Annotated in this window: 217 protein-coding genes and 15 pseudogenes (2 of these 232 running past the window's edge); 154 read left to right on the forward strand and 78 right to left on the reverse strand. The window is 60.3% G+C overall.

The window, feature by feature from the left end:
- The 3 genes from QM996_RS29775 to QM996_RS29785 form a co-directional block, all read right to left on the reverse strand.
- Positions 1-216 carry the 5' portion of an enoyl-CoA hydratase/isomerase family protein gene (locus QM996_RS29775; RefSeq protein ID WP_334197417.1) on the reverse strand. The gene continues 531 nt to the left of window position 1, outside the view, so the window shows 216 of its 747 coding nt (coding positions 1-216); it begins with the start codon at positions 214-216; the stop codon falls past the left edge of the window.
- Between the two features lie 9 nt (positions 217-225).
- A complete protein-coding gene (locus tag QM996_RS29780) occupies positions 226-1,152 on the reverse strand; it encodes a hydroxymethylglutaryl-CoA lyase (RefSeq protein ID WP_334197418.1) in 927 nt (308 codons plus the stop codon).
- Between the two features lie 86 nt (positions 1,153-1,238).
- Positions 1,239-1,799, reverse strand: coding sequence for a MarR family winged helix-turn-helix transcriptional regulator (locus QM996_RS29785; protein ID WP_057248606.1), 561 nt, complete (start codon positions 1,797-1,799; stop codon positions 1,239-1,241).
- Positions 1,800-1,934: 135 nt separating this feature from the next.
- Between QM996_RS29785 and QM996_RS29790 the strand changes: the two genes are divergently transcribed.
- From QM996_RS29790 to QM996_RS29815, 6 genes are read left to right on the forward strand one after another with little or no spacing between them, the layout of a single operon-like run.
- Positions 1,935-3,062 (forward strand): ABC transporter substrate-binding protein, encoded by a 1,128-nt coding sequence (locus tag QM996_RS29790; protein WP_500270427.1) that lies wholly within the window; start codon positions 1,935-1,937, stop codon positions 3,060-3,062.
- Positions 3,063-3,087: 25 nt separating this feature from the next.
- Positions 3,088-4,152, forward strand: coding sequence for an ABC transporter ATP-binding protein (locus QM996_RS29795; RefSeq protein WP_334197420.1), 1,065 nt, complete (start codon positions 3,088-3,090; stop codon positions 4,150-4,152).
- Complete coding sequence (locus tag QM996_RS29800) at positions 4,149-5,051, forward strand: ABC transporter permease (protein ID WP_500270428.1); 903 nt, start codon at positions 4,149-4,151, stop codon at positions 5,049-5,051. Before QM996_RS29795 ends, QM996_RS29800 begins: the two co-directional genes overlap by 4 nt.
- Entirely contained in the window at positions 5,051-5,875 is an 825-nt protein-coding gene (locus QM996_RS29805; RefSeq protein WP_334197422.1) for an ABC transporter permease, read from the forward strand. Before QM996_RS29800 ends, QM996_RS29805 begins: the two co-directional genes overlap by 1 nt.
- Before the next feature lie 53 nt (positions 5,876-5,928).
- Positions 5,929-7,311 (forward strand): aspartate aminotransferase family protein, encoded by a 1,383-nt coding sequence (locus tag QM996_RS29810; RefSeq protein ID WP_334197423.1) that lies wholly within the window; start codon positions 5,929-5,931, stop codon positions 7,309-7,311.
- A gap of 27 nt (positions 7,312-7,338) precedes the next feature.
- Positions 7,339-8,361 (forward strand): histone deacetylase family protein, encoded by a 1,023-nt coding sequence (locus tag QM996_RS29815; RefSeq protein ID WP_334197424.1) that lies wholly within the window; start codon positions 7,339-7,341, stop codon positions 8,359-8,361.
- 190 nt (positions 8,362-8,551) lie between these two features.
- Here QM996_RS29815 and QM996_RS29820 read toward each other — a convergent pair whose 3' ends face one another.
- Both QM996_RS29820 and QM996_RS29825 read right to left on the reverse strand, forming a co-directional pair.
- A complete protein-coding gene (locus QM996_RS29820; protein ID WP_334197425.1) occupies positions 8,552-9,724 on the reverse strand; it encodes a Fic family protein in 1,173 nt (390 codons plus the stop codon).
- Positions 9,725-10,062: 338 nt separating this feature from the next.
- Positions 10,063-10,512, reverse strand: coding sequence for a cyclophilin-like fold protein (locus QM996_RS29825; RefSeq protein ID WP_500270429.1), 450 nt, complete (start codon positions 10,510-10,512; stop codon positions 10,063-10,065).
- 515 nt (positions 10,513-11,027) lie between these two features.
- Here QM996_RS29825 and QM996_RS29830 point away from each other — a divergent pair.
- The gene (locus QM996_RS29830) at positions 11,028-12,494 is read left to right on the forward strand and encodes an adenylate/guanylate cyclase domain-containing protein (RefSeq protein ID WP_334197427.1); all 1,467 of its coding nucleotides are present in this window, start codon (positions 11,028-11,030) and stop codon (positions 12,492-12,494) included.
- A 20-nt stretch (positions 12,495-12,514) separates the two neighbouring features.
- Here QM996_RS29830 and QM996_RS29835 read toward each other — a convergent pair whose 3' ends face one another.
- Positions 12,515-13,411 (reverse strand): LysR family transcriptional regulator, encoded by an 897-nt coding sequence (locus QM996_RS29835; protein WP_334198715.1) that lies wholly within the window; start codon positions 13,409-13,411, stop codon positions 12,515-12,517.
- Positions 13,412-13,563: 152 nt separating this feature from the next.
- On the opposite strand from QM996_RS29835, the gene QM996_RS29840 reads away from it, so the two are divergent.
- From QM996_RS29840 to QM996_RS29880, 9 genes and pseudogenes are all read left to right on the forward strand, one after another.
- On the forward strand, positions 13,564-14,010 hold the full coding sequence (locus tag QM996_RS29840) for a (2Fe-2S)-binding protein (RefSeq protein ID WP_334197428.1): 447 nt from the start codon (positions 13,564-13,566) through the stop codon (positions 14,008-14,010).
- Between the two features lie 13 nt (positions 14,011-14,023).
- The gene (locus tag QM996_RS29845; RefSeq protein WP_334197429.1) at positions 14,024-16,270 is read left to right on the forward strand and encodes a xanthine dehydrogenase family protein molybdopterin-binding subunit; all 2,247 of its coding nucleotides are present in this window, start codon (positions 14,024-14,026) and stop codon (positions 16,268-16,270) included.
- Entirely contained in the window at positions 16,267-16,641 is a 375-nt protein-coding gene (locus tag QM996_RS29850; protein ID WP_334197430.1) for a c-type cytochrome, read from the forward strand. The genes QM996_RS29845 and QM996_RS29850 overlap by 4 nt, the downstream gene beginning before the upstream one ends.
- A gap of 188 nt (positions 16,642-16,829) precedes the next feature.
- Positions 16,830-18,020, forward strand: coding sequence for an MFS transporter (locus QM996_RS29855; RefSeq protein WP_334197431.1), 1,191 nt, complete (start codon positions 16,830-16,832; stop codon positions 18,018-18,020).
- 55 nt (positions 18,021-18,075) lie between these two features.
- The gene (locus QM996_RS29860; protein ID WP_244495553.1) at positions 18,076-18,459 is read left to right on the forward strand and encodes a cyclophilin-like fold protein; all 384 of its coding nucleotides are present in this window, start codon (positions 18,076-18,078) and stop codon (positions 18,457-18,459) included.
- A gap of 22 nt (positions 18,460-18,481) precedes the next feature.
- Positions 18,482-19,498 (forward strand): zinc-dependent alcohol dehydrogenase family protein, encoded by a 1,017-nt coding sequence (locus QM996_RS29865; RefSeq protein ID WP_334197432.1) that lies wholly within the window; start codon positions 18,482-18,484, stop codon positions 19,496-19,498.
- Positions 19,499-19,646: 148 nt separating this feature from the next.
- Positions 19,647-20,144: pseudogene (locus tag QM996_RS29870) on the forward strand (XdhC family protein); the annotation flags it as partial.
- Positions 20,145-20,305: 161 nt separating this feature from the next.
- Positions 20,306-21,505, forward strand: a complete 1,200-nt coding sequence (locus QM996_RS29875) for an IS256 family transposase (protein WP_058328756.1) — start codon at positions 20,306-20,308, stop codon at positions 21,503-21,505.
- A complete protein-coding gene (locus QM996_RS29880; RefSeq protein WP_334197433.1) occupies positions 21,468-22,010 on the forward strand; it encodes an XdhC family protein in 543 nt (180 codons plus the stop codon). Before QM996_RS29875 ends, QM996_RS29880 begins: the two co-directional genes overlap by 38 nt.
- A 324-nt stretch (positions 22,011-22,334) precedes the next feature.
- Here the strand turns inward: QM996_RS29880 and QM996_RS29885 are convergent, their stop codons facing one another.
- Positions 22,335-22,835 (reverse strand): Lrp/AsnC family transcriptional regulator, encoded by a 501-nt coding sequence (locus QM996_RS29885; RefSeq protein WP_057252151.1) that lies wholly within the window; start codon positions 22,833-22,835, stop codon positions 22,335-22,337.
- Between the two features lie 228 nt (positions 22,836-23,063).
- On the opposite strand from QM996_RS29885, the gene QM996_RS29890 reads away from it, so the two are divergent.
- From QM996_RS29890 to QM996_RS29905, 4 genes are all read left to right on the forward strand, one after another.
- A complete protein-coding gene (locus tag QM996_RS29890; protein ID WP_334197434.1) occupies positions 23,064-25,100 on the forward strand; it encodes a hydantoinase/oxoprolinase family protein in 2,037 nt (678 codons plus the stop codon).
- Positions 25,097-26,833, forward strand: a complete 1,737-nt coding sequence (locus QM996_RS29895) for a hydantoinase B/oxoprolinase family protein (RefSeq protein ID WP_500270430.1) — start codon at positions 25,097-25,099, stop codon at positions 26,831-26,833. Before QM996_RS29890 ends, QM996_RS29895 begins: the two co-directional genes overlap by 4 nt.
- A complete protein-coding gene (locus QM996_RS29900) occupies positions 26,823-28,121 on the forward strand; it encodes a purine-cytosine permease family protein (protein WP_334197436.1) in 1,299 nt (432 codons plus the stop codon). Before QM996_RS29895 ends, QM996_RS29900 begins: the two co-directional genes overlap by 11 nt.
- Before the next feature lie 399 nt (positions 28,122-28,520).
- Positions 28,521-28,658: a hypothetical protein gene (locus QM996_RS29905; protein ID WP_334197437.1), complete on the forward strand. Its 138-nt coding sequence runs from the start codon at positions 28,521-28,523 to the stop codon at positions 28,656-28,658.
- A 706-nt stretch (positions 28,659-29,364) separates the two neighbouring features.
- On the opposite strand, the gene QM996_RS29910 is transcribed toward QM996_RS29905, so the two are convergent.
- Entirely contained in the window at positions 29,365-30,459 is a 1,095-nt protein-coding gene (locus QM996_RS29910; RefSeq protein WP_334197438.1) for a nucleotidyltransferase family protein, read from the reverse strand.
- A gap of 458 nt (positions 30,460-30,917) precedes the next feature.
- On the opposite strand from QM996_RS29910, the gene QM996_RS29915 reads away from it, so the two are divergent.
- The 11 genes and pseudogenes from QM996_RS29915 to QM996_RS29965 all read left to right on the forward strand — a co-directional run bounded on the left by QM996_RS29915 (position 30,918) and on the right by QM996_RS29965 (position 39,519).
- Positions 30,918-31,181, forward strand: coding sequence for a PepSY domain-containing protein (locus tag QM996_RS29915; RefSeq protein ID WP_500270431.1), 264 nt, complete (start codon positions 30,918-30,920; stop codon positions 31,179-31,181).
- 2 nt (positions 31,182-31,183) lie between these two features.
- The gene (locus tag QM996_RS29920; protein ID WP_334197440.1) at positions 31,184-31,834 is read left to right on the forward strand and encodes a cytochrome b/b6 domain-containing protein; all 651 of its coding nucleotides are present in this window, start codon (positions 31,184-31,186) and stop codon (positions 31,832-31,834) included.
- 89 nt (positions 31,835-31,923) lie between these two features.
- Positions 31,924-32,352, forward strand: coding sequence for a helix-turn-helix transcriptional regulator (locus tag QM996_RS29925; RefSeq protein WP_500270432.1), 429 nt, complete (start codon positions 31,924-31,926; stop codon positions 32,350-32,352).
- Between the two features lie 462 nt (positions 32,353-32,814).
- Complete coding sequence (locus QM996_RS29930; protein WP_500270517.1) at positions 32,815-33,186, forward strand: transposase family protein; 372 nt, start codon at positions 32,815-32,817, stop codon at positions 33,184-33,186.
- A gap of 14 nt (positions 33,187-33,200) precedes the next feature.
- Positions 33,201-34,439: an ISL3 family transposase gene (locus tag QM996_RS29935; protein WP_500270518.1), complete on the forward strand. Its 1,239-nt coding sequence runs from the start codon at positions 33,201-33,203 to the stop codon at positions 34,437-34,439.
- 31 nt (positions 34,440-34,470) lie between these two features.
- Positions 34,471-34,695: pseudogene (locus QM996_RS29940) on the forward strand (hypothetical protein); the annotation flags it as partial.
- A 57-nt stretch (positions 34,696-34,752) separates the two neighbouring features.
- Positions 34,753-34,875, forward strand: coding sequence for a hypothetical protein (locus QM996_RS29945; protein WP_106407803.1), 123 nt, complete (start codon positions 34,753-34,755; stop codon positions 34,873-34,875).
- A gap of 911 nt (positions 34,876-35,786) precedes the next feature.
- Positions 35,787-37,301 (forward strand): IS21 family transposase, encoded by a 1,515-nt coding sequence (gene istA / locus QM996_RS29950; RefSeq protein ID WP_500270433.1) that lies wholly within the window; start codon positions 35,787-35,789, stop codon positions 37,299-37,301.
- Positions 37,298-38,194: an IS21-like element helper ATPase IstB gene (gene istB / locus QM996_RS29955; protein WP_334197042.1), complete on the forward strand. Its 897-nt coding sequence runs from the start codon at positions 37,298-37,300 to the stop codon at positions 38,192-38,194. Before istA ends, istB begins: the two co-directional genes overlap by 4 nt.
- Before the next feature lie 158 nt (positions 38,195-38,352).
- A complete protein-coding gene (locus QM996_RS29960) occupies positions 38,353-38,646 on the forward strand; it encodes a hypothetical protein (RefSeq protein ID WP_334197443.1) in 294 nt (97 codons plus the stop codon).
- Between the two features lie 102 nt (positions 38,647-38,748).
- A complete protein-coding gene (locus QM996_RS29965; RefSeq protein ID WP_334197444.1) occupies positions 38,749-39,519 on the forward strand; it encodes a hypothetical protein in 771 nt (256 codons plus the stop codon).
- A gap of 151 nt (positions 39,520-39,670) precedes the next feature.
- Here QM996_RS29965 and QM996_RS29970 read toward each other — a convergent pair whose 3' ends face one another.
- The gene (locus QM996_RS29970) at positions 39,671-39,928 is read right to left on the reverse strand and encodes a hypothetical protein (RefSeq protein ID WP_334197445.1); all 258 of its coding nucleotides are present in this window, start codon (positions 39,926-39,928) and stop codon (positions 39,671-39,673) included.
- Positions 39,929-40,771: 843 nt separating this feature from the next.
- Positions 40,772-41,851, reverse strand: coding sequence for a fatty acid desaturase (locus QM996_RS29975; RefSeq protein WP_334197446.1), 1,080 nt, complete (start codon positions 41,849-41,851; stop codon positions 40,772-40,774).
- A gap of 780 nt (positions 41,852-42,631) precedes the next feature.
- Between QM996_RS29975 and QM996_RS29980 the strand changes: the two genes are divergently transcribed.
- From QM996_RS29980 to QM996_RS30035, 12 genes are all read left to right on the forward strand, one after another.
- A complete protein-coding gene (locus QM996_RS29980; RefSeq protein WP_334197447.1) occupies positions 42,632-42,841 on the forward strand; it encodes a cold-shock protein in 210 nt (69 codons plus the stop codon).
- Between the two features lie 123 nt (positions 42,842-42,964).
- Positions 42,965-43,237, forward strand: coding sequence for a cold-shock protein (locus QM996_RS29985; RefSeq protein WP_334197448.1), 273 nt, complete (start codon positions 42,965-42,967; stop codon positions 43,235-43,237).
- Between the two features lie 45 nt (positions 43,238-43,282).
- The gene (gene rpsU / locus QM996_RS29990) at positions 43,283-43,519 is read left to right on the forward strand and encodes a 30S ribosomal protein S21 (RefSeq protein WP_113536185.1); all 237 of its coding nucleotides are present in this window, start codon (positions 43,283-43,285) and stop codon (positions 43,517-43,519) included.
- 42 nt (positions 43,520-43,561) lie between these two features.
- Complete coding sequence (locus tag QM996_RS29995; protein WP_334198716.1) at positions 43,562-43,783, forward strand: hypothetical protein; 222 nt, start codon at positions 43,562-43,564, stop codon at positions 43,781-43,783.
- A gap of 54 nt (positions 43,784-43,837) precedes the next feature.
- Complete coding sequence (locus tag QM996_RS30000; RefSeq protein ID WP_334197449.1) at positions 43,838-44,179, forward strand: hypothetical protein; 342 nt, start codon at positions 43,838-43,840, stop codon at positions 44,177-44,179.
- Positions 44,180-45,090: 911 nt separating this feature from the next.
- Positions 45,091-46,134, forward strand: a complete 1,044-nt coding sequence (locus QM996_RS30005; protein ID WP_334197450.1) for a substrate-binding domain-containing protein — start codon at positions 45,091-45,093, stop codon at positions 46,132-46,134.
- Between the two features lie 24 nt (positions 46,135-46,158).
- Entirely contained in the window at positions 46,159-47,397 is a 1,239-nt protein-coding gene (locus tag QM996_RS30010) for a sugar ABC transporter permease (RefSeq protein ID WP_334197451.1), read from the forward strand.
- Positions 47,394-48,155, forward strand: a complete 762-nt coding sequence (locus tag QM996_RS30015; RefSeq protein ID WP_334197452.1) for an ATP-binding cassette domain-containing protein — start codon at positions 47,394-47,396, stop codon at positions 48,153-48,155. The genes QM996_RS30010 and QM996_RS30015 overlap by 4 nt, the downstream gene beginning before the upstream one ends.
- Before the next feature lie 32 nt (positions 48,156-48,187).
- Positions 48,188-48,958 carry an SDR family NAD(P)-dependent oxidoreductase gene (locus QM996_RS30020; RefSeq protein WP_334197453.1) on the forward strand — a complete coding sequence of 257 codons (771 nt, stop codon included), beginning with the start codon at positions 48,188-48,190 and terminating at the stop codon, positions 48,956-48,958.
- 137 nt (positions 48,959-49,095) lie between these two features.
- A complete protein-coding gene (locus tag QM996_RS30025; RefSeq protein ID WP_500270434.1) occupies positions 49,096-50,256 on the forward strand; it encodes an ROK family transcriptional regulator in 1,161 nt (386 codons plus the stop codon).
- 82 nt (positions 50,257-50,338) lie between these two features.
- Complete coding sequence (locus QM996_RS30030) at positions 50,339-50,773, forward strand: RbsD/FucU family protein (RefSeq protein WP_173519735.1); 435 nt, start codon at positions 50,339-50,341, stop codon at positions 50,771-50,773.
- A 41-nt stretch (positions 50,774-50,814) separates the two neighbouring features.
- Entirely contained in the window at positions 50,815-51,474 is a 660-nt protein-coding gene (locus QM996_RS30035) for an HAD-IA family hydrolase (protein ID WP_334197455.1), read from the forward strand.
- A gap of 6 nt (positions 51,475-51,480) precedes the next feature.
- Here QM996_RS30035 and QM996_RS30040 read toward each other — a convergent pair whose 3' ends face one another.
- Positions 51,481-52,527: an ROK family protein gene (locus QM996_RS30040; RefSeq protein ID WP_500270519.1), complete on the reverse strand. Its 1,047-nt coding sequence runs from the start codon at positions 52,525-52,527 to the stop codon at positions 51,481-51,483.
- 30 nt (positions 52,528-52,557) lie between these two features.
- Positions 52,558-52,683, reverse strand: a pseudogene (locus QM996_RS30045) (hypothetical protein); the annotation flags it as partial.
- Positions 52,684-52,973: 290 nt separating this feature from the next.
- Between QM996_RS30045 and QM996_RS30050 the strand changes: the two are divergent.
- The 13 genes from QM996_RS30050 (at position 52,974) to glcF (ending at position 66,242) form a co-directional block, all read left to right on the forward strand.
- Positions 52,974-54,227, forward strand: a complete 1,254-nt coding sequence (locus QM996_RS30050) for an ABC transporter substrate-binding protein (RefSeq protein WP_334197457.1) — start codon at positions 52,974-52,976, stop codon at positions 54,225-54,227.
- Positions 54,228-54,325: 98 nt separating this feature from the next.
- Entirely contained in the window at positions 54,326-55,207 is an 882-nt protein-coding gene (locus QM996_RS30055) for a carbohydrate ABC transporter permease (protein ID WP_173519739.1), read from the forward strand.
- Between the two features lie 52 nt (positions 55,208-55,259).
- Positions 55,260-56,102 carry a carbohydrate ABC transporter permease gene (locus QM996_RS30060; RefSeq protein ID WP_334198717.1) on the forward strand — a complete coding sequence of 281 codons (843 nt, stop codon included), beginning with the start codon at positions 55,260-55,262 and terminating at the stop codon, positions 56,100-56,102.
- Between the two features lie 5 nt (positions 56,103-56,107).
- Positions 56,108-57,199 (forward strand): ABC transporter ATP-binding protein, encoded by a 1,092-nt coding sequence (locus tag QM996_RS30065; protein WP_247959127.1) that lies wholly within the window; start codon positions 56,108-56,110, stop codon positions 57,197-57,199.
- A 24-nt stretch (positions 57,200-57,223) separates the two neighbouring features.
- Entirely contained in the window at positions 57,224-58,300 is a 1,077-nt protein-coding gene (locus QM996_RS30070) for a Gfo/Idh/MocA family protein (protein ID WP_334197458.1), read from the forward strand.
- Entirely contained in the window at positions 58,300-59,133 is an 834-nt protein-coding gene (locus QM996_RS30075) for a sugar phosphate isomerase/epimerase family protein (RefSeq protein WP_334197459.1), read from the forward strand. The genes QM996_RS30070 and QM996_RS30075 overlap by 1 nt, the downstream gene beginning before the upstream one ends.
- Complete coding sequence (locus QM996_RS30080) at positions 59,133-59,954, forward strand: alpha/beta fold hydrolase (RefSeq protein WP_334197460.1); 822 nt, start codon at positions 59,133-59,135, stop codon at positions 59,952-59,954. The genes QM996_RS30075 and QM996_RS30080 overlap by 1 nt, the downstream gene beginning before the upstream one ends.
- Complete coding sequence (locus QM996_RS30085; protein ID WP_334197461.1) at positions 59,947-60,648, forward strand: ribulose-phosphate 3-epimerase; 702 nt, start codon at positions 59,947-59,949, stop codon at positions 60,646-60,648. The genes QM996_RS30080 and QM996_RS30085 overlap by 8 nt, the downstream gene beginning before the upstream one ends.
- Positions 60,649-60,662: 14 nt before the next feature.
- The gene (locus tag QM996_RS30090) at positions 60,663-61,643 is read left to right on the forward strand and encodes an ROK family protein (RefSeq protein WP_334197462.1); all 981 of its coding nucleotides are present in this window, start codon (positions 60,663-60,665) and stop codon (positions 61,641-61,643) included.
- Between the two features lie 20 nt (positions 61,644-61,663).
- Positions 61,664-62,104, forward strand: a complete 441-nt coding sequence (locus tag QM996_RS30095) for a GlcG/HbpS family heme-binding protein (protein WP_334197463.1) — start codon at positions 61,664-61,666, stop codon at positions 62,102-62,104.
- A 58-nt stretch (positions 62,105-62,162) separates the two neighbouring features.
- Positions 62,163-63,602 carry an FAD-binding oxidoreductase gene (locus QM996_RS30100; protein ID WP_334197464.1) on the forward strand — a complete coding sequence of 480 codons (1,440 nt, stop codon included), beginning with the start codon at positions 62,163-62,165 and terminating at the stop codon, positions 63,600-63,602.
- Positions 63,599-64,795 carry a glycolate oxidase subunit GlcE gene (gene glcE / locus QM996_RS30105; RefSeq protein WP_334197465.1) on the forward strand — a complete coding sequence of 399 codons (1,197 nt, stop codon included), beginning with the start codon at positions 63,599-63,601 and terminating at the stop codon, positions 64,793-64,795. Before QM996_RS30100 ends, glcE begins: the two co-directional genes overlap by 4 nt.
- Positions 64,796-64,937: 142 nt before the next feature.
- Positions 64,938-66,242 carry a glycolate oxidase subunit GlcF gene (gene glcF / locus QM996_RS30110; protein WP_334197466.1) on the forward strand — a complete coding sequence of 435 codons (1,305 nt, stop codon included), beginning with the start codon at positions 64,938-64,940 and terminating at the stop codon, positions 66,240-66,242.
- 565 nt (positions 66,243-66,807) lie between these two features.
- Here glcF and QM996_RS30115 read toward each other — a convergent pair.
- Positions 66,808-66,990, reverse strand: a pseudogene (locus tag QM996_RS30115) (aromatic alcohol reductase); the annotation flags it as partial.
- A 4-nt stretch (positions 66,991-66,994) separates the two neighbouring features.
- The gene (locus QM996_RS30120; RefSeq protein WP_334198718.1) at positions 66,995-67,921 is read right to left on the reverse strand and encodes a LysR family transcriptional regulator; all 927 of its coding nucleotides are present in this window, start codon (positions 67,919-67,921) and stop codon (positions 66,995-66,997) included.
- Positions 67,922-68,081: 160 nt separating this feature from the next.
- Here QM996_RS30120 and QM996_RS30125 point away from each other — a divergent pair, with 160 nt between their 5' ends.
- The 6 genes from QM996_RS30125 (at position 68,082) to QM996_RS30150 (ending at position 75,814) form a co-directional block, all read left to right on the forward strand.
- Positions 68,082-69,770: a GMC family oxidoreductase gene (locus tag QM996_RS30125; RefSeq protein WP_334197467.1), complete on the forward strand. Its 1,689-nt coding sequence runs from the start codon at positions 68,082-68,084 to the stop codon at positions 69,768-69,770.
- 24 nt (positions 69,771-69,794) lie between these two features.
- Complete coding sequence (locus QM996_RS30130) at positions 69,795-72,308, forward strand: CoA transferase (protein ID WP_334197468.1); 2,514 nt, start codon at positions 69,795-69,797, stop codon at positions 72,306-72,308.
- 116 nt (positions 72,309-72,424) lie between these two features.
- Entirely contained in the window at positions 72,425-73,426 is a 1,002-nt protein-coding gene (locus tag QM996_RS30135; RefSeq protein WP_334197469.1) for an ABC transporter substrate-binding protein, read from the forward strand.
- Between the two features lie 88 nt (positions 73,427-73,514).
- Positions 73,515-74,402, forward strand: coding sequence for an ABC transporter permease (locus QM996_RS30140; RefSeq protein ID WP_334197470.1), 888 nt, complete (start codon positions 73,515-73,517; stop codon positions 74,400-74,402).
- Positions 74,395-75,474 carry a quaternary amine ABC transporter ATP-binding protein gene (locus tag QM996_RS30145; protein WP_334197471.1) on the forward strand — a complete coding sequence of 360 codons (1,080 nt, stop codon included), beginning with the start codon at positions 74,395-74,397 and terminating at the stop codon, positions 75,472-75,474. The genes QM996_RS30140 and QM996_RS30145 overlap by 8 nt, the downstream gene beginning before the upstream one ends.
- A 19-nt stretch (positions 75,475-75,493) precedes the next feature.
- Positions 75,494-75,814 (forward strand): alcohol dehydrogenase catalytic domain-containing protein, encoded by a 321-nt coding sequence (locus QM996_RS30150; RefSeq protein WP_500270435.1) that lies wholly within the window; start codon positions 75,494-75,496, stop codon positions 75,812-75,814.
- A 107-nt stretch (positions 75,815-75,921) separates the two neighbouring features.
- On the opposite strand, the pseudogene QM996_RS30155 reads toward QM996_RS30150, so the two are convergent.
- Positions 75,922-76,159, reverse strand: a pseudogene (locus QM996_RS30155) (IS66 family transposase zinc-finger binding domain-containing protein); the annotation flags it as partial.
- 120 nt (positions 76,160-76,279) lie between these two features.
- Between QM996_RS30155 and QM996_RS30160 the strand changes: the two are divergent.
- Positions 76,280-76,477 carry a hypothetical protein gene (locus QM996_RS30160; RefSeq protein WP_334197472.1) on the forward strand — a complete coding sequence of 66 codons (198 nt, stop codon included), beginning with the start codon at positions 76,280-76,282 and terminating at the stop codon, positions 76,475-76,477.
- A complete protein-coding gene (locus QM996_RS30165) occupies positions 76,474-76,716 on the forward strand; it encodes a GNAT family N-acetyltransferase (protein ID WP_500270436.1) in 243 nt (80 codons plus the stop codon). Before QM996_RS30160 ends, QM996_RS30165 begins: the two co-directional genes overlap by 4 nt.
- Positions 76,717-76,931: 215 nt before the next feature.
- Here the strand turns inward: QM996_RS30165 and QM996_RS30170 are convergent, their stop codons facing one another.
- A complete protein-coding gene (locus QM996_RS30170) occupies positions 76,932-77,189 on the reverse strand; it encodes a hypothetical protein (RefSeq protein ID WP_500270437.1) in 258 nt (85 codons plus the stop codon).
- On the opposite strand from QM996_RS30170, the pseudogene QM996_RS30175 reads away from it, so the two are divergent.
- Together QM996_RS30175 and QM996_RS30180 are read left to right on the forward strand one after the other, a co-directional pair.
- Positions 77,070-77,429, forward strand: a pseudogene (locus QM996_RS30175) (class II aldolase/adducin family protein); the annotation flags it as partial. The gene QM996_RS30170 and the pseudogene QM996_RS30175 overlap by 120 nt on opposite strands.
- 187 nt (positions 77,430-77,616) lie before the next feature.
- Entirely contained in the window at positions 77,617-77,763 is a 147-nt protein-coding gene (locus QM996_RS30180; protein ID WP_334197473.1) for a DUF1127 domain-containing protein, read from the forward strand.
- 613 nt (positions 77,764-78,376) lie between these two features.
- Here the strand turns inward: QM996_RS30180 and QM996_RS30185 are convergent.
- On the reverse strand, positions 78,377-79,501 hold the full coding sequence (locus QM996_RS30185; protein WP_334197474.1) for an NAD(P)/FAD-dependent oxidoreductase: 1,125 nt from the start codon (positions 79,499-79,501) through the stop codon (positions 78,377-78,379).
- Positions 79,502-79,721: 220 nt separating this feature from the next.
- On the opposite strand from QM996_RS30185, the gene QM996_RS30190 reads away from it, so the two are divergent.
- From QM996_RS30190 to QM996_RS30205, 4 genes are read left to right on the forward strand one after another with little or no spacing between them, the layout of a single operon-like run.
- Positions 79,722-81,797 (forward strand): hydantoinase/oxoprolinase family protein, encoded by a 2,076-nt coding sequence (locus QM996_RS30190; protein ID WP_334198719.1) that lies wholly within the window; start codon positions 79,722-79,724, stop codon positions 81,795-81,797.
- Positions 81,798-81,803: 6 nt separating this feature from the next.
- Complete coding sequence (locus QM996_RS30195; RefSeq protein WP_334197475.1) at positions 81,804-83,792, forward strand: hydantoinase B/oxoprolinase family protein; 1,989 nt, start codon at positions 81,804-81,806, stop codon at positions 83,790-83,792.
- Positions 83,793-83,827: 35 nt separating this feature from the next.
- Positions 83,828-84,112, forward strand: coding sequence for a (2Fe-2S)-binding protein (locus QM996_RS30200; RefSeq protein ID WP_500270438.1), 285 nt, complete (start codon positions 83,828-83,830; stop codon positions 84,110-84,112).
- Positions 84,112-85,476, forward strand: a complete 1,365-nt coding sequence (locus QM996_RS30205; protein WP_334198720.1) for an FAD/NAD(P)-dependent oxidoreductase — start codon at positions 84,112-84,114, stop codon at positions 85,474-85,476. The genes QM996_RS30200 and QM996_RS30205 overlap by 1 nt, the downstream gene beginning before the upstream one ends.
- Before the next feature lie 10 nt (positions 85,477-85,486).
- Here QM996_RS30205 and QM996_RS30210 read toward each other — a convergent pair whose 3' ends face one another.
- A complete protein-coding gene (locus QM996_RS30210) occupies positions 85,487-86,401 on the reverse strand; it encodes a LysR family transcriptional regulator (RefSeq protein ID WP_334197477.1) in 915 nt (304 codons plus the stop codon).
- A gap of 50 nt (positions 86,402-86,451) precedes the next feature.
- Positions 86,452-87,777, reverse strand: coding sequence for an NAD(P)/FAD-dependent oxidoreductase (locus QM996_RS30215; RefSeq protein WP_334197478.1), 1,326 nt, complete (start codon positions 87,775-87,777; stop codon positions 86,452-86,454).
- 246 nt (positions 87,778-88,023) lie between these two features.
- Here QM996_RS30215 and QM996_RS30220 point away from each other — a divergent pair, with 246 nt between their 5' ends.
- The gene (locus QM996_RS30220) at positions 88,024-88,500 is read left to right on the forward strand and encodes an Lrp/AsnC family transcriptional regulator (protein WP_112597145.1); all 477 of its coding nucleotides are present in this window, start codon (positions 88,024-88,026) and stop codon (positions 88,498-88,500) included.
- Positions 88,501-88,587: 87 nt separating this feature from the next.
- Here the strand turns inward: QM996_RS30220 and QM996_RS30225 are convergent, their stop codons facing one another.
- The 7 genes from QM996_RS30225 to QM996_RS30255 all read right to left on the reverse strand — a co-directional run bounded on the left by QM996_RS30225 (position 88,588) and on the right by QM996_RS30255 (position 97,029).
- On the reverse strand, positions 88,588-90,243 hold the full coding sequence (locus tag QM996_RS30225; protein WP_334197479.1) for an ABC transporter ATP-binding protein: 1,656 nt from the start codon (positions 90,241-90,243) through the stop codon (positions 88,588-88,590).
- Complete coding sequence (locus tag QM996_RS30230) at positions 90,244-91,092, reverse strand: ABC transporter permease (protein ID WP_500270439.1); 849 nt, start codon at positions 91,090-91,092, stop codon at positions 90,244-90,246.
- A complete protein-coding gene (locus QM996_RS30235) occupies positions 91,089-92,039 on the reverse strand; it encodes an ABC transporter permease (protein WP_334197481.1) in 951 nt (316 codons plus the stop codon). The genes QM996_RS30230 and QM996_RS30235 overlap by 4 nt, the downstream gene beginning before the upstream one ends.
- Before the next feature lie 119 nt (positions 92,040-92,158).
- Positions 92,159-93,769 carry an ABC transporter substrate-binding protein gene (locus QM996_RS30240; RefSeq protein WP_334197482.1) on the reverse strand — a complete coding sequence of 537 codons (1,611 nt, stop codon included), beginning with the start codon at positions 93,767-93,769 and terminating at the stop codon, positions 92,159-92,161.
- Positions 93,770-93,849: 80 nt separating this feature from the next.
- A complete protein-coding gene (locus QM996_RS30245; protein ID WP_334197483.1) occupies positions 93,850-94,566 on the reverse strand; it encodes an HAD-IA family hydrolase in 717 nt (238 codons plus the stop codon).
- A gap of 240 nt (positions 94,567-94,806) precedes the next feature.
- Positions 94,807-96,183: an aspartate aminotransferase family protein gene (locus tag QM996_RS30250; protein ID WP_334197484.1), complete on the reverse strand. Its 1,377-nt coding sequence runs from the start codon at positions 96,181-96,183 to the stop codon at positions 94,807-94,809.
- A gap of 12 nt (positions 96,184-96,195) precedes the next feature.
- The gene (locus QM996_RS30255; protein WP_334197485.1) at positions 96,196-97,029 is read right to left on the reverse strand and encodes a GNAT family N-acetyltransferase; all 834 of its coding nucleotides are present in this window, start codon (positions 97,027-97,029) and stop codon (positions 96,196-96,198) included.
- A 325-nt stretch (positions 97,030-97,354) separates the two neighbouring features.
- Between QM996_RS30255 and QM996_RS30260 the strand changes: the two genes are divergently transcribed.
- Both QM996_RS30260 and QM996_RS30265 read left to right on the forward strand, forming a co-directional pair.
- On the forward strand, positions 97,355-98,023 hold the full coding sequence (locus QM996_RS30260) for a haloacid dehalogenase type II (RefSeq protein ID WP_334197486.1): 669 nt from the start codon (positions 97,355-97,357) through the stop codon (positions 98,021-98,023).
- Between the two features lie 16 nt (positions 98,024-98,039).
- Positions 98,040-99,314, forward strand: coding sequence for an NAD(P)/FAD-dependent oxidoreductase (locus QM996_RS30265; RefSeq protein WP_334197487.1), 1,275 nt, complete (start codon positions 98,040-98,042; stop codon positions 99,312-99,314).
- Positions 99,315-99,417: 103 nt separating this feature from the next.
- On the opposite strand, the gene QM996_RS30270 is transcribed toward QM996_RS30265, so the two are convergent.
- The 6 genes from QM996_RS30270 to argE all read right to left on the reverse strand — a co-directional run bounded on the left by QM996_RS30270 (position 99,418) and on the right by argE (position 106,035).
- Complete coding sequence (locus tag QM996_RS30270; RefSeq protein ID WP_334197488.1) at positions 99,418-100,875, reverse strand: NAD-dependent succinate-semialdehyde dehydrogenase; 1,458 nt, start codon at positions 100,873-100,875, stop codon at positions 99,418-99,420.
- 24 nt (positions 100,876-100,899) lie between these two features.
- Positions 100,900-101,940 (reverse strand): tartrate dehydrogenase, encoded by a 1,041-nt coding sequence (locus QM996_RS30275; protein WP_334197489.1) that lies wholly within the window; start codon positions 101,938-101,940, stop codon positions 100,900-100,902.
- A gap of 10 nt (positions 101,941-101,950) precedes the next feature.
- Entirely contained in the window at positions 101,951-103,414 is a 1,464-nt protein-coding gene (locus QM996_RS30280) for an aldehyde dehydrogenase family protein (RefSeq protein WP_334197490.1), read from the reverse strand.
- Positions 103,415-103,572: 158 nt separating this feature from the next.
- Entirely contained in the window at positions 103,573-103,929 is a 357-nt protein-coding gene (locus tag QM996_RS30285; protein WP_334197491.1) for a cupin domain-containing protein, read from the reverse strand.
- A 24-nt stretch (positions 103,930-103,953) separates the two neighbouring features.
- Positions 103,954-104,877 (reverse strand): 2-hydroxyacid dehydrogenase, encoded by a 924-nt coding sequence (locus QM996_RS30290; protein WP_334197492.1) that lies wholly within the window; start codon positions 104,875-104,877, stop codon positions 103,954-103,956.
- A gap of 24 nt (positions 104,878-104,901) precedes the next feature.
- A complete protein-coding gene (gene argE, locus QM996_RS30295; protein WP_334197493.1) occupies positions 104,902-106,035 on the reverse strand; it encodes an acetylornithine deacetylase in 1,134 nt (377 codons plus the stop codon).
- Positions 106,036-106,287: 252 nt separating this feature from the next.
- Here argE and QM996_RS30300 point away from each other — a divergent pair, with 252 nt between their 5' ends.
- On the forward strand, positions 106,288-107,190 hold the full coding sequence (locus QM996_RS30300; RefSeq protein ID WP_500270440.1) for a GNAT family N-acetyltransferase: 903 nt from the start codon (positions 106,288-106,290) through the stop codon (positions 107,188-107,190).
- Positions 107,191-107,738: 548 nt separating this feature from the next.
- On the opposite strand, the gene QM996_RS30305 is transcribed toward QM996_RS30300, so the two are convergent.
- Positions 107,739-108,206: an Lrp/AsnC family transcriptional regulator gene (locus QM996_RS30305; protein ID WP_173519158.1), complete on the reverse strand. Its 468-nt coding sequence runs from the start codon at positions 108,204-108,206 to the stop codon at positions 107,739-107,741.
- A gap of 173 nt (positions 108,207-108,379) precedes the next feature.
- Here QM996_RS30305 and QM996_RS30310 point away from each other — a divergent pair, with 173 nt between their 5' ends.
- The 12 genes from QM996_RS30310 (at position 108,380) to QM996_RS30365 (ending at position 119,999) form a co-directional block, all read left to right on the forward strand.
- Complete coding sequence (locus QM996_RS30310; RefSeq protein ID WP_334197495.1) at positions 108,380-109,444, forward strand: homoserine dehydrogenase; 1,065 nt, start codon at positions 108,380-108,382, stop codon at positions 109,442-109,444.
- Complete coding sequence (locus QM996_RS30315; RefSeq protein WP_334197496.1) at positions 109,441-110,850, forward strand: aldehyde dehydrogenase family protein; 1,410 nt, start codon at positions 109,441-109,443, stop codon at positions 110,848-110,850. The genes QM996_RS30310 and QM996_RS30315 overlap by 4 nt, the downstream gene beginning before the upstream one ends.
- A 129-nt stretch (positions 110,851-110,979) precedes the next feature.
- Complete coding sequence (locus QM996_RS30320; RefSeq protein WP_334198721.1) at positions 110,980-111,759, forward strand: ABC transporter ATP-binding protein; 780 nt, start codon at positions 110,980-110,982, stop codon at positions 111,757-111,759.
- Between the two features lie 39 nt (positions 111,760-111,798).
- Positions 111,799-112,569 (forward strand): transporter substrate-binding domain-containing protein, encoded by a 771-nt coding sequence (locus QM996_RS30325; protein ID WP_334197497.1) that lies wholly within the window; start codon positions 111,799-111,801, stop codon positions 112,567-112,569.
- 112 nt (positions 112,570-112,681) lie between these two features.
- Entirely contained in the window at positions 112,682-113,404 is a 723-nt protein-coding gene (locus QM996_RS30330) for an ABC transporter permease (protein WP_334197498.1), read from the forward strand.
- Positions 113,405-113,415: 11 nt separating this feature from the next.
- Positions 113,416-114,105 carry an ABC transporter permease gene (locus QM996_RS30335; RefSeq protein ID WP_334197499.1) on the forward strand — a complete coding sequence of 230 codons (690 nt, stop codon included), beginning with the start codon at positions 113,416-113,418 and terminating at the stop codon, positions 114,103-114,105.
- A 31-nt stretch (positions 114,106-114,136) separates the two neighbouring features.
- Positions 114,137-115,015, forward strand: a complete 879-nt coding sequence (gene dapA, locus QM996_RS30340; protein ID WP_334197500.1) for a 4-hydroxy-tetrahydrodipicolinate synthase — start codon at positions 114,137-114,139, stop codon at positions 115,013-115,015.
- Positions 115,016-115,173: 158 nt separating this feature from the next.
- A complete protein-coding gene (locus QM996_RS30345; RefSeq protein ID WP_334198722.1) occupies positions 115,174-116,388 on the forward strand; it encodes a trans-sulfuration enzyme family protein in 1,215 nt (404 codons plus the stop codon).
- A gap of 21 nt (positions 116,389-116,409) precedes the next feature.
- Positions 116,410-117,804: an aspartate ammonia-lyase gene (locus tag QM996_RS30350; RefSeq protein ID WP_334197501.1), complete on the forward strand. Its 1,395-nt coding sequence runs from the start codon at positions 116,410-116,412 to the stop codon at positions 117,802-117,804.
- 2 nt (positions 117,805-117,806) lie between these two features.
- A complete protein-coding gene (locus QM996_RS30355; RefSeq protein WP_334197502.1) occupies positions 117,807-118,601 on the forward strand; it encodes a phosphotransferase in 795 nt (264 codons plus the stop codon).
- On the forward strand, positions 118,598-119,041 hold the full coding sequence (locus QM996_RS30360) for an Lrp/AsnC family transcriptional regulator (protein ID WP_334197503.1): 444 nt from the start codon (positions 118,598-118,600) through the stop codon (positions 119,039-119,041). The genes QM996_RS30355 and QM996_RS30360 overlap by 4 nt, the downstream gene beginning before the upstream one ends.
- Before the next feature lie 22 nt (positions 119,042-119,063).
- Positions 119,064-119,999, forward strand: a complete 936-nt coding sequence (locus QM996_RS30365) for a homocysteine S-methyltransferase family protein (RefSeq protein WP_334197504.1) — start codon at positions 119,064-119,066, stop codon at positions 119,997-119,999.
- A 213-nt stretch (positions 120,000-120,212) separates the two neighbouring features.
- Here the strand turns inward: QM996_RS30365 and QM996_RS30370 are convergent.
- Positions 120,213-120,404 (reverse strand): annotated as a pseudogene (locus QM996_RS30370) (helix-turn-helix domain-containing protein); the annotation flags it as partial.
- An 82-nt stretch (positions 120,405-120,486) separates the two neighbouring features.
- On the reverse strand, positions 120,487-121,326 hold the full coding sequence (locus tag QM996_RS30375; RefSeq protein ID WP_334197505.1) for a beta-keto acid cleavage family enzyme: 840 nt from the start codon (positions 121,324-121,326) through the stop codon (positions 120,487-120,489).
- 90 nt (positions 121,327-121,416) lie between these two features.
- Between QM996_RS30375 and QM996_RS30380 the strand changes: the two genes are divergently transcribed.
- The 12 genes and pseudogenes from QM996_RS30380 to QM996_RS30435 all read left to right on the forward strand — a co-directional run bounded on the left by QM996_RS30380 (position 121,417) and on the right by QM996_RS30435 (position 131,184).
- Entirely contained in the window at positions 121,417-122,301 is an 885-nt protein-coding gene (locus QM996_RS30380; protein ID WP_334197506.1) for a MurR/RpiR family transcriptional regulator, read from the forward strand.
- Positions 122,298-123,635 (forward strand): aspartate aminotransferase family protein, encoded by a 1,338-nt coding sequence (locus tag QM996_RS30385; RefSeq protein ID WP_334197507.1) that lies wholly within the window; start codon positions 122,298-122,300, stop codon positions 123,633-123,635. The genes QM996_RS30380 and QM996_RS30385 overlap by 4 nt, the downstream gene beginning before the upstream one ends.
- A 21-nt stretch (positions 123,636-123,656) precedes the next feature.
- Positions 123,657-124,397, forward strand: coding sequence for a glutamine ABC transporter substrate-binding protein GlnH (gene glnH / locus QM996_RS30390; protein ID WP_334197508.1), 741 nt, complete (start codon positions 123,657-123,659; stop codon positions 124,395-124,397).
- A 60-nt stretch (positions 124,398-124,457) separates the two neighbouring features.
- Positions 124,458-125,114: a glutamine ABC transporter permease GlnP gene (glnP, locus tag QM996_RS30395; protein WP_334197509.1), complete on the forward strand. Its 657-nt coding sequence runs from the start codon at positions 124,458-124,460 to the stop codon at positions 125,112-125,114.
- Positions 125,111-125,839, forward strand: a complete 729-nt coding sequence (gene glnQ / locus QM996_RS30400; protein WP_334197510.1) for a glutamine ABC transporter ATP-binding protein GlnQ — start codon at positions 125,111-125,113, stop codon at positions 125,837-125,839. Before glnP ends, glnQ begins: the two co-directional genes overlap by 4 nt.
- Complete coding sequence (locus QM996_RS30405; RefSeq protein WP_334197511.1) at positions 125,829-126,860, forward strand: C45 family autoproteolytic acyltransferase/hydrolase; 1,032 nt, start codon at positions 125,829-125,831, stop codon at positions 126,858-126,860. The genes glnQ and QM996_RS30405 overlap by 11 nt, the downstream gene beginning before the upstream one ends.
- Positions 126,861-127,174: 314 nt before the next feature.
- Positions 127,175-128,164 (forward strand): annotated as a pseudogene (locus tag QM996_RS30410) (IS110 family RNA-guided transposase); the annotation flags it as partial.
- A gap of 724 nt (positions 128,165-128,888) precedes the next feature.
- Positions 128,889-129,047, forward strand: a complete 159-nt coding sequence (locus QM996_RS30415) for a hypothetical protein (RefSeq protein ID WP_334197512.1) — start codon at positions 128,889-128,891, stop codon at positions 129,045-129,047.
- A gap of 91 nt (positions 129,048-129,138) precedes the next feature.
- Positions 129,139-129,393 carry a type II toxin-antitoxin system HicA family toxin gene (locus tag QM996_RS30420; protein ID WP_334197513.1) on the forward strand — a complete coding sequence of 85 codons (255 nt, stop codon included), beginning with the start codon at positions 129,139-129,141 and terminating at the stop codon, positions 129,391-129,393.
- The gene (locus QM996_RS30425) at positions 129,390-129,728 is read left to right on the forward strand and encodes a type II toxin-antitoxin system HicB family antitoxin (protein ID WP_334197514.1); all 339 of its coding nucleotides are present in this window, start codon (positions 129,390-129,392) and stop codon (positions 129,726-129,728) included. Before QM996_RS30420 ends, QM996_RS30425 begins: the two co-directional genes overlap by 4 nt.
- A 425-nt stretch (positions 129,729-130,153) precedes the next feature.
- Positions 130,154-130,291 (forward strand): annotated as a pseudogene (locus QM996_RS30430) (AAA family ATPase); the annotation flags it as partial.
- A gap of 596 nt (positions 130,292-130,887) precedes the next feature.
- Entirely contained in the window at positions 130,888-131,184 is a 297-nt protein-coding gene (locus QM996_RS30435) for a hypothetical protein (protein WP_334197515.1), read from the forward strand.
- 230 nt (positions 131,185-131,414) lie between these two features.
- Here QM996_RS30435 and QM996_RS30440 read toward each other — a convergent pair whose 3' ends face one another.
- Entirely contained in the window at positions 131,415-131,912 is a 498-nt protein-coding gene (locus tag QM996_RS30440; RefSeq protein ID WP_334197516.1) for a hypothetical protein, read from the reverse strand.
- Between the two features lie 677 nt (positions 131,913-132,589).
- Between QM996_RS30440 and dtd the strand changes: the two genes are divergently transcribed.
- Both dtd and QM996_RS30450 read left to right on the forward strand, forming a co-directional pair.
- Positions 132,590-133,030: a D-aminoacyl-tRNA deacylase gene (gene dtd, locus QM996_RS30445; protein WP_334197517.1), complete on the forward strand. Its 441-nt coding sequence runs from the start codon at positions 132,590-132,592 to the stop codon at positions 133,028-133,030.
- Positions 133,031-133,368: 338 nt separating this feature from the next.
- A complete protein-coding gene (locus QM996_RS30450) occupies positions 133,369-134,343 on the forward strand; it encodes a 3'-5' exonuclease (protein ID WP_500270441.1) in 975 nt (324 codons plus the stop codon).
- On the opposite strand, the gene QM996_RS30455 is transcribed toward QM996_RS30450, so the two are convergent.
- The 3 genes from QM996_RS30455 to QM996_RS30465 are packed head-to-tail and all read right to left on the reverse strand — an operon-like array spanning position 134,330 to position 136,769.
- The gene (locus QM996_RS30455) at positions 134,330-134,920 is read right to left on the reverse strand and encodes a ProQ/FINO family protein (protein WP_334197518.1); all 591 of its coding nucleotides are present in this window, start codon (positions 134,918-134,920) and stop codon (positions 134,330-134,332) included. The genes QM996_RS30450 and QM996_RS30455 overlap by 14 nt on opposite strands.
- Positions 134,921-134,974: 54 nt before the next feature.
- On the reverse strand, positions 134,975-136,057 hold the full coding sequence (dinB, locus tag QM996_RS30460) for a DNA polymerase IV (protein WP_334197519.1): 1,083 nt from the start codon (positions 136,055-136,057) through the stop codon (positions 134,975-134,977).
- 40 nt (positions 136,058-136,097) lie between these two features.
- Positions 136,098-136,769, reverse strand: coding sequence for an SOS response-associated peptidase (locus QM996_RS30465; protein ID WP_334197520.1), 672 nt, complete (start codon positions 136,767-136,769; stop codon positions 136,098-136,100).
- Positions 136,770-137,241: 472 nt separating this feature from the next.
- Between QM996_RS30465 and QM996_RS30470 the strand changes: the two are divergent.
- Positions 137,242-137,611, forward strand: a pseudogene (locus QM996_RS30470) (OB-fold nucleic acid binding domain-containing protein); the annotation flags it as partial.
- 143 nt (positions 137,612-137,754) lie between these two features.
- On the opposite strand, the gene QM996_RS30475 reads toward QM996_RS30470, so the two are convergent.
- Genes QM996_RS30475 through QM996_RS30490 form a run of 4 tightly spaced genes read right to left on the reverse strand, consistent with a single transcriptional unit; the run spans position 137,755 to position 140,916 of the window.
- Positions 137,755-138,429: a transporter substrate-binding domain-containing protein gene (locus QM996_RS30475; RefSeq protein ID WP_334197522.1), complete on the reverse strand. Its 675-nt coding sequence runs from the start codon at positions 138,427-138,429 to the stop codon at positions 137,755-137,757.
- On the reverse strand, positions 138,416-139,207 hold the full coding sequence (gene hpaI / locus QM996_RS30480) for a 4-hydroxy-2-oxoheptanedioate aldolase (RefSeq protein WP_334197523.1): 792 nt from the start codon (positions 139,205-139,207) through the stop codon (positions 138,416-138,418). Before hpaI ends, QM996_RS30475 begins: the two co-directional genes overlap by 14 nt.
- 8 nt (positions 139,208-139,215) lie before the next feature.
- Entirely contained in the window at positions 139,216-139,998 is a 783-nt protein-coding gene (gene hpaH / locus QM996_RS30485) for a 2-oxo-hept-4-ene-1,7-dioate hydratase (protein WP_334197524.1), read from the reverse strand.
- Positions 139,999-140,022: 24 nt separating this feature from the next.
- Complete coding sequence (locus QM996_RS30490; protein ID WP_334197525.1) at positions 140,023-140,916, reverse strand: intradiol ring-cleavage dioxygenase; 894 nt, start codon at positions 140,914-140,916, stop codon at positions 140,023-140,025.
- 252 nt (positions 140,917-141,168) lie between these two features.
- Here QM996_RS30490 and QM996_RS30495 point away from each other — a divergent pair, with 252 nt between their 5' ends.
- The 10 genes from QM996_RS30495 to QM996_RS30540 are packed head-to-tail and all read left to right on the forward strand — an operon-like array spanning position 141,169 to position 148,540.
- Positions 141,169-141,906, forward strand: coding sequence for a GntR family transcriptional regulator (locus tag QM996_RS30495; RefSeq protein ID WP_334197526.1), 738 nt, complete (start codon positions 141,169-141,171; stop codon positions 141,904-141,906).
- Positions 141,906-142,727: a sugar phosphate isomerase/epimerase family protein gene (locus QM996_RS30500; protein WP_334197527.1), complete on the forward strand. Its 822-nt coding sequence runs from the start codon at positions 141,906-141,908 to the stop codon at positions 142,725-142,727. Before QM996_RS30495 ends, QM996_RS30500 begins: the two co-directional genes overlap by 1 nt.
- Positions 142,728-142,773: 46 nt before the next feature.
- The gene (locus QM996_RS30505) at positions 142,774-143,442 is read left to right on the forward strand and encodes an amino acid ABC transporter permease (RefSeq protein ID WP_334197528.1); all 669 of its coding nucleotides are present in this window, start codon (positions 142,774-142,776) and stop codon (positions 143,440-143,442) included.
- 9 nt (positions 143,443-143,451) lie between these two features.
- Positions 143,452-144,102, forward strand: a complete 651-nt coding sequence (locus QM996_RS30510; RefSeq protein WP_026622290.1) for an amino acid ABC transporter permease — start codon at positions 143,452-143,454, stop codon at positions 144,100-144,102.
- 42 nt (positions 144,103-144,144) lie between these two features.
- Positions 144,145-144,969 carry a transporter substrate-binding domain-containing protein gene (locus tag QM996_RS30515; protein WP_334197529.1) on the forward strand — a complete coding sequence of 275 codons (825 nt, stop codon included), beginning with the start codon at positions 144,145-144,147 and terminating at the stop codon, positions 144,967-144,969.
- A gap of 7 nt (positions 144,970-144,976) precedes the next feature.
- Positions 144,977-145,750 (forward strand): amino acid ABC transporter ATP-binding protein, encoded by a 774-nt coding sequence (locus QM996_RS30520; protein ID WP_334197530.1) that lies wholly within the window; start codon positions 144,977-144,979, stop codon positions 145,748-145,750.
- 18 nt (positions 145,751-145,768) lie between these two features.
- Positions 145,769-146,629, forward strand: a complete 861-nt coding sequence (locus tag QM996_RS30525; protein ID WP_334197531.1) for a shikimate dehydrogenase — start codon at positions 145,769-145,771, stop codon at positions 146,627-146,629.
- Between the two features lie 14 nt (positions 146,630-146,643).
- A complete protein-coding gene (locus QM996_RS30530; RefSeq protein WP_334197532.1) occupies positions 146,644-147,012 on the forward strand; it encodes a 5-carboxymethyl-2-hydroxymuconate Delta-isomerase in 369 nt (122 codons plus the stop codon).
- A 33-nt stretch (positions 147,013-147,045) separates the two neighbouring features.
- Positions 147,046-147,519 carry a type II 3-dehydroquinate dehydratase gene (aroQ, locus tag QM996_RS30535; RefSeq protein WP_334197533.1) on the forward strand — a complete coding sequence of 158 codons (474 nt, stop codon included), beginning with the start codon at positions 147,046-147,048 and terminating at the stop codon, positions 147,517-147,519.
- Positions 147,503-148,540 carry a Gfo/Idh/MocA family protein gene (locus QM996_RS30540; protein WP_334197534.1) on the forward strand — a complete coding sequence of 346 codons (1,038 nt, stop codon included), beginning with the start codon at positions 147,503-147,505 and terminating at the stop codon, positions 148,538-148,540. Before aroQ ends, QM996_RS30540 begins: the two co-directional genes overlap by 17 nt.
- Positions 148,541-149,013: 473 nt before the next feature.
- Here the strand turns inward: QM996_RS30540 and QM996_RS30545 are convergent, their stop codons facing one another.
- The 3 genes from QM996_RS30545 to QM996_RS30555 form a co-directional block, all read right to left on the reverse strand.
- Complete coding sequence (locus QM996_RS30545; RefSeq protein WP_334197535.1) at positions 149,014-149,298, reverse strand: mechanosensitive ion channel family protein; 285 nt, start codon at positions 149,296-149,298, stop codon at positions 149,014-149,016.
- Between the two features lie 132 nt (positions 149,299-149,430).
- Positions 149,431-150,630: an IS256 family transposase gene (locus tag QM996_RS30550; RefSeq protein ID WP_058328756.1), complete on the reverse strand. Its 1,200-nt coding sequence runs from the start codon at positions 150,628-150,630 to the stop codon at positions 149,431-149,433.
- A gap of 123 nt (positions 150,631-150,753) precedes the next feature.
- Positions 150,754-152,688, reverse strand: coding sequence for a mechanosensitive ion channel family protein (locus QM996_RS30555; RefSeq protein ID WP_334197536.1), 1,935 nt, complete (start codon positions 152,686-152,688; stop codon positions 150,754-150,756).
- A 346-nt stretch (positions 152,689-153,034) separates the two neighbouring features.
- Between QM996_RS30555 and QM996_RS30560 the strand changes: the two genes are divergently transcribed.
- Complete coding sequence (locus QM996_RS30560; RefSeq protein ID WP_058328756.1) at positions 153,035-154,234, forward strand: IS256 family transposase; 1,200 nt, start codon at positions 153,035-153,037, stop codon at positions 154,232-154,234.
- Here QM996_RS30560 and QM996_RS30565 read toward each other — a convergent pair.
- The 6 genes from QM996_RS30565 to QM996_RS30590 all read right to left on the reverse strand — a co-directional run bounded on the left by QM996_RS30565 (position 154,186) and on the right by QM996_RS30590 (position 161,163).
- Positions 154,186-154,920 carry a hypothetical protein gene (locus QM996_RS30565; RefSeq protein ID WP_500270442.1) on the reverse strand — a complete coding sequence of 245 codons (735 nt, stop codon included), beginning with the start codon at positions 154,918-154,920 and terminating at the stop codon, positions 154,186-154,188. The genes QM996_RS30560 and QM996_RS30565 overlap by 49 nt on opposite strands.
- Before the next feature lie 205 nt (positions 154,921-155,125).
- On the reverse strand, positions 155,126-156,391 hold the full coding sequence (locus tag QM996_RS30570) for an alpha/beta hydrolase (protein WP_334198725.1): 1,266 nt from the start codon (positions 156,389-156,391) through the stop codon (positions 155,126-155,128).
- Positions 156,392-156,484: 93 nt separating this feature from the next.
- Positions 156,485-156,697, reverse strand: coding sequence for a hypothetical protein (locus QM996_RS30575; protein ID WP_334197537.1), 213 nt, complete (start codon positions 156,695-156,697; stop codon positions 156,485-156,487).
- Positions 156,694-157,485: a DUF2092 domain-containing protein gene (locus QM996_RS30580; RefSeq protein WP_500270443.1), complete on the reverse strand. Its 792-nt coding sequence runs from the start codon at positions 157,483-157,485 to the stop codon at positions 156,694-156,696. Before QM996_RS30580 ends, QM996_RS30575 begins: the two co-directional genes overlap by 4 nt.
- A gap of 147 nt (positions 157,486-157,632) precedes the next feature.
- Positions 157,633-159,447, reverse strand: a complete 1,815-nt coding sequence (locus QM996_RS30585) for an adenylate cyclase (RefSeq protein WP_334197538.1) — start codon at positions 159,445-159,447, stop codon at positions 157,633-157,635.
- 516 nt (positions 159,448-159,963) lie between these two features.
- Positions 159,964-161,163 carry an IS256 family transposase gene (locus QM996_RS30590; RefSeq protein WP_334141816.1) on the reverse strand — a complete coding sequence of 400 codons (1,200 nt, stop codon included), beginning with the start codon at positions 161,161-161,163 and terminating at the stop codon, positions 159,964-159,966.
- Between the two features lie 380 nt (positions 161,164-161,543).
- On the opposite strand from QM996_RS30590, the gene QM996_RS30595 reads away from it, so the two are divergent.
- The 5 genes from QM996_RS30595 to QM996_RS30615 all read left to right on the forward strand — a co-directional run bounded on the left by QM996_RS30595 (position 161,544) and on the right by QM996_RS30615 (position 165,855).
- Entirely contained in the window at positions 161,544-161,969 is a 426-nt protein-coding gene (locus tag QM996_RS30595) for a hypothetical protein (protein WP_334197539.1), read from the forward strand.
- A 73-nt stretch (positions 161,970-162,042) separates the two neighbouring features.
- Positions 162,043-162,567 carry an OmpA family protein gene (locus tag QM996_RS30600; protein WP_500270520.1) on the forward strand — a complete coding sequence of 175 codons (525 nt, stop codon included), beginning with the start codon at positions 162,043-162,045 and terminating at the stop codon, positions 162,565-162,567.
- Between the two features lie 89 nt (positions 162,568-162,656).
- Complete coding sequence (locus QM996_RS30605; protein ID WP_334197541.1) at positions 162,657-164,099, forward strand: DUF1254 domain-containing protein; 1,443 nt, start codon at positions 162,657-162,659, stop codon at positions 164,097-164,099.
- A gap of 336 nt (positions 164,100-164,435) precedes the next feature.
- A complete protein-coding gene (locus tag QM996_RS30610; protein ID WP_334197542.1) occupies positions 164,436-164,918 on the forward strand; it encodes a hypothetical protein in 483 nt (160 codons plus the stop codon).
- Positions 164,893-165,855: a polysaccharide lyase family 20 protein gene (locus QM996_RS30615; RefSeq protein WP_500270521.1), complete on the forward strand. Its 963-nt coding sequence runs from the start codon at positions 164,893-164,895 to the stop codon at positions 165,853-165,855. The genes QM996_RS30610 and QM996_RS30615 overlap by 26 nt, the downstream gene beginning before the upstream one ends.
- 186 nt (positions 165,856-166,041) lie before the next feature.
- Here the strand turns inward: QM996_RS30615 and QM996_RS30620 are convergent.
- Together QM996_RS30620 and QM996_RS30625 are read right to left on the reverse strand one after the other, a co-directional pair.
- A pseudogene (locus QM996_RS30620) lies at positions 166,042-166,252 on the reverse strand (DinB/UmuC family translesion DNA polymerase); the annotation flags it as partial.
- Positions 166,253-166,315: 63 nt separating this feature from the next.
- Positions 166,316-166,969, reverse strand: a complete 654-nt coding sequence (locus tag QM996_RS30625) for a TetR/AcrR family transcriptional regulator (protein ID WP_334197543.1) — start codon at positions 166,967-166,969, stop codon at positions 166,316-166,318.
- Between the two features lie 296 nt (positions 166,970-167,265).
- Between QM996_RS30625 and QM996_RS30630 the strand changes: the two genes are divergently transcribed.
- The 7 genes from QM996_RS30630 to QM996_RS30660 all read left to right on the forward strand — a co-directional run bounded on the left by QM996_RS30630 (position 167,266) and on the right by QM996_RS30660 (position 174,793).
- A complete protein-coding gene (locus QM996_RS30630; RefSeq protein WP_334197544.1) occupies positions 167,266-167,829 on the forward strand; it encodes a TRAP transporter small permease in 564 nt (187 codons plus the stop codon).
- A gap of 10 nt (positions 167,830-167,839) precedes the next feature.
- Positions 167,840-169,120: a TRAP transporter large permease gene (locus QM996_RS30635; RefSeq protein ID WP_334197545.1), complete on the forward strand. Its 1,281-nt coding sequence runs from the start codon at positions 167,840-167,842 to the stop codon at positions 169,118-169,120.
- A 59-nt stretch (positions 169,121-169,179) separates the two neighbouring features.
- Positions 169,180-170,193 carry a TRAP transporter substrate-binding protein gene (locus tag QM996_RS30640; RefSeq protein ID WP_334197546.1) on the forward strand — a complete coding sequence of 338 codons (1,014 nt, stop codon included), beginning with the start codon at positions 169,180-169,182 and terminating at the stop codon, positions 170,191-170,193.
- A 90-nt stretch (positions 170,194-170,283) separates the two neighbouring features.
- Positions 170,284-171,144, forward strand: a complete 861-nt coding sequence (locus tag QM996_RS30645) for a shikimate dehydrogenase (RefSeq protein ID WP_334197547.1) — start codon at positions 170,284-170,286, stop codon at positions 171,142-171,144.
- Positions 171,145-171,172: 28 nt separating this feature from the next.
- A complete protein-coding gene (locus QM996_RS30650) occupies positions 171,173-173,062 on the forward strand; it encodes a bifunctional sugar phosphate isomerase/epimerase/4-hydroxyphenylpyruvate dioxygenase family protein (RefSeq protein ID WP_334197548.1) in 1,890 nt (629 codons plus the stop codon).
- A 28-nt stretch (positions 173,063-173,090) separates the two neighbouring features.
- A complete protein-coding gene (locus tag QM996_RS30655; protein ID WP_500270444.1) occupies positions 173,091-173,249 on the forward strand; it encodes a hypothetical protein in 159 nt (52 codons plus the stop codon).
- A 197-nt stretch (positions 173,250-173,446) separates the two neighbouring features.
- The gene (locus tag QM996_RS30660; protein WP_334197549.1) at positions 173,447-174,793 is read left to right on the forward strand and encodes an aspartate aminotransferase family protein; all 1,347 of its coding nucleotides are present in this window, start codon (positions 173,447-173,449) and stop codon (positions 174,791-174,793) included.
- A 435-nt stretch (positions 174,794-175,228) separates the two neighbouring features.
- On the opposite strand, the gene rpsU (QM996_RS30665) is transcribed toward QM996_RS30660, so the two are convergent.
- Together rpsU (QM996_RS30665) and QM996_RS30670 are read right to left on the reverse strand one after the other, a co-directional pair.
- On the reverse strand, positions 175,229-175,459 hold the full coding sequence (gene rpsU, locus QM996_RS30665; RefSeq protein WP_334197550.1) for a 30S ribosomal protein S21: 231 nt from the start codon (positions 175,457-175,459) through the stop codon (positions 175,229-175,231).
- Between the two features lie 168 nt (positions 175,460-175,627).
- The gene (locus QM996_RS30670; protein WP_334197551.1) at positions 175,628-176,422 is read right to left on the reverse strand and encodes a L,D-transpeptidase; all 795 of its coding nucleotides are present in this window, start codon (positions 176,420-176,422) and stop codon (positions 175,628-175,630) included.
- Between the two features lie 627 nt (positions 176,423-177,049).
- On the opposite strand from QM996_RS30670, the gene QM996_RS30675 reads away from it, so the two are divergent.
- The 4 genes from QM996_RS30675 to QM996_RS30690 all read left to right on the forward strand — a co-directional run bounded on the left by QM996_RS30675 (position 177,050) and on the right by QM996_RS30690 (position 180,201).
- Positions 177,050-178,249, forward strand: coding sequence for an IS256 family transposase (locus QM996_RS30675; protein WP_334141816.1), 1,200 nt, complete (start codon positions 177,050-177,052; stop codon positions 178,247-178,249).
- Between the two features lie 304 nt (positions 178,250-178,553).
- Positions 178,554-179,420: a GGDEF domain-containing protein gene (locus QM996_RS30680; RefSeq protein ID WP_500270445.1), complete on the forward strand. Its 867-nt coding sequence runs from the start codon at positions 178,554-178,556 to the stop codon at positions 179,418-179,420.
- Between the two features lie 107 nt (positions 179,421-179,527).
- A complete protein-coding gene (locus QM996_RS30685) occupies positions 179,528-179,782 on the forward strand; it encodes a type II toxin-antitoxin system Phd/YefM family antitoxin (protein WP_334197553.1) in 255 nt (84 codons plus the stop codon).
- Positions 179,779-180,201, forward strand: coding sequence for a type II toxin-antitoxin system VapC family toxin (locus QM996_RS30690; RefSeq protein WP_334197554.1), 423 nt, complete (start codon positions 179,779-179,781; stop codon positions 180,199-180,201). Before QM996_RS30685 ends, QM996_RS30690 begins: the two co-directional genes overlap by 4 nt.
- A 1,067-nt stretch (positions 180,202-181,268) precedes the next feature.
- Here QM996_RS30690 and QM996_RS30695 read toward each other — a convergent pair.
- On the reverse strand, positions 181,269-182,294 hold the full coding sequence (locus QM996_RS30695; protein WP_334197555.1) for a PAS domain-containing protein: 1,026 nt from the start codon (positions 182,292-182,294) through the stop codon (positions 181,269-181,271).
- A 464-nt stretch (positions 182,295-182,758) separates the two neighbouring features.
- Here QM996_RS30695 and QM996_RS30700 point away from each other — a divergent pair, with 464 nt between their 5' ends.
- On the forward strand, positions 182,759-184,675 hold the full coding sequence (locus QM996_RS30700; protein WP_334197556.1) for a putative bifunctional diguanylate cyclase/phosphodiesterase: 1,917 nt from the start codon (positions 182,759-182,761) through the stop codon (positions 184,673-184,675).
- A 30-nt stretch (positions 184,676-184,705) separates the two neighbouring features.
- Here the strand turns inward: QM996_RS30700 and QM996_RS30705 are convergent, their stop codons facing one another.
- The gene (locus QM996_RS30705) at positions 184,706-185,683 is read right to left on the reverse strand and encodes a LysR family transcriptional regulator (protein WP_334197557.1); all 978 of its coding nucleotides are present in this window, start codon (positions 185,681-185,683) and stop codon (positions 184,706-184,708) included.
- Positions 185,684-185,792: 109 nt separating this feature from the next.
- On the opposite strand from QM996_RS30705, the gene QM996_RS30710 reads away from it, so the two are divergent.
- Complete coding sequence (locus tag QM996_RS30710) at positions 185,793-186,257, forward strand: cupin domain-containing protein (protein ID WP_334197558.1); 465 nt, start codon at positions 185,793-185,795, stop codon at positions 186,255-186,257.
- Positions 186,258-186,641: 384 nt separating this feature from the next.
- Here the strand turns inward: QM996_RS30710 and QM996_RS30715 are convergent, their stop codons facing one another.
- Positions 186,642-187,712: a LacI family DNA-binding transcriptional regulator gene (locus tag QM996_RS30715; protein ID WP_334197559.1), complete on the reverse strand. Its 1,071-nt coding sequence runs from the start codon at positions 187,710-187,712 to the stop codon at positions 186,642-186,644.
- 228 nt (positions 187,713-187,940) lie between these two features.
- Between QM996_RS30715 and QM996_RS30720 the strand changes: the two genes are divergently transcribed.
- The 5 genes from QM996_RS30720 (at position 187,941) to QM996_RS30740 (ending at position 192,840) form a co-directional block, all read left to right on the forward strand.
- Positions 187,941-188,777, forward strand: a complete 837-nt coding sequence (locus tag QM996_RS30720) for an ABC transporter substrate-binding protein (protein ID WP_334197560.1) — start codon at positions 187,941-187,943, stop codon at positions 188,775-188,777.
- 60 nt (positions 188,778-188,837) lie between these two features.
- Positions 188,838-190,346 carry an amino acid ABC transporter permease/ATP-binding protein gene (locus QM996_RS30725; protein WP_334197561.1) on the forward strand — a complete coding sequence of 503 codons (1,509 nt, stop codon included), beginning with the start codon at positions 188,838-188,840 and terminating at the stop codon, positions 190,344-190,346.
- Between the two features lie 18 nt (positions 190,347-190,364).
- On the forward strand, positions 190,365-191,372 hold the full coding sequence (locus QM996_RS30730) for a Gfo/Idh/MocA family protein (RefSeq protein ID WP_334197562.1): 1,008 nt from the start codon (positions 190,365-190,367) through the stop codon (positions 191,370-191,372).
- Between the two features lie 44 nt (positions 191,373-191,416).
- Positions 191,417-192,547 carry an NAD(P)/FAD-dependent oxidoreductase gene (locus QM996_RS30735; protein WP_334197563.1) on the forward strand — a complete coding sequence of 377 codons (1,131 nt, stop codon included), beginning with the start codon at positions 191,417-191,419 and terminating at the stop codon, positions 192,545-192,547.
- 125 nt (positions 192,548-192,672) lie between these two features.
- Positions 192,673-192,840 carry a LacI family DNA-binding transcriptional regulator gene (locus QM996_RS30740; RefSeq protein WP_500270446.1) on the forward strand — a complete coding sequence of 56 codons (168 nt, stop codon included), beginning with the start codon at positions 192,673-192,675 and terminating at the stop codon, positions 192,838-192,840.
- 70 nt (positions 192,841-192,910) lie between these two features.
- On the opposite strand, the gene QM996_RS30745 is transcribed toward QM996_RS30740, so the two are convergent.
- From QM996_RS30745 to QM996_RS30755, 3 genes are all read right to left on the reverse strand, one after another.
- Complete coding sequence (locus tag QM996_RS30745) at positions 192,911-193,192, reverse strand: hypothetical protein (protein WP_334197564.1); 282 nt, start codon at positions 193,190-193,192, stop codon at positions 192,911-192,913.
- 9 nt (positions 193,193-193,201) lie between these two features.
- Complete coding sequence (locus QM996_RS30750; protein ID WP_334197565.1) at positions 193,202-193,501, reverse strand: DUF982 domain-containing protein; 300 nt, start codon at positions 193,499-193,501, stop codon at positions 193,202-193,204.
- Positions 193,502-193,570: 69 nt separating this feature from the next.
- A complete protein-coding gene (locus tag QM996_RS30755) occupies positions 193,571-194,047 on the reverse strand; it encodes an Hsp20 family protein (RefSeq protein WP_334197566.1) in 477 nt (158 codons plus the stop codon).
- A gap of 415 nt (positions 194,048-194,462) precedes the next feature.
- Between QM996_RS30755 and QM996_RS30760 the strand changes: the two genes are divergently transcribed.
- Positions 194,463-194,765 (forward strand): DUF982 domain-containing protein, encoded by a 303-nt coding sequence (locus tag QM996_RS30760; protein ID WP_334198728.1) that lies wholly within the window; start codon positions 194,463-194,465, stop codon positions 194,763-194,765.
- A gap of 497 nt (positions 194,766-195,262) precedes the next feature.
- Here QM996_RS30760 and QM996_RS30765 read toward each other — a convergent pair whose 3' ends face one another.
- The 3 genes from QM996_RS30765 to QM996_RS30775 form a co-directional block, all read right to left on the reverse strand.
- Positions 195,263-195,565, reverse strand: a complete 303-nt coding sequence (locus tag QM996_RS30765) for a DUF982 domain-containing protein (RefSeq protein WP_334197567.1) — start codon at positions 195,563-195,565, stop codon at positions 195,263-195,265.
- A gap of 248 nt (positions 195,566-195,813) precedes the next feature.
- The gene (locus QM996_RS30770; RefSeq protein ID WP_334197568.1) at positions 195,814-197,250 is read right to left on the reverse strand and encodes a DegQ family serine endoprotease; all 1,437 of its coding nucleotides are present in this window, start codon (positions 197,248-197,250) and stop codon (positions 195,814-195,816) included.
- Positions 197,251-197,978: 728 nt separating this feature from the next.
- Entirely contained in the window at positions 197,979-198,341 is a 363-nt protein-coding gene (locus QM996_RS30775) for an SPW repeat protein (protein WP_334197569.1), read from the reverse strand.
- A 124-nt stretch (positions 198,342-198,465) separates the two neighbouring features.
- Here QM996_RS30775 and QM996_RS30780 point away from each other — a divergent pair, with 124 nt between their 5' ends.
- Positions 198,466-199,017: an Hsp20/alpha crystallin family protein gene (locus tag QM996_RS30780; protein ID WP_334197570.1), complete on the forward strand. Its 552-nt coding sequence runs from the start codon at positions 198,466-198,468 to the stop codon at positions 199,015-199,017.
- Here the strand turns inward: QM996_RS30780 and ftsH are convergent.
- Together ftsH and QM996_RS30790 are read right to left on the reverse strand one after the other, a co-directional pair.
- Positions 198,947-200,233, reverse strand: a pseudogene (ftsH, locus tag QM996_RS30785) (ATP-dependent zinc metalloprotease FtsH); the annotation flags it as partial. The gene QM996_RS30780 and the pseudogene ftsH overlap by 71 nt on opposite strands.
- A gap of 247 nt (positions 200,234-200,480) precedes the next feature.
- A pseudogene (locus tag QM996_RS30790) lies at positions 200,481-200,561 on the reverse strand (SH3 domain-containing protein); the annotation flags it as partial.
- A 138-nt stretch (positions 200,562-200,699) separates the two neighbouring features.
- Between QM996_RS30790 and QM996_RS30795 the strand changes: the two are divergent.
- Together QM996_RS30795 and QM996_RS30800 are read left to right on the forward strand one after the other, a co-directional pair.
- Positions 200,700-200,846: pseudogene (locus tag QM996_RS30795) on the forward strand (NADP-dependent phosphogluconate dehydrogenase); the annotation flags it as partial.
- 278 nt (positions 200,847-201,124) lie between these two features.
- Positions 201,125-202,519, forward strand: coding sequence for a molybdopterin-dependent oxidoreductase (locus tag QM996_RS30800; protein ID WP_334197571.1), 1,395 nt, complete (start codon positions 201,125-201,127; stop codon positions 202,517-202,519).
- A gap of 119 nt (positions 202,520-202,638) precedes the next feature.
- Here the strand turns inward: QM996_RS30800 and QM996_RS30805 are convergent, their stop codons facing one another.
- Genes QM996_RS30805 through QM996_RS30835 form a run of 7 tightly spaced genes read right to left on the reverse strand, consistent with a single transcriptional unit; the run spans position 202,639 to position 210,078 of the window.
- Positions 202,639-203,940 carry an NtaA/DmoA family FMN-dependent monooxygenase gene (locus QM996_RS30805; protein ID WP_334197572.1) on the reverse strand — a complete coding sequence of 434 codons (1,302 nt, stop codon included), beginning with the start codon at positions 203,938-203,940 and terminating at the stop codon, positions 202,639-202,641.
- Positions 203,941-203,955: 15 nt separating this feature from the next.
- Positions 203,956-204,606 (reverse strand): NAD(P)-dependent oxidoreductase, encoded by a 651-nt coding sequence (locus QM996_RS30810; RefSeq protein WP_334197573.1) that lies wholly within the window; start codon positions 204,604-204,606, stop codon positions 203,956-203,958.
- An 18-nt stretch (positions 204,607-204,624) separates the two neighbouring features.
- Entirely contained in the window at positions 204,625-205,875 is a 1,251-nt protein-coding gene (locus QM996_RS30815) for an FAD-dependent oxidoreductase (RefSeq protein ID WP_334197574.1), read from the reverse strand.
- Entirely contained in the window at positions 205,872-206,750 is an 879-nt protein-coding gene (locus tag QM996_RS30820; protein ID WP_334197575.1) for an NmrA family NAD(P)-binding protein, read from the reverse strand. Before QM996_RS30820 ends, QM996_RS30815 begins: the two co-directional genes overlap by 4 nt.
- A complete protein-coding gene (locus tag QM996_RS30825) occupies positions 206,747-207,781 on the reverse strand; it encodes an ABC transporter substrate-binding protein (RefSeq protein ID WP_334197576.1) in 1,035 nt (344 codons plus the stop codon). The genes QM996_RS30820 and QM996_RS30825 overlap by 4 nt, the downstream gene beginning before the upstream one ends.
- A 10-nt stretch (positions 207,782-207,791) precedes the next feature.
- Complete coding sequence (locus tag QM996_RS30830; protein ID WP_334197577.1) at positions 207,792-209,024, reverse strand: acyl-CoA dehydrogenase family protein; 1,233 nt, start codon at positions 209,022-209,024, stop codon at positions 207,792-207,794.
- Between the two features lie 13 nt (positions 209,025-209,037).
- On the reverse strand, positions 209,038-210,078 hold the full coding sequence (locus QM996_RS30835; RefSeq protein ID WP_334197578.1) for an ABC transporter substrate-binding protein: 1,041 nt from the start codon (positions 210,076-210,078) through the stop codon (positions 209,038-209,040).
- Between the two features lie 300 nt (positions 210,079-210,378).
- Between QM996_RS30835 and QM996_RS30840 the strand changes: the two genes are divergently transcribed.
- The 5 genes from QM996_RS30840 to QM996_RS30860 are packed head-to-tail and all read left to right on the forward strand — an operon-like array spanning position 210,379 to position 215,362.
- A complete protein-coding gene (locus QM996_RS30840; RefSeq protein WP_334197579.1) occupies positions 210,379-211,365 on the forward strand; it encodes an ABC transporter permease in 987 nt (328 codons plus the stop codon).
- Positions 211,365-212,363: an ABC transporter permease gene (locus QM996_RS30845; protein ID WP_334197580.1), complete on the forward strand. Its 999-nt coding sequence runs from the start codon at positions 211,365-211,367 to the stop codon at positions 212,361-212,363. The genes QM996_RS30840 and QM996_RS30845 overlap by 1 nt, the downstream gene beginning before the upstream one ends.
- A 2-nt stretch (positions 212,364-212,365) precedes the next feature.
- Positions 212,366-213,364, forward strand: a complete 999-nt coding sequence (locus tag QM996_RS30850; RefSeq protein WP_334197581.1) for an ABC transporter ATP-binding protein — start codon at positions 212,366-212,368, stop codon at positions 213,362-213,364.
- Complete coding sequence (locus QM996_RS30855) at positions 213,342-214,286, forward strand: ABC transporter ATP-binding protein (RefSeq protein WP_334197582.1); 945 nt, start codon at positions 213,342-213,344, stop codon at positions 214,284-214,286. Before QM996_RS30850 ends, QM996_RS30855 begins: the two co-directional genes overlap by 23 nt.
- 14 nt (positions 214,287-214,300) lie before the next feature.
- Complete coding sequence (locus tag QM996_RS30860; RefSeq protein WP_334197583.1) at positions 214,301-215,362, forward strand: aldo/keto reductase; 1,062 nt, start codon at positions 214,301-214,303, stop codon at positions 215,360-215,362.
- A gap of 87 nt (positions 215,363-215,449) precedes the next feature.
- On the opposite strand, the gene QM996_RS30865 is transcribed toward QM996_RS30860, so the two are convergent.
- Positions 215,450-216,403, reverse strand: a complete 954-nt coding sequence (locus QM996_RS30865; protein WP_334197584.1) for an amidohydrolase family protein — start codon at positions 216,401-216,403, stop codon at positions 215,450-215,452.
- The gene (locus QM996_RS30870; protein ID WP_334197585.1) at positions 216,400-217,500 is read right to left on the reverse strand and encodes an LLM class flavin-dependent oxidoreductase; all 1,101 of its coding nucleotides are present in this window, start codon (positions 217,498-217,500) and stop codon (positions 216,400-216,402) included. Before QM996_RS30870 ends, QM996_RS30865 begins: the two co-directional genes overlap by 4 nt.
- Before the next feature lie 348 nt (positions 217,501-217,848).
- Here QM996_RS30870 and QM996_RS30875 point away from each other — a divergent pair, with 348 nt between their 5' ends.
- The 7 genes from QM996_RS30875 (at position 217,849) to QM996_RS30905 (ending at position 224,344) form a co-directional block, all read left to right on the forward strand.
- Positions 217,849-219,480: an ABC transporter substrate-binding protein gene (locus QM996_RS30875; protein WP_334197586.1), complete on the forward strand. Its 1,632-nt coding sequence runs from the start codon at positions 217,849-217,851 to the stop codon at positions 219,478-219,480.
- 89 nt (positions 219,481-219,569) lie between these two features.
- Positions 219,570-220,793 (forward strand): acyl-CoA dehydrogenase family protein, encoded by a 1,224-nt coding sequence (locus QM996_RS30880; RefSeq protein ID WP_334197587.1) that lies wholly within the window; start codon positions 219,570-219,572, stop codon positions 220,791-220,793.
- A gap of 522 nt (positions 220,794-221,315) precedes the next feature.
- A complete protein-coding gene (locus QM996_RS30885; protein WP_334197588.1) occupies positions 221,316-221,753 on the forward strand; it encodes a curlin in 438 nt (145 codons plus the stop codon).
- A 71-nt stretch (positions 221,754-221,824) separates the two neighbouring features.
- Positions 221,825-222,262: a curli-like amyloid fiber formation chaperone CsgH gene (csgH, locus tag QM996_RS30890; protein ID WP_334197589.1), complete on the forward strand. Its 438-nt coding sequence runs from the start codon at positions 221,825-221,827 to the stop codon at positions 222,260-222,262.
- A 166-nt stretch (positions 222,263-222,428) separates the two neighbouring features.
- Positions 222,429-222,620 (forward strand): DUF6494 family protein, encoded by a 192-nt coding sequence (locus QM996_RS30895; protein WP_334197590.1) that lies wholly within the window; start codon positions 222,429-222,431, stop codon positions 222,618-222,620.
- Positions 222,621-222,887: 267 nt separating this feature from the next.
- Positions 222,888-224,006 carry a CapA family protein gene (locus QM996_RS30900; protein WP_500270447.1) on the forward strand — a complete coding sequence of 373 codons (1,119 nt, stop codon included), beginning with the start codon at positions 222,888-222,890 and terminating at the stop codon, positions 224,004-224,006.
- A 131-nt stretch (positions 224,007-224,137) separates the two neighbouring features.
- A complete protein-coding gene (locus tag QM996_RS30905) occupies positions 224,138-224,344 on the forward strand; it encodes a hypothetical protein (protein WP_334197592.1) in 207 nt (68 codons plus the stop codon).
- A gap of 66 nt (positions 224,345-224,410) precedes the next feature.
- On the opposite strand, the gene QM996_RS30910 is transcribed toward QM996_RS30905, so the two are convergent.
- The gene (locus QM996_RS30910) at positions 224,411-224,620 is read right to left on the reverse strand and encodes a hypothetical protein (protein WP_334197593.1); all 210 of its coding nucleotides are present in this window, start codon (positions 224,618-224,620) and stop codon (positions 224,411-224,413) included.
- A gap of 232 nt (positions 224,621-224,852) precedes the next feature.
- Here QM996_RS30910 and QM996_RS30915 point away from each other — a divergent pair, with 232 nt between their 5' ends.
- Both QM996_RS30915 and QM996_RS30920 read left to right on the forward strand, forming a co-directional pair.
- Positions 224,853-225,152, forward strand: a complete 300-nt coding sequence (locus QM996_RS30915) for a hypothetical protein (RefSeq protein WP_334197594.1) — start codon at positions 224,853-224,855, stop codon at positions 225,150-225,152.
- A gap of 748 nt (positions 225,153-225,900) precedes the next feature.
- A pseudogene (locus QM996_RS30920) lies at positions 225,901-226,089 on the forward strand (IS110 family transposase); the annotation flags it as partial.
- A 157-nt stretch (positions 226,090-226,246) separates the two neighbouring features.
- Here QM996_RS30920 and QM996_RS30925 read toward each other — a convergent pair.
- Entirely contained in the window at positions 226,247-227,263 is a 1,017-nt protein-coding gene (locus QM996_RS30925; protein ID WP_334197595.1) for a LacI family DNA-binding transcriptional regulator, read from the reverse strand.
- 137 nt (positions 227,264-227,400) lie between these two features.
- Between QM996_RS30925 and QM996_RS30930 the strand changes: the two genes are divergently transcribed.
- On the forward strand, positions 227,401-228,007 hold the 5' portion of the coding sequence (locus tag QM996_RS30930) for a Gfo/Idh/MocA family protein (RefSeq protein ID WP_334197596.1). The gene runs 428 nt beyond the window's last position; 607 of the gene's 1,035 nt are visible here — the first part of the coding sequence; the start codon lies at positions 227,401-227,403; its stop codon lies off the right edge, out of view.

Raw genomic sequence — 228,007 nt, forward strand, 5'->3', positions numbered from 1 at the left:
CTCTGACAGGTCGGCGCCAGCGCAAAAAGCACGACCATTCCCGGCCAACACGATCGCGCGGATCGCGGGATCCGCATCCGTGGCCAATAGCTCGTCGTGGATCGCTTGGGTGAGTTCGGTATTCAACGCGTTGAGCTTTTCGGGGCGGTTCATCGTAACGATGCGCACCGCGCCGCGTGTCTCGGCGAGAAGAACGGTAGAAGATGGAACGTTCATGCCCTAACCCTATGCTGCCAGATGGCCAAAGCCGCTGCGCGCGACCCGGCTTAAAAGTTCACGTTTGAGGATGGCCTCGCAGCGACGGGAGGCCTCTTGCAATTTCTCCAGGTCAAGACCGGTCTCGATCCCTTCGGCTTCGAACAGGTTGACGAGGTCTTCTGTGGCGACGTTGCCCGTGAAACCTTCGCCGTATTTGATCTGTGCCGGGTGGCCGCCGACGCCGCCCATCGCACTGTCGAACCAGCGGCAGCCTGACTCATAGGCGGCGTAGCAGTTGGCAAGCCCCGTTCCGCGACTGTCGTGAAAATGGGCGATCGGGGTCATATCCGGCAGTTCGTGGGCGACCCGCTTGAAAAGGCTTTTGATCGACGCGGGTGTGCCATGCCCTGTCGTATCGCAGACGGAGACGTGGTTCACACCGAGCTGTGAGAAACGGGCGAGGTCGGCAAGCACGCTCGAGGGATCGACCTTGCCTTCGAACGGGCAGCCAAGCGCCATGGAAATCACCCCGATCAGCCGGAAGCGTCCGTTCGCCAGTTTCACCATTTCCGCGACATTCGCCCACTGCAATTCTCGGGTAGTTCTAAGGTTGCGCTGGGTGTGGGCTTCGGTGGCAGAAACCAGCAGGCTGATTTCTTCGGTACCATGTCCGGCATCGAGATCGGTAATCGCGCGTTGAACAGCTTTAATGTTGGGGCAGGTGGCCTTGTAGCGCGTGCCCTTGCGTCTGGTGATGCCTGCCAGAACCTGCGACGCGTCTGCAAAGACAGGGACGTGCACCGGGCTGCTGTAGCTTGTTGCTTCAATCCTGGGAAAGCCGGCATCCGAGAACGCATTGATCAATGCGATCTTGTCGGTCGTAGACGTCGAAACAGCCTCATGCTGCAGTCCGTCTCGCGCAAAGCATTCGCAGATTGTGATTTCGCTCGCCATGCCTCACCTCCGTTCGGCTTGACGACAGAAATGTATTTATTCGTTCACAATGTCAACTAGTTTCTTTTCCATAGCAGCGACGTGCTTCACTCTTCCTCCAGGCTCTTGAGGTCTGACTGTGAGGCGGTGTTGCGCAGTTCGTGATAATATTTGCTGCTTGTGCGGGTAACGCGGCGCAGGAGCTCGACAAGGATTTGTTGCTCGGCGCGGCTCAAGGTGGCGAGCATTTCCTCGTTACGCTCGAAGGAGTCTTCAAGGATGCTTCGCGACAGTGCCAGGCCTTCTGGGCTTAACGTCAACAGGATGCTGCGTCCGTCCTGGGGGTTGGCAGTCTTGGCGATGTAGCCGCGCTCAATCATTGCCGACACGGTACGGCTCATTTGGCTTTTTAGAAGGCCGCTATGCTTCGCAAGTTCCTGTAGCGGCACCTCTCCAAGGTATTTCAGAACCGCAAGAACGCGCCACTCCCGTGGCGTAATGCCGTATTTGGGGCGAATGGAAAGGGCCGCAATGCGGGTCGAAAGTCCTGCCAACCGCTGAAGCTGGAAGCTGAAAAGGTCGCGGATATCAGGTTCCTTTTCCGACTGCTCGTGGAGCCGATCGAAGTAGTCCCCTGATTTTTCATTCAGCTGATCGCGGTTCTGCACGGTCGTTTCCTCTCCGGGTGTGAATCGGTCTCTTTCTGCTCGATTTCTTCCGGCGATGCCAGTTTCGCCAAAGTCGCGCAGAAAATTAGTTGACAACGTGAACAATGTAGTTAATTTCGTCAACTAGATTGGCATGTGGCCGACGACTTGTCGACCACGATGATCTCGCCAGAGGAGTGGCGGGACGGTCGGATCTGTTTTCGTGGAGGAGCAAACATGATTTCACTGCGGCATAAATCGGCCTGCCTCGTTGGTGCGGCCTTTATCGCGTCGATGACGGTACCTGCTAGCGCGGCCGACACGACGCTGACGATCGCCGGTTTCGGCGGTAACCTACAGACCGACCTGCGCAATACTATCTGGCAGCCTGCGGCAGATGCGGCAGGAGTTCCACTGCGTGAGGAGACCCATGACGGTCTGGCGGCTGTGCGGGTTCAGGTCCAATCGGGTTCACCGACATGGGATGTTGTGCATCTCGGCGCCGACGAATGCGCCGTTGGCGGAAAAGAGGGCCTGTTCGAAACGCTCGACTACAAGGTGATCGACACCACTGGTTTCGACCAGCTCGGCTATGGCGACAACTGGATCGCGACGAACACGTATTCGGTGGTGCTCGCCTGGCGCACAGACGTATACAAGGACAAGAAGCCGCAAGGCTGGAAGGACCTTTGGGATGTGGAGAATTTCCCAGGGCGCCGAGCGTTGAGCAGCTACCCGCAGGAGATGATGGAGATCGCACTCCTGGCTGACGGTGTGGAAAAGGACAAGCTCTATCCGCTCGACACCAAGCGCGCGCTTGCCTCTCTGGACAAGATCAAAGGGAACGTCGCCGTCTGGTGGTCCTCCGGCGCACAGTCTGCGCAGCTGATCAAGGACAAGGAAGTCGACATGATGGCAATTTGGGGTAGCCGCGTTGCCAATGTCATCAAGGATGGCGCGCCCGTTGAGTTCACCTATCAAGACGCTGTCCTCGGCTATGGCTGCCTGGCCATTCTAAAGGGATCGCAGAACGTTGAGGCGGCGCAAAAGTTCATCGCTGGCGTTGTGTCTCCCGAAGTCCAGGCGCGCATTCCGGAAATGATGCCATACTACGGACCAACGAACAGCCGTGCCTTCGAGGTCAAGAAGTTCGCGCCCGAGGTGCTGGCCAAGTCGAACATGTCGCCGGAAAACGTCAAGAAGCAAACCTTTTTGAACGCCAACTGGTGGCGCGACAATAATGCTCTCGTTCGCGAGGACTACAGCCTGTTGATGTCGAACTGACGTCGATCGCATACGGAGAACGGCAATGACATCAGGTGCAGTTTCGATCCGCCAGATCTATAAGGCCTATGGGAGCTACAAGGCGCTGGACGGCATATCTCTCGATATCGCCGCCGGGGAATTCCTGACGCTTCTCGGCCCCTCGGGTTCGGGTAAGACCACGCTCCTGAACGTCATTGCCGGCTTCGAGAGACCGGACAGCGGTAGCCTGCTGGTCGACAATACCGAGTTCATCACCCGGCCGCCGCACAAGCGCGACCTGGGCATGGTATTCCAGAGCTATGCTTTGTTTCCGCATATGGACGTGTTCGCCAATGTCGCATATCCGCTGAAGCTCAGAAAGGCGGATTCCTCGACCATTCAGGCGAAAGTGACAAAAGCGCTTGAGACAGTGCATATGGCCCATCTCGCCGGGCGACGCATTCACGAACTATCAGGCGGTCAGCGTCAGCGCGTCGCATTGGCACGTGCCATCGTATTCGAACCAAAACTGCTTCTGATGGATGAGCCCTTGTCGGCGCTCGACAAGAATTTGCGCGAGCACATGCAAATCGAACTGAAGCGTCTGCATCGTACTCTCGGGATGACGACCGTATATGTCACCCACGATCAGCAGGAAGCGCTGACCATGTCGGACCGTATCGCCGTTCTCGATCGGGGCCGCATCATGCAGTTGGATACGCCAAGGGCCATCTACGATGCGCCAAATTGCAAGTTCGTTGCCGGCTTCATGGGCGATACCCGTTTCGTCCCGGTTGAAAGAAATGGCTCGGATTTCGCGTTGGGAGGTCGACCACTGAAAGTTCGCGCCGCACCGGCGAAGTCCTCAAGTGACATCTTCCTGATGGTGCGCCCGGAGCGGTTGCGCTGGCACGGCACTCCCGAACGGGACAATCGCATCGAAGGCAATGTCATCGATGTGATTTATCTTGGCGACAGCCATATGGTCTCAGTAGAGCTTCCCCAAAGCACGGAAATTTCGATCCGCCACACCGGCGCGGAGGCGACCTCCTTGCCGAAACCTGGCGATCGCCTTGCCCTTTGGATGACGCCGGAGTCCAGCGTCATCATCGAAGGGGCCCGCTCATGACCATGGCGGAAACTCATATGCCCTCAATTGAACTCAATACGGACGTCCTGCAGCGGTCGCGCCGCAGAACCGGGCTTACTTTTATTGGGCTGTCTGCTCCCGCGTTCGTATTGGTCGTCTTGGTGCTTGTTATCCCGTTTGCCTGGCTCGCATGGATGTCGCTCTATGACGCATCGGGCGCTTTGTCGGCAGAAAACTATGCGCGTTTGCTGCGCCCCGCCTATGTCGACAGTTTCCTGACGACCTTCAAGGTCGCGGCGATCGTCACAGTCGTCTGCGTCGTGCTCGGCTACCCGGTGTCGTACCTTCTTTCGCAACTGCCCGAGAAGGTGGCGCAGATTTTGATGATCTTCATCATCCTCCCCTTCTGGACGTCGGTGCTGGTTCGCACTTATGCCTGGCTCGTTCTCCTGCAGCGCCAGGGGCTCATCAACACCTGGCTGTCGAATCTTGGGTTGATCTCGGAGTCGCTGCCACTGGTCAACAATCTGACGGGTACCGTTATCGGCATGGTGCACATCATGCTGCCGTTCCTGATCTTGCCCCTTTATGCCTCGATGAAGACGATCGACCCCATCCTGCTGCGGGCGGCGTCCAATTGCGGCGCTTCGCCGGCCCAGGCGTTTCGGCAGGTGTTTCTGCCATTGTCTCTGCCGGGCGTGGCGACGGGCGTGGCGCTGATCTTCGTCCTGTGCCTTGGCTATTATCTGACGCCGGCTCTGCTTGGCGGAGGGCGAGTGGCGATGTGGTCGACTCAGATCGCCGACATGATCGCCAAATTCGCAAATTGGGGGGCGGCCAGCGCTCTGAGCGTCGTCCTGCTCGTTGTGACCGGCACCATTCTGTGGATTGTGAAAGCGCTATTCAAAGCCGCCAGCGTTAGCAAAGGAGGCCACTGATGCTGAAATCTCCGGCCACCTCCACACAGATCACTCACGGCGAGCGGCTCTGGCTCTATGTCTTTGTCGGTATCATCCTGGCCTTTCTGATCATCCCATGCCTGATCGTCATTCCGATGTCCTTTTCGGATTCCCAATATCTCGAGTTCCCACCCCAGGCGCTCAGCCTACGCTGGTACGATGCGTTCTTCTCCTCGCCGGAGTGGCGGCAATCGGCAATCGTCTCATTCAAAGTGGCTGGCACCACTACTTTCTTGGCGACGACCCTGGGAACGCTCGCAAGTTATGGCCTCTTCAAATCGACGAACCCGTTCAATTTCGTCATTCGCAGCGTTCTCATCCTGCCAATGATGGTACCGCTGATCTTTGTGGCGATCGGCGTGTTCTTCGTCTTCGCAAAGCTTGGCATGAACAATACGCTCACGGGGCTCATCCTGGCCCATACGACCCTTGCAATCCCCTTTGTCATGATTGCCGTGACCAATGGTCTGCAGGGCTTCGATTTTAATCAGGAGCGGGCGGCCCGTAGCCTTGGTGCCTCGCCGGCCCGGGCCCTCTTCACCGTCACCTTGCCGCAGATCAAGATCTCCATCTTCTCCGGCATGCTGTTTGCTTTCATTACCTCATTCGACGAGGTCATCGTGTCTTTGTTTGTCTCCAGCGGCGCCAACTCGACGCTCACCAAGCGCATGTTCGCCAACATCCGCGACCAAGTTGACCCGACCGTGGCCGCTATTTCGTCCATGCTGGTGGTCGCCTCGATCGTGATCCTCATAGGCGCGCAATTCGTCAAAAGGCCGAAGGCCAGGGCCTCCGAACAATAAGCTTCGCGGTCCATCATTCATCGACTGGCAGCAGTCGCCCTCAGGAGGAAACCATGCTTCACAATTCGCTTCGCGCGCTCGACATTGCCGTGCAGATCCATCCGCAGACCAATCTCGCTTTGCACGAGAAGCTGGGCCCGACGATCATGTCACGCGGTGAAGGCGCCTATGTCTACGACGATGACGGCAAACAGTACATCGAAGGGATGTCGGGCTTGTGGTGCGCCGCTCTCGGCATGAGCGAAAAGCGCTTGGTCGAGGCTGCAACGCGCCAGATGAATACTCTGCCTTATTACCAGAATTTCGCCCATCGAACGACCGAGCCGGCCATCGAGTTGTCCGATCGGCTGCTGCGGTTGGCGCCAGTGCCAATGTCGAAGGTTCTCTTTCAGAGCTCCGGATCGGAAGCCAATGACACCGCAGTCAAGCTCGTCTGGTACTACTTCAACTCGCGGGGGCGCCCGGAAAAAAAGAAGATCATTGCTCGCAAGCGCGCCTATCACGGCACCTCAATCGCATCCGCCAGTATCACCGGCCTGCCGCATCTGCACCGCGACTGGAACCTACCGCTCGATGGCTTCCTGCATGTAACCTGCCCGCACTTCTATCGCGATGGCTTGCCAGGCGAGACCGAAGAGGAGTTTGCAACGCGTCTGGCCGATGAACTTGACGCGCTGATCGTTGCCGAGGGGCCCGAAACTGTCGCGGCCTTCTTCGCTGAACCCGCCATGGGCACTGGTGGTGTGGTACTCCCGCCGAAAACCTATTTTGAAAAGATCCAGAAAGTCCTGAAGAAGCACGACGTTCTGCTCATCGCCGACGAAGTCATCACCGGCTTCGGTCGAACCGGCAACTGGTGGGGAGCGCAGACCTATGAGATGCGGCCCGATATCATCACCTGCGCGAAGGCGTTGACGTCGGCATATATGCCGCTTTCGGCAATCCTTCTTTCGGAGCGCATCTATGAAGGCATGAGGGCACAGAGCGAGAAGATCGGCGTCTTCGGCCATGGATACACCTATGGCGCTCACCCGGTGGCCTGTGCAGTCGGGGTCGAAACTTTGCGGATCTACGAGGAGGACGGCATTATCGACGGCGTCAAAGCGTTGGGCGAGCACATGGGCAAGCTCATGCATCCGCTGATCGATCACCCGCTGGTCGGGGAGGTGCGCGGCGTCGGCCTGATGTGGGGCGTGGAACTGGTACGCAGCAAGAAGACCCGCGAAGCTTTTTCGCCCGAACTGCAATTCGGGCTTGGCGTTCAGAACCACGCCTTCGAAAACGGCCTCGTGTGCCGCTCGCTTGGTTCGGCCATTGCCTTTGCGCCGCCGCTCATTGCAACCACGGCACAGATCGACCAAATCGCCGATCGTTTTAAACGCGCACTCGATACGGCTCTGGATGACTACACCCGGTCGGGCGGAAAGCTGGACTGAGCGAGATGTCACACTGAAGGAAAACAAATGCTGGCGATATGCGACGATCGGCAGGCGGCCCACCGGCCACTAACCCGGCTGGCTGGAGGAGGACTCGCCCCGAATCCGGAGCAGCCGGAGCGCATTGAATTGTTAAAGCAGGGGCTGAGCAACTGCGGTATCAGACTGGTCTCACCGACCGCGCATAGTCGAGACGCGATCGCGATGGTCCACGATGCGGACTACCTGGATTTCCTTCAGCATGGGTTTTCGGAATGGAAGAAATCTCCGGCTAATGGGCCGGAGATGCGTGCCAGTGTCCATCCGACTGTGCGGATGAACCGGAAGCCGGTCGATATTCTTGGGCGGGCGGGATACTTCCAAGCCGACGCAAGCTGTGTCCTTCTTGAAGGGACGTGGGACGCGGTGCGCGCGAGCGCCGATACCGCAGTCGAGGGAATGACGCGGGTCTTGAATGGCGAAGACAGGGTCTATGCGCTCTGCCGTCCGCCCGGTCACCACGCCTACGCCGATAAGGCTGGTGGTTTCTGCTACCTCAACAACGCGGCGATCGCTGCCGAGCTTGCCACGCAGCGGGGGTTGCGGGTTGCGATCGTCGATGTTGACGTTCATCACGGCAATGGGACGCAATCGATCTTCTACCATCGAGCGGACGTACAGACGCTCTCAGTCCACGGCGATCCGGCTTATCTTTATCCATATTATTCAGGTTACGCGGACGAAAATGGTGAGGGGAAGGGGCTCGGGTTCAACCACAATTTCCCCGTGCCACTAATGAGCGACAGTGAAACGTATCTCGCCGCCGTTGATCTTGCCTGCAACAGCGTCTGGAGGTTCTCGCCCGACGTTCTGATTGTTGCGCTGGGGTTGGACGCCTCATCTGCGGACCCCTTCGCCTGCATGAATGTCGACGAGGAAGGTTTTCGACGTATGGGCGAGCGTCTTGGGAAGCTTTGTAGCAAAACCTTGGTAGTTCAGGAAGGAGGCTATCCGTCACCCGCGCTGCCGGGTCTGCTGAAGAGCTTCCTGGATGGCTTCACGTCTCGCTGAAGTCTGGGCTCGAGACATACAAGAACCACTCTCGGCGATTCAGTTGCTATCCGCCGTCAAGGTCTGGCGGCGTTCGTAGGCTTTGACGGACAAGTCAGTTCCCCCGGCCTTAATCGGCAGAAAGGCCGCAATCTCAATATGTTACGGATTTGTGTGTTCAGGATCGCATTAATGTATCGACGGGAACGCCTTAGCCGCTTGCTCCGTCGCTCAGTATGTCCATGTAGGCGCGATAGACGAATACCCGGCCACGGCGCCGCCCCGTCGCTTCTTCAACGATCCCGAGTCGCTGGAGTTGCTCGAGGGCCGCGTTGACCGTTGGCATTGTCAGGCCGCTCCGCTTCATTGCCGTGGTAGCGGTCAGATAAGGGCTGGTGCGCATGGTTTCGTGGATCTGGAGGACCGATCCCGTACGTTCAGACTCCCTTACGATGCGTTCGCGGTCGCCCTCGAACAGCCGTGCAATTTGATTGGCGGTCTCAAAAGCCTGTTCCGCTGTTTCGGCGATCCCGTCGAGGAAGAACTCGAGCCATGCTTCCCAGGTGCCGTATTCGCGGACTTCCTGCAGCAGGCGGTAATAATCGGCCCTACGCGATTTGAAATAGAGGCTGAGGTAAAGCAGGGGTTGTCGAAGTACGCCGGTGGCGCAAAGGAATAGCGTGATCAAAAGCCGGCCGAGACGGCCATTGCCGTCCAGGAAAGGATGGATGGTTTCAAACTGAACGTGAATGAGCCCTGCCTTGATCAGAGGCGGAATGTCGGGCGTGTCCAGATGAACAAACCTCTCCCATTCCCCCAGGCAACTCATGACTTCATTGGGAGGAGGGGGCACGAACATTGCGTTTCCCGGTCGAGTTCCGCCGATCCAGTTCTGGGACGTGCGGAATTCACCAGGGCTCTTCGTCCCACCGCGGCCGCTGTCCAACAATCGCTGATGCATTTCCCGAATGAGGCGCAGAGATAGTGGTAGCTGTTCCAGACGCTCGAGACCGAACATCATGGCGTCGACGTAATTGGAGACTTCGCGAATATCGTCGACGGGCTCGCCACCGATCGCTTCCGTTTCGAAGCGAAGTAGGTCGGAAAGCGTCGATTGAGTGCCCTCAATTTGGGATGATAGGACCGCCTCCTTGCGTACATACATGTAGAGGAACAGTTCCTTGTTGGGCAACAACACGGAAACGCCATCGAGCCGTCCGAGCGCCCGCTCGGCCGCGCTAAGACGAGTGAGCAGGCCGGTGATCGCGATTGGCGGAACCGGGGGAAGGGGAGGCGGCACAAACGCCTTGACGCGTTCACCACCGACAGCGGTTTCGACGAAGCGGCCCAGCCGCCCGTTGGTATCGGGGTCGTTGCTGTTCATTGCCTTCCCGAGTCGATTGTCGTGCTGACGTTAAATAGCACTGCTTCTTAATAAACAAAACGGCTTTCTTGTTAATTAACGTGCTCGCTTAATTAACAATGGGCACGGGAATGTAGTCCGAATCCCTTCATGGCGAGGGGTGCGCCGTCGACGGTCAATCGCCGACAGATCGAGGCGTCCCACGGCCTCCGCCTTTCCAAGGTTTTCCAACGCGGGCCGGAACACACAGGGTGGCAACCGTCACTTCTCGCCGTGCATTCAAAAAACCTTCAGCAACTATTCGACCAGCTGCCTGATCGTGGTTTGCTCGACGCATGACTGTGGCGCCATGGCAGCCGCTATTGGAGAATCTTGACGGTGACTGGCTGGTCCGCAAGCTTCTCGAGTGTACCCAACGACGCCTTGTAGGTGCCGATGTGAATGGTTTGGTTCGAGTAATCGATTCCGGCCGTATTGTAATAGAAGCCGAGATTTCCCCAGGGAATGAAGTAGATGAGGTCACCGTCTTCAGGATCGGATCCGGGTGATCCGGTGTGCTTAAGTTTCCGAGGGAGATAGCTGATTTTTTCGCGACCGGTGAACTCCTCAAGCTTCAGCTTGAGCGGGAGCATTGAAAGAAAGTCACGGACTGCTGGGTTGTCTTCGCCTATTTTTACGTCCACCGACGTCGATCCGCCGGTGAACCGCACCACCGTGCCGACTACAGGCGTCGCCTTGCGATGCTTTGTCTGTGCGAAGGCGCTGGGAGCCAAAGTAGTGAAGAAGGCTGCGAAAAGGATCGCAGTCATTTGGCGGTTGGGGCTTCGCATTTGTTCGGTTCTCTTCGACATTTCAACTAGGACACGCTGCCCGATGCAACGGTCGCGGGGCGAAACGCTGCGCATTCGTTCGATATCAGCGACTATAACTGGCCGAACGTGATCCGATTACCTCTGTCGGATCGTTTGTAGTCATGGGTGTATTTCATGAATGCTGCGCGAGGCGGCAAGCGTCGAGGATACTGCCTTCGCTTTCTGTGGGCTGGAACGTCCATTGGTTGCCAGGAGTAGAATACGCGATCGAACTCGACAGCGGGACCGTGCTCGGAAAGAGCGGGAGTGGGGTGTGGCTGTCGATACAATTCATTGAGCCTCATCATAACCGCTTGCGCGTTTCCAGCTCTAATCGATCCTGGCGATGGCGGCTATAATCCCCACCACATCGGACGGAGCGCGCACCACCTCGGCAACCGCACGGATCTTTTTCAAGGAAAGCATCGACGAGAATGCGATTTCATGCAGACCTGCAGCTTTGGAGGACAGCCTTGAGGGGCGTCGCACGGCTCGCGAGCAAGCGGTTCGCGGTAGGTGAAAGGGGCGCTTGGTCCGGCTCGTCGAATGCGCTTGGAGACGCTATCGACCGCGAAGTCAATGAGGGTCTCGCCTATATGTTCTGGGGCCGACTGGTCGCCCTCGGCACGCTCGCAGCGGGGGCGCTCCTTGCCGTGCCTCTCGACCGCTCGGGCCTCTATGTGGTGGCCATCGTAGCGTTTGCACTTCTCAATGCAGTTTCCTTTGGCTTGGCTCGCAACAGTCGCTACGCGACGGTGGCGACTTGGTTGTTCGTGGTCGTTGATGCCGCGGTCTTGACCTATATCTTTGTGACGCCATCGCCGTTCGCCGTCGAAGGCTGGACCTCCCAACTCAATCTTCGCCTGCCGAACTTCCTGTATCTGGGCGTGTTCCTTGTGAGCATGGCGCTCAGCTACTCGCCGGCCCTGGTCGTCTGGAGCGGCGTGGTCACGATCGTCCTCTGGAACATCGCCTACTGCTGGATCGCCACGCGGCCCAACTCAATCGCCTATGGAAGTGATTTGCTGAATGGTGGCGTTAGTGACGCAGACATCATTGCACTGGTGCTAGATCCCCGCTCTGTCAGCCTGATTAATCTCTCCTATCAGACGATGTTCCTGGTGCTTGTCACGGTCATCCTTGCGATTTCCGTTTGGCGTTCGCGCAGGCTGGTGCGCAGTCAGGTTGCAGCAGAAGCTCAACGCAGTGCCTTGTCACGCTACTTTTCGCCGAACATCGTGCGTGAGCTGTCGAGCGTGTCGAGCGGCTTCGGGGAACCCTTGCTCCAGACTGCCGCAATCCTGTTTGCCGACATAGTTGGTTTTACCAATATATCGGAGCGGCTTGCGCCGGCGGAGCTCGTGAAACTGCTGAAGGAGTTCCATGCCCGCCTGGCAACCGTTGCGTTCGCCCATGGCGGGACCGTGGACAAATACATCGGCGACGAGATCATGGTGCACTTCGGCACCCCACGTCCCCGGCCGGATGACGCCGCGCGAGCGCTGTCATGCGCCCGCGACATGCTGGAGCAGGTCCGGCTCGGGAACGAGCAGCGCCGCGCTCGCGGCGAACATATCATTGAGGTTGGCATCGGCGTTCACTATGGTGAGGTAATCGCCGGAAACATCGGAGACGAGCGCCGCCTGGAATACACGGTGTTGGGCGATACCGTGAACGTTGCAAGCAGGCTCGAACGGCTGACGCGCAAGATCGGCGCATCACTCGCAGTCAGCGAAGATCTGCTTACCGCAGCTCGAGCTCAAAGCTCGAACCCGGCGTCCGTTGTCCGGGGACTGCAGCCGGATCAGGTCCGCTTGGTGCGCGGGCGCCGCCGACCGATCGCCGTCTGGTATCTCCCTCGCACCGAACAGCAGAAAAGCAGAAAGGGGCCGAGCCGGCGTCAGCACGCGGTCCCGAGCGAGATGGAGCAAGTGGATTGAAACGCACCTGTGAACCGCACTTACGATCTTTGATACCGCAATGCGTCCACCACCACCTTGAATGCCGGCGAGTTCTGATGTCGGCTCGGATAGTAAATATAATAGCCGGAGAAGGGTGGGGACCAGTCTGATAGCAGCGCAACCAGACGTCCCGCTTCAATATGTGCGGTCGCCAGGTCTTCCGGCAAAAAAGCAATGCCATGGCCGGCCACCGCAGCATCTACCATCGGATAGGAAGTGTTGAACGTGAGTTGCCCGTCGACCCTGACGCGAAGCTCCTGCCCTTTCTTCTCAAATTCCCAGGTATAGAGGCCGCCGCCGGTTGCCTGCCGCATGTTGATGCAGTCGTGCTGCATCAGATCCTGCGGATGTTGGGGAACCACTCGACCGGCAAGATACCTGGGCGAGGCGACGGCCAACATCCGCCAGTCGGGTCCAATTCTGACCGCGATCATATCTTTCTCGATACTCTCGCCCAGCCTCACGCCAGCGTCAAAGCCATCCTCCACGATGTTGCGCAGGCCATTGTCACGGCTCAATTCGATCTTGATGTCGGGATATTTCGAAAGGATCGGCTGCAGTTTTGGCCAAACGATGGTTTCGAGCGCATGGTCCGACAGGGTGATCTTAATCGTACCCGACGGCGTGTCGCGCAACGCTGTCAACGCTGCCAGATCGCTCCTGATGGCGGATATCCTGGGCGAAAGCGACTGAAAGACGCGATCTCCGGCTTCGGTCAACGCGACGCTTCGAGTGGTACGCGTCAGCAGTCTCAGCCCCATTCTGGTTTCAAGCCGCTTTATCGTATGGCTTAGCGTCGACTGGGTTATGCCAAGTTTGGCGGCCGCCCTCGTAAAGTTTCGTTCCTCGGCAACGGCGAGGAACCATAGGAGGTCGTTGAAGTCTTCTCTGGCCATCGCTTCCCGCTTGGTCCTGCCCATTTATGCGTCACATCGATAAATGTAAGCGAAGCACGGCAACTAATCCATAGCCGCGTCCTTTGCTAGCGTGTGCGGTGAGACAGTTCGGCCCTGGTTCGAGGCATCACGTGCAACCCGAGGAGACCACTATGGAACTCACGATCAATGGGACAAAGCATCAGGTCGACATCGAACCCGATACGCCGCTGCTTTGGGTTCTGCGCGACGAGCTTGGAATGACGGGCACGAAATATGGTTGCGGGCTCGCCCAATGCGGCGCCTGCACGGTGCTTGTCGACGGGCAGGCAACGCGATCCTGCGTCACGCCGGTAGAAAGCGTCGCCGGCACTGAGATCATGACGATCGAAGCCGTTGCTGATGATCCGATCGGCCAGAAGATCGTCGAGGCCTGGGTTTCCAACCAGGTCGCCCAATGCGGCTACTGCCAGTCCGGCCAGGTCATGGGGGCCACCGCCCTTTTGAAGCAAACGCCCAAACCGAGTGACGACGACATTGCCGGCGCAATGGTCAACCTCTGTCGCTGTGGCACCTACAACGCAATCGCCGCGGCCGTCCGCGACGCCGCCCAAGCTTGATCGGAGGTGCACCATGAATGACATGACGCCCATTGCCCCCGAGGTTCTGGCCAGCGAGGACGGCAAGCCTTTCAAGGTATCCCGTCGCGGCTTTCTTGGCGCGTCGCTGGGCGCGCTTGTTCTTGGCGTTACCCTTCCGGCGAGCCGGACCCGCGCGTTGGCGGCCGCGCCTGCGGCTATCACACCAGGCTCCCGGGTTGCGGCATTCCTGGAAATCCGGCCCGATAGCACCGTCCTTTTCCGCAGTGCCTTCATCGAAGGAGGGCAGGGGATCTTCACCGCCATGGCGCAGATCGTCGGTGAGGAGCTGGATGTCGATCCCGCGAACTTCGTTGTCGAAGGTGCGCCGCCCGGTCCCGACTACCTCCTGACGGGCGGCGGGCGTTTCACAGGCGGCAGTATGTCCGTCCGCATGAGCTACGACACGATGCGCAAACTCGGCGCGTCCGCGCGGCACATGCTCCTTCAGGCGGCGGCAGCAAAGCTTGGCGTGCCTGTATCCGAGCTTTCGACTGAACCAGGCAAAGTGATCCACGCCGCATCAAGTCGTACGGTCCCTTATGGCGAAATAGCCGACGACGCTGCCGCGTTGCCATTGCCGGCTGAGGTTCCGCTCCGAGATCGGGCGAACTTCCGCTGGATCGGCAAGCCGTTTGCGCGGCTTGACGCGCGCGACAAATCAACGGGCAAGGCGAAGTACTCCATCGATCAGAAGATCGACGGCATGCTCTACGCCGCTGTCCAGCACAGCCCGCGGCTCGGCGGCGAGCCAGGGGCCATGCAGAATGAAGCTGAGGTTCGCGGCATGCCCGGCGTCCATTCCGTCCACAGACTTCCGGGCGCAGTTGCCGTGGTCGCCAACAGTTGGTGGCGCGCCCGCCGCGCTGTCGAGGCCTTGCAGGTGAACTGGACTGAGGCCGCTTCCACGGCATCGCACCCGATGCCAGCCGATTTTTCGTCCGCAGCGCATATGGCGAAATTGAAAGCGGCGTCCGGCGACGGCGTAGCCTTCGAAACGGAGGGCGATGCGGCTGGTGCGCTTGCGGGCGCAGCGCGCGTGGTCGAGGCGTTCTATGACGCGCCTTATCTCGTGCACGGCCAGCTCGAACCCCCATCGGCGCTCGCGCGCTGGAACGAGGATGGATCCCTCGAGTTATGGCTACCCAACCAGGCACCCGAGATGTTTCAGGCCGATGCCGCGAAGGTCGCTGGCATCGCGCCGGAAAAGGTCATCATTCATTCGCCGATGCTGGGTGGCTTCTTCGGACGGCATTTTCTCTATCAGACAGCGAACCCGTATCCCCAGGCGATCCAGCTTGCGAAGGCGGTCGGGCGTCCGATCAAGCTCCTTTGGAGCCGTGAGGAGGAGTTCTTGCGTGACGCGCTCAGGCCGATGGCGGCGGTCCGTTTCCGCGGCGGACTTGATGCCAGCGGTATGCCGGTGGCACTCTCGGCGGTCGCGGTCGGAGAAGGACCCACGGGCCGCTGGTTTGGTCGCCAGCCCGACAAGGTCGACAGCTCCGCCGTCGAGGGTATCGCCGGCAAAGTCTATGCGATCCCCAACCGCCGTGTCGGCCAGATCCACGTGGATGATCCCGCCATCATCGGCTTCTGGCGTTCCGTCGGCCACTCGATGAACGACTTTTTCTACGAGACGTTCCTCGACGAGTTGGCCGATGCAGGTCAGCAGGATCCTTATGAGTTGCGTCTTCGTCTGCTGGCCGGCAGTCCGCGCCACAGGACGCTTCTGGAAGCGGTGGCCGATCTCGCCGGCGGGTGGAAACGAGGTCCGTTTGTTGCCGAAGACGGCACCCGGCGGGCGAGAGGGGTTGCCATGGCCTCACCCTTTGGCAGCGAGGTTGCGACGATCGCCGAAGTATCGCTGCGAGAAGGTGACATCGCCGTCCATGATGTCTGGGTGGCAATCGATCCGGGCAGCATCGTCAATCCCGCAATCATCGAAGCGCAGATGAACTCGGCCGTTGCCCTTGGTCTTTCCTCGGCCCTCCTTGAAGAAGTGGTCTACGTGGACGGCATGCCGCAAGCACGCAACTACGACGGCTATCAGATCCTGACGCCGGATCGCATGCCGCGGGTCCATGTCCGGATCGTCGAAAGCGGTGCGCCCATGGGCGGTATCGGTGAACCGGGCTTACCTGGTGTTCCACCGGCGGTGGCCAACGCCCTTTCGGTGCTCGCCGGCAAACGTATCCGAAGCCTGCCTCTGTCCAAACTCGATCTCAAGGAAGTCGACGGTTGAAGACGCTCATCCTTGCCTCATTGGCCTCTCTCATCATGGCAGGCGCTTGTGCGCCTGCTTATGCCCAAGGAACGGACGCGTCACCAGGCGAGCGGCTGTTTCAACAGCGCTGCGGCGCCTGCCATCCACCTGCCACCACTCGAAACGGTGTTGGCCCTCATCTGCAGGGTGTGATCGGCCGGTCGGCCGGAAGTGTCGAGGGCTTCAAGTATTCTCCCGCCCTTAAAGGATCCGGCGTGACGTGGACGCCGGAGACCTTGGAGACCTTCCTCGCTAACCCCGGCGCCATGGTGCGCGGAACGCGCATGACGCAGCGCTTCAATAACGCTGACGAGCGGCGGGCGATTATCGAGTTCCTTGGCTCGCACTAGGGCTTTGGAAACAATCTGGCATGGTGGCGTCGTCGTTACTCGGCGTCGCCACTTGGGACTTTGCCCTTTCGCAGATTTATGCGCCACTTCGATTAATGCAAGTGAGCCGCGGCGGCTAATTCGATTGCTTCCGGAATGCTAGTCAGTCGGGGGGAGAAAACCACCCGTGAGCTGAAGGGCGTAACATCATGACACAAGTGACATATGATAAAACCATAACGAGACCCGCTGCAGCGTGGGGCGCCGTTGTTTCCATGGCACTGTGCGTCGCGGTGCTGATCGCCTCGGAGTTCATGCCCGTCAGTCTTTTGACGCCGATCGCAAACGATCTTGCCATGACCGAGGGCCAGGTCGGACAGGCAATCTCGATTTCGGGACTGTTCGCCGTGGTGACAAGCCTGTTCATCGCAGGCATCACACGCAACATCGATCGCAAGGCCGTCCTGTCCTCGTTGTCGCTTCTCTTGGTCGTTTCGGGGCTCATCGTTACGTTTGCCCCGAACTACACACTCCTGATGATCGGCCGCGCCTTGCTCGGTATCGCAATTGGCGGCTTTTGGTCGATGTCTACCGCGATTGTCATGCGCCTTCTGCCGGCGAGCGCTGTGCCGAAAGGTCTTGCGATCCTGAATGCTGGGAACGCGATTGCGGCGACAATTTCCGCACCGCTGGGCAGCTTTCTGGGCGACTACATTGGTTGGCGTGGGGCATTCTTTTTTGTGGTACCGCTGGCACTGACTGCGCTTGTCCGGCAATGGCTGAGCATGCCCTCGCTGCCGCCGCGCCAAAGAAGCGCTACCGGCAATGTTTTCCGACTACTCAAGCGCAGGCAGGTTGCGATTGGCATGACAGCAATCCTGTTGCTGTTCATGGGCCAATTCGCCCTGTTCACCTATCTAAGACCTTTCCTCGAGTCCGTCTCAGGCTACTCCGTTTCCGCTTTGTCTCTGGTGCTGTTGTTGATGGGCCTCGCCGGCGTCATCGGGACCTGGAGCATCAGTTCGCTGCTTGCTACGCGTCTCTATTCGATCGTTATCTGCATTCCCCTTGTCATGGCGGCGATAGCTGCAATGCTCATTGCCTTTGGCTCGGTAAAGGTTGCAGTTGCGGCCCTTCTGATTGCATGGGGCTTTTTCGGCACCGCCGCCCCCGTCGGATGGGGAACATGGCTGAGCAGGGTTCTCCACGACGACGCAGAGGCGGGCGGGGGCCTCCAGGTCGCTGTCATCCAGTTTGCCATTACCGTTGGCGCGGCTGCTGGTGGGATCCTGTTCGACTGGAGCGGATGGTGGAGTTCGTTCACTTTGGCGGCAGCACTTCTGCTGGGTTCGTCGGTGGCCGCTTGGGCGGCGTGCATTGATTGGGAGCGTTCAAAATGAAACAGGCCCGCGCGCTCACACACCGACTTTGCTCAGCGGCGGCGTTGACGGCGCGATCCAGCCGCGCCTCGGATGGACTGAGGAGACGAACATGAAGGTACGCTTCATTTTTGCCGATCACGACGTCACGGTGACACTCTACGACAATCAGTCTGCACGTGACTTTGCCTCGATGCTTCCGCTCGATTTGACGTTCTCGGATTTCGGCAATGAGAAAATTGCCTATCTGCCGCGTAAGCTCAACCTGGAAGCAAGAGGCCCCTTTCCAGACACAGCCCCCGGGGACCTCTGCTACTATATCCCGTGGGGCAATCTCGCCTTCTTCTACGGAAATTACGTCTCCACCAGAGATCTCATCCGGCTCGGTCGCGTTGATGGCGGCGTCGAGCCCCTGCTGACGCGCGGCGAATTTCCGCTTCGCATCGAGCGCTTGTCCTGACACCATCGAAAGGGAGTGAAGCATGCTGGCTACGGTTCTGCACGGCAAAGGCGACATCCGTTGTGAGGAGGTCGCCGAGCCGAAAATCCTCAAGCCCACCGACGCTATCATCAAGCTGGCGGCGTCCTGTGTTTGTGGTTCCGATCTCTGGCCCTACCGCGGGCTCCAGCCGATGGGCGGGCCGGCTCATATGGGTCATGAATATTGCGGCGTGGTCGTCGAAGTCGGCGACGAGGTCAAGACGGTAAAACCTGGCCAGTTCGTCGTGGGATCCTTCTGCATTTCCGACAACACATGTCCGCACTGCCGCTTCGGGTTTCCATCCTCCTGCGAGCAGCGGGAGTTCATGTCGGGTGCGCAGGCGCCCTATGCCAGAATTCCTCTTGCTGACGGCACCCTGGTCGCAACGCCGGAGATGCCGGCCGACGATCTCATTCCGAGCCTTTTGGCCGTTTCGGATGTCCTTGGTACGGGCTGGTACGCGGCCGATGCGGCCCGGGTACAGCCTGGCTCAACGGCGGTCGTCGTCGGCGACGGGGCCGTCGGGCTGATGGGCGTGCTTTCCGCCAAGCAGATGGGGGCCGACAAGATCATCGCCATGAGCCGGCACAAGAGCCGCCAGGACCTCGCGCTGGAGTTCGGCGCGACGCACATCGTCTCGGAACGAGGCGACGAAGGTGTGGCCCGGATCAAGGAACTGACCGGCGGCGTGGGCGCCGAATCCGTGCTTGAGTGCGTAGGAACGCAAGAAGCCATGACGCAGGCGATGAACTGCGCTCGACCCGGCGGGCATATCGGCTTTGTGGGAGTTCCGCATGGTGTTCAGATCGACGGACAGACCTTGTTCTTTGCCCAGAAGAGCCTGATGGGCGGCCCGGCTCCCGTTCGTCGCTATCTTCCGTACTTGATGGATTTGGTGCTTAACCGGGAAATAAACCCGGGTAAGGTCTTCGATCTCGAAATTCCCCTCGCTGACGTCGCAGAAGGTTACCGCGCGATGGACGAACGCCGCGCGATCAAGGCGTTGTTGCGGGTTTGAGACTGAGACAAGCTGCCGGGGCGGGTTATCCCATCTGAATCGCCGTTGCCGCGCAGATGAAGACACCGCGCGGCAAGCGGGGCGCCTCCATTCTTGCCCTTAAAGCTGGCGCCGAGGAGGCGGCGCCGGTCGACCGTATGGATCTGATGTGAACGATATCTCACTTCACGCGCTGCCAACACCTGTCAGAGCGCTTATCACGGATGAACCGATTGAACTCCTCACGTTCGCCGCTGACGCCTTCAAGGCAGGACAGGTTGCGATAGCAACACTCGTCGAGATTCGCGGCGGCGCGGCTCGTGCACTCGGCTCTCAGGTGATCATCCTAAGCGACGGTCGCTTTGCGGGGTACGTTTCCGGCGGATGTGTCGAAGCCGCGGTCGCCGCTGAAGCACTTCTTGCCATGGCAGACGGATGCGACCGTTTCGTGTTGTTCGGTGATGGTTCCCCGTTCCTCGACGTTGTGCTTCCTTGCGGAGGCGGGATCACGGTCGCGATCCATGTCTTGCGACGCGTCGAAGAAATCGAAAAAGCCCTCACATACCTGAAGCAACGCCAAGCCATCGGTCTCCGGTACTGGCCAGAGCGACAGTCGCTGGTCCTGGCCAGCCCGGCGGACCGCGCCGGATGGGTAGGCGGCAGTTTTTAGATCGTGTCCCACCGAGTGGTGTAGTTCGGCGGTAGCACAGCCGCTCGCGAGCGCGCCCCCAAATGGCGCTGTAGCGAGTGAGGGGCTGTGCGGGCGGCCATCAGTGTTTTCCGCTAGGGTCGGGTTGTTCAAGACACAACCTGACGGAAAGATCACTGATGACCACTGACATGATGAACGTGCGCTCGCTCGTTGAGAAGAGCGCTGATGCCGATTTGTTGCGCGAGATGATCGGCTTTGCCGCTGAACGGCTGATGGAGCTGGAGGTCGGCTCAGTTACGGGTGCAGGGTTCGGGGAGAAGAACCCGATGCGGCTTGCACAGCGCAACGGCTACCGTGACCGCGATTGGGAGACGCGAGCTGGCACGGTCGAGCTTCGCATTCCGAAGCTGCGCAAGGGCAGCTACTTTCCGACCTTCCTCGAACCGCGCCGCATGGCAGAGAAGGCTCTGACGGCTGTTATCCAGGAGGCGTATATCCAAGGAATATCGACGCGGTCGGTCGATGATCTGGTCAAAGCGATGGGGATGAGCGGCATCTCCAAAAGCCAGGTGTCGCGGCTGTGCGAGGAGATCGACGTCAAGGTGAAGGCGTTCCTTGACCGCCCCATTGAAGGCGAATGGCCCTATGTTTGGGTCGATGCGACCTACCTCAAGGTCCGGCGTGGCGGCCGGATCGTCTCGGTCGCCGTCATCATTGCGGTCGGGGTCAACAGCGACGGTCGGCGCGAAGTCCTGGGTATGGAAGTCGGCACATCGGAAGCTGAGCCAATCTGGACGGAGTTTTTGCGTCGGCTGACACGGCGAGGTCTACGCGGGGTGAAGCTGGTTGTCTCCGATGCGCATGAGGGCATCAAAGCTGCCGTTTCCAAGGTTCTCAACGCCACATGGCAGCGGTGCCGCGTTCACTTCATGAGGAATGCGCTGGCACATGCCGGAAAGAGCGGGAGGCGAGTTGTTTCCGCCTTCATCGCTACAGCCTTTGCCCAGGAGACGCCGGAGGCGGCCAGCGCTCAATGGCGCAGCGTCGCCGACCAGATCAGACCAAAAGTGCCGAAGCTCGCCATGATCATGGATGACGCTGAAGACGATGTGCTCGCCTACATGACCTTTCCGAAAGAGCACCGGGCGAAGTTGCACTCGACGAATCCGATTGAGCGTCTCAACGGCGAAATCAAACGCCGCACCGAGGTCGTCGGCATCTTTCCCAACGATGAAGCCATAGTCCGTCTCGTCGGCGCATTGCTCATGGAGGCGAACGATGAGTGGACCGTCCAGCGAGGCAGATACCTGACCCTTGAGACCATGGCTCAAATGAGCGATGATCCCCAAATCAGCTTGCCCGCTGTGGCCCGCTGATAATCGCTCCGACCTGGGGCGGAAAGCACGGCAATCAGCCGCCAGCTACACCACCTACGTGGACACGATCAGTTTTTTGACCATCTATCGTCCCAGCATAAAAGTGATCATCTCAGGGCAGACGATCGAAGTGCGAAGCGTTGCACGCCTCGCCGAATGTTCGGGATTTGAGGTAACTGTCTTGGCTCCAGACAGAGGATCGAGTTTGATCCGAGAGATCGTTGACCCCTTTTCGGCCGTCCTGCTTCTGCATCATGACTTGGAGCAGGAAATTCCGGTGCTTGAAGCGGCGCTGCAAACCTCATGCTTTTACCTTGGCGCTCTGGGGAGCAGGCGGACGCACCGACAGCGTCTCGACCGATTGTTGAGACTGGGGCACAGCGAAATCGAACTGGCACGTATCAAGGCGCCGATCGGCCTGTTCGGCCCTGCGCGAGACTCTGCGTCGCTGGCACTTTCGGTCCTTGCGGATGTTGCCGCGTCCCGCTTGTGGGCATTTGGATGATACTGGGAGCTTAAAATGGAGAATTGGTTGGATGAGCACCGAGGTCACCGAAGCGTCAACTGCGCCCCCTACGCGATCGGTTCGGGCGACCTGTCACGAACTCCCGCTGTCGGTGACCGCGATGCGATTTTCGTTGCACCTACTGCATGGCGGAAAAAATCGAGCCCTAGTCTAAAGCCTCGCGCAGAAGTGCGCAGCGTTGAAGGGAGCCGATCTTCACGAGCGCCGCTGGGCCGAAATGATCGCAATGTATCGACCGGAATGGAGCTTCCGAGCTCTCCGTCTGAGTTCCACTGAGCCTCTACAGGAAGGTAGAGCTTGCCCTCACGTACCCGATTTCCATTTCATCGCTTCGAGCGGGTAGCCGACAAACCATTTCGGTCTGCTCAAGATGACGTGCATGCGGATATAGCGAATACCTATATCGGCGGCCATCATCTCGTTAATCAGCCGGTCGATTTCCGGGATGTCCGAACAGACGACTAGGGCTATGAAATCCGGATCCCCACCAACGCGCATGCAGTCGACGACCTGCGAGAACCCGATGAATGCGCGCTCGAACCCGGTAATGGTCTCGGGCCGGATATTGTCCATGTGCACCATGAAGTAGGCTTGCACATTGTGGGTAATGCGATCGAGATCGGTTGCGATGATGTAGGCCTGAATGCAGTTCGCCGCTTCCAATGCCTGCACTCTTTTCAAGCAAGCGCTCGGCGAAAGACCAACGCGGTTTGCGAGTTCCAGGTTGGTTATCCGGGCATCTCTCTGGAGTTCGATCAGAATCTTGCGGTTGATTTGATCGAGCTCGATCGACTTCTTCGTCATTTTAGGTCCTTGTGAACAATCTTCTCTTCCGCCCGTCCGCCAGGAAATTTATGGCGGCATCGCATCCGATATTCGAGATTTCATTCGCCGCCTCTTCTCGTAAGTTTTTCTGAGAAAACGGGCCGAAGTCAAATCGGCCTGATGGGGAACAGGGACGGTTCATTTACATCCGGGTTGCGAAGGACGCAGCCGGCGGAGCCGACCTCTTGCAAACTAAGGAGGTAGATCTTGCGTCTAGCAGTCGATGTTGGCGGCACATTCATTGACTTCGTCTATTATGACGAGTTGACGGGTGAGGTTCGCACAGAAAAGGTCCGTTCGGCCGGAACATTGAGCGGTCGTCTTGTGGAAGGCATCCGGGCGCTCGAGGCGGATATCACCTCTCTGCCGACGATTGTTCATGGAAGCACCATGGTGCTCAACTCAATCGTGCAGGAGAAAGGTGCGCGTGTCGGGCTCATCACCACGAAGGGATTTCGCGACGTTCTCGAACTCGCCCGCGGCAACAGAGCGGAGATCTACAATCTCTTCTACAAGCAAGCCACACCGCTCGTTCCGCGGTACCTTCGAATGGAAGTGTCCGAGCGGGTCGATTTCCGTGGCGTCGTCGTCGAACCACTCGACGAGCAGGAACTGATAGCGTCTGTCGAGACACTGGTTGCGCAAGGCGTCGTCAGTATCGCTTTGTGTTTCCTCAATGCCTACGCCAATCCCGAGCATGAGCTACAGGCAGCCCGCCTCATCGGGAAGCTCTATCCCGATATCTTCGTATCGATTTCGTCGGATATTGTTCGAGAGCGACGGGAATTCGAGCGCACGAGCACGACCGTACTGAACGCGTTCACCCGACCTCGCTTTAGCGGGTACCTGGACCAAGTTGGCCAGCGCCTTGCAGAGGAGGGTTTCTCGGGCGCTTTGACCGTGATGCAGTCCACTGGCGGCATCACCTCCACAGAAATCGCCAGCAAGGTCCCAGTGCGGGTGGTCCAGTCCGGGCCCGCCGGGGGCGTTATTGGAGCAACGCGGCTCAGTAGCCTGATCAATCAAGGGAATATGGTCGTTGGCGATCTCGGCGGGACGACGTTCGACGTCTCGCTGATTAGCGAAGGTCAATATTCGGAGCGCAGCGACGTCAGCATCAATCGTCGCCCGATCATGCAGCCGAGTATCGATATCGTCTCGATCGGCGCGGGTGGCGGCAGCATCGTCAGTATCGATGAGGAAGGTGGCCTGCGGGTCGGTCCTGAAAGCGCACAGGCCGAACCGGGTCCGATCTGCTACGGCTTCGGCGGTAGACAGATAACCTTGACTGATGCTCTGGTGACGCTCGGCTATTTTGATCCTGCCGTGTACATGGGCGGGCGTATTGCCCTCGACACGAACTCCGCTGAAGCGGCGATCAAGAACCAGATTGCTTCGCATCTGGGCCTCAGCTCTGAAGAAGCCGCGTCCGGTATTGTGCGCATAGCGACGACGAACATGGCCTACGCCATTCGCCAGGTGACAATCGAACGCGGTTTTGATCCGCGCGAGTTCGCTATGCTGTGCATCGGCGGCGGCTGTGGCCTGTTTGCTGGCGGTCTTCTCGATGAGCTTGAGTTCAAGTCGGTAATCGTCCCGAATATGCCAGCGGTGTTTTCCGCCTGGGGTCTGCTGAATGCCGATTATCGCGAAGACGTCTCGCGCACGCTTCTGACATCCCTGGACGACAAGACCGGGTCACTGCTGGCAGACGCTTTCGGCGAAATGGAGGAGCGTACGCGCGCGGCTCTCGCCACGACGACTGCCGCATCGATCCGCATCGAGCGCTTCTGTGAGATGCGGTACACCGGTCAGGCGCATACGATTAAAGTCTCGGTGTTCGCTGACGAGATTTCATCAGAGACGACCGGCCTCGCTGGCCTTAGAACCCGGTTCGAAGAGGCCTATGCGCGCCAGTACCGCCACATCCTTCGCGACAGTCCGGTCGAAATAACGGCAGTTCGCCTTGCCGCGATCGGGGAAACCGAAAAGCCGCAGGTGAGCGAAGTGCTTGCACGGAGCGCCTCGGATGAAGCCAGCCTGATCGGCAGCCGCGACATTCATTTTGGTTCAAAGGCTGCGCAGCTCCAGTTCGCTTTGCACGACCGCGCACGGCTAAGGTGCGATGACATAATCCAGGGCCCGGCTGTGATCGAGGAGTGGAACAGTACGGTTGTCGTTAATCCTGGGCAGCAGGCGACCGTTGACCGTTATGGCAACCTCATTTTGGAGAAGCTGAAGTGAGCATCGATCCCATTACAAGACAAGTAATCCGAAACGCGCTGCGCGCCGCGGCAGGAGAAATGCAGACCAGCCTGATCAAAACTGCGCACTCGCCCTTGATCTACGAGGTCCAGGACTTCGGCGTCGCGCTGACGGACGCCTGCGGTCGCCTGGTCGGCGAAGGTGCGGCACTCGCGGGCTTTCTCGGCTGCCTGCCACCCACGATCCAAAAAGGTCTCGAAGTCTTCGGTCCGGACGGCTTCGAAGAAGGCGACATCATTCTCGCGAACGAGCCCTATGATACGGGAACGCACATCAGCGACACCGTTCTCTACATGCCGGTCTTCTTCGAAGGACGACTGGTCGCTTTCACCGCAATCATGGCGCACTGGGCCGATATCGGTGCGTTTGCACCAGGAGGATGGTGCCCATCGACGACCGACGTCCACCAGGAAGGCCTGATCTTCAATCATTTGAAGCTTTACGATGCCGGCCGCCTCAACAAGGAAATGCTACGGCTCATCCTGCGTAACGTTCGTACACCAGAAGCAGTCAATGGCGATCTCAACGGGCTGATCGCCTCATGCAATACCGGCGCCATGCGGTTCCAGGAACTGTGCCGTCGATATGGCGTTGAGACGCTGAACGGTGCAATCGAAGAAATCTTCGAAAACTCCGAAGCCCGGATGCGGCGCGAAGTCAGCGAGATTCCGGATGGCGTCTACCATGGCGAGGCGTATCTCGATCATGACGGCGTCGAACGCAGCAAGCGCCACCGCATTGCCGCAACGGTGACGATCCGAGGCAGCGAGATCGAAATCGACTTTGACGGCTCCGATCCCGTCGCACGAGGGCCGGTCAACCACCCGCTCGTTGGTACCCGAGCGCTCTGCGCGACGGTTCTTAAATGCGTGACTATGCCCGACGATGCGACGAATGACGGGCATTTGCGTGTTGCCACTGTCAAAGCACCGCGGAACTCCATCGTCAGCCCGGAGTATCCCGCACCTTGCGACAGCTATGGGTATGTTGCGGAGCTGGTGGAATACGTCGTTCTCAAGGCCTTAGCCCGTGCCATTCCGCACCGCATTCCTGCTCCGAGTTACCAGATGTATGCCTACCATCTGGTGCGAACAGGGGAGAGTGAACATGAGCCGTTCATCTGCGCCGAGCCGGTCGATGGCGGCGGCGGTGCATTCCCTTTCGATGACGGGCCGAGCGGGATCATGTTCCTCGGTAACGGCGATGCTCCGAATTCTCCGATCGAGATCTTGGAAGCGAGTTACCCAGTTCGCTTCACGCGCTACACGTTCAATCCAGAAAACCGTGGCGTCGGAAAGTATCGCGGAGGATTTGGTGTGATCCGCGAACTCATGGTGACCGAAGACAAGGCCTACTTGCAGGTTTCGACCGAGAACAATGCAAACCCTCTTTGGGGCCTGGCAGGCGGCGGCGACGCAGGTCGGTCAAAGACAGTCGTCACGTTCCCGGATGGGGCGGAACACACCTTTGATGACAGAGTGGGCGACGTGGGCCCGTTGGAGGCCGGAACGTTGATTTCCATGTATACCGCCAATGGTGGGGGATGGGGCGATCCTGGTGACCGCGACCCAATGCGGATCGCCGATGACGTCGTCAACGGCTTTTTCACCGCGGAGGAAGCCGCGGGCAGCTATGGCGTCGATTTGGGACGCATCGAAGAGGCACTGAGGCAGCGCCGGTCTGAGATGTCGGAGGTGAAGCATGCGCGATAACGATGTCGTAGAAGATTTCCTGCTCCGTCCCGTTCCTGAAGCGGAGACGCTCTCCGGGTTAAAGATTGCTACTGTGCTTATCGCGCTCGGCTTGACCTTGCCGGTCTTTACGATGGGGTCACAGATAGTATTAGCTCAGGGGCTACTGAACGGCAGCCTCATCATCACTGTCGGGTGCGGTATTACCGCGCTCCTCGCTCTTGTCACGTCCCTAATCGGTGCGCGGCTTCGCGTCTCGACCTACGTCCTTCTGACAATGGTATTTGGCCAGGTTGGCGGAAAGGCGCTTAATCTAATGTTCGCGGCGATGCTCATTGGCTGGTTCGCCAATGTGGCGGACCTGTTGAGTGTCCAGCTAAGCAGCGCAGTTTCTGCGACCTACGGAGTTTCGATCCCGCCGATCGCCTACTCGACAGTAGCACTGGTGCTGATGACCCTGACGGGAACGTTTGGATTCCGAATGATGGAGCGCTTCGCTTCGTTGATCGTACCTTTGCTCTTTGCATTCATGATCTACGTCCTGTTTCTGGCGTTTGGAGACGATCGTATCGGCGCGGCTGTTCTCAAGAGCGGCGATGGTTCTCTCACTGTCGTAGATGGTTTGTCCGCTGTCGTCGGCTCGGTCATTTTGGCTGGTGTCCTCGCGCCGGACTTCACCCGCTATGCTCGAGATGGAAAGGCAGCGACCCGTTCGGTTCTCGCACTCGCTATCGGCTATCCCCTCATCATGCTGATCGCCGCAATCCCCGCTCTCGTGGTCAATTCGGCCGATACGATGGATGTCATGATGAAGCTAGGACTGCCGAGTCTGGCCCTGGTCGTCCTCGCGCTCTCGACCTGGTCGAGCAACACCGGAAACCTCTACTCGTCAACGCTGACGCTTGCGACTGTGCTCACGAAATGGCCCATTTGGCGGCTGGGCTTGATCGGGTTCGTTTGTGCCTGGCTTGCTGCCTACTTCAACGCCTCGGCCTACTTCGTTCCCTTTCTCGTTTGGATGGGTGTTGCAGCCATTCCCGTTGCAGGCGTCTATGTCTCCGCGTATCTCGTCCATCGCTCGGCCCCACAGCAGCTTGCCAATGGTTCCATCCAGTTCAAAACGAAGAACTTTGGAGCCTGGTTGCTCGGGACCGTGGTTGGGAGTGGGAGTGTTATGACGGCTGGGTTTATTGTACCGGTCCCGGCTCTTGAAGGTCTCGCCGCCTCCGTTTTCGCTTTCCTGCTGCTCCATAATCGGGACCTGCTTCCGGCAAACAGGCGCAGGAGCGAAGATCCGACTGCCGCCTAGCATCGCGAGAAAGCGTGCTGGGTAGGGGCGATCAGCCGCTGCCCAGCACCTCTCCACGCGGAACCGGGATTCCCAGATTCTCGAATAACAACACGTTTGTCGTCGGCCGCGGATTCGATTCTGCTCAAGGCGACAGACGCATCGAGACAACTGTCGCAGGGGCCGCCGGTGAAAGCTCGACAACGAGGAGGCCCTGACCATGTCCTTGTCGGGGCGGCCGGGCCAGCGGACAGCGGTGTAATGCGTCGAGCGCGACATCGCCGATGAAGAATGTGGTGATGCGATTGATCCCGCGCCTGCCGCGGCCGCCACCTTTTGGTTGAAGGTCGTGCTGTCGCCTGGTTGTCCGGGCCTTTGCCGATGACTATGTGTGCGGCAGGCAAGAAAGGATCAGACCCAATGCGTATTGTCACATTGTTGCTCGTACTCTCCGCGCTCGTCGGATGCTCCCAGACGGCCGGCGGTCCGGGCAGTGTCAGAGAAGATTACTACGGCGGCGACGGCGGGTTCTATGCGGGCGCGGTTGCCCCGCGCTGATGCGGCGCTGGCGGCTCTGCGAGTGCGCTGCTGCTGTCCGTGAAAACTCCGACAGCGGCTGGGGCTGACCAGCCGTATCGGGTAGCATGACGGGGCATCGCCTGATCCTCGCCCCTAGTGGCGCCGAACGTCGCCACGGCGACACTGTGAGGACCGCGAAGCTATTTTTGCTGAGCCTTCAAGAAATCACGGATCGCGTTTGCTTCATTTGTTCCCACATCGATAATGAATGCGCTCGAGCAGGGCGCTTGGAGGACTGTCAAAACGGTAGGATCTGGGTCGGGGAAAACTGCAGCGCTTGGGCCCCGCAATGGCGGTAACTGAGACGTAGCCTTGCGTAGTCCGATCACTGCATCTCCTCGGGTTCACTAAATGTAGAATTGTCCCAGGTGACCAGGAGCGTTTTGGGAGCTTTGCCAATGAGCACCTCATCAACGTCGATATCGAAGCGCGCGAAATCGGTCTTCTACGCATTGTAGCCGCCCGGCTGGGCGCTCAGCCTCGACGGTCTGAGCAGCCTCTGCGGCCAGATAGTGTTTACGACGGGCACAGGCATTGTTGCCCACGGTGGCTGCTACAGGGAAGGCTGACAAACGCACGCCGGGGACGCTGTTCGTGTCGACGTGAGACCAGAGGCCGTTGCTGGCGATCCGCGACGCCGACGGCCGTTGTCGGCGCGAAGGAGCGGCTTGCGTGGCCGGGGAAGTCATTTGGACCGATCATCAGCTCTCAACTTTTCCAAGTCAGGCATCTTCGATCCGAGCGCCTTACCAAGCGCCTTCACACCTTTGGCTGATAGCCTCAAGAGGCCGTTGCAAAGGCCTTCCTTCCAAGAATCTCCCCGATCCCACGCCTCTTCCCAAGCATCGACTAACTCGTATTCGTGGCGCGTCTCTACTAGGGCTTCGAATAGTAGGGAGGCCTGCACCAGGTCTTTGTCCGATTTCACGCGTCCTAGCGTGTCAGTGAGCCTTCTCGAGGCAACGATAAGCTTATGGACGGCATACCGCTCGGGAGCGGGGACCAGGACGTTCACGCCTTCGCGGAAGAGAAGCACCGTGCGGACAGGTTCGTAGATCAGGAAGTCCAGGAACCGGAGGTTTTCTGCCGAAGCGCCGCCGAGGGCGGGCATGGGAGACGGCTTGCCCGTGTATTCGTCCGATCCTCGGTTTCCAGTCAGGAACTCCACTCGGTAGCCCCTACCGTTCTGGAAGGCGACCACCTTGGCTTTGTCCGCTTGGTGCGGCACGGCCCGGAAATCGGGATCGACCGACTGGAGGATATCTAGAATGGGCGGAAGGCTGTCCTGCACCCCGGCCGAGATCGCGAAGTCTTGCGCGAAATCCGCGTCGCCTGTCTGCATGGCAGACGAGGGCAGTCGGACGCCAAGCATCCCCGCATAGGTGCTGAATGCCACCGACCCAATCAGCACCGCACGTAGCCGGAACAAGCCGGCGTCGGCAAGCGCCTTCGTGATATCGCCCGCGAAGGTGTCGGGACCGGGGAGACCGGCACGACGTAGCGTGCTCACCATGCGCCTCCGCTCCCGGAGATCGTCCTTGATCTGCTTGTGCGCCTTCACCCGTGCTGTGATCTCTTCGTCGCTTTCTGGACCGACATAGCTTCGCTTGTATTTGCCCTCGCCATCTGGGAGGTCGAAATACCAGTAATTGCGGTCTTTGACGGTCACGGTCACGAACCATCCTTCCATGGGGAAGTCTGCCAAAAACTGACCGTCGAGCGTCCGTTGCGTCAGCTCCGCGAACATCGTCCGATAGCTGATGTCGATCTCTCTCATCATTGGCATTTCGTCCTTTTGAAAGCGCCGACAAGCGCAGCGATCTGCCTGACGCGCGCTTCCCTTTGACCAAAGTCGTGGTCGCTCATCTTCGTCGCCGTTATAATTTTCTGCCAAGAACTTATAACGCTGTGAGCAACTGTCAATGTTATAAGTTTCTGCCAAAGTATTATAACCGCGCGCCGGCGCCGGAAAAGAGAGGGCAATTGCGGCGTCGCCTCTATGGAAGCCGCCGAGGTCGCCAGCGTGATCACCCTGTGCAGGGAATTCCGGTGAGCGAAAGCTCGCACTCTCATAAACTGCTGTGCTTCTCCGAAGCGCTTGCAACGATAAGGGGTGCGTAAGCACCTGCTTATTCGGCGCTCAATAAGCAGATCGTCAATCGACGTGAATCGTTCTGATCGTTCCTTCTGACCTGGGCCGCGGCATCTGGCCCTGGCACATCCATGAAAGGAGAAAACATGATGATGAAACCGATCGCACTCGCTCTTGCGATTTCGACCTTGCCCTTCACTGTGTTCGCGATGCCGGCAGTCGGCGATCTCGTGGGGACCAATCCCACCGACGCAACGGCCGCACTAGAGAAATCTGGATGTAAGATCTCGGACTTCGAGCCAGAAGGCGGCCAGATCGAAGCGAAGTGTTCGGACGCAGGCGGCAAAGCATGGGAAGTTTACATCGACCCGAAGTCCGGCAAAGTCAGTCAGATCAAAGATGGTGACTAATCGTGGATACCGCCGATGAGAAGGCAGCTGAGGGGGCGGTCCAGCCCCCCAACCCCTGGGATCCGCTCGTTCGCATCAGCCATTGGGCAATTGCGGCGGCTGTAATCACAAATGGGTTCATCACCAAACCCGGCAGCACAGCCCATCTTTGGGTTGGATGGGCGGTGATCGGCGTGTTCGCGAGCCGGTTGATCTGGGGTGTCGTGGGGCCAGCGGAGGCGCGCTTTAATGCCTTTCCGCCATCGCCAGCTGCGGCGGTGCGGCATATCGGTAACCTGTTGCGAGGCGGGGCACGTGAGTATCCATCGCACAATCCCGCGGGTGCGATCATGGTCTATGCGCTATGGGCTTGCCTCACGTTGGTCACGGCGACGGGCCTCTTCATGACTGATGGCAAGAGCCCGACTACCATTGCCGAAGACCGCGCCGCCGTTGCCGCTGGCAACTGGCCGGTTCTTGTCAATCCGTGTTCGGAAAGCAATGATGGCGAAAGTCAGTTCTACACTCGCGTCGCCGGGGAGGTTCATGAGTTGGCCGCCAATCTCTTGCTGGTCCTTGCTACTGTTCATGTGGGAGGTGTGTTCGTCGAAAGTCGAGCGCTCGGCCGAAACCTCATCCGGCCGATGATCGCCGGCAAGCGGCGGCGGAACTAGCAGGAATGCCGAGATCGTCAAAGGGGCGGCGCCAATCCGTCGCCCTCGCTCTTCTTGTAACGATCCAGACGATCGCTGCGGCTTTCTTCGTGGGCGATGCCTTTACGGATCTGCTCGAATTTCCTGGTACCGCCCATGCCTTGGTCGAGGCAATGGTGACCGTGGCACTTGTTCTTGGCATCCTGATCGGAGGGTGGCAGCTTCGCTTGACGCTGGATTCGATGCGCGAACAGGGACGCTCCCTGGAAACGGCGCGGGGGGAGCTTGCCCGAATTGTTGACACGCAGTTCGAGGTTTGGGGACTAACCTCCGCCGAAAGCGACGTTGGGCGGCTCGCCCTAAAAGGGCTCGATGCGCCCGCGATTGCTCGCATCCGGAACGCAGCGCCCGGAACGGTTCGTGCCCAACTGACACGCGTCTATGCCAAGGCGGGTGTTTCCGGACGCGAGCAGTTCATGGCGTGGTTCTTCGAAGACCTCATGCACGAAAGGTTGCTCCCACCGGAGGGAGCTCGTTGATTATGTCCTTCGAAGCGGCTGCGGACATGTCAGCGGCTGCCACAAGGGCGTCTGCGCCGCGCCCGTAGCTACCCAATATGTGGATGGCAAGGTCAACATCGTTTAGCCGTTGTCGTTTGGCATTTAACCGTAAGAATGCGCCCGTTCCGGCAGGTGATCGCACTTAATTTGAGATTTTTCGGTGCGAGTTTTGGCACTTGACGCCTTGCGGCCCGGCCATACCGTTTGTGATATTTGGCATTTTCTGATGAAGCTTGGCCGCAGGCAGCCATGTTTTCCTCGGCGGCCAATCTCACGTTAAGTGCCAACATCGAAGCCAGAATCTCAAATTAAATGCCCAATCTCAATTTAAGTGCCGCGCTATCTTGTTGAAATTATTGCATGCGGTGTCTCACGATTAAAGGGTCTTCCTCAATTTCTGTGGTTAACAGAGTGTTAACGCCTCGACTGCTATCTGCGGGGATGCGAGCGCAATTGAAATGGTCACCCGGCCCAGGGGTCACGGTTCTGGGTATTACCCTTCAAGACGAAGAAAACTGGGTTGTTGTTTCTGCCGCTGCCAAACCTGTCGGTATCTACCCGGATTGTGGAACGCAAAGCCGGCATCGGCACGGCTGGCACAACCGCCGCCTCCAGGACTTGCCTGTTCAAGGTCAAGTTGTGAAAATCGAGCTCGCACTGAACCGGTGGCAGTGCAGACACCGGAAATGCGGGCGACGAACCTTCACCGACAGGGTGCCTGAGATTGCTTCACCCTATATGCGACGAACTGAACGGATGGCTGAGATTGTGGGCTTGGTTGGTCACAAGATGGGCGTCCAGGAGAGCACTTGATGCATCGGCTTGGCATGCCGGTCAGCGACGACACGATCTTGCGGCAATTGAAGCGCGGTAATCCGGCGTCCATACAAAAAGACACTATTCGGGTTGTGGGCATCGATGATTGGAGCTGGCGGCATTCCTCGCGGTACGGCACGATCATGGTCGATCTTGAGCGTCATTCGGTCGTCGATGTTTTGGAGGACCGCAGCGTCGAGAGCGCAAAATCTTGGTTGCAAGAGCGTCCGACGATCGAGGTCGTGAGCCGAGATCGCTGTGGTTTGTATGCTCAGGCAGCCCGAGAGGGCGCCCCGCAAGCCCTCCAGGTGGCTGACCGTTTTCATCTGGTCCAAAATCTCAGGGAGGCGATCAAGGAACAGATGAGCGTTTACGGTCACGCCCATGTTAGACCCATTCTCTCCGAAGATGCTATCGCCAGCGCCAGGTCACAACAGCGCCGTGCCCGCTTGGCGCACAGGCAATCTCGTCAGGAAATATTCGACACGCTTCAAGTTTTGCGGCAGCAGGGCCTCACGTACAGCGAGATTGCAAGGCGGACCGGATACGAGCGCCGCAGCATCGCGAATTGGCTTACTTCCAATGCACCTCGAGACAGGAATCGGGCGGCATTGAATCCGACATCGCCACTGTATTTCGAAGCTTTTCTGGCTGAATGTTGGAAAAATGGAAACCGAGTAGGGCGCCATCTGTTTTACGATATCAAGAACCGCGGTTACACGGGCAGCCGCTCCAATCTGGAGCGCCTGTTGAAAGTGTGGCGTGAGGTCGAAAACATTCAACCCGACCAGCCGCCTCCGGAGACGGATGTTTCAGAACCCGTCCGCGATCCTGACACGGGCCATATGATCTCGTCTGTGGTGGCAGCAGCTTTGTGCATAAAGCCTCGCGGCTTGCTGACAGATCGCCAGGCCAGAAAGGTCAATGCGTTGAAGCAGGGCTCTCGAGCGTTCGCCATCATGCGTGGCTTGGCCATGCGCTTCAACGGCATCTTGCGCAGCAGGAGCCCGGACGCGCTGGATGAATGGATCGACGATGCCATCGACACCGAGCTCACGGCAATTATGCGTTTCGCCAGCGTTTTGCGCCGGGATATTGATGCCGTCAAAAATGCAATCGAACTCCCGTGGAGCAACGGTCAAGCCGAAGGGCAGATCAACCGCCTCAAGATGCTGAAGCGAGCAATGTACGGTCGCGCCGGCCCACAACTGATGAAGGCGAGAATGCTGCCACTGAATCACAGAAATTGAGGATGAACCTGTTTAAGTGCAAAACGACACCAGCACTCTGGCGGCAGAAACGGCCAGAGTGGATGCGTTTGCCGGCATTTGTTCAGGCGCGGCAGGACGAATGGCTGCTGCCGCCAGCACCGATCTCGCAACGCTTAAGGGCTACGACAATCGCGCGAAGCGCGACGAGCTCGTAGCGACCATTATGGCCGATATCCAAGTTCCAGCGGACGTCCTCGGCAAGGTCAGCAAGAGTTGCAGTCGCTCACTATCCTGAAGCGCAGCCGACACCGAGCATAGTTAGGCCAACCAGAACGAAAAAATAGCGATCGCTATGAAAAACCTCATCCCCGCCCGCTTCTATACCTACGACTTCACGCGCCTGTTCGTATCGCTTGCGTTTACGCTGGCGATTGCTGTGATTGTTTATTCGGTCCTGTTCGGAAGCATCCTGTAGTCGTCTGATCAAGTTTGCAGCTGGCAAGTTGTGCGGGTCTTACTGACTTTCTGTAGTGATGACTATTGATGAGCGATAGCTTGCGCGCTTTTGGGAGTTCCGCGCCGGCTCTGTCATATAGCGCACGCTTGATCATCCGACGCGCCGATTTCACGGTGCAAGAGCCGCGCGAACCGCACCAGTAGAGAGAGCCCGGAGCTGACGGCATCGTCGATCCAAATGTCAAGCTTGCTCGTTCACCGCTCCGGAGATTGCCGCGCACCGTGGGGCAGGATGCCGATGGACCCGGTTATTAGTTCAATCGTCCACGCCGTTTGCCGAAAAACTGTGACCGCATCCTGCTGCAGGTGAAGACCCGCAGCCGAAACCCGGCTGCGGGCAACCCGGCGGCATGGCTCAACTCGACGGAGAACCAAAACTCACGCCAAGATAGCCGATGGTTGGCTGCATGCTAGCGACGGCAGATGAGCCGCAATGGCTTCCCTCACGTCGATGTCTCGCCGCCATGGCCGCATACCTGTCTTGAGTTCGGGGGCGGTCGCGATGTTAGCCGCTTCCTGAATTGCAGCGGGTGTAGGGTGCAGCGCGAAGGAGGGGTCGTTGGCCTGGCATAGCGCGTGGGGGAACTTTCGAAAAATCTTCGGCCTCGCATCATTTAGTGGCGTGGAAGCGCCAATGGGGCAGCTGTGGCGGGCGTTTTGCCAATCAGCAAATAAGCGAATACGGTTTGCGCGGCGACAATCACGGTGAGATTCAGCGTCAATCAGGATGAGACTCGGCGGCGGGGGTGTGACGAAGGGAGGGCGTAGCCCGACCGGAGTTACACCCCCGCCGCGGCGCAATTTTTAGGCGTCTCATGATCGCGGTCGGCCCGCTACGGTGGCGGTTTTCTGGAATGGAGAACCACCTTTGTGCCGGGTCGCCATGTAACCGATCATCAGATGAGATTATTCATGAAGTATCGACAAACGCATTCTGTTGAGGTCGCCGCCGCGAAGGCGTCGATCAGCCGGGCGACGGCGTTCCGCATGGAGAAAGAGCAGCGCCTTCCGTCGCAGAACAAGCCGCCGCGCGGTCGGCGTCGCCCCGATCCGCTTGAGCATATCTTTGATGCGGAGGTCGTTCCGCTCCTCAAGGCCGCTCCCGGCATTCGTGCAGTCGCCATTTATGACGAGATGCTGCGGCGTCATCCGGAACTGCCGGAAGGCATTCGCCGCACACTCGAGCGGCGCATTCGGTCCTGGCGGGCCGCTCACGGTGAGGCACAGGAGGTGATCTTCCGCCAGACGCACGAGCCCGGCCGGTTGGGGCTGTCGGATTTTACCGACATGGGCAGCCTCGGCGTGACGATCGCCGGCCAGCCGCTCGACCATCTCGTCTATCACTTCCGGCTGGTTTGGTCGGGCTTCGAGCACGCCCATGTCATCCTTGGCGGCGAAAGCTTCGTCGCCTTGGCGGAGGGACTGCAGAATGCCCTGTGGTCGGTCGGCGGTTCACCGCTCTATCACCGCAGCGACAGCCTGTCGGCTGCCTTCCGCAACCTCGACGCCGATGCCAAGGTCGATCTGACAAACCGCTATGAAGACCTATGCGCTCATTACCGGATGACGCCGACGCGCAACAACAAGGGCGTCGCTCACGAGAACGGCTCAATCGAAAGTTCCCACGGCCATCTCAAGAACGCAGTCCGCGATGCACTCCTGATGCGCGGCACCCGAGACTTCGACGATCTTCGCTCCTACCGCGCCTTCATCGACGAGATCGTCAGCCGCCGCAATGCCGCACATGGCAAGCGCATCGATGCCGAGCGCCCGCATCTGCAGGCACTTCCCGAGCGCCGCACCACCGACTTCGAGGAGGTAGTCGTCACCGTGTCACGCACCGGCGGCTTCGCCTTGCGCAAGGTCTTCTACACCGTCCCCTCCCGTTTGATCGGCCACCGGCTGCGAGTGCGTTTGTTTGACGATCGCCTCGACGTCTTTATCGGCGGCACGCATCTGCTGACGTTGCCGCGAGGTCGCGCCCATGCAAGCGGCAAGCATGACCAGGTCGTCAACTATCACCACGTCATTCATTCCCTGCGCAAAAAGCCGATGGCGCTTCTCAACCTGGTCTATCGCGACAAGCTCTTCCCCCGGCCGGAATATCGCAGGGCTTTCGACACTCTCATCGAGCAACTGCCCGACCGGCAGGCATGCAAGATCACCGTCGAATTGCTGGCGCTCGCTCATGATCGCGGTTGCGAGCGTGAACTGGCCGAGGAGCTTGCCAGAACGCTCGACGCCCGCAAACTGCCCGACCTGGTCGCCTTGAGAGCCATCTTCGGTCCGGACCCGGATCAGTTGCCGACCGTTCATGTGCAGCTCGCATCGCTCAACAGCTATGAAGCCCTGATGGGGTCTGCCTATGCGGGAGAGGCCGCATGAAGAATGACCACAACCCCATCGACGAAGCCCGCCTCGGCATCATGCTCAATGAACTGAGGCTGCCGACAATCAAAACGCTGTGGCCGCAATTTGCCGAACAAGCCGATCGTGAAGGGTGGCCCGCGGCTCGCTTCCTCTCCGCCATCGCCGAACACGAGCTGGCTGAACGGGCGCATCGCAGGATCGAACGTCACCTCGCCGAGGCCCATCTGCCGGCCGGAAAGACGCTCGAGCGCTTCGCTTTCGACGCAGTGCCGATGATCTCCAAGGCCCAGGTCATGGCCATTGCCGCGGGCGATAGCTGGCTCGCCAAGGGGGCCAACATCCTGTTGTTCGGTCCGCCCGGCGGCGGAAAGAGCCACCTCGCTGCAGCAATCGGCCTCGCGTTGATCGAGAACGGTTGGCGGGTGCTGTTCACGCGCACGACCGACCTCGTCCAGAAGCTTCAGGTCGCACGGCGCGAACTCCAGCTCGAATCCGCCATCGCAAAGCTCGACAAGTTCGATCTACTCATCCTCGACGATCTGGCCTACGTCACCAAGGACCAGGCCGAGACCAGCGTGCTGTTCGAACTCATCTCCGCAAGATATGAGCGGCGTTCCATCATGATCACCGCCAATCAGCCCTTCGGAGAATGGAACCGCGTCTTTCCGGACCCGGCCATGACGCTTGCGGCGGTTGACCGACTTGTTCACCACGCAACGATCTTCGAAATGAACGTCGAAAGCTACCGGCGACGTTCCGCCATGGAAGCCAAACGCCAGCGCGGCAGACCTGCCGCCTCCGCGACAATCAAAAGCTCTTCCCAGTTTGTCGCGGAGCGGCAATCAGAACACGACGAGACTCTTGCCAGCGACAATCAGCATGATACTTTCATGCCGACCGCGACATAAGAGTCTCATCCAGATTGTCGCCACCGTCTCATCCTGATCGTCGCGCTATAACGGTTGCTATTCGAATGACAAAGGCGCAGTGTCCAGCCTTCAGTAGCAGATGAAACGGGCGCTACTGCTTGAGGGCTCGATACCCTGGCCCCAAGCAAGGGAACGCCATGTCTTTCCCCGCACGCCACATTTCGCCTTCCGAACGAGCAAAGATACAGTGGGTCCTGGACGATGCTGGCTACGGCGCCGACCTTCTTGTCCAAGATCCGGGGCTCTTTGAGACTGCTTCGTTGCTGGTAACTAGGCTGATGCTCGAGGGAGTTCAGTCCCGCTCGGGTCTAGCAGCGCGGCTCGAATGCCGGTTCGGGCGAGCCGGGAAGCACAGGCAGCCACCGGGTTTTCGCTTGGGGCGCTACGCAATTCAAGGGCTGCCTGTAGAACTGCAACACCTCACGAAGTGAGCGACGCGTGCATGTTACGGAAGTGGCGTTCCTGTGAAGGAGCAGCCGCAATGGCTTCCCGTTCTCGTAACAACTTAAAGGCTCCATTGGAGAGATTGATCGATGCGCCAGCTATCCTATCTTGCATTGGCTCTTAAAATGAGCGTGCTTCTGTCTGCAACGCTGTTCGTCCCCGGCGCTTATGGCCAAGGAACGCTTCCGATGCCCGCGAATGCCGAAGCAAATCGTTACGGATCAGGGTGGGAGTGTAATCGTGGCTTTAGAAGACAGGCCGATTCCTGTGTTTTGGTGACGGCTCCCGACCATGGCTTCCTGACAAACGAGTCCTATGGCAAGGGCTGGCAATGTCACTACGGTTTTGCCGAAAGGGGCGACCAATGCCTTGCCGTTGAGGTGCCTGCCAACGCCTATCTTGATCCGTATTCTGGCGACCGTTGGCGATGCATGCGCGGATATCGCCGAAACGACACTGGATGCGACCGTATCGAGGTGCCGGACAATGCGTTCCTGACGGATTCAAGCTATAGCGAGGGTTGGGAGTGTGAGCGTGGTTACCAGGTTGTCGGTGGCAAGTGCGTCGCGTTGAACGTTCCTGAGCACGCCTATCTAACCACCAGCGGTAATGAATGGCTATGCGACCGCGGCTTTGAAGTGAAAGGCCAAGCCTGTGTTGCCGTAAAGGTTCCTGAAAACGCAAGCTTCGCGGATACTTCCTACGGGCAGAAATGGAAGTGTGACCGCGGTTTTGAAGCAAAGGGATCCGCATGCTCAGAAATCAAGCTTCCTGAAAACGCACATCTCGATCGTTCCGGTAACGGTTGGGAGTGCAACCGCCCGTATCAGTTCCACAATGGGCGCTGCCGTATGGAATGATGATTTGGCAGATGGACGAAATTGCCTCGCAATTAAACGCGAGGCAGAGCTAGATTTGCACGGCGAAGCAAAGGGATCCGAAGCAATTGATTGCAGTAGCAGGGGAGCCGGCCGGCGTCCTACCCAATTCGGTCCAATGTCGCAGCTGGAGTCAATTGACGAAACGAGGGCTGATATTCGTAAGCAACATCACGACCTTGTCTTCGATCGCCTGGCATTTGGCGGCGTATTCGGCTGTTAGCGGTTCATCCGACATTGCATGCTCGCTCAACTCGTCGCGAGTGACCACGGCCGCCCCGTAAGCTTCGATCAAGGTGCTCAACGCCAGGAATCGCAGTTCTGAAAGCTGTTTGCGGTGTCGTGGCAGCCGCATCATGAGGCGTGCTCGGCCGATTTTCTCGAAGTCCAATGACTGTCGCCTCTCAGATCCAGGATTTTGTCGTTGTCCTCCATAAATTTGCTGGGAGCAACATCGATATGAGCGTGGAGAGACCAATGGCGGGGACCGGTTCGACCGTTGCGGAGCTGCGCCAATAGCGACCGCGCAAAAGATGCGGGCCATGCCGGGAGGGGGGCTGCTTGGTCGCCCGTCGAGGCAGAACAGCAGGTAAATTGATTGGCTCGATTTGGTGCTTGTCATCCGGCCCCGAGCAGAACCTGACGATGGCGGGCAGGAAGCAAAGCGTCTCACCGCGTAACATTCCTCTCAGAGCAGTCTTGGGTCGAAAAGTTGGCTTCGGCGCGCGGGTGCTCGCACGACAGAAGACCGTCGAGCTTGGTGATGTGTTTGCACTCTGCGATCCCGGCGAAACGTTCGGAATCTACCGTGGTCGTGCTCGGATTGGCCCATTTCACGGCCTTTTATCCGACACGCCACACTGCACCCTCTGGCTAGCGTTTGCCTAACCTCGTTCGTCCTGCTGCCCTAATTGAAAGAGATGAGTCAGACGAAAGACCGATGAGCCCAGCGCCTATGGCGGCTTCAAGGGTCTGGCTGTAATCGTCTCCCACCAGCCCATGTTTTTTGGAGTGTTTTTCAGCAGCCCCGCGTGAGACGGATGGCGACACCCCATATCGAACACTGTGGAAGGCACTCAGAACAATAAGAAGTTTTTCGTCCAAGCTTTTCATTGTCTACCTTCAATCTATCTGGTGATGGGGGCGGCAATGACCCCTAGGATGGCATTGAACCCACCTACGGTCACCCGCGTGCTGCGGTTCCTTGGCTGTGCAGAATGGTTACCCCGCGCTATCACGCAGGCGTCGGCAAAGCTGATCTTGCTGCAGTTTGATGCGCTTCTGCTTCTCGAAATGATAGCAGTCGATGTGAGGCCTCGTCCCAAAGGACGAGTTTCACCAAGCTCAGGCTCTCCCTGATGGTGATGCGGCCCAATTCTCCCAGTTCAGGATAATCACGCAGAACCTCAGGAAGTCTGTAGAAGGGAACGCGGCTTGACAGGTGGTGGACATGGTGCATGCCGATATTGCCGGTGATCCAGCGCAAGGGGCGCGGCAGATCGTAGTGCGAGGCGCCATGCATGGCCGCGTATTGGAACGTCCATTCGGGAGGCCTCGACCAGTGAGTGTCTTCGAACTGGTGCTGGACATAGAACAACCAAATACCTGCAGCCCCAGCAAGAAGCACAATCGGCAGATGGATCAGGAGAAACGGCACGGCGCCAACTGCCCAGACAAGAAGACCGGCGAGTGCGGCAATGGCGACATTCGTTGCCATGGTGGAGACCCATGGCAGGGCGCCGGAGCGCATCATTCCGACCGGCAGCCTCTGCTTGAACAGAAAGAGCCAGGCGGGACCGATGCCGAACATGACGACGGGGTGCCGGTAGAGGCGGTATACGAGCCGTCCTCTGCGCGTGAGAGCTCCATATTCGGCGACGGTGAGTGTTGTAATGTCACCGACACCCCGCTCGTCGAGGTTGCCTGCCGAAGCGTGGTGTTCGGCGTGGGCGCGGCGCCAGTAGTCATAGGGTGTTAGCGTCAGCACGCCGATCATCCGGCCCGTCCAGTCATCCAGGCTGCGTCGGCCGAAAAAGGAACCATGGCCGCAGTCATGTTGCAGCATGAACAAGCGCAGGAGAAATCCCGCCGCAGGGACGATTAGGGCCATGCCGAGCCAGTAACCGAAGTGCATAGAGGCCCACGCCCCCGCCCACAGCAGAATAAATGGCACAAGGGTCACCGTCAGTTCGAATGTGCTGCGGCCAATATGCGGCTGTCGATAGGCGGATAGGATCTTCAGCCAGGCTTTTTCACGATCGGCGGTTGTTTCCGCGCGGCGGTCGGAAAGCTGGCTGACTCTGGTTTTCTTCAAAGCGTCTTCCTAGTTGATGGTTTGACATGATCGCCTTCGGCCATTGCTACGGACGCATCAGGCAGCCTGGGGATTGTGGCCGACATCTCGCTCAAGCTCGAAACCATCTTTTGGCGTTCGACGAGATCACTGATCTCAGCGCGATCGCCGGCGCAACTACGGGCAAACACGTCGGCGCCGCTCTTGTCAGGTTGGACGGAGCCAAGTCCTTATCGGATGTATTTAACTGTGCCGGTGATCATGACGAGCCCTTCCGTAGCAATACTGAGAAGCCCCGCGCGAAACAGGGGCCCGATAGCGATTTTGAAAGGAAGGTTCGTTCAGAGCGCGACGCCAATCGCGCAATAACCAAAGCTAGCAAGCAAATTCGATAGATCGTTCTATCGGCATCTTCACCCAAACGTCAATCGGCAGTTTGAATGTGCTCTGTGCAACATGTGGGAGGTCTTGCCCTATTCGCTGGCCAGAGCGCAACCTAGACAGTTCGCATGCCCTTCTCGACACTAACTGGCCATAGAGACCGAACGGCGTGCAAGAAAAAGAAAAAATTAAACGACGAAAAACTCGCCATTTCAGGTTCCTGAGAATGATTTTCATTGGCCTTGTTTAAAAAAGTTAATATTTTCGTTGAGTTTCAAAAAGTATCGTCTATATATCAATTCATCGAATATTGCTTGTGACCTTTGACTTGGCGCTTTTGCGCGGCCAGATTTCCTCTCTAATATCGATCATCGTCAGAGAATTATTTGTGGCAAATTCCGCGATTGAAAGGAAATCATCATGGCTTCAGGCACAGTAAAGTGGTTTAACAGCACCAAGGGCTTCGGATTCATTCAACCGGATGACGGCAGCACGGACGTGTTCGTCCATATCTCGGCGATTGAACGCGCCAGCCTGCGCTCGCTCACCGACGGTCAGAAGGTGACGTTCGACGTCGTCGCCGACCGCAAATCGGGCAAGAGCTCGGCCGACAATCTCAGGGCCGAATAGTTTGTCATTCGCCCTCTTCTGACCACGGATGTACTGGCAGGGAGGCGCATGAATGACGGGAAGAGGTCGGGGGAATAACCCGACCTTTTTGCGTCTTGGACCCTTCGTTTTCAGGAGATTGCCATGCGCTCTGTGGCCTACGAGATTGGCAACAAGGTCTCGCTGAGGGCGAGTGCCACGCAGGTGGTGTTGAGCAGCCGCGTCGGCCAGATCGTCGGCCTGTTGCCGGCAGATCGTGGCGAGGCCCGCTATCGCGTACAGGTGGAAGGCGAGACGTTCGAACGATGCGTACTGGCGACCGACATCGAACACGCCGAGGTCGCGACTGACGACGCCCCCAAGGCGACCGCCACCGGGCCGTGGCTCAAGCCATTGAGCGCCAAGCGCGGCAGATAAGCACGCAGGCCCTGGCCTTCCGCGACCAAGACAGGAGAACATCTTTTGCAAGTACTTGTCAGAGACAACAATATCGACCAGGCTTTGCGGATTTTGAAGAAGAAGATGCAGCGCGAGGGCCTGTTCCGTGAATTCAAGGCGCGCAGCAGCTACGAGAAACCCTCGCAAAAACGTGTGCGCGAAAAGGCAGAAGCGGTGAGGCGTCAACGCAAGCTGCAGCGCAAGAAGCTCCAGCGCGAGGGCCTACTGCCGGCGCCGAAGAAAGCGGCGCGACCGCGCTGAGCTTTCGGTGCGGCAAGCACCGGCCGCGTCAGGAGAGAGGGCATAACGCCAGACCCCAACGCCACATTCAAGCCGGCCAAGATCTCTACAAGCGAGAAAGCGGCGGCCACCGATCAAACGGCGAGAGCAATCGTTGCTGCCGAAAAGATCGTCCGCGAAAAGAAGACCGAGAAACTCAAGGCGCAGCACCTTAAGCGCGCCGCTTCCGAAGCCGTTGTAGAGGCGCCCGCAAGTAATCCGGCCCGTAGATCGCGCCGTCCGTGATTGCCGCCGATACCGAACGCGAACACGACTTCCCCGTCAACAGGAGGTGGCTTCATGTCATCCGCACACCGGCACTCCTTGGCTCCCTCCGACCTGGCAATGCTGGATGGCGTATTGCGACGCGCCGGGTTTCATCAGCGCGTCGAGATCGATGATCAGGAGAACCTTCGTCTTGCCGCGGTCTTCCTTGTCGGACGGTTTCAGGCAGGCGTGACCACAGCAGAGACCTTGCTTGCCGAATTGCAGAGCCGGAATGGGCTGCGCACCCCGCGGCAGGTTGAAACCGCAAATCTCGAACGGTGGGAGAACGACGGCGGAGCGCCGCAAAGAGCCAGCGCGATCACGCGTTATACCGGCGCCCGACGCCGATCTTGGCCCTCCCGGCGCAGCTTCTGAGCCGACATTGGCCGACTTGGCTTACCGCGGCATGAGAGGCTCTCCACCCGCCAATATCCACCTTTATCGACAGCAGTACGCCGCAAACGGCTTTGCACCGTCCGACGCGCACTGTCCCCGCGGCCGGGACCCGGAGAATCAAAAGACTGTGGAAACGCCGCGCCTCGGACAGAGGCGCAGTGCATTGGAAGCAAAGACTGCCCTCTTTTCGGCATGCCGCCCTTCGGCGCCGGCATGCCCTTTTCCTGGATACGCTGCTGCACAAACCGGGGCGTGTTGGCAGCGAGGTGCTGGCGGGAGCGCCCAGGGTTGGCAAGCCAACGGACGAGCGCGATCTGGTCAAGGCGCTCGAGCAGATTGCGGTCCTGATTGTTAATTCTTCCGCTCCACTTATGAGCCAGTGCATGTGTCGACGAGCATTGTGCCGTGTTTGTTTCCGTTTTGTGCGTCTGAGGTCGCATAATGTATCATCGGGGACGAAATCGGCAGCAGGCGGTCAAACATCGTCGTGTGCATTTCTCCCCCAATGATAATTGCGACCGGTTGACCGGTGTGCGGCGGGCAGCCGACGTCATTCAGGGGATTGGCCATAACTGTCGGGTGACTCTAGGCTGCAGGGCAATTTCAGGCCCTAAATACGGGATCCGTTTAAGATAGACCTCTGATGGGCAGGGGCAACTGACCGTTGAGCAGGACGGTTTCATATATTGGGCGCCCCGTGTTGCGGGCTGTAAGGAGCCCGAGCTCGGAGCCGAAGATGGCTTTTCAGCATTCGTGAGTTGACTCTAAAAAAGGCTTGTTGACTCTAATATGTATCTGCTTTAAACAAATACAAATAGCGCGACGGGAGGTCGCGCTGACACGTGCGGCAGGGATGCCGCCCGCAAATCTCGTTCAGAGGGAGGAGCCTAATGTCGAAGTTTTCGAGAATCCTTGCCGCTAGCGTTGCCACGTTGGCACTCATCACTGGCGCGTCCTCGGCCGTTGCCCAGGATGCAGTGGGTGTCAGTTGGCGCTATTTTCAGGACGAACGCTGGAAGATCGACGAAGCCGCGATGAAGTCGGTCTTCGACGCGGCGGAGGTAGAATACGTCGGGATCGACGCGCAGGGTGACCCGCAGAAGCAGGCTGCCGACATAGAAAGTCTCATCGCCCGCGGCGTGAAGGTGCTGATTATCGTCGCTCAGGATGCGAAGGCGATTATCCCCGTCATCGAGTCGGCGAAACGCGAAAACATCACCGTCATAGCGTACGACGCCCCAATCGACACGGGCGACGTGCTCTACACCAGCTTCGACAACGTCGCCGTCGGCCGGGTGATGGGCGAAGCGCTCCTCAAGGCCGCGCCAAAGGGAAACTGGGTCGCCATGGATGGTGATCCGGCGCAGACGATCATGCAGGTCTTCAAGAGTGGCCAGATGCAGGCCGTCCAAGGTGCGGTCGACAAGGGTGACATCAAGTTCGTCGCACAGCAGAACGTGGAGCAGTGGAAGCCCGACGTCGCGCAGGCTCTCATGGAACAGGTGCTGACTGCCAACGACAACAAGGTCGACGCCGTCCTCGCCATGAACGACAGCATCGCCAACGGCGTCGCCGCAGCGCTGGCAAGTCAAAATCTTCTCGGAAAGGTCGCCATCTCCGGACAGGACGGCGACAAGAACGTGCTGAACCGGATCGCCAAGGGGCAGCAAACCATGACCGTGTGGAAAGACGCCAATGCGCTGGGAACCGTGGCAGCGAAGGCGGCTGTCGAGATCATCAAGGGCGCCAAGATCGACTCGGTCACCGGCGTGTCGCCGGGCACTACCGACTCCGGAGCATCGCAACCCGCCATTATCCTCGATCCGATCGCCATCACGCGAGACAACCTCGACCTCGTCGTGCAGTCCGGCTGGATTTCGAAGGATGCGCTGTGCAACGGCGTGACCGAAAATCCGCCGAAGGCGTGCGAATAGGCCGCGACATCCAGGAGTTTTGCAATGACAACGGTGTCCCAGCCCGTGTCCAGTTCAAGTAAGGTCCTCCCCCGCTTGCTACGTGCGATCGGGGGAGGGCACGCCGACACACGCCTGATGGCGATGGTCGGCGTGCTCGCCTTGATCTGGCTTTGTGCCAACATTCTCACCGGCGGAGTTTTTCTGTCGCCGCGCAACCTGTTCAATCTGTCGCTTCAGGTGTCGGTCGTCGCCATCATGGCGTCCGGCATGATCCTGGTGATCGTGACCCGCCATATCGATCTGTCGGTCGGTTCTCAAGTTGGCTTTCTTGGCGTTCTCGGTGGCCTCGTTCAAAGCGTATGGCTGCCCGACAGCGTCCATGCATGGTGGATCGCCAGTCTGGTCATGCTGGGCGGAGGCGTGTTCATCGGCCTTATTCAGGGCGCCCTGGTGGCCTACGCGCGGATACCCTCCTTTGTCGTAACGCTCGGAGGGCTGCTCTTCCTGCGGAACGCGGCCTATGAACTGAACGACGGGACGACCATCGCGCCCCTGAGTGAGACTTTTCAGATTCTGGGGGGCGGTCAGAATGGCGTCCTCGGCGGTCCGTTGAGTTGGCTCTTTGCCTTCGTGGCCGCAGGAATTGTCGTGGGAAGCCTGGTGCGCAAACACCGGCGCAAGAGACGGCTCGGAATCCAGAAACCTCTTCAGGCATCTGATTACTTCTCCGCCGCAGCCTGGTGTGCCTGCGCATTTGGTTTCGTCGCGATCATGAATAGCTACAACAAGCCAGGCACGGATGAACCGATGGGGATGGCGTTCCCCGTCCTGATCCTCATCGCAGTGACAGCGGCGATGACGCTTGTCGCCAAACGACACAGGTTCGGACGACACGTGTTTGCCGTCGGTGGTGACCCACAAAGCGCGCGTCTAACCGGCATCAACACCCAGCGCGTGGTCCTCAAGGTATTCGCTCTGATGGGGCTGCTTTCGGGCCTTGCATCCATAGTTCTGACCGCGCGGCTCAATGCGGCGGCGAGCGGCGCAGGCACGATGATGGAACTTTATGTGATCGCCGCGGCCGTCATCGGCGGAACTTCGCTTGCCGGCGGCGTCGGGACGATCCTTGGGGGATGCGTCGGCGCTCTCATCATGCAGAGTCTGCAAAGCGCCATGGTCCTCCTTGGCATTCCGAGCCCCACCCAAAGCATGGTCCTTGCTGGCGTCCTCGTCCTCGCTGTCTGGATCGATACGATGTGGCGCGAAAGGAGGCCATCATGACGACCCCTTTGCTTGAGGCCCGTAACGTCAACAAGGCATTTGGAGGCGTTCACGCCGTCGAGAATGTTAGCGTTTCACTCATGCCGGGCGAGGTCGTGGCCTTGCTTGGTCACAACGGCGCGGGAAAGTCCACCTTCATCAAGATGCTCTCGGGCGTCTTTCCGGCGGACAGCGGACAAATCCTGATCGACGGAAAGTCGGTCGACATCCGCTCACCGCATGACGCTCAGGAACTGGGGATCGAGACGATTCATCAGACGCTTGCGCTCGCCGACAACCTTGACGCCGTCTCCAACCTCTTCCTTGGGCGCGAGCAGACCGATCGCTTCGGCTTTCTCGGCACGGAAGCGATGGAACATGGCGCGCGGCAGACGATCGAGCGCATGCGCTTGAGAATCCCATCGCTCAACGCTTCCGTCCGCTCGATGTCGGGCGGACAGCGACAGGCGGTTGCGATCGCGCGAGCCTTGCATTTCAATGCCCGCATTCTGATCATGGATGAACCTACCGCGGCATTGGGGCCCGAGGAGACGAAGAATGTCGGCCTGCTCATTCAAGAGCTGAAGCGGCAGGGACTCGGGATTTTCCTGATAAGCCACGACATGCATGATGTTTTCCAGCTCTCCGATCGGATTACGGTGATGAAGTCCGGGCGGGTCGTCGGCTCCTACCCAACGAAGGAACTGACGCAGGACGATGCTCTCGAAATGATCATCCTTGGCCGCAAGCCAGCCAGGTTCGCAGCCGCTACCGCCTAATCAGCGACAATTGAAGCGAGTGGAATTTCGAAATGACAGTCAAAGCACCAAATTTCAGTCTCGATGGCAAGGTGGCGTTGGTAACCGGCGCTGCGCGTGGCATCGGTCGGGCGTGTGCGCTCGCGTGTGCAGCTGCCGGGGCCGACGTGATCATTGGCGTGCGTAACGTCGAGGCGGTCGCGGATCTCGTGTCGGAACTGGAAAGCACGGGCCGCCGCGTCCTCGCGGTCCCGATGGATATCTCCGACAGCCGCCAGATCGCACAAGCGGTCGACACCGCGTTGGCGACCTTCGGGACGATCGATATCCTCGTGAATAATGTTGGCGTGGCGCCTGGCAATCTGGCGGAGCTTGTTGAAGAGAAGGATATCGACCAGATCCTGAACGTCAACATCAAGGGCACCTTCCTCGTTACCCAGGCCGTCGCACGCCATATGATCGAAAAGAAAAGCGGACGGATCGTGAACATAAGTTCGCAAGCGGGTACAGTGACGCTGCGCGGTGAGGCGATCTATTGCATGAGCAAGGCCGCTATCAATCACCTCAGCCGTTGCCTCGCGGCCGAATGGGCCCAGTACGGGATCACCGTCAATACGGTCGCGCCGACCTTTATTTGGACGGACTCGACGCGGCCAGTGCTTGCAGATCCGGATTTTTACAGTCGGACAGTGGGCCATATTCCACTTGGCCGCATCGGTGATACCGACGACGTTGTTGGGGCAGTGATCTATCTTGCCTCGCCAGCGGCCTCGATGGTGACCGGTGCAAATCTGCTTGTCGACGGTGGATGGTCGGTGGCTTGAGTCCGTCACATGGAGGGTAACCTTTGCTTGCGTTCGGGCATCTGATAGTTCGTCAAGATATGTCGTCGCCAGCGATTCGAATGCGCTGCCGACATCCTACGATAGCTCCTGACTGACATATGGTGTCCCTGGGAGGAATGTTGACGACGAACAGTGTGCTACGACACATGAATGCGGTCCGTTGCCTGCGCGTGTTGCGCAGGGACGTGTCACTATCGCGCGCGGACATTGCACGTGAGTTGAACGTGACGCGCGCTACAGTAGGCAATTCGATCAAGCAACTCCTCGCCGAAAAGCTCGTCATCGATCTCAACGAGAGCGCAGAGGTAAGCGGTGCGGGGCGCCCGGGCGCTCTCGTATCCCTCAATCCGACGGGCGCATATTTCATCGGGCTGGACATATCCTCGGCTGAGATCAACGCGGTTCTCGTCGACTTCTCGATGCGTGTCGTGGCCAAAAGGATTGTGTCCATCGCGGATCGCTACCAAGATCCCCGCCAGGTGATCGAGCTTCTTGCCACGTTGCCGAAAGAACTCATCGAAGTTTCCAAGGTGCGGTCCTCGCGAGTAAGGGGAGTTTGCATCTCCGTGCCCGGCATCGTCCGGGAGGGAAAAATCATCTCGGCGCCATGGCTTAATTGGCGGGACGTCGATGTTGTCACGGCAATGGCCGAAGCCATGCAGCCCTTGCAGAAGATCCACATCTGCAATGACGCTGTCGCGCTCGCGAGCGCGGTGGCCACGGATGCCGGGGAGGGCGATTTGAGCGATGCGCTACTATTGCTGCTTGCCCAGGGGATTGGCAGTGCGCACTTACGACAGGGCCGTGTCATTGAAGGCGCGCACGGGCTTGGTGGGGAGGTGGGGCACATGGTGATGGGCGCGCGGCCACAGATGGCGGCAACTCACACCTTCGAAATCCTCGCCGGCTACCAGAAGTTCTTGCCTTTTATCGACCATGGAACTCCGATTCCGGAAGGGTTGGCGCGTCTGGCGACGCTCGGGAGCTCGCCGGAGTTCGACAAGGCCTTGGACGAATGGGCGTCGGCCCTTGCAACTGGCTTTCTCAACCTCATCCACATTCTTGATCCCAAGACGATCGTCCTAGGCGGTCCACTTGCGGTGCTCTATCCCAGGGTCGCGTCGAGAGTGGAGGCATTGGTGGCCGAAAATCTCGTTCATGGCTTCGAAGTACCTCCGATTTCCGTTGCGAAATTCGGTGGCGACGGTGCTGCCATCGGGGCGGCAGCGCTTTTGCGCGAAAGCCTTTTCGACCTTCCCGAACTTCCTGCAATTTAGATGACCGACGCACAAAGTCGTTTGACAGCATATTTGTATTTGTATAAAGCAAAAGCAAATAGACCCTGAGGAGGAGGAGCCAATGCTGAAGCACATCGATCCCATTCTGTCGCCCGAACTGCTCTGCGCCCTGAGGGCAATGGGACATCGCCATGACATCGCGATCGTCGACGCCAACTTTCCATGCGACGGGGGAGACGACCGCCTCATCCGCCTCGATGGCGTCGATGGCCCACGCGTCCTCGAAGCCATCATGGGAGTGTTTCCTCTCGAAGAGCAGGAGCAGCATGTGGCCTGGCGCATGATCGCGGAAAACGACCCGGCAAAAATCCTACCGGTGTTTAAGGACTACGCTGCCGTTCTCGAAAAGAGCGAAGGAAAGACGATCGAGTTGACCGCGGTCGAGCCGGATAACTTCAAGGATCGCGTGCGGGCGGCCCACACGGTCGTCGTCACCGGGGAGCGACGCTTCTATGGCGGGGTCATTCTGCGCAAGGGAGTCATCGCTCCCGAGTGAGGAGCGATGGCCTGAAGAAAACCTGATCCGAACGTTGATACATGTCCGACCATTTTTTCGACGATACCTTCGAAGCCTTCCTGTTCGACATGGATGGCACCATCCTCAATTCGATTGCTGCGGCGGAGCGCGTATGGGGGGCTTGGTTCCGGAAGATTGGCCTCGATCCGGAAGTCTATCTTCCAACCATTCATGGGAGGAAGGTATCGGAGACGATCGCGTCCCTCAGTCTTTCCCACATCGATCCGGAGGCCGAGGCGTCGGCCATCACGAAGGCTGAAATCGCCGAAGTCGAAGGGGTGGTGCCCATCCCGGGGGCATCACTCTTCCTCAACAGTCTGCCCCCGCGCAAGTGGGCTGTCGTGACATCGGCGCCATTGGCCCTTGCGAGAGCAAGGCTAGAGGCGGCGGGGTTGCCGACGCCAGCCATCCTGGTGACGGCCGAAGACGTCCAGAAGGGAAAACCCGCGCCGGATTGCTTCGTCCTCGCTGCCGAACGGCTGGCTGTGAACCCTGTGCGCTGTCTGGCCTTCGAGGACGCGGAAGCCGGAATCGCCGCGGCGGTTTCAGCCGGTTGCACCGTGATGGTTGTGACTGAGACCCACAAGCACGGTTTTGATGGCTCCCACAACCAAATTGCGAACTATCAGCACGTCCGCCCCGAAATCCTCCGCGGTGGGCTGGGCTTGACCCGCATCTAGCGGCTATCAGCGACCCGATGGCATGCGGTTACGTCGATAGATCAACTCTTCATCGACCGAAAGCATTCGTTTGTGCAGCATCGAGGCTCCTCCGATCGCGGGCCCTTCCGGGCCCAGCTTGGACAGGCGGATCTCCGGGATCGGGTGCTCGTCCAGCAGATTCTGGCGAACATTGGCCATGACCTGGTCCCGGCACAGGTCGTAGAGCATCGCGACGGGGCCACCGAGCACAATTCGTACCGGGTTGAAGATGCTTGTCAGGGTGGCGACACCCCTGCCAAGGTAAAAGGACCAATCAGTCAGCGTCGACAGAGCTGCACGCTCTTGTCGCCGGGCAGCGCTGGCGAACTCATCGATGTTGCTGGCCGATCCTCCATGAAAGCGATAGCGGGCGAGCACCGCCTCACGGCCTATGAAGCTCTCGAAGGATCCGGAAATGGTCGCGAGCTCAACGAAGCCTTCATCTCCAAGGATGATATGACCAAGCTCTCCGGCATAACCGTCCTGCCCATGCAACAATTGTCCGGAGTTGACGATCGCGCCGCCGACGCCGGCGTCGAGAAAGATGTAAATTTCGGTATCGGTGCTCTCGTCCTTCGAGCGGTACATCTCCGCCATTGCGAAGGCATTGGCATCGTTTTCCGCGGCAAGCGGCAGATCTTCGGGAAGCACTTTCTCGAGTTTGTCCAGGATCGGTTCCTGGCGCCACCCAAGGATCGGAGCGCGTAGGATCGTTCCGGTCCGATCAATGACGCCGGGCGCCGTCAGGCACAGCCCTCGGACCGTATGTGTCTGCGAAAGGCTCTTGGTGAGCGATTTTACGGTCTTCACCAATTGCTGAATGATGCGTTCGGGGTCGGCGTCAGCCAGATCGAAGTTCGATTGCGACTGAGCGACGACCCGCGCCTCCATGTCGAGCGCGACGACCGTAAGACGACCGACGCCTATGTCTGCGCCAATGAAAACTCCGTAGTTGGAGTTGAGACGAACGAACGTGCCGGGGCGTCCGGTGCCGGCGCTCTTGTCGTCTTCCGAATTGTCTTCGACAAGCAATCCTTCTTCGGTGAGGCTCGCCACAATGCTGCTGGCGGTCGACCGCGTAAGTCCAAGTTCACGCGCGATGTTGGCGCGGCTGACCTTGCCTTGCCGAAAGACGACATCGAGCACCCTGACTTCGTTGATGTGCCTGACGGCGCTGGGCATGGACATGAAGTGCTCCGACTAGGTTGGGCCCGCAAGGCCGGTAGCGAATCCGCGCGGGATCCCCTTTCGAGCGAAAGCATATAGTCGTTTCAGGCGCGGCTGTCGCCGATTATGCGGTTTCTAAAATTGTGACAGCCTCCCCGCCGCGGCGTCTTTCTGTTCACTTTTTTGTTCGCCGCCTATCGAAGCAAGTTGACACACTCGCGTCAATATGTTTGTTTTCAATCCAAACAAACGGAAGAGGAGAAGCCGTCTGTTTGCAGAGGCGGCATGGGGCCGCCCAGGGGAGGAACTAAATGAAATCCAATTTCAAATCACTGGCCATTGCCGCGGCGCTCAGTGCTTCGGTGTCCGGCTTCGCCCTCGCACAGGACAGCGTCGAGGTGTTGCACTGGTGGACCTCGGGCGGCGAAGCCGCCGCCGTCGGCGTCTTGAAGGATGACCTTCAGAAGCAAGGTGTCGGCTGGCAGGACATGCCAGTCGCGGGTGGCGGCGGCGAGGCGGCCAACACGGCCCTGAAGGCGCGGGTGACTTCCGGCAATCCACCGACCGCGGCGCAGCTGCTCGGTATGGCGGTCAACGAATGGTCGGAGGAGGGGCTCCTCGGCGATCTGACCTCTGTCGCCGACCAAGAAGGGTGGGGCAAGGTCGTCCCTGACGCGATCAAGAACTTCGCCGTGCACGATGGCAAGTGGCAGGCCGTGCCGGTGAACATCCATCGCCCGAACTGGCTCTGGATCAACGCGAAGGTCTTCAAGGACAGCGGCCTGGAGCCACCCAAGACCTGGGACGATTTCAACGCGGTCGCGGACAAGCTCAAGGAAAAGGGCATCGTTCCCCTCGCCCACGGAGGGCAGCCGTGGCAGGACACGACGGTCTTCGACGACGTCGTTCTCGGGATCGGTGGTCCGGAGTTCTACAAGAAGGCCATCCTGGAATTGGACGATGCCGCACTGGACTCCGATACGATGGTCAAGGTCTTTGATCAGATGCGCAAGATCCGCGGGTATGTCGATCCTAACTTCTCCGGAAGGGATTGGAACCTTGCCACCGCGATGGTGCTCAAGGGCGAGGCTGCCATGCAGCTCATGGGCGATTGGGCGAAGGGCGAGATCGTCAAAGCCAACCTCACGCCGGGCGTGGATATCCTCTGCGTCACAGCGCCCGGTACAGAAGGTTCGTTCCTGTTCAACACCGACTTTTTTGCCATGTTCCCGGTGGGAGACAGCAAACTGGCGGCCCAGCATAAGCTCGCGGCGAGTGTCATGTCGCCGAGTTTCCAGGAGGCGTTCAATCTGGTGAAGGGCTCGATCCCGGCTCGAACGGACGTTTCCGGCGACAAGTTCGACGCCTGCGCGAAGAAATCCATGGGCGATCTCAAGAGCGCCGTGTCATCCGGTACACTTCTGGGTTCGCTCGCACATGGCCATGCCGAGCCGGCAGGCATCCAGCGCGCCATGTTTGACGTCGTCACGCAGCACTTCAACTCCGACATGTCGTCCAAGGATGCTGCCGCGGCGCTTGTGACTGCGATCAACGCCGCCAGATAGAGATCCTCCCAGGGGTTGGCCGCACCACAGCCGCGACCAACTCTTGCGCGGCACCAGTCGCCCAGGCGGCTGGTGCCGCTGAAATCGGGCAGAAAGCAATGACTCTTTCCAAACGTATACAGGCCGCGCTGCCGGCGTTCGTCCTATCGCCATCGTTGGCGGCGATCGCGATCTGCGTTTACGGCTTCATCGCGTATACCGCGCTTCTTTCCTTCACTGGATCGAAGATGTTCGCCAAGTTCGATTTTGTCGGCTTGCGGCAATACGAACGGCTGTTCGATAATCCACGTTGGATCACCGCGGTTGAAAACATGGCGATCTTCGGCGGCCTCTATGTCGTGGTTGCAACCTGTCTCGGCCTCTACATCGCCGTCCTAATTGACCAGAAAATTCGGTTGGAAGGCGTGTTCCGCGCGATCTTCCTCTATCCGATGGCGCTGTCTTTTGTGGTCACCGGGGTGATCTGGCAATGGCTTCTCAATCCGGGTCTGGGTCTGGAGCACATGGTGCGCAGCCTCGGCTGGCAGTCATTCACCTTCCAATGGCTGGTGGAACCGGACTGGGCTATCTACACGATTGTCATCGCGGGCGTATGGCAGGTCACCGGCTTCGTCATGGCGCTGTTCCTGGCAGGTCTTCGCGGGGTCGATACGGAGATCCTGCGCGCAGCGCGCGTCGACGGCGCCCCTGTTCATAAGGTATACACGCGCATTGTCATTCCGGCTCTTAGGCCCGTTTTCCTGACCGCGTTCGTTATCGAAGCCCATCTTGCCATCAAGAGCTATGACCTCGTCGTGGCTCTTACCAAGGGCGGGCCAGGTGTGTCGACGGAACTGCCCTCGACATTCATGTACTCGATGACCTTCACCCGCAACGAACTTGGCGTGGGCGCGGCCAGTGCGACCGTCATGCTGACGAGCCTTGCCGCCATCATTGTCCCCTATCTCTATTCGGAGCTGCGCGATGACCGCCGTGCCTGACAGCAACTTTGCGATGGCCCTCATGCGCCCACGATCGCTGAACCCCACTAAGATGTTGGGCCGCATCTTCGTCTATGGCTGCTTGGTCGTGCTCGCCGCTTTGTTTCTCGCGCCGCTGGCCTCGATGGTCATGACTTCGCTGAAGAGCATGGACGAAATCCGCAGCGGAACCCTTCTTTCCGTACCGCAGGCCCCTACGATCGAAGCATGGGCGTCCGTATGGAGTTCGGCATGTATCAGTATCGCCTGCGGCGGTCTTAAGGGCTACTTCGGCAACTCGTTCCTGATTGCCGTCCCGGCGACGCTGATATCGGTCGGTCTCGGCGCGCTGAATGGCTACGTATTTTCCACCCGGCGGTTCCAAGGAGACAACATACTCTTCGGACTGATCCTGTTCGGCTGCTTCATTCCGTTTCAGATCGTGCTGATCCCGATGGCCGGGTTGCTCGGCATGCTCGGTCTCGCGGGCACCATTCCGGGACTTGTGCTGGTGCACGTCGTGTATGGCGTTTGCTTCACCACCATGTTCTTCCGCAACTATTTCGTGACGGTGCCAGCCGAAATCTTCAAGGCGGCTCGGGTCGACGGCGCGGGCTTTTGGGCGATCTTCTTCCGCATCCTGCTGCCTATATCGTGGCCAATCGTCATGGTGTCGATCATCTGGCAGTTTACTGGCGTTTGGAACGACTTCCTCTTTGGCGTCTCCTTTGCCGCCGGCTCCAATCAGCCGGTGACCGTCGCCGTCAACAATCTCGTCAATACCTCGACCGGGACCAAGGCTTACAACGAGGACATGGCGGCCGCGATGATCGCGGCCCTGCCAACCATCGTCATCTATGTGGCTGCCGGCCGCTACTTCCTTCGCGGCCTGATGGCCGGCGCAGTCAAAGGATAACGCTCATGGCCAATCTCGGCATCAGCCACGTCACCAAAAGCTTCGGAAGCCTAGCCGTTCTGAAGGACATAAAGATCTCGATCGAAGATGGGGAGTTCCTGGTCCTTGTCGGACCCTCGGGATGTGGAAAGTCCACCCTGCTCTCGATCATCGCCGGGCTGGAGGAACACACGTCCGGGACTATCACGATCGACGGCAGGCCCGTGGACGGTCTGGAGCCAAAGGAACGCGACATTGCCATGGTGTTCCAATCTTACGCGCTCTATCCGGCAATGACCGTGGAACAGAACATCGGCTTCTCGCTAGAAATGAGCAAAATGCCGAAAGCCGAGCGCGTCGAGCGGGTAGGCAAGGTTGCGGACCTTCTCCAGATAAGCCATTTGCTTAAGCGCCGCCCCGGCCAACTTTCCGGTGGCCAGCGTCAGCGCGTCGCTATGGGACGAGCGTTGGTACGCGAGCCGAAAATCTTTCTCTTCGACGAGCCGCTCTCCAACCTCGACGCCAAGCTCCGCGTCGAGATGCGGACCGAAATCAAGAGGCTCCATCAACGGCTCGGAGCCACCATTGTCTACGTCACGCACGACCAGATCGAGGCGATGACGATGGCGACGCGCATCGCAGTAATGAAGGACGGCGTCCTCCAGCAATTCGGTACGCCCGAAGACATCTACGACCGGCCCGCCAATGTCTTCGTCGCCACGTTCATGGGATCGCCGCCGATGAACCTTCTACCTGCAACCGTGGTGGATGGCGCGTCGGGACCGCGGCTGAGCCTGAAGGGAACGGACGTTACCCTGCCGTTGCCTTCTTCAGTGACGGCGCGATTGGCGCCTGGCAGCGACGTGCTTCTCGGCTTGCGGCCCGAATGGCTTTCGCTCGCGATGGAGGGAGCGTCTGCCAACCCGACGCTTACGCTTCATGTCGACGTCATTGAGCCGACTGGCCCGGACGTGTTCGTGGCCCTTCGCGCAGGTGAGCGCGAGATCATGGCGCGTCTGCCGACGGGCACGCCGATTTGCCCCGGTGAAAAGCGGGCGTTTGCGCTTGATCTTTCGAAAGCAGTTGTCTTCGACGCCGCGACCGGCGTCGCCCACTAAAACCTCAGTTTCAGGGACCTACCAATGCCAGCAAAACAGGAAAGACGTCTTCGCGTGGGAGTACTGGGAGCCGGGCAGATTGCCCAGGCGGCGCACTTCGAGGCATGTACAAAAGCTGCTAACGCCGACCTATACGCGATCTGCGACGTTGCGGACGATCTGCGCGAGCGGATGGTCATCACCCATGGGGCTCAGAAATCATACAATGACTATGACCGGATGCTCGCCGATCCGGAACTCGACGCCGTCATCATCGCAACCGCAGACGCGTTCCATGTTCCGGCCTCCATTCGCGCGTTGGAAGCGGGCAAACATGTGCTGTGCGAGAAGCCCGTCGGCGTGACCGTGGAGGAGTGCCTTGATCTGAAGTCGGCCGTCGAAAGGTCGGGCAAGGTGTTCCAGGTGGGGCATATGAAGCGCTTCGACGCAGGACTCCAGGCGGCCAAGTCGTTCATCCGTGACGAGATGGGCGACATGATCGCGCTGAAGGCGTGGTATTGCGATAACACCCACCGCTATCCGATGACAGATGCCGTTCAGCCGCTGATTGTGACCAGTGCGAATGCCAAGCGTCCGTCCACCAACCCCAAGGCGGATCTTCGTCGATACTACATGCTGGCCCACGGCTGCCATCTGATCGATACCGCCCGATACTTTGCCGGCGACATTGTTGCCGTAAATGCGCGCCTCTCCGAGCGCTCGGGAATCTGGTGTTGGTTCGTAGACGTCGAATTCGCCTCCGGCACGCTCGGCCATCTCGATCTGACCGTCCAAGTGCGTATGGACTGGCATGAAGGTTTCCAGATCTACGGCAAGAACGGCAGCATTCTCGGTAAGACGTACAATCCCTGGTACTACAAATCGAGTGAAGTCGACATCTTCCGCGAGGCGGACGGCGCCACCCACCGCGTGCTGGGCGCGGACGGCCACTTCTATCGTCGTCAGGTCGAAGGCTTTGCGCGCAGCATTCTGGACGGCGCGGTTCTCGAAGGGGCGAACATCGACGACGGTGTCGCCTCCGTTCAGGCGATGGTCGCGATCGCGCGGTCGGCCGAGACCGGGAAGCGCGTCGCGCTGGCGGACGTTTCAGGTGGCGTGTGATGAAGCTTGGAATTTTCGCAAAGACGTTCGACGGCACTGATCCCCGCGCAGTGCTCCAGTCTGTCGCCGCCGCAGGCTTTGCGGGGGCGCAGTACAACATGGCCTGCTCCGGCCTTCCTTCAATGCCCGACGAGATTTCAGACGGTCAGGCCCAGGCGGTGGCCGAAGCGGCCAAGGCCTGCGGTGTGGAAATCGTGGCGGTGTCCGGCACCTACAACATGATCCACCCGGACCAAACTTTGCGTGTGGCGGGCCATGAGAGGCTCGAGGTGCTTGCGCGCCGTTGCGCGGGGATGCAGACGCGTCTGATCACGCTTTGCACCGGCACGCGTGATCCGCTCGATCAGTGGAAGGAGCATCCCGACAATGGCACGCCCGAGGCATGGCGCGACCTGCTGGGGGCCATGGAAGCGGCTGCTAGTATTGCAGAACGGTACGACGTCGATCTCGGGATCGAACCGGAACTGGCCAACGTCGTGAATTCTGCCGAGAAGGCGCGCTTGCTGATCGACGAGATGAAAAGCTCGCGTATCAAGGTCGTGCTCGATCCCGCCAATCTTTTCGAAGTGGCAAGCCTGGATCAACAACATAGGGTCGTCTCGCAGGCAGTCGACCGTTTGGCGGATCGCATCGTCATGGCACATGCCAAAGACCGCAATCCAGACGGCACTTTCGCCACCGCAGGCAAAGGCGTTCTCGACTACGCTCACTACCTGGGATGTCTGAAGGCCATCGGCTTCAACGGCAGCCTCGTCACCCACGGTCTGTCGGCCAACGAAGCTTCAGGAGTCGCATCATTCTTGACGCAACTCCTTCAGGACGGAGCAGGCTGATGACCAAGGCCATCCCTCCGTTCAAGACCGCCGACGGAACCGTGTTGAATGTCGATACGGCTGGCGAAGGCCAGGCAATCATATTCCAACATGGTCTATGCAGCGACGCAGGCCAAACGGATGAAGCATTCCCGGCGAAGCCTGGCTTGCGCCGCATCACGGTCGAGGCCCGTGGGCACGGCCGCTCGCAGGCGGGGCCCCTCGACAGCCTGTCGATCGCCACGTTCACCGACGACGTTGCTGACTACATCGAGCAGAACTTCCCTGATCCGGTGGTGGTCGGCGGTATTTCGATGGGAGCGGCGATCTCGCTGCGCCTTGCCGTCAAGCGCCCGGATCTCGTCAAGGGGCTGGTCATCGCCCGACCGGCCTGGGTGATCGAAGCGGCGCCAGCGAACATGGCGCCCAACGCCAAGGTTGGTCGGCTATTGAAAACGATGCCGCAGCAAGAGGCGAGGGCGGCCTTTCTGGCCAGCGCCCACGGACGCAGGCTCGCCGACGAGGCGCCGGACAATCTGGCGTCGCTCGAGGGGTTCTTTACGCGTGCTCCCATTGAAGTGACCGCGGCGCTTCTGTCTGCGATCGCGGCCGATGGACCGGGTGTGACGGAAGATGAGGTCCGCAGTCTCGATGTGCCGACGCTGGTAATCGGCCACAAGAGGGACCTTATCCATCCGCTCACGCATGCGTCTGCACTCACCCAAATGATACCTGGAGCGCGCCTCGTAGAAATCACACCGAAAGCCGAGAGCCGAGAGCGATACGTCGCCGATTTTCGCCTCGCACTGGGCGGTTTCCTAGAGAGCTTGAGAGATGACTAGACCTGAAAAGAATTGGATCGCCAACCTTCCCAAGAACCGGCTGATTGCCGAATTTTCAGTGTGGTCGGCCGACCTCGTGCGTCTGGGCGACGACATTGCCCGCGTCGGGCCTTTCGCCGACATTTTGCACATCGACGTCGCCGACGGCCATTTCGCGCCTGCTATGTTGTTCTTTCCCGACCTCGTCGCAGGCATGCGCAAAGTTTCGTCACGTCCGATCCATGTTCATCTGATGGTCGCGGACAGTATTCTTCTGCCTCAGGTTGAGCAGTTCGTCGATGCGGGCAGCGATCTCATCAGCATCCATGTCGAAAACGAAGCCGTGGCGGACGCCGCGCTCGACCTGCTGGATCGGCGGAACGTGGCCGCAGGTATGGTGCTTAAGGTGGATACGCCCATTGAGCGTGTGGCCAAATTCGCATCCCGACTAAGTTTCATCACGCTCCTCGGGACCGCGATTGGCGTCAAGGGCCAAGGATTGGACGAGAGGGCGGGTCCCCGCCTGCAACAAGCCAGCAAGATCATAGCCGATTGCGGTGCAACGCATCGCATCGTCCTAGCTGCCGATGGCGGCATTCGCGAACACACGGTGCCCCTGCTTCGCCAGGCCGGTGCGGAGACGGTCGTACTTGGGTCGCTGGCTTTCAACGCTCCGTCGCTTGAAGGGCGAATGGGGTGGCTACACGCACTCTAACCCACGGTTCGGAAATGCATCAGGTTGCCATTGGGATAGATTTGGGAGGGACTCAGGTCCGCGCGGCTCTCGTCGATGAGCGGGGCAATATTGTCGCGCGCATAGAGGAACAGACTGAGGCCCACGCCGGTCCTGAACGGGTCCTTTCGCAAATCAGTGGATTGGTCGAGAGCCTGCTGGCAACAACGAAGCCGTCGCTAGTCGTAGGTATCGGCGTCTCCACGCCCGGACCGATCGATACGGTGAGTGGGGTTGCCAGGGATATCCCGACGCTTTCCGGATTTGCGGACTTCCCACTGAAGGCCGAACTTCAGCGCCAGTTCGCATTTCCGGTTTGCCTGGAAAATGATGGGATCGCCGCCGCAATCGGCGAATGGCAGTTTGGGGCCGGGCGCGGCTTAGCCAACCTGGTTTATGTCACCGTCAGCACGGGCATTGGCGGCGGGATTATTGCAGATGGACGAGTGCTTCGCGGCAGGAAGGGCATGGCCGCCCACGTGGGGCACATGTCGGTCATGCCAAATGGGGAGATTTGCCCCTGCGGCAACAAAGGGTGCTTTGAGGCATACGGCTCCGGAACGGCGTTCACCAAGCGGGCTCGCGCTCGTGCGGCAGATAGTCACGAGACTAGACTCGGCAAAAATGGAACCACGATCGATAGCCGGAACGTCTTTACGGCTGGAAGAGGCGGGGACTTCCTCGCCAACCTGCTAATTGACGAGGAGGCCGAAATCTTGGGACGCGGTTTCGTGAGTCTGATCCACATTTTTAGTCCCGACGTTGTGATCATGGGAGGAGGTCTTTCCCAGGAGTTCGACCGCCTAAAACCGGGGATTCAGGGATACATTGCCCGCTGGGCGATGCCGGCCTTCAAGGACGTAACCGTCGTTAGGGCTGCGCTTGGACAAAATTCCGGGCTGGTCGGGGCCGCAGCCCTGGCATTCCTTGCGGACCGCCCGAGCGAAGAAACCTTGGCGCTTGTCGCGCATCGATGAATTCCAGAGGAGCTACAGCTTTGTTGACGATCAGAAGGTTAAGTCTGTCCGACGCCCGCATACTCATCGAGGGCGCCCGTGAACGTGCTCGCGAAATCGCGGTGCCAATGTGCATCGCGGTGACGGACGAGTCGGGGCAGCTCATCGCGTTCGAACGTATGGACGGCGGGAAGGTGACCAGCACGATCATCGCGCAGGACAAGGCATTCACTGCCGCAGGCGCCAAGCGCACGACCGAAAGTTACTGGGAGGTAAGTCAGCCCGGTAAACCGGCTTTCGGCATCAATTCCGCAATCGGTGGACGGCTCATGGTGGTGGCCGGTGGGATTCCCGTCGTGGTGGACGGCGACGTGGTCGGCGCCATCGGCGTCAGTTCCGGGACGCCCGCCCAGGACAGCGACTGCGCACAGTCCGGGATCGACCATTTTCTTGCCAGCCTGCGCGGGCCCGAAGCGAGCTGAGCTCCAGGGGCCATGGCGGCCAGGTCGAACCTCAACAGTTGGGAGTAACGGAAGCGAAATGGACTCAGAGATAGTTTTCTTGGAACCGCGCCCTGCTGTTCTCGCCCGCCGCCGCGAGATTGTCGCGGACCTTGCCTCGTTCCTACCCAAGGACGCCGTCATCAGTGACGAACGCGGCCTCAAGCCCTTCGAAACTGATGCCTTTGTCTCGCACCGGCGGATGCCCCTGGCTGTCGCACTTCCGGAAACAACCGAGCAGGTGGCTGAAGTTCTCAGATACTGCAGCCGGAATGGCATTCCGGTGGTGCCTCGCGGGGCGGGCACTTCGCTCTGCGGTGGCGCGATTCCGCAAGAGGACGCGGTTGTCATCGGACTTTCGAAGATGGCACGCGTTCTAGATGTGGATCTGGTCAACAGGACGGCGACCGTCCAGGCGGGCGTTACAAACCTCTGCATTTCCGAAGCAGTATCTGGCGATGGTTTCTTCTATGCGCCGGACCCGAGCTCTCAGCTTGCGTGCACCATTGGCGGCAACATCGGCATGAATTCGGGCGGTGCCCACTGCCTGAAATATGGCGTGACGACTAATAATCTGCTCGGGGTGAAAATGGTGCTGTTCGACGGGACGACAATCGACGTTGGTGGCAAAGCACTCGATCCCGCCGGCTACGATCTTCTTGGGATTATCTGCGGTTCGGAGGGCCAACTCGGAATCGTAACCGAGGCTACCGTGCGTTTGATCGCGAAGGCCGAAGGCGCGCGTCCCGTGCTCTTCGGCTTCGGTTCTTCCGAAGCGGCTGGCGCGTGTGTCGCGGATGTTATCGGCGCCGGCGTCATTCCGGTTGCTATGGAATTCATGGACAGGCAAGCGATCGAGATCTGCGAGGCATTCGCACAGGCCGGCTACCCGCTCGACGTCGAAGCGCTGCTCATCGTCGAGGTCGAAGGCTCCAAGACGGAGATGAGCGCGATCCTCGCGGATATCGTCGAAATCGCGCGTAGGCATGACGTGAAGGTCGTTCGAGAATGCCAGTCGGCACAGCAGGCGGCTCTCATTTGGAAAGGCCGCAAGTCCGCCTTTGGCGCGACCGGGCGCGTCGGCGACTATATCTGCATGGACGGCACCGTGCCCCTCAGCGAACTCTCGAATGTCCTGCGCCGAACCGGCGAGATTGTCGCGAGCTACGGCCTGCGTGTCGCCAACGTCTTCCATGCCGGCGACGGCAACATGCATCCGCTGATCCTTTTCAACGCAAACGATCCGGTCGAGGCCGCGAAAGCGGAGGCTGCCGGAAACGATATCCTGAAGCTGTGCGTCGATGTGGGGGGCTGCCTCACCGGAGAGCACGGCGTGGGTATCGAAAAGCGGGATCTCATGCGACATCAGTACGGGGCAGTCGACCTTGAACAGATGATGGCAGTGCGCGCCGCGTTTGATCCCGACTGGATTTTGAACCCTTCGAAGGTCTTTCCGCTCGACGGGCGAGGCGTCGCATGAAGAGCTTCGCCCCGAAAACCGAGGAAGAGGCCTCGGCAATCATCGCCGCCCATGCAGCGCGCCGCGAACCGTTGGTCATCCGCGGGAATGGCACCCGCAACGGCTACGGCAATCCCGTCGCCGCCGAAGCACGGCTCCAATCGAGTGAACTTGCTGGCATCGTCGCGTACACCCCGCACGAGATGGTCATGACCGCGCGTGCTGGTACGCCGGTGGCGGTCGTTGAAGAGGTGCTTGCGGCGAAGAACCAGATGCTGGCTTTCGAGCCGGCGGACCATCGGGCCCTGATGGGAACGATAGGTCAGCCGACGATCGGCGGGGTATTCGCCGCCAACGTATCGGGGCCACGGCGGATCGTCGCCGGGGCGGCGAGAGATAGTCTCCTCGGCGCGCGTTTCGTCAATGGGAAGGGACAGATCGTCAGGGCAGGCGGAAGGGTGATGAAGAACGTCACTGGACTTGACGTGACGAAGCTGGTGGCAGGGTCGCACGGCACGCTGGGCCTGCTGACCGAGGTGACGTTCCGCGTTTTGCCCCGCCCCGTGACTGAGACGACCGTTCTCATTTGCGGTCTCGAGGGGCCAGCAGCAACATCGGCCATGGCCGAGGCAATGGCGCTGTCAGTGGAGGTGTCCGGGGCTGCGCATTTGCCGCTGGGGAGGGCGGGGGGCGGCTGTAATGGAGAAGCGAACCCCGTCGCCACGACTGCTCTTCGTCTTGAGGGGACGGCATCGTCGGTGGAGGAACGTGCCGTGAAACTGCTACGAGCGATGAGCGCATTCGGACCGGCCGAACGACTGGACCCCGACCGCAGCGTCACGCTTTGGCGAACGGTTCGCGACATATCGCCGTTCTGCGACGGGTCCACGAGGGCGCTCTGGCGGGTATCGGTGGCTCCTAATTCTGGTCATCGTCTGGTTGCCGCGCTGCGCGAGACGGTGAATGTGGACGCATTCTACGATTGGCAGGGGGGCCTGATTTGGTTGAGAACTGAAGGCGATCCCCATGCCGATGTTCTTCGCGGGCACCTCAAAGCGTTCGGCGGACACGCGACGTTGCTGCGAGCCAGTGCCGAGGCGCGCCGGGCGGTGCCTTCGTTCGAACCGAGTAGCGACGGCGTCTCCATGCTCTCGCGAAAGATCAAGGAGAGCTTTGATCCGGCCGGAATTCTGAATCCAGGAAAGATGGGATGACGTTGATCACGATGGTCCCGAAAGATCCCTATCGGAAGCACTAGCGCTGCCTTAGAGAACTATCGTGGGCGGCTCCAAGCGCGGGCTTGATCGAGACGATTGAAAGAGAAGAACGCGTTCTTGCGTTCGCGGAGCCTTGCAGATGCAGACTAACTTTACTGCCTCCCAACTGGCGGATCCCGCCGCCGCCGAATCCGAGTCGATACTGCGGCGTTGCGTGCATTGCGGTTTCTGTACCGCAACATGTCCGACGTACCTCACACTTGGCAATGAGCTCGACAGCCCCCGCGGGCGGATCTATCTCATCAAGGACATGCTGGAGAACGACCGGCCCGCCGACGAGTCGGTTGTCACCCATCTCGATCGCTGTCTCTCCTGCCTCTCCTGTGCGACGACTTGTCCATCCGGTGTCGACTATATGCACCTAATCGATCACGCGCGCGCCCACATCGAAAAAAGCTATCGTCGGCCGCTGATGGACAGGGTCATTCGTGGCCTGCTGGTGTCAATCCTGCCGCATCCGAAGAGGTTCCGCATGGCACTCAAGTTGGCGCGGGTAGGCCGGCCGTTCCGAATGGTTGCTAAACGTTTCCCGGCGTTGAAACCGATCGCCGCGATGCTTGAATTGGCCCCAAGGCGGGTCACACCACTATCACCATACTCGTTACCGCAAACTCATCAGGCGCAAGGAACCAAACGTGGTCGGGTGGCAATTCTGACGGGCTGCGCCCAGCCGGTTCTCGACCCTGCTATCAACGCCGCTGCGATCCGATTGCTTACGCGTTTTGGGATTGAAGTGGTAGTCCCCGACCGGGAAGGATGTTGCGGGGCGCTGGTTCACCACATGGGACGCGAGGAGCTAGCGCTGAAAAGCGCTAGAGCCAATGTCGACGCATGGTTCCGCGAAATAGAAACAAAGGGGCTCGATGCAATAATCATAACCGCTTCCGGCTGTGGGACGACGATCAAAGATTATGGTCATATGCTGAGGCACGATCCGGAGTACGCGGCAAGGGCCGCCACTGTGTCTGCCTTGGCACGGGACGTCACGGAATACCTGCCCACGCTTGCACTTCCCACGCTTCCGCCGAAAGGAATAGCTGTGGCCTATCACTCGGCATGCTCAATGCAGCATGGTCAGAAGATCTCGTCAGCGCCGAAGCATCTTCTGTCGGCGGCGGGCTACACAGTGCGCGATCCGAAAGAGGGGCATCTATGCTGCGGGTCGGCCGGTACCTACAACATTTTGCAGTCAGATATCGCAAGCAAGCTGAAACTACGCAAAGTCGCCAATCTTGAGGCGACAAAAGCAGATATCATCGCGACCGGCAACATCGGCTGCATTGCCCATATCGGTTCAAGTACGTCGATGCAGATACTGCACACGGTCGAATTGCTCGACTGGGCTTACGGCGGGAAACGTCCTGACAAACTTCACCCTCGCTGAGTACCTTGCAAGGAGAAGGCCGGCCGACTGCGACAGGGAAACTGGGTAGGCTACATTGTCCGTCCGGTTCGTTGAACTGCCTCCGATGGTGAGCGCGGCCTCCGGATGGACAGCAAGTACAACGAAGCCTGTGGATCTGGGTTCTCCCAGAGCCGCTCGGTATCCGTCCACTCGAGTCCTGTCGATCCTAGACCGTCCGTTACCACCGCTCGCCGATGACGTCGAAGGTGCTACCGCAATCTGTGCTCATACCTCATACCAAGCATGCCGTCGATTGCATATGCTTGCGACGAATGAGTCCATCTAGCTCCGAGTGGGCCAGGGGTAACGGGATCCATCGAGCATGGTTCTGCGGTTGTTTCCGATTTGTACGTCTCGGATCGCATAATATATCGTCCGGAACCAGCTTCCCCGGGCTGGCCGCTATTTTTGGCCTGTCAATCAGCGTCCAAAATTCACCCCTTATTGGAGTGCGCCCCTTGGGGCAAATCAGCAGCCTGATCATTGTCCACCCCAAGGGGCGCACTCCATATTGGGGTCAAATTTGCACGCCGGAACACAGGGTCTGGGCCCGCAACAGCTCGCGGACGTCCAGCTGCGCGTCGAAGATATCCTGGGGACTGCCATGCCCGATCACGTCGAAGTCGACGCCGAACTGCCAGGGAAAGTAGCGCGGGATGCGGGCCTGCAATGCAGCTTTGGCCAGCTTCATCGGCGTATCGATCCCGGCGGCGTAGCCGGCGCAACCCCGACTATATCCAAACCCGCCTTATTGCATCGAAAGCAGCCATTATGGAGGGATCGCCGATACGAGCCTCCAAGCAGAGGAAACTCAGCGTCGTGGAGATTTTAACATTCTCAGCGATGACAAGGCCGTGTGCCTGTTGTTCATGAAGGGCAATCGACTCTCGGCAAAGGCTCAATCCCACCCCTGTCCGTACCATGGCAACCATGGACGTCTCCTGATCCACTTGGGCGACTATATTTTGCCGGACGCCTAAATCGGCAAATAGGCGCGACAGCAATCGATTGTGGACCGAGGCCTGCGGTGTGCCGATCCAAGGAAGAGATGCAAGCTGTGACCAATCCGCGCCGCGCACGAAACCGGCGAGCGATGGTGGAGCGACGACGCGATAGATTAATTGCGCCAGCTCGCGGGCATGAAAAAGCGGTGCGGCGCTTTCTCCGGTAATCTCGGCGGAAGGATCATAATCTCTTGGGTCGCCGAGATAGAAACCGGCATCGAGTTCATTTCGCCTCAGCCCCTCCGGCACGTCGCCGCTCATTCCGTGACGTAGTGTGGTTTCTATACCTGGCCCGCTTTCGATCAGCGCCTTCAGAAACGCCCCCAACCGGGTGAACTCCGGGTCGATGATCGTGCCGATCCGCAATTTTCCCCGTACGCGTGTCGCCAAATGTCCGGCCGTCTGCCCAAAATCCGTCAATGCCGACAGCACCTGCTCCGCCTTGGCTGCCAGCAGGGCTCCTTCCTGCGTCAGTTCCAGCCCCGTGGACGTCCGCCGGAACAAGGTGAGCCCGGTATCGGCGGCGAGGCGCTTCAATTGCAGTGTGACGGCAGGTTGGGTGACGTGCAGTTGCTCCGCGGCGCGCGTGACGTTGCCCTCGCGCGCGACAGTGACGAATGCCTTTAATTTTCTCTGGTCGATCGACTGAAGCATATTAATTTTACTTATAATGCCTTGCGTCATTTGTCATTGGATTTCCCGGCCGCTCCTCCGCTATTCCTGAAAATGGAGATGAGGAGGAGGCTAAAATGCTACGGCAAATCGTCGAAGCTTATGATTGTGCGGTGTTGCATCGCAGCAGGCGGGCAAGCCGATGACCAGCCGCACCTCTCACCGCGCCGCCGACAGTTTTGATTATATCATCGTCGGTGGAGGCTCCGCCGGCTGTCTGCTCGCCAATCGCCTCAGCCGCGATCCCGCGATGCGCGTGCTGCTGCTAGAAGCTGGCCGAAAGGACGACTATCACTGGATTCACATCCCCGTCGGCTATCTCTATTGCATCGGTAATCCGCGCACCGACTGGCTGTACAAGACCGAACCGGATGCCGGATTGAACGGCCGGTCGCTGCGCTATCCGCGCGGCAAGACGCTCGGCGGGTGCTCCTCGATCAATGGCATGATCTATATGCGCGGCCAGGCGCGCGATTTCGACGGCTGGGCGGCGGCGACCGGCGATGCCGCCTGGTCCTGGCAGAATTGCCTGCCCGATTTCAAGGCGCATGAGGACCATTACCGGCTCGACAACGGCGCGGACCCAAAGACCGGCGGCAACAGCCGCTTCTCCGACATGCACGGCCACGGCGGCGAATGGCGGATAGAGAAGCAGCGGCTCAAATGGGACATCCTCGAATCCTTCGCCGAGGCCGCCGTCGAGGCCGGTATTCCGCGCTCCGACGATTTCAACAGCGGCGACAATGAGGGTGTCGGCTATTTCGAGGTCAACCAACGCTCCGGCTGGCGCTGGAATACCTCCAAGGCTTTCTTGCGCCCGGCGAAACACCGCCCGAACCTGACGATTTGGACGCAATCCCATGTCGAAAGGCTGATTCTGGAAACCGAGGGTTCCGATCGCAAGCGTTGCGTTGGCGTTATGCTTCAGCGGCAGGGACGCAGTGCGCAGGTTCGTGCGCGCAGGGAGGTCATCCTTTCCGCCGGCGCGATCGGTTCGCCGCAGATCCTGCAATTGTCGGGCATCGGGCCGGGCACTCTCTTGAAGCGCCAAGGCGTCGAGGTCGCGCACGACTTGCCGGGCGTCGGGGAAAATCTTCAGGACCATCTGCAAATCCGCGCGGTCTTCAAGGTCGGCAATGCCAAGACGCTGAACACGCTCGCCAACAGCCTGTTCGGCAAGGCGATGATCGGGCTCGAATATATGCTGAAGCGCAGCGGCCCGATGAGCATGTCGCCCTCGCAGCTCGGTGCCTTCACCCGTTCAGATGACAGCCAGGCCCATGCCAACCTGGAGTATCACGTCCAGCCGCTCAGCCTCGACGCCTTTGGCGAGCCGTTGCACAACATTCCCGCCTTCACCGCGAGCGTCTGCAACCTCAATCCGACCAGCGTCGGAAGCGTGCGCATTCGCTCCGGCAAGGCGTCGGATGCCCCGGCGATCGCGCCGAACTATCTCAGCACCGAAGAGGACCGCAAAATTGCTGCCGAGAGTCTCCGGCAGGTGCGCAAGATCGTGTCGCAGCCGGCGCTCGCGAAATACCAGCCGCGGGAGTGGAAACCCGGCTTGCAGTTTCAGAGCGACGAGGAACTGGCGCGGCTCGCGGGCGATATCGCCAACACCATCTTTCATCCCGTCGGGACGACGAAGATGGGCCGTGACGATGATCCGATGGCGGTGGTGGATAGCCGTCTTCGGGTGCGCGGCATCGATGGCCTGCGCGTCGTCGACGCCGGCATCATGCCGAAGATCACCAGCGGCAACACGAACGCGCCGACGCTGATGATCGCCGAAAAGGCGGCCGGCTGGATCATTGCCGATGCACGCGTATAGGAAATCCTTGGGAGGACAGTCGAAATGACATCGATCGCGCGCTCCGCGCTTCCGCTTTCCGGCGTTCGGGTGGTTGATTTCGGGCAATATATTGCCGGCCCGGCCGTCGCCATGATCCTTGGCGATCTTGGCGCGACGGTCGTGCATGTCGATCCGCCCGGTGGCCCGCTTTGGGATAATCCCGCCAATGCCATCCTCAACCGCAACAAGCTGATCATCACCCTCGACCTCAAGACAGAGGAGGGGGTGGAACAGGCAAAGGCGTTGGTTGCCGAGGCCGATATTGTTGTTGAGAATTTCCGCCCCGGCGTGCTCGCCCGACTCGGAATCGATTTTGCAGCGCTCCGCAAGACGCGGCCGGAGCTGATCACCCTGTCGATCCCCGGTTTTGCCTCCGACGATCAGCTTCGCCGTGACTGGCGGGCCTTCGAGGCGGTAATTGCGGCGTCCTCCGGTGTCTTCACGGATATGGGACTCAATCGCGTCCTGATGGGCATCAATCCGTCTTTCTCGCCGCTGCCGCTCTCTTCCGCCTACGGCACAATGCTTGCGGCGTCTGCGACGGTGCTGGCGCTTCAGGCGCGCGAGCGCACCGGGCACGGCGATCATATCGAAGTGCCGCTGGCAAGCGCCGTCATGGAGGGCCTCTCCTACAATTCGATCCTGATCGATGATTATCCGTTGCGTTACCAGACCCAGCGCGAGCGGGAGATCGAGCGCCGGCGCGGCGAGGGCCTGCCGATGGATATGTCCTATGACGACCTCCAGGAGTTCCTCCATCCCTTCTATCGCAGCTATACGTGCGCCGACGGGCGGATGTTCTACGTCGTCTGCCCCAGCCATAAGAACCATGCGAAGCGCTGCCTGCAAGCCCTCGGCCTGTACGATGAGCTGGTGGCCGAGGGACTGCGCGAGGAGGAAGACACCTATCTTCCGGTCTCGCAATGGTCGTCGGACGTTTCGCTTGGCGTCTATCCGCTCCCGAAATTCTGGGCCGACAAGATCGCGGCCCGCATGAAGGAGGTCTTCCTGACGAAGACGGCGGCCGAATGGGAACGCATCTTCGGGGAAGGGCTGTTTCCGGGTGCGCCACAGCGCTGGCTAAAGGAATGGATCGCCGACGATCACGCCAAGGCTGCCGGCCTCATGATCGAGGTGGACGATCCGACCCTCGGCCGCATGATCCAACCCGGGCCGATGGCGTGGCTGCAAGAGAGCGCGGAAGCCATGCTGACGCCGCACCCTCGGCGCTGGGGAACGGTCAAGGATGCGCTGGCGATGTTTGCAGACATGGAGCGCCCCTCCTCGCCGGTCCCGGCGACCGACGCCCCCGGCGGCTGGCTGGATGGCGTCAGGGTGCTCGATCTCTGCAATGTGATCGCCGGCCCGCATTCGGTCGCCTATCTCGCCCGCTTCGGCGCGGAGGTCATCAAGATCGATCCAGCCAAGCCGCTCTATGATTGCTGGAACACCGTGATCTTCGGCATGTCGCACATGCGTGGCAAGCAGTCCGTGCTGCTGAATATCGGTTCGCCCGATGGCCGCGTTGTCTTCGAGGAATTGGTGCGCTCCGTCGATGTCGTGGTCTGGAATGCCACCGACCGTCAGGTCAAGGCGATGGGACTCGATGCCGAAAGCCTGAAGGCGCTCAATTCGCAGGCGATCTTCTGCCAGCTCGATTGCTTCGGCGGCGTGCGCACCGGCCCGCGCACCGATTATCTCGGCTATGACGACCTTGTGCAGTCGGCGACCGGCATCATGCTGCGTTTCGGCGGCTCGATGGAAACGCCAGAGGAACACGCCCATGTCGGCACCATCGATGTCATGTGTGGCTTCGGTGCGGCGCTCGGCATTGCCGCGGCTCTCTACCAGAAATCCAGAACCGGGATCGTCGGTCGCCCGCGCACCTCGCTGTCGGCGCTGACCGGCCTCGCGCAGATACCGTTCTGCTATGACTACGCGGGGCGCGGTCCCTTCGATGAGCCGTCCGGCCGCGAAACCATGGGTTATCATGCCCTTTCGCGGCTCTACGAAACGGCATCGGGAGATCACCTTCTCTTGTGGGCTTCGGACACTGACCTGCCGCGCTTCGGCAAGGTTGAAGGTCTGAGGGGGATTGTCGAGATGGCGGCAAGCGATCGCGAGGCCTACCTCGTCCGGGCGTTTATGACCGCTCCCGCGGAGACCTGGCAACAGCGGCTACAGGAAGCCGATATCGGCGTATCGCTCTGCGAGAACATCGAGACGATCCGCAGCCGCAGTGCCCGCGTTGCCGACGGCACGCCGGGGATCGACCGGGGCAGCTATTCCTTCTCGATCTTCCCGAACCATCCGAGCGGACACACCGTCACACAGCTCGATCCCTTCGCCATCCGTCCGGCTGTCGGCAAGGTCACTGCTGTCGCGCCGGCGGAGAAGTACGGAGCGTCCACGCGCGCCGTTCTCCGATCCCTGAACTACACCGACGCCGAGATCGACCGGCTGATCGCCTCCGGTACGATCAGCGAGACCTGGAGTGCTGAGTATCTGCCGAGCTAGCAGGAACGGCGGCTTCGGGTTCTGAGGAGGATACCGAAGCCGCTCGCGGCCCGCTGAGGTACGCGATGGCGTCGACGGGCTTGGAACTTCAACATCGCACATAGGGAGGAAGTGCCATGAAAGAACTCTTTGCCTCGACATGCCTTGCAGCAGCGATGCTCACCTTTGGCAATCCGGCGCAGGCTGCGGATTGCGGCGACGTCACCATCGCCAGCATGAACTGGCAGAGCGCGGAAGTGCTCGCCAGTCTGGACAAGTTTATCCTGACCGAGGGTTACGGTTGCAACGCCGAAATCATACAGGGCGATACGGTCCCGACGATCACGTCGATGACCGAAAAGGGCCAGCCCGACATCGCGCCGGAAGGGTGGGTCGATCTTCTGCCTGATGTCGTCAACGCCGGCGTTGCAAACGGAAAGCTCGTCGTTGCATCGACCGTCCTGACCGACGGCGCGGTGCAGGGCTGGCGGATTCCGAAGTACCTCGCCGACGCTCATCCGGACATCAAGACGATCGATGACGTCCTCAAGCATCCGGAACTGTTCCCGGACCCCGAAGACAAATCGAAGGGTGCGATCCACAATGGCCCGCAGGGCTGGGGCGGTACGGTCGTGAGCAGCCAACTCTACAAGGCCTACGGCGCTGAGGCGGCGAACTTCACGCTGGTCGATACCGGTTCGGCTGCCGGTCTCGACGGCTCGATTGCCAAGGCCTACGAGCGTAAGGAGGGCTGGGTTGGCTACTACTGGGCACCGACCGCGCTTCTCGGCAAGTACGAGATGGTCAAGGTCGAGCATGGCGTACCCTACGATGCGGCCGAGTGGAAGCGCTGCAACACGGTTGCGGATTGCCCGGACCCAAAGAAGAACGACTGGCCGAAGGATACGGTCCAGACGCTCGTGACCAAGGCGTTCTCCGAGCGCGCCGGCGAGGACGTCATGGGCTACCTCAACAAGCGCGCCTGGAGCAACGACACGGTCAACAAGCTGATGGCCTGGATGACCGACAATCAGGCAAGCGGCGACGACGGCGCAAAGCACTTCCTCGAAGAGAACGAAGCCATGTGGACGGAATGGGTGACGCCTGAGGCAGCCGAGAAGATCAAGGCGGCGCTCTGATCTCGTTCAAGACGTCGTTGGCGCGTATCGCGCCGGCAACGAACAGCGCGTCAAAGGATGCGCTTGCCGTTATCGAGGAGGATAGATTTTGGATTGGCTATTCAGCTTTCCGCACATGGATGATGCGTCTTTGCGCGATCTCAAGAAGGCGATCGACGAAGGGTTCCGCGGTTTCACGCGTGCCTATGGCGACGGTCTTGAAGCAATTTTCGAGCCGCTACAGCATTTTCTGATCTGGTCGGAACGCTTCGTGACGAAGACGCCCTGGCCGATCATCCTGCTTCTGATCGCCGCCGTCGCCTGGTTCGCCAGCCGCAACTGGAAGATCGTCGCGGGAACGGTCGTGACGCTGCTGCTCATCGGCTACTTCGACATGTGGGACGACACGATGAAGACGGTCTCGATGATCTTCGTCTGCACAGTCCTGTCGATCGTTGTCGGTATCCCCATCGGTATCGCCATGTCGCGATCAGACCGCGTGCAGGGCATCGTCAATCCGGTGCTGGACGTCATGCAGACGATGCCGAGCTTCGTCTACCTGATCCCCGTCGTCATGCTGCTCGGGATCGGCAAGGTGCCGGGCCTCATCGCCGTCGTCATCTACGCCATTCCGCCAATGATCCGCCTCACCAATCTCGGCATCCGTCTTGTCGACAAGGATGTGCTGGAAGCGGCCGATGCCTTCGGGTCCTCTAACTGGCAGAAGCTGAAGAACGTGCAGATGCCGCTTGCGCTCCCCACCATCATGGCCGGCATTAACCAGACGATCATGATGGCGCTCGCCATGGTGGTCATCGCCTCGATGATCGGCGTGCAGGGTCTCGGCCAGCCGGTGCTGAAGGCGATTTCCAACCAGTATTTCACGCTCGGCATCTTCAACGGTCTCGCCATCGTCGGCATTGCCATCATCTTCGACCGCGTCAGTCAGGCCTTCGGCGCACGCCTTCAAAAGCACCGGGAGGTGGTCCATGGGTAACAAGCAACTTGGTGGCTTCGGCATCGAAATCAAAAAGCTCTACAAAATCTTCGGTCCAAATGGTGCGGATTGCGTCAAACTTGTCGAGCAAGGTGTCACGAAGACGGAATTGAACACAAAGTACGGCCATGTCCTGGGTTTGAGAGACATCAACATCTCAATGCCGGCTGGCGGCATTCAGGTGATCATGGGGCTTTCGGGATCGGGAAAGTCCACGCTCATCCGCCACATTAATCGCCTTATCGATCCGACGTCCGGTGAGGTTATCATCGGCGACGAGGATGTGGTCAAGATGGATGCGGTGCAGTTGCGTGAGTTCCGTCGGCATCAGACCGCCATGGTGTTCCAGAAGTTTGCGCTTCTCCCCCACCGCACCGTTCTCGAAAACACCCTCTATGGCCTGGAGATACAAGGGGCACCTCGTAACCGGCAGGTCGACTGCGCCATGCGATGGATCGAGCGTGTCGGGCTCAAGGGCTTCGAGAGCAAATACCCCAATCAGTTGTCCGGTGGTATGCAACAGCGCGTCGGTCTTGCCCGTGCGCTGGCGAACGATGCGCCGATCCTGCTGATGGACGAAGCATTTTCTGCGCTGGACCCGCTCATTCGCGTCGATATGCAGACCGTGCTCCTCGACCTGCAGAAGGAGATAAAGAAGACGATCGTCTTCATCACCCATGATCTGGACGAGGCGCTCAGGCTTGGGGATCGCATTGCAATTTTGCGGGATGGGGAAGTCGTGCAGCAGGGCACCGGGCAGGACATCGTGATGAATCCCGCTGACGATTACATCGCCAGCTTCGTTCGGGAAGTGAACCGTGCCCGCGTCATCAACGTCGAGACGGTCGCCACTGCGCTGGGTACTTCGGCTCGTGAGCTGAAGACTTCGGTGCCTGCCGGCGCGAAGTTGGAGGAAGCGGCAAGAGCGATGACGCTGGCTGGGGAAAATGAGATCGCCGTTGTCGATGCCGCCGGTCAGGCCATAGGTGTGCTGACGCTGCCCCAAGCGGTTGACGCCATGGTCAATTCGCAAGTGGCCTGCTCTACGCCCAACGCAAAGAAAGTCGCGTAGGCAAGAATTTGGACCTCAGATGTTTGACGCCGTCCTGATCGAGAAGTCCGACAGCGGGCAGGAGGCCGGTCTTTCGAAGATCGATACCTCGCGACTGCCTCAGGGCGAAGTGCTGGTGGATGTCGCGTGGTCGACCCTGAATTACAAGGACGCTCTTGCGATCACCGGCGCCTCGCCGGTGGTGCGCAGTCTTCTTATGGTGCCTGGGATCGATTTTGCGGGCGTCGTTGCCGAAAGTTCCCATTCCGCCTTTGAGCCGGGTGATCGGGTGGTGCTGAACGGCTGGGGCGTTGCTACACGGCGATGCTGCGCGCCATGGCGCTCGAGCGCAACGGTGTGATGCCGGATAGCGGAGAGGTGGTGGTAACCGGTGCGGTGGTGTCGGCAGTATTGCAACCATGCTTTTAGCCGCGCGCGGCTACAGCGTCGCTGCCGTTACTGGGTGGACGGCCGAGGCCGACCGAACTTCTCGAACAGGATCATCGCCAAGAGGTTCGGTCCGGCAAAGCCGCGGCGTCACATGGAAGGGGGCTGGCGGCTGGGTGATCTTCTCGCATTCGCGGCAGGTGAACTTCTCGCGCACGGTCTGGATCACTTTCCACTGACGCGGGATTACCTCCAGCGTCTCGGTGATGGCTTCACCCAGCTTCGCTAACTTGGCCGAACCGCAGCACGGGCAGTTCGCTCTCAAGCTGCCGAAAAGCGGCGCCGTCTTTTGACGCCGGGTTGTTGTGGACCGGAGAGTCTCATTGACTCTGCGCTTTCCGCGTTGGAAATAAGCCTGATAGTTGCAGAGAGAACAGCCATGGCAGACGACAACAATATCGAGACCGTCGAGACGACGACCACCCCGGCCGAAATTGCGCCGCCGAAAAAGCGCGCGGAGATTATTATCGCGTCTGTCGAATGCTACCTCAATGAACTCACTTCTGACCCGACGTCCATCATCTTCTATGTTGCTGACGTAATGCCGAACTGGCTGGCTTCTCGATCGCTCGTATGACGTCCCGCGCCTGCTGGGAGGTGCAGGCCGGCGTACATTCTAAGCACAGAAAACGAGGCATCGGCTCTGCGCTGCTGACCAACATCTTCGACGAGATGCGCAGTCGCGGATCGGGGAGTTGTGAGGCAATGATCCACGCCAAAAATATGGCCTCGATAACGATGATTCGGCCGTTCTTACAAGAGCAGGGAGAATCCGAGGATTTACCGGGTTTTCTACGGTTCAGATCGTCTTGGTAGGCCGGATCAGAGGGTTGCGCTACAAAACACCGTTGGATGGCCGAGCTCACGTCGTGGCGAGATCTCGGTACACGGCGACAATCACGGTGAGATGCGTAATCGATCCTCACACAGATACGCCGTCTTATCCTGATCGTCGCGCTATAAGCTGGCCTGCTTCACCGAGAAACAGCTCAGCGCCAGTGGGAGCGTTGCAAGTGAAACAATTGACGTGGCTATCCGTAGCGTTCTTCATGCTTATTTTGGCCATGCGGTTGCTTGCCGATTTCATGTGAATGCAGCAATGTCAGGTTCGCCTCCAAGAATTCCGCGAGCTCGCGGACGGCCGGTTCTAGTTTTTTTGTCAGGGCGATGAGTTTTACGGTCGCACCGCGGTTGATGCAGACTATAACGGCCTGGCCCTTGATGAAGGAGAAGGGGACCGTCTGGCGCGTGTCCTGGGCGCCAACGATGTTCTCTTTATGAGAAATCATGACGTTATGGTCTGCGCGCCGAACATCGCTGAAGCCTGGGACGATCTTTATTATCTCGAGCGGGCGGCAGAAGTGCAATTGAAGGCGATGAGCACAGGGCGGCAGCTTCTGCCCGTCGATCCCGAGATAGCGAAAGCGACCGCCAAACAGATGCGGGAGGGCGATCCGGAAAGCGCACGGTTGCATCTGGAAAGCCTCAAGCGCCGGCTTGACGTCAAGTCGCCCGATTACAGATCGTAAAGTGGTGACGGCAAGTCATTTTGCCTATTTTCAGCATTGTCCATGCGCACCCATGCGCTTTGCGCATGAGTGCGATGAGCAATCGTCGCTGTTTTGAAACGATTGAAATCACTATGTTCGGAATATCGAAATCACGCTGGGGCCAAGAGGTTGCTGACGTCGCAAACCCTCAGGAAAGGGGAATGTCATGAACGTAGCCCGCTCCTTCAATAACTGGCGCAAGTACCGTCAGACTGTAAACGAGCTTGATCGGATGTCGAACCGCGAACTGCAGGATGTCGGCATCGACCGCGCGGAGATTCGTAACGTGGCCCGCGCCGCTGTCTCGCGTTAACGCACAGCACCTGATTTTATACTTGCTTGACGCCCGCCGACGACGCGGGCGTTTTTGCTTGCGCGCAGTGAGGTTTCAGGCATGCGATTCCGGTATAGCTGCGGTGCAGCATAAGGCGTAGGAACCGTGAGGGATTGGTGTATCATTTCAGGTGTCGAAGCAATGCATCTCCTCCCGCATGGCTTCGCAATGCAGGCGACCTACTCCTCCCAGGGACGCCTGCGAGAACGGCGACGCTCCTCCTCCCAGTCGCTGTTCGGTTCCGTTGGAAAGCCTGCCGCATCTCCTCCCGCGGCAGGCTTTTTGTTTTGGCCGGGAACGTTATCAGCCGTGTCGAGGCAGTGCCCTACACCCTGCCACCACCAGAATGGTCAAGACATAGATCAGCGCGACACGCAGATATACCAGCGAACTCTCGAACCGTTGGTGCTTGACCCATCCGTGATTTCCGCACGGTTCGTAACGTCACGAAGGCAGCGCTTCGTCGCGAATGATCGGATAATCCGTGAATCCTCGGGCGTCGCCGCCATAGAAGGTACTGCATCGGCCTTTGCGTCCGGCCGACGCTGTTCGCGTCGGGTCATCTCAGAGCAGCGCGGAACCCGAGGTAGGGTCAGCGATCCCCCGGAAAAGCCTCAAATCGATTGATCCTGAAATCGTCGAGAAAGACGTCGGTACCGCCGGTGGTCATCACCTCTGCCATTACGTCGCCGACGCCCGGGCCAAGCTGGAAACCATGGCCGCAGAAGCCGAAGGCATGGAAGAGGCCCGGTGTCGTGGCGGAGGGTCCCATCACCGGAAGACCGTCGCCGACATAGCCCTCGCAACCGGACCAGGTTCGGATCACGGCGACATTGGCGAGCGCCGGCAGGATCGGCAGCAAGGCCCGCAGTTGTCCGGGAAGGCGCGCCGGATCCGCCTTGGCATGTCCGCTGTCCAGCGAGACGTCGGTCCTCTCCGCCCCGCCACCAAAGACGATGTTGCCGCGCTCGACCTGACGCAGGTAACCGCCGCCATGGTCATGCGCCCACACGCCGACGACTGGCAGGATGCGATGGGGAAGCGGTTCCGTCACTCCCATCTGCGGACCTTTGGCGACGATCGGGACGTTCTCGCCGAACTGGGCGGCAATGCGGGCGCCCCAGGCTCCCGCCGTGTTGAGCATTGCCTCCGCAGCGTACGCTCCCCTGGAGGTCTCGATCCTGAAGCCGGAGGCGGACTTCCTGATCGCCGTCACGTCCGCTTCCTCGACGATCTCCGCGCCCAGACGCCTCGCGGCGTCGGCGAAGGCCGGCGCGATCAGCCGGGGATTGCCGCTCCCGTCCTTCGGGGAAAAGGACGCCGCGATCGCTTCAGGGCCAAGGCCCGGAAAGCGGCTGCGGATCTCGTTCTGCCCTAGCTCCTCGAGATCGACGCCCCACGGCCTGGCCGCCTCGGCGAAGGCGCGCATCTCGTCAAGGCCGGCCTGGCTGAAGATCAGCCTCAGGTGGCCGGTGGCACGAAACTCCACGTCCCGGCCCAGCATCCCGGAGGCCTCTCCCCACAGCGCCAGCGAACGGCGCGCGAGGCCGAGCTGGGGGATATAGCGGCCGCTCCGACGGATGTTTCCGAAGGATGCGACCGTCGCCCCGCTGCCGACCCGGTTGCGTTCAAGCAGCGTCACTCGCACGCCGCGCCGGGCGAGAAAATATGCGGAAGCGGTCCCCATCAGGCCGCCGCCCAGAATGATCGCGTCCATCGGTTCCCCGCGTTGCTGAATTGATTTCCAGCCTGCGCGATCCGACGGGATGAAGTCAAAGTCGAGGTTTTGCCTCCTCCATAAGTCGAGCCTATGGGATGGCCGGACCCGATCCGCATAAGTCGTCCTTATGGCTCCTGCCCGTTTCGATCTTGGACCTTGCCGCGCCATTCGTGCCAGCTTTCCGGCATCACGGAGAAAGGGAACCGGAATGGTCAGCATGTCAGCGTCGGCGGCGAGCGAACTCGGCCAACAGGACTGGAAGATTGGCGTCGATATCGGCGGAACGTTCATCGATTTCTGCGCCCTGGAGACCCGTTCGGGGCGCGTCGCCTCATTGAAGGTTCTGACGACCCCGGATGATCCGGGTGCCGAGCTGATGACGGGCCTCACCCTGCTTGGTGAGAGGGAGGGTCTCGATCCCGCAACCGTCACCCGCTTCGTCCACGGCACCACCGTTGGCATCAACACCGTCATCCAGCGACGCGGCGTGACCCTCGGGCTGCTGACCAATGCGGGCTTTGAGGATGTGATCGAGTTGGCGCGCCTGAGAATGCCCAACGTCTACTCGCTTTTTTGCTCCCGACCAGACCAGCTTGTCGCGCGCGACATGGTCTTCGGCATCCCTGCCCGCCTACGGGCAGATGGAAGCGAGGTGGAAGCACCGAATCTGGAAGCGGTCGCCGCGGCCGTTGCAAAGGCGAGGGCCGGCGGCGCTGCCGGTATCGTTGTCTCGTTCCTGCACTCCTGGCGCAATGATGCCCATGAGGTGGCGGTCAAGCAGGAAATCGCCCGGATCGCTCCCGAGCTCTTCGTCTTCACTTCCTGCGAGGTCTGGCCGGTTATCCGCGAATATGAGCGGACAACCACGGCCATCCTGAACGGCTACGTGCATCCGCGCGTTTCGGGCTATCTGGCGGCGCTGGAGGAGAAGCTGCTTTCACGCGGCGTGATGGCACCGGCGCTGCTCACCAAGTCGAACGGCGGCGTAATGAATGCTGACGAAGGCAAGCGTTCCTGCGTCCAGATGCTGCTTTCCGGTACCGCCTCCGGCGTGATCGGCGCGGCCTGGCTCGCCCGTCGTGCCGGCGAGAGGCATGTCTTGACCCTCGACATCGGCGGCACGTCGGCCGACTTCGCGCTGATCATCGATGGCGAGCCGCAGTTCGGCACCGGCGAACTGATCGGCGAGTTCCCCCTGCACATTCCGTCCGTCTCCGTCAGCTCGATCGGCATCGGCGGGGGGTCGATCGCCAGCGTCGATGCGCAGGGCGTATTGAGGGTCGGACCGGAATCGGCGGGCTCGACACCGGGACCTGCCTGCTACGGGCGCGGTGGTATGGAGGCCACGGTCACCGACGCCATGGCCGTCTGCGGGTGGCTCGGTCATAGCCAAATGGCCTATGGACAGCTGCAGATCGATGTCGCGCTGGCCCGCGCGGCGGTCACGCGTCTGGCGGAAAAGATCGGCCGCACGGCAGAGGAGGCCGCCCAGGCCATCCTCGATATCGCCATCTCGGAAATGTTCGTGGAGGTCGAGAAGCTGGCCTCGCGGGCCGGCGTAGATCTTCGGGAATTCACGCTGATGCCGTTCGGCGGCGGCGGACCGATGCTCGGGGCGTTCCTTGCCCGCGAGTTCAAAATGGCCAAGGTCATCGGCCCGCCGCGGCCCGGCGTCGTGTCAGCGCTTGGTGGCCTCGTAGCCGACCTGCGCGGCGACTTCATCCGCACTGTGTTTACCCATCTCTCCGACGAGGCGGCACCGCAATTGCGCGAGGCGCTGGAATCGCTTGCGGTCGAGGGGCGCGGCTGGCTCTCCAAGCAGGGCCATGCCGGTGCCGCGACACTGAATGTCTCTGCGGACATGCGTTATGTCGGCCAGAGCTTCGAGATCGAAGTGCCGATCCAGGCGGCCTGGATCGCCGAAAACATGCTGGGCTCGATCGAAGAAGCCTTCCACGCCATGCACGCCCGGCTCTACGACTTCCACGATCCGGATGGAGCGATAGAGATTGTCAACCTGCGCCTTTCGGCAATCGGCGCCGGGCCGGCGCTGGAATTCCCGGCCGACACCAGCGAAGGCGGCAAGGCGCTGGAGCCCGAGCGCGAGATCCCGGTCTTTACAGGCAAGTCCTTCGAATGGATCGGCCTCTATCGCCGCGATCGCGTGCGACCCGGCAGCCGCTTTGCCGGCCCCGCGGTCGTTGCCCAGGAAGATACAACCTTTGCAATCCCGGCAGGCACGCATGTCGAGGTCGACCGTCACCTCAACCTGCACCTCACCTTCTCGGAGTAACAGCCCATGTTCGATCCTTTGAACCTTCAGGTGTTCGCCAACCACACGCGGGCTGCCGCCGAAAACATGGCCTATACGCTGCAGCGGACGGCGCATTCCGCCTTCGTCAAGGAGACGGAAGACTTCACGGTGATGCTGATCAACCGCAAGGGCGAGACCTTCGGCGTGCCGATGGGGCTGGGGGCTACGTGGTATCCGGGGCTGACCTACTCCCGGGCGATCGAGATGATCGACCACTACAAGCCCGGGGATGTCGCATTCACGAACGATCCCTATTCCTGCTTCGTCGCGACGCATGCGCCGGATACGCATCTGTGGAAGCCGGTGTTCTACGAGGGGGAGATCATCGCCTGGACGGGCGGCCATATCCACAACACCGACATGGGAGGCGCCGTGCCGGCGTCGTTGTCGCGGGCACTGACCGAAATTCATCAGGAGGGCATCCGCTTCCCGCCGATGAAGCTGGTCAACGAAGGTGTTTTCGATGAAGACATCCTGAAGATCATGACCACAAACGTTCGCAAGCCCGATCTTAACATCGGCGACATGAAAGCTCTGGTCGGCGCCCTGAATACAGGGGAGCGGAAGATCCTCGCCATGGTCGAGAAGTTCGGCAAGGAGGCCTTCCTGGAAGGCACCGAAGTCCTGCTTGACCACGCGGAAGCGCAGGCGCGCGATCTTCTGCGCTCCATGCCGGACGGGACCTGGGAATTCGTCGACTATGCCGACGAGGATTCCGTCGAAGCCAACCCGTGCCGACTGAAGCTGACGCTGACGATCCGCGGCGACGAGGCGCTCCTCGATTTCACCGGTTCGGATCCGCAGCTCGGCTCTTCGCTCAACGTGCCCTCGGGCGGCGATCCGCGCCACACCATGCTTCTGGTCGGCGTCTATTACGTGCTCTACACGTTGAACCCGAAGATCCTCCTGAACACCGGGCTGACGCGGCCCTTCTCCTGCATCACGCCGAAAGGCAGCGTGCTGAATCCAATTGCACCGGCGGCGGTCGGCATGCGTTCGCTGACCTGCGCCCGCCTGCGTTCGGTCATCTTCGGCGCCTTCAACCAGGCCGTCCCGGAGAAGCTGCCGGCAGCGCCTGCGGGCAACAACTGCATCGTCAACGTGATGACCACGGACGAACGGAACGGCCGCACCGTGATCGCCGCCGTCAATCCGGTGGTCGGCGGCGGCGGCGGCATGCCCCATCGCGATGGGACCAACGGCTCCGGCGCCGATGCGGCCTATCTCAAGAACACACCGATCGAGATCACCGAAACGGAAGTGCCAATCGAGTTCGTCAAATACGGGCTCGCCAGGGACAGCGGCGGCGCCGGGCGCTGGCGAGGCGGCCTTGCCACCGAAATGGCCTTCCGGGTCTTTTCGCCCGGCAGCCGCATCACCGCCCGCAACCGCGACCGCAGCTTCTTCCGTCCCTGGGGCACGCTGGGCGGCAAGGCTGCCGGCCTGTCGGACATGGTCCTCAATCCCGGCCGCGACGACTACCGGCGCCTCGGTAATATCGACACCGCGATCCTGCAGCCCGGCGACGTACTGGAAATCCGCTCCGCCGGTGGCGGCGGGCGCGGCAATCCGATCGAGCGCGAGACCTGGCGCGTGGCACAGGACGTCGCGCGAGGCTATGTCTCGCCAGAGGCCGCGGAACGCGACTATGGCGTCATCATCCGCGACGGCACGGTGGACGAGGCGGAAACCGAGAAACTCAGGGCCGCCCGCACGGCATCTTCCTCTCACTTCCACTATGGTCCCGAGCGCGAGGGTTACGAGGCGCAATGGACACCAGCAGCCTATGACCTGTTGACGGAAATTCTGCAGGGGCTGCCCATCCACTGGCGCTTCTTCACCAAGACGGAGATCTTCCGCCGCATGAAGGGGCGTGCGGGAGCCGAGGGCGTGGCCGCCGCGTTCGCGGATGTCCGGGCGCGCTTCAGGGACATGCCCGAGCCCGTGATCGCCAGAAAAGAGGCTGCCGAATGATATCCGGACCGCAGGCCGCCCGGCAGGCAGGGCGAATGGTGCGCCTTGCCGAACAGGGCAGGCCGCAGGTCCGGTTCCGGCTGGACGGTGCCGATTGCGCGGCGCTCGCCGGCGATACGGTGTTGACCGCCGTGCTGGTTTCGGCGCCTGCCGTCCGGCAGTCGGAGTTCGGGCCAGAGCAGCGGGCGGGATTCTGTCTGATGGGCGCCTGCCAGGACTGCTGGATCTGGCGCGAGGACGGTGGGCGGCTTCGCGCCTGTTCGACGCTGATCGCCGATGGCATGCAGCTGCGGACCACCCCGCCTGAGGGTTGGCAGTGATGGTGCCCGGCGCGGAAAGCGTTGTGATCGTCGGTGCCGGTCCGGCCGGCATCCGCGCCGCCGAAACGCTGGTGAATGCCGGCATCAGGCCGGTGGTGATCGACGAGGGCATGAAGGCCGGGGGCCAGATCTACCGCAGGCCGCCGGAAGGGTTCACGCGGCCACCCGAGAAGCTCTACGGGTCCGAAGCCCGCAAAGCTGTGACCCTTCACACGCTGTTCGACCGCATGGTCGCCGCTGGCGAGATCGACTATCACCCCCAGTGCTCGGTGCTGGCGTTGGCCGGCAACCTCCTGCAGGTGCTGGCCCCCGGCGGCCGCAAGGAGATCGCCTACGACCGCCTCATGCTTGCCACCGGTGCCATGGACCGGCTGGCACCGGTTCCCGGCTGGCAGGCGCCCGGCGTCTACAGCCTCGGGGCCACGCAGATCGCTCTGAAGGCCCAGGGTGCCGCGCTCGGCCGCCGCATCGTTCTGGCCGGATCCGGCCCGCTTCTGACCCTGGTCGCGACCCAGTTGCTCAAGGCCGGCGCGGAAATCGCTGCAATCCTTGATACATCCTCGCTTGGTGACCAGATGGCTGGGCTTGCAGGCATGATGGTGCGGCCCGGCCTGGTTCTGCGTGGCCTGCTCATGCGCGCGAAGCTCGGCCGGCTCTATCACGCCGGTGTCAGGCTTGACGGTATCGAAGCGGACGAACGCGGGCCGATCGGCATGCGCTGGCGTGACGCGCGCGGCAGGACGCATTTCACCGAATGCGACATGGTCGGGCTTGGATGGCATCTGCGTGCTGAAACGCAGCTTGCCGGCCTGGCGGGCTGCACCTTCGACTATGACGGGGACTGGGCGCAATGGCTGCCGCGCACCGACAGGATGGGCCGCGCCGCCGAAGGGCTTTATCTGGCCGGCGACGGGTTGCGGATCCTGGGCGCGGACGGGGCAGAGGTCGCGGGTCGGCTTGCGGCGGCAGCGTGTCTTGCGGACATGGGCCTGCCGTCGCCGGACGTGGCGGCCGACCTGCGCCGGCTGGATCGTTACGAGCGCTTTGCCCGCGCCATGGCACGCGCCTTCCCCTGGCCGGCCGAAGCCGTCCGCGCCGTAGCGGACGAGACGATCGTCTGCCGTTGCGAAGGCGTTACGGCCGGGCAGTTGCGCGAGAGCGCCGCCTATGGCGGCGGTGAAGCGAACCGGGTCAAGTCGCTCGCTCGCGTTGGGATGGGGCGCTGCCAGGGGCGCTACTGCCAGCTCGCCGGCGCCGAGTTGATTGCCGGCAAGGCCGGGATCAAAGTCTGCGACGCAGGACGGTTGCGCGAACAGGCACCGGTGAGGCCATTGCCGATCGGCGCATGGGTTCGCGATGCCTGACCGGGTGGCGTCAGGACGCCTTCGGCGCCGAATTTTCCGCATTCAGGACCGCAACGCAGGCCGCACGAAGGTCGTCGCGCATGGCGAGATGGCTTCCCGTCAGCGGGCGGTCCCGGCTCGTCAGCAAGGCGATCGGGACGGAAATTTTCTGCTGGAGCGGCCGGCGGACGAGACCGGGAAACTGCTCCCATGGCAGGAGGCCGTCGACGATCGCCACGCCAAAGCCGTCGCGCACGAAGGGAAGGGCGGTGATGGAGATGTCGATCTCGATTGCCGGGTTGAATATCTGCTTCTCCGCGGCTGCCGCGGCGACCAGCAGTCGCCCGGGCAAGGTGCCGGCGCGGTATGATATCAACGTCTCGTTCTGGAGGTCGGCAAAGGAGATCTGCTGCAGTTCGGCCAGCGGATGTTGTTCGGGGACGATGCAGACCAAGTCGGTATACCCGAGTGTCTCCACATCGATGCCCGTACGGGGCTTGTTGTTCATCACGAGGCCGAGCGGCGAGTCGCCGTCGCGAATCATGTCAACGATGTTGACCAGCGGGGCGATCAGCGAACGCACGATGATATCGGGATGGGACGCGCGGAACGAGAGGAGCGCCTTAGGAACGATCGACATCGCCGGCGGTGCCGAAGCCGCCACCCGGATCAGCCCGGTGCGGCCGAAACGCATGTCCGTGGTGCGTCTGCGAAGGGCGCTGAGTTCGGAAAAGATCCGCTCGCATTCCGGATAGAGCTCTTCGGCCTCCCGGGTCGGGATCAGCTTGCCGCGGACCCGGTTGAACAGCTTGAAACCCAGCTGGTCTTCGGCATGCAGCAGGATTTGGCTGAGCGCCGGCTGCGATATGTTGAGCATGGCAGCAGCGCCGGTCACCGTCCCGTTCCGCATCAGCATGCAAAAGACCTCGAGTTGCCGTGCCTGCATTCGGACGTCCTATGGTTCTCAATGGCAGAGCCTAGTTTATCGACCGGAAATCAGAAGTCCGCCACTTTGCCCCAGGCGGATGCTTGGAAGCGCTTGGGATGGTAGGGCTCCGGATCGACGATCGGGGCGGTAGCGGTGACGATGTCGGCGATCAGATGACCCGCGCCGGGGCCGATACCGAAACCATGGCCGCTGAAGCCGGCGGCCAGGATGAAGCCCGGAACGGTTGCCACCTCTCCGATGGCCGGCACGCCGTCGGGGGTCGAATCGATATATCCGGCCCAGCTTGCCGTGATGCGGCGCCCGCCGAGCGAAGGGAGAAGCTCGATGGCGCGCTGATGCGTCAGCCTGATCGTCCTGCGGTCGAAGGCCGGATCGAGGATGCGCATCTGCTCCATGGGCGTCGGACGGTCGAGGCGCCAGCCGACCAGGCTTTCATGGCCACTGCGGATGCCCTCTAGGCCTCCCGGCGACAAGCTGCGCCAACGGCGCATGAACATCGGCAGGAACTGGCCGGCGAAGCGCATGTTCTGGGCCGTGGGATCGACCCGCCCCCGCCCGCTGATGGCCAACGTATGGCCGCCGTCACCCCTCCTGGTCACCGAAACGCGGGCCGTGTGAAGGGCATCAGGCAGATCGCCTGCGCCCGGCTCGACCGACAGGATCGAGGAGCGCACTGAGGCCTGCGGAAAACGGATGCCGAGCTGGCGGCAGAAGGACGAGGCCCAGGCTCCGCCGGCGAGAACGGCGATCTTCGTTCTGATCGTGCCATGCTCCGTCACGACTGCCGAAAGCTTGCCGCCTTCCAGTTCGATGCCGCGTGCGGCGCAGTTCTGGTGCACCGTGCCGCCCAGCTTCGCAATGGCCCGGGCCACCGCCGGCGCGGCATTGGCCGGATCGGCGGTACCGTCGGTCGGCGAGAAGACGCCGCCCTTCCAGGCGCGGCCGGTCGCCTTGCCGCGCTCGCTGGCCTTGGTGCTGTCGAGCATGCAGGTGGTCACGCCCACCGTGCGGGCAAAGTCCCTCCAACGGGCCCATCCAGCCAACTCTTCCTCATTGTCGCTCAGGTAGAGCAGGCCGCAACGCCGGAAGCCTGTATCCTCGCCGCTCTCGGCGGCGAACCTCTCCCAGAGGTCCAGGCTCCTGGTCGCCATCGGAAGCTCGCGCGCGTCACGGTTTTGCTGGCGGCACCATCCCCAATTGCGGCTCGACTGCTCGGCACCGACGCGGCCCTTCTCGACGAGCGCCACCTTCAGGCCTCGCCTGGCCAGGTAGTAGGCCGCGAAGACGCCGACGATACCGGCGCCGATGATGACCGCATCCGCAGCCTGCGGCGATCCGGCGTCGGTTTCCACGAGTGCGAGCGGTGCTGGCATGAATTCAGCCTCCTGGGGCGTGACCTGGTTCAGGCTTCAGCATAGTGGTGGCGGCCGCGCGGAGGTTGCCGCACACGCTCGTGGGACAGCACAAGATTCCGCTGGTGGCCGATGATCCAGCGTATTGTGCCGGTCGTTCGTACGCAGAATGAAATAGACAAGGAAAGCCAGAGTGTTAAAGTCAATTCGAAATATCTGCGGCATAAAATGCTGCAAGCCGCCGGCCGCCGCAGGAGGTGTCAGCATATGAAGCTCGACCGCATCGACATCAAGATCCTCTACGAACTTCAAAAGAACGGCCGCATCACCAATGTCGAACTCGCCGAACTGGTCAATCTGTCGCCCAGCCCCTGCCTGATGCGCGTCAAGAAGCTCCAGCAGGAGGGCTACATTGAAGGGTATTCGGCCCAGATCAACATCGGCAAGCTTGGCCAGACACTGACCGTCTTCACCGAGGTCACGCTGAAAAATCACCGACAGATCGACTTCGCGCGCTTTCTTGCGGCGGTCGAAAAAGTCGATCAGGTGATCGAGTGCCATCTGGTGTCGGGTGGGTACGACTACATGCTCAAATTCGTCACCGCCGGCATCGGCGAATATCAGACGATCATGGAGCGGCTGACCGACATGGACATCGGTATCGATAAGTATTTCAGCTTCGTCGTCCTGAAGTCACCCATCGTCAAGGCGCACATGCCGCTCACCAGCTTGTTCATGGTATAGCCGGTCGGGTCGCCTGCGGCGTCGGCCGAAAGCCTATTTTCTGCCTACGCCGACGCATCGTTCTGTTGCGACACGGCGGACTCCCGCTCAACCATGCACATAGTTTTTGACGAGTTCGGGGTCGCGTTCCAGGCTGTCGAGCCAGCTCGGGTCGAGCTTCGGAACGGATGAAAACAGCAGTTGCGAATAGGGGTGCTGCGGAACCTTCGAGCGTGCGGGGGTGATTTCCTCGACCTTGCGACCGTTGTACATCACGACGATCTCGTCGCAGATGGCTTCGACGACCGAGAGATCGTGGCTGATGAAGATGTAGGACAGCGAGAGTTCCCGCTGCATCTCCTTCAGCAGATCGATGACTGCGGCCGCCACGACCGTGTCGAGGGCCGAGGTGATCTCGTCGCAGACGATCAGCTTCGGCTCGGCTGCGAGAGCCCGCGCGAAGTTGACCCGCTGCTTCTGGCCACCTGAGAGCTCGGCCGGCGTGCGGCTGCGAAGGGATTTCGGCAGCTGGACCATGTCCAGCAGTTCGTCGATCCGCGCATCCCGGGCCTTGCCCTTCATGCCATGATAGAACTTGAGCGGACGACCGAGAATCTCCTCGATTGACTTGGCAGGATTGAGCGAGGTGTCCGCATGTTGAAAGACGATCTGCAACTCCCGCAGCTGTTCCCGGCTCCTTTGTCGGGCAGATCGGGCGAGTTCGCGTCCGTCGAGGGTCAGTTTTCCGGCGGATGCAGGCAGGATACCGGCAATCGAGCGCGCAAGCGTGGACTTGCCGCAGCCGGATTCGCCGATAATTCCGAGGTTGCGACCTCTTTCCAGGGATAGACTTGCCTCCTGCACGGCTTTGACGAGCGGCAGGCCATCGGCCTGAATGGGGCCGTAGCCGGCGATCAGACCGCTCACCTGGAGGAGTGGTCTGTTTTCTGCCACGGCAACGACGCTGTCGCCACGCGCCTTGGGTTCAAAGGCCGAAAGCAGCTCGCGCGTATAGGGATGCCTGGCGTTTGACAAGATGTCGGCGGTGTCCCCGACCTCCTGGACCTCGCCACCGCGCAGCACGACGATGCGGTCCGCGATCTGGGCCACGACTGCGAGATCGTGCGACACATAGACGCCTGCACTGCCGCTTTTCTTCATCACGGCCTTGAACGCGCGCAGCACCTCGATCTGGGTCGTCACGTCGAGCGCAGTGGTCGGCTCGTCGAAGATGACCAGCTTCGGATCGGCAATCAGCGCCATTGCGGCGGCGAGGCGTTGCAACTGGCCGCCGGAAACCTGATGGGGATAGCGGTTGCCGATCCCTTCGGGATCCGGCAGCGACAACGCCCTGAACAGTGATATGGCCTTCTCTCTGGCTTGCGAGAGCGGCATCAGGCGATGGATGCGGGTGACCTCGACAACCTGGTCTATGATGCGTTTGGAGGGATTGAAGGCTGCAGCGGCCGACTGCGGCACATAGGAGACCTCCAGGCCGCGGACCTGCGCGCGCTGGTGCTCGCTCAGCGCCACCATGTTCTTGCCCGCGACCGTGACACTGCCGCCCGATATTCTGCATCCAGGGCGGGCATAGCCCATGATCGTCAAGGCGATCGTTGTCTTCCCCGATCCGCTTTCCCCGATCAGGGCGACGATCTCGCCAGGCGCTATGTCGAGATCGATGCCCTTGATGATCTCGAGGCGGCGTCCGGCGTCTGTGGTTGCCTCCACCTTCAGGTCACGGATTTCAACGAGATTTTCCATTCAGGCGCTCCGATCACGGATCTTCTTCGGCAGATTGTCGATCAGCAGGTTGACGCTGATCGTGAGGCTCGCAATCGCCAGTGAGGGGACGATCACGGCAGGTGCGCCAAACGGCAGGCCGCCGATATTCTCGTGAACCAGCGCGCCCCAATCAGCATATGGCGGCTGCACGCCGAGGCCGAGGAAGGAAAGCCCGGAGAGAAGCAGGACGATGAACACGAAGCGGATACCGAAATCGGCGAGCAGCGGGCCGATGATGTTCGGCAGGATTTCTGAAAAGACGATGTAGGAGATGCCCTCGCCGCGGGTGCGGGCGACGGTAATGTAGTCCATCGTGTTGACGTTGACGGCGAGCGATCTGGCGAAGCGATAGGCGCCGGGCGTGTAGATCACCGCCAGCATGGCGACCAGAACGCTGAGCGACGAGCCCACGGCGGCGGCGATCACCAGACCGGAAAGCTTGCTCGGAATGGAGTTGAGCGCATCGAGCAGGCGGCTCAGCACCGTATCGAACCAGCCGCCGATGACAGCGGCCGCCATGCCGAGCGCTGCGCCGCTGAAACATGCGAGGCAGACTGCGGCAAGCGAGATGCCGACGGTGTAGCGGGCGCCCATGATGATGCGTGACAGCATATCACGGCCCAGATAGTCGGAACCGAGCAGGAGCTTGCCGCTCATCGGGCCGAAATAGTCCTCGTCGACGATTTCGCCGACGGGATAAGGGACGATATGGGGTGCCAGGAGGGCGACGATCGCCCAAAAGAGAATGATCGAAAGGCCGATCATTCCAACCCAGCTGAACCGGTAGCTCGGTCTGCGTGACAGGGCGGTGGATGTGGTCATGGTCAACGCACCCTCGGATTGGCCAGGATTGCAACGATGTCGGCGAAGGTGATGAGCGTGAGATAGCCGACGCAGAAGATGATGGCGCAGGACTGGATCAGCGGCAGATCACGCGTGGAGACGCCGTCGACCATGAGCTTCGCTATGCCTGGATAGTTGAAGATGGTCTCGACGATGATGACGCCGCCGACCAGGTAGGAGAGGGACAGCGCGATCGCATTGGCGATCGGGCCGACCGCGTTCGGCAGGGCATGCAGCAGGACTGCCCGCCAGCGTGATGCGCCCTTGAGGATTGCCGCCTCCACGTAGGGCGTGTTGATCGTGTCGATGACGGCGGCGCGGGTCATCCGGATCATCTGGGCGGAGACGACGAAGGTCAAGGTGATTACCGGCATGGCGTAGATCTTCAACACCTGCGCGAAGGACGTCGCGTCGCTGGCGAAAGACAGCGCCGGCAGCCATTTGAGATAGACGGAAAACAGCAGCACTGCCGAGGTCGCGATCATGAATTCGGGAACCGAAATGATGCCGATTGTGAGCACAGTCACGACGCGGTCGTAGACGGAGCCGCGAAACATGGCAGCGGTGATGCCGAGAGCAAGCGACAGCGGCACGGCAAAAAGGGTCGTGATGCCTGCAAGACGCATCGTGTTGACGAAGCGCGTGCCGATCAGGTCTGCGACAGGGACATTGTTGACATAGGACGTTCCCAGATCTCCGTGCAGCAGGCCGACCAGCCATCGCGCAAAACGCATAAAGGCAGGCTCGTCGAGATGCATTGCGGCCCTGAGGCCGGCAACGGCTTCCGGTGTCGCGGCCTGGCCAAGCAGGATCGTTGCGGTGTCGCCGGGTAGCATCGCCGTGGCGAAGAAAACCGCGAAGGAAACGATCAGCAGCGTTAGGGCGGAACTACCGAGCCTGTTGGCGATGAGTCCGAGGACATAAGTGCGCAATATGGTTTCCCTGCCTGAAGAATTGGAAATCGCCGGCAACGTCCGCGGACAAGGCGGAGGGTGCTGTCAGGCGTAGCTTCGGCGGCAGGAAAGACATGCCCTGCCGCCGATGATCGGCCTCAGGCGTCGAGCCAGACGTATTCAGCAAACGCATAGCCCATCATGCCGCCGAGCGGATTGGCTTCGAGGCCCTTCAGGTTCGCCGAGATCGCATCCACGTTCGAGATGAAGACCGGGATGACGGTGCCGGCTTCCTCGGAAATCATGACCTGCATCTGGCCGTAGATTTCCTTTCGCTTGGCCTCATCGAGAAGGCCACGCGCTTCCACCAGCATCTTATCGAATTTTTCCGACTTGTACTGGCTTTCATTCCACGGTGCGTTGGAGGCGTAGAGCAGCGAAAACAGGATATCCGGCGTCGGCCGCGGGTTGATGTTGCCGAAGTGGACCGGTGCCTTGAGCCAGTAGTTCGACCAGTAGCCGTCGGAGGGAACGCGCTGCACGTCGAAGTTCATGCCGATCTCAGCGCCAGACTGCTGGACGATCGTCGCCATCTCCACCGCCGACGTCGGCGCCTCCGACGTGATCATCGGGATCGACTGGCCAAGCAGGCCGGACTTCTGGAAATGGAACTTCGCTTTTTCCGGGTCGAAGGCTTTCGGCTTGAGTTCCGCATTGTGATAGACGCTGGCCGAAGGGACCGGCTGGTCGTTTGCGATCTCTGCCAGACCGCGCAGCACGGATTTCTGGATCTGCTGGCGGTTGATCAGATGCTTCATGCCCATGACGAAATCGGCCTTGTCGCCCGGGGCGAGGTCGAGACGGATGTTCAGGTCGGTATAGTTGCCCGAAGTCGTCTGCGACAATGCAAAGCCGGGCTGACTTTCGACCAGCTTCATCGAGCGTGGCTTGATCGAGGCTGCCAGATGGATGTCGCCGGAAAGCAGGGCGTTGATGCGCGCATTGTCGTCGGTAATGGCGAAGAACTCGAACGAGTCGACGTGCGGGCCGCCGGCCTTGAAGTAGTTGGGATTCTTGCTGAAGATCGATTTGACGCCAGGCTCGAAGGTTTCCATCTTGAACGCGCCGGTGCCGATGCCCTTGGAAAAGTCAGTCGTGCCGTCCGCGACGATCATGAAGTGGTGCATGGCCAGGATGGTCGGCAGGTCGGCGTTCGGATTGGCCAGCGTGATCTCGACCGTAAGCGGATCGAGGGCCTTGACGTCGGTGATCTGCTTGGCGATCGCATTGACCTTGGAGCCGACGGCCGGATCCAGATGCCGCTTGAGCGAGAAGACGACGTCACTCGATGACAGGGATTTGCCGTCGTGGAAGGTGACGCCGGAGCGGAGCTTGACGGTCCAGACCTTGGCGTCGCCGCTCTTGATGCTCTCGGCGAGTTCCATCTGCACGGTGCCGCCCTGATCGAGGAACGTGAGGCGATTGTAGAGTGCGCAGCAACGGACATAGTCGGTCGACAGCGAGGCCTTGGCCGGGTCGAGCGTATCGGCGGTGGACGACGACCAGCCTGCCGCCTTCAGGTTCCCGCCCGATTTGGGGGTGGCAGCCACTGCGTTGGTCGCGCGCCCCAGGACCAGGCCGCCCGCTGAAAGCGCAACGCCCCCCGCCAACAGCATCGTCAGCAGCTCGCGGCGGGTTGCGCCCCGGCGAATGGCATTCTCGACCATGGCATCGTCAGATGCGGTCCAGTTCGTGATCTTGTCGTTCATTTCATTCCCCTTTTTTTGCTGGTTGGCGGGCGCCCCATCTTCCGTGGGTTGGTCCGATGCTTGAAAAGTCCTAAATCCCGTCAGCCTCCGCGTGCTGTCCTTGCAGCCTCGGCCAGTTCGGCCATCGACGTGAAATGATAGTCGGGTCTGGTGAACTCGGCCGGTTCGATCGTGCCGCCATAGCCCGGCTGGGCGTGGCGCCGCTGGATCCAGCAATTGGTCATGCCGAGGTCACGGGAAACGCCGATGTCGTGATACTGGCTCTGGGCCACGTGCAGGATGTCGTCCTTGCTGGCACCTTCACGCGAAACGAAGTCGAAGACCTGATGAAAGAAGGCGGGGTCCGGCTTTTCGGTGCCGGTGTCGTCAGCGGTGAACGCCGCGTAGAAAGGATTGCCGAGCGCATTCGAGAAGTGCTCGAAGGCCCAGCGACGAGCATTGGTCATGGCAATCAGACGGTAGTTCCTTGCAAGCTCTGCCATTGCCTCGGCACTGTCGGGAAACGCCTTCCAGGTCTTGGCGGAATCGCGCAGGCGAATGCCATGGGCCTCTTCAGACGGCAAGTCGAGCTGCGGCGCGATGTCCAGATAGACGCGCACCAGGTCGTCCGGAAAGAGATCGGCGTCGTCGGAGTACCGTGCGGCGCGATAGAGCGAGAGCGCCTCTTCGCCGTCGATCTCGACGCCGGCTTCTATGGCGACCTCCTGCAGGCAGGACTTCAGACCGCCCTCGAAATCGATGAGCGTGCCGACCACGTCGAAGGTCATGTACTTGAATTCCGGCAGAGATTTTATCAATTCCAAATCCCCAGTTAGGTCGCAGGTGACGCTTAATGGCAGCTCGGCGAAAGAATATGCTGTCCCCGGCCTCGGCGTATTTTCATGCAAACCCCGGATTTTCCGGGGTTTGAGGCCTTCATTGGCTAAGATAGTGCCACTTGGTCCGAACCATTTGCGCCGAATCGGCCGGGCCGAGCGGCACAAAATTCCGAAATTCGGGCCGCCGCGATATTTCGGCCAGCCGGGGTCTGAAGGGGCTCAGCCCCTGACGGCGCGCCGGACATCGGGATCCTCGAGGGTCTGGTCCAGCGTCTTTGTCGTGCGCTCGATGATCGCATCGATATCGGCATCCGAGCAGCACAGCGGCGGCGCGTATCCCAGCACGCCGTTGGCGAAGGCGCGAATGATGAGGCCATTGTTCCAGGCACGATCGAAGACGCGGCGCGCAGGCGCGGCCTCCGCCGGAAGCGGCGTCTTGGCGGCCTTGTCGGTGACGAGCTCGATCGCCGCCAGCATACCGCGGCCCCGGACATCGCCGACCAACGGATGGGCCTTCAGGCCCTCCAGGCCGGCCATCAGACGGGCGCCGGCCCTGATGCCGTTTTCCAGCAGGCCACCCTCGTAGAGCTTGAGCACCTCGAGACCGACGGCGGCACTGACCGGGTGAGCCGAATAGGTGTAGCCGTGCCCGACGGCGGATGCGCCGGCGCCGTCTGCGATCACCTGATAGACATGATCGGCCATGAATACGGCGCCCATTGGAACATAGCCGGAGGTCAGACCCTTGGCCGTGGTCATGAAATCGGGGACGATGTCGTCTTCGGTGCAGGCAAACAGTGGGCCGGTCCGGCCGAAACCGGTGATGACCTCGTCGGCGACGAAAAGGATGCCGTAGTCCCTGCAAAGGTTGCGCATGGCCTTCATCCAGCCCTTGGGCGGGACAATCACGCCACCGGATCCCTGGATGGGCTCGGCATAGAAGGCGGCGACACGATCTGCGCCGATTGCCTCGACCTTTTCCTTCAGTGCGGCGAGGGACGCGTCGATGATCGCCTGCGGATCCTCGCCTGCCGGGTTGCGGTAGGGGTAGGGCGAGGGGATCTTGTGCTGCCACTCGAAGGGAATGCCGAACCCGGCATGGAAGTTCGGCAGCGCCGTGAGGCCGGCACCGACCGTCGACGAGCCATGATAGCCCTGTTCGATCGAGATGAACTGGTCGCGCTGCGGCTGGCCCTTGGCGATCCAATAGTAGCGAATGAAACGAATAGTGCTGTCGACGGCATCCGAGCCGCCGAGTGTGAAGTAGACATGGTCAAGATCGCCAGGGGCGCGTTCGGCAAGCTCGGCAGCTAGCCGAATGGCCGGCTCTGAGCCCAGACCGAAGTAGGCGGTTGCGTAGGGAAGTTCACGCATCTGGCGTGTCGCCGCCTCGACGATCGAATCGTGGCCATAGCCGGCATTGACGCACCAGAGGCCGGCAAAACCGTCCACCAACTGGCGCCCCTGCGCGTCGGTGACGGTCGCGCCCTTGGCGGAGGCGAGAACGCGCACCCCCTGCTGTTCGTGGCCGCGATAGGAGGCGACGGGATGGACGAGATGGGCGCGATCGAGTTCGATGAGCGAATTGCTGAACATGATGTCTCCGGATCAGCCGAGGGCCTGGTTGGCCAGGGCAAAGGTATGAACTGTCGATGCGGCAGGGCGGACAGGCCGCGCCATGGCGACGCCACTGCCGACATGAGCGAGAGAGCAGTCGATGAGCCAGGGGGTGAGGCCGGTGCTGGCGCCGGTGTCGACCCTGAGAAAGGCACCCGTGCGGCGGCTCATGAAATGCACGATGAGCGCCTTGGCGTCGTCGATGTCTGTGGCGACGACCGGCCCGATGACCTCGCCGCGACCGAAAGCCCGGATGCAGGCGAAGCCGGCGATGCTGGCATCGCGGCGCAAGACGGCAAACGCGCCGATTTCGGCCAGCCTTGCGATCAGTGCCGAACGGTCGGCGCCGAAGGCTTCGCGGTCGAGCGCGATGATCGCGGCGAGATCCCCTGGGGTCGCGGTTTGCGTACCCTCGGGCGCCGCCATGCCGCCGACGACACCCTGGTGTTGCAGGATGGCGCCGGTTTCCCGGAACCCCAGCTTCTCATAGAGAGGCAGGCCCTCGGCCGTCGCGATCAGGCGAAGCATCCGCTCTCCAGCGAGCTTGAGTGCTGCATCCATCAGGTGGCGGCCGACGCCCCGGCCGCGCATGCGCGCATCGACGATCACCATGTTGATCGTGGCACAATCGTTGCCGTAGGGCGTCATGAGGGCCGTGCCGACCACCTTGCCGGTCTCGTTCACGGCGACAACGCCCTGGCTGAGATCAAGCGCGGTCTGCCAATCCTGCAAGCGGTGCGGCCAGCCGGCCTGGCGCGACAGGTCGGCGGCATCATCCAGGTGCTCGATGCCGAAAGTTCTGGTTTCGATGTCCCCGACGTGCATGGACAGTGCTCTCCGTTTCTGACCAGAGTTTCGTGGTGAAGGAGCCGGACGATTATCCGAAGGCGGTGCCGGCGACGGTATCTTTCGCCAAAGCGGCGGCATGGTTCCGCATCTTATGCCGTGCGTCGGCGACCGGGCGCCGGGACGAGCCATGACATCCCGGCCGCGCCGGCCGCCGTCTGCAACCAAATGCCAAAGCGGCGGCACGATACGGAACTTTCTGCTTCGGATTCCGGCAAATCAGTCGGCGCTGATGCCGGAAGCGGTCATATGATCGTGTTCTCACCCGAAAGGCTCGATGGGCCATCACGCAAGGACGAAGCGCATGACTACCTTCCGCCCGAAATACATCACCTTCGATTGCCACGGCACGCTCATCAATTTCCAGATGGCTGAAGCTGCCCGCGACCTCTACGGTGATCGTCTCGACGAGCCGCGCATGCTGCAGTTCATCAAGAACTTCGCGGCCTACCGGCTGGACGAGATCATGGGGGATTGGAAACCCTATGCCGACGTCGTCCACAATTCGCTGGAGCGGACCTGCAAGCGAAACGGCGTCGCCTTCAAGGACGAAGATGCCAGGATGGTCTATGAGCGGGTACCGACCTGGGGTCCCCATGCGGACGTTCCGGCGGGCCTTGCCAAGGTCGCCAGGAAAATCCCGCTCGTCATACTGTCCAATGCGATGAACGACCAGATTCCCTCCAACGTCGCCAAGCTCGGCGCCCCCTTCCATGCCGTCTACACGGCGGAGCAGGCAAACGCCTACAAGCCGCGCTTCCAGGCTTTCGAATACATGTTCGACATGCTCGGCTGTGGTCCGGAAGATATCCTGCATTGCTCCTCGTCCTTCCGCTACGACCTGATGTCGGCCCACGACCTCGGCATCAAAAACAAGGTCTGGGTCAATCGTGGTCACGAGCCGGCCAATCCCTTCTATGGCTATGTGGAAATCTCCGACATTTCCGGCCTGCCGGGCGTCGTCGGTCTCTGAGGAAAGGCCGAAGCCGATGAAATACGTCTCCTACTGGCACGATACCTCGCCCCGTTTTGCGGGCGCCGTGTCGGGGCCGATCGAAGGTCACTACGACGTTGCCGTGGTCGGCGGCGGCTTTACCGGGCTCGGCGCGGCGCGGCAGCTCGCCATGGCCGGTGCGAAAGTTATCGTGCTGGAGTCGGAGACGGTCGGCTTCGGGGCCTCCGGCCGCAACGGCGGACATCTGAACAACGGCCTGGCCCATAGCTACCTTGCGGCCAAGCATGAACTCGGCAAGGAGCGGGCGATCGCGCTCTACAAGGCGCTCGACGCGTCGATCGACACGCTGGAAGCGATCATCGCCGAGGAAGGCATAGACTGCGACTTTCGCCGTGCCGGCAAGCTCAAGCTCGCTTCGAAGCCGCAGCATTTCGAAGGGCTCGCCAAGAATTTTGAGGCGGTTCATGCGGAGGTCGATCCGGACACGGCGCTGCTGTCGCCCGATGATCTCAAACGCGAAATCGGTTCGCCCTTTCACGGCGCCATGCTGTCAAAGAAGAGCGCAATGATGCATATGGGGCGCTATGTCGTCGGCCTAGCCGAAGCGGCAAGGCGGCGCGGTGCGATCATCGTCGAGAAGGCGACAGTCACCGACATTTCGAAGTCGGGCGCCCGGCATGCATTGAAGACTGCAAGAGGCACGGTGACGGCTGACAACGTCATGGTGGCGAGCGGCGCCTACACAACGCCGAATTTCGGTTACTTCCGCCGCCGGATCATGGCCGTCGGCAGTTTCATCATCGCCACGCGACCGCTCACCGACCAGGAGATCGCCGCGACGATGCCGGGCAACCGCACCTGCGTCAACAGCATGAATATCGGCAACTACTGGCGCCTGTCGCCAGACAACCGGCTGATCTTCGGGGGCAGGGCCCGGTTCTCGGCGACTTCGGACCAGCGTTCGGACGCCAGGAGCGGCGCCATCCTTCGCGACAGCCTCAGCCGCATCTTTCCGCAACTGTCCAATGTCGAGATCGACTATTGCTGGGGAGGCTTGGTCGATATCACGAAGGATCGCTACCCTCGGGCGGGTTACCATGACGGACTATGGTACGCCATGGGCTATTCCGGCCACGGCGCGCAGCTTTCGACCCATCTCGGCATGGCGATTGCCGACGCGATCCTCGGCCGGCCTGACCGAAATCCGGTCAAGGGCCTCGAATGGCCGGCGGTGCCGGGTCATTTCGGCAAGCCTTGGTTCCTGCCACTGGTCGGGCTCTACTACAGGATGCTCGACAAGATCCAATGACGGGGCGTACCTCTTCAGGGCACTGTTCATTGTTGCCGGGAACAAGAAAGGTGGGGCTGCGATCGCAACCCCACCTTTTTCGTCCTCGAGTGCTGCAGCAGGCTCAGGCGAGGCCGCCGATATGAAAGGTCTTGGCCTCGAGATACTCGTCGATTCCCAGCTGTGAACCCTCTCTCCCCAGGCCCGACTGCTTGACGCCGCCGAACGGTGCGACCTCGGTTGAGATCAGGCCGGTGTTCAGCCCCACCATGCCGAATTCGAGCGCCTCGCCGACGCGCCAGGCCCGCTTGAGGCTTTCCGTATAGAAATAGGCCGCCAGCCCGTAGGGCGTGCCGTTGGCAATGGCGATCGCCTCTTCCTCGGTCTCGAAGCGGAACAGCGGCGCGACCGGCCCGAAGGTCTCTTCGCTGGCAAGCTGCATGTCGATCGTGGCGCCGGTCAGGACGACCGGGGCCGTGTACTGCCGCCCTGCCGGCAGTTCGCCCCCGGCGGTGATGATCCGGGCACCCTTCGCGAGTGCGTCCTCGATATGGCGGTTGATCTTGGCGATCGCCGCATCGTTGATCATAGGGCCGATCGAAACCCCGGCTTCCGTGCCGGGGCCGACCTTCATGGCGTTGACGCGCGCCGTGAGCTTTTCGGCGAAACGGTCGTAGACGCCCGCCTGAACGAGGATGCGGTTGGCGCAGACGCAGGTCTGACCGCCGTTGCGGAACTTCGATACGATTGCGCCCTCGATCGCGAGTTCGATGTCGGCGTCGTCGAAGACAATGAAGGGCGCATTGCCGCCGAGTTCGAGGGAGAGCCGCTTGACGCTGTCGGCGGCGCCACGCATCAAAAGCGAACCGACCGGCGTCGAGCCGGTGAACGAGATCTTGCGCACGGTCGTGTTGGCCATGATCTCGTTGCCTATTTCCTTCGGCATGCCGGTGACGATGTTGACGACACCGGCGGGAATGCCCGCCATTTCGGCGAGTACGCCGAGCGCCAGGGCCGAATAGGGCGTGAACTCGGAAGGTTTCACGACGACGGTACATCCGGCGGCGAGCGCTGGCGCGATCTTGCGGGTGATCATCGCGTTCGGAAAATTCCAGGGGGTGATGATGCCACAGACGCCCACCGGTTCCTTCAGCACGATGATGCGGCGGTCGGCTGTCGGCGATGGAATGGTCTGGCCGCCGATGCGGCGCGCCTCTTCGGCGAACCACTTGACGAAGGAGGCGCCGTAACGGATCTCGCCGCGCGCTTCGTCGAGTGGCTTGCCCTGCTCGGTCGTCAGGATCAGCGCGAGATCGTCGATGTGCTCGATCATCAGCGCGTACCAGGCTTCGAGCAGCGCAGCGCGCTCGGCATGGGTGCGCTTCTTCCATGCCGGATAGGCCTTGTCGGCAGCCTCGATCGCCGCACGCGTCTCCTCGCCCCCCATGTCGGGTACGATGCCGATCACCGCCTGGCTTGCAGGATCCGTGACGTCGACGCTTTTGCCCGACCGGGCCGCGACCCACGCGCCGCCGATCAGGCCTTCTTGGCGAAACAGGGAGGGGAGTTTCAAATTCCGCATGCTTGCGATCCTCGGGTACGATTTTTACAGTGCGGCGAGGAGCGCCGCGGTGATGGCGTCCGTCCGGTCCTTGCCGGGAGCCGTGCCGATGCCTGCCGCCGTGGTGGCCTCGATCGCCGTCATGACGGCGCCGGCGGCATCCCTTTCGCCGAGGTGATCGAGCATCATGGCGCCGGACCAGACCGTGGCGATCGGGTTGGCGATCCCGAGATGCGCGATGTCGGGTGCCGAGCCGTGCACCGGCTCGAACATAGACGGGGCGTTGCGCTCGGGATTGATGTTGGCGGAGGCGGCAAAGCCGAGACCGCCCTGGATGGCTGCGCCGAGATCGGTCAGGATGTCGCCGAAGAGGTTGGAGGCGACCACCACGTCGAGCGTTTCCGGCGCCATCACCATGCGTGCCGCCATCGCGTCGATGTGATAGCTGGTGACCTCGACGTCGGGATATTCCGCCGAGAGCTGCCGCGTGACGTCGTCCCAGAAGACCATCGAGTATTTCTGGGCGTTCGATTTGGTCACCGAGGCCAGCTTGCGGCGCCGCGCCCGGGCCTGTTCGAAGGCGAAGCGCAGGATGCGCTCGACGCCCGTGCGGGTGAAGATCGACGTCTCGACCGCCACTTCGTCTGCCGTGCCCTGGTGGATGCGGCCGCCGGCGCCGGAATACTCGCCCTCGGTGTTTTCGCGGATGCAGAGAATGTCGAACCTGGTTGTCTTGAGCGGCCCCTCGACGCCGGCCAGCAGGCGGTGCGGACGGATGTTGGCGTATTGCGCGAAACTCTTGCGGATCGGCAGCAGCAGGCCATGCAGCGACACGGAATCCGGAACCTCCGCCGGCCAGCCGACGGCGCCGAGCAGGATCGCGTCAAAGCTGCGCAGGGTGTCGATGCCGTCAGCCGGCATCATCGCGCCGGTCTCCTTGTAGAAGGCACAGGACCACGGGAATACGGTTCCCTTCAAGGCAAATCCGTGCGCCACGGCTGCCTTCTGCAGCACGGACCAGGCGGCTTCCGTCATGTCCCGGCCGATGCCGTCGCCGGGGATCAGGGCTATCGTGTGTGTCTTCATGGTTTCGTCCTCAGAGGCTGATCAAGACGCTTTTGCTCTTTCGATTGGCCTGAAATGCCTCCCGGCCGAGATCCTTGCCGATGCCGGACTGCTTGTAGCCCCCGGTCGGGAGGATGTGGTCGCGCGAGCGGCCGTAACGGTTGACCCAGATGGTGCCGGCCTGCAGCTGCCGGGTGAGGCGGATGGCCCGGGAGAGGTCGCGGGTGAAGAGGCCGGCGGCCAGTCCATAGCTCGGATGGTCGGCAAGGCGCACGGCCTCTTCCTCGTCCTCGAAGGTCTGCAGCGTCAGCACCGGCCCGAAGATTTCCTCGATGACGGCGGGAGAGCGCTGGTCGACGCCGGCAACCAAGGTCGGCGCATAGAAATATCCCGGCGCGTCCATGGAACGGCCACCCGTCAGGCATTCGGCTCCGGCTGCGACGGAGGCCGCGACGATGTCATCGATGCGCTGGCGCTGCCTTTCGGAGATGATCGGCGAATACTGGCTCGCCGCATCCCAGGTCGGTCCCGGCACGACACCTTTCATCTTCTTCAGGATGGCGTCGATCAGCGGGGCCGCGACACTCTTCTCGACGATCAGGCGCGATCCGGCGACGCAGGCCTGGCCGGCATTGCTGGTGATGCTCGCGGTTACTGCCGCCGCTGCCCGATCGATGTCGGCATCGGCGAAGACGATCTGCGGGCTCTTGCCGCCGAGCTCCAGCGTCATCGGCTTGACGCCGGTGCGTGCGATGTTCTCCATGATCGCCGAGCCGGCGCGGGTGGAGCCGGTGAAGCTGATCTTGGCGATGTCCGGATGGCCGGTGATGGCATTGCCGGTGGTCATGCCATCACCGAGCACGACGCTGATCAGGCCGGCCGGAATGCCGGCACGTACGGCGAGTTCCGCCAGCCGGATCGTCGAGAACGGCGTCATCTCCGATGGCTTCAGCACGACCGCGTTGCCGGCTGCGAGCGCCGGACCGAGCTTCCATGCGGCCATGTTGATCGGAAAGTTCCAGGGTGTGATCGCGCCGACGACGCCGTAGGGTTCCGTCATGATCATGCCGAGACTGGCATCGTCGGTCGGCACCAGGTCGCTGCTTTCCTTGTCGGCGAATTCGGCGAAGAAACGGATCTGCTCGGCCGAAATGGCGATGTCGCCCTCGACCAGGTGGCCTACCGGACGGGTTGAGGCGACCGCCTCCAGTCTTGCCAGCGCCACTGCGTCCTGTTCGATGAGGTCGGCCCAGCGATGCAGAAGCTTCAGCCGTTCACGTGGACGGACCCCGCCCCAGTTGGTTTCCTTGAGGGCTGATTTTGCGGTCTGCACGGCCTGGTCGACAAGATCGGCGTCGGCAATCGGACAGGCGGCGTAGCCCCTGCCATCGGACGGTCGGTGCATCGCGATGGCGCCTTCGGCCGCCACCAGGCGATCGCCGATGAAATGCCCCACCGGCAGGGCCAGGCTGTCAGGATCGAAACTCAGGCTCATCGGGATGTCTCCGTCATCTGACTGCAACGCTACCGGATCGCCAGGACAGGTTGATCCGGTTGAGAGGATGGCCGCAGCCGAAGTCACCGTTTTGGCGGCGCTTCACAGCGTATTCTGCGGCGCGGGCCCGAACCGGGTGCCGCGCCGCGGCGCGTGCGTCAGGGCGTGACGGTGACGTAGATCTTGCGGACGGTTTCGATGGTCTTCCAGATGCCAACGAAGCCCGGCTTCATGACGAAGCTGTCGCCCCTCTTGTAGACGACCGGCTGGCCACCTTCAGGGGTGATTTCGACGACGCCGGACAGGATGTGGCAGAACTCGAAGGTCTGGCCCTTGATCGAGCGGGTGACGCCCGGGGTCGCTTCCCAGACCCCGGTGTGCACCAGCTCGCCATGGGCTTCGTCCTGCGCCCAGGTCTTGAGCTGGGGATTGCCGGAGATCAACCGATCCGGTGCGGGCGTGTTTTCGCGCGGTGCGAAGGTAGGGTTGGTCTCGATGGTCTTGAGGAGCGACATGGCATTCCTTTCGGGGTTGAGGTTTCAGTAGCCGCGCTGCCGATCGACCAGGCCGATCGGATCGAGCCCGGCGCGCAGCCGCCTGATGTTGTCGATCACGGCGCGTGCGGCCGTGTGGGGCTGGGTGATGCTGGCGATATGGGGGGTCAGCAGGATGCGGGCGTCATGCCAGAACGGATGGCCGGGCGGCAGCGGTTCCGGATCGGTGACGTCGATCACGGCGCCGGACATGTGGCCGCTGTCGAGCGCGGCGAGAAGCGCCTCCTGGTCGAGCTGCGGTCCGCGGCCGACATGGACCAGTCCGGCGCCTCTCGGCAGTTGGCTGAAAAGCCCGGCGTCGAGGAAGCCGCGGGTGTCGTCTGTCAGGGGCAGAAGGCAGATCAGCACGTCGGTTTCTGCCAGCATGGCCACCAGACCCGCTGGGCCGGAGAAGCATCGGACGCCCTCGATCTCCCGGGCAGAGCGGCTCCAGCCGGACAGCGGAAATCCGAAGGGCTTCAAGCGCTCGAGCACAGCCTGGCCCAGGCTGCCGAGCCCCAGCACGCCGATGTGGCGTTCGCCGGCCTGGGCTTGCGGCAGGACCTTCCAGACCTCGGCTTGCTGCTGCTGCAGGTAGGCCGGCAGATTGCGATGGAGCGAAAGAACGCCGAGGACGACGTATTCCTGCATCATCCGCACGATGCCCTCTTCGACCATGCGCACGATCTTCACGTCGTCAGGAACGCTGGCGGCGCTGAACTGGTCGATGCCGGCGCCGGTCGAGAACAGCACCTCCAGATTGCGGTAGCGCGCCAGGTTCTCCGGGACGGTCCAGGTCATGAGATAGCGCACCTCGTCAGGATCGACCGTCGTCGGGTCCATCGAGAACGGCAGGTCCGGGATTTCGCGAGCAAAGGTGTCCCGGAATATCTGGCCGCGAGCGGCATCGGAATTGAAGAGAAAGGTCATCGTCCGGATCCGATCCTGGCTCGGTCAAGGGTCCGCGCGGCAATGTCGCCCCAGTGCCTCGACCAGCGACTGGCAGGCGGCGAGTTCGCTTGCGAGAATGAATTCGTTGGGTTTGTGGGCACGCGCAATGTCGCCGGGGCCGCAGATGATCGCATCCACGCCGGCGCGCTGATAGAGCCCGGCCTCGGTTCCATAGCTGACGGCGGCGAGCGGCTCGATTCCCGTCAAGTCTTTCAGTAGACCGGCGAGGGGAGAGGACCGAGCGAGGGAGAGCGCTGGATAGGCGCTGAGAACCTGCCAATCGACCCCGAAGCCGTTTGATGCCAAAGCCTCTGCAGCTTCTCGCACCGGAGCCAGCAACGCTTCGGGGTCAACGGACGAAATGGCCCTGGCCTCTAGTTCCAGGTTGCAGAGCTCAGGAATGATGTTGACAGCCTGACCACCGCTGATCGTGCCGATCGACAAGGACGAGTAGGGCGGTTCGAATTCGTCTTCGAACGGTCCTTCCGCAAGGTCGATCGCCGTTGCGACGGCGGCCTGCTGCACTTCGGTCATGGCGTGGATTGCATTGAGGCCCAGATCCGGCCGGGAGGAGTGACCGGAAAGGCCCCTGAGTGTCAGTCGTGCCGCCGCCTTTCCCTTGTGGGCGAGAATGCCCCGCATCCCGCTCGGCTCCCCGATGATTGCGCCGAGCGGCGGCGCGCATAGATCCGGTAGACGAGCGATCAGGTGCGGCACTCCGCGGCAACCGGCTTCCTCGTCATAGGAGAAAGCCAGGTGAATCGGGCGAGAGAGCGGGCGCGAGAGGAATGAGGGGACGGCTGCCAGGACGACAGCCAGGAACCCCTTCATATCGGTCGTTCCGCGTCCATAGAGCCTGTCGTCCTCGAGCCTCAACACAAAGGGATCACCGTCCCACCCCGCTTCCCCGGCCGGGACAACGTCCATGTGGCCGGATAGGATGTAGCCCGACCTGTCGGCGGGACCGATCGTGGCGAAGAGGTTCGCTCTGTCTCCTTCCGGCCCGGGAAGGATTTGCGGAGCAATACCGAAGGATCTCAGATAGTCGGCGATCCATTCGACGATGTCGCCATTGGGCGTGCCGACCACCGACTGAAAGCTGACCAGCTTTTCCAGGATGTCCATGGCGCGCTTCATTATTAGTTCCCGTTCCAAACGCTGTCACGTCCTGCGCACCCCGCCATGTTCCAGCAGGAGAGGCGAACCAATTTTGACAATCAAAGTAGAGGCATACGAAACTAATAGCTGCCGAAAGAGGAAGCGATACGGTCAAATCTTGTGCGAGCCTTCGCTTCAGCAGTGAAATGTTTTGCAGGATCTCAACTAACATAGCCGCCGGGACATCCGGGCACTCGGCCCCGGAGGAGGACGTGTCGTTTCGCTGGGTGAATGATGGATAGCGAACTACCAGGGACGTTGAGTGTCGATAACTTCGAGATGCGCTTCGCGGACATCGCGGATGTCGAACTTTCCCAGTTGCAGGCTTTGTCGATCTCGGTGGAATGGCCTCACCGGGCGGCGGACTGGCAGCATCTCCTTGACGTCGGGAGGGGATATGTCGCGCTCGATGAGATCGGCCGGATAGGCGCGTCCGCCATGTGGTTCCCGCATGGCGAAGGTTTCGCGACCCTCGGGATGCTGATAACCTTGCCAAGGTTGCAGGCCAACGGCACGGCAAAATGGCTGATGAACCGGATCATGGCGGACTGTGGTCATGGCTGCATCCGCCTCAATTCGACCCGTGAAGCCCGGCGGCTCTATGCGTCTCTGGGCTTCATGCCGAAGGGGAAGGTCTATCAATGTCAGGGCACGGTGATGACCGCCATGGAGCTTCCGCCACTCGGCAAAGATCTTGTCCTGAGGAGGTTGGACCGTGCCGATCTGGATGCGGTCATTGCCCTTGATGCTCCAGCCTTCGGTACGGCGCGGAGCCTGCACCTGGCGCGGCTGTTCGACAGTTCGATATGCTACGGTCTCTACCAGGGCCGACAATTGCGGGCCTTTTCGATGCTTCGTCGCTTCGGGCGGGGACATGTTGTCGGGCCGGTGGTGGCCGGTTGCGACGAGGACGCCATTGTGGTCACCCAGCCGCATGTCGGCGCCAATGTAGGCCGGTTTCTTCGCATCGATACGCATTTCGACACGGGCGCGTTTGCTGCCTTCGTCCACCAGTGCGGGCTCGGCGTCTACAACACCGTGAGGACGATGGTGACCCAGGAAGGCGCCAGCTATGGCACGGGAGAAAATGGTGCTCCGGTGGTCTATGCCCTAGCGTCGCAGTCCCTGGGCTGATTATTCCTGCCGGCTGACCAGAAACGAGAGCTCTTGAAGGGCCACGGCCGAGCGCCGCTGGTGATCGTCGCCGGCAAGCTTCGATCCAATGACGCCGCAAGACGGGAGATTTGCCGAGTGTTGAACACTCGTCTCCACAAGGGCTGAAACAGTCGGACGGCTTCAGACCACGGTCGGCTCTGCTGAGCTGACTGCCCAGGAATGTGAGCGCGCGGTGTCGTGACGGGCAACGGTGACCCTACCTGCAAGTCGAACCAGCGGCTTCGTACCCCTGAACGGGAAGAACGAGGCGCAAACATGCCGCTGCGCCTGATCCACCATATGTCTGCTATCGGAGCACGGCTAGAGGATGCCCTTCGCGGGCGCGAACTACCGTCCCCGCACAGTGAATTGACAGTCCGCTTCGGGTTGAGGGAGCCCTTCTCCACGAGCCCGCGCTTGAATGCTCTGCGGAGGTTCACGTTCGGGCTGATCGCATAGTGTATCCACCGGAAGGCGCCGCGAATCTGCGGTCAGCTTGCGTCCTTGTAGCCGCGGGAGCGCTTGGACTAGCTTGCGACCGGTACGAACATTCCGAGCTTAATATCTTTTAGCACGACATTGGTGTGAATGCGCTTGATCTGCGGGTTTTCTGACATCAAGTTGGCAGTGATCTCGTCATATTGGCCAACGTCCCGAGCCGTGATAATCGCGATTAAGTCCACTGCACCGGTCACATAGTAGACCTGTTGAATATGTTCCTGTTTGGCAAGCCAGACGCGAAACTTCGACAGGGCGTCGTAGTTCTCGCGTTCGATCTCCATTCCGGCGATAAACGTCATGGGGTTGCCGGCGACTTTGCGGTCGATAATAGCAATCTCGGCGGTAATGATGTTTGAGTCCCGCATCCGTTTCAGGCGACGCTGCACGGCTGATGCGGACAGACCCACTAAGTCGCCGATGGCCTCCGCCTTCATCTGGCAGTCAACCTGAATGATGCTCAAAATCCTGCGGTCGAAGTCGTCAATCGGTTCCATTCTCTCATCCTAGGCAGTTCCTTGGCCGCCTCTGCACTACCACGCTTTCTGCCACATTTGCGCAGTTGTCGCGCACGCTTGTCAAAGCGGCCAGATCTTTGGCCATTTCGGAACCTTCCTGCTGCGTTTGCCGGCCGTCATGCTCTTCTCATCGCCCAGGATGAGGAACCGACATGGTACAGTACAACATAGCTCTTATCGGATTCGGTGGAGTCAATCGCGCTCTCGCGCAGCTCGTGGCCGAGCGAAACGAGCTCTGGCAATCGGAACTCGGCTTCCGGCTCAACATTGTCGCGGTGACCGATCTTAATCTTGGCTCCGTCGTCTCGCGAAATGGCATTGATGCACGAATGCTCGTTGAGACCAGTTTCGAGAAGGGCGGCTTCGCCAGGCTTTCCGGTGGATCTGCGGAAGCGGACAACGAAAAAGTCATCCGGCAGGCGCCCGCGGACATTGTTGTCGAGGCCACATTCACGAACCCGCATGACGGAGAACCGGCCGTTGCCCATTGCCGCTGGGCGCTCGAGAGTAGCAAGCATGTTGTGACCACCAATAAGGGTCCGGTGGCGCTGGCAGCCGCCGACCTCAAGGCGTTGGCTGGTCGTAACCATGTTCATTTCGAGTATGAAGGGGCCGTCATGAGTGGAACACCCGTCATACGTTTGGCGAAGAACGCACTTGCCGGCGCTGGCCTCAGTGGATTCGAAGGCATCCTCAACGGTACTTCCAATTTCGTCCTCGGTCGCATGGAGGCCGGGCTCGATTTTTCTGCGGCGGTCAAAGAGGCCCAGGGGCTCGGCTACGCCGAGGCTGATCCGACCGCTGATGTTGAAGGCTACGACGTTCGTCTCAAGGTGGTCATTCTGGCAAATGAACTGCTGGGCGCAGCGCTCAAACCGACGGACGTCTCTTGTGAAGGAATTTCGGCGCTCACCACCATGGACATCGAGACAGCCGCCAAAGAGGGATACCGCTGGAAGCTGATCGGTTCGGCAGCGCGTTTAGAGAACGGTAGCGTCGAGGCATCTGTCGCGCCGCGCCGTCTGCCGTTCGCGCATCCACTCGCGGGAGTGAGTGGCGCTATAAACGCGGTGTCCTTCACCACCGAGATGCTCGGTTCAGTGACGGTAACGGGTCCGGGAGCTGGCAGGGTCGAGACCGCTTATGCTCTTCTCTCCGATATCATTGCTATCCACCGCTCAGCGTCGGCCGGCTCCATCAAGGAGGCAGCGGAATGACAAACGTCAAGCTTCAAGTTGCCTCGACTGCGGAATTGATCGACGTTTTCAATCCTTATGACGGCATGGTCGTCGGAAGCGTAAGAGCCAGCACGTCCGATGAGGTTGGCACCCTTCTTGAGCGCGCCAAGCGAGGGGCGGCGGTGTCGCGAGCGCTCCCCAGGCATCGCCGGGCCACCATTCTGGAACAAGCAGCACTGCTCGTCGGGGAGCATCTCGAGGATTTCGCACGCACGATTGTCTGCGAGGCGGGCAAAACGATCACGCAGGCCCGCAAGGAGGCATCGCGTTGCGTGAACACGTTGAAGCTCTCTGCGGAGGAAGCCAAGCGCAACGCCGGCGAGATTATTCCGTTCGACGCCTACGCGGGCTCCGAGGCGCGCCAAGGCTGGTTCACACGCGAACCGCTTGGAATCATTGCTGCCATCACCCCCTATAATGATCCGCTGAATCTCGTAGCGCACAAGCTTGGCCCTGCAATCGCGGGTGGCAATTCGGTCTTTTTGAAGCCGTCGGAGCTCGCGCCGCTTTCCGCTCTCAAGCTGGTTGAGACGTTGATCGAAGCGGGCCTGCCAGAGGAAATCGTCACCGTCGCGATTGGCGGCGCGGATCTGGGGCGCGCCATTGTCTCAGCTCGCGATATCCGCATGGTGTCATTCACCGGTGGCTTTGCGACCGGCGAGGCAATCACGCGGACGGCCGGTCTGAAGAAGCTCGCCATGGACCTTGGCGGCAATGCTCCGGTTATCGTCATGGCAGACAGCGAACTTGAAAAGGCGGTGGAAGGCTGCATCTCGGGCGCCTATTGGGCGGCCGGCCAGAACTGCATCGGCACGCAACGCATTCTCGTCCAAACCGCCTTCTACGAAAAGTTCCGCCAGGCATTTGTCGCGGGCACCCGCAGCCTTCGTGCCGGAGACCCGCGCCTTGAGGCTACGGACGTCGGACCCATGATTTCGGCTGCTGCGGCCGAACGCACCGAAGAAGCCGTAGAAAGAGCCCTATCTGCTGGCGCGCGGCTGCTATGCGGCCATCGCCGCGAAGGCGCCGTCTACCACCCAACCGTGCTCGAAGGCGTCCCGCGTGACAATCGACTCTGGAAGGAGGAGGTTTTCGCACCAGTTGCGATACTCGAGCGCTTTGAGACGCTTGCGGACGCAATCCGACTAGCGAACGAACCGGACTACAGCCTGCATGCCGGCGTCTTCACCAACAATCTCGCCGTTGCACTGGAGGCTGCAACCGGCATCGAGGCCGGTGGAGTCATGATCAACGATTCCTCCGACTATCGGTTTGACGCCATGCCGTTCGGAGGTTTCAAGCACGGCAGCATGGGCCGTGAAGGCGTGCGCTTTGCCTACGAGGACATGACCCAACCCAAGGTGATCTGCATCAACGGGCAGTGACGCTGAAAAGCCGCGATTTTTAGAGGGATGTCGCGGAAAATTCTCTTAGTCCATTACGATTGCGCGGCAAAACCGCGCAAGCGATTGCTAAATTGCGACAAAACAAGCCACGGAAAAAGTGGGGAACCAATGACATCCAGCATTTCATGCGCACTGCGCGTCGACGACGTACACAAAAGTTACGGCACCCACGAGGTATTGAAAGGCGTATCACTTGCTGCGGGCAAGGGTGATGTCATCTCGCTGATCGGATCCTCAGGATCCGGCAAGAGTACCTTCCTTCGCTGCATCAACTTTCTCGAGCTCCCGGACCGCGGCCGTTTCGTCATCAACGGTGAGGAAGTTCTAATGAAGACTGGATCGGCCGGTCGCGTCCGTCCTGCCAACTGGCGACAAGTAGCGCGCATCCGGACCGGTCTCGGCATGGTTTTCCAGAGCTTCAATCTTTGGGCACACATGACTGTCCTTGAGAATGTCATCGAAGCGCCGGTCCACGTGCTCGGGATGAGCCGCAGGCAGGCGACCGAGAAAGCTGAAGCGCTGCTGCATAAAGTTGGGCTCTACGAAAAGCGCCACGTCTACCCCGCCTTCATGTCAGGTGGCCAGCAACAGCGCGCATCAATAGCGCGGGCGCTGTGCGTGGATCCGTCCGTGATGCTGTTTGACGAACCGACCTCGGCTCTTGATCCCGAACTCGTTGGGGAAGTGCTCAAGGTCATCCGAGATCTCGCGGAAGAGGGCCGCACGATGCTGCTCGTAACGCACGAGATGAAGTTCGCCCGCGACGTCTCAAGCCACGTGATGTTCCTGCATCAAGGCCGCGTTGAGGAAGAGGGCAAACCGGAGCAAATCTTTGGCGCTCCCATCAGCGCCCGGTGTCGCGAATTCACAGGCTCGTCACGCCATTGAGCGTGGCCGTGCACCAACCAAAAACGAAAGGGAACTGACATGAAGACCGCAATTTACCTTATTGCCGGAGCAGCTCTTCTCGCCTCGGGTGCCGGCGCGAGTGCGGAAGTGCGCTTTGGCATCATGAACGAAGCCTATCCGCCGTTCTTTACCAAGGACGCGTCGGGCAAATGGATCGGCTGGGAAATCGATCTGATGGATGCGATCTGCGCCGAAATGAAGGAAAGCTGCTCGGTCGTTGACATGTCTTGGGATGGGCTTATCCCCGGTCTTCAGTCAAAGAAATTCGACGTCATCTGGTCTTCCATGTCGATCACGGATGAACGTAAGAAGACAATCGCCTTCACGAACAAGTACTACAACACACCAAGCAAACTGATTGGTGCACAAGACGGCAAAAGCGGTACTACCGCGGAAGACGTCGCCGGCAAAACGATTGCGATCCAGGTCTCTACTGTCCAGACCGAATATTACAAGAAGCACTTTGCGAGCGTCGCTGACGAGAAGACCTATGCCACGCTGGATGAGGCTTTCCAGGACCTCGCAGTCGGCCGCGTGGACTACGTGTTTGGCGACTCCATTCCGCTGATGACCTTCCTTGGATCGGATTTTGGCAAGGATTGTTGCGAGGACAAGGGTAATGTCCAGGATGACCCGGATGTTCTGGGCCAGGGGATCGGCGGCGGATTGCGCAGAGAAGATTCCGTGCTGCTCGCGAGGTTGAACGCCGCCATCACTGCCATTCGAGCTAGCGGAAAATACGCAGAGATTTCCAAGAAGTATTTCAACTTCGATCCCTACGGCGAATAGCCGACCTAGCGGGAGTTAAGGCGACCCGCTCTATCTCCGCCGATTGCACCCTCTCAACGACAAAGCGTTCGAGCCGCAATGATCCTGCTCGGACGCCGCGGAGCTGTTGTTCATGCAGACACGCTTATCCATTTTTGAACTGCTTTCGCCCAACCCACCGGGATGGGGCGGGGTACTGCTTTCGGGCGCGGCCTCGACCATTATGATTTCGCTCGGAGCGTACCTGGTCGGTATATTGATCGGTCTCGCGGCTGCGGCCGGCAAACTCAAGGGCAGCCGTGCCGTCGCCACCTTGCTTGATCTCTATACGACGGCCGTGCGCGCTATCCCGGAACTGATCCTGATCATTGGCCTCTATTATGCCGGGACGGACGGCATCAACAGGCTGCTTTCCGCACTCGGCTTCCCGCCTATCGAGATCAACGGCTTCCTCGCCGCCGTTGTTGTACTCGGGGTCGTGCAGGGCGCCTACATGACCGAGGTGCTGCGCGGTGCAATTCTTGCCATTCCTGCGGGCCAGATCGAAGCCGCGAGCGCCTTTGGCATGCGACCCTGGTTGCGCTTCCGCCGGATCGTTCTGCCGGCGCTAATGCCGAATGCGATACCCGGCATGGCCAATCTCTGGATGTCGGTGACCAAGGACAGTGCGTTGATCGCCGTTGTTGGCTACCAGGAACTGGCGCTTGCGACACGTCTCGCCGCTGGAAACACCAAACATTATTTCCTCTTCTTCTTTGCCGCTGCCGCAATCTATCTGGCGATCACGCTCGCCTCCAATGTCGTGTTCGCTAGTCTGGAGACCTATTTCCGGCGCGGCCAGGCAAGAGCAGCCTGAGGAGACGCACAATGGATTTCTCGTGGGTCTCCAACTACTGGCCGCTCATCGCCGCAGGTGCCTTACAGACGATACTTCTGCTTTTCATCTCGGTCACTTTCGGCTTCGTTTTGGCGATCGGCCTTGCGCTCGCGCAGGTGAGCGGTCCCCATTGGCTGCGATGGTTCGCAAAGGCCTACTGCACATGCTTGCGTGGTACGCCCCTGCTCATCCAATTGTGGCTGCTGTACTATGGCGTCGGGTCTCTGCTGCCTATGATCCCTGGGCTGCGCTCAAGCTTCCTTTGGCCGATCGTGCGCGAGGGCTTCTTCTTCGCGGCGGTCAGCTTCACGCTGAATTACGCGGCCTATGAGGCGGAGGTGCTGCGCGGCGCGCTGCTCGCCGTTCCAAAGGGGGAACTGGAAGCCGGGTGCGCCTTCGGCATGACGCGGTGGACCCTTTTGCGGCGAATATGGCTGCCACGGGCGATCCGCATCGCCCTGCCGACGATCACCGGAGAGGTGGTGCTACAACTGAAGGCGACACCGCTCGCCTTCACCGTCACCGTGATGGATCTCTATGCCGTCGCCTACAAGATCAGGCAGGACACGCTACTTGTCTACGAGCCTCTGGCCGTCGTGACCGTCTTCTATATCTGCCTCACCCTCATCATCACGCGCGCCTTCCGCATCGTCGAGATGCAGGTGCCGATACGGCGCTGACATCGCCGGTGGAAATCAAACGGAGATTGCGATGTTTACAGGATCGATCACGGCTCTTGTCACACCGTTTCAAGACGAGAAGGTTGATGAAGGGGCCTTTCGGTCGCTCGTCGAATGGCAGATTGCGGAGGGCACCAACGGTCTTGTCCCCTGCGGCACGACTGGAGAGAGCCCGACACTTTCACACGCCGAGCACAAGCGGCTGATTGAACTGACTGTGGACGTAGCGAGGGGACGAATTCCTGTGATCGCTAGCGCCGGATCTAACAGCACTGATGAGGCGATCGACTTTTCAAGGCACGCGCAGGAGGCGGGCGCCGATGCGCTGCTTGTCGTCGCGCCCTATTATAACAAACCGACGCAAGAGGGACTCTACCAGCATTTCCGCGCCATTGACGCGGTGGTCTCTATTCCGATCATTGTCTACAATATACCACCACGTAGCGTCGTCGACGTCTCGGTGGACACGCTTGCTCGTCTGGCACGGGATTGCCGAAACGTAATCGGCGTCAAGGACGCCACCGCCAATCTCCTGCGTCCTTCCTTGGAACGAATGGCCTGCGGTCGAGATTTCAATCTGCTATCGGGCGAGGACGGCACAGCCATTGGCTACATGGCGCATGGTGGACACGGCTGTATATCCGTGACCGCAAATGTCGCGCCGCGACTTTGTGCGGAGTTCCAGTCCGCGTGTCTTGAGGGTGATTTCCGTCGCGCGCTCGAAGTTCACGACCGCCTGATGCCACTGCACCGCGCGCTTTTTCTGGAAACCAACCCGGCGGGTCCGAAATACGCCCTCTGGCGCCAGGGGCGCATGCGCCGAGATGTGCGTCTGCCGCTCGTAACGGTCGCGCCCGCGGTGGAAGCCGAAATCGATCAAGCCATGCGACATGCCGGTCTTTTGGTCTGATCTGCCGATCTCTCGGCCAGATTGCCTTAGGCAGCAAAGGCAAAGTCAGCGCAAACGACGCCACCATCCCTAGTCAGGGAATGAATGCCCAGGAGGAAACCTAGATGGCAACGACACTCCCAGCTCTATTAGAGCGCGAGCCAGCCCAGAACAAGAGCATGCCCGGCGCTACAATGGGTCTCAGTCGCGAAACCCTCGCTCTGAACGGCGGGCTCGTCATCGATCCCTCGACGAAGGCCATCGCCCCCAACGTTTCCATGTCCGTCAACAATGTGTTGACACCCGGTGACGGAGCTTTTTCCGCGGATGGCGTCGACGATCTGACCGCGCTGCCGTTCCTCTATGCGCGCTGGACCAATCCTACGGTGCGGCAGCTGGAGCAGCGCCTTGCCGCACTCGAAGCCGCCGATGACGCGGTTGCCACGGCAACGGGCGTTGCGGCAATCGGCGCAACGTTCCTTACCTTCTTGAAGAAGGGCGACCACCTGATTTTGAGCGACGTTTGCTATGCCGGTGCCAACGAACTCGCCCGGCGCATATTGCCGGACTACGGCATTGAGGTGACGCCGGTGAACATGTCGCGCACCGAGGAGGTTGCTGCCGCGTTCCAGCCCAATACTAGGCTCGTCCATTGCGAAAGTCCGTGCAATCCGATCCTGCGCCTGACTGATCTTGCCGCCATCGCCGGCCTTGCACGAAGGCACGGTGCTCTGATGTCGGTCGATTCAACGTTAGCCACTCCTGTGGCCACGCAGCCGCTGACACTCGGAGCGGATCTCGTAATCCATTCCCTGACGAAGTTTATCAACGGGCATGGCGATACGTTGGGCGGCGTCGTTTGCGGACGCAAGGAGCTGGTGGAGAAAATCCGCTCACGCGCCGGCGTATATCTCGGTGCGTCAATGCCGGCCATGAACGCTTGGCTCATCCTGCGTGGCATCGACACGCTGTTTCCCCGCATGCGGGCGATCTCTGACTCCGCGGCAAAGATCGCGACGTTCCTGCAAGGTCATCCGGCGGTGGCGGCTGTAGCCTACCCAGGACTACCCTCCCACCCGCAGCATAACTTGGCGAAGTGCCAGATGGATCTGTTCGGGGGCGTGGTGACCTTTCAGGTGAAAGACCCCGCGACGATGGCCCGTAAGCTCGCTGTGCATCTCAAGGTTGCTCATTATGCCTTCTCGCTCGGTCATCAGCGCTCAATCGTAGTGTTGCTCGATACGCAGGAAATGATGAAATCGACCTACGGACTCACAGGTGAGCAGCTCGCTGATTACCGCCGCTTTGCCGGCGATGGAGTGTTCCGGCTGTCGGTCGGGCTGGAGGCGACCGGTGATCTCATTGCCGACCTCGACCAAGCGATCAATGCGTGAACCTGAGCGCATAGAAAGATTATGACAAAGACTCGCATCGAAACTGACCTGCTCGGGCCCCGGACAATTCCGGCAAACGCTCTGATTGGGATCCACACCCTACGAGCAACGGAGAACTTCGACGTATCAGGGATCAGGCTCCAAGATTTCCCCGAGTTCGTGCAATCTTTAGGAATGGTCAAGCAGGCCGCCGCCGCGACCAATCTCGAACTTGGACTTCTCGAACCTCGTCTCGCACGGGCAATCGAGCGCGCCGCCGACAGACTGATCGCCGGGGAAATTCTCGAGCCGCATTTTCCGGTGGACATGATGCAGGGCGGGGCGGGGACTTCGACCAACATGAACGTCAACGAGGTAATTGCCAATCTTGCGTTGCAGGGCCTGGGGCGGCAGCCCGGCACCTATGATGCGGTCAACCCAAACGATCACGTAAATCTCTCCCAGTCGACAAACGACGTTTATCCGACCGCAATTCGGCTGACGGTGCTGCGGGAAGGCGAAAAACTGACTTCGGCTCTGTCGGCCTTGGCCGCCTCGTTTCGAGGCAAGGGAGAAACCTTCTCTTACATCCTGAAGGTTGGCAGGACGCAGCTCCAGGATGCCGTCCCGATGTCCCTTGGGCAGGAGTTCGAGGCCTTCGCGGAGACATTGGAAGAAGACATCGCACAATTTCTCATCGCCGCCGAGCTGATGCGCGAAGTTAATTTGGGTGGCACCGCGATAGGTACAGGAGTCAACGCGCCCGCGGAGTTCTCTGTTGCGGCCTGCGCGCATTTGTCCCGCATCTCCGGCATCACCCTCCGACCCGCGCGCAACCTCGTCGAGGCCACGTCTGACACCGGCGCCTTCGTTTCGATCTCGGGCGCGCTCAAACGCATGTCAGTGAAGCTTTCGAAGATCTGCAACGACCTACGGCTCCTGTCGAGCGGCCCGCGCGCGGGCTTCGGCGAAATCCGGCTTCCAGCCATGCAGGCGGGCTCTTCGATCATGCCGGGCAAGGTCAATCCGGTAATCCCCGAAATGCTGAACCAGATCGGCTTCCAGGTGATCGGCAATGATATGGTGGTCACACTTGCAGCCAGTGCCGGGCAACTCCAGCTGAATGCGATGGAGCCTGTCATCGTGCTCAACATTCTCCAATCGATGCGGCTTCTGACGCGAGGCATGGACGCGCTGCGAACTCGATGCATTGAAGGAATCGAGGCCGATGCAGAGCGTTGCCGGGCGCTTCACGACGATTCCCTCGTTCTTGCAGCAGCCCTCAATCCTTTCATCGGATATGCCCAGGCCGCATGCCTTGCCCGAACAGCACTGGCAGAACGGAAGTCGCTGCGCGAGGTAGTCGGGCGCGACAGTGGCCTGTCTGCGGCAGAGATCGACATGATCTTTAGAGAACCGACACTGAAGGAAGCATAAGAATGGCTGTGTTCACAGATCTGACCGAGGTCGAGTGTCGCCAAATCGCCACTGCCTACCGCCTGGGACATCTGACCTCGGTCATCGGCATTGCCGACGGCGATGCCGAGACCACCTTTCTCTTCCGCTCAGAACGCGGTGAGTTCATTGTCACATTGTTCGAAAGCGGCGCGGATCCCTTCGATCTCGAGCGTGCTTTTCGCACTATGGAAACCCTTTCTGCCGCAGGCGTACCCTGTCCGACGACGTTCCGAACCGATGCCGGCGCAGCGACGGTCACCGTGTCTGGCAAGCTCGTTGCGGTCGTCAGCTTCATGCCGGGGTCACGACCGAACGAGATCACCCCTGAGAAGAGCCGGGCGCTGGGGGGCTGCGTCGCGCGCATCCACCAGACCTTGAGGCGTTCCTTTGACGAAGGGCGCTCAGGCCTCCCGAAAGGTCCGGTGCACGGAGCCCTCAACCGGGACAATGTCTTCTTCCTCGGCGAGGCCGTGAGTGGCGTAATTAATTTCCGATTGCGCCACGACGACATTTTGGTCGCGGAACTCGGGCAAGTCTTGATGCGCTGGACCGCGCGAGCGGACGGTATGCTGGAGAACAGGCTCGTCCGCCCCTTGCTCGCCGGGTACGAAGAGGTCCGTCGTTTGACTGCATCAGAATGGCGCGCCTTGCCGGCCTTCGTGATGGCCGCTGCTGCTGCCGAGCTTGGAAAAGATTGCAGGCTCACGGATTTTGAAGCGGGCACGTTCAAGGCCTTCCACTCCGCCAAGGCATGTATCGAGGAGCTGCAGCCATGAAGCGAATTCTCGACCGAGCGGATGAGCGCATCCTGACCGAGTTGGCTCGAAATGCCCGAATCCCGCACGCCGAGTTGGCGGAGGTGGTCAATCTGTCGCGCAACGCCGTGCGGCAGCGGATTGAGCGGTTGGAGCGGGACGGTCTTATTCAGGGCTACACGATCATCGCTGGGGAGGGTAGGCCGCCCGCCACAGCCGTCACCGCGATGATGTTCGTGTATCGACACGACCGCATGCGCGGTGGTGACGTCATCCATGCGCTCAAACGACTGCCGGAGGTGGTGTCCTGCGACGTCATGAGCGGCGAGTTTGATCTGGTCGTTCGAGTTGAAGCGGGCGCCACCGACCGCATCCGCGAAATCTGGCAGGAAATATCAGCACTTCCGGGCGTTCGAGACACCCTCACAGCGTTCGCATTGTCTTCGGTGATCAAGCGATGAGCCGGGCTAAAAGGGATAAGCCATGAAACCCATTAGAATTCTCGACGGCGGCATGAGCCGCGAACTGATCCGACTTGGCGCTGAACTCAGGCAGCCGGAATGGTCGGCGCTTGCGCTAATGGAGGCTCCGGACGTTGTCCGGCGCGTGCATGAGGAGTTCATCGTCGCGGGCGCCGATGTCATCACGACCAACAGTTACGCATTGGTGCCGTTTCATATCGGTGAGGAGAGATTTCGTGCCGAGGGCCGCAGGCTGATTGCTCTTGCTGGAAGACTGGCGCGCGCAGCAGCCGATAGTGCTAAAGATCGCAAAGTACTCGTCGCCGGATCTCTGCCGCCGATCTTCGGTTCATACGAACCGCATCTCTTCAGACCGGAGCGGGTGCAGAACTATCTTGGCGTATTGGTCGAAGAACTCACGCCCTACGTTGATCTGTGGCTTGGTGAGACTCTCAGCCTCGTGGCCGAAGCCGAGGCAGTGCGGCAGGCAGTAGCGAGCACCGGTAAACCATTCTGGATCTCCTTCACGCTTGACGATGGGCCAGTCACAGAGCCAAACCCGGCAGCCCTGCGTTCCGGGGAACTCCTGGCCGATGCTGCACGCTGGGTTGCCGGGTCTGGAGCTCAGGCACTCCTGTTCAATTGCAGCCGTCCCGAAGTTATGCAGGCAGCGGTCGAGGAGGCCTCTGAGGTCTTAGGCGCGTTGAGCGTTTCCCTTGATATAGGTGTTTATGCGAATGCATTCGCTTCCGATGAGCAGGGAGCGGCAAATGAAACGCTACATTCCGTTAGAGATGATCTCTCAGCTGACCGATATTCTCGCTTCGCCTGCGGTTGGGTGAAGAGCGGAGCCTCGATCATCGGTGGCTGCTGTGGTGTCGGTGCGTCGCATATACGGTGCGTCGCTTCTCGGCTTAATCGGCGCGAAAACGATTCGTACTCGCGTTTAGCTGAATAGCTGGCGCGCTCCTGCGAGCACAACAGCCTTATCCCGAAACAATTGCGCTCGGCTTTCTTAATTGAGCTAAGCCCCCCGACCGACTTACGACCTCAAGCTGCTTGGGAGGTGGCTGGAGTGGCGGCAGTTCACGGCCGTCCTAGGAGACTAGGTTCATTTGGACGATTGCGAACGGCAGATCGTCTCGGTGCAGACCCGCACGGCGCTCGCGCCATAGCGCACCTGCCGGCGCGAGCGATCCGTCAGCGCCTCCAGACGGTCGTCCTTATAGCGATTGAAAATCTTGTAGCCGGTCTTGCGCGAGATGCCGAACTCCCGGCACACATCGCTCATGCCTTCGCTCTCCAGCAGCCGGGCGACAAATCGAAGACGTTCCTCCATCACCGAAGTCTCTCTCCATGGCATCAACACCTCCGCAAAAGCGAAAAGTGTTACCCATGTCTCCGGTACGAAACGTCACCTATCTCTCAGGTCGGGCATGGGTGTCCTAGCTTGGCAGGGTAAGGGCACCGCGCAAGTCAACTGCCCCGCAGAGTTCGTGTCCTAGACTGCGAAGGGCGTTTGCGACCGGTGCGACGAGCGCGGCGTTCGTCGGCGCCAGGGTGTCGTCCGGCAGCTGGACATTATTCTCAAAACCGACGCGGACATGGCCGCCAAGTAGCGCCGCTGCCGAGACGCAGGCCGCTTCATTCTGCCCGAAGGCGCAGACGCTCCAGTGAGAAAATCGCGGTGCATCCGGCACGAGGAAGGGCAGGAGGTCGGCGGGCTGGGATGTCTGCGAGACGGTGTAGCGGCCGAGCACATAGAGGACGGGGACATCCGGCCAGGGCACCAGGCCGCGCTGGATCATGGCGGCGAGGCGCACCGCTTCCGTGGGATCGTAGAGGATAATTTGCGGCAAGACGTTCTCCCGCCGCATCCAGCCGAGCGCTTCCGCGAAGGCGGGCTCGGCGGCTTCGTCCGGCGCGAATTCGCGGAGCGCCAGCGAGGCGGCTTCCGGGCGCACGGCCTTCAGCACGGCGATCTGCTCGGCCGGCGCGTAGATGCCGAGCGCCTCCGTCGTGATCTGGATCACCAGTCGGTCGCCCACCTCCGCGCGGATGGCGCTTGTCGCCTGTTCGTAGGCGTCGGCATCCAGTAGGTGGCGGCCATCGGCCCGGCGGACATGGACGTGGATCATCGCGGCGCCGGCGTCCAGGCATTCGGCCGCAGTGCGGGCCAACTCGGCCGGTGTCAGCGGAATGGCCGGATGATCGATCTTGGTACGCCGTCCGCCGTTCGGCGCCACTGCAATCGCCACCCGATGTGGTCTATGGGGGTCGTTCATCAGTCGATCCTTCATGATTCAATCGGATCATGAATTTACATTAATGAAACATATGTTGCAATCTGCCGACGAAAGGTGTAATCAACTCCCATGCAAACCGGCCCTCTCACAGACACGATCGTCCAAGCCTTCGACACGATGTCGGAGCAGCTTCAGGCTGCCGCGCGCTATATCCTCGACCAGCCGCGTGATGTGGCCCTCCTTTCCATGCGCGAGCAGGCGAGGCAGGCGGGAGTGCAACCCGCCACCATGACCCGACTTGCCAAGCATCTCGGCCTTGCCGGCTATGAGGACATCCGCCAGCAATATGCCGATGCAATGCGCGGCGACGTGACGGGCTTTGCCAGCCGTGTCGGTACGCAGGCGAAAAACCAGAGGCTGAAGGGCGATCATGCACTTGCAGCCGACATGCTGGGCGGCATCGCCGCGCAGCTCGGCCAGCTCTTGCAGCCGGCGACGCTCGACACATTGGTCGAGGTGGCCGAGCGACTGGGCGCGGCGCGGCGCATCTATTGCCTCGGGTTGCGTTCCAGCCATTCGCCGGCCTGGCACCTGCACTACATTCTCTCGCTTGCCGGCAAACATTCGATCATGCTGGACGCCGTCGGTGGCATCGGCGCAGACGCGCTCGGCAGCGCGACGGCGGACGATGTGATGGTTGCCGTCAGCGTCCTGCCCTATACGCGCCAGACCATTGAAATCGCCGATTACGCCGGCGAAGCGGGCGTGCCGCTCGTCGCGATCACCGACAGCCCCGTCGCTCCGCTCGCGCAGCTTGCCGCCTGCACCGTCGTCGTGCCGACGGAGAGCCCGTCGTTCCTGCACGCCATGTCGCCCGCCTTCGTCGTTGCCGAAGTGCTGGGCGCGCTGGTCGCGGGCCAAGCGGGCGATGCGGCGAGCGCGGCGCTCGCAAGCGTCGACCGCCAGTCCGCTGCCCTGAACACCCATCTCAAGACAAGGATGAAGCGTCCGTGACACACATTCTACATCGCGCCATCCATTCCCGCTTGCCGGTCGCCGTCGGCGGCAAGGGCATCGAACTCTTCGATGCCGAGGGCAGAGCCTATATCGATGCCTCGGGCGGAGCGGCGGTCTCGTGCCTCGGCCATGCCCATCCAGCAGTCATCGCCGCCCTGCACGAACAGCTCGACCGGCTCGCCTATGCCCATACCGGTTTCTTCACCTCGGAGGCCGCCGAGGCGCTGGCCGATCTTCTGGTCGAGGATGCGCCAGCGGGACTCAGCCATGTCTATCTCGTCAGCGGCGGTTCGGAAGCGGTCGAGGCGGCACTGAAGATGGCGCGGCAGTATTTCGTGGAGAAGGGCGAGCCGCAGCGCCGCCACATCATCGCGCGCCGGCAGAGCTATCACGGCAACACGCTGGGCGCGCTTGCAGCCGGCGGCAACGAATGGCGGCGAGCGCAGTTCAAGCCGCTGCTCATCGAAACCCATCATATTGATCCCTGCTACGCCTATCGCCTACGGGAGCCAGGCGAGAGCGACGAAGCCTATGCCGCCCGCGCCGCCCAGCAGCTCGAAGACAAGATTATCGAACTCGGCGCGGATCAGGTGATCGCCTTCGTCGCCGAGACGGTGGTGGGCGCCACTGCAGGCGCAGTGCCGCCGGTCGCTGACTACCTCAAGCGCATCCGCGCCATCTGCGACCGCTACGGCGTTTTGCTGATCCTCGACGAGGTGATGTGCGGCATGGGCCGCACCGGGACGCTGCACGCCTGCGAGCAGGATGGCGTTTCGCCTGACCTGATGACCATCGCCAAAGGGCTTGGCGGCGGCTACCAGCCGGTCGGCGCGGTGCTGCTTTCGGATAGGATATTCGATGCCTTTGCGAACGGCTCCGGCTTCTTCCAGCATGGCCATACCTATATGGGCCATCCGATGGCGGCGGCCGCCGGCCTTGCCGTGCAGCAGGTCATCCGGCGCGAGAACCTGCTCACTAATGTCGTCGCCATGGGTGCGGAACTGGAACGCCAGCTCATCGAGCGCTTCGGCAACCACCATCATGTCGGCGATGTCCGTGGCCGCGGCCTGTTCCGCGGCGTCGAACTCGTCGCCGACCGCGCGAGCAAGCGGCCGTTCGATCCGAAGCTCAAGCTGAACGCCCTCGTCAAGAAGGAGGCAATGGCGCGTGGGCTGATGGTCTACCCGATGGGTGGCACCATCGACGGCCGGACTGGCGACCATGTGCTCATCGCCCCGCCTTTCATCGTCGAGCGCGCCGAAATCGGCCGCATCGTCGAACGGCTGGGCGACGCCATCGACGCCGCAATGAGCACTCTTCCAAACGCATAATCAAGCAAAAGGGGAACTACCATGAAACTGCGTTCTATTCTGTTTGCCGCCTTCGCTACGGCGATTGCTCTTGCGCCGGGCGCGCGCGCCGAAGATCTGGTGGTCGCCACCGACACGGCCTTCGTGCCCTTCGAGTTCAAGGAAGGCGATAAATATGTCGGCTTCGATATCGACATGTGGGATGCCATCGCCAAGGAGATCGGCGTCACCTACACGCTACAGCCGATGGACTTCAACGGCATCATTCCTGCGCTCCAGACCAAGCAGGTCGACGTCGCCCTTGCTGGCATCACCATCAAGGACGAGCGCAAGAAGGCGATCGATTTCTCCGACGGCTACTATGACAGCGGCTTCCTGCTTATGGTGCCCGCCGACAGCGCGATCAAGGATGGGGATGACCTGAAAGGCAAGATCCTCGCCACCAAGACCGGCACGTCCTCGACGGATTACGCCAAAGAGCACTTCACGGAAACGGAACTGCGGCAGTTCCCCAACATCGACAATGCCTATCTGGAGCTCCAGACCGGTCGCGTCGATGCCGCGATGCACGACACGCCGAACGTCCTCTACTATGTGAAGACGGCCGGCGGCGGCAAGGTTAAGGCCGTCGGAGAGCAGATGATGGCCCATCAATACGGCATCGGCTTCCCAAAGGGCAGCGACCTGGTTGCCAAGGTCAATGCGGCCCTCGCCAACATGAAGAAGGACGGTCGCTACACCGAAATCTACAAGAAGTGGTTCGGTACCGAGCCCAAGCTCTGACGCTTTAGCCGAGTGCGTCGATTTCGCCGGCGCACTCTCCTCACGCTGGGGAGCCACTCCATGGAATTCGACTGGTCCGTCGTCGGCGAGGCCATGCCCGCCTTGCTGAGCGGCGCACGCCTCACCATCCTCATCACCATCGCTGGCCTCGTGGGCGGCCTTGTCGTCGGCTTCGTCGCGGGGCTGATGCGCGCCTATGGCAATGCGGTCCTCAACGCCATCGCCTTCGCCTATATCGAGCTGATCCGCGGTACGCCGATCGTCGTGCAGGTGATGTTCATCTATTTCGCGCTGCCGGTGCTGGCCGATATCCGCGTCAACCCGATGACCGCCGCCGTCACCGCGATCATCGTCAATGCCGGCGCTTATATCGCCGAAATCGTCCGCGGTTCCTTCCTCTCCGTCCACAAAGGGCTGAAGGAGGCAGGGCTCGCACTTGGCCTGCCGATGTGGAAGGTACTGGTCTATATCATCGGCCCAGTCGCCTTCCGGCGCATGATCCCGCCGCTCGGCAACCAGTTCATCGTCAGCCTCAAGGATACCTCGCTGTTCATCGTCATCGGCGTCGGCGAGCTCACCCGCCAGGGCCAGGAAATCATGGCAGCTAATTTCCGTGCCGTGGAAATCTGGAGCGCCGTGGCGATCCTCTACCTCATGATGACCGGAACCCTGACGCTGATCCTGCGCGTCACCGAAAAGAGGATGCGGATCCTATGAGTATCGTGGAATTTCGCAATGTCACCAAGACCTTCGGCTCCGTCGTTGTGCTGCGCGAGGTCGATCTCAACATCGACAAGGGCGAGGTGGTCGTGCTGATCGGCCCGTCCGGCTCGGGCAAATCGACGCTGCTGCGCTGCATCAATGCGCTGGAGGAAATCAACGGCGGCGATCTCGTCGTCGACAATATCAGCGTGAAAGCTGGCCGCTCGCAGGTGCGCCATATCCGCCAGGAGGCGGGCATGGTCTTCCAGCAGTTCAACCTCTTTCCGCAGATGACGGCGCTGGAAAACGTCGCCTTCGGCCCACGCCGTGTGCGCGGCGCCGGCCGAGCCGAAGCGCTGGAGCAGGCCAAGGCGTTGCTCGCCAAGGTCGGACTTGCCGAGCGCGGTCATCACTATCCATCCGAACTCTCGGGCGGGCAACAACAGCGCGTGGCGATCGCTCGCGCGCTTGCGGTCAAGCCGAAGCTGATGCTGTTCGATGAGCCGACCTCGGCGCTCGACCCAGAACTGCGCCATGAGGTACTGCGCGTCATGCAGGCGCTGGCCGAGGAGGGAATGACGATGATCGTGGTGACGCATGAAATGGCCTTCGCCCGCCAGGTCGGCACCCGGCTGATCTTCATGGAGGACGGAAAAATTTCTGTCGACGGCAATCCCGCCGCCTTGCTCGCCAATCCGGAAAATCCACGTCTGCGGGAGTTCTTGCAGCATGTCCACTGACAACCGGCTCGGCTTCATCGAGATCGCCGGCTCGCCGCATGAGATTGGCCTCCAGCTCGGCCGCTTCGGCCGCGAAATCGTCCATCGCCATCTTGTGGTCAGCCATGCCTGGGCCTCCGTCATGGCCTTTCGCGAGGATCCGCGCGTCGCAGCCATGCGTCGGCTGGTCGAAACGCGCTTCCCCGCCTATTGCGCGGAACTGCAAGGTCTCGCTGCCGGGCTCGATCTGCCTTTCGACGAGGTCTTTCTCTGGAACAGCCGTGGTGATGTCTGGGCCTTCGCGCCCGATGGCTGCACGACAGTGCAGATCCCTGGCCAAGAACTGGTCCTCGCCCATAATGAGGATGGTGATCCGGGCTTTCGTGGCCATTGCGCGCTCGCCCATGTCCGGCCGCAAGGCGGCACAGCCTTCACCAGCTTCGTCTACCCCGCCTCGATCCCCGGCCATACCTTCGCCGCGACGGAAGCCGGCCTCGTCCAGACCGTCAACAACATCCGTTCACGCGGCGTCGGCGTGGGCCTGCCGCGCATGGTCCTCGGCCGTGCGCTCCTCGAGTGCCGTTCGCTCGACGAAGCGGTCCGCTTGCTTGAGACCTCAGAGCGCGCCGGTGCTTTTCACATGACGATCGGACATCGCGGCGATCCACGCCTCTTGAGTGTCGAATTCACCCACACGAACTGCACGGTCGTTTCTATCGACCGCCCGCAATGCCACGCCAACCACCTGGTTCACCGAGACATGGCGGGCGAACGACAGGTAATCACCGGGTCCTCGCGCTCCCGTCAACAGCGCGGCGAGGCCATTCTCGCGGAAGCGTCGCGTGATCCTCTTCTCGTCCTCTGGGACAAGGCTGTCGCGCCGCTGCCGATCTACCGCGCCCAGCCCGACGATCCGGACCACGAAAACACGCTTGCCACCGCCGTCTTCCGCATCGGCGCCCACGCGATCAATTGGCAGGTCTATGACCGCGCCGGCGAGGCGCCGCGTTACACGATGGACGGCAAGCTGATGCCCGGCTAAGCGACAAGGCCTGTCGCAGAAGGTTCGCCCTTATGAAGATGAGCGGACGACGGTTCAATTCCCATCAAGGCGAAGAATCCTCGTGCTGAAAAAGCACGTCGGCCATCTCCCAAACACAACGCCATTTACTCTGGAAGACCCGCGTAAACATCGGAAGTGGGAGGCTCCGCGCAAAACGTCAGTCAAGCCGGTGAAGTCCTTTGTTCGCAAAGGATCGATAGGTGATCAGGTGCCTGACTGTGTTCCCGGTGTTGCGCCAGTTACGGGAATAGGGATATTCGCCGCTGCGATGTTCGCATCGCCGATGGCCTCGAATGTCCATGGAATTGTTCGTCGGTCTTGATGTTGCCGTTCGCATCACCAGCGTCTGCGTGATGGACGCGAATGGTCGGCTGATTCGAGAGGGCAGGGTTGAGACCGAGCCGGATGCGATCGGCGCCTTGCTTCATGCAATTGGCGGTCCCTACAAGCGCGTCGGCCTTGAGGCCGGTCCGCTTTCGCAATGGCTCTACAGCGGGCTGGCCGCCGCCGGCTATCCGGTGATCTGCGTCGAGACCCGACACATGAAGGCTGCGCTCTCGGCTCAGATCAACAAAACCGACCGCAACGACGCGCGCGGCATCGCGCAAATGATGCGGGTCGGGCTCTACAAGCCGGTGCATGTCAAGACCATCCGGAGCCAAGAGGTCCGGATGCTTCTCGCCGCTCGCAAGTTCGTTCAGGCCAAGATCGTGGATGCCGAGAACAATCTGCGCGGCCTGTTGCGCAACTTCGGCCTCAAGGTCGGAGCCGTGACTTGCCTCAAGTTCGAGAGCCGCATTGTCGAACTATTGGAGCAATCCCCACACCTGCGGCTGACCGTCGAACCGCTTCTGGAGGTTCGCCGCGTGTTGCGGGAGCAGTATCAGCGCCTGCACAAGGCGATGGAGCAGCTGGCAGAGGCCGACGACGTTTGCCGGCTTCTCATGACGGCGCCCGGCGTAGGGCCAATGGTTGTTCTGAGTTTCCGCGCCGGCGTCGATGAGCCGGCTCGGTTCGGACGATCGCGATCCGTGCCTGCTCATTTTGGCCTGACGCCATCGCGCCATCAGTCCGGGGAGATCGACCGAGAGCGAGGCATCTCCAAGTGCGGCGATCCGGGCATCTGATGGGTGCTGGTCGAAGCCGCAGGCACTCTCTTGCGGAACTCGCAGAGGAGCTCGCCGCTCAAGCTGTGGGGATTGTCGGTTGCGCGGCGTCGCGGGATGCCAAAGGCCATCGTGGCCGTCGCCCGACGCCTGGCGGTTATTCTGCATCGGATGTGGCTCGCCCCGCCGGAGAGGCGGGGCCAGGGTCGCATCCAGATGGCTCCCTGGACGCGGGGGTCGGAGGCCCGAAAGAGAAGGTCTGTTTCGGCGATTCTGGTACGGTCGGGCAAACAAAAACTCCCGACGCAGATTCGTAAGGTCCGAACCATGTCGCCGCGGCGCGGCGTGTGGCAGAAACTCAGAACTCTATGAGATCAGAGATTTCATCGCGCTCGAAACTTACGTCAACGTCGCGCCGGCCGGCTGAAGCCTACGCTGCCACGGTCTCCTGCCGCATCGGTCATTGACCTTCAACGTACTCCTCATTGTTCCACAATGTTTGTTCATCCGCGGCTGGGTGTCGATCGGCGAAGCGCTGCAACCCGGGCAGTGCCAAAAGTTCTTGGCGATCTGCGTCTCGGTAAATATCTCATCGCAATGAAAGCAGAACCACCGATTTGAAAGGGAGCCGAACACAGGGTGTTGCACGCCCCCATCGACGGCTGGCTTCGGGACATGATCCGCCGAAACGCACCCAGCCGGTTTGTCCTGCGAGCACGCATCCCGGCCTGCGACGCGATGATTGGCGGCGGCGCGACACATTGTGCTCAGGCGCTCGTTCACGTGAACAAGCTTGCCTCCGCCCTCAAGCTCGACATGACGAAGGCGACAGTCACCGAGGCGAAGGGCGAGGATTTCGCCGAAGGCTTCTCGCGCATGAAGAAGGCGGAAGCAGCCGCCCATGCCGAAAACGCCCGTCAAGGGCAACGGCTGGTTGCCGCAGCCGTTGCGCATAGCGGGCATTGCACCGTCCACCGACGCCGACCGGCTCGACGGCGCGCTGATCGAACCCATCGAGGACAAGATCGAAGCTTACGCCTTCCCCGAAGCGGTTGAGTGATCAGCCGGCAGCCGGTCTCGGTTGTCTCCGCCGCGACCGGTTGCATAAAGAAAACGGTTGCATATGGTACTATAAAATGGTACTAGAATTCATGAAGAAAAGGCACCGGACGACATTGGAACTGATATTCGCCCGACCCGTTAACGGATCCATCCGCTGGGCGGATATCGAAGCGCTCTTTGTCGCTCTTGGTGCGGAGGTTAGCGAACGCGAAGGGTCGAGGATCTGCGTCGTCCTGTTTGGCGAGGTTCGAGTCTTCCATCGCCCGCATCCCTCTCCCGACGCCGACAAGGGAGCCGTCGCGAGCATCAGAAAATGGCTGGAAAGTCACGGAGTTAAGCCATGAAGAACGTCATCGAAATTGAAGGTCACAAGGCCGTCGTCGCATTCGACCCCGAAATCGGCATGTTCCGGGGCGAGTTCCTTGGCCTCAACGGAGGCGCTGACTTTTATGCTGATAGTGTCGAGGGGCTGATGATGGAGGGGCGGAAGTCCCTTTCTGTTTTCCTCGATCTTTGCAAGGAGAAGGAAATCGCACCGTTCCGGGAATTCTCCGGACGGTTCAACGTGCGCCTCACTCCGAAAGCCCATGAAGCGGCCGTCATCGCCGCCGCCGCCAGCAATATGAGCCTTAACGAGTGGGTTGCGGAAACAATCACCGAAGCCGCCGAACATGCTTGATTAACGCAGGGGCGACATCGGTCCGGCCCGACCGCCCGCTATGGCCGGATGAAGGTCTCAGGCGCGATGACGCGTTTCGTGGATTGGAATATTGAGATGGTTCTTACGGCGGGTCGGCAGTTCAAATCTGTTCAAGGCGGACCGAGAAGATCATAAGGACTTCGACGTCGAATCCTTTGTGCTCGAGGGACGATAATCCCTCCAAAACCCCTCAGCGAGATGCTCGACCCGGAGATTATCCGGCGCGCGGTGATCATCGCCGCCGCAATTCGTCACATAGAGCATCCGGAGCCGGGGAATGATGCTCCGAACGCCAGATAAGATGGGTGCGCACCCGCGCGACCGTTGCGGAAGAGGTACTTTCGGCATGAACCGCGCGCAGCACCGAGCGGGGCATGATCGCTACTCCCGAGCCGACCGCCACACAGCCACGCATGGCGATTGTCCGCTCGCTGTGCATGAAGCCGAAGATCCTGCTGTTCGATGAGCCGACCTCGGCACTCGACCCGGAAATGGTCAAGGAAGTGCTCGACATCATGCTGTCGCTCGCCGAAAAAGGCATGGTGGAAGGGCGCGCCTTCGATGCGGTCGAGCCGATGTGCCGTTTGTTCAGGGCGTGAGCTTTGGGACGAACGTCGCGATGCGTCGAACGTCGCGATGCGTCGAGAAATCGATATCTTGGCCGATGAGCCTCACCTTGTTTGTCGCCGCGCAGAAGTCTGTCGGTGGGTTCAATTCCCGCGCTCTTTCGCCATTGCGGAACCTTACCCTTGGTGGGACGCATCCGATGACCACAAACCCCCGCCGCAATCGGCAACTGCCGCAGTCATAGCCCAATTTGGTTATTGTGCAGGTCGGAACAAGTAAGGTTATCCAGAGTTGGCGCTGGCGAGGAGAAGACCATGGGCCAATCACGCGCTGCGAAGCGGCCTTGCGGATACTGATGGGCCGGTCGCAGTAGCCCTTAGACGCACGCTCGGCGAAGTCTAACCCCATTGAAGATGACACGGCAGTCGAGCATTGGTCGCGCGGGCCGATCCTGAGCGGCTGCAAGCAGAAGTGCTTTCGACTCGGGTCGAAAGGCGGCGGCACCCACTGCCCGCCTGATCGATTTGTACCAAAACGCAGCCGATAGGTGCTCCCTCGCGGGAGGCGTCAAATGCACTATCTCATCGAAGAGACGGGGTGCGACTTCAGCCCGTCAGATATCGACATGATGCAACGGGTTTTCGAAAAGACCTGTCTTCTAGCACAAGTATCGAAGCGCTCTGCTGGCGGCGACCAGATCGCCAGGTTCCTTGTCGATGAGTTCCGTCTCGGTCATACCGACGAAGCTTGTCTTCTGGAATGCGCCCTCTGGTTTGCTAAACGGCGTTCGCCAAAATCAGAGCACCTGGAACGTGGGCCGGTTTGGATCGCCAGAACACGGCATGGGCGGCGCCTGGACGGCGGATAGCTAGCAGCCGTCGAAATCGGCATGACCACGGACAGGCAGAGGGGATCCCAGAGCGCTTTATCGATTGGGTTGGGTGCTCTCTGGGATCCGCTGCGCGTCGCAGCGTCCGGCCAACGATGAGTTGGCGCCATGGACCAGCATAGAGGCCGGTTTCGGCGGGTAGAGGGCGAGATTGGCACCGCTTATGATCAGAGAATCAGGTCGCTTACGGATCACAGGTGCGGGGAGGTCTATTCGGCTTTCTCTCCGACCTCAGAGACGTATGCCTCGTAGCCAAACATAGGATCTTTGCTCAAGTCCTTGCCATCGAACCGCGTCATAAAGTCCTCAAGATCGGCCTGACGCGAGAAGCCCATCGCCAGGGCTGACATGCTCTCGATGTCGCCGTCTTCATCCTCGTATGCCGCGCTCATTTCAAGGGCACCCAACCGTTCGAAGTTCGCTTGCAAGTGGAACGAGAGCCAAACCAGATATTCCAGTGGGTAGCCGGGGTTTCCTGCGTATGTAACGATGAATGGGTAAGCTGAACGGAACCGGTCGATGAGAGCTTCGCCATCCGTGGCAAAGACGATGAGATCGCCGTCCTCATCAAGGTCGTGAAGTTCGATCGTCAAATCATGCTTGCGTAGCGCCACGTAGCCGCCAAGTCGGTCCCACGGCAAGGACGTCAGGATGATGTCGCGCCATCGTCTGACGGCGTCATCTAGGTCGATGCGGTTCAAAAACATGAAAGATCCCCCCGATCACTGTGCGAACTCAGGGTTTCGCGGAGCCTCTGGGATGTCGGGAGCGGGTGCTTGAAAGTATCCAACGGGTGGACCTCGTCCTATAGACTTTCACCGTTCGTCTTTAAGCTCATCGCAATCGAGAGCTTCAGCCTTGCGCAATGCACGTTACAGTCAGTAGATATTAGCGGGCTCTAAATTGGAAGCCCCGATTGCGGTCATTGAAGTTTTGACAAGAAAGCCCGACAGATGGCGCAAACTGAAGTGGATGAGGGGGGCCGCCCACTGATACCGGTTGCTCGGTGGCAGTGCCACGCAGACGAATGCAGCAATTCCCAGGTGTCCGCTGATCAGGGGCCAGCTCTGCCCAGGACGGTGAAATGTCAGATGTGCCCGGATTTGGATCGAAAAATGCTCGGGAACGTCGATTCCTCACTTTCCTCGCCGAACGGTACGCGGCCGAAGACCAACTGAATATTCGCGTTCCGGATTAAAAAGATCGCTTAATGTATCGTCGGGAACGAGCTCCCGGGCAGAAACGGGGCACACGCGGTCGGCCGGTCTATGCCTTCGACAATTTCAACGACGATCTCCTGACGATCGGTGCGCGATACTGGGTAGAGCTTGATTGCGCCTGCCGCGAAGCCGATAAGAGCGCGAATATAGGGAGAATCGTCGCCATGAGAGCACTTATCCAGCGCGTGTCATCCGCGCGCGTCACTGTCAACGAGGCGGTGACGGGGGAGATCGGCAATGGGCTGGTGGTCTTCGTGTGTGCGATGAAAGGCGACACCGAAAAGGAAAGCGAATGGCTGGCGCGCAAGATCGTCAACCTGCGCATCTTCAGGGACGATGCGGATCGGATGAACCGTTCGCTTATCGACGTCGGCGGCTCGGCTCTCATTATCAGCCAGTTCACGTTGGCTGCCGAGACGAAAGGCAACCGCCCGGGCTTTTCTACTGCTGCGCCACCGGAGGAGGGAAAACGCCTGTATGAGAATTTCTCCGCCAATGTCTCGGCTCTTGGCGTTGCCGTTGCGAATGGCATCTTCGGCGCGGACATGCGGGTGGAATTGGCCAACCAAGGTCCGGTAACGATCTGGCTGGACACAACCGGTTGACCGGTCCTCCGGTCTCGACGACATGCCGGGACGACCGGGTAGGTGAGGGGAAGTGGCTGGCCGCAGCAGACCTCTGGTAGTTGCGCTACAGGATCAGAGGTTGATTGATTTCAATCAGGACAGCAATGTCCGCGAGGCCGTTGCGAAGGGATGATGCACGGCGTCTGACGAGGTGGAGGCGAACATGGTGTCGAAAGGGCGGGGGCGGGACTGCGAGCGTCGACCGGGTCATCAATGATCGCGGAAATGTCAGCGAAGAGTCAGCAGCGTATGGCTAGATCTGAGCTTCCAGGCCTTGGCTTCAGGGAAGAGATTTGGGAACGATTTCGAGAAAACGAATGATGCAACAGTTCGATCTATTTGTTTCCGATGCGCCGGACCCGTCAAAAGCTGACCGTCCATTAAGTATGAAGCGACAGGCTTCAACTGGTCTGAGCGATGAGGAGATGGTCCGGCACCTGCGGGCAACGGGCCGGTTTCGGATTCTGACAAAGCTCGAACCTCGCCCCATAGCGACGGCGTTGCGCCCCGAGTTTCCCTTGAAAGGCGTCATCCTCGATACGGAAACGACCGGTCTCAACCATCGCAAGGACGAGATCATAGAGATTGGCGCCATCGCATTCACATTCGACGAACTCGGCAACATTGGCGATGTGACCGGCGTCTATGGAGGGCTTCAGCAACCAAGCGTTCCGATCCCACCTGAGGTCACACGCCTGACCGGAATTACGGATGCAATGGTCGTTGACCAGATAATCGATATTCAGGCATTGCGCGCGATCATCGAACCGGCCGATCTCATCGTTGCGCATAACGCCGGTTTCGATCGGCCTTTCTGCGAAGCTTTTTCTCCTATCTTTGCGGACAAGGCCTGGGCTTGCTCCGTCTCCGAAATCGATTGGGCATCCCGCGGCTTCGAAGGCACCAAGCTCGGTTATCTGATTGGGCAGGCGGGTTATTTCCACGACGGACATCGAGCCGTCGATGACTGCTTCGCACTCCTAGAGGTCTTGGCAAAGGGCGAGGATGGCGCGAGCCGTACGCCGTTTGCCGAACTCTATGAGGCAAGTCAGCGATCCCGCGTTCGTGTGTTCGCGGAGAACAGTCCATTCGACATGAAGGACCACCTGAAGGCCCGTGGCTATCGCTGGTCGGACGGCAGCGACGGGCGCCCGAAATCATGGTGGATTGAAATCGGCGAGGATGCTCTCGAGGACGAGCTTCGATACCTGCGCGAGGATATCTATCGCTGGGATGAGGCCGATCCGCCTATCAAGCACATGACGGCCTTCGACCGCTTCAAGGCGTCGTGAAGCCGTCTCCGGCCGATACTGGGCATCCGGCCGCAGTGGGGGACCGGCGTCTTTCAAGAAGGGCTGCGCGGATCATATCCGTCTTTGTAGGCGGCGTAGGAAGAGCAAGAGGGGCGCATGCGTTTGGCTTGCGCTTCCCGTCGCGCATCCTGAAGCTCTCATACTTCTGCTGAGCATCCAATCGATCGGCGTCGGATACGAAATCGATCGGCGCGCCGTTAATGTCATGACGGGACGAATCCCGGCGTGCGACCGCGATCTGATAGCTTCTCGAATATATATAGGCCCCGGTCGCCTTGCGTAACGTTGACACGCTGACCGCCGGCCTCAGAAGGCATCGGATCTCATTCCATAGGCCCAAGGCAAACGGCCGGATCGGGTCGCCAACTTTTATCGGCAGGATCGCGATCGGCCGTGTGAGGAGAGCATTGATCTCTTCAGCCTTTGATACCACTCTATCGCCTGCTGGAACCGGGCCGGTGTTTTCTCGCGAAGATTTCGCTGTGGGAGAATTCTGACGTGTCACAGTTCGTGCCTGCAGCAATCTGGCAAAGTCCTCATTGAGGTTATGCCGCACAACATGTCAAAAGCGCGACATTAGGCCGGGCCGCACGGTTCCGGCTGGACAAGCTTAAAGCGCGAGCGCGAGTTGAGGTTTGTCTTTGATGGTTGCGCTGTCGAGCGATGACAGCGACACGCCCAAAAGCCGAATACCTTTCGCGACCGGGAAAAGCGGCGAGAGCAGGAGCGTCGAGACGTCGGCGAGTTCCCCAGCGTTCGCGATTGGGGCCGCGACAGTCTTGCTCCGGGTGATCTGTGTGAAATCTGCCCATTTCACTTTCAGTGTTACGGTTTTGGCGTGAATGCGGTTTAGCTCGCAATAGCGCCAGACCTTCTCGATCAGCGGCTGAAGTCCTGAGCGTGCTGTTTCGAAATCGTGAATGTCAGCGGAGAAAGTATCTTCCGCACCGATCGACTTGCGCACCCGGTCGGGTTTGACCTGCCGTTCGTCGATGCCGCGGGCGATCCAGTAGAAATAAGGCCCCGATTTGCCGAAGTGCTGCTGCAGAAAGGCAAGGTCGCGCGCCTTCAGATCGCTGCCGGTTTCAATGCCGAGCTTGTGCATGCGCTCAGCCGTCGCCGGCCCGACGCCATGGAACTTCTTGACGGGCAGCGCCTCGACGAAGGCTGGGCCGTTCTTCGGCGTGATGACGAAGAGGCCATCCGGCTTCCTCTGATCCGACGCCATCTTGGCGAGGAACTTGTTGTAGGAAACGCCAGCAGAGGCGGTCAGCCCGGTTCGCGCTTTGATCTGCTCACGAATTTCCTCGGCAATTTCGGTTGCAACCTCCATTCCCTTCAGGTTCTCGGTCACGTCGAGATAGGCCTCGTCGAGCGACAGCGGCTCGATCAGCGGCGTGTATTCCGCAAAGATCGCTTGGATCTGCTGAGACACAGCGCGATATGCATCGAAGCGCGGCCTCACGAAAATCAGATCCGGGCATTTCCGCTTGGCGGTGATCGACGGCATGGCCGAATGGACACCGAACTTCCTCGCTTCATAACTCGCCGCCGCTACGACGCCGCGGGCTTCGCCATGGCCGACGGCGATCGGGAGCCCGCGAAGCTCGGGATTATCCCGTTGCTCGACGGACGCATAGAAGGCGTCCATGTCCACGTGGATGATCTTGCGTGGCCGGCTTGGCGTTTCCATAATCGTCACCGTGGCAATGCCGCCTTGACTCGGTTCCCCGTCACAGCAGCAAACCTTCTTCGGTCGGTGCTGCCGGCGGCTCGACGACTACCAGCATGTTGCCCGGCAGGGGCCGTTGCAGATGCTTGACCTCGTCCCAGGATCCGGTGAGCCACAGGTCCACTTCCTCAGGCGTCGTCAGGATCACCGGCATGGCCTTGAAATGAACAGGCGCGACGATCTCGTTCGGCGACGTGTTCAGGAAGCTGAAGAGCTCATATTCGCGCTCACCGTCGCGCGCACGCCTGGCACCCTTCCAGGGTATCCAGAACCCCGCAAAGAACATCGAGGGCCGGTCCTTGTTGCCGGCAAACCAGGCGTTCGCGATCTTGCCTCCAGGCACTTTGCTCGCGGGATCGGGCTCGGCAAACGAGGTGAACGGCACGACGCAGTGGCTGGTCGGACCAAGCCAGCGCCGCCAATGTGGCGAGTTCAGGTTGCGGATATTGGTGACGCCGGGATCATAGTTCTTCACCAATTCGGGCGGGGAGGGCATGCCCCAGGTGGTCCGAGTGATCTCGCGCTGGCCGTCCTCTACGACGCGCACGACGGGTGCCTGGTACCCGGGATAAACATCCAGTGATGGCTCATTCCAGCCCGCCTTGTCGCGGAAAGCCTTGGTGAACGGCATCACCGCATCGCGCGTTGTCGTGATGTTGTAGAGGTTGCACATTTTTCAGTCGTCCCCGCGTCCAATCCGTAGCGCTTCATACCAACGAACCTCTTGCCCTGGAGGTCGGTTGACTCGCAACGCGAAAGGGAACAGACAGAGAACATATCAACAGGAAGCACTAATGCATAGCCCAGGGAGTTTGATCCTTCCAAAATGCCCCGTCCGGTCGACAATACCGTCGTCTCAGAACTTTGCGATCGTATCCGGCGTCTCGAAGGCACAAGCAGCCGGGGGCGTCAGGTCCTGCCATTTTGCGTTGCCGAATTCGACAGGCGCTTGCCCGGCGGAGGGCTCGCACTCGGCGCGCTTCATGAAGTCGCCGTCGGCGGCACCGGCGCCATCCACGGTGCCGCTGCGGCACTCTTTTTTGCGCGGGCATCTGCGTCAATACCAGTCGGCTGAACGAGAGCCGATTTGCCGTTCGCCTCGGTCATCGCATGGTCAAAGGACTTGCGAATGCTGACGCGGCGGCGGCGTCATGTTCATTACCATCGAGCACGAGACCGGCATCGCCAATCTCATCCTCCGGGCAAAGACCTTCGAGAAGTACCGCCGCGTCGTTTTGGGTGCCGGCATGCTCGGGATCAATGGCCGGATCCAGCGGGAAGGCGAGGTGGTCCACCTGGTTGCCCATCGGCTCACCGATCTGTCAGGCGAGCTTGCCATCGTCAGTGACCGCGATGCCAGTTTCCCACTGCCACACGGGCGCAGCGACGAGTTTCCCCATGGGGCGCCGGCGCCCGATCCGCGCGGGCTGCCAAAGGGTCCGCGGCCGCGCGACATCGTCGATCCCCTATTTGCACCTCGATGCGATCAAGGTGAAGACACGGGATTTTCGGTGAGCAATGCCGCGTGCCCGGTTGATCGAAACTTCCTGTAGACGAAGTCAGCTGACATCTTCGCCCTTCCATGAACAGCCGCTCAAACTGGCACTGTAACAGTCTTGCCGATGCCGTACGCTTCTGCGTCACGCGAGGCCATGGGTTCACTTATCCGCACTGCAATGCTGTTGGATGAATTCCGACAGGAAGGTTGAAGCGTGAACACACCTCCGATGCACAGCGATCGCCTGAGGCACTTTCGAGAATGTCCCCTCAACAACGCGGAAACCTGGATTCTCTTCGCAGAAACGTGACAGGGACTCGGTCAAGCCCGCGGCCGCATCGCACCGGGAGGATACAAGCATGTCCAGGGCGGCGGCGGGATTTTCGGTATGGAGGACAATTGCATTTCTAACCTGTCGCTCAAGCTGTTTTGTATACGCAGCGGTTCTGGCGGCGGCAATGCGTACTCCTTCGACGTCAACATGTTCCGCGCGGCCTAGCGGGCTACTGTCTGACACCAGAAAGCTGGCGGTCACCGTGGTATAGGGGGGCGAGAAGGAGAACCTGTCGGCACGTGATGGATCGGAAGCAATGAACGCAACGTCCCACTCGCTGCCTTCGGCAGCCGCAAGAATGTCAGCGGCCGATCCGTATTGAACCAGCGACAAACCGCAGTCGAGTTCTGCCGCAAGTTCGATCGCGATCTGCGCGCTCGGCCCTCTCAGAGAGCCTGTCACCGGATCGAGTTGGACAAGTGCGGCATTCGACATGTTGACCGCCGCTCTGATCACTCCCGTCGGTGCGATTTCAGCGAGGAGTTCATCACGTTGCGGCATCGCGGTACGCCCCTTGCGATGCAAATCGTGCCGCGAGTGCTTCCGATCCCCTTGCCAGAACAGCGACATCGACACCAACGGCAGTAAATAGTGTTCCCAGCGAGATGCACCGTGCCGCGAACTTCTCATCCGGGGTAAGGATGCCCGCAGGCTTGCCCAACGCTTTCAGGCGTTCAATCGCGTCGACAATTGCATCGGTCACCTCCGGGTGGCTCGGTTGGCCCCTGTGTCCGAAACTTGCTGCCAGGTCTGCCGGACCTACGAATACGCCGTCCACTCCCTCTACCGACGCAATCGACTCCAGGTTGCCAAGAGCTTCCCGCGTCTCAACTTGCAGCAATAGGCAAATTTCCCGTTCCGCATTTTGCGCATAGTTCGCAACTCGGCCGAAACGAGTGGCGCGCGTGAGGGCAGAAACGCCACGAATTCCCTCCGGAGGATATCGCACCGCCGCGACTGCCGCTTCCGCCTCTTCCGCGTTCTGAACGTAGGGAATGAGCAGCGTCTGGACGCCAATATCCAGGAAACGCTTGATGAGAACCGGGTCGTTGATGGCCGGGCGGACGACTGGGGAGACGTCGTATGGTGCGACCGCCTGCAATTGTGGCAGGACGGTCAGAACGTCACCGGGAGAATGCTCCGTATCGAACAGGAGCCAATCGAAACCTGAAGGCGCGACGATTTCCGCGGCGTAGTTTCCCGGCAAGCCACACCACAGGCCGATCTGACTTTGACCAGAAAGAAGCTTCTGCTTGAACCGATTGACAGGATGTTCCATCTGGCACCTCACACGAACGACACGCCGATGGAGCCAACGGGGCCATAGTCGGCCTGAATGACATCACCCTTCGCGATATCGACAGGACGCGTGAAGGAGCCGGCCAGGACTATTTGTCCCTTCTTCAGGCCTCCGCCCACAGCATGAAGTTTGTTGACCAGCCACGCGATCCCGGCTGCCGGGTGTCCCATGATCGCCGCCGACACGCCCGACTCCTCGATGATGCCGTTCTTGGAAAGAGTCGCTCCGACCCAACGGATATCGATGTCCATAGGGCGAATGATACGGCCGCCAACGACGAGGGCGCCGAAAGCGGCGTTGTCCGCAATGGTGTCGGTGATCGCTCGCGGGACTTCGGTCCGGTAGTCGATAATCTCGAGCGCCGGGACAACGAACTCGGTCGCACGCATGACGTCATAGATTCTGGTGCCGGGGCCGACGAGATCCTCACCCATAACAAAGGCCAGTTCGACCTCGAGGCGCGGCTTGATAAACAAGTCAGCCCTGATCTGCGCTCCGTCATTGTAAAGCGCATCGTCAAGAATGCAGCCGTAGTCCGGCTCCGTCATCTTCGAAGCCATCTGCATTGCGCGTGACGTCAGGCCAATCTTATGCCCGACGATCCGTGCGCCCTTGGCTACCCTCGCTTCCGCCCACAAAGCCTGAATTCGGTAGGCGTCCTCGAGTTCGAGGTTCGGGTAGGTCTTACTAGGCTGTACGATCGGCTTGCGCTCGATTTCAGCTTTGAGCAGCGCGTCTGCCGCGGCCCGGCGTTCTTCTTCGGTGATCATATCGTTTGCTCTGCTGATCGTGATTTATCTGATTGGGGGACGCGGCAAAACGGCTTCGCCGGGCTCCATGACATAGGTGTAGTCGAGCGAGAACCACGGACCGGGAATATCCGCTTCGGTAGGATGGGGCTCCTCATGACGAATGAAGTCGCCGGTCAGGGCTGCGGTGACACCGAACTGAACATCGGAGTCGATGTTCGGGTCGCTGGGGTCGAAGACCTGGGAAATCAACGTCTTGTATCCATGCTTGAATATCAGTGCGTGCAGGTGCGCTGGTCGGTACGGATGGCGTCCCTGAGCTTTGAGCAGGCGTCCGACCACGCCATCGACCGGTATCGGATACCCGACCATCTTGACGGTCCTGAACCAGAACCGACCTTGCTCGTCGGTCATGAATTTGCCGCGCAAGTTCATCTCGGCCTGGTCCGGGTCTTGGTTTTCATAAAGGCCGACGGGAGATGCATGCCACACATCCACTTCGGCGCCGGCAATTGGCTTACCGTCGCGGTCAACGACTCTGGCATGCACGAACAAGGGAGTGCCCGGCGTCTCGGATCGGATGATCGACCCGCCATTTTCGACTCGCGGAGAGTTGAGGCGCCAGAATGGACCCAACAGCGACTGGGAGGTCTCAGTCTGTCCTCTGTCGCCGTTGTTCAGCAGACAGACAAGTGAAGACACGCCAAGAGAACCGGCCATCAGCACAAACTCGTTGTGGTGATCAGTATGCAGCTTCCCGATCTCATTCAGCGTGGCTGTGGCCTCCCGAAACTCGACCTCCGTCAGTCGAACCTCGCGCACGAAGGCATGAAGATGCTTGACCATCGCCACGAGGATTTCTCGCAGGCGGGGGTCTTCAGTGCGATTCATCACAGCGAGGACGGCTGGCGTCAGATCGCTTTCAGTTTTGATCACCATGTGGGCTACCTCCCGATTTCCCCGACTATCCAAATAATCGATTATCTGTCAAGTCCGCTGGACATTCGTGCGACGGCAAAAAGCCGAGAGAAGCAGAGCAGTGAACTGACATTCATTGATTTCATTACATAAAAGCGCACAAAGGAGGCAGAGGCTTTACATTTTGCAGAATTCAGCGCGCGCAAAGTTGACATCAATAATCGTTTATTGTATCGATCATCGACAATTAGTTAAGGGGCCTTGGGAGGAACAATGGTATCGAATGACGACGGCGCTCTTGCTCCGACGACGGAGGATGCTCCATCGTCTTCTGGCTTTCTCGACGACGGCAAAAACACAATCGGGAGCCAGCTTGCATCCCGACTTCGTGAGGCGATCATCTCCGGCGAGCTTCAGGCCGGCAGTAAGATCAACCTCGACAAGGCGCGCAAGACGTTCAACGTGAGCCTCAGTCCGCTTCGTGAAGGGTTGGCGCGGCTGATATCGGACGGCCTAGTGGAGTTCGAGGATAATCGCGGCTACCGCGTTTCATCAATTTCCCTGGCCAATCTGGAAGAAGTCACCACCCTGCGCGAAGAGTTTGAAGTCTTTGCGCTTCGCGAGTCCATGCGGCTCGGCGATGTGGAGTGGGAGGGCAACGTCATGCGCGCGCTGCATCGCCTAAACCGCACCGAGCGTGACGCGGATCGGCCAGAGACACTGGAGCGCTGGGAAGAGCTCCACCGCGAATTTCATCTGACACTCATAGCTGGCTGCGGGAAGCCGATCCTGCTCCATTTCTGCAGATTGCTCCTTAATCTCAACGATCGTTATCGTCGGGTGTTTCTGACCCGCACGTCGGGTGACCGCAACGTCAGCCAGGAGCACAGTGAGATTGCTCAGGGAGCCGTCGCGCGGGATCTGGACTATTCGTGCGATATGTTGCGTCAGCATATCCACCGCACGGGAACCAATCTGCGCAATCACCTCGCGACAAAGGGGATCTTGTGATGACCGTCGCGACGCGAGCACCGAGCCTTGAACTGGGCGTGGCGCATTTTTCATCCATCGCGCTGCCGCCCATGGAATTCGCCGTGATGGCTGCTCGGGCGGGTTTTGCGTCGATAGGTCTGCGCCTGCACCCTGCCTTTCCCGGAGCCCCTTTCTACGAGTTGCCGGTAGGCAGTCACAGCGCCCAGGAGTTCAAGACGATTGCCGATAGCGAAGGCATCAAGGTGTTCGATATCGAGTTCTTCGTGATCGACGAGAACTTCGCTGCGGACCGCCACGAGGCGACCGTGGCAGCCGCTGCGAACATTGGGGCGCGCCGGCTGAGTGTTTGCGGCGATGATCGAGACGGCGGCCGTCTTGCCACGAATTTTTTTGAGTTTTGCGCCCTCGCGGCGCGATATGGCATGTCAGTCGACATCGAAAACATGGGCTGGCGGACGGTAAGAACCTTTCGCGACAGCGTAGCGCTCGTGAATTCCTGCGGAGCGGAGAACGCCGGTGTCCTTGTTGACGGGATTCACTTCTTCCGAAACGGAGCCTCGATCGACGCGCTTCGCGCAAATGCAGGGAAGGTGAAACACGTCCAGCTTTGCGACGTCCGCGGGCCTGCTCCCAAAACATCGGACGCAATGATCGCCGAGGCGAGAAGCGGCAGGCTCGCTCCTGGAGAAGGCGAATTGCCATTGAAGGACCTCTGGGCGGCAACCGAATACGGGGCTGCTATCTCGGTTGAAGTGCCACTCGTCGGGCCGGTGGACCCGGAGGCGCATCTAAAACATCTGCATGACAGCGCACTGGGGATTTTGAAACCGGACCATTGATCCGGCGCCGACGCGGCGCACGCCGGTCGGAGGGAGGAAGTCTTACATGACTTATACGTTTGATTTCGGTGCGGTCCTCGGCCGCGCCCCGGAATTGCTATGGGGTTCGCTTGGAACGCTTGGCCTTGCGTTGGCTGGGATGCTCCTCGCACTCGTCATCGGAATCCTGGGCGTTGTTGCAAGGACTTCCAAGAGCGAGATCACGCGCATCCCCGTCATCGTCTTCGTCGAGGTCGTGCGTAATACGCCATTTCTGGTGCAGATCTTCTTCATATATTTTGCCCTTCCCCTCATGGGCATCCGCCTGAATCCGACCGTCACGGCGATCATTGCCCTCGGTATCAACGGTGGGGCGTACGCAATCGAGATCATCCGAGGCGGGGTCGAAAGCGTGTCGCGCGGCCAGATCGAAGCAGGTTTCGCACTTGGTCTGCACAAGGCGGACGTCTTCCGGCTCATTGTGCTCAAGCCGGCGCTGCGGGCGATTTATCCCTCGCTCACAAGCCAGTTCATCATGCTGACACTGACAACGTCTGTCTGCACGTCAATCGCCGCCTACGAACTGACCTCGGCCGCTCAGCGCATTGAGTCTGACACCTTCCGCAGCTTCGAAGTCTATTTCACGGTGACCGCTATCTACCTGGTTATCTCGACGCTGATGATGGGCCTCTTTGCCCTCATTTCTCGTCACTACTTCAACTACCCGACGCGATAGGAGGCAGCCATGGGGCCCATCGGCGAAAATGAATTCTTCTTTTTGATGCAGGGTTTGAAGTGGACCGTGCTGCTCGCGATCGTTGGTTTCATCGGTGGGGGGATATTCGGAATCCTGATCGCGCTGCTGCGCACCTCGAAGACGAAAGTCGCCCGGACGATCACCGCAGGCTATATCGGCGTCTTCCAGGGCACGCCCCTTCTGATGCAGCTCTTCGTTGTCTATTACGGTGTTGCACTGTTGGGCATCGAGGTCAATGCGTGGATCGCGGTCGCAATCGCCTTCACGCTCCATGCCAGTGCTTTCCTGGGCGAGATCTGGCGCGGCTCCATCGAGGCTGTACCGAAGGGCCAGACGGAAGCCGCCAACGCCCTCGGTCTGCATTATGTCTCGCGGATGAAGGACGTCATCCTGCCGCAGGCTCTGAAAATATCGATGCCGGCCACGATCGGCTTCCTCGTCCAGCTCATCAAAGGCACGTCGCTGGCAGCAATCGTCGGCTTCATTGAACTTACTCGCGCCGGCCAGATCATTTCAAACCAGACCTATCGTCCGCTGCTCGTCTTCGGGATCGTCGGCGCAATCTACTTCATCATTTGCTGGCCGCTCTCCCATGCCGGAAGTGGTCTCGAAAAACGGATGGCGAAAGCTGCCCGCTAACCGCTTCGCTCGAAGCAAAAACTCTTGAGGAGGAGAACAAGCATGCATAACAGTCGTAGGAGTTTTCTCGGACTTGCACTGGCAACCGTTGCCTTCGCAACCGTTGGCGCTGCCACCGCCTCTGCGGCAAGTGTGGAGGAAATCAAGGCAAAGGGCACGCTTGTGGTCGGCATCCAGGGCGACAATGCGCCATGGGGGTTCGTCAACACAAGCGGCGTGCAGGACGGCTTCGACGCTGACGTCGCCAACCTTTTTGCCAAGGAATTGGGCGTGAAGGTTCAATTCCAGCCGCTCGCCGTTGCCAACCGAATTCCGGCGCTTACGACCGGCAAAGTCGACATCCTGTTCGCAACGATGGCGATGACGGAAGAGCGCGCGAAATCAATTCAATACAGCAAGCCCTACGCCGCCAACACGATTTCGCTTTATGCCGCAAAGTCCGACACGGTTAGGAAGCCTGAAGACGTTGCGGGATGGGAGATCGGCGTTCCGAAGTCAAGTTCGCAGGATAAGGCAGTAACCGACGCCGTCGGATCCACCGCAACGGTTCGCCGCTTTGATGACGACGCCGCAACCATCCAGGCCCTGATCTCGGGACAGGTAAAGGCAGTTGGCGGCAACCAGTTCTATGGGCAGCGTCTGGATGCCGCGAGTGCCGGCACCTATGAGCGCAAGATCGACTTTCTGACGACCTACAACGGCGTCGGGACTCGTCTCGGCGAGAAGGACTGGAACGAAGCCGTCAACGCCTTCATCGACAAGATCAAGTCCAACGGTGAGCTTGCCGCCATCACGAAGAAGTGGATGGCGATCGATCTGCCGCAGTTCCCGGAATCCATTCCGAACATCCCGTTCAGCGTCAACTAAAGCCCAAATGGAGGGTTCCGTGCTCAATTCCGCAAACGATCAACCGACGCTGATTTCCCTTGAGGACGTGCAGAAGTGGTACGGCGCTTTCCATGCCTTGAAATCCATCAGTCTGTCGGTCCGCAAAGGCGAAAAAATCGTCCTCTGCGGGCCGTCAGGCTCCGGGAAATCAACGTTAATCCGCTGCATCAATGCCCTCGAAACGATCGAGGAAGGTAAGATCGTCGTCGAGGGTCAGGTACTGGACGGAAGCACCAAATCCGTCGATGCGATACGTCGCGAAGTGGGAATGGTCTTCCAGAGCTTCAATCTCTTCCCCCACATGACCGTACTTCAGAACTGTACACTCGCCCCGATGCGTGTTCGAGGCACAAGCCGCACCGACGCAGAGCGACTGGCTCGAAAATATCTCGAGCGGGTTCGAATCCTTGACCAGGCGGAAAAGTTTCCTGCGCAGCTATCCGGCGGGCAACAGCAACGCGTTGCCATCGCTCGCGCGCTCTGCATGGAGCCGAAGGTCATGCTCTTCGACGAACCGACCTCTGCCCTCGATCCTGAAATGGTGAAGGAGGTGCTCGACACCATGATCGGGCTCGCCCGTGACGGCATGACGATGATCTGTGTCACGCACGAAATGGGGTTTGCCCGCCAGGTCGCTGATCGCGTCATCTTCATGGCCTCCGGAGAAATCGTCGAAGAGGCCGAACCGGAGGTCTTCTTCAAGTCCCCCAAGCACCAACGCACGAAAACCTTCCTCGGCGAAATCTTGGCCCACCACTGACGTTCGAAAGCGATGCCAATGCACGACAAGAAATTCCTCGTGGGACTGATCGGTGCCGACATCCAGATCTCAAAGTCCCCGGCCCTCCACGAAGCGGAGGCTCGACACCAGGGCCTCGATTACCGTTACGAGCTTCTTGACTTGGCCGAACGAGGCCTTCCCGCCTCGGCGCTGCCGGACCTCCTCGACGAGGAAGAGCGGCGCGGTTTTGCCGGGAGCAACATTACACATCCGTGCAAGCAGACGGTGATCGCCCACCTCAATCGCCTTTCCGAGGATGCGCAGATGCTCGGTGCGGTCAACACCGTGGTTTTTCGCAACGGCGAGAGGATCGGCCACAACACTGATTGGTACGGTTTCTATGAGAATTTCCAGCGCGGCCTTCCGGACGTCGCGAAGTCGCATGCCGTCCTGCTTGGCGCCGGCGGCGCCGGTGTCGCCGTGGCGCATGCCGCAATCAAGCTCGGTATTGAGAGACTATCGGTCTTTGACCAGGATTCGAAACGGGCAGAAGCCTTGGTTGGGCAGTTGAACGATCGGTTCTCAAGGGATTGCGCTCGTGCCACGACGGATGTCGGCGGCGCCCTGCGTTCCGCCGATGGGCTTATCCACGCGACGCCGACGGGTATGAAAAGCCATCCTGGTTTGCCGATCGACCCGGAATGGCTTCTGCCACGGCATTGGGTCGCCGACATCGTCTATATGCCGCTCGTCACAGAGCTTCTTGCTCTCGCCGAAAGAAAAGGCTGCCGGACCCTTCGTGGCGGCGGCATGACCGTCTACCAGGCAGCGGCGGCTTTTGAATTGTTCACCGGGATAGCACCCGACGCAGAGCGCATGTCCCGTCACTTTATGGACTTGTGCCGCCTGTCGGCTTGATGGAGAGATCCCAGATGCCGCATATCATCATCGATTATAGCCGGGGCGCAGGCGAGCGTGTGGCCATGGACCGGCTGACGCTGACCGTGCATCGCTGCGTTCGCGATGGCGGCCTGGTGAAACCTTCCGCCGTGCGCACGCTTGCGCGGGAGGCGACATACTCGTGCGTCGGCGACGAGCATGTCGATAATCATTTCATCCAAATCATCGTGCGGATGGCACCGGGTCGTACTGCAGAGACCAAGCAGAAGCTTCTCACTGCCGTTCTCGAGGCCGCACGGGCGATCGCCGCGCCTGCTCTCGAAGCGGGAAGGCTCGGCTTGCGCGCAGATCTCTACGAGTCGGACCCTGATTTTGCCGTTCAAGCAATCGCGTTCGCCTGACCAGAACGACCTACTCAAGAAGGACACTATGCTATGAGCCTGATCTACGTTCTCAATGGACCAAACCTCAACCTGCTTGGCAAACGCCAGCCGCACATCTACGGGCATGAGACGCTCGCAGACGTAGAAGCGGACTGCCGCAAACTGGCAGCCGAACTCGGCCATGAGCTCCGCTTTCATCAGAGCAACCGGGAATACGAGATCATCGATTGGATTCATGAGGCGCGCGAGGACGGTGCGGGCATCGTCATTAATCCGGCGGCCTTCACCCATACCTCACTCGCCATCCTCGACGCTCTGAACACATTTGAAGGGCCTGTGATCGAGGTCCACATCTCGAATGTGCACAAGCGCGAAAGCTTCCGACACCATTCGTTCGTTTCGCACCGCGCGGACGGCGTGATCTGCGGCCTTGGAACAGAAGGATACCAGCTTGGTATCCGGCGCGCGGCGACAATGATCAAGGCGGCGAACAAGGGCAGAGGTGACCATGACCGAGCGGGTTAAGCTGGCCGTCGTTGGGGCAGGCCTCATCGGTAAGCGCCATATCCAGCACGTCCTGGCCGAGCCCTCGGCGCAACTCAGCGCCGTGGTCGATCCCACATCGGTTGGCGAGACGATTGCGAAGGAAGCCGGCGTGAGGTGGTTTCCAAGCTTCGCGGACATGATTGCCGCAGACCGACCTGACGGGGTCATCGTGGCTACGCCAAACCAGGCTCACGTCCAGAACGGGTTGGAAGCCGTTGAATCCGGCGTTCCCGCACTCATCGAGAAGCCTATCGCCGACGACATTATATCCGGGGAAAAACTGATCGCAGCGGCCGAGGCAAAAGGTGTTCCTCTTTTGACCGGCCATCACCGCCGACACAATCCGGTGATGCAGAAGGCAAAGGAATTCATCGAAAGCGGGAAGCTCGGCCGCGTTCTTGTTGTCAATGCGATGTTCTGGCTGTTCAAGCCCGACGATTACTTCGACATCTCGTGGCGTCGTGAGCGCGGTGCGGGGCCGGTTTTCCTCAATCTCATCCACGATGTCGATAATCTGCGCTACCTTTTCGGCGACGTGTCTGCGGTTCAGGCACGCGAGTCCAGCGCGGTGCGCGGCAACGCAGTTGAGGAAACGGCGGTGATCCTGATCGAGTTCAAGAACGGAGCTTTGGGAACTGCGACAGTCTCGGACGCGGTGGTCGCACCGTGGAGCTGGGAGATGACAAGCGGAGAGAATCCGGCTTACCCCAAAACCGAGCAATCCTGTTACATGATCGGAGGAACGCACGGGTCGTTGGCTGTTCCGTCGCTCGAGGTCTGGCGCAATCCTGGTAAACGGAGTTGGTGGGAACCATTTGACCAAACGCGTATCGAGGTCGACGACGAGGACCCGCTCGTTCTGCAGATCAGGCAATTCTGCAAGGTGATCCGCGGAAACGAACCGCCGCTTGTCAGCGGGCGTGAGGGGCTCGAAACCTTGAGGGTAATCGATGCGGTAAAGCGCTCGGCGGCAACGGGAGAACGTATTGAGTTGAGCTGACGCCGAGTAATGTAACCGCCTGCTCGCTCTTCGCGTCTCCTTGCATCCGATGCGATGAGAACGCCGGCTCGACACCGGCGTTAGGCATCGCGCTTCTGGCGGAGGAAATCGTCGCCGCTCTGTCTTCGCTGCCATCGAAACGCACCTGTTTCAGCAGCGACTTAAGGCAGAATCAACGTCCGCCCTGCCGTCCTTTTTGCCATTCGGTACTTGGAGCCGGATGTCCGCAAGAAGTCGAACCGTGCCGTTCTTCACGAGTCCCGTGCGCGGCTTATTGCGAGGATGTTCACGTTCTGGGGCAAAAAGATCGCATGATGTATCGGCAGGAGGGCGGCCGTTCTGAGGCAGGCAGCTATGCAGTTCTATCGATTTTCGGGATCAACTCCAGTTCGCTGTGAAGATGGCCCTGAATGACTTGCTCGCTTCCCAAGAACTGGCAGAAAGAAAGGTGTTCGCCAAAGTTATAGCTGTGCTTAGCTGGATTGCTCCGGATTGGCGTTCAGCACTTGTTGGAGACCAGCAGCTTTTGCCTTGGGATCACCTTCAGAGACCTTCACAGTTGGATGCGCGAATTCGATTCCGTTTTCGTCGAACGCTCTTTTAATGAGCGGATAGGCCCGCCTGCGCACCGTGCTTTGGGCCCCTGGTTTCGTCGTCGTTTTGAGTTTGAGTTGAATGCCGTAAGTTCCGAATTCACCAACAGCATTCATCTTCAGAGGCTCGATGATCATCGGCGCGAGCTCGGGGTCCTCCGTCATTTGCTGACCGATCCGGTTGATCAGATTTCGCGCCTTTTCAAGATCCGTGTCATAGGTAACCGGATCGTGTCCACGTAGGTGGTGTAGCTGGCGGCTGATTGCCGTGCTTTCCGCCCCAGGTCGGAGCGATTATCAGCGGGCCACAGCGGGCAAGCTGATTTGGGGATCATCGCTCATTTGAGCCATGGTCTCAAGGGTCAGGTATCTGCCTCGCTGGACGGTCCACTCATCGTTCGCCTCCATGAGCAATGCGCCGACGAGACGGACTATGGCTTCATCGTTGGGAAAGATGCCGACGACCTCGGTGCGGCGTTTGATTTCGCCGTTGAGACGCTCAATCGGATTCGTCGAGTGCAACTTCGCCCGGTGCTCTTTCGGAAAGGTCATGTAGGCGAGCACATCGTCTTCAGCGTCATCCATGATCATGGCGAGCTTCGGCACTTTTGGTCTGATCTGGTCGGCGACGCTGCGCCATTGAGCGCTGGCCGCCTCCGGCGTCTCCTGGGCAAAGGCTGTAGCGATGAAGGCGGAAACAACTCGCCTCCCGCTCTTTCCGGCATGTGCCAGCGCATTCCTCATGAAGTGAACGCGGCACCGCTGCCATGTGGCGTTGAGAACCTTGGAAACGGCAGCTTTGATGCCCTCATGCGCATCGGAGACAACCAGCTTCACCCCGCGTAGACCTCGCCGTGTCAGCCGACGCAAAAACTCCGTCCAGATTGGCTCAGCTTCCGATGTGCCGACTTCCATACCCAGGACTTCGCGCCGACCGTCGCTGTTGACCCCGACCGCAATGATGACGGCGACCGAGACGATCCGGCCGCCACGCCGGACCTTGAGGTAGGTCGCATCGACCCAAACATAGGGCCATTCGCCTTCAATGGGGCGGTCAAGGAACGCCTTCACCTTGACGTCGATCTCCTCGCACAGCCGCGACACCTGGCTTTTGGAGATGCCGCTCATCCCCATCGCTTTGACCAGATCATCGACCGACCGCGTCGATATTCCTTGGATATACGCCTCCTGGATAACAGCCGTCAGAGCCTTCTCTGCCATGCGGCGCGGTTCGAGGAAGGTCGGAAAGTAGCTGCCCTTGCGCAGCTTCGGAATGCGAAGCTCGACCGTGCCAGCTCGCGTCTCCCAATCGCGGTCACGGTAGCCGTTGCGCTGTGCAAGCCGCATCGGGTTCTTCTCCCCGAACCCTGCACCCGTAACTGAGCCGACCTCCAGCTCCATCAGCCGTTCAGCGGCAAAGCCGATCATCTCGCGCAACAAATCGGCATCAGCGCTCTTCTCAACGAGCGAGCGCACGTTCATCATGTCAGTGGTCATCAGTGATCTTTCCGTCAGGTTGTGTCTTGAACAACCCGACCCTAGCGGAAAACACTGATGGCCGCCCGCACAGCCCCTCACTCGCTACAGCGCCATTTGGGGGCGCGCTCGCGAGCGGCTGTGCTACCGCCGAACTACACCACTCGGTGGGACACGATCGGTAACCGTCACGAGAAGTTTGTCGATCGCATAGTCGCGACTGCCGTTCTGCACCGCGCCCAATGCACTAAAAGGAATTGTGAACACAGCGCCGTTCTGATGCCGCAGACGAACGGAACGCAGGCTGAACGACTCTACAGTCCCGCTGTAATTGCCCGACTGGATGAATTCGCCCACACGAAAAGCGTCGTCCAGGAGATAGAAGACCCCGCTGATGATATCCTTCACCAGGGTCTGCGCTCCGAAGCCAACTGCCAAACCGACAACCCCGGCGCTCGCAATCAGTGGTCCGATTTCGATTCCGAGCGTAGACAGGGTCATCAACACAGCAAGGGTCGCGCATATCACCATTGCGAAATTGCGCGCGACCGGTAGCAGCGTTCGCAACCTCGTTTGCTTCGCACTCACCTCGGCGGCGCTGGAACCGGCCCTATCAACCCGCGCAATCTTTGCGTCTATTGCAAGGCGTGTGAATCGCCACAACGCGTCAAAAGCAAGAAGGATGGCGAGAACAATCACACATGCGCGCGTCAACTTTAGGATCGCATCATCGCTTGTCGCCAAATGCGGGAAGCCGATCCCCCACACCCTCGCAAGGATCCACAACGCGAGGCCGATCAGGAATGCCCGTGCCAGCGTGTCAATCATCACCATGGAAGTGGATGAAATTTGATCGTCTGCCTGGCCTCGCTCATTCGCAAAAAGATATCCCGTCAGGGTACGGACGAAGCGAAGCGCAATCGGGGTCGATAAACCAATTGCAAGTGACCAGAAGAGATGCGCCGCACCGCTAACCCATATCAACCACAGGCCGACGACAAGGAATGTTGCGGCCCATCGGCCTAAGGTGCTGTTCTTTATCGACTTAGGAGCGCGTGAGGCTTCGAGCGATGGCGTTTGCCAGATAACGGTGATGCCGATCGCCACTAAACCGAGCCCCATGACGTAAGAGATTAGCTCCGTAGCCAGGGGGTCCATGCCACTCAGCCGTGATGTTTCAGCGATTGCAGTTCCAAATAAGAACCACCCAGCCGCTGTGAGCGGCCAGAACAGATCGCAATTGCGCGAAGCCCTATCATGGGCGGCGAGTGTCAATGGGCGTTCTCGTTGCTCCTCTCTCACCGAGAAAAGCACTTGTAAAACGCCACGCAGGAGCATCCATGCCGTGACCGTTGCCAAAAGGGTCAAAAGGATCGGATCAGCCAGTGGAGTCCGCTCATAGAAGAGGAGGGGACTGAAACAAGCGATGCAGAATGCGATGAACCCGGCCATTTCTTGCACGAGGGAGCGTCCCATCAGGCAGCGGCGATGAGACCCAAGCGCTTCGCCTTCCGCTACATCGGCCGGATAGTCGGTGCTGAGGCGACTCTTGACGAGAGACAAGGCTGCAAGTCCCAAACCCACCAGCACGCCCGCCGTGGAAAAAATTGTGATAAAGCCGGCGCCGTCGCTCGCCAACCGCAGTCGCTGTGTTGCCTTTTCCACCTCGGTATTCATGCGTGGCACAACTTGCCAAAGCTCGTTGAGATGCACTCGTATCGCCTTTAGACGTTCCGAAAAGGCTTTTCCGAAGGAACCGTCGGATAACAGGTCCTTGTGGCTTTCGGAGGCGCCACTGGCTTGTTGTCGGGCGCGGAGCCAATCCTGAACATCACTTTTCCCGAGTAGGTCCAGAAACTCTTCGACGTTGGGTGTTAACCCGGCGGTGTGATTGGTGTCCGCCAAGACGGGCTGCGGGATTGCAAAAAGGAGCAGGCCGATCAGAGTTGCTGCGCGTAATAACACAGCGCGTTGTTCGACCGCCGTCCAAGAGCGGATCTTCGTTTGCACGGAAATACGTCCCTTCCGAAAAGTCTTATCTTGTTCGGCTCTGATGCCTTTGGCGCGGTACTCCAACACTCGCAAATGTCTTCAAAAGCGAATCGTGAAACCGACGATCGGACCCTGTTGCACGACATCGAAAATGAAGCCGTTGTCACGGTAATCAACGCCGAGCGCCCTGTAACCAATTGTGGCCGAAATCGTCTCGTTGACGTTGTATCCAACCCCTGCCATCACATCCCAGTCGATGTTGGCACCGCCACCAGATCGTGTCCCACCGAGTGGTGTAGTTCGGCGGTAGCACAGCCGCTCGCGAGCGCGCCCCCAAATGGCGCTGTAGCGAGTGAGGGGCTGTGCGGGCGGCCATCAGTGTTTTCCGCTAGGGTCGGGTTGTTCAAGACACAACCTGACGGAAAGATCACTGATGACCACTGACATGATGAACGTGCGCTCGCTCGTTGAGAAGAGCGCTGATGCCGATTTGTTGCGCGAGATGATCGGCTTTGCCGCTGAACGGCTGATGGAGCTGGAGGTCGGCTCAGTTACGGGTGCAGGGTTCGGGGAGAAGAACCCGATGCGGCTTGCACAGCGCAACGGCTACCGTGACCGCGATTGGGAGACGCGAGCTGGCACGGTCGAGCTTCGCATTCCGAAGCTGCGCAAGGGCAGCTACTTTCCGACCTTCCTCGAACCGCGCCGCATGGCAGAGAAGGCTCTGACGGCTGTTATCCAGGAGGCGTATATCCAAGGAATATCGACGCGGTCGGTCGATGATCTGGTCAAAGCGATGGGGATGAGCGGCATCTCCAAAAGCCAGGTGTCGCGGCTGTGCGAGGAGATCGACGTCAAGGTGAAGGCGTTCCTTGACCGCCCCATTGAAGGCGAATGGCCCTATGTTTGGGTCGATGCGACCTACCTCAAGGTCCGGCGTGGCGGCCGGATCGTCTCGGTCGCCGTCATCATTGCGGTCGGGGTCAACAGCGACGGTCGGCGCGAAGTCCTGGGTATGGAAGTCGGCACATCGGAAGCTGAGCCAATCTGGACGGAGTTTTTGCGTCGGCTGACACGGCGAGGTCTACGCGGGGTGAAGCTGGTTGTCTCCGATGCGCATGAGGGCATCAAAGCTGCCGTTTCCAAGGTTCTCAACGCCACATGGCAGCGGTGCCGCGTTCACTTCATGAGGAATGCGCTGGCACATGCCGGAAAGAGCGGGAGGCGAGTTGTTTCCGCCTTCATCGCTACAGCCTTTGCCCAGGAGACGCCGGAGGCGGCCAGCGCTCAATGGCGCAGCGTCGCCGACCAGATCAGACCAAAAGTGCCGAAGCTCGCCATGATCATGGATGACGCTGAAGACGATGTGCTCGCCTACATGACCTTTCCGAAAGAGCACCGGGCGAAGTTGCACTCGACGAATCCGATTGAGCGTCTCAACGGCGAAATCAAACGCCGCACCGAGGTCGTCGGCATCTTTCCCAACGATGAAGCCATAGTCCGTCTCGTCGGCGCATTGCTCATGGAGGCGAACGATGAGTGGACCGTCCAGCGAGGCAGATACCTGACCCTTGAGACCATGGCTCAAATGAGCGATGATCCCCAAATCAGCTTGCCCGCTGTGGCCCGCTGATAATCGCTCCGACCTGGGGCGGAAAGCACGGCAATCAGCCGCCAGCTACACCACCTACGTGGACACGATCCGCCACCACCGACAAGACCCCATCCAATCGCGTAGAAGTTTGGTGTGAGATTATAGGTGCCGCGCACCCCAGCGAGGCCATCGACCCATGTGGCGCTGTCGGTATAGCTGTGCCCACCGAGAATTCCGCCGTTGAAGGAAATCTCGGTCTCCACTGACCACACCCGCAGGCCGCCGACGACATCCAGGCGGCCCTCAGGTCCTTCAAGGACCGAGTAACCCACGCCGAAAAGGCCAGCGAATGTCTGAGTGTCGACGTCGACACTCGTCGCCAACAAACCATGTGGCGTGTTATCGCCGGCGGAAAGCTTGGTGTAGATCAGGTCGCCGAAAACGCTGAATCGCCCGTTCCGGGCCTCTCCCATGAGCATTCCGCCAAAATCAAGATTGTCGAAAATGTCACTGAAGCTCGCGTCCATGTTGACCGTGGGAAGACCAAACTGTGCGGTCTCGCCAGAAAGGCCTGCCGCCCAGAAGTAGGGCGTGATCGAATAGGTCCATCGTTCCTCGATCGCAGGAACGTCGTCCGATGCTCGATTAGCATTAAGGTCAGCTGCCATCAGCGGCCCGCACAAGAGCGCGCTCGCGACGCTGGCGGCCGTAACATGTCTCTTCATAAAATGCTCCGTTTTTTCAAGAAATCCATCAGCGGCAAGGGAAAAGGATAGAAGCCGTAAGACGTATGATCGTGGCCGCGCGCGCCGGCGTAGGGCTTCGCGAAAGGCTACGCGCCGGGTGCTACTTGCCCCCTACGTCGGCGTGGCAGGGGCTTCTCCATTAAGGGACACCGAAGCCTTGGCGCATCTTTTCCTTGGTTGTCCCTCAATTCTGTCGCGCGCCACACGCTGATTTAGATTCCGCCCGTTGTTTTGACGTACAGTCCTTGACCGCGATCTCGTGCTCAGCGCCCGACCGGCCCGCTAACCCACTGAGGTGGTGAGCGTAGTTTTCGCGAGAGGCTTGATCGACAACAGCAACTGGTGCGGCAAGGATCAGGCCCGCAGCGCTGCCCGCCGCCGCCGCAACCCCCGTCGTTCCAGCGATGAGGTGATCCCCAAGGCCCATCTTGCTGTCGGTCAACGTCTGGCCTTCGGAAATCCGGGCGCCGATTAATTGGACCACTTGCGGCGATTCTGCGAACTTGCCATGGTGCATGCTGTCTCCGGCCTTCACCTTGGTCAGATCAATGACGGTGATGTCGTGGTCCGCCAACTCTTGCTTGTAAGGGGCCTGCTCCGGATCGATCGATCCCAGTCGGGGAATGTCACCCCAGACCCTGCGCGAGAAAGCCAGTGCCCGGTCGTCCTGCGACACGAACAGGGTGAACCGCGGGTGCTGATTGCCCATGTCCTCGATCTGCGAGCGGAACACATCGACGTCGACGTCGGGGGCCGCGAGCATCACGTTTTTGAACTTTGCCGGCAGGCGTCCGTTACGGATTGCCATTTGGCGAAGCGCTTCCAACGTGAGCCAGTTCCCCATCGAATGAGCCAGGATCGAAACATCCTTCACCTCCTCGTCCGCAGCCAGATATTGGAACAGTGATTCCAGCGCGTTGCGGGTATAGTTGGTGCTTTCGCGGTCATAGCCGTAAGCCAAGAGGCTGCCCCGCGATGGCCAGGTCACAAGAACGGGCGCGCTCTTGACGCCGGAATCATGGACGATCTGGGCAAAACGGTAGACGGAGTCTTCGAAGCGATTGTTGAACCCGTGGATGAACACGAGCACGCTTTGGTCGGGACTCTTCCTGACTGAAGCGTTCAGCCAGGCCTTAGCTTCAGTTTTGGTCAATTCGTCCGCTTTCAGGGTTGCGAAGTCGGTGACCGGATTGGGAGGCAGCTTCTTTGGCCACGCGACATCGCCAACCTTTCGGATAGGAGGGATAGATACGGTGATGTCCGCAAACGTTGGCGCACGCGCGCGCTCGCCGGTGAACATTTCTCCGGGTATTTCCGAGCGGTCGCGCGTGGTCGTGATCAGCATTTCGACGCGGCTTGCATCGGCGGACGTCTCGACGACGGGCGTCAGCACACCCTTCGGATGGCCGCCGCATCCGGAAACGGAAATGAGCGTAAGGCAAAGGATCATCCGGCGTAGACGGCTTGAGAATGAACCGACGCGCTCATCGCTGGTGTTTGTGTTGATCAAAACGCTTCCAACTTTCCCCTGAAATTTCGGGCCCTAGCAGTAATAGACGCCAACGGCGCAGCGCCGCACGGTTCGTCGAGCGACGCCCGCGACGCTGACAGGTGTCAGCGGCCGACCGACACGAGCCTCAGCGGGCTTCGGAAAACCGTAGGGCCTGAGGGTCGCTGCCTGCTCAACGGCATCGATCGCGGGAAGCAACAGCGCGGCAATAAACAGAACGGTCTTCAGTCTCCCGTGCGCGATCATTTGTAGTCTCCCATGGTCAGGTGGTCGGGTAGTTCGTCAATGTCGGCAAGATCCTTCAGGTCGACCTTCCTGGCGTCGGTCTTGTTGACGAAGCTATAGTCTTCCGCCACGACATCGACGCCCGTCTTCCAGTCCGAAATTTGGATGCTGTATTGCGGACCTTGATCGACCCGGCTGGCGGTAATCACGTAGCGGCAGGGATGGGGGTTTTCTCCCTGCGCGATCCAAATCTGCCAGTCGACGTCTTTCGCCCGGAAAGCGAGGTGGTCGCATTCGACACCCCCGATCACCCCACTGCCGAGGTCCTTTACGTCGGTTACGCCCTCCATCAGCTTGTCATAGGTGTCGGGCAGGAGCAGGTCCGCACCGGGCACCGGCTTGCCGAGCTTGTCGCGCATTGCATCGACCAGATGCTCGACCGTGCCGGGGAGATCCACCTGGGTGTAAAGGTTTATATCCTTTCCGACCAGCGTCACCGTCTTGCCGTCGAAAATCAATTCAACATTGGCGAAGCCGCCAGACCGCGTGGCGCGCAGTTTGTCCGGTCGCCCCAACTCGATCTTGCCGGAACTCGCGAGCAGCAATTTCTGATGATCCTTGGTGACGACTTCCAGGTTTGAATCGTAGGCGAAGGATATCGCCTTTTGTGAAGAGAGGTAGTCTGACATCGCCTTGAGGAGGCTTTTGGCCTCGGCTTCTGACGCCAGCGTTTCTGCTTGCGGCATCAGCCCCAATAGTAAAGTGAACGCGGCGGTTGAAAGGGCAGTATTCGTATTCCAGCGGATCATCGGCCTATGCCTCTTGGTGCTTGGCAAACGTCAGTCGCCGGCTGGCGTCTGATATCGACAAACTGTAGACACCGCGGAGAACGAACACCCGTAACGTCTGGTAGGCTCTGTACGGGCAGACTGTAGAATCTGTCTGCCGCGGAAGCTTCAGGGGATTTTGAATGCGGCGGCGGCCAATACCTTCGCTTCGACTTCCTCGGCGCTCGGCACGGGAAGGCCCGCTTTGCGCAGCGACGCGATCATCCGGAGGTTGTCCCTCGGCTCGATGTTGCGCTTCCTGTGTTCTTCGATGATGTTCGGGATATAATCCGGGCGCATCTTCATGAAGATCTCTCCCTCGCGCCTGGCCTCATCCAGCAATCCAGCGTCGGCGAAGATTGCGGCTGCGACCAGGTGAAACAACGGGAACTTTTGTAGGTTCGTCTTCCGGATGAGGCTCACCGCTTTATCAGGATCGTTCAGCATATAGGCCGCGAGCGCTCGTGCTCCATAATAGTAGTTTGCGCCGCCGGGATTATGCGCAAGTGCGCGGTCAAGAAGATCTGCGCCGCGTTGCCACTGGCCGCAGATTGCGAGCCGTGTTCCGAACTCGCCCAACAGTTCGGTGTCGTTCGGGTTTAATGCCAGCGCCTCCTCGCCGACCTGAAGCGCCTCGGTGAGTTGTTGGTTGAAGTACAGTGCGATCATCAGGGATTGAAGCGCTCGGGTGTTTCCGGGTTCGAGTTCGATCGCCCGGCGGGCCGAGCGCAACGCTCGCTCGAGCGGAGTCGGTTGACCAGTCCTGAGGTTGAAGCGGAAGCGGTCCTCATCGATATAGACGATGGACGACATTGCCCATGCGGTCGCATACGTTGGATAACGCGCTACGACGCTTTCGAGGCACTCTCGAGCGGCCAAGTGCGTTTCCTGGCTCAGCTCCGAACGGTACGCGTAGAAGCGGAGCGTGCAGTTGTACACACCGAGGTCGTCTGGCGGTGGGTTTACTGTGGCAGCCTGCGCGATGACGCCGTATGGCTGGGCAACAGCGGTCGCGACCTTGCTCGCAACGTCGGATTGGATGACGAAAAGTTCCCGGCTTGTTAGGTCGTCATCGTAGGTCTGCGACCAGAGAATTGCTCCGTCGGATGTGTCCAACAGACGCGCCGTCACCCGGACCTTGGGACCAGACACCCTGACGCCGCCTGCAAGCAGATAGCGAGCACCGAGCCCACCACGAATTTCGGAAGCCTCAACCTGTGGGGAGAGAGACTTCGACGTTTCGCGGCCGAAGACCATGATCTCCTTGAACCGTGGCAGGGCGGTGAGCAGTTCCTCTGTCAGCCCGGCTGCGTACAGATGAGCCTGCGGACCGTCGCCGAGATTGGCAAAAGGTGCGATGACCAGTGTCGGCTCGTCGGGCAACTTTGCGGTTCCGCCCCGTTTCGCGGCCTCAATTACACGCTCGCTCCCCCAGTATGTCAGCGCGGCAAGACCGATGACCCCAACAAGGCCAAGCGTCAGCCACCCACGACGCGCCCAAGATTGACCGAGCTGTTTGCCCCCTTCCTCAGCAGAGGCAGGGACGGGGGGCGTAGAAATTGGACCATTCCAGGCGAATGAAGGCGCGTAGCGTCCTTTGGGAATATCTATCCTGACGGGATCGTCCTGTCCGGCCACGAGATAATAGCGCTCGAGCGCACGCCTCAGCCGCCCGGCCTCGATTCGGACGACCGGGTCATCCTGAGTGAAGTCTTCGCTCCGCTTGAATACCTCGACCGCGATGGTGTAGCCCTTTAGGCGCTGGGCTCGTCCCGCAAGGGCCTCCTCGACGACGAAACTGAGAAACGCCGGGCCTCGGCCTCCTTTGGGAAACTCGGCACTGGAAACGATGCGCGCAAGTTGGTCACGAATATCTGCCGGGCTTGGCACAGATCCTGACGATTCCGCCATATCCTCCGATCCGTGTGCCACAAAGGTGTCCATCAATCGCTCCAATTACGTGCCCAGCCGCGACAATCACAGATTTAGCTCGGCCCCTTGATGTAACCTACGCTGCCGAGATCGTCTCGTCCAGAATCAGGCCGGACACAACAGCGACTATTATTGCGCTGATAGAGATCATTCGAGCAGCGGTAGGTGCCGGTTTCGAAGCATCCCTGACGTTCTTTTCTGCGCGGCCGCCGCTCTCCAACGTCGTGCGCAGAAGAAGTTAGACGAGTGCATTTAGGCGGATTCGCAGGGAATATTTGAAGGAGTTTCGCGGTCGACACGGTGAATGACGGGCGCTCGAGCGGTCGTGCAAGTGCTGCCACAACCGGTAGAGAGCACCTTTGAGGCCTCGCCTGTCGCCGGATGCGGCTCACGGAAACCGCACCGATAGCCTTTCGTGGTTGCTTTTCGTCCAGCGCGGAGCGCCCCTGTTGGAAAGTGGCGATGACGTCCCAGGGAGTGGTGTAGCTTCGGCGATCGCCGTGCTTTCCGGACGGAGCCGGGAATGGGTCAGCTTGCCGCAGCGGGCAGGCTGATGAGCGGATCATCGCTCATTGCGGCGATGGTCTCAAGGGTCAGGTATCTGGAGCGCTGGACGGCCCACTCGTCGTTCTGTTCGAGCAGCAATGCGCCGACGAGGCGGACGATGGCGTCATCGTTGGGGAAGATGCCGACAACCTCGGTGCGCCGCTTGATCTCCCCATTGAGGCGCTCGATGGGGTTGGTGCTGTGAAGCTTGGCCCAGTGCTGCCTGGGAAAGGTCATATAGGCGAGCACGTCTTCTTCAGCGGTGTCCATGAGTTGGGCGAGCTTCGGCACTTTCGGCCTGATCTGGTCGGCGACGTTACGCCACTGAGTGCTTGCGGTCTCCGGCGTATCTTGGGCGAAGGCTGTGGCGATGAAGGCGGAGACCACTCGTCGCCCGCTCTTTCCGGCATGGGCCAGCGCGTTTCTCATGAAGTGAACCCTGCACCTCTGCCAGGTGGCCGATAGAACCTTGGAGACGGCGGCCTTGATCCCTTCATGGGCATCGGAGACGACGAGCTTGACGCCTCTGAGACCCCTTCGCGTCAGTTTGCGCAGAAAATCCGTCCAGATCGGCTCGGCCTCGGACGTGCCAATCTCCATGCCCAAGACCTCGCGCCGTCCGTCGGTGTTGACGCCGACGGCGATGATGACGGCGACCGAGACGATGCGGCCACCGCGACGAACCTTCAGATAGGTGGCGTCGATCCACAGATATGGCCAGTCGCCTTCAATGGGGCGGCTGAGGAACGCCTTCACCTTGTCGTCGATCTCCTCGCACAACCTCGAGACCTGGCTCTTGGAGATGCCGCTCATGCCCATCGCCTTGACCAGGTCGTCGACGGAGCGGGTCGAAACGCCCTGGATGTAGGCTTCCTGTATCACGGCCGTCAGAGCCTTCTCGGCCATGCGGCGCGGCTCGAGAAAGCTCGGGAAATAGGTGCCGGTACGCAGCTTCGGGATGCGCAGTTCCACGGTCCCGGCCCGTGTTTCCCAGTCGCGCTCGCGGTAGCCGTTACGTTGGGCAAGCCGAAAGGCGCTCTTCTCGCCATAGGCTGCGCCCGTCTTCGCCCCGACCTCCAGCTCCATCAGCTTCTCGGCGGCAAAGCCAATCATCTCCCGCAGCAAATCCGCGTCCGCGCTCTTCTCAACAAGCGAGCGCAGGTTCATCATCTCGTCGGTCATCGGTGATCTTTCCATCAGGTTGAGCTTGAACAACCCGACCCTACCGGAAAAACACTGATGGCCGCCTTCCTGCTACACCACTCCCTGGGACGTCATCAAAGTGGCTGCCGCGCGCGCCACGGCGCTGATCGGCAACGACGTCATCGGCTCAAGACACGAGATCTTTCCTGGGTAGCCGCCATGCCCCGACGCAAGGATTTTAGCAGCGTCCACCATCGCGTGCAGTCTCCGTGCCTGCGAGAATGCCGACCGTAGCAGGGGCGTTGGATACTGTAACGTACTTCCCTTTTGGCGATCGCATCGAGCATGTCAACGCTGGCTCACACCTCGGCGATGGCCGGGGCAGCGGAGTTTAACGCTGTTTTCAATCGGACTTGCCAATGACGAACAGATTCGCGGTTTTCGGGGGAACGATAGTTCTCACTGTTCTTGCCCTCGCCACCATTGGTCGGGCAGACACCATCAGCTATGCCGACGCGGTGAGCTTGCTCGCCAACGATTGCGGTTCGGATATCAGGAAGTACTGCAAGGGGCTCAACCTCGGCGGCGGTCGTATTCAGACCTGTCTCGAGCAGAACGAGGGCAAAGTCTCCCCGGCCTGTACCGTGACACTGGCGAACGTGATCACATCGATACGTCAACGTCAGGCGGCGCAGTCGTCTTTTGCGACGATTTGCCAACACGACATCGCCCAGTACTGCAAAAGCGTCAAAGGTGAGGGCAATGTTCTTTCCTGTCTGAACAAGGCGACGCGCGTGAACGAAGGACAATGCGGCCAGGCCATCATCGACGCCGGATGGCGTTGAGACCTTCTTGAGGACGAAAGGCAAGACGATGAAGAGGATCCAATTTAGCGCGTTGCTGACGATCGGGCTCATAATGTCCGCCAGCGAGGGGGTGGCGCAGGAAATCAATGACATGCAACTTGTACGTACGCTCGGCAGGGTGGAAAGTGCTGCGCCCGCAATCGACGTCGCGCTTCTCGCAGAGGAGGCATCGGCAAGTGCAGGCAAAGGTATCGCCAACCTTCCGGACTGGCAGAAACTTTCCACGTTGTCGCAACTGATCGTAGACATCGAATTCGAAAACGACTCCGTCGCCATCGAGCCAAAATCTTACCGCACGGTCGGCCTGATCGCCGACGCGTTGCATCATCCCAACCTGCGGCGTTACAAATTTCTCGTCGTCGGTCACACGAGTTCGACGGGAGACGCGCAACACAATCTCGAACTCAGCGCGCGGCGCGCCAACGCCATAACTGAGGCGCTTTCGACCACGTTTGCGATTGCACCAGACCGCTTGTACTCGATCGGCGTCGGCGAGGAGTGGCCGCTCGATGCAGCCAACCCGAAAGCGGCGGAAAACCGGCGGGTCCAATTGGTCAACCTCGGTCTCGTCAAATAGCTCGCGTCTAGCCGGTCTTAATCCTGGAGTTGGCGACGAGATTTTCCGGATAGTCGCATTTCGTTACAAGAGTTTTTGGAGGGATAGTAATGAATATCACGCGTCGTGAGGTAACAGTTGCCGGTCTTGGGCTGATGGCCGCTAGTTCCATGGGGTCTTCGGCTGACGCCAACGACGGACTGGTGGCAAATTTGCCGGAAGGTCTAGACGAATTCGCCTTGGCCGTCGAGGCCTACATCTACGCCTATCCGCTGGTGACAATGGAGATCACCCGGCGCGTGATCACCAACGTCGCCGAGGTCGAAGGAACCCGGGGTCCGATGGGGCATGTCATCAAACTGCGCCAGTATCCGGATGCCAAATTCCGCGACGTGACGGCGCCCAACGCCGATACGCTCTATACGACCGCATTCTTCGATGTGGGTGATGAACCCTGGGTGGTCAGCCTGCCCGACCTCAAAGATCGTTATGCTCTGTTTCCGATGCTGGACGGCTGGACGACGGTGTTCGACGTTCCTGGAAAGCGGACGACCGGTACAGGGGCGCAGACCTTCGTGGTGACCGGTCCTGGGTGGGAAGGCAAGCTACCGGAGGGCATGACCCAGTACAAGTCGCCGACAAGTATCGTCTGGTTGCTCGGGCGCATCTACTGCGCGGGCACCCCAGAGGACTACGCGGAGGTTCACAAGCTGCAGGATGAAGTGAAGCTTTGCCCCTTGAGCGCATGGGGCAAGGACTGGACCCCATCCAAGGGCAAGGTCGATCCGTCGATCGATATGAAGACTGCTGTTCGCGAGCAAGTCAACCAGATGGACGCCGTCGAATACTTCACCCTGTTCGCCGAACTTCTGAAAAGAAACCCGCCGAGCGAAGCAGACGCACCGATGGTGGCCAAGCTCGCCGAGCTGGGGATCGTTCCCGGCAAGGACTTCGACAAGACCAAGTTCGACCCCGCCTTTGCGAAGCGCGTCCCTGAGCTCGGTTTTGCCCGCATCATGCTGCATTTCAAATTCAGCGACGGCGACGTTCAGGACATCGACGGCTGGGGTTTCACAACGAAGACCGGCATCTACGGCACCAACTATGTCCAGCGTGCCTTGATCACCGCGATCGGTCTCGGGGCAAACCGGCCGCAGGATGCGATCTACCCAACGTCGACGAAGTCCGGAGGCGGTCTGATCAAGCGCGCCTACAATGGGTCCGAGAAGTATGTGTTGACGTTCAAGAAAGGTCTTACTCCGCCGGTTGGGGGCTTCTGGTCACTGACCATGTATGATGCGGGATACTTCTTTGTCGACAACCCGCTGAACCGTTATTCGATCAGTGCAAGGGAGCCGCTCAAGGCCAACCCGGATGGCTCTATCGACCTGTTGATCCAGCACGAATCTCCGGGAGCGGACATGGAATCAAACTGGCTGCCGGCCCCTAAGGGGAAGTTTATCCTCATGATGCGCCTGTATTGGCCGAACGAGGGCAATCCCTCCATCATCGACGGCTCCTGGACGATCCCGCCAGTGAGAAATGTGAGCTGATTGCACGCTGGCACGAGGCGGCTTTGCGCCGCCTCGTTCACTGCCGTCACCCCTGCACGTGAGGATTCGGCTCCGCCGCACGCCAGGTCTCACCGATCGCCGTCGCGGTTCGCTCAGTCCTTTCCCCGAGCTGGCGCCGTGGCGGCTAACACGTCGATGACGCTCGACCCGGAGCGGGATTTGACAAGAGGACGGTTTGAAGCCGTCGGAGTTTGCCCGATCAAACGGACAAGCAGAGTCGGTTTTTTCCAAATCAATGGCAGCTGTAAGGGAAGGCCTAATGGCGCCGGCAGCCACGTCCTTCCCGGCTCGGATTCATGCGTAAGGAGTCTCTGCATGACCCATGCGGAGTTCGTCGTGCACATTCGTCAAACCTATGCTCACCTCTTTGATCCAAATACGAGCGAGGAGGCGTGGTCTCTTTTCCTGACTGCCAACACGGGCTGGAACGGATTGATTGAGGAGTATTTGCGGCGCATCGAAATGTTCCTCAGCAAACGCGAGCTGATTTCCAAGGTCTACGTTCGGCAAATAGAGGAGAAATGGGGTGGTCTTCGCTGCTACCTCAGACCGACGAATGACTTTCGCCTTTCGGCAGAAGCGGCCGCTGCGCTTGGCGGTATCTATCACGAGATAGCGGGCCGTTCCTACCACACTTGTGACGTCTGCGGTGGGACCGGCCGATTGATGTCCATCAACGGCACCTATCTCACCCGGTGCAACGATCACATCGCTGACCGCGGGTTCGCGACGGGCTGTCGGGAGACAGGAAGAAGTGGTCTTCAGTACAAATGTGTTGCGCGTGTCGAGGATAATTGAGGAGAAGGAATTGGATTCCGCTGGCAACGACGCCGCGACGCCGCTGTCCTGGGAAGCCAAGCTTATTGACGGCTTCGAAGGCGACCGCTTCTCGCCTATGGGTGGGCTCTATTATCGTGACAATGTCGAACAACGTGCAGGCTCACTCGAATTTCAGCGCGACGTCACTTTTGGCAGTGCCGGCGCACTGAAGCTAAGCGTCCGACCGCTCTTCGACGGCGAAGCCCATCGAAGCGAGCGGGCGGAGGTGTGGGAACGCACGGCTCTGCGCGTACCCTATGACAAGGCAGTCTGGTACGGCTTTTCAGTGAAGTTTGCCGACCCAATCCCGCAGCAGGATCACCGCCATCTGATCGCCCAATGGAAGCGCGAGATCGGTCTGGAGGCGAGGGGTGACTATAGTCCTTTCCTGGCACTTCGTCTGGTTCGCGGTCGGCTCTTTGCGACCGTTGAGACCACCTTTCCGGTGATCCCTGGGCGTTTTTTGTCAAGCGGCGCACCGGTTCTCACGCCGGTTTGGCTGCGTCCGGGAAAGCGGCAGATGCGTGCACTGGTTGCCACCGACCCTGGCTGGACGCCAGCAGATGGTCACCTGTTCACCGCCTACACGGATCGCATCACTGTCATCCCCCGGGGGAATGAGCTGCCGGCACCGCATAGCGGCTGGATTGACTTTGCAGTGATAACCCGACCCGGGCCGGATGGCACAGGACATATCGAACTCTTCGCCAACGACCGTTGGGTCGTGACGGTCCGAGGCCATATCGGCCATGATGAACAAGGGCTGGGCACTAGGCAGTATTTCAAGTTCGGCCCCTACCGCTCGGCATCTCAGGGCGAATGGACGCTCTACTTCGACAACTTTCGCCGCTCCACACGCAGTGAAGATGTTCTCGGACCGGCTGGACTTGCGGCGCTACGCTCAGCAGGCTCGTAGATCTGGGATCTTTGATACCTCCCCATCGCGTGCCAGAACCGGGCCGGTGTTTTCTCGCGAAGATTTCGATGTGGGAGATTTCTGACGTGTCACAGTTCGTGCCTGCAGCAATCTGGCAAATTCCTCATTGAGGTTATGCCGCACAACATGTCAAAAAGCGCGACATACGGTTCCGGCTGGACAAGCTTAAAGCGCGAGCGCGAGTTGAGGTTTGTCTTTGATGGTTGCGCTGTCGAGCGATGACAGCGACACGCCCAAAAGCCGAATACCTTTCGCGACCGGGAAAAGCGGCGAGAGCAGGAGCGTCGAGACGTCGGCGAGTTCCCCCAGCGTTCGCGATTGGGGCCGCGACAGTCTTGCTCCGGGTGATCTGTGTGAAATCTGCCCATTTCACCTCAGGCTTTGGAACATTGTCATCGTACGGGCGTAGCCGACCTAAGTGCCGTCGCTCGACCAGTTGTCAAATCGGTCCGTCTGCATTTTTCAGGTAGCTGATAACGGCATCGGCGATCATGGTTCGATGCCTGCCAATCGTCTCCGGTTCAGAGAGATCGCGGCGGAAGATCGTGCCGAATGTGTAGCGGTTCGAAACCCGGAAAAAGCAGAAGGCGCTAATCAGCATGTGCACATCGATCGGGTCGGCCTTTCGCTTGAAGACGCCTTCAGCGACGCCGCGCTCCAGAATGCCAGCGATCGTCTCGATGACTGAGACATTCAGATCGCGGATGGCTTCGGAACGAAGCATATGTGCTGCGTGGTGGATGTTTTCGATGCTGACCAATCGCACGAAATCGGGATTGGCCTCGTCGTGGTCGAAGGTACTGGAAATCAGCGTGCGCAACGCTTCTTCCGGCGCAAGGCTAGCGAGTTTCAGATCCTCCTCAAGCGTACGAATCTTGCGATAGGCGCGCTCCAGCACGGAGAGGTAAAGTCCCTCCTTGCCTCCGAAATAGTAATAGATCATGCGCTTGGAGGTTCGGGTCCGTTCTGCGATCGCATCGACGCGCCCGCCGGCGAGGCCATGCGTCGAGAACTCCTCCGTGGCGACGACAAGGATGTCTTCCTTGGTTCGTTCTGGATCGTTCTTCCGACTTGCTTCAGCCCGCCCTGCCATTCTTTCGTCGTCACTCCCGATATCAGCCGATAACTTTCACCAGCCGAAATTTTCCCAATAAAACCAAATCGAAACAGGCAGGACACAGGCCTCCTCATTTCGTCTCCCTTGAAAGTCATATTGAGGTTGTCGGGCTCTTTCAAGAGAGTCCACTTGACATACGTACTAGTTCGTACATTTTGTAATGAGCGAAGACGGCCGGAGGAGGTCGCGTTCGCACCGTGCCCCTGACGCCGCCCATCGTCGCCAATGCGACGCTCGGGCGTCAGGACGGCACTCCGCTTTGGGAGGAGCGCATGACCCGCATCATCGATTTCTTTTTCTTCGCGCTGAAGGTGGCGATTGCCCTGTTGCTCGCCGGCATGGTTGTGCTCGTCTTCGGCAATGTCGTCCTGCGTTATGCGTTCAACCAAGGCATCACGGTCTCGGAGGAGCTGTCGCGCATCTTCTTCGTCTGGGTTACGTTCCTCGGCGCAGTGGTCGCCATGCGCGAACACGGACATCTCGGCGTTGATACCGTCATCAAACGACTGCCGCCCCTTGCGGCAAGGCTCGCTGTGCTCTCGGGCTATGCGCTGATGCTTTTCGCGACCTGGCTGATGATCAGCGGCAGCTGGGCACAGACGCTGATCAATCTTCACGTCGGCGCGCCGGCGACCGGGCTCTCGATGGGCTTCTTCTACGGCGCCGGTCTCGCATTCGGTGTCCCTGCCTTCCTGATTCTGCTTGCCGACGCCTTCGCCATCGCCACAGGCCGTATCGATGTGACAACAGCCGAACTAGTGCGCGACAGCGAGGACGAGATGGCGCTGGACGATCTTCCCGAGCCGGTGCTCGGCCCCGTTTCCGCCAAACGCTGAGGATCTTGTGATGACCGTTACGATCTTCCTCGGCGCACTTCTCGGACCCATGGCGCTCGGCGTGCCGATTGCCTTCGCCCTCATTATCAGCGGTGTCGCGCTGATGCTCTACCTGGGTCTCTTTGACGCACAAATCGTGGCACAGAACGTTTTGAACGGTGCCGACAGTTTTCCGCTGATGGCCGTGCCCTTCTTCCTGCTCGCCGGCGAGGTCATGAACACCGGAGGGCTTTCCCGCCGCATCGTCGCGCTTGCAATGGCGATGGTCGGCCATATCCGCGGCGGCCTTGGTTTCGTCGCGATCTTCGCCGCCTGTATTCTTTCCAGTCTCTCGGGCTCGGCCGTCGCCGACGCGGCTGCGCTTGGAGCGCTGCTTCTGCCGATGATGCTGAAGAGCGGTCATGACGCGGCGCGCGCCGGCGGGTTGCTCGCCTCCGCCTCGGTGATCGGACCGATCATCCCGCCGTCAATCGGCTTCATCCTCTATGGCGTCGTCGGCGGCGTCTCGATTACCAAGCTCTTTCTCGCCGGTATTTTCCCGGGGCTGATGATTGCAGCGGCCCTTTGCGTCACCTGGCTGATCGTTGCCTGCAAGGAGCAGTTCGAGTTGCCGCCAAGGCAGAGCGGGGCAGTGCGGTTCAAGGCGCTCGTCGACAGCATCTGGGCACTCATGCTGCCCGTCATCATCATCGTTGGCCTGAAGTTCGGGGTCTTCACGCCAACCGAAGCCGGCGTTGTTGCTGCTGTCTACTCGCTCTTCGTCGCCATGGTTGTCTATCGCGAACTGCCGCCGGCGCAGCTCTTTCATGTCTTCGTGTCGGCGGCAAAGATCACCTCCGTCGTCATGTTCCTGGTCGCCTGTGCCGCGGTCTCCGCCTGGCTGATCACCGTTGCCGACGTCCCCGGCGCGCTTGCCTCGCTCATTGAACCGCTGATGGACAACCAGACCCTTCTCTTGATCGCGATCATGGTCCTGATCGTGCTCGTCGGCACTGCGATGGATATGACGCCGACTATCCTCGTGATGACGCCAGTGCTGATGCCCATTATCAAGCAGGCAGGCATCGATCCGGTCTATTTCGGCGTCCTGTTCATCATCAACAATTCGATCGGCCTCATCACACCGCCGGTCGGCACGGTTCTGAACGTTATCTGCGGCGTCTCGAAACTGTCGATGGAAAGCCTGATGAAGGGCGTGTTGCCCTTCTTGGTCGCCGAATTGATCGTCCTGTTTCTGCTCGTCCTGTTCCCCGCCTTGGTGACCGTTCCGGTTACTTGGTTCGGGCACTGACAGAAATTTCACGCTTCAACACGACCGGCGGAAATACCGGCCAAATCTGGGAGGAGAACATGTTGAAACTGACGAAAATGGCCTTGGGGCTTGCCTTGCCGCTCGTTTTGCTGACGGCAGGGCCGACGCTTGCGGAAATACGCGACCAGACCATCAAGTTCGCTTCGGCCAACAACAAGGGTCACCCGCAGGTGACGGGTATGGAGAAGTTTGTCGAACTCGTGAAGGACAAGAGCGGCGGCAAGATCGAGGTAAAGCTCTTCCCGGGCGGCACGCTCGGCGGTGACGTTCAGACCGTCTCGGCGCTGCAGGGCGGCGTCATAGAGATGACGGTGCTGAACGCCGGCATTCTTGCCAACAACATCAAGCAGTTCGGCGCCGTCGACCTTCCCTTCCTCTTCGACAGCGGTGCGGAGGCAGACAAGGTGATGGACGGTGCTTTCGGCGACAGTCTCCTCAAGCTTCTGCCCGATACCGGCCTTGTCGGTCTCGGCTACTGGGAGCTCGGCTTCCGCAATCTTACCAATGATCGCCATCCGGTGACGAAGCTCGAGGACATCAAGGGTCTGAAGATCCGCACGATCCAGTCCCCGATCCCGATCGAACTCTTCAACACGCTCGGCGCCAACGCCGTGCCGCTGCCCTATACCGAACTCTATACTGCGCTTGAGACCGGGACGGTCGATGGACAGGAAAACCCGGCCGCAAACATCCTGAACGCCAAGTTCTATGAAGTGCAGAAATACATGACGTTGACCCGTCACCAGTACAATCCGCAGATCGTGCTCGTCAGCAAGAAGTTCTGGGATGGGCTGAACGACGAGGAAAAGACCGTCCTGCAGGCGGCTGCAACCGAAGCGCGCGATTATCAGCGCAAGGTGTCGCGAGAAGCGGACGCCGCAGCCCTTGAGGAAATCCGCAAGACCGGAATGGAAATCAGCGAACTCAGCCCCGAGGAGATGCAGAAGCTGCGGGATGCCGTCAAGCCGGTGATCGAGAAGTTCAGCGCCGAGATTGGCACGGAGACGGTGCAGGCGCTGTTCAAGGAGATCGGCGCCGCACGGGGCCAGTAACAGGACGAAAACTCCGGCCCGTCCGCAAGGCACGGCGGGCCGGAGGCTGGCTGCACGTTGCTGCGGGCTTTGAGGATGGAAACGCAAACCATGACCGAAACGCTTGTAAGACGCTTGAAGGCCGGTCTGATCGGCGCGGGCATTCAAGCGTCGCTGACCCCGGCGATGCACATGACCGAAGGCGCAGCTCAGGGGCTTCGCTATGCGTACGAGCTGATCGACCTTCGCGAAATCGACGCGACGGAAAACGACCTGCCGCGCCTGCTTGCCGAGGCTGAACGGCAGGGGTTTGCAGGCCTCAACATCACTCATCCGTGCAAGCAGGCAGTCATTGCTCATCTCAATGAGCTTGCACCCGACGCGCAGCGGCTCGGCGCCGTCAATACCGTCGTGCTCAAGGGAGGGCGGCGCTATGGCCACAACACCGATTGGTGGGGTTTTGCCGAAGGTTTCAGACGCGGGCTGCCGGATGCCGACCTATCCTTTGCCGTGCAGCTCGGGGCAGGCGGCGCGGGCGTCGCGACCGCTTACGCGGCGCTTTCGCTCGGCCTGAAGCGCCTGGCTGTTTTCGACCGCGAGCCGCACCGGGCGCAGTTGCTTGCCGAGATGCTGACCGTGCTGTTCCCCGAAGCGGATATCTCAGCCGGCACGGACCTCCCGGCTGCTATGCGATTGGCGTCGGGGCTGATCCACGCCACGCCGACGGGCATGGCGAATTATCCGGGGCTGCCGCTCGACGGCGACCTTCTCGATCCGCGCCATTGGGTCGCCGAGATCGTCTACTTCCCGCTCCAAACCGCGCTGCTCGCGGAAGCCAGACGACGCGGCTGCCGCACGCTTGACGGCGGCGGAATGGCCGTCTTCCAGGCGGTCGGCGCCTTTCGTCTGTTTACAGGGCTTGAGCCGGACGCGGCGCGGATGCTCAACCATTTCAAGGCGATGACCGGCTGACGCCGAAAACCCCAGCAAGGAACGAACGATGAAGACCTCGATAGCAACGGTTTCGCTCAGCGGCGATCTCAAGGACAAGCTGCGTGCCATCGCCAAAGCGGGCTTTGCCGGTGTCGAAATCTTCGAGAACGATTTCCTCGCCTTTGACGAGAGCCCACGCGAAGTTGGCCGGATGGTGCGCGATTTCGGCCTCGAGATCAGTCTATTCCAACCGTTCCGTGATTTCGAGGGCATGCCGGAGCCGCTTCGGACACTGATTTTCGACCGGGCCGAGCGCAAGTTCGACCTGATGCAGGAGCTTGGTACCGACCTTGTCCTCGTCTGCTCCAATGTCTCGCCGGCTGCCGTCGGTGGCATCGACAGAGCGGCCGCCGACTTTCGCGAGCTCGGCGAACGGGCCGCGAAACGGAATTTGCGCGTCGGCTACGAGGCGCTCGCCTGGGGTCGCCACATCAGCGATCATCGTGACGCCTGGGAGATTGTACGGCGGGCCGATCATCCAAACATTGGCCTGATCCTCGACAGCTTCCATACGCTGTCGCGCAAAATCGAAGTCAACTCGATCCGCTCGATTCCGAAGGAGAAGATTTTCATCGTCCAGCTCGCTGATGCCCCGCTGATCGATATGGATCTGCTCTACTGGAGCCGGCACTTCCGCAACATGCCCGGCGAGGGCGACTTGCCGGTGACCGACTTTACCCGTGCGGTGGCGGCAACCGGCTATGACGGCTATTTGTCGCTCGAAATCTTCAATGACCAATTTCGTGGCGGCAACGCCAATGCGATTGCCGTCGACGGATATCGCTCGCTGATCTATCTCGGGGACCAGGTCAGGCGCGCCGAAACGGATATACGGTTGCCGGTTCCAAAGATGCCTCCGCGCGTTGATGTCAAGGGTGTGGCCTTCGTGGAGTTCAGTGCCTCCGAGGAAGAAGCAGGCGAGCTCGAAGCGCTGCTCGTTTCCATCGGCTTCAGGAAGGCGGCACAGCACCGGACGAAGCAGGTGGTGGTCTACCGCCAGGGCGCAATCAATCTGGTCGTCAATACCGAGCGGGAAGGCTTCGCCAGCGCGTCCTATCTGGTACATGGCACGTCCGCCTATGCCTTCGGCCTCATGGTGGACGATGCGGCCGCGACCGTGGAACGGGCGCGGGCGCTTGGCGCCGAACCTTTCGAGCGGCCGGTCGGCCCAGGTGAACTCCTGGTTCCGGCGATCCACGGTGTTGGCGGGGGCCTCATCTATTTCCTGGACGAAAAATCCGAGCTCTCCAGAATCTGGGAGATCGAATTCGATCCGGTGCGAGACGAAGGCTCGGTCATCTCGGCCGGATTGTCCACCATCGATCACATCGCTCAGACCGTCAAATACGAGGAGATGTTGACCTGGCTGCTCTTCTACACATCGCTACTAGATGCGCATAAAACACCCATGATCGACATCATTGATCCAGCCGGCATCGTTCGCAGCCAGGTCGTGGAAAACGACGCGGGCACGCTGCGTCTGACGCTGAACGGCGCGGAGAACCGCAATACGCTGGCTGGCCGCTTCATCGCCGAAACCTTCGGCTCCGGCGTTCAGCACCTCGCTTTCACCACCGAAGATATCGTCGCGACGGCGCAAGCATTGCGGAAAAACGGCTTCAACGCACTGCCGATCTCGCCGAACTACTACGACGACGTCGAAGCCCGCTTCGGTCTCGATCCGGAGCTTATCGATCGGCTGAAGTCCGAAAACATTCTCTATGATCGCGATGACGGCGGCGAATATTTCCAGCTCTACAGCCCGACCTTTGGAGAAGGTTTTTTCTTTGAAATCGTCGAAAGACGCGGCTATCGCGGCTACGGAGCCGCCAACGCCATCTTTCGCATCGCGGCGCTGAGAAAATACTTGAGGCCAGACGGGCTGCCGAAAAGCTAGTTAACAAGCGATAGGCTCGGGAACCCGATTGGCGCAGGAGACCGACCTGAGCGATGAGGACCGGCAGGAGCTGCATCGGTTGGCTGCCGTAGCCGCTGCGCATCGCGGGCACTACACCTTCCACCGACGCTCCTATGCGCATGATTTCATACAGACCGGCGCCGCTCCCATGCTGAACACGCGGTGACCTTACCGGTCACGCCTTTTAACCGGTGACGCCGCGCCGAACTGGCCATGCCCGCTTCCGCGGCGGGCGCCGGGACGCTTGCCTTTCGCGACCTCGGAGCGGAGGGGCCGGAAGGCGGCTGGTTCGCCATCCGCTGGATCGTACACTGATTGGGTTATTATGACATCACGCTTCGAAATTACTGCAGGGAGACGCCGATGACTGCACAGCCAAATTCCACCGAAGCGCGGGACATGGCATATCACCTCCATTCCTATACCAATCCCCGACGCCTGGAACGCGATGGGCCGATGGTGATCGAGCGCGGGGAGGGCATCCACGTCTTCGACAACAGCGGCAAGCGCTACATTGAGGGTATGGCGGGACTCTGGAGCGTCGCCGTCGGCTTCGGCGAGAAGCGCCTCGTCGAGGCTGCGCGCAAGCAATTGAGCCAATTGCCCTACTACCATACCTTCTCCCAGAAATCGCACGGGCCGGTTGCCGACCTGGCGGAGAAGCTGGTGTCTCTGGCGCCGGTGCCGATGTCGAAGGTCTACTTCGCCAATTCCGGTTCCGAGGCGAACGACACGGCGATCAAACTCGTTTGGTATCGTTCGAACGCGCTTGGCAAACCCGAGAAAAAGAAGGTCATTTCTCGGATCAAGGGCTACCATGGCGTGACGGCGCTGAGCGCCAGTCTGACCGGCTTGCCTAACAATCATCGGTCGTTCGACCTGCCGTTGCCGAACATCCTGCACACGACCTGCCCGCATTATCGAACGGGGGCCGAACCCGGCCAGGACGAACTTGCCTTTTCGCGCTGCTGTGCCGAGGAACTGGAGGCTATGATCCTTGAGGAGGGACCGGAAACGGTTGCTACCTTTATTGGTGAGCCCGTCATGGGCGCCGGCGGCGTGATCGTGCCGCCGGAAGGCTATTGGGCCGCCATTCAGGACGTCCTCGACCGATACGACATTCTGCTCATTGCCGACGAGGTGATCTGCGGGTTCGGCCGCACGGGCAACATGTTCGGTTCGGAAACCTTCGGAATTCGCCCGGACATCATGACAGTGTCCAAGCAGCTCTCGTCGTCTTACCAGCCGATCTCCGCCGTGATGATCAACGAGCGCATCTACGAGCCTATCGCGTCCGAGGCCGACCGGATCGGCGTGCTTGGACATGGTTACACTGCGAGCGGCCATCCAGTGGCCGCTGCCGTCTCGCTGGAAAACTTGGCGATCATCGAGGAGCGCGACTTGGTTGGAAATGTGCGCCGGCTGGCCCAGCATTTCCTCGAGCGCCTCAATGCGCTGGAACGGCATCCGCTTGCGGTCGAGGCACGTGGCGTTGGTCTGATCGGTGCCCTGGAATTGGAAGCCGCGGACGGTGCACCGACGGGAACCGTGGGCGCCCGGGCGGCGGCCCTGTTGCAGAAGAATGGACTGATTTCCCGCAACATCGGTGACGCAATTGCCTTCTGTCCCCCGATGATCATCACCAAATCGGAGGTCGATGAGATGTTCGATATCGTCGAACGGAGCCTCAGGGAGCTCGCTGGATCGTAACGTGCAGCTAAAGCCCCGCCGGCCACTGACTGGCGCCGACATTGTAACCAGGTCGCTGAGCGTTTTATGACGAGACGGCGAATTGAGGCTTCATATGTCCATCCATATGAGAGATATCGGTGAGGCGGTGCTCGGATTGTTCCAGTGGCGCCATGCCGAGGACGAGCCCGAGTTGAACGACGATCAGCGTTTGCTTTATTGAGGCTTATCGTTCTGGTCAGGTGCCTGAGGCGGCCTGGCAGGAGCACCTGGAGCACGACCCGCAGCTTACATCAGGTCCAACGGAATCAGCCCTACTGCCGGATCCGTTGAAGGTCGGCAAGATGCCGAAGTAGCCTTCTACTCGAACGCAAAAGAGTGCTTCGACATCGAGTGCAGCCACAAGGCGATCGAGAAGGTCAACTCGGAACGCTGTTTCTCCGAGATGTTCGAGAGCTATCTATTCTTTTTCGGCTTCGACGGAAGCAGGCCTTCGCGCTGCATTTGCTTGCGAGCATTCTTGCGTTGGCGGCTCACCGCCTCGGCTTTCTCGCGCGCTCTCTTAACCGAGGGCTTTTCAAAAGCCTCGCGCATCCGCATTTCACGAAAAATGCCCTCGCGCTGGAGTTTCTTCTTCAGGACGCGGAGCGCCTGATCGACGTTGTTATCGCGTACTAGAACCTGCATTGGCCGCTCGTAGGTTGGAAAAGGTCGCTCAACCTACAAGTTTTCGAGCTGATTCCAAGTTCACATTTCGCAGAAATGCAAGCTTTCTAAAATGGAAAGCGAGGCAACGCTGAAACCGGTCAGGTGCGAAATTCCGGTCCTCGAACGATACTCCGAAGCGGAAGGCTTTCACACCACCACAATCGGGACTTTGGTCGGCGATGCCTTGACCCGGTTGTACAGATCGATGACGTCCTGGTTGATCATGCGCACGCAACCCGAAGACGCCTGAGTGCCGATGGTCCACCATTCCGGTGAGCCGTGCACGCGATAACCAGTGTCGTGGCCGTCCTTGTAGATATAGTGTGCGCGGGCGCCGAGCGGGTTGTCGAGACCACCCGGCTGACCGCCCGACCATTTCACCAGCTCCGGCTTGCGCGCGATCATCTCCCTGGGCGGCGTCCAGGTCGGCCACTCCTTTGTGTACTGGATCTCCGCGCGACCGCTCCATTCGAAGCCAGCCTTGCCGATGCCCACGCCGTAACGGATGGCTTCGCCGCCTTCCTGCACCCAATAGAGATGCCGCTCGTTGAGCCGTACCACGATCGTGCCCGGCGCCTCTCCGGTCGGATCGATAACCATCTGACGCCGGAATTCCGGCCTGACCTTCTGGAATGGGACTGCCGGGATGACGAAGCTGTTGTCGATCAGCGAGGCATACATCGTGCTGTTGTCCGTGATGTTGCTGTCGACGCTGATCGGTGGGATCGCCCCGGTCGACATGTGGTCAACGCCTGCAGGCGACATACGGCCGGACGGCTCGAGCGGTTCCAGTGACGGCGGTTCGAGCGCCTGCGAGCAGCCGGAGGCACCAAGCAGGGTCATGACACCGAGGCCCGAAAGCACAGCGCGCCGGGAGACGACGTAACCCGACTCCGAAATGGTGGCGCCGGAGGACAGCTTCTGATCTAGCGGCTTACGCATGCACTCTTTACCCCAAACGAGCGGTCGGCATAATGCCTCCGGCTGGCGCATTTTCACAATTCATGGTTAAGGAGGCGTAAAACCGGCCTGACCCCTGCTTTCCACTGGCAAGTGCGGGGTGGCAGACGCATGGCATGGGCATAACCAACTGCTCGTCGGAAGATGACGCGCGAGCCTTCTATTAGCCGGTCGGATTCCTGCTTTCGCCATCCGACCCTATGATGCTGATGGTCAGCTTGCATGATCTCCCGAGGCACCCTGGGCCGAGCGCTGGGCCAGTTCCAGCCAGCAACGATTAGTTTAAATTTAGCGATTTTCTTGAACTTGATCTAAGTGGAGCGTGCTACTGCGAGGCTCCCACCCGCACGGATCGTGGTGGGTATGCGGTCGCCATGAGGGTGTACAGCGCGAATTGAATACACGTTTCTTGGAACTCGGATGAGCCTGGATTTCCAAACGCTTTACCTCATCATCCTACTAAATTCGGTCGTGCTCTGCATCGTGTGGTCGGGTTTCGTCGGGGTGCATCGGATGACGTCCCAGGGAGTGGTGTAGCAGGAAGGCGGCCATCAGTGTTTTTCCGGTAGGGTCGGGTTGTTCAAGCTCAACCTGATGGAAAGATCACCGATGACCGACGAGATGATGAACCTGCGCTCGCTTGTTGAGAAGAGCGCGGACGCGGATTTGCTGCGGGAGATGATTGGCTTTGCCGCCGAGAAGCTGATGGAGCTGGAGGTCGGGGCGAAGACGGGCGCAGCCTATGGCGAGAAGAGCGCCTTTCGGCTTGCCCAACGTAACGGCTACCGCGAGCGCGACTGGGAAACACGGGCCGGGACCGTGGAACTGCGCATCCCGAAGCTGCGTACCGGCACCTATTTCCCGAGCTTTCTCGAGCCGCGCCGCATGGCCGAGAAGGCTCTGACGGCCGTGATACAGGAAGCCTACATCCAGGGCGTTTCGACCCGCTCCGTCGACGACCTGGTCAAGGCGATGGGCATGAGCGGCATCTCCAAGAGCCAGGTCTCGAGGTTGTGCGAGGAGATCGACGACAAGGTGAAGGCGTTCCTCAGCCGCCCCATTGAAGGCGACTGGCCATATCTGTGGATCGACGCCACCTATCTGAAGGTTCGTCGCGGTGGCCGCATCGTCTCGGTCGCCGTCATCATCGCCGTCGGCGTCAACACCGACGGACGGCGCGAGGTCTTGGGCATGGAGATTGGCACGTCCGAGGCCGAGCCGATCTGGACGGATTTTCTGCGCAAACTGACGCGAAGGGGTCTCAGAGGCGTCAAGCTCGTCGTCTCCGATGCCCATGAAGGGATCAAGGCCGCCGTCTCCAAGGTTCTATCGGCCACCTGGCAGAGGTGCAGGGTTCACTTCATGAGAAACGCGCTGGCCCATGCCGGAAAGAGCGGGCGACGAGTGGTCTCCGCCTTCATCGCCACAGCCTTCGCCCAAGATACGCCGGAGACCGCAAGCACTCAGTGGCGTAACGTCGCCGACCAGATCAGGCCGAAAGTGCCGAAGCTCGCCCAACTCATGGACACCGCTGAAGAAGACGTGCTCGCCTATATGACCTTTCCCAGGCAGCACTGGGCCAAGCTTCACAGCACCAACCCCATCGAGCGCCTCAATGGGGAGATCAAGCGGCGCACCGAGGTTGTCGGCATCTTCCCCAACGATGACGCCATCGTCCGCCTCGTCGGCGCATTGCTGCTCGAACAGAACGACGAGTGGGCCGTCCAGCGCTCCAGATACCTGACCCTTGAGACCATCGCCGCAATGAGCGATGATCCGCTCATCAGCCTGCCCGCTGCGGCAAGCTGACCCATTCCCGGCTCCGTCCGGAAAGCACGGCGATCGCCGAAGCTACACCACTCCCTGGGACGTCATCGTGCATCGTAATATCGATGGTGCCGGATACTGGCTTGCTGCGTGCCTATTGACGACGCTAGGCGGCGTTCTCTTCGCACTCGGGACAACGTACGGACATCTGTGCATCGTTGCTGCTAACACTTGCACGGTCCTGGGCTTCTGTTTGGGGTGGACCGGTATCAGACGTTTTCAAGGAGAGCCTGCCGCCTGGCGTGCCGTCGCACTCATTGTTTTTGCGGGCGCATGTGTCCTGGCAATGACCGGCGACAGCCGCCCCGTCATCAATGTCGCTATTGCTGCGTTCCAACTCATCCCGATGGCTTTGGCGATCGTCTCACTGAAGGCTTGTCAAAGTCCGAGTCTCGGAGCGATTGCGGCAACATTCGGCTTTGTTGTCGCCTTCACTGGACAAGGTACCGAAGTGCTGCTGAACATCATGCGGTTGGCCGAAAGTCTGTCGACGGAGCGCTACTATGACCTAGCCGCGTTCCTGCTTGTCGCGGCCATCTTCGGTGCAACCGTATGGAATCTTGGCTTTGTACTGATGGCCGTAGATCGCCTAGCATCCGATCTCATCAGAATTGCCTCCTTCGACGAGCTTACTGGGCTGCCTAATCGTCGTACCTTCATGGAAACCTCGCGCACCATGAAGTCCGATGCGGAGCGCCGCGGAGCTAGCTTCGGTGTCATGATCATTGACGTCGATCGGTTCAAGACCATCAACGACACATATGGACATGCGGCAGGCGATGCCTGCTTGCAGCATTTCTCCACGCTTGCCAAACAGATAGTGGGACTGTCAGGACAGTTCTTGGGACGTCTGGCGGGTGACGAATTTGGGATTGCTCTTGTCGTCAGTGAACCGGCCGTCGTACGGGCACTCGCCGATCAACTTACAAGAGCTGTCGCTGCGAGTCGGTTCGATTGGCAAGGTGAGATCATTCCACTGTCGATCAGTGTCGGTGTCTCGCTCGGGCCGGCCGCCGATGTCGCCTCTCTCGAAAACATAATCGAAGAGGCAGACATGGCCCTCTACGAAACCAAGCGGCATGGTCGCAATGGCTTTACTATTGCCTCCGGGCGTCACAGCCGGCTTCTGCCAATCGCCGCCAACGAGGGATGAACGACGAGAAGAACGACACCAAGACGGACAGCGTCCGCGTCGTTGCTCGACTTGTTATTTCATCCCCTCATGCTATATGTAGGTAATTACCTACATTGAGGTGCCCCGTGAGCTTCACGACCCTTTCCAGCAGAGAACTGAATCATGACGTCAGCAGCGCCAAGAAGGCGGCAAAAAGCGGTCCAGTTATCATCACCGACCGCGGCAAGCCTTCGCATGTCCTGATGACCTATGATGAATTCGAACGCTTGAGCGGCAAGCACCGCAGCCTTGTCGAGGCTCTCGCTATGCCAGGTCTCTCGGCCATCGATTTCGAGCCGCATCGCGTTGACATTAGACCCCGCGAAGTGGACTTGTTTTGAAGTACCTGCTCGATACCAACGTCATTTCGGAACTACGCAAAGTCGGTGACGGTAAAGCTGATGCCAATGTTGTAGCGTGGATAGGGGCAGAAAATGCGGCTCGCTTCTTTATCTCGGCCATCACGATTCTTGAATTGGAACGAGGAGTGCTTGGCGTGCAGCGCCGGGACGCCGCGCAGGGCGCCCGGCTGCGCTCTTGGCTGGACGGCCAAGTCAGACCAGAGTTCGCAGGTCGTATCCTGACGGTTGACGATACGGTTGCTACACGTTGCGCGCACCTGCATGTTCCCGACCGGCGCAACGAAGCAGACGCGTTGATCGCAGCGACAGCTTTGGTCCACGACATGATTGTCGTGACACGCAATGTCAGGGATTTCGATGGTACTGGTGTCGTTGTGGTCGATCCGTGGCAAGGCTGATGATCGTTTCTTCAGCCGGCCCAATTAGTCCTCCTGAGTTTAATCCGCACTCGGTTTGTTCAGCCTTTAAACTGACAACTGGTCCAGCACCGGTTTATAGGCTGATGTATGCCCCTTGAAAATCAACCTACAGCTTGAGCTCAAAACGAGAGAAGTTCAGCTGCACAACAAAGACGGTCTACCATTCGATTCCTCTCAAGGCGAGGGATAGGAGACATCCGGGTTGCCGGCATCCCGGTCGTCTCGATCGGCTGGAACGTTCGCGGTATTACCCTGATCTGAACGGCTGGAAAGCGCCGGGAGCTGATAATTGACCATTGTGATCCGAGCGTCCGAAATTGGGCCGATTGCAGAATGCTGCTGCGGTAGAGCCGCCGCGCGATTCAGGCGGCTCCAAGGCGTGCGACTGCTTGACGGGCGGATCGTAGGCGAGGCTGATCCTTATCGTACGCCGTCCTGGTTCGGTCTGGAACGGCTCGGGTATCGGAATCTGATAGACTGCGAAGTGGTCGATCGCGCGTTCATCCTCGGCGTAGAGAACAACCCGAGCATCGTCGGAAAATGCTGCACGTTCGGAATCGACGCGACCGTACCCGCATGCGCCAGTTCAGCCGGATTTCCCAGTGGCGCAAGCCGGAGTGACGCTTCCTCTGGTCTGCTGGCGCTGCCTGCGAGCGCGCGCACGCCGAGCGCCCATGCCTGCGCCGACCGGTATCCGCCGTTAGAGAACCCGCCTTCCAGAGCGCAGTTGTAAGCGGCAACTTTTCTCGTTTCGGGCAGAGAAGCGCTACGTCATCCATAAGATTATCGTCGCGTCGCCACACCGCATGGCCAAGGACGCTGCAGGCAGGTTCCGATAGCCTATAGGATGACGCCCGATTGAGCATGCCGCTGATCACGCTGCGGAGGGATCACTTCGCGTGCTCCTCGGTCATCTCTTCGATTTCCTCCTTCTTGGCGTCGATGATCTTCTTGGCCATGAACTGCCCGTCATCACCATGTTTTAGGTCGACCTCGGACGCGGGCATTGAAGCTATGAAACACCTTGAGCTGCGGCAATGCAATCATCAGGTGTTGGCCGTTGACGTTGAGAGGCCGACTGAGACCCCACCCTTTAAGTCGCGGAAGAATCGAACTCCATGCCTCTCCAGCGCGCTTCGCACCTTTCTCAAGTTTTCCTGTCTTACCGAAACAGCAGACGATTCCAGGCGCCTCACGGTCGAAAATGATACGCCGGCGACCTTGGCTAATTCCGGCGCCGTCCAGTTCAGCAAAGCTCGTGCCGCTCGGATTTGGCCGGGAGTAAGCGGTTCATCTGTGGCGGGCTGCAAAACATGGTCGTCAAGATAATCGGTATATCCGACCCACTCGACAATCTCGCCAGTCTCATCCCGGACGGCAAGCGCCTGACCCTTCAACCTGACATAACGTCCCGCCAGATCTTTTACCCGCATCGTTACACGGAACATCTTTCCCGTTGCGATCGCGGTTGCCCACGCCTGCCGGAATTTAGATCTGTCGTCGGGATGTATCGCGGCCAACTCATCCCAATTCCGAGCTTCCGCCGGCGATTGACCGGTCAGCTTCGACCATTCACTTGTCTCGACCAGCTTGCCATCTGGGTAGGCCCGCCAGATGTGGCCGCCGAGCAGCCGGGACAAAATGTGATTGAGCTTCTTCTCGCCGTTCAGACTGGCTTTAAGCTCCTGGACATCGGTAACGTCCGCTACGATGCCCATCATAGCGATCGGACTTCCATTTCGATCGAAGTGCGGTTGTGCCTTGCTGCGAACCCATCTCAAGCTGCCGTCGGGACGGATGATCCGGAATGTCCTGTCCGCAAGCCGCTTATCGGATGCGAGCCCCACAGCATTACTGAAATCCAGTTGGTCATCTGGATGCACAAGGGACTGGTAAAGATCAATTGTGGGAACAACGGAGGCGGGTTCGAATCCAAGTATACGGAAGAGCCCATTCGACCAAGTTACTTCGGAAGATTCAATTTCCCAAGTCCAAACGCCAAGATTGCAACGTTCTTCTATGATCCTTAACTTCAAATCTGGAGTCTTGAGAAATCTCTTTGAATTGGTCATTCCGCGACATGCTGCTATCGAAGTGGCGTTCTTCGAGCGAATGTGGACCGCTCATTCTCCCAAATACAAGAATTTCTCTCGTTTAACAAACTAGTTTTCGGAGAATATGTCCGATTTCTGGTTTAGAGACTGCGGCGCGTTTATTATGAAAACAATCTGAAAACACTTGGGAAATGAAATGAACACTTTCGCTCTCGTGCGAAAGATTCACTGTATATTTGAGCATATATGTCTCTTCTTTGGCAGAAGAGGACAGTAAATGCTCAGATTGCGAACGTCGCTGAGGCGTGACAATAAATCGGCGTTTCAACCAAAGGGATTATGTTCGGGGCCGTCGGCAATCCAAGCGACTTGATGACGGTAAAATTGCCCCGTTCGAGCGCTTCGGAACGTTGCCTTTCATTGAACCCGCCTGCGCAGAGGGTGCGTTTCAACTCAGCGGCAGGGGCATCAACGAGGGCTGTATGAATAGTAGTCCCATGGGGAAGAGCCCGAAACCAGCCCCTTATCCATCAGACCCTGTGCAGGCGGCCACACCTGCAATCCATCAAGTATTGCGCGGTGCACAAGCCAGCGGTTCTCCTGAAGCAATCAAGGATCTGGTTCGTTTTGCCAGCAGCCTACCCCAAACGCTGATGCCCGAGGCCGACTGGCAATGTCAGGATCCCGGTTTCTGGATCGATGCGATCGACAATGTTCTAATCATTGCGGTGACCGACACGAAGGGCACGATCCTCTACGCGAATTCAAGGTTCTGCGATATCAGTGGATATACATCGAGCGAACTGGTTGGCGCCAATCATCGTCTGCTCAATTCCGGCTTCCATGGCAAACGGTTCTTTCGCGAGATGTACGCCACGATAAGAGGGGGCCGGATCTGGCGGGGCGAGATATGCAACAGGGCAAAGGATGGCTCGCTCTATTGGGTGGCGACCACGATCATCCCGCGGCTCGATTCCGGCGGGAAGGTTTGCCAGTATGTTGCGTGTCGCTTTGACATCACCGAGTTGAAGCGTGCACAACAGCATCTAACCGCCGTCGCGAATATCGATCCGCTAACCGGACTGTTGAACCGGCGTGCTTTCCAGAGTGAGTTGGCGAAGACCGTAGATCCTTTGGCCGGCGACCGCCAAGGTGCCGCTTTGGTTCTGCTGGATCTCGACAATTTTAAAGACATCAATGACATCCACGGTCACGATGCGGGCGACGAATTGCTTAAGGCCGTGAGTGCCGGGATCCGACGGTCGGTCCGAGCCACCGATATCACTGCGAGGCTCGGAGGTGATGAATTTGCCGTCGTATTCACTCCGTCGCCTTCACGAGCGCGCCTCGAGCAGCTACTGGCTTCTATTCGCGACGCTGTCAGAATGCCTGCGTTTGATAGTTACAGAGTAAGCGCTTCGATGAGCATGGGAATAGCTTGCCTTCCCGATCACGGCGCGACGCCGGCCGAACTCCTAAGGAACGCCGACATTGCTCTCTATAACGCAAAGAGACTAGGTCGCGACCGATACGAGTTCTTCACGCCTGCGCTTCTGGACGCAACGACTCGACGGATCAGCGTGCAGGATCAGGCGCGGGAGGGACTGCGTGATGGCCAATTCTGCCTTCATTATCAGCCGGTCGTCTCGCTGGCCGACGAGAGCCTGAAGGCTGTGGAGGCGTGGCTTCGCTGGGAACAGCCAAACCTCGGCTTGGTAGACCCCAACGAATTCGCAGAGATTTTTGATGACTTTCGGCTCGCCACTGCCATTGGCGATTTTGTCCGGGAGTCTGCAGTTTCGCAGATCGCTGATTGGACAAAGAACGGCGTCAACTTTGGAAGGGTCGCTATAAATACGACCGCGGCAGATTTTCTGGCGGCGAATTATTGCGAGCGATTGGCAGGGGCGGTGATTTCGGCGGGTTTGACCCCCAGCGCAATTTCGATTGAAGTCTCTGAGGGCTTGTTCTTCGGGAAGCAATCGACGCGCGTGCGAGAGGAAGCGAACCGGCTGCGCGAGGCTGGCTACGAGGTTGTTCTTAACGATTTTGGCGCGGGCTATGCTGCTCTCGCGCACCTTAAGGAATTATCCTTGGACGGCATCAGGATCGACAGCAGTCTCGTGCGCGAACTGGGGCGCAACAATACAGACCAGAAGATTATCCGCGGCATCATCGAGATAGCTCACAGCCTCGATCTTGACGTTACTGCCGAGGGAATTGACACGGAGGAGCAGCTTGATCTCCTGCGGAATATGGGCTGCGACCGAGGTCAAGGTTCTGTTTTCTCAAAGCCGCTGCCCGTGCAAGACTTCCCGCTCTTCGTCCGCGAATTTGCGCTACATCGTCGCCGCTCGAACGATTCACCCTCAATCCGTTCCGCCACATGCCGGGACTAGTCGCGTGCGGCGCCAACGTCGGGGCCGCCCTTAGTCCTCCGGCCATCTTGGCAGGGGATCGGACGATGATAGGAACGCGCGTTCCGGCAAGGCGAGGACGTCCGCGATTTGATCCCGGAGCCAGGCAATTCCTGGATCGCGGTCGAAGCGGCGAAGCCAATACATGGTTACGTCCATTTTCGGCGAATCCATCGGTGGCATGAATACGTCGAGCTTTAGCCGGCCGATCAACATTCGGGCGAAATGAACCGGAATGCTTCCAAGCATTTCACTCGCTTCCACGGCAAGGGCGACCGCCTGGAAATGTGGCACCGTGACCATGACACGTCGAGATAGGCCAAGGCGTGCAAGTGCCGGATCGATCGTCCCGGTCTTACTGCCGTCAGCCGAGCGCAGAACGTGGGGGAGGTCGCAAAACATGTCCGCTGGTATTGCGTCTCCCGGGCGGATCCCGCGGCGGGCGAGAAGCGGATGGCCCTGTTTCGCGATGCAAACCAGCCAAGATTGGAGGACCTTGCGGCTTTCGACCCATTCGGACGGTTCGAGCCACCGATCGATAACGATATCCGCTCTGCCGTTGCGCAGCATCTCGAAAACCTCAGATGAGGCGTGATCGATCATTTGAAGGGTGATGAAGGGTGCTGCTTCGGCCACGCGCGCAGCGAGGGGCGGCATCAAAAGTGTAGAGAAATAATCAGAGCCAACCAACATGAATGATCGGGTCGACGTGGCGGGATCGAAAGCAACAGTCGTCGCCAATGCCTCTTCCATGCCGGCCAATGCTTGCCGGATAGGTCTGCTCAGTTCGATCGCGCGCGCGGTTGGCATCATTTGGTTGCCTTCGCGCACGAACAATTCGTCATCCAATAGGGCGCGTAATCTTCCGAGTGCCGAGCTTACGGCTGGCTGAGACAAGCCGACACGCTCGCCGGCTCTCACCGTCGAGAGTTCGGCCATCATGGCGTCGAATACACGCAGCAGGTTCAGATCGAGAGCGACGAAATTCACCGGGCCAATATCCCTTATACGATCATTCGATTTCCTAAAGGCGACGCTCCGCGATAGCGATCCACAGCAACAGAGAATCTACTTCACGCGACTTCGGAAGGAAATTGCTATGCGCATCGCTGCGGAAAATCTGCGCACCGTCACTTGGATGGGCACAACTTACACCATCAATGTCGGAAGGTTCGAAAGCGGCGGAATCGTCGGAGTTTTTGAAAGCACCGTGCCTGCAGGCGGTCGGCCACCTGTCCACATTCATCACAATGAGGACGAAGTGATCCATGTGATCGAGGGCGACTATGAATTCTGGTTGGATGGCGAGGTGGTCCCGGTGCATCCAGGCAGTTCTATTTTCCTGCCCCGCGGCGTACCGCATACTTTTCGGGTAACCAGTACGTCTCCGGGGCGCAATCTGACGATCTTGACGCCGGGGGGTATGGAGGAATTCTTCGTTGAGGCGGCTGCGCAGGTTCCGCAGCTACCGGAGCACATCGATCGTTTGCTGCAACTCGGCGACCGTTATGGCATCGAATTTCGTGGGCCTGCGAATTGGGGAGCCGACCAAAAAGCGTGTTGATGATAACAAAGCCAAACCGCATTTGGGATAATTTCGCTGGGAAAACGATGCCGTTGATGGGGGGTGCCAAAGCAAAACGATGGGTGACGGCCCCTACAGCTGGTGTAGCTCGGCGGTAGCGAAGCCGCTCGCGAGCGGCGCCCTCAACTGAGCGCCGTAGCGAGCGGGCGGCGTAGCAGTGGTCATCGAAGTTCCCCGGTAGGGTCGGGTTGCTGACGCCCGAGCGCCAGCGGTGGCGCTGGTACAAGGCTCGATCCTCATCGGCCGCGGCGAGCTCGAAGAAGGGCAGGATGATGGCGTCGCGGAGATCGAAAAACCGATCGGTTCATGCGGCCATGCTGGATGCTCTGCGGCTCGGGGTACAGTTCTGACGGCGCCGAATGTCTATGTGGGCGCGGCGGCCACGGAGGCGCGCTCGACGACTTCCGTCTTCAGGACGACGCGCGTCGCCTCCGCGCTGTTTCCGTTAAGCCGCTCGACCAATAGCTTGGCCGCCGCTTCGCCAAGGCCGTAGACGGGCTGGCGCACGACCGTGACGGGCGGTGTTGTGACGGACGTCCAGTCTGCGTCGTGAAACGACACCAGCGACAGGTCGTTTGGAATGGTGAGGCCAAGTTCGCGACAGACCTTGAAGACTTCGAGGCCGATCACACTGTCAGATGCGATGATCGCTGTCGGACGCCACGAGGATTTGAGCATGACGGTGGCGATACGGTGGGTGTGTTCCGATGTCACGGCGCCCACATGCACCCAGTCTTCCATTCGCTCGAGCCCGGCCTTCTGGCAGACATCGAGAAAACCCTCGATCCGCCGGCGCACCGAGCCGGTATTGATGTCGGCCGGTGTGCGGAAGCGGTGGTCCGGGGTGTCACAGGCAGTGAGGTAGGCGATACGCCTATGGCCGAGCGTGATGAGCCGGCGTGTGATGTCTTCCGCAGCATGTCGGTCGTCGGCGATCACGGTATCGACGTCGAGAGTCTCGCTGCCGCGGTCGAGGAGAACAAGTGGCCGACCGGAGCGGGCGGCTTCACGCAAGTGGTCGGCGTCGCTCTCCTTGGCCGGTGAGACGATGAGGCCGTCCACCCGCTTTGCGAGCAGGGTGCGAATTGCGGCTCTTTCCGTGTCGGCGTCTTCGCCAGAATTGATCAGCACAACGGTGAAACCGGCCTGCCGGGCGACATCGGTGATACCTCGCATCGCCAAGCTGAAGAAGGGATTCTCGATATCACCCACCACCACGCCGATCGTGCCGGAGCGCCCCGTCGTCATACTACGGGCCAGTTCGTTCGGCTGGTAGTTGAGGGCGCGGGCGGCCGCGGTCACGGCATCCCGCACATGGTCGCTCACGGTTCCATACCCCCCCAACACACGCGCGGCGGTTGCCTTCGAGACACCTGCTTTGCGGGCAACATCGGCGACCGTGGCGGAGGGTGATCTGGGTGGGCTTTGGTCCATGGAAGTTAGCCATACAAGAGATATTGACGACTGGCAAATGCGAAGATAACAATTGAGAAAAGTCAAAGAGACCGGTCTCTTTTAGGTTTGAGACCGGTCTCAATACAAGAATAGCGAAATCCCGGCATGCGATGGCATGGACCGGACGAGCGGTTCGTGCCGTCGTCCGGGTGGGACCCGTGCGGCTTGAAAACATCGCAGACAACACCACCAGAGGAGATGAAATCGATGAGACTATCAGAAGCCATCACTTCCCCCCTTGCCCGCATGCGGGCCACCGCCGTCGCAATCGCCCTCGGCGTCGTGGCAGTAGTAACGGCACCGGCCCTAGCGGAAGATAATTCCCTCGGCCTGATCGATCCGGCGGTGATTAGCGTCGGCACGATGGGGGATGCGAAGCCCTATGCCTTCACCACCGCTGACGGCAGTTTCAGCGGCTTCGACGTCGAACTCTTCCTCAACGTCGCCGAGCGTCTGGGTTTCAAGAAGGAACAGGTGATTTTCACCGGACAGGAATTCTCCGCCCTGATGCCCTCGGTGGCCAACAGCCGCTTTGACGTCGCCGCCGCCGCGATCGGCACGACGGACAAGCGCAAGGAGACCGTCGATTTTTCGGACGGCTATCTCGCCGGCTTCCTCACCGTGTTGACGCCGGATGCCGGTATCACCGATGCGGCGGGCCTCAAGGGCAAGCGACTTGGGGTGGTGCAGGGTACGCTGCAGGAAATCTATGCCGAGAAGAATTTCACGGGTGCGGATCTGGTGAAGTTCCCGGACAACAACTCCGCCATCTCCGCGCTCAACAATGGCACGGTCGATGCGCATTTCCTCGATTACGAGGCGGCAAAGGATTATTCGGCGCGCTACCCCGAACTGAAGGTCGCCGTCAACATCCCGAGCTTCGACGCGCCGGCCGGTTTCGTCGTCCGCAAAGGCAATGACGCCCTGCGTGAGGCATTGAACAAGGGCCTCCAGGCCGCCATGCAGGACGGCACCTGGAAAACCCTGCACGAAAAGTGGTTCCCCGGCACACCGATGCCGGACGCCTATCTTCCCAAGCAGTGATGCCACCTTGCCGGTCCGGCCTCGCCGGTCGGACCGGTCTTTCTTCCAAGGGACCTCCTGATGAACTGGCTTGAAAACCTGCGCCGCAGCTTCCTCGACTGGAGCGCGATGGCCGAAGTGCTGCCGACAATGATCACGGTCGGCCTCAAGAATACGCTGATCCTTGCGGCGGCCTCGACGGTGCTCGGTGTCGTCATCGGCATGCTGCTCGCCATCATGGGCATTTCTCGTTCGCCCTGGTTACGCATTCCGGCCCGCGTGTATACGGACATCTTTCGCGGTCTGCCGGCCATCGTCACGATCCTGATGATCGGCCAGGGCTTTGCGCGCATCGGCCGCGAACTGTTCGGCCCTTCACCCTATCCGCTCGGCATACTGGCGCTCAGCCTCATTGCCGGCGCCTATATCGGCGAGATCTTTCGTTCGGGCATTCAGAGCGTCGATCGCGGCCAGATGGAAGCCTGCCGGGCATTATCCATGAGCTATGGCCAGGGGATGCGGCTGATCGTCGTGCCCCAGGGCGTGCGGCGCGTGCTGCCGGCGCTGGTCAACCAGTTCATTGGCAATGTGAAGGATTCGAGCCTCGTCTATTTCCTCGGCCTACTTGCTGCCGAACGCGAGATCTTTCGCGTCGGCCAGGATCAGGCGGTTGTGACAGGCAATCTTTCGCCGCTGCTTCTTGCCGGTGTCTTCTATCTCGTCATCACTGTGCCGCTCACCCATGTCGTCAACGCCATCGACAACCGGCTCAGGATCGGCAAGCAGCGTCCGGCCACCATCTCCAGCGGGCTGGAGGAGGTCAGTGAACTCGACGGAGCGAGTCGCGCTTCGCAGGCCGAATTCAAGGGTGGCAGCCTCGTCATCCGTAATCTCGGCATGGCCTATGGCGAGCTCGACGTGCTGAAGGGGGTCGACCTTTCGGTCAGGCCCGGCAGCATCACCTGCATCATCGGGCCGTCTGGCTCCGGAAAATCGACACTGCTGCGCTGTATCAACCGGCTGGTCGAGCCGAAGAGCGGCGACATCCTTCTCGACGGCGACAGCATCCTTGGCATGAAGCCGGAGCGCCTGCGCCGACGGGTGGGCATGGTCTTCCAGCACTTCAATCTCTTCCCCGATCACACTGCGCTTGAGAATGTCATGCTGTCGCTGACGAAGATCAAGGGGCTACCAAAGGACAAAGCAGAGCATATCGCCAAGGCGAGACTTGCCGATGTTGGTCTTGCCGGCCGGCAGCACCACCGTCCGGGTGGCCTTTCGGGTGGTCAGCAGCAGCGCGTCGCCATTGCCCGCGCACTCGCCATGGAGCCGGAAATCATCCTGTTCGACGAGGTGACGAGTGCGCTCGACCCGGAACTGGTCAAGGGCGTGCTCAATCTGATGGCCGACCTCGGCAAGCGCGGCATGACGATGGTCGTCGTCACCCATGAGATGGGCTTTGCCCGCCGTGTCGCCGATCAGGTCGTTTTTATGGACGAGGGGCGCGTGGTCGAAGCCGGCACGCCGGAAGCGATCTTCGACAACCCGCAGAGCCCGCGTCTTCAACGCTTCCTTGCGGAAGTGCTTTGAGGGGGACAGGAGAAAAAGATGACACGAACGATACGATGGGGCGTGCTCGGCTGCGCTGGCATCGCCGCCAAGGCCGTCATTCCCGCCATTCAGTCCAGTCGCCTGGGACGGGTCGAGGCCATCGCCTCGCGTGATTTTGGCAGGGCGGGGGAGATGGCGGCGCGCTTCGGCATCACCAGGGCCCATGGTAGCTACGAGGCGCTACTGGCCGACACGCAAATCGACGCGATCTACAACCCGCTGCCCAACCACTTGCATGTGTCGATGACGATCATGGCGCTGGAGCACGGCAAGCCGGTCCTTTGCGAAAAGCCGATCGCGCTTAACGCCAACGAGCTAATGAGGCTAGCAGCTGCGCAGAAAGCAGCGAGCCTGCCCGTCGCCGAGGCCTTCATGGTCCGTCACCATCCGCAGTGGAAAAGAGCGCGGGCGCTTGTCGCCGAAGGGCGGATCGGCGCGGCTCGGGCCATCCAGACGATCTTTTCCTACTATCTCGACGATCCCCAGAACGTGCGCAACCAGGCCAGTATCGGCGGCGGGGGCCTTTACGACGTCGGATGCTATGCCATTAACACGGCGCGCCTTCTCTTCGGTTCCGAGCCGCTGCGGGCCATCGCGCTTCTGGAACGCGACCCGGTCTTCGATACGGACCGCCTGACCAGTGGCCTCATGGAGTTTCCGGAAGGCAGGCAGCTCGTCTTCACCTGTTCCACGCAGCTGGCCCTCACGCAGGCGGTCACGGTGACCGGAACGCGCGGGCGTCTGGAAATTCCCATCCCCTTCAATCCGCCGGCCGACGCGCCAACCCGGCTCGTGCTCGACGACGGCCGCGACCTTGCCGGTGGCGGGCGCGAGGAGATCGTCATCGAGCCGGTCGACCAGTACCGCGCGCAGGCCGATGCCTTCGCCGAAGCCATTCTCTTCGGCACGCCGCTCGAGACAGGGCTGGAGGATGCGGTCGCCAACATGAAGGTCATCGACGCGCTCTTCCGCTCCGCCGCCAGCGGCCACTGGGAAGTGCCCTGACCGCTTTATCCATCCGCATGATCAACCGATTGAAAGACATCCCCATGACCGACAACACTATCGCATCGGCCGTCATCATTGGCGCCGGCATCTTCGGGGTTTCCACAGGCCTTCAGCTTGCGCGGCGCGGCATACGCGTCACGATCCTCAATGATGGCCCGCCAGCCAATGGCGCTTCCGGCCGCTCGCTTTCCTGGCTGAACTCGGCGCGCATGCGCTCGGAACCCTATCATCGCCTCCGGATGGCGGGCATCGATCGCTACCGTACGCTCTTCGCGCAACACCCCGAAACGGATTGGCTTCGTTTTGACGGAGGCTTGACCTGGGATGCCGACGACAAGGGCAACGAGATCGACGCTGCATTCCGCCACGAGGTTTCGCTCGGTTATGACGCCCGGCATGTTTCGGCCGCTGATGTCGCGACAGTGACGCCAGGCCTTGATGCGAAGGCGATCACGCCACAGGGGGCGATCTTCAACCCGGGCGAGGGCTGGGTCGACCTGCCGATCCTCATCGACCTGCTGCTCGAAGAGTTTGCCGAACTCGGCGGCTTGCTCGTCACTGATAAGGGCAAAGCAAGGATCATGGTCGAACGCGGCCGCGCTGTCGGCGCCGAGACGGCAACGGGTGGCCGTATCCTGGCCGATGCCGTCGTCCTTGCCACTGGCCCGGCTGTGCCGAAAATGGCGGCGGACGCGGGACAGTCAATCGGTGATGGAACGCCGGTTGCGCTGCTGGTGCAGACCAAGCCACTCGCCCATCCCTTACGCGCCGTTCTCAACACGCCGCGCGTTGCCGTCCGCCCGGCGCCGGGCGGCACGTTCTCGTTGGATGCTGACTGGGCTGCGGACGAAGGGGTGAAGGTTCGCGAGGACGGCGGCTACGAGATCGACGATGCCGTCGTCGACGCCCTGCTTGCGGAGGCCTCAAGGGTGATGGAGGGCAATCCTAGGCTCGAGATCGCCTCCATTGGCGTCGGAGGCAAGCCGATCCCGGGTGATGGCGAGCCCGTAGTCGGCGCGCTCAAGGCCGTTCCCGGCGCCTACGTCGTCTTCAGCCACAGCGGCGCAACGCTCGGTCTTATCCTGGGCGAGCTGTTGGGCTACGAGATCGCGACCGGTGCGGAGCATCCGATGCTCGCAACGTTCCGACCTGAACGCTTCGCATCGCAGTAAGGCGGTAGTCATTCCGGTCCAGCCCGTCCGCTCAGGGCCAGGACCGGCAGCTGCAGACGGCATGCCGCTTTCCGCAGCGGCATGCCCATGCGAACCGGCGACCTGACGCTACAAGGAGGATCGCGGTGGATCCTGGATATGCGACGGCGAAGGGTGAAATAGTTCGGAAACCGGCGATTTTGAAAGATGTGGCGGCGTTGGCGAACGTGTCGCGTGCAACAGCTGCCCGCACCCTGAACAGTTATGGCTACGTCGGTGACGAAACCGCGCAGAAGGTTCACGAGACCTCGTAAATCTCCAACTAAGCGTACGCCTCAAACGTCGCCGTGTGCCCAGCCTCGAGGGAGGCGACAGATAACTCCGTCAGATATCGTACCGCGAATCGAGCTCTCGCAGGGCAGACTGAACCTCATCGATTGAAACCGGCTCAGGCGTTCCTGGAATATGACGGAGAGCCGGCTTCGAATCTATCGCGTAAAAGTCCGAAGCCCATGCGGCGAGGATGGTGCGCTTATCATTGACAGAAAGTGCAGGAGCCTTCACCACATCCATCGGACGTCGAAACGACGACCAGCGAGATGTTAAAACTTTCGGTCCGATGTTCACGGCGTTTGCGGCAATCTGCTTAAACATATCGTCCATCATCGGTTCACCTCAGTCTACGTGCGGATCCCGACTCCACCTCGGATGAGTCGCCATGACGTGGTCAGTTTCCGGCGCAAGTAGATCATGTTTTTCCGCGAAGGCCGCAAACAACCCACGTGCGGTCTCAGCTTCGATCTCCCCGCGCAAAGCGGCGCGGCACGCCTTGAGCGCAACCGAATGCGGACCATCCCTGAGCGATATAGGCCACTCGACTAGATGTCGGTAAGCGTCCGTCACGCTCCTCACTTCCGTCGGAAATCCAAGGCCGACGAGAATATGCACAGGTTTCTTGAACATATCGGGTTTCATAACTCTCTCCTTTCCAACCCGCGACGTTGCAGGGCGCCACTACAGCGGCGCCCTCCGGTTGAAACTTGCTCAAGCGGCGCTCTGCGCTTCGATCTGCGGCCCCGCCTGCGGCTGTCCGAGAGCGGAACCACTTTGAATGCTGATCTTGCGCGGTTTCAATGCCTCGGGAATCTCCCGGACGAGATCGATGGTCAGCAGACCATTGCTCAAGCCTGCTCCACTCACCCTGACATGATCGGCAAGCTCGAAACGATGTTCGAACGGGCGGCCCGCGATGCCTCGGTGCAGATAGGCTTCGGACGGAACATCCTGCTTCTTGCCTGTAACGGTGAGAAGATTGGTCTGGAATGTGATGTCGAGGTCGCCCTCCGAGAAGCCGGCAACCGCAATCGAGATGCGGTAGCCGTCGTCCCCCGTCTTGACAATGTCGTAGGGCGGCCAATCGCTGGGCGAACGGTCGCGCTGGGCGTTTTCCAGAAGGTTGAAGAGACGGTCGAAGCCAACGCTCGATCGAAAGAGAGGCGTATAGTCGTAAGGTGTTGCCATAGCCATATCCTCCTAAAAGCAACATGGGTATGGAGCGCCGAAAGACGGCGCTGCCGGCATTGCCAGCCCTGTTGTCAGCGGCTGGCGGCAAATGATCTGGTATTTGAGAAACCCGGCTTCAAGTGCTGCCTTGGAGAATTTTCGCAAATCTCGGTGCAGCTTGAACGCACCTTCAATACGGCGTCATCCGTTCGGCCGATGAGCCAGCCTTTTCCAACTCGCCGGTCAGTTCGAAAGAGCGCGGACATGCTCTCGAACCCGCGGTCCGCCCCGGACCTTTGTGTTTGCATAGAAGCGCGGATGCATAACCCACGCTCCACCCCTTGAACTCGCCAAACCGCGAAAATAAATCTTCGACGGGCGCCATCCAAAAGCGCTTTCCTTGTTGAAAACCAACGAATTCAGTGAGGTAGAAATGCACACGAAGATGTTTGACCGACCAGTTTACCTGCGTGAAAGGAAGGATCTGGTCCTCGAAATCACGAACCTGGAAGACGCGATCGATTTTCTTGAGGAGTGGCCCAAAGAAGATCGCGATATCATTCACGACGCGACCCTGAAAACGTGCTACCTGGCACATGACGGCCACAAGCCAGTTCAGGTGGCGCGCGACGCGCTCCGCTCCTTTGCGCAGAAGAAGGGCATCCTTGTCAAGGCTCCTGCGGTCTTGCCGTGGATGATCAAGGCCAAGCCGGGCGGCGGTCGAGTACACCCGTAAACCGGCTTTCGGGAGTGGGGGGCCGCGCTCGCGGCCTCTCTAGCTAGCGCGGTAAGCAGCGCTTGTTGCGTGGCGGGCGGCAGTGAGCCTGCCTCCGAATCCGCTCTCCTCCCGTGGAAGTCATCGATAGCGCAGGGCATCAACCAGCAGCACGAAGGCAGGCGATTCCAGGCGGCGCTCGGATAGTAGATATCCACGAAACGAGGGACACCAGTCCGCTAGCACCTGGATCAATCGCCCTTTCTTCACGAGCCCGATTGTCTCCGTGATGGCGCAGCCAACCATGAGTGACGAGAGCTACGCCGGGCACCCTCCGCCCGCAGGGTGGCCCGGGGGCCGTAAAGGCGAACATGGGCCTGACACGATCAACCGAAATGCCCGGACATCGCGTCTGGCGGCTCTATCAGAACGCCTTAAGGGTGATGCGAATTGCTCCGGTGTGCCGGAGCGAATGCTCGAAAGGCTGGGGCACTAAGAAGTGCCCCAGCCCAGCCATACTAGGCAAGCGAGCGTTGACCGCCGGTACCTGTCTTCGCCCCGGGCGGTGCATCCGCGCCCGTCGACATGCCCGCGTCTCGGCAGGCGTCAATAAACGCTTCGCGCGCGATGGCGACTGGCGTCATTCGGTTTAGAGCACGGCGGCACGTTTGAACCGCCCGATTGTATTTTCTGCCGCGATAAATGGCCCAATCCCCTTCGAGGAAATCGAGCACGTCGTTGACAGCAGCGAAGACCTGGGACGCCCCGTCCTTCATGTGAACGGTGACCGGAGTCATCCAGACCAATTCCGGGCTGAGCATGATGTCCTCCTTTCGCATTCACACCGGATGAAAAGAAGTGAAAAAAATATTGGTGCGATTCAGCGAATTTTCAAGCTCGCGGAATCAACAGCCGCGCCGACAATTCATGCCCCAACTTGGCGCGAGATTCTGAACAGTTCAGCCGCAGCTGTCGGTCCGGGTGCGTGCAGTTGGGCAGCCGCGCCGCGACCGTGTGCAAGGGCCAACCCTCTCATTCATTTCGGTCGCCGAAGCTCTCATCGGCTTCACTAACGCAACGCGAGAAACATCCGCGTCCCGCCCCGATAGAGGTCCAGCGCAATCGTACCCTTGGCCTCCTGCAGTGCCGATGCGAGCTCAGCGGCGGTCGCCACTTGTCGCCGGTTTACGGCGACGATCACGTCTCCGGTCTCAAGGCCGGCCCGCGCTGCGGCGCTACCTTCGTCAACGCTGGCGACGACAACGTTGCCACCCGCATCTTGGAAGTGTGCGCCTTCGAGCGCCCGGGGCAGGGCGGCGCCCGTGTTGTTGACGCCTTCGGGCTCGACTCGCAGTGTGATTGTCTTGCGGCTTCCGTCGCGCAGATACTCGACCTCGATCTCGGACCCGACCGGAGCGAGACCCACCCGATTGCGCAGGTCGGCCGAGCCGGAAATCGGATGTTTATCGACCGCGACGATCACATCTCCGGCCTGGAGGCCCGCCCGGGCGGCGGGGGTGCCGCGCTCGACGCTCCCGACCACTGCGCCACGAGTTTCGCTTATGCCGAGCACTTCTGCGATGTCCGACGTCAGATCTTGGATCGCGACCCCGACACGGCCTCGCCGAACCTCACCGTGCTCGATCAGTTGCTTCGTCACAGCCGACGCCATGGAAATCGGAACGGCAAAACCAATGCCAACATTGCCGCCGGCCGGCGCGATGATGGCGGTATTGATACCCACCAGCCGCCCGTCCGCGGTGACCAGAGCGCCGCCGGAGTTGCCGGGATTGATCGAGGCATCTGTCTGGATGAAATCCTCGTAGCCTTCGACATTGATGCCGCTTCGTCCGAGGGCGCTGACGATGCCCGAAGTCACCGTCTGGCCGAGCCCGAAGGGATTGCCAATCGCCACGACCGAGTCCCCCACACGCAGGCGATCTGAATCGCCGAGCGGGAGGGCAGTCAGATTGTTCGCGTCGATCTTGAGCAAAGCAACTTCGGTCGCCTCGTCGCTGCCGACCAACTTTGCCGTAAAGCGACGACGGTCCTTCAGCGTGACCGCGATTTCTCCGGCATTCGCAATAACGTGATGATTGGTGAGAATGTAGCCCTTATCGGCATCGATGATGACACCGGAGCCGGCGCTTAATCGCTGCCGCTGTTCCGGGAGATTGAAATAGCGGCGGAAGAACGGGTCGTTGTAAAGGGGGTTGGTTTCGGGAGAAGCGCGGGACCTCACTGCAATATTGACGACTGCGGGCGTGACCCTCTCGAGCACATCTGCAAGCGACTGCTGTTGCGGCTGCGCCGGCGCAAGTTGCGCGGCCAGGACCGGCTGATCTACGAGAAGCAGGGCGGCAAGCAAACCAAGAAGCGGTGTCCATCGGCGTAAGCCCCTGGCCCATCGCGCGACTTCAGGCTCCACGCTGGTCCGCAGAAGGCCACCGCTCTCCGCATGAGGCGGTCGCAGGTCAACAAAGGTCATCTGGGAATAAACCGACATAGCGCCCTCCTCGTCAGCAGACAATGTCGAACGGCTCCACGACTCCGGGAACTGCGCACATCGGTCTGCTTTGGAGCCTCGTCGTTAGGAAATACCAGATGATGCGTGCACCGGAGCTCACATTTCGGCGTGCTACTGTGACGCGGACAAGACTCCGCTCCCCCAACGCTCTTTCTGACTTCTGGTTCCGTAGGCGCAGCTAAGATCCATTGTCATTCGAAGCGAAGTATCCCAAAAAGCCGACGGCCACACAGAACGACAGTCGAAAGGCCTATCACAAGCGCGCAAAGGAGCTGCATCCAGCGACAAGAAGGTGGAGGCTCAATTCAAGGCGCTATCGGCAGCCCATCATCTGCTGAACGATCCTGAGCAACGCGCCCGTTTTGACCGGGCGGAGCGACCCCCAGTAGCGTTTCTACAAAAACTCTGCCGATGGGGTCAGGCCGAGAGGTATACGTCGGAAGGCAGAGCGGGCGAATTCGAGGATCGATCCGACATCCTCTCCGATCTGTTCGGTCAGGACAGGGGAGGGGGCGTTTCCAAGCGCGCAGGCAGGACGTGCATTACCAGGCCGAGTTCCTGGATGCCGCCTGCACTTGCGGGACTCGCCGGCGACCGCGAGCCACCTTTGTGGCGCGTCCGTCATGTTCTACTCCGCACTCTTCTTGCAGAGATGGCAGCGCGGAGAATGCCCGCCGCCGGGGCGGCGAGCATGAGCGCCGGGCCGACTAGACACGGGCATGCGGGTTCTGCCGTTCGTCCCACAACGCCCAAGCCGATATCGCCGCAACCAGCAGGCCCAGTACCACGTGTGTCCACATGGCATTCACATTCGCGGCGAAATCGAGCAGCCAGGGCGAGACGACCAGCCAGATCCCGATCACCATATTCGCCCATTCTTCCCACTCCGAGAACGCAGTCAAAGTGGCGAGCGCCAAAACGCCTATGACGACACCAACGACCCACGCGTTCCAGGCGGCCATGAACTCACCAGCGAAGCCCATGACCCACGGCGAGACGAAAAGGGCGACCGCGAGGGCGAGGTTCATCCCGTCCTGCGGCTTTTTTCCTTCCATCAGCGTTGCCATCACAACCTCCACGAATGATGAAGTTGAACGAAATTGCGCCTATCTCAAGCAGGCGCAAAAATTAGATAATTAGCGGAAAATTGCTTTCAATATCGAATGCCCTTTCTCGCAGGGATGAACGATTACCATGCGAGCGCGGGTCGCCATTTTCCACGACCTGCCCGCTTCCCGCGAGACGTTCGCGAATTGCCAAGCAAAGGAGTTCAGCCATAAATCGGCTCCGGCCGAGCGGGGCCCATTTTCCCTGTTCGAAAATTTCCGTCGAACGATCGACCAGACTTTCGACGACTTCAATCCGCTAGGCTGGCGAACCTGCCCGAACGCATGCGCGCCGTCCGGCATGCCGTCGTTAGAGAGAGCCGCCTGGCATATGTCTCCGGTGGTCGACGTGATCAAGTCGGACAAGAAATACAAGATCACCGCCGAGATGCCCGGGATGGATGCGAACGAGGTCGAAGTAAAGGTCGCAAACGGCCTGCTTTCGGTCAGCGGCGAAAAAAGGAGGAAAGGGACCCAGATTGGACAGGTCGTTCCTTACGAGGGAGAGGAAATCGACGCCTTCGACATAGCGGCGCAGGCAGAGAACTGCACCACGACTCGTCATCCCGCTACGCTGGTCCGGCAATCCGGCGGGTGCCCGCGTGCTCGCCCGCCAACTCCCGCAATTCATCTTCGGTGATCGTCTCCCGTTCCAGCAGGAGCTTGGCCGATCGCTCCAGCAGCGGACGCTGCTCCTTAAGCAGCGACACTGTGCGCTCGAAGGTTTCGTCTACGATCGTGCGCACCTGCTCGTCAAGAATGGCTGCGGTCGCTTCGGAATAGTCGCGCTCGCTCGATCCGTAGAGCGGTTCGGGTGTCAGGAGCGAGCGATGATCCCGCTCGAGCGCCACGTGGCCTAGTTCTTCCGTCATGCCGTAGCGCGCGACGATTGCGCGGGCTATATCCGTGATCTTGACCAGGTCGTCGGCGGCGCCCGTCGAGAGATGACCGAAGACGATCCATTCGGCGGCGCGGCCGCCAAGCAGCACCGCCATCTTGTTTTCGAGCTCTTCCTTGGTCATCAGGAACCGTTCCTCCGTTGGACGCTGGATCGTGTAGCCAAGCGAACCGATGCCGCGCGGAATGATCGAGACCTTGTGGACCGCGCCCAGGTCGGGCAAACTCATGGCCACCAAGGCATGCCCCATCTCGTGATATGCGACGATCTCGCGTTCCCTCGGATTGAGCAGGCGGTTACGCTTCTCCAGTCCCGCGATGATGCGCTCGATGGCATTGTTAAAATCTTCCATGGTCACGGCATCGGCTTTGCGCCGCGTGGCGAGGAGGGCCGCCTCGTTGACGAGATTGGCTAGGTCCGCACCGGTGAATCCGGGTGTGAGTGCGGCGATCTGCTCCGCTCGGACATCCGTCGCAAGCTTCGCCTTCTTGAGGTGCAAATTGAGGATCTGGATGCGGCCCTCTTTGTCAGGCCGATCGACAAGCACATGGCGATCGAAGCGCCCGGCCCTGAGCAGCGCCGGGTCGAGAATTTCCGGCCGGTTGGTCGCGGCAAGCAGGATAAGGCCGGCCGAAGAATCGAAGCCGTTCAGTTCCACCAACAGCTGGTTCAAGGTTTGCTCCTTCTCGTCGTGTCCGCCGGCCATTGGACCGATGCCCCGGGCGCGGCCGAGCGCATCGAGTTCGTCGATAAAGACGATCGCCGGCGCCTTCCCGCGGGCCTGCTCAAAAAGATCGCGGACTCGAGCCGCGCCGACACCCACGAACATTTCGACGAACTCGGAACCCGAGATCGAAAAGAATGGCACTCCGGCTTCACCAGCGACCGCCTTTGCAAACAGCGTCTTGCCTGTGCCGGGCGGCCCAACCAGTAGAATGCCTTTCGGCATGCGGCCGCCGCTGGCGGCGGTTCCCTCAAACTTTCCCGCTTGCGCAGAAACCTTGGATTGTGCCGCAGTTCACTGCGACAATATTTGTGCATGTGGGAAAATGCGCGCAAGTCGAGCCCAACGAGGTCGTGCGCCGCAGGAGCGGTCACCGCTGTGGATCGAAAGCTTGCGGCCATCCTCACAGCCGATGTTGCCGGCTTCAACCGCCTTGCGGCGCTGGACGCGGAGGGTAAGCTTCGCGCGCTCGATCCGTGGCCATCCAGCCACGGCCGCCGCAGAATTCCACGTCGCACCATGGCTCGTCGGCAAGACGGCCCCAGATTTCGATCGATTCGGGAAGAATCTGCGCATAGACCCTTGAAAGTGCGGGGGCGGCTTATCCGGGCGCGTTGGGGGCGCCCGAGGCGGACAGTACCTACACCCTCCGAGATACTTCAGCGCGTTCGGCTCGTCTTCAGGGTCGCGTCGTGAAACCTCTTTAATCGGCTATTTCGACAGCTACCGCCGCGGCCGCGGCACGGCCAACGTCATCCAGGCGCAGCGCGACTTCTTCGGCGGCCACGGCTTCGACCGCATCGACGGGGCCGACAGCCACCACGGCCCGTGGGGCAGTGGCTGTTAGCTGGCACCCAGGAATTCGCTGCCGTTCGATTCCCGTTCAAGGCGGGGATTTGTTCTCGGATTCCGGTCCAAAGCGGACCTTCAGCCTCACAACATCAACCGGCAACCTGTTCCTGGTGCGGCTGACAGGCATGTTCATCCAAAATTCCGGCGTTTAATCCTGGCCGGGAGGCGGCGCGGTTCTATCTGATCATGCAGGTGCTGAAGTGGCCGAAGGACCACCACTGATCGTATCAGACTGACCAGCCAGTTCGACGCGGCTCCAGCAGGGAGTTTTCGATGCCTCTGTTCATTGTGCACCATCGGCACTCACCCGAAAGCTGTCTCGCGCGCGATCCGGCCACGGGCGTGATGCTGTTGAACCATTTGAGCCGGCCGAACGCTGCCCGCCACGGTGTGCTGATCAAGGGAGAAGCCGTCGTGCAGAGCTCACATTCACTGTTCTTCATTGCCGAGGCAGCGGATGAGACCGTGCTTCAGGCTTTTCTGGCGCCTCTCCGTCAAGCCGGCGAGGTCGAAGTGACGGCAGCGATGACCTGCGCCGCGATGGTTTCGAGCGGCGGCTGCGATGGGCGCCCGGTGAACGTTTCTGCAGAGGCGCTCAACCCCGCAGACGCATGCCAGGATGCCATCGAGGCTGGCCTTCTCATTCACAGCGTTAATCCGTTGAATGGCGAGACCTCGGTACCGGACCTTGCAGGCGGTGCCGTGATGCCGAATGGCCGGTTCTACTTGCGGAACCACTTCGACATTCCGAACCTTGACGGTAACAACTACCGGCTGTCGATCGGCGGGCTGGTCGAAAGGCCACTGAGCCTGTGCATGAGGGAACTTCACAACCTTCAGGCAGAGAGCCACGTGGTGACGCTGGAATGTGCTGGCAACGGCCGCAGCCTGTTCGATCCGGTCGTGCCTGGCGAAGCCTGGGGGTTGGGCGCCGTCAGCACCGCCGAATGGACCGGGGTTCGCCTGATGGAAGTGATTGAGCGCGCGGGCCTGCGGCCTGGGGCGAAGGAGCTCACCTTCCGCGGTGCCGACAGCGGGGTCGTCGAGGGGCACGGCGCGCCGGTCCGTTTCGAACGTGGTTTAAGCTTGAACCAGATTAGTGAAACGGATGCGCTTCTTGCCTACGAGATGAACGGTGAGCCACTGTCACCACCCCATGGCTATCCATTGCGGCTGATCGTGCCCGGTTGGTATGCGGTGGCGTCCGTCAAGTGGCTGACCGAGATCATCGTTACCGACAAGCCCTGCCAGGCGTACTATCAAGTGGAGAAATACTGGTACCATTGGGTGCATAACGGGCACGACGAGCGCGCGCCGGTGAAGCTAATGAATGTGCGAGCGCTGGTATCTTCGCCTGATGAGAGGGAGAACCTGCCGCGCGGCGAGACCGCGATCCGGGGCGTCGCATGGTCGGGCGCTGGGAGCATATCCCGGGTCGAAGTAAGCCTGAACGACGGACCGTGGCGCGAGGCACGGCTCGTTGGCGCACGACGACGGGCTGCCTGGCAATGGTGGGAGTTGATCACGCGACTTGAGGAGACGGGGCCACTTACCGTGCGGGCGCGTGCCACCGACACGGCGGGCCGGACACAACCCGAGCACGCTGCGTGGAACCGGCTGGGCTATGGCAACAACTCGATCCACTCTGTAACAGCACAGGTAATCTGAAGCGGGAAAGAAGGCGCTTCAAACCGGCGTCGCTACATGGGCGGTGAAAGGGCCGGGGGGGCCAGTTTTCGCAATCGGGAAGACAAGCGGCTTGCCCTCTGACGCCGGTCGACACTTCTTCAATCTGCTGGAAACGGTAAATCGTAACGTTCGCGGACGGTGCGCTCCTCGTAACGGCTGCGATAAACACCGCGGTCCTGAAGGATCGGCACGACTTTTTTCACGAATTCCTCGATATCGTCCGGTGCTCGTGGTGGCTGAAGCGTGTAGCCGTCGACTGTGCCGTCTTCCCATAAATCTATGAGCGCATCAGTTACCTCTTCTGCGGTCCCGAGCAGGAGCCGATGATGACCCTCGGAGCGGCGTACCACCTGCCTTGCCGTCAGTTTTTCGTGCGTCAGAAGATCGGAAAGCCCCAAGCCCATGCCGACCGCCTGCAGACGGTTGGGATCCGGAATGAAGCGTTCGGCGTCGAGCACTGCATCCGGATCGAAACCATCAGGATCGATGCCGTTCTCCTTGACGAACCGCGCGATCAGACCGTCTTCCGAGCCGGCGCCGCTGAAGAGCTCGTGCTTGCGCAGTGCTTCTTCTTTCGTCTCGCCGAGGATCACTACCACCCCGGGCACGATCCGGATGCCCTTGGGGTCGCGGCCAAGGGCTGCGGCGCGATCCCGGACCTTCTTGCCGAAGGCCTGGCCGGCGGGGCGGGAGAGGATGTTGCAATAGATGATCTCGCCGTGGCGGGCGGCAAGCTCGATACCGCCCTCGGAAGCGCCTGCCTGCGCAATGACCGGATGGCCTTGCGGGCCGCGCGGAACGTTCAGCGGTCCCTTGATCGTAAAATGATTGCCCTCGTGGTCGATCGCATGCGCACTCGCCGCGTCCCAGAAACGTTCGTCGGGCACATCGCCTTCCCGAGCCGGATCCCAGCTTGCCCAGAGCTTCTTGGCGACGTCGAGAAATTCGGACGCCTTGGCGTAGCGCTCGGACCGTGGAGGCAAGGGGGCGGAGCCGAAATTGGCCGCGACGTTCGGGTTGAAGGAGGAGACGATATTGATGATCAGCCGCCCGCCGGAAACGATATCCGTCGACTGAGTGCGCCGGGCCAGATTGTAGGGCGAATTGTAGGTGGAGGACATCGTTACGACAAAACCGATGTCGGGCACCTGTGCCGCAAGCGCGGTACAGAGGATCAGCGGATCGATGGTGTGAAATGGCCGGCTGTTCGGGTCGGTCATCAAGGCCGGATGGTCGGAAAAGAACACCGCGTCGAACAATCCCCGATGGGCGAGTTCCGTCAGGCGCCTGTAATAGCCGGGATCATAGATGTCGTGTCGGTCGCCGCTTCGGTATTTCCAGGCTGCCGGCAGATAGCCGGTGGTATTGATGCCGACATTGAGGTTGAGCGTGCGGGGCATGCGAATGAAGGTCCTTCAGTAGGCCGCGGTGAAACGGCGGCGGATGAACTGTCCCTTGTCGAGTTCATCCAGAATGGCGATGGCGAAATCCGCTTTGGAAATCCGGCTTTCTCCCGCTTCGTCGCGCAGCAGAGCATCTTCGCCGAGCCTGAAGCGGCCGGTCCGGTCGCCGAGTTTGATGGAGAGAGGCGGGGAGACGTAAGTCCAGTCGAGGTCGTGCTCGCCGCGTTTCAAGCTGCGCAGGATTTCGCGATTGCGCAGCGTGTGAGCCTTATGATCGGCGGGATAAAAATCGCTGTCGACGACGTCGACGCCGGGGCTCGCCTCGAGACTGCCGACCCCGCCGACGATGATGATGCGGCGGACGCCCGCGCGCTTGACGCCTTCGAAAAGGGAGGCATGTGCTTTCTCGATGAGAACTGCGGCATTCTCCGCCGAATGGCGGCGGAGGCCCGGACTATAGGCGCTGATGACCGCATCATGGCCAGCGGCGATCTTCGCCACGCCGTCCGGATCGGCGATATCCGCCTTTAGCGCGGTGAGACGTTCGGCAGGCTCAAGGTCTGTGGAGTGGGTCACGGCCGTCACGCGGTGCCCGCGCGACAAGGCCTCCTTGCAGATATTGTTACCGATGTTTCCGGAAGCGCCGAAGACGACGATGGACATGATCGATTTTCCTGAGGGCTAGAGGGTAGGTATCGCCTTGAGCGGTCGATTGGCGCCGACATTGCGCTGCATGGCGGAAAGCGACGACCGCACGGCTTCGTAGCCGTGTTCGCGCATGGCGCTTTCGTAATCGTTCACGGACGCAAGCAGCGGCTTGCCGTGACGCCGTGCGGCTACAAGCTCGCGAACGAGCAATCCGGAATCGTATAGGGCGGTGTTGCCGCCAAGCGCGCGGAAGTAAGTCATCGCGTGGATGGCGTCGCCGAGCAGCGTCACCGGACCGCTTTGCCAGACAGCGCCGGGTGTGGAGCTCTTGACCTTGAGGAAGGCGACCGTCGACGGATCGCTGTGGCGAATGAGCTTCAGGATGCGCTCGTCCCAGTGACGAATACGCTGAAGGAGCGTTTCGAGAAGGGCCGCGCCGCCGAGCCTTTCGAGCACCTCGTCCGGCCCGAGTTCATCTGTGTCATAGGCCGTGTTCCACCATGTGTAGCTCGTCGAGTTGTTGAAGTGGAAGCCAGGAATGGCGCGGTGGCCGCGGTCTTCTGCACTGAGAAAGTCGTAGCGGGCATATGCGGATGGATCGACGCGGTGGCTGGTGATCATCAGACCGCGGCCGTCGCGTGGGCGGATATTGGTGTTGAACTCGGTGAGAAGTGGCGAGACGTCATGGCGCGCGGCCACGTCGAGCGTGATCTTGCCGGCCAAGCGGCGTACGCCCGTGTCGATGCTCTTGAGGTCTGGCAGAAGCTGGCATCGGACCGTCGACCCAGCCCCGTCGGCGCCAACCAACAGATTGGCGCGGATGGCCGAGCCGTCGGAAAAGTGGGCGACGACCGTGTCGTCTGGCAGCGTCTCGTAGCGCTCGAATCGTTTGCCAGTATGAACAATGCCGTCGAGCCCGGAGAGAAGGATCTGCCGCAGCGTGATGCGGCTGACGGACTTCTCGAGATGGGTATCCTCGGATTCGCGCGTTGCCTGTCCGGCATCGTCGAGACGGCTGAACTGCTCGTCGAGGATCAGGTTCTCGATTGGAGCAAGCCCAAGTGTGTCGAGGAACGCCTGATAGAGATGCGGCGGCAGATTGGTCTGAAGCGCATCGATCCCGCGCTGGCGGATACGCATGCGGAAACCCTGCACATAGTCGGACCGGACCGGGTCGCGCTCGAAGACGGCGGTGTCGATGCCGTTCTTCTTCAGGCCCTGCGCCAGCGCGAGGCCGCCCGGTCCTCCACCGATGATGGCGACGTCGACGAAGGGTATGGTCATGGCTGATACTCGGGGACTGCGGTCGCCGAGGCGAGCTGTTCTGAAATGAAGGCGGCGACGGTACGTGGCGGACGGCCTAGCAAAGTCGCAACGACATTGGTCGTCGTTGCGGCGCGACCGGCTGCGATCAACCTTACGAACTGCGCGACGGCGCGGTGCTCGAAATCGCCATGTCCCGGAACTGTCTGGGGCGGCTTTTCGAGTGCGGCGACCGGCCTTTTCAGCGCGGCCGCCAACAGAACAGCGATCTGCCGGAACGAGACGACGTCCGAACCGGTGAGGTTGAGGGTGCGGCCGCGGACGCGGTCCGCAAGCAGTTGGTGCACGGCGACATCGGCAATGTCGCGCGCGTCGATATATCCAATGCCGGCGTTGAGGTTGGCTGCGATGACCTGACCGTTCGCGATTGCCTGCCTGACGGTGTTGGCGAGTGACACCTGCATCCAGGCGTTGGGACGGAGCGAAACGGTCTCTGCCGGTAGCCCGCCGAGGTGGCGTTCGATGGCAGCGTGCGCTGCGCCGGAAATCGAGTTCCCCGGCGGTTCGATCGTCCAATCGGAGCCTGAAATCTTGACGATGCGGGCAACGTTCGCGGCGACCGCCGCATCCGCCACGGCGATCTGATCTGTGACAAGCCTGGCACTGATCGGGGAGAGCAGGAGAAGCCGTCCAATCCCGTGAACGGCTTCGTCGAGGGTTGGGCGGTCGCCGAAATCACCGGCGGCGACCTGCACGGTTTCCTTGAAGAGGATACGTGCCGTTTCAGGGCGTCGGGTGAAGACGCGAACCGGTTGCCCGAGCGCGACCAGCCGTTCGACGATGAGCTGTCCGAGTTTGCCGGTGGCGCCGGTAACGAGGATCGGTCGGGCGCTCATGCTGCCGCCCGCCGCAATGCCGCCGCCAGCGGTCGGTTGTCGATCCAGCCGAAGACGTCGAAATCTCCGGGAATGAATCCCCAATCGAGAAGGAAGTGCTTGAAGTGGTCGAAGGCGGCAATCTGGCCATCGTCCAACGTCAGACCCAGGTGACGGTGAACGTCAGGGCCGTTTGCCGCCCAGACCGCATCCTCGCCGACGCCAATCTCATTGGCGATGAACCGAACTGCTGTATCCTGGTTTTGGGTCGCCCAATCGTGGACGCTGGCAACCGTCCCAAGGAGATCGACGACGAGGTCGAAGTGCTCCTCAAGGAAGCGGGCATCGACCGTCAGAGGTCTCGGCGTACCGTTGTTGATGCGGATCTTCGGATCGGGGTGAAAGCCGAATTCCGATACCACCACTGCGCCGATCTGGTTGGCGAGCACGACGCCCTCCGCTCCCTTGACGAAGAAGGCGTCGATCTTGCCGGAGGCCAGGGCCAGCAGTTCGTCGCCATAGGGATATCGACGCTTCAGGCCCAGGAAGGCGGCATTGCCGCGTTCGGTCAGATTGTCCTCGTTGCTGTCGAGATGGACGAGTTCGACATCGCGGTGATCTAGGCCTTCGAGCGAAAGCGCCGAGACTATGCCTTTCAACGCGGTGGCCCGCTGGAAGTCGACGACGTCGGAATTGGGTTTGCGCGGCACGCCGATGCGGCGCCCTCTCAGGTCCTTTGTCACCGCGATGCCGGAACCTGGGAGGGCGATGATCGCCTGGAACTCATCCGTCGTGGTGATGCCGACGACGCGAGTCTCGCGCCCGTCGGACCTGGCCCAGATTGGCGGAATGTTGCCGCCCTGCCTGAACGAAAAGTCCAATGCATGAGTGAAGTGGCTTTGCCGGACCGCCGGATCCTTGCTGTCGCGGATGGAGCGGACGGTAACGCCGGTGCTCTGAAACTGCTTGTCGATCCAGCCGAGCTGATGGGCGATCGACAGCGGGGTCGGAGCGGGGCAGCGTGTGTACCAGACGGAAGAGAGGGAAGACATCGCGAAACTCCTAGCTGCTGCCGACGACGGCGAGACGGGGTTGCTGGCGGGACCGAACGGGCACCGGCTCAAGCGCGACCGCAGGTGTCGCGGCATGCCGACTGAATGCCGCCTTGGCGAGCATCGTCCGGATAAGGTTGTTCTGTGGCGCGTGCGCCTTGCCGGATAGCGCGTCGCGGTGGTGACGTTCCAGCGGGTTGTCGCGACTGATGCCGGGGTTGCCGCCCAGTTCCAGGGCAAGGGTCGTCACCGTGATCGCATTGGCGATCACGGTGTGTTTGACCGCGGCGGCATCGGCGCCGAAGGGACGTCCGCTGTCGAAATCCTCAGCGATCGAGCGTAGGAGCCGGCTGTTGACCGTCAGCAAGACCTCTATCTCGCCCAGGCCATCCTGGATGCGGGGCACGGTGGAGAGCGGCGCGCCGAGGCTCGCCGGTGCCCGCGAGGTGGTAAAGTCGATCAGCCAGTCGCGTGCGCCGCGGGCTGCACCGTCGTAAATCGCCGGCACGAGACTGAAGTACCAAGCGCCCATGCGTTCGTCGCGTTTCAGGCCCTCGCTCGCCGGCGCGATGTCGACGACATCCTCCAGTGGGATCGCGACATCGTCGAGGATCAGGTCGTCGCTGTTGGTTGCCCGCATGCCCGTTGCATTCCACGTCTTTTCGACGCGGATGCCGTCGGCCGACGTCGGCACGAGGAAGGAACCCAGACGTGGTTCCGGCTCGTCGGTGACGGCAAGAACCGATACCCAGCGCAGGAGCGGGATGCCGGTTGCGTAGGTTTTGTGTCCGGTGATGCGCCACTGATCGCCAACGCGCCGCGCAACGGTTTCCGGTAACGATCCATGCGACGGGGAACCGACGCGCGGTTCCACCTGCGCGGCATTGATCAGCGCAACACCCTCGCGATTGGCTCTCGTGACACGGTCGATCAAGTGCTGCGGCCACTTGCCAGAGGTTCGCACCGAATAGTGCTGGTTGTAATGCATCGATAGAACGAGGGCGGTCGACGGTTCCCCGCGAGCAATTGCCGAGACCACCGCCAGCGCTTCCGTCAATCCGCCACCAAGGCCGCCATGCTCGGTCGCCGTGACCAGGCCGAGCAGCCCCGCCTCGTGCAGTGCATCGAAATTTGCAAAGGGGAATTCGCCGGTTTCATCGTAGTGGCGGGCGGTCAGGGCGAAGCGTTTGCCGAGCTCCTCGGCCTCGGCAAACGTCGCTTCGAAACGTGTAGGATCGGTCATAGGTCACTCTCGTTCAGGCGACAGCGCGGGCGTCGAGTTCCGCCCAGGGGCGTTGGTCGACCCATGTGTTGATGTCGAAGTTGCTCGCGAGGAACCCCCATTCATGCAGGAAGTCCTTGTAGTGGCCGATCGCCGCGACAAGCTCCGGTTCGAGGCCAATGCCGAGATGCCTGTGCAGATCGGGGCCGTTGGCCACTGCCACGACCTCTTCCGACGCGCCCACCTCTCGGGCTACGAAGCGGCGCACCTCGTCCGGGTGCTCCTCGGCCCAGGCGCCGGCCTGCTTCAAAGTCGCGATCAGCTTGGCGACGAGATCAGGACGATCTTCCGCCAAACGCTCGTCCACGGTGAGCACCCGAGGAGAGCCGGAATTGATTCGGATCCTCGGATCGGGGTGAAAGCCGAATTCCGCGACCGTGTGGACCGCAAAAAGATTGGCAACGGCAATCCCGGGCGTGCCTTTGACATAGATGGCGTCCACCTCGCCGCGCAGCAGCGCAGCGATTTCGGGGCCGTAGGCCTGACGGTTTCTGAGGCCGTAGAGCTGCGGCCCCTCTCTGCCATCGAGCACGCTTTCGGCAAGCGCGATGTCGACGATCTCGACGTCGGAGGGCGCGAGGCCCTCGAGTGACAGGGCGGAAACGAGCCCCTTCAGCGCCGTGGCAGCCATGAAGTCGACGATACCCGGAGGGCGGCGCGCAATGCCGAAGCGCCGTCCGACGAGATCGCGTGTCGTTTTGATCCCGGTTCCCGGCAGCGTGATGATCGCCTGAAACTCATCGGTCCAGGTGATGCCGACGAGCCGCGTCGGATTGCCTTCCGAGCGGGCGCGGATCGGCGGGACATTGCCGCCATGGCGAAACGAATAGTCGAGATGGTGATCGAAGTGGCTGGACCGGATAACGCGGTCCTTGCTGTCGATGATGGAATTCAGCGTGATGCCCTCGGCTGCAAATGCCTTGTCGAGCAGGCCAAGCTGGGTGGCGAGCCCCACGGGCGTCGGGACAGGGCAGCGCGTGTACCAGATTTGAGAGATGGCATTTTTGCGGGTCACGGGGTTCTCCACTGTCTCTGCTGGGCTGTGCCGGAAAGCGTTTTTCGTTCGAGTGCGGCTGCGTAGTCTGTCGTTGCGCATTTTTGCGGCTTTCGAGGGTGAAATTTTCTAAATGTGCGTAGACAGAAGCAAAAATGTGAAACGCAGTTCCCATTATATCTAATTCGTGGGGTGAAATTGCTAAAACATATTTGACAAAGACTATTTATTTAGTCAACAATAAAAATCATCGGCGGCGAAAGGCCGGGCCGAGGTGAAGGTTCGCTGTTGGCGGACAGTCAAAACGGAGAGGCGACATCGATGCCGGCGCTGATCAGAATCGGGCGAACGCTTCGGCGAACGTTGTTGCAGGCGGTTCCGACCATCCTCGGAATTGTGATCCTGAATTTCTTCCTTTTGCAGTTAGCTCCGGGCGACGCAGCCGATGTTCTGGCCGGCGAGGCGGGATCGGCGACGGAAGAAAGTGTTGCAGCCCTCAGAACCCGCTTCGGTCTCGATAGCCCGGTACTCGAACAGTTGGCGACCTATCTCGGCAATCTCGCGCAGTTCAGCCTTGGATTTTCGCCGCGCTACGGCATGCCGGTTGCCGACCTGATTGCCCAGCGCCTGCCCGGAACTTTGACGTTGATGGCGGTAGCGCTCGTCATCGCGATACTGCTCGGGGTCGTCCTGGGATCGCTGATGGCAACCTTTGCCGGACGGATCCCCGACCGACTTCTGTCGGTGTTCTCGCTGCTTTTTTACTCGATCCCGAGCTTCTGGATCGGTCTCATGCTGATCGTGCTCTTCTCCGTCAAGCTCGGCTGGCTGCCAAGCGGCGGCGCGGCGACGATCGGTTCGCAACTGAAAGGCTTTCCGGCGCTGCTCGACAAGGCGCGCTACATGGTGCTGCCGGCAACCTCGCTTGCGCTGTTCTATGTTGCGATCTATGCGCGGCTGACACGCGCCGCCATGCTGGAGGTCAAGAACCAGGATTTCGTTCGCACCGCCTATGCCAAGGGTTTGACGTCGTTTGGCGTGACCGCCGGGCACATACTGCGCAACGCGCTGATCCCGATCACGACCATGGCCGGAATACATATCGGTGGCATGCTCGGCGGCGCCGTTGTGGTGGAAACCGTCTACAGCTGGCCGGGCCTCGGAAGACTTGCCTTCGAGGCGGTGATGGGGCGAGATTTCACCGTGCTCCTCGGCATCCTGCTTCTGTCCTCTCTTCTCGTCATTGCTGCCAATGCCACAGTGGACCTCGTCCACGCCTGGCTCGATCCTCGAATTGGAGCGCGCTGATGTCCACCACCGAATTCGGAGCGGTCCCTGCCGTCACGGGCGGCGCCTATGCTGCCCCCACCACGACCGAGCAGGCAACCGCGCCGGAACGTCCAGCCTGGTCCAACGTAAAGGCGCCCGACGCGCGCTCCCAGCACAGTGCTGCGGTCGCAGTTACCAACGGGCGAAGGGCGCTGAAGGTCTTTCTCGCCAACCCCAATGCACTGTTCGGGACGGCATTTCTCGCGCTTGTGATCGCTATCGCGCTGCTCGCGCCCGTGTTTTACCCCGACGACCCCCTGTCGATGGTTGGAAAACCATTCCTCTGGCCGGGGCAGGATCCCGCTTTCCCGCTCGGTACGGATTCGCTCGGTCGCGACGTCCTGGCCGGCATTCTGCACGGGTCGCGCATCTCCCTTTTCGTCGGGCTGATGGCAACGGCACTCGGTCTTGCCTTCGGCGTCTTCGTCGGCGCGATTGCCGGCTACTTCGGCGGTTGGGTCGATGATCTCCTGGTCAGGCTCATCGAGATTTTCCAGACCCTGCCGAGTTTCGTGCTGCTCGTCGTTCTGGTCGCAATCGTCCAGCCGTCGGCAACCACGGTGACGCTTGCGATCGCCGTCATCTCCTGGCCGATGGTCGCGCGGCTGACCAGGGCCGAGTTTCGCGCGACCCGCGAGAAGGATTTCGTCATGGCCGCCCGCAGCCTCGGCTTCGGCCATGGACGGATCATCTTTCGCGAGATCCTGCCGAACGCGCTGCCGCCGATCATCGTCACCTCATCGGTCATGGTCGCAACCGCAATCCTGATGGAATCGGCGCTCTCCTTCATGGGCCTTGGCGACCCGAACGTCGTGAGCTGGGGTTCGATGATCGGCACTGGCCGTGAACTGGTCAGGACCGCCTGGTACCTGACAGCGCTTCCGGGTCTGGCGATCGTCTTTACGGTACTTGCGCTCAATCTTATCGGCGACGGGTTGAACGACGCCCTCAACCCCCGCTTCACGCAGGATCGTTGACGATGGCGCCGCTGCTTCAGGTCGAAAACCTCACCATCGGCTTCCCGCGCGCCGAACCGGTCCGAAGCCTTTCCTTTGAGGTCGGCGCCGGCGAGACGCTGGCGATCGTTGGAGAATCCGGCTCGGGCAAATCGCTGACGGCGCTCGCCCTGATGCAGTTGTTGCCACGTGCGGCAAAGGTGACCAGCGGCCGCATCGTCTTCAACGACCGCGATCTTCTCACCCTAGATGTGCGCGAGGTGCGGCAGCTGCGCGGACGCGACATCGCAATGATCTTTCAGGAGCCGATGACGAGCCTCAATCCCGTCATGTCGATCGGTCGGCAGATCGGCGAAGTGCTGAAGGTCCATGAGAAGCTCTCGGGCAGGGCGGCGCGCGAACGCGCGATCGAATTGTTGAAGCTCGTGCGGATCCCGGCCGCAGAAAAGCGGGTCGACGACTATCCGCACCAGCTTTCGGGCGGCATGCGCCAGCGGGTCATGATCGCCATGGCGGTTGCCTGCCGACCGAAACTGCTGATAGCCGACGAGCCAACGACGGCGCTTGATGTGACGATCCAGGCGCAGGTGCTCGACCTGCTCGATACGCTCAGGCGCGAACTGCAGATGGCGGTGGTGCTGATCACCCACGATCTCGGCGTCGTCGCGCAATGGGCCGACAAGGTCGTCGTCATGTATGCCGGCCGCAAGGTCGAGCAGGCGCTGCCCGGCGATCTCTTCAACGATCCGCTGCATCCCTATACGCGCGGGCTGCTTTCAGCTTCGCCGCGCCTGAAGAACGACTTTCACTATCTGAACGGTCGCTTGACCGAGATCCCAGGATCAATCGTCTCGGCGGCAGGGGAGGCCGGCTGTCCCTTCCGGCCGCGGTGTGGCCAGGCGCGCGCGAGCTGCGGTCATCAGGTGCCGCCGCTGATTGCGCGAACGCCGGACCGCCTCGTCGCCTGCCCGTTCACCTCGTCCCTCAAGGCCATTCATAATGCCGCTTCTCTCAGCCTCTGATCTCAAGACCCATTATAAGACCCGCGACGGGCTGCTGCGCTCGGTCGATGGTGTCGATCTCGTAGTCGAGCCTGGCGAGACCGTCGGGCTTGTCGGCGAAAGCGGCTGCGGCAAGTCGACCCTCGGCAAGACCCTCCTGCGCCTGGTCGATCCGACCGAGGGGCGAATCGAATTCAAGGGCGAGGACATCACCACACTCGACCAGGGGCGGCTCAGAAACGTCCGCAAGTCGATCCAGATGATCTTCCAGGATCCCTTCGCATCGCTCAATCCGCGACACACGATCGGTGAGATCCTGGAGGCGCCGCTGATCGTGCACAAGGCCGGCAATCGGACCGAGCGCCGTCGTACGGTCGCCAGCATCATCGCCAAGGTCGGGCTGCCCGCCGACGCCATCAATCGCTACCCGCACGAATTCTCAGGTGGGCAGCGGCAGAGGATCGGCATTGCCCGTGCGCTTCTGCTCAACCCGGATCTGATCGTCTGCGACGAGCCCGTTTCGGCGCTCGACCTGTCGATCCAGGCACAGATCCTCAATCTCCTGGTCGAAATGAAGAAGGAGTTCGGTCTCTCCTATCTCTTCATCAGCCACGATCTGTCGGTGGTGCGGTATTTCTGCGACCGGGTTCTCGTCATGTATCTCGGCCGTATTGTGGAAAGCGCCGACAACGAGACGCTCTGGTCGGATCCGCGCCATCCTTACACGCGCGCCCTGATGGCCGCCGTGCCCGATCCCTCGCGGCCGAGGCAGGCGGCACCCCTCGGCGGCGATCTCCCGAGCCCGAGCAACATCCCGTCGGGCTGTCGGTTCCACACCCGCTGTCCGCTGGCGACCGAGCTTTGCCGCGTCGCTGAGCCTGAATTCCGCTCCATCAAGCCCGGCCACCAGGTGGCCTGCCATGTGGCGGAGCACATCAACTGAAATGGAGAACTTGAATGGTTGAGTATCGCTATCTTGGGCGCAGCGCCCTCAAAGTGTCGCCGCTGACGCTCGGGTCGATGATGTTCGGTAACCAGACGCCGGACGACGTCGCCTTCCGCATCATCGACAAGGCGCGCGAACAGGGCATCAACTTCATCGACACGGCCGATGTTTATCACGACGGAAAGTCGGAGGAAGTGGTCGGGCGCGGCATCAAGGCGCATCGCGACCACTGGGTGGTGGCGACGAAGTTCGTCAATTCGCGCCAGAAAGGGCCGAACCTCGGCGGCTATTCGCGCAAATGGGTCTACCAGACGGTCGAGAATTCGCTGCGCAATCTCGGCACGGACTACATCGACATCCTCTATTTCCACCGCGCCGTCTTCGATGCTCCGCTCGAAGAGCCGGTCAGGGCGATCGCCGACCTGATCAAGGCCGGCAAGCTGCGCTATTTCGGGGTTTCGAATTTCCGGGGCTGGCGCATCGCGGAAGTCGCCCATCTCGCCGATCAGCTCGGCATCGACCGACCGATCGCCAGCCAGCCGCTCTACAACATCGTCAACCGCACCGCCGAGGCCGAGCAATTGCCGGCCGCTGCCGCCTACGGTCTAGGTGCCGTATCCTACAGCCCGCTCGCCCGCGGCGTCCTGACGGGCAAGTACAATCCCGGCGAAGCACCGGCGGCCGATACCCGCGCCGGGCGCGGCGACAAGCGTATGCATGACGTGGAGTTTCGCGATGAATCGATCGCGATCGCCAAGCAGATCGCCGCCCACGCTCAGGCTAAGGGTATTGCTGCCGCCGATTTTGCGCTCGCCTGGGTGCTGAACAATCGGCTGATCACCTCGACCATTGCAGGCCCACGCACCGAAGAGCATTGGGATAGTTATATCCGGGCCCTCGACGTCAAGCTCGATGCGGAAGACGAGGCCCTGGTCGATCGTCTGGTCGCGCCCGGTCATCCGTCGACGCCGGGCTTCACCGATCCCGGCCATCCGCTCGAGGGTCGCGAGCCGCGTTTCGGAGCCGCGGGGGCCGAGATTATTCCGCTTATCCGTTCACAGCGCGTCGCCTGACGCGTCGCGACCGGCGCCGTCCGGCCAATGGCTGTCGAATTGCAAGAAGCCCTGGATCATTGATCCGGGGCTTCGTTTTGGCATCCGTCACTCTGCCGCCGCCGCCTGATCGTGCCGCAGTCCGAGAAGGCGCCGAGCATTGCCGCCGGCGACGAGACGCGCCTCCTGCTCATTCAATCCGGCCTGCGCCTGGCTCTGCCGCAACGCGTCTGCGTTGAGCGCTGCAAGGATCGGCCAATCCGTGCCGGCGAGGACGCGTTCGGCACCAAAGAAGCGGGTCAGCGTTCGAATGATGTCGGGATCATGCCCCATGGTGTCGAAATAGATGTTGGGCCGCCGTCCGGTCACCCGCTCGGCGCGACCGTACATGCCGCCGCGCGCGGCCTGCACGATTGCGCCAAGACCGAGCGTGGCAAAGATAAGGTGCAGATCCGAGAGCTCGTCGAGCAGAGAAGACTGAATGATCGACAGGAACGCAACACCGTTCATCAGCCCACGCCCGAGTGAGGTGCCGAGATTGCCGGCGCCTTTGATCAGAAACTCGGCGTTCGGATGCGCCACGGGATGCACGAACACTGGCACCTTGTGGCGCGCCGCGACTTCGAGTGTTGGTCTGACTGCGGGATCGGCGATGAACTTGCCGTCGCGCGAACTGTCGATCACCAGACCGGAAAGGCCGAGATCCACGATCGCCCGTTCGGCCTCGCGCGCCGCTTCCTCACCGGCAAAAGCATCGATGGCGGCAAATCCGGTCAGCGTCCGGTATTCGCGTGAAAGTGCTGCCAACCAGTCATTGGCTTGCCGTAGGGCTGAAAGTGGCACGGCCCCGTCCATTCCGAAGAGGCTTTCGATCGTCGCGGTGACCACGGCAAGCGAGACGCCGTTTTGCTGAAGCTCGTCGACCAGCGCCTGGGGCGTGGTGATCTTTCGGTGTATCTCCGGCGCGAATGCGCCAGCGGGCTTTTCATATTTGCCGCCGGGGCGCCAGGCTGGCGGCCAGAGGTGGGCATGGATGTCGACGATATCGAGCGGCGCGGTCATTCGGCGGCAACCTTTCTCGCTTCGCGCTCGGCCACGCCGGCTTTGACGAGCGGCACGACATCGCGTCCGTAGGTGACGGTATCCTCCGTCGGGTAGAAGCCACGGACAAGGAAGTTGGAAACGCCGGCGTCGTAGTAGTCGAGGATGGCGTCGGCGACTTGTTCGGGCGTTCCGACCAGCGCGGTCGAGTTTCCGCCGGCGCCACTTGCTTCCGCGACTTCGGTCCAGAGCCGCTTATCGAGGACCTTGCCACGGCTGGCGGCCTCCCGCAGGCGAACGGAACCGACATTCGACGGCAGTTTCTCGCCGTTGCCGCCGGTCGAGCGCGCAACCTGCGACTTGACCTTATCGAGGATATCCGCCGCCTTTGCCCAGGCTGCGTCTTCGGTTTCCGCCACCACGGTGCGAAAGGCGAGAGTGAAGCGGATATCGTCGGCCGCACGACCATTGGCGATCGCCGCCGCCCGCACCTTGTTGATGGTTTCCCGCGCGCCGTCGAGCGGCTCGCCCCAGAGCGCGTAGACATCCGCATGCTTGCCGGCAACCGCGATGGCTGCGTCCGACGAACCGCCGAAGGAGATAGGGATCCGAGGCTTCTGGAAGGGTTTCACCTGGCTGAAGGCGCCCTTGAACTTATAGAAGTGGCCCTCGTGATCGAACGGCTGATCGCTCTCCCACACCTTCTTCAGTACCTGCAGATACTCGTCGGTGCGGGCGTAGCGTGTATCGTGATCGTCGAAGTCGCCGTCGCGGGCCTGATCCGTGTCGGATCCACCGGTGATGATATGCACCCACAAGCGGCCCTCGGAGAACTGGTCGAGCGTCGCAAGCTGGCGCGCGCCGAGCGTCGGGGCCATCAGGCCAGGCCGATGGGCAAGCAGCGCCCCGATTCGCTCGGTCTGGCTGAAAACGTAAGCCGCGATCTGGTTGTTGTCGGGCCATTGTGCGAATTGGCCGATTAACAAACGATCAATGCCCGCCGCCTCCGCCGCTTGAACGTGATTGCGAATATAGGTCTTGTCGATGACCGGACCCGAAGCGGGCACGATATCGGACCCTTCCCTGTTGGACGTGTGACCAATGAATTCAGGGCGCATGGAGAACTCCTTCAAAAGGCTAGGCGCGTAAAAAGCATTAATCTATTTATTTGATGTATTTTGTCGATTGATTTTTGCCGGCGGATCTTGGGATGGATTGTCGCGCGCTCGTCCAAACGAGAACTTTTCCTCCGTAGTGGCGGCGTTGCCGCACCCTGATTTCGTCCTCGGGCACCTCAGGGACGCGGCATTCAGTGTGCACTGAGTAGCTTTTTTCAGAAAAGCCGTAGACTTTAGAAATACACTATCTCGATAAAGTTAGTATATTTTATAAGATCTACCTAACAGCCCGTCCGGGTGCTGCAGAAATCGGCGTTGCCTGTGCTTCGCCTGCTTGGGGATACTCAGATGACATCAAGACAGACAGGGACTTTGAAACCGACGCGCCGCGCGTTCCTCCTCTCCTCCGTTGCGCTCGCGACGGCAATTGCCGTGCCAATGCTGCCGGTGCCCTCGTTGGCGGCGGGCGAGCCGCCGCGCGGCGGCAGCGTCTCGATCAATATCGGCACTGAGCCGCCGGTTCTGGTGCTTATCGCCCATAGCGCTGGCGCCGCCTACTACATCAGCGGCAAGGCGACCGAGAGCCTGCTGACCTATGACAAGGATTTCAATCCTCAGCCGCTGCTCGCCACGGAGTGGACGGTGAGCGAAGACGGCCTGCGCTACTGGTTCAAGCTGCGTCAGGGTGTTCGTTGGCACGATGGCAAGGATTTCACCGCTGAGGATGTCGCCTTTTCAATCCTGGCTTTGAAGGAGAACCATCCGCGCGGTCGTGCGACCTTTGCCCACGTAGAAGAGGCAAACATCCTCAATTCGCATGAGGTGGAGCTTATCCTTTCAAAGCCGGCGCCCTACCTTTTGACCGCTTTTGCCAGCTTCGAGGCGCCGATCGTTCCAAAACATCTCTACGAAGGGACGAAGATCGCGGAAAATCCGCACAACGTCGCGCCGGTTGGCACTGGCCCCTACAAGTTCGTCGAATGGGTTCGCGGCAGCCATGCGCTTTTCGTCCGAAACGAGGACTATTGGGGTTCCCCCAAGCCCTATCTCGATCAGATTATCTTCCGCTTCATCATCGATCCGGCTGCAGCCGTCGCCGCGATCGAGACGGGCGAAGTGCAGGTCTCCACGGCCAATCTGCCGCTGACCGACATCGATCGCCTGAAGGCCAATCCGAACCTCGTCGTCGATACCGACCCGGCACCCTATTCTCCGAGTATCGCCCGCGCCGAGTTCAATCTCGAGAACAAATATCTGGCCGATATCAAGGTCCGCCATGCGATTGCGCACGCGGTCGACAAGGACTTCATCGTCAACACTGTCTACCTCGGCTACGCCACCCGGCTCGATGGGCCGGTCAGCCCGGATCTCGCGAAGTTCTACACGCCGGACCTCCCCAAATACGAGTTCGACCCGGCAAAGGCCGAAAAGCTCCTGGACGAGGCAGGCTATGCGCGCGGGGCCGATGGTTTCCGCTTCAAGCTGTTCATCGACCCGACCCAGCCGTCCGGTCCTCCCAAGCAGACGGCGGAATACATCGCACAGGCCCTTGCCAAGGTGGGCATCAAGGTGGAACTGCGGACGCAGGACTTTGCGACCTTCGTCAAGCGCGTCTTCACCGATCGCGATTTCGATATCGCCATCGAAGGCATGAGCAACCTTTACGACCCGACCGTCGGCGTTCAGCGTCTTTACTGGTCTAAGAACTTCAAGCCCGGCGTGCCCTTCACCAACGGCTCGAAGTATTCGAACCCGGAGGTCGACCGACTGCTTGAAACCGCCGCAGTCGAGATCGACCCGAAGAAGCGGCTGGAACTTTTCAATGAGTTCCAGAAGCTGGTGGTTCAGGACCTGCCGACGCTCGATATCGTCACGCCGGCAGTGATCACCGTCTACGACAAGCGGGTGAAGAACCTGAAACTGGGTGTCGAGCATCTCTGGAGCAACGGGGCGGACATCTATCTCGACGGGCAATCGTGAATGATCGCGACGACGTAATCGTCGAAGGCGCCAGTGCAGCCGGAATGGTACCCGGCTGCGCTTTCCTTTTCATCAGTCGGAGTTGACATGTGACGATAACCAAGGCGCTGACCGCTTCCCGCCCAACACGCGCGGAACTTCTCGCGCGCATTCCTGGCTTCGTATCCGAGGTCGCCAAGGGCGCGGCCGAGCGAGATCTGTCGCGCACACTCCCCTTCGAAGCCTTCGAGCTGTTCCGCGAACTGGAACTTGGGACCCTCCGCGTCCCGGTTGCGCTCGGTGGGCCGGGCGGTTCGGTTGCCGACTATATCGAGATGATCGCCGCGATCGGTACCGCCGATTCCAACGTCGCACATGCACTTCGCTCCCATTTCAACTACGTCGAAAACGTCATCCTGAGCGACCCGCGCGAGCGGGATGCCGGCGCCGTCGAACTGATCCTTGCTGGCAAGCTCTTTGGCGGCGCCCATACCGAACAGGGCACCGCCCGCCCAGGGCAGGTGACGACGACGATCGTCAGGCAGGGTGACACCTACAGGCTCAACGGTCGCAAATGGTACGCAACGGGCACCGCCTTCGCCGACTTTGCCTCGTTCAGTGCGCTGGACGAGGAAGGGCAGGCGGTCGGCGTTCTCCTGCCGGTCGATAGGCAAGGCATCACCATTCTCGACGATTGGGATGGAATGGGGCAGCGCCTGACCGCGAGCGGCGGTGTGATCCTCGACAATGTCGAGGTGTTCCCGCACGAACTGGCCCGCCGCGCACTCGACAATCTCGTTGGCCGCCATTGCTCGACCTTGCGCCAGTTGCACCTGGCCGCAAGCGCGGCCGGTGCGGTGCGTAATGTCCTCTCCGACGGCCTTGCCTATGTCCGCAAGCAGGCGCGCTCAGCCGCCCACAGCAGCGCCGAAACGGCCAATCAAGATCCGTTCGTCCAGCAGGTGATCGGCGAAATTGCTGCAAACTCCTTCGCCATCGATACGGCGGTCGCCGCCGCCGCAGAAGTGCTGGACCGCACGGTCGCCGCCCTCGGCGGCGGAACCGACGTCGAGATCGAGGATGCCTTGATTGCCAGCGCGCTTTCGACGGCCCGAGCACAGCTCGTACTTGGTCAGCTCGGATTGCGAAGCGCCGAACGAATGTTCGAACTGGGTGGTGGGTCGGCGACCTCCCGCAACAACAATTTCGATCGGCACTGGCGCAATATCCGCACGGTCCTCAACCACAACCCGCTCCAGCACAAGTCGCGTGTGTTGGGCGACTACCTGCTGAACGGCACGACCACGCATTTGAGGGAAGGAAAGGTGTTTTGACTGCACGCCTGTCAAAACAGGGGCGCCGCAGGTTCCCCATGATGAGCGCGTACCCGCAGGATTTAACTGAGCTGCGCGGAGACTTGGTCGAAAAGTTCTCGAACTGAGCGTACGCTTCAAACGTCGCCGTGCACTGCTTGTTCCAAATTGATCGCCTAATGTGTCGACTGGAATGAGCTTTCGGTTGGAGTCGACTGCGGGGGGAGTTCGCCAGCTTCTTGGATCACCGATTACATCGCAGCCGGAATCCAAGTCTTGCGACATGTTTCACCGCTGCAAGCCCCTTGATATCGCCGTGCCCGTTCGATGGAGGGCACAGGCGGCAGGAACCGTTGATCCCACAAAAGTGTCTGGTCATCCAGTGTTGCACAGTGCCGCCCGCCAATTTGAGTGCTTCCAAAAGCGTATCCGTCGAGCCCTCCTGAACCCGGAGTGAATGGTGCCTTCAGCATAGGTTCGATTGGCCTTCCCTAAAACAAAGCTGTTCAAACCGCGGTCCCGACCGCCTATGGAGATGCTATCATGATCCGCAATGCTCTCGTCGCATCCGCGCTCGCCGCTCTTGTCGGCACCACTGCTACCGTCCCGGCCATGGCCAACGATGTGCGCATTGAACAATACGGCTGGTCAAATTCGGCTGGTGGCGCCCAGAGTGGTTTCAGAAACCGCATTCGGGTCCACCAGAACGGTCGTTTCAACACGATGATCAGCCAGCAGCGCGGCCGGCATAACCTTTCCGCGATAGGTCAGGAAGGCGCCGGCAACTACGGTGCCACCTACCAGAACGGCAACCGCAATGTGGCCGGTGTCGGCCAGTTCGGTTCCAACCATACGACGATCCTTACCCAGGATGGCAACGGCAACATCGCTGCCGGTGTGCAGGTTGGCCGCGGCTGCGATGCCAATGTTAGCCAAGGCGGCAACGGTAACGTTGCCGCCTTCGTCCAGGCCTGCCAGTAGCCGGAAACATCGGCCGGGCGGCCGCGGAAAAGGTGCCGCGGCTGCCCATGAGTTACCCCAGGAGGCGTCTCATGCATCGCATCCTCTATCGTCCCCGCCGCATGATGGCGGCACTCGCCTTGCTTTTCGCTACCGCCAGCGCGTTGGCGACCTACGCTGCCGCCGACCACTCAGATGGTCCAGTGCGCTGCGAGATCCGTGCGACGCCGGATGGCGACACGGTGACGCTGGAGGCGCTCGTCCATGCCGATAGAAGTGTGAGCGGCGGCTATTCCTTCCATGTTGAAGGTGCCGATGGGAACGGGAACTCAGATGTGGAGCAGAGCGGCACTTTCAGTGCCACGCCCGGACGGCCTGCCACGCTCGGTACGGTCACGCTCGAGGCGAACGGCACGGTCTACGACGCCGACCTCGACATTAGGGTGGGCGGCAAGAAAGTCAGTTGTGATGAGCGCGTCAGCGGCGCGACATCCAAGGCGCGTCATCGTGGATCCGGATATGGAGGCTGACGTGGCCACGAAGATTGTTTTGCGAAATCCCCAACTCAGTGGCCTTGGCTATCGCTCGTCCCCCACGCATCGTCATTGAGCGTCCTTGGCGCCGTGCGTCATCGTCCCGCTTCCTTGGGCACTCGCCTTCCCTTACAATGCCGTTCGGACACTGAGGAGTTCCGCCATGAGCGAAGACACCTTCAACATGTCGATTCGCAAGTTCCTAAAGGAAGTCGGCATTACCTCACAGCGCAAGATCGAGGAGACGGTGCGCGAAGGGCAGATCGGCGGCAAGAAGCTGAAAGTCCACATGACACTGACAGCGGAAGGCACCGGACTCAACCACGTGATCGACGGCGAGATCGAACTTCCGTAAGCTTAAGGGGGGCGCCGGCCCCAGCCAGGAGCACGCCCTGATACCGCTCGATGCAGGCGTTGGTGGAGGTCCAGGATGGCCGAAAAGGAGGAGTTGGCATTTTTGAAGGCCTTCGCCGGGATCGGACCTTCCAGCCGGGGTCGCGATCGATAGCCTTGCCTAAATTGTCACCCCAATAGGTTAGCCGCCCTGTTCTCGGCAGGCGAGAAGAGTAGCGGCAAAAGCTCGGGGCATCTGATGGGACGGTCACACCAGCACGACCCGTATATGCAGCTCTTCCTTTGCGGTGACGTCATGACCGGGCGGGGCCTCGATCAGGTGCTGCCCGTTCCATCCAACCCGGTTCTACATGAGGACCATCTTCGATCAGCCCGAGACTACGTCCGTCTGGCGGAGCAAGCACACGGGCCGATTCCGCGGTCGGCGGGGCCAACCTATATCTGGGGCGTGGCATTGGATGAGCTCGAGCGTGTGCGCCCTGATGTCCGCATCATCAATCTCGAAACGGCCATAACCCGCAGCAATGATTACGTCCCGAAGGGCATCAACTATCGGATGAGCCCCGAAAACGCATCCTGTCTTGTCCCTGCCGGCGTGGACTGCTGTGTCCTTGCCAATAACCACGTTCTTGATTGGGGACCCGTTGGCTTACTCGACACTTTGGCGGCGTTGGACCGCCTGCAAATCAAGACCGCCGGTGCCGGGCCTGACCTGGCCGAAGCGAGTGCGCCGGCCGTCCTTGAGAGGGGTAACAAAGGGCGCGTGCTCGTGTTTGCGCTTGCGACGCCGACGGCTGGGACACCACGAAGCTGGGCCGCGGCAAGCAACAGGGCAGGCGTGAGTTTTCTGCCGGATCTTACTCCGACCAGTGCCCGTGACGTTGCCGATCATATCGTCAGGATGAAGCGGCCACGGGATGTGGTAATCGTATCGATTCATTGGGGGCCCAATTGGGGGGATGATATACGCGCCGGTCAGCGGCAATTTGCGCATGCGCTTATAGACGATGCCGGCGTGTCGATCGTGCACGGACACTCATCGCACCACGCCAAGGCGATCGAAGTCTACCGCACCCGTCTCATCCTTTATGGCTGCGGGGACTTCCTCAATGACTATGAAGGGATTGCCGGGCACGAGGAGTTTCGGAGCGATCTGCGTCTGATGTATTTCGCCGGCATCAACCCGGCGAATGGCGAGCTTTCGACGCTTGAAATCGTCCCGCTGCAGGCACATCGGTTCACTCTCGTTTATCCCTCCAAAGAGGACGTCGAGTGGCTCGGCAAAACCCTCGACCGGAACAGCCGGCGGCTTGGGACTGGCGTGCGACCAGAGCTGGGTGGGCGGTTTACCTTGTCGTGGTCAAGCGCGAACAAATCGGGGCAATGAAGATGTCTCCACGGCGCACACGACGATTGCGGTGATCTATGTCAGTATGACATGTGGGTTGGTGCAGTCGACCTCTGAAACATCATCGGCCTCTATGCGTTTTATGACGAGACGGCAAATTGAGGCTTCAAATGTCCATCCATATGAGAGATATCGGCGAGGCGGTGCTCGGATTGTTCCAGTGGCACCATGCTGAGGACGAGCCCGAGTTGAACGACGATCAGCGTTTGCTTATTGAGGCTTATCGTTCTGGTCAGGTGCCTGACGCGGCCTGGCAGGAGCACCTGGAGCACGACCCGCAGCTTGCACGGTATTGGCGGGCGAATCCGCGGGACTAGTCATCTACCCGGATTGCGTTCGTAACGGGTTCCCGGCTAGTTTGCGACGTCTGTGAATTCGACCGCTCAGACAGAAGGCTCTTGAACCCCTTCGCTCTCTAACTCGTGTTCAGGGATCACAGCCTCTGTCGCGTCATTTTCGCTGCGACAGGTCTCCAGTTCCTCTTTTCCCCTGCGACGGATTGTGCCCATCAGTTTTGCCAGCACGCTGGCTGCGGATTGCTCGTGGCGACTTTCCCAACGTTGCGTCAACGCCTCGATAATGCCCGAAGCCATCCGTGCTAACCACCCATAGACCCACTCTATAAGCGACCTATGAGCACCTCTGCGGCATTGCCAAGCCAGTAGTGGTCGGGTTGCAGTAAAGACTTTTTTGAAGCGCATCACTCGGATGAACTCGCGATGAAGCTTAATGGGGGCTCTGAGAAACGATGGATCATTTTACGTCGACCGTGGTTCCGTTTCGCAGCCTTCGAACCCGAAGGCTTGACGAAAAGAGGAACCCAGGATGCGGATTTCCATTATTCTCGGCTTCTGCTTGCTATCGTCGCCCGTTTCGGCCCATGACGCACTGAGTGGATGGACTTATCCACCGTCTTGCTGCGCGAACTTCGATTGTCGGGAAGTGCCGGCTGCCGACATCAGCGAGCGTCCGGAAGGCTTCATCGTAAAAGCGACCGGCGAGACTATTCCCTACAAGGACGCAAGGATCCGAGATTCGCCCGATGGCGAGTACCATTGGTGTTCAGTGAACGGCTCCAAGAGCGGGCGCACCGTCTGCCTGTTCGTGCCGCCGCGCGGTTTCTAAACCACGTCGACCGCGTGGGGAACTGCACACTCGCCGCACGGAAGGATCAGTCCGCATCCTATGTCTTCCGCCGCCCTTTCGGACAGTTTTCCATCTGGCTGCCATTTGCCTGCTGAACTGATCGATGTTTCAACAGTCAGGGCAAATCGGATTCTGCAATGCAACTACGACCTCTTGCCTGAAGAGACCGCGACCGCCTCTGCCGGCCCGTGTTGGCCTTGCTCGCATGGGTCGAAGTCACCAGAGAATCGTTGGCACTCTCGTCAAGAGTTCACCAAGCGCCCCGAAGAAGACTTCTGCCGCGGCTCCAATCTCGGCATGCGCAGTGACAACAACCAACCCCAAGATGGAGATCGCGGATCCAAATCGGACGGCAGGGCTGCCGTCGCCACCAGGAGACACCGTGGGAATGGACGTGTCGAACGATGACCAGTTGCCATGAAGAAGGTTGTCGTTTGCGGCGCGCAAGAGCCGAGTCGCTCGAGGACCTCTGAGGCGGCTTTTTTCGCATATCCCGGGAAATGTCTCGCAGATTGAGTTAGACATCTGGCGTATCCATGACCAATTTGAACGACACTAATCTTAGGCAGACCAGTTAGAACCGGCCGTTCCCAGGGAAACTGAATTTCCGCCTTTTGGTCCTGTGGGGAGCTGTACCCATTTCAGGGGATGACGAGTATTCGCAGGCGTTATCAGGGCGATCGCCTGCGCCAGTCGGGCCAAATGCCCGGCATTCCTAAGAAACAATCAGGCGGTCACTGCCACGGCTCGCAAAATCGCCGTCTTGTTCTACAACGCCCTGCGGCACGGTATGGAATACAGCGATCCGGGAGCCTCCCACTACGAGGACAATTACCGCCGACGCATCCTGACTAATCTCGAGCGGAGGGCAAAGTCGCTTGGGTATGTCCTACAGCCCACGCCAATGCCCGCCTGATTGTTTCTTAGGAATGCCGCAAATGCCTGTCCGTCATCGCTGCGTTGCGCGAGGATATCTACCGCTGGGATGAGACCGATCCGGCTATCGAACACCTGATGGCGTTGACACGCTGACCTCCGGATGCCCCATCCTGCTGATGGGACATGTCTGTTGCTTAATCGCTTTCGCCCGGAACGAGTGCCATGGGCCAGAGCAGTCGTGCGGGTTTCGCCGGGTAGACGTGGGCGAAAGCCGGCATCGTGCCAAGCAGGGATTCGGCAAGTGCAATGCCGAGGTCACGTAGCGACAGGCTGAATGATGTTAGGCGGGGCGACAGGAATTGCGAATGCGGACTCTGACGACCGATGATCGCAAGATCTCGCCCAGGTTTTATTCCCGCTTCCACCAGCCCGCGATAAAGGCCGACGGTAATTGCTTCGTTGATCAGTACGATCGCCGTCGGACGGTTCTGAAGCGCGCTCAGTTCACGGGCGATCTGGTAGCCTCCGGCCTCGTTCGGAGTCGAACGAAAGACGTGACGCTCGTCGAGGCGAAGCCCGTGGCTGGCAAGGGTTGCCCGGCACTGATCCTCGAACACATAGCCGAGGTTCATGTCGTCATGCGGTCGCGTGATGGCAATGTTCTTGTGACCCCGGGCGACGAGCCGGTCGATGGAAGCCTCGGCCATGCCCTCGAAATCCAGGTCGAGCCACGGCTGGCCGACATCGGTCAGGCTTCGTCCGAGAGTAATGAACGGGATCTTGCGCTTGGCCAGCAGTTCGAAGCGGGCATCGTGCCGCCGGGTCGCCGAGAGGATGATGCCATCGGCAAAACCACGGGCAACGACGCGCTTCAAATAGTCGTTCGGATCCTCCTCAGAGGAGCAGAGCAGAGCGACCAGATCGAGCTTGTGACGCGCAAAAACGGTCTGAACACCATCGAAGACGCTCATGAAGAAGGTATCACCCTGGCCGGTGATTTCAGTGCCGGTCTGCATCATGAAGCCGATGACGCCAGTTGCTCCCTTCCGGAGGGCGCGACCCGATTGGTTGGCGACGTAACCAAGGGATTCCGCTGCTTCCAGCACCCTTTTTCTCGTCTCCTCGTTGACGTCGGGCTTGCCGTTCAGCGCACGGGACACCGTGCCGATCGAAATATCGAGGTGTTCAGCTAGCTCGCGAATTCCCTTCATTTTTCCGCGTTCCTCCTGAGACCCGCGACCGGCCATTTTCTCACCTCTTGACATAAAAACCCGTTGCCGCATAGTATCGTAAACGTTTACGGAAGCCAATTGAGGAGTTGCCGCTTCCGTTTCTTGGAGGAAATCACTTGAGACACAGGGCCGTTTTGTGCGGGTGCGGAGCTATGGCCAAAGGCTGGCTGAGGGCTCTGACAGAGAGCAACTCTCTTCGAGGGAAGGTGGCGATTGTCGGCCTTGTCGATCTCAATCGGGCGACCGCTGAAGCGCTCGCCGCCGAATTCCACCTTGGCGACATCCTGATCGGCACGGACCTGCCGGAGGTTCTTCGCGAAAGCCGGGCTGATTTGCTCTTTGACATCGTCGTTCCGGCGGCGCGGCGCGCAGTGGTGGCCGCCGGTCTCGCTCATGGTTGCCATGTGCTGAGCGAGAAGCCGATGGCCGCCACGCTCGAAGAGGCGCGCGAGTTGCGCCGACTTGCGACCGAGGCCTCGCGTATCCATGCGATCGTGCAAAACCGACGTTTCATCGATGGCGTTCGCCGTATACGCCGCCTCATCCAGTCCGGCAGCCTCGGCGAGCTGACGGCGTTGCATTGCGATTTCTTCCTCGGTCCGCATTTCGGGGGCTTTCGCGAACAGATGGACAATGTCCTTTTGCTCGACATGGCGATCCACACCTTCGATGCGGCCCGCTTCATGTCCGGCAAGGAGCCGCTTGCTGTCTATTGCCACGAAT

It is taken from the genome of Sinorhizobium chiapasense (assembly GCF_045277575.1).
Taxonomy (GTDB): domain Bacteria; phylum Pseudomonadota; class Alphaproteobacteria; order Rhizobiales; family Rhizobiaceae; genus Ensifer; species Ensifer chiapasense_A.

Coding starts and splice junctions, on each gene's coding strand:
- QM996_RS30510 (WP_026622290.1), top strand. CDS start 143,452: ATGGGGCCCATCGGCGAAAATGAATTCTTCTTTTTGATGCAGGGTTTG.
- QM996_RS29865 (WP_334197432.1), top strand. CDS start 18,482: ATGCTGGCTACGGTTCTGCACGGCAAAGGCGACATCCGTTGTGAGGAG.
- QM996_RS30515 (WP_334197529.1), top strand. CDS start 144,145: ATGCATAACAGTCGTAGGAGTTTTCTCGGACTTGCACTGGCAACCGTT.
- QM996_RS30660 (WP_334197549.1), top strand. CDS start 173,447: ATGACTGCACAGCCAAATTCCACCGAAGCGCGGGACATGGCATATCAC.
- argE (WP_334197493.1), bottom strand. CDS start 106,035: ATGAAGCGCGCCATGGACATCCTGGAAAAGCTGGTCAGCTTTCAGTCG.
- QM996_RS30300 (WP_500270440.1), top strand. CDS start 106,288: ATGATGGATAGCGAACTACCAGGGACGTTGAGTGTCGATAACTTCGAG.
- QM996_RS30085 (WP_334197461.1), top strand. CDS start 59,947: ATGACTAGACCTGAAAAGAATTGGATCGCCAACCTTCCCAAGAACCGG.
- glnQ (WP_334197510.1), top strand. CDS start 125,111: ATGAGTATCGTGGAATTTCGCAATGTCACCAAGACCTTCGGCTCCGTC.
- QM996_RS30600 (WP_500270520.1), top strand. CDS start 162,043: ATGTCCGCCAGCGAGGGGGTGGCGCAGGAAATCAATGACATGCAACTT.
- QM996_RS30055 (WP_173519739.1), top strand. CDS start 54,326: ATGACTCTTTCCAAACGTATACAGGCCGCGCTGCCGGCGTTCGTCCTA.
- QM996_RS30710 (WP_334197558.1), top strand. CDS start 185,793: ATGCGCATCGCTGCGGAAAATCTGCGCACCGTCACTTGGATGGGCACA.
- QM996_RS30265 (WP_334197487.1), top strand. CDS start 98,040: ATGAAATACGTCTCCTACTGGCACGATACCTCGCCCCGTTTTGCGGGC.
- QM996_RS30910 (WP_334197593.1), bottom strand. CDS start 224,620: ATGGCTTCGGGCATTATCGAGGCGTTGACGCAACGTTGGGAAAGTCGC.
- QM996_RS30915 (WP_334197594.1), top strand. CDS start 224,853: ATGCGGATTTCCATTATTCTCGGCTTCTGCTTGCTATCGTCGCCCGTT.
- QM996_RS30290 (WP_334197492.1), bottom strand. CDS start 104,877: ATGACCTTTCTCTTCAATTCCGATGCCGCTCGCGGCCAGATATTCCGG.
- QM996_RS30500 (WP_334197527.1), top strand. CDS start 141,906: ATGACCGTCGCGACGCGAGCACCGAGCCTTGAACTGGGCGTGGCGCAT.
- QM996_RS30195 (WP_334197475.1), top strand. CDS start 81,804: ATGTTCGATCCTTTGAACCTTCAGGTGTTCGCCAACCACACGCGGGCT.
- hpaH (WP_334197524.1), bottom strand. CDS start 139,998: ATGATCACCGAAGAAGAACGCCGGGCCGCGGCAGACGCGCTGCTCAAA.
- QM996_RS30640 (WP_334197546.1), top strand. CDS start 169,180: ATGTTGAAACTGACGAAAATGGCCTTGGGGCTTGCCTTGCCGCTCGTT.
- dapA (WP_334197500.1), top strand. CDS start 114,137: ATGTTTACAGGATCGATCACGGCTCTTGTCACACCGTTTCAAGACGAG.
- QM996_RS30525 (WP_334197531.1), top strand. CDS start 145,769: ATGCACGACAAGAAATTCCTCGTGGGACTGATCGGTGCCGACATCCAG.
- QM996_RS30680 (WP_500270445.1), top strand. CDS start 178,554: ATGACCGGCGACAGCCGCCCCGTCATCAATGTCGCTATTGCTGCGTTC.
- QM996_RS30560 (WP_058328756.1), top strand. CDS start 153,035: ATGACCACTGACATGATGAACGTGCGCTCGCTCGTTGAGAAGAGCGCT.
- QM996_RS30505 (WP_334197528.1), top strand. CDS start 142,774: ATGACTTATACGTTTGATTTCGGTGCGGTCCTCGGCCGCGCCCCGGAA.
- QM996_RS29885 (WP_057252151.1), bottom strand. CDS start 22,835: ATGACGAAGAAGTCGATCGAGCTCGATCAAATCAACCGCAAGATTCTG.
- QM996_RS30875 (WP_334197586.1), top strand. CDS start 217,849: ATGACATCAAGACAGACAGGGACTTTGAAACCGACGCGCCGCGCGTTC.
- QM996_RS30900 (WP_500270447.1), top strand. CDS start 222,888: ATGCAGCTCTTCCTTTGCGGTGACGTCATGACCGGGCGGGGCCTCGAT.
- QM996_RS29795 (WP_334197420.1), top strand. CDS start 3,088: ATGACATCAGGTGCAGTTTCGATCCGCCAGATCTATAAGGCCTATGGG.
- QM996_RS30870 (WP_334197585.1), bottom strand. CDS start 217,500: ATGCGCCCTGAATTCATTGGTCACACGTCCAACAGGGAAGGGTCCGAT.
- QM996_RS30420 (WP_334197513.1), top strand. CDS start 129,139: ATGAAGAAAAGGCACCGGACGACATTGGAACTGATATTCGCCCGACCC.
- QM996_RS30190 (WP_334198719.1), top strand. CDS start 79,722: ATGTCAGCGTCGGCGGCGAGCGAACTCGGCCAACAGGACTGGAAGATT.
- QM996_RS30540 (WP_334197534.1), top strand. CDS start 147,503: ATGACCGAGCGGGTTAAGCTGGCCGTCGTTGGGGCAGGCCTCATCGGT.
- QM996_RS29875 (WP_058328756.1), top strand. CDS start 20,306: ATGACCACTGACATGATGAACGTGCGCTCGCTCGTTGAGAAGAGCGCT.
- QM996_RS30030 (WP_173519735.1), top strand. CDS start 50,339: ATGCTGAAGCACATCGATCCCATTCTGTCGCCCGAACTGCTCTGCGCC.
- QM996_RS30895 (WP_334197590.1), top strand. CDS start 222,429: ATGAGCGAAGACACCTTCAACATGTCGATTCGCAAGTTCCTAAAGGAA.
- QM996_RS29840 (WP_334197428.1), top strand. CDS start 13,564: ATGGAACTCACGATCAATGGGACAAAGCATCAGGTCGACATCGAACCC.
- QM996_RS30845 (WP_334197580.1), top strand. CDS start 211,365: ATGTCCACCACCGAATTCGGAGCGGTCCCTGCCGTCACGGGCGGCGCC.
- QM996_RS30320 (WP_334198721.1), top strand. CDS start 110,980: ATGACATCCAGCATTTCATGCGCACTGCGCGTCGACGACGTACACAAA.
- QM996_RS30475 (WP_334197522.1), bottom strand. CDS start 138,429: ATGCCGCAACGTGATGAACTCCTCGCTGAAATCGCACCGACGGGAGTG.
- QM996_RS30170 (WP_500270437.1), bottom strand. CDS start 77,189: ATGATTTCTCATAAAGAGAACATCGTTGGCGCCCAGGACACGCGCCAG.
- QM996_RS30755 (WP_334197566.1), bottom strand. CDS start 194,047: ATGGCAACACCTTACGACTATACGCCTCTCTTTCGATCGAGCGTTGGC.
- hpaI (WP_334197523.1), bottom strand. CDS start 139,207: ATGGAACATCCTGTCAATCGGTTCAAGCAGAAGCTTCTTTCTGGTCAA.
- QM996_RS30905 (WP_334197592.1), top strand. CDS start 224,138: ATGTCCATCCATATGAGAGATATCGGCGAGGCGGTGCTCGGATTGTTC.
- QM996_RS29910 (WP_334197438.1), bottom strand. CDS start 30,459: ATGATGAGAGAGATCGACATCAGCTATCGGACGATGTTCGCGGAGCTG.
- QM996_RS29960 (WP_334197443.1), top strand. CDS start 38,353: ATGTCTTTCCCCGCACGCCACATTTCGCCTTCCGAACGAGCAAAGATA.
- QM996_RS30165 (WP_500270436.1), top strand. CDS start 76,474: ATGACGTCCCGCGCCTGCTGGGAGGTGCAGGCCGGCGTACATTCTAAG.
- QM996_RS29945 (WP_106407803.1), top strand. CDS start 34,753: ATGAAAAACCTCATCCCCGCCCGCTTCTATACCTACGACTTCACGCGC.
- QM996_RS30130 (WP_334197468.1), top strand. CDS start 69,795: ATGACATCGATCGCGCGCTCCGCGCTTCCGCTTTCCGGCGTTCGGGTG.
- QM996_RS30925 (WP_334197595.1), bottom strand. CDS start 227,263: ATGAAGGGAATTCGCGAGCTAGCTGAACACCTCGATATTTCGATCGGC.
- QM996_RS30550 (WP_058328756.1), bottom strand. CDS start 150,630: ATGACCACTGACATGATGAACGTGCGCTCGCTCGTTGAGAAGAGCGCT.
- QM996_RS30050 (WP_334197457.1), top strand. CDS start 52,974: ATGAAATCCAATTTCAAATCACTGGCCATTGCCGCGGCGCTCAGTGCT.
- QM996_RS30830 (WP_334197577.1), bottom strand. CDS start 209,024: ATGACCGATCCTACACGTTTCGAAGCGACGTTTGCCGAGGCCGAGGAG.
- QM996_RS30825 (WP_334197576.1), bottom strand. CDS start 207,781: ATGTCTTCCCTCTCTTCCGTCTGGTACACACGCTGCCCCGCTCCGACC.
- QM996_RS30730 (WP_334197562.1), top strand. CDS start 190,365: ATGACACGAACGATACGATGGGGCGTGCTCGGCTGCGCTGGCATCGCC.
- QM996_RS30365 (WP_334197504.1), top strand. CDS start 119,064: ATGAAACCCATTAGAATTCTCGACGGCGGCATGAGCCGCGAACTGATC.
- QM996_RS30080 (WP_334197460.1), top strand. CDS start 59,133: ATGACCAAGGCCATCCCTCCGTTCAAGACCGCCGACGGAACCGTGTTG.
- QM996_RS30380 (WP_334197506.1), top strand. CDS start 121,417: ATGCAAACCGGCCCTCTCACAGACACGATCGTCCAAGCCTTCGACACG.
- QM996_RS30725 (WP_334197561.1), top strand. CDS start 188,838: ATGAACTGGCTTGAAAACCTGCGCCGCAGCTTCCTCGACTGGAGCGCG.
- QM996_RS30220 (WP_112597145.1), top strand. CDS start 88,024: ATGAAGCTCGACCGCATCGACATCAAGATCCTCTACGAACTTCAAAAG.
- QM996_RS30885 (WP_334197588.1), top strand. CDS start 221,316: ATGATCCGCAATGCTCTCGTCGCATCCGCGCTCGCCGCTCTTGTCGGC.
- QM996_RS30425 (WP_334197514.1), top strand. CDS start 129,390: ATGAAGAACGTCATCGAAATTGAAGGTCACAAGGCCGTCGTCGCATTC.
- QM996_RS30015 (WP_334197452.1), top strand. CDS start 47,394: ATGACGACCCCTTTGCTTGAGGCCCGTAACGTCAACAAGGCATTTGGA.
- QM996_RS29845 (WP_334197429.1), top strand. CDS start 14,024: ATGAATGACATGACGCCCATTGCCCCCGAGGTTCTGGCCAGCGAGGAC.
- QM996_RS30020 (WP_334197453.1), top strand. CDS start 48,188: ATGACAGTCAAAGCACCAAATTTCAGTCTCGATGGCAAGGTGGCGTTG.
- QM996_RS30760 (WP_334198728.1), top strand. CDS start 194,463: ATGCACACGAAGATGTTTGACCGACCAGTTTACCTGCGTGAAAGGAAG.
- QM996_RS30180 (WP_334197473.1), top strand. CDS start 77,617: ATGAACGTAGCCCGCTCCTTCAATAACTGGCGCAAGTACCGTCAGACT.
- QM996_RS29835 (WP_334198715.1), bottom strand. CDS start 13,411: ATGGCCAGAGAAGACTTCAACGACCTCCTATGGTTCCTCGCCGTTGCC.
- QM996_RS30645 (WP_334197547.1), top strand. CDS start 170,284: ATGACCGAAACGCTTGTAAGACGCTTGAAGGCCGGTCTGATCGGCGCG.
- QM996_RS29810 (WP_334197423.1), top strand. CDS start 5,929: ATGCTTCACAATTCGCTTCGCGCGCTCGACATTGCCGTGCAGATCCAT.
- istB (WP_334197042.1), top strand. CDS start 37,298: ATGAAGAATGACCACAACCCCATCGACGAAGCCCGCCTCGGCATCATG.
- QM996_RS30315 (WP_334197496.1), top strand. CDS start 109,441: ATGACAAACGTCAAGCTTCAAGTTGCCTCGACTGCGGAATTGATCGAC.
- QM996_RS29800 (WP_500270428.1), top strand. CDS start 4,149: ATGACCATGGCGGAAACTCATATGCCCTCAATTGAACTCAATACGGAC.
- rpsU (WP_334197550.1), bottom strand. CDS start 175,459: ATGCAGGTTCTAGTACGCGATAACAACGTCGATCAGGCGCTCCGCGTC.
- glnP (WP_334197509.1), top strand. CDS start 124,458: ATGGAATTCGACTGGTCCGTCGTCGGCGAGGCCATGCCCGCCTTGCTG.
- QM996_RS30345 (WP_334198722.1), top strand. CDS start 115,174: ATGCCCGGCGCTACAATGGGTCTCAGTCGCGAAACCCTCGCTCTGAAC.
- glnH (WP_334197508.1), top strand. CDS start 123,657: ATGAAACTGCGTTCTATTCTGTTTGCCGCCTTCGCTACGGCGATTGCT.
- QM996_RS30185 (WP_334197474.1), bottom strand. CDS start 79,501: ATGGACGCGATCATTCTGGGCGGCGGCCTGATGGGGACCGCTTCCGCA.
- QM996_RS30260 (WP_334197486.1), top strand. CDS start 97,355: ATGACTACCTTCCGCCCGAAATACATCACCTTCGATTGCCACGGCACG.
- QM996_RS30865 (WP_334197584.1), bottom strand. CDS start 216,403: ATGACCGCGCCGCTCGATATCGTCGACATCCATGCCCACCTCTGGCCG.
- QM996_RS30840 (WP_334197579.1), top strand. CDS start 210,379: ATGCCGGCGCTGATCAGAATCGGGCGAACGCTTCGGCGAACGTTGTTG.
- QM996_RS30285 (WP_334197491.1), bottom strand. CDS start 103,929: ATGTCGCTCCTCAAGACCATCGAGACCAACCCTACCTTCGCACCGCGC.
- QM996_RS30495 (WP_334197526.1), top strand. CDS start 141,169: ATGGTATCGAATGACGACGGCGCTCTTGCTCCGACGACGGAGGATGCT.
- QM996_RS30225 (WP_334197479.1), bottom strand. CDS start 90,243: ATGGAAAATCTCGTTGAAATCCGTGACCTGAAGGTGGAGGCAACCACA.
- QM996_RS30530 (WP_334197532.1), top strand. CDS start 146,644: ATGCCGCATATCATCATCGATTATAGCCGGGGCGCAGGCGAGCGTGTG.
- QM996_RS30465 (WP_334197520.1), bottom strand. CDS start 136,769: ATGTGCAACCTCTACAACATCACGACAACGCGCGATGCGGTGATGCCG.
- QM996_RS29915 (WP_500270431.1), top strand. CDS start 30,918: ATGATGATGAAACCGATCGCACTCGCTCTTGCGATTTCGACCTTGCCC.
- QM996_RS30695 (WP_334197555.1), bottom strand. CDS start 182,294: ATGACCAATTCAAAGAGATTTCTCAAGACTCCAGATTTGAAGTTAAGG.
- QM996_RS30025 (WP_500270434.1), top strand. CDS start 49,096: ATGTTGACGACGAACAGTGTGCTACGACACATGAATGCGGTCCGTTGC.
- QM996_RS30435 (WP_334197515.1), top strand. CDS start 130,888: ATGCACTATCTCATCGAAGAGACGGGGTGCGACTTCAGCCCGTCAGAT.
- QM996_RS30855 (WP_334197582.1), top strand. CDS start 213,342: ATGCCGCTTCTCTCAGCCTCTGATCTCAAGACCCATTATAAGACCCGC.
- QM996_RS30035 (WP_334197455.1), top strand. CDS start 50,815: ATGTCCGACCATTTTTTCGACGATACCTTCGAAGCCTTCCTGTTCGAC.
- QM996_RS29905 (WP_334197437.1), top strand. CDS start 28,521: ATGCGTATTGTCACATTGTTGCTCGTACTCTCCGCGCTCGTCGGATGC.
- QM996_RS30325 (WP_334197497.1), top strand. CDS start 111,799: ATGAAGACCGCAATTTACCTTATTGCCGGAGCAGCTCTTCTCGCCTCG.
- QM996_RS30605 (WP_334197541.1), top strand. CDS start 162,657: ATGAATATCACGCGTCGTGAGGTAACAGTTGCCGGTCTTGGGCTGATG.
- QM996_RS30635 (WP_334197545.1), top strand. CDS start 167,840: ATGACCGTTACGATCTTCCTCGGCGCACTTCTCGGACCCATGGCGCTC.
- QM996_RS30150 (WP_500270435.1), top strand. CDS start 75,494: ATGTTTGACGCCGTCCTGATCGAGAAGTCCGACAGCGGGCAGGAGGCC.
- QM996_RS30650 (WP_334197548.1), top strand. CDS start 171,173: ATGAAGACCTCGATAGCAACGGTTTCGCTCAGCGGCGATCTCAAGGAC.
- QM996_RS29805 (WP_334197422.1), top strand. CDS start 5,051: ATGCTGAAATCTCCGGCCACCTCCACACAGATCACTCACGGCGAGCGG.
- QM996_RS29820 (WP_334197425.1), bottom strand. CDS start 9,724: ATGAACAGCAACGACCCCGATACCAACGGGCGGCTGGGCCGCTTCGTC.
- QM996_RS30330 (WP_334197498.1), top strand. CDS start 112,682: ATGCAGACACGCTTATCCATTTTTGAACTGCTTTCGCCCAACCCACCG.
- QM996_RS30010 (WP_334197451.1), top strand. CDS start 46,159: ATGACAACGGTGTCCCAGCCCGTGTCCAGTTCAAGTAAGGTCCTCCCC.
- QM996_RS30720 (WP_334197560.1), top strand. CDS start 187,941: ATGAGACTATCAGAAGCCATCACTTCCCCCCTTGCCCGCATGCGGGCC.
- QM996_RS30860 (WP_334197583.1), top strand. CDS start 214,301: ATGGTTGAGTATCGCTATCTTGGGCGCAGCGCCCTCAAAGTGTCGCCG.
- QM996_RS29780 (WP_334197418.1), bottom strand. CDS start 1,152: ATGGCGAGCGAAATCACAATCTGCGAATGCTTTGCGCGAGACGGACTG.
- QM996_RS30255 (WP_334197485.1), bottom strand. CDS start 97,029: ATGCACGTCGGGGACATCGAAACCAGAACTTTCGGCATCGAGCACCTG.
- QM996_RS30815 (WP_334197574.1), bottom strand. CDS start 205,875: ATGACCATACCCTTCGTCGACGTCGCCATCATCGGTGGAGGACCGGGC.
- QM996_RS30415 (WP_334197512.1), top strand. CDS start 128,889: ATGCCGAAAACGCCCGTCAAGGGCAACGGCTGGTTGCCGCAGCCGTTG.
- QM996_RS30715 (WP_334197559.1), bottom strand. CDS start 187,712: ATGGACCAAAGCCCACCCAGATCACCCTCCGCCACGGTCGCCGATGTT.
- QM996_RS30065 (WP_247959127.1), top strand. CDS start 56,108: ATGGCCAATCTCGGCATCAGCCACGTCACCAAAAGCTTCGGAAGCCTA.
- QM996_RS30075 (WP_334197459.1), top strand. CDS start 58,300: ATGAAGCTTGGAATTTTCGCAAAGACGTTCGACGGCACTGATCCCCGC.
- QM996_RS30275 (WP_334197489.1), bottom strand. CDS start 101,940: ATGAAGACACACACGATAGCCCTGATCCCCGGCGACGGCATCGGCCGG.
- glcF (WP_334197466.1), top strand. CDS start 64,938: ATGCAGACTAACTTTACTGCCTCCCAACTGGCGGATCCCGCCGCCGCC.
- QM996_RS30405 (WP_334197511.1), top strand. CDS start 125,829: ATGTCCACTGACAACCGGCTCGGCTTCATCGAGATCGCCGGCTCGCCG.
- QM996_RS29965 (WP_334197444.1), top strand. CDS start 38,749: ATGCGCCAGCTATCCTATCTTGCATTGGCTCTTAAAATGAGCGTGCTT.
- QM996_RS30305 (WP_173519158.1), bottom strand. CDS start 108,206: ATGGAACCGATTGACGACTTCGACCGCAGGATTTTGAGCATCATTCAG.
- QM996_RS30335 (WP_334197499.1), top strand. CDS start 113,416: ATGGATTTCTCGTGGGTCTCCAACTACTGGCCGCTCATCGCCGCAGGT.
- QM996_RS30360 (WP_334197503.1), top strand. CDS start 118,598: ATGAAGCGAATTCTCGACCGAGCGGATGAGCGCATCCTGACCGAGTTG.
- QM996_RS30565 (WP_500270442.1), bottom strand. CDS start 154,920: ATGAAGAGACATGTTACGGCCGCCAGCGTCGCGAGCGCGCTCTTGTGC.
- QM996_RS30440 (WP_334197516.1), bottom strand. CDS start 131,912: ATGTTTTTGAACCGCATCGACCTAGATGACGCCGTCAGACGATGGCGC.
- QM996_RS30545 (WP_334197535.1), bottom strand. CDS start 149,298: ATGACGGAGGACCCCGAGCTCGCGCCGATGATCATCGAGCCTCTGAAG.
- QM996_RS30745 (WP_334197564.1), bottom strand. CDS start 193,192: ATGATGGACGATATGTTTAAGCAGATTGCCGCAAACGCCGTGAACATC.
- QM996_RS29980 (WP_334197447.1), top strand. CDS start 42,632: ATGGCTTCAGGCACAGTAAAGTGGTTTAACAGCACCAAGGGCTTCGGA.
- QM996_RS30750 (WP_334197565.1), bottom strand. CDS start 193,501: ATGAAACCCGATATGTTCAAGAAACCTGTGCATATTCTCGTCGGCCTT.
- QM996_RS30450 (WP_500270441.1), top strand. CDS start 133,369: ATGATGCAACAGTTCGATCTATTTGTTTCCGATGCGCCGGACCCGTCA.
- QM996_RS29855 (WP_334197431.1), top strand. CDS start 16,830: ATGACACAAGTGACATATGATAAAACCATAACGAGACCCGCTGCAGCG.
- QM996_RS30625 (WP_334197543.1), bottom strand. CDS start 166,969: ATGGCAGGGCGGGCTGAAGCAAGTCGGAAGAACGATCCAGAACGAACC.
- QM996_RS30250 (WP_334197484.1), bottom strand. CDS start 96,183: ATGTTCAGCAATTCGCTCATCGAACTCGATCGCGCCCATCTCGTCCAT.
- QM996_RS30120 (WP_334198718.1), bottom strand. CDS start 67,921: ATGCTTCAGTCGATCGACCAGAGAAAATTAAAGGCATTCGTCACTGTC.
- QM996_RS30280 (WP_334197490.1), bottom strand. CDS start 103,414: ATGAGCCTGAGTTTCGATCCTGACAGCCTGGCCCTGCCGGTGGGGCAT.
- QM996_RS30590 (WP_334141816.1), bottom strand. CDS start 161,163: ATGACCGACGAGATGATGAACCTGCGCTCGCTTGTTGAGAAGAGCGCG.
- QM996_RS30580 (WP_500270443.1), bottom strand. CDS start 157,485: ATGATCCGCTGGAATACGAATACTGCCCTTTCAACCGCCGCGTTCACT.
- QM996_RS29935 (WP_500270518.1), top strand. CDS start 33,201: ATGCCGGTCAGCGACGACACGATCTTGCGGCAATTGAAGCGCGGTAAT.
- QM996_RS30355 (WP_334197502.1), top strand. CDS start 117,807: ATGGCTGTGTTCACAGATCTGACCGAGGTCGAGTGTCGCCAAATCGCC.
- QM996_RS30310 (WP_334197495.1), top strand. CDS start 108,380: ATGGTACAGTACAACATAGCTCTTATCGGATTCGGTGGAGTCAATCGC.
- QM996_RS30780 (WP_334197570.1), top strand. CDS start 198,466: ATGCGAGCGCGGGTCGCCATTTTCCACGACCTGCCCGCTTCCCGCGAG.
- QM996_RS30770 (WP_334197568.1), bottom strand. CDS start 197,250: ATGTCGGTTTATTCCCAGATGACCTTTGTTGACCTGCGACCGCCTCAT.
- QM996_RS30000 (WP_334197449.1), top strand. CDS start 43,838: ATGTCATCCGCACACCGGCACTCCTTGGCTCCCTCCGACCTGGCAATG.
- QM996_RS30350 (WP_334197501.1), top strand. CDS start 116,410: ATGACAAAGACTCGCATCGAAACTGACCTGCTCGGGCCCCGGACAATT.
- QM996_RS30215 (WP_334197478.1), bottom strand. CDS start 87,777: ATGCCAGCACCGCTCGCACTCGTGGAAACCGACGCCGGATCGCCGCAG.
- QM996_RS30240 (WP_334197482.1), bottom strand. CDS start 93,769: ATGAACGACAAGATCACGAACTGGACCGCATCTGACGATGCCATGGTC.
- QM996_RS30090 (WP_334197462.1), top strand. CDS start 60,663: ATGCATCAGGTTGCCATTGGGATAGATTTGGGAGGGACTCAGGTCCGC.
- QM996_RS29880 (WP_334197433.1), top strand. CDS start 21,468: ATGATCCCCAAATCAGCTTGCCCGCTGTGGCCCGCTGATAATCGCTCC.
- QM996_RS30585 (WP_334197538.1), bottom strand. CDS start 159,447: ATGGACACCTTTGTGGCACACGGATCGGAGGATATGGCGGAATCGTCA.
- QM996_RS30375 (WP_334197505.1), bottom strand. CDS start 121,326: ATGAACGACCCCCATAGACCACATCGGGTGGCGATTGCAGTGGCGCCG.
- QM996_RS30670 (WP_334197551.1), bottom strand. CDS start 176,422: ATGCGTAAGCCGCTAGATCAGAAGCTGTCCTCCGGCGCCACCATTTCG.
- QM996_RS30270 (WP_334197488.1), bottom strand. CDS start 100,875: ATGCGGAATTTGAAACTCCCCTCCCTGTTTCGCCAAGAAGGCCTGATC.
- dtd (WP_334197517.1), top strand. CDS start 132,590: ATGAGAGCACTTATCCAGCGCGTGTCATCCGCGCGCGTCACTGTCAAC.
- QM996_RS30630 (WP_334197544.1), top strand. CDS start 167,266: ATGACCCGCATCATCGATTTCTTTTTCTTCGCGCTGAAGGTGGCGATT.
- QM996_RS30160 (WP_334197472.1), top strand. CDS start 76,280: ATGGCAGACGACAACAATATCGAGACCGTCGAGACGACGACCACCCCG.
- aroQ (WP_334197533.1), top strand. CDS start 147,046: ATGAGCCTGATCTACGTTCTCAATGGACCAAACCTCAACCTGCTTGGC.
- QM996_RS30810 (WP_334197573.1), bottom strand. CDS start 204,606: ATGTCCATCGTCGTCTTCGGCGCTTCCGGAAACATCGGTAACAATATC.
- QM996_RS30135 (WP_334197469.1), top strand. CDS start 72,425: ATGAAAGAACTCTTTGCCTCGACATGCCTTGCAGCAGCGATGCTCACC.
- QM996_RS30060 (WP_334198717.1), top strand. CDS start 55,260: ATGTTGGGCCGCATCTTCGTCTATGGCTGCTTGGTCGTGCTCGCCGCT.
- QM996_RS30200 (WP_500270438.1), top strand. CDS start 83,828: ATGGTGCGCCTTGCCGAACAGGGCAGGCCGCAGGTCCGGTTCCGGCTG.
- QM996_RS30735 (WP_334197563.1), top strand. CDS start 191,417: ATGACCGACAACACTATCGCATCGGCCGTCATCATTGGCGCCGGCATC.
- QM996_RS30610 (WP_334197542.1), top strand. CDS start 164,436: ATGACCCATGCGGAGTTCGTCGTGCACATTCGTCAAACCTATGCTCAC.
- QM996_RS29900 (WP_334197436.1), top strand. CDS start 26,823: ATGCGCGATAACGATGTCGTAGAAGATTTCCTGCTCCGTCCCGTTCCT.
- QM996_RS29815 (WP_334197424.1), top strand. CDS start 7,339: ATGCTGGCGATATGCGACGATCGGCAGGCGGCCCACCGGCCACTAACC.
- dinB (WP_334197519.1), bottom strand. CDS start 136,057: ATGGAAACGCCAAGCCGGCCACGCAAGATCATCCACGTGGACATGGAC.
- QM996_RS30125 (WP_334197467.1), top strand. CDS start 68,082: ATGACCAGCCGCACCTCTCACCGCGCCGCCGACAGTTTTGATTATATC.
- QM996_RS30205 (WP_334198720.1), top strand. CDS start 84,112: ATGGTGCCCGGCGCGGAAAGCGTTGTGATCGTCGGTGCCGGTCCGGCC.
- QM996_RS30490 (WP_334197525.1), bottom strand. CDS start 140,916: ATGGTGATCAAAACTGAAAGCGATCTGACGCCAGCCGTCCTCGCTGTG.
- QM996_RS30570 (WP_334198725.1), bottom strand. CDS start 156,391: ATGATCCTTTGCCTTACGCTCATTTCCGTTTCCGGATGCGGCGGCCAT.
- QM996_RS30820 (WP_334197575.1), bottom strand. CDS start 206,750: ATGAGCGCCCGACCGATCCTCGTTACCGGCGCCACCGGCAAACTCGGA.
- QM996_RS29825 (WP_500270429.1), bottom strand. CDS start 10,512: ATGACTGCGATCCTTTTCGCAGCCTTCTTCACTACTTTGGCTCCCAGC.
- csgH (WP_334197589.1), top strand. CDS start 221,825: ATGCATCGCATCCTCTATCGTCCCCGCCGCATGATGGCGGCACTCGCC.
- QM996_RS30700 (WP_334197556.1), top strand. CDS start 182,759: ATGAATAGTAGTCCCATGGGGAAGAGCCCGAAACCAGCCCCTTATCCA.
- QM996_RS30595 (WP_334197539.1), top strand. CDS start 161,544: ATGACGAACAGATTCGCGGTTTTCGGGGGAACGATAGTTCTCACTGTT.
- QM996_RS30100 (WP_334197464.1), top strand. CDS start 62,163: ATGGACTCAGAGATAGTTTTCTTGGAACCGCGCCCTGCTGTTCTCGCC.
- QM996_RS30800 (WP_334197571.1), top strand. CDS start 201,125: ATGCCTCTGTTCATTGTGCACCATCGGCACTCACCCGAAAGCTGTCTC.
- QM996_RS30070 (WP_334197458.1), top strand. CDS start 57,224: ATGCCAGCAAAACAGGAAAGACGTCTTCGCGTGGGAGTACTGGGAGCC.
- QM996_RS30145 (WP_334197471.1), top strand. CDS start 74,395: ATGGGTAACAAGCAACTTGGTGGCTTCGGCATCGAAATCAAAAAGCTC.
- QM996_RS29985 (WP_334197448.1), top strand. CDS start 42,965: ATGCGCTCTGTGGCCTACGAGATTGGCAACAAGGTCTCGCTGAGGGCG.
- QM996_RS30520 (WP_334197530.1), top strand. CDS start 144,977: ATGGAGGGTTCCGTGCTCAATTCCGCAAACGATCAACCGACGCTGATT.
- QM996_RS30805 (WP_334197572.1), bottom strand. CDS start 203,940: ATGCCCCGCACGCTCAACCTCAATGTCGGCATCAATACCACCGGCTAT.
- QM996_RS30210 (WP_334197477.1), bottom strand. CDS start 86,401: ATGCAGGCACGGCAACTCGAGGTCTTTTGCATGCTGATGCGGAACGGG.
- QM996_RS30675 (WP_334141816.1), top strand. CDS start 177,050: ATGACCGACGAGATGATGAACCTGCGCTCGCTTGTTGAGAAGAGCGCG.
- QM996_RS30765 (WP_334197567.1), bottom strand. CDS start 195,565: ATGCTCAGCCCGGAATTGGTCTGGATGACTCCGGTCACCGTTCACATG.
- glcE (WP_334197465.1), top strand. CDS start 63,599: ATGAAGAGCTTCGCCCCGAAAACCGAGGAAGAGGCCTCGGCAATCATC.
- QM996_RS30005 (WP_334197450.1), top strand. CDS start 45,091: ATGTCGAAGTTTTCGAGAATCCTTGCCGCTAGCGTTGCCACGTTGGCA.
- QM996_RS29930 (WP_500270517.1), top strand. CDS start 32,815: ATGCGAGCGCAATTGAAATGGTCACCCGGCCCAGGGGTCACGGTTCTG.
- QM996_RS30850 (WP_334197581.1), top strand. CDS start 212,366: ATGGCGCCGCTGCTTCAGGTCGAAAACCTCACCATCGGCTTCCCGCGC.
- QM996_RS30575 (WP_334197537.1), bottom strand. CDS start 156,697: ATGATCGCGCACGGGAGACTGAAGACCGTTCTGTTTATTGCCGCGCTG.